Origin of the sequence: Kitasatospora sp. NBC_01539, assembly GCF_045040525.1 — a bacterium.
Lineage (GTDB): Bacteria > Actinomycetota > Actinomycetes > Streptomycetales > Streptomycetaceae > Kitasatospora.
This window is the reverse complement of record NZ_CP109390.1, coordinates 1-230,686: the sequence shown is the minus strand read 5'-3', so window position 1 is coordinate 230,686 and position 230,686 is coordinate 1. Positions and strand designations below refer to the sequence as shown.

Annotated in this window: 196 protein-coding genes and 8 pseudogenes (1 of these 204 cut by a window edge); 98 read left to right on the top strand and 106 right to left on the bottom strand. The window is 74.8% G+C overall.

All coding sequences use genetic code 11. The features are described 5' to 3' along the window. The 5 genes from OG335_RS01020 to OG335_RS01000 form a co-directional block, all read right to left on the bottom strand. Positions 1–196 carry the start of an ATP-binding cassette domain-containing protein gene (locus OG335_RS01020; protein WP_405009020.1) on the bottom strand. It extends 1,862 nt beyond the left edge of the window, so only the first 196 of its 2,058 coding nucleotides appear in the window; its start codon is at positions 194–196; its stop codon lies beyond the left edge, outside the window. 58 nt (positions 197–254) lie between these two features. Beyond that, entirely contained in the window at positions 255–2,054 is a 1,800-nt protein-coding gene (locus tag OG335_RS01015) for an ATP-binding cassette domain-containing protein (RefSeq protein WP_405009019.1), read from the bottom strand. Between the two features lie 187 nt (positions 2,055–2,241). Further along, complete coding sequence (locus OG335_RS01010; RefSeq protein WP_100886905.1) at positions 2,242–2,367, bottom strand: SapB/AmfS family lanthipeptide; 126 nt, start codon at positions 2,365–2,367, stop codon at positions 2,242–2,244. 114 nt (positions 2,368–2,481) lie between these two features. Next, the gene (gene lanKC, locus OG335_RS01005) at positions 2,482–5,097 is read right to left on the bottom strand and encodes a class III lanthionine synthetase LanKC (RefSeq protein WP_405009018.1); all 2,616 of its coding nucleotides are present in this window, start codon (positions 5,095–5,097) and stop codon (positions 2,482–2,484) included. 1,039 nt (positions 5,098–6,136) lie between these two features. Beyond that, positions 6,137–7,270: a sensor histidine kinase gene (locus OG335_RS01000; RefSeq protein ID WP_405009017.1), complete on the bottom strand. Its 1,134-nt coding sequence runs from the start codon at positions 7,268–7,270 to the stop codon at positions 6,137–6,139. Positions 7,271–7,474: 204 nt separating this feature from the next. Between OG335_RS01000 and OG335_RS00995 the strand changes: the two genes are divergently transcribed. The 3 genes and pseudogenes from OG335_RS00995 to OG335_RS00985 form a co-directional block, all read left to right on the top strand. Continuing rightward, positions 7,475–8,176, top strand: coding sequence for a response regulator (locus OG335_RS00995; RefSeq protein ID WP_405009016.1), 702 nt, complete (start codon positions 7,475–7,477; stop codon positions 8,174–8,176). 264 nt (positions 8,177–8,440) lie between these two features. Continuing rightward, positions 8,441–8,866, top strand: coding sequence for an ATP-binding protein (locus OG335_RS00990; protein WP_405009015.1), 426 nt, complete (start codon positions 8,441–8,443; stop codon positions 8,864–8,866). Between the two features lie 24 nt (positions 8,867–8,890). Continuing rightward, a pseudogene (locus OG335_RS00985) lies at positions 8,891–9,233 on the top strand (arginine deiminase family protein); the annotation flags it as partial. A gap of 86 nt (positions 9,234–9,319) precedes the next feature. Here OG335_RS00985 and OG335_RS00980 read toward each other — a convergent pair. Both OG335_RS00980 and OG335_RS00975 read right to left on the bottom strand, forming a co-directional pair. Continuing rightward, positions 9,320–9,691, bottom strand: a complete 372-nt coding sequence (locus OG335_RS00980) for a fic family toxin-antitoxin system, toxin component (protein ID WP_405009014.1) — start codon at positions 9,689–9,691, stop codon at positions 9,320–9,322. Beyond that, positions 9,688–9,936, bottom strand: coding sequence for a hypothetical protein (locus tag OG335_RS00975; RefSeq protein WP_405009013.1), 249 nt, complete (start codon positions 9,934–9,936; stop codon positions 9,688–9,690). Before OG335_RS00975 ends, OG335_RS00980 begins: the two co-directional genes overlap by 4 nt. A gap of 240 nt (positions 9,937–10,176) precedes the next feature. On the opposite strand from OG335_RS00975, the gene pnuC reads away from it, so the two are divergent. The 4 genes from pnuC to OG335_RS00955 all read left to right on the top strand — a co-directional run bounded on the left by pnuC (position 10,177) and on the right by OG335_RS00955 (position 14,361). Then, complete coding sequence (pnuC, locus tag OG335_RS00970) at positions 10,177–10,839, top strand: nicotinamide riboside transporter PnuC (RefSeq protein ID WP_405009012.1); 663 nt, start codon at positions 10,177–10,179, stop codon at positions 10,837–10,839. Then, a complete protein-coding gene (locus OG335_RS00965) occupies positions 10,836–11,948 on the top strand; it encodes an AAA family ATPase (protein WP_405009011.1) in 1,113 nt (370 codons plus the stop codon). Before pnuC ends, OG335_RS00965 begins: the two co-directional genes overlap by 4 nt. A 213-nt stretch (positions 11,949–12,161) precedes the next feature. Continuing rightward, positions 12,162–13,544 (top strand): pectate lyase, encoded by a 1,383-nt coding sequence (locus OG335_RS00960; RefSeq protein ID WP_405009010.1) that lies wholly within the window; start codon positions 12,162–12,164, stop codon positions 13,542–13,544. A gap of 172 nt (positions 13,545–13,716) precedes the next feature. Further along, a complete protein-coding gene (locus OG335_RS00955; protein WP_405009009.1) occupies positions 13,717–14,361 on the top strand; it encodes a hypothetical protein in 645 nt (214 codons plus the stop codon). Between the two features lie 39 nt (positions 14,362–14,400). Here OG335_RS00955 and OG335_RS00950 read toward each other — a convergent pair whose 3' ends face one another. Beyond that, positions 14,401–15,348: a sugar ABC transporter substrate-binding protein gene (locus OG335_RS00950; protein WP_405009008.1), complete on the bottom strand. Its 948-nt coding sequence runs from the start codon at positions 15,346–15,348 to the stop codon at positions 14,401–14,403. Between the two features lie 216 nt (positions 15,349–15,564). Between OG335_RS00950 and OG335_RS00945 the strand changes: the two genes are divergently transcribed. Next, a complete protein-coding gene (locus OG335_RS00945) occupies positions 15,565–15,726 on the top strand; it encodes a hypothetical protein (protein ID WP_405009007.1) in 162 nt (53 codons plus the stop codon). A 721-nt stretch (positions 15,727–16,447) separates the two neighbouring features. Further along, positions 16,448–17,263, top strand: coding sequence for a class I SAM-dependent methyltransferase (locus OG335_RS00940; RefSeq protein ID WP_405009006.1), 816 nt, complete (start codon positions 16,448–16,450; stop codon positions 17,261–17,263). A gap of 28 nt (positions 17,264–17,291) precedes the next feature. Here the strand turns inward: OG335_RS00940 and OG335_RS00935 are convergent, their stop codons facing one another. From OG335_RS00935 to OG335_RS00925, 3 genes are all read right to left on the bottom strand, one after another. After that, the gene (locus tag OG335_RS00935) at positions 17,292–18,617 is read right to left on the bottom strand and encodes an MFS transporter (RefSeq protein WP_405009005.1); all 1,326 of its coding nucleotides are present in this window, start codon (positions 18,615–18,617) and stop codon (positions 17,292–17,294) included. A gap of 285 nt (positions 18,618–18,902) precedes the next feature. Further along, entirely contained in the window at positions 18,903–20,357 is a 1,455-nt protein-coding gene (locus tag OG335_RS00930; RefSeq protein WP_405009004.1) for an RICIN domain-containing protein, read from the bottom strand. A 58-nt stretch (positions 20,358–20,415) separates the two neighbouring features. Beyond that, positions 20,416–21,900, bottom strand: coding sequence for a pectinesterase family protein (locus OG335_RS00925; protein WP_405009003.1), 1,485 nt, complete (start codon positions 21,898–21,900; stop codon positions 20,416–20,418). 386 nt (positions 21,901–22,286) lie between these two features. Between OG335_RS00925 and OG335_RS00920 the strand changes: the two genes are divergently transcribed. The 3 genes from OG335_RS00920 (at position 22,287) to OG335_RS00910 (ending at position 25,813) form a co-directional block, all read left to right on the top strand. Next, the gene (locus OG335_RS00920) at positions 22,287–24,485 is read left to right on the top strand and encodes a sigma-70 family RNA polymerase sigma factor (protein WP_405009002.1); all 2,199 of its coding nucleotides are present in this window, start codon (positions 22,287–22,289) and stop codon (positions 24,483–24,485) included. A 130-nt stretch (positions 24,486–24,615) separates the two neighbouring features. Beyond that, complete coding sequence (locus OG335_RS00915) at positions 24,616–25,356, top strand: hypothetical protein (RefSeq protein WP_405009001.1); 741 nt, start codon at positions 24,616–24,618, stop codon at positions 25,354–25,356. Positions 25,357–25,459: 103 nt separating this feature from the next. Continuing rightward, the gene (locus OG335_RS00910; protein WP_405009000.1) at positions 25,460–25,813 is read left to right on the top strand and encodes a VOC family protein; all 354 of its coding nucleotides are present in this window, start codon (positions 25,460–25,462) and stop codon (positions 25,811–25,813) included. Positions 25,814–25,947: 134 nt separating this feature from the next. Here the strand turns inward: OG335_RS00910 and OG335_RS00905 are convergent, their stop codons facing one another. Then, a complete protein-coding gene (locus OG335_RS00905) occupies positions 25,948–27,480 on the bottom strand; it encodes an amino acid permease (protein ID WP_405008999.1) in 1,533 nt (510 codons plus the stop codon). A gap of 203 nt (positions 27,481–27,683) precedes the next feature. Then, positions 27,684–28,853, bottom strand: a complete 1,170-nt coding sequence (locus tag OG335_RS00900; RefSeq protein ID WP_405008998.1) for an ROK family protein — start codon at positions 28,851–28,853, stop codon at positions 27,684–27,686. Between the two features lie 57 nt (positions 28,854–28,910). On the opposite strand from OG335_RS00900, the gene OG335_RS00895 reads away from it, so the two are divergent. After that, positions 28,911–29,984, top strand: a complete 1,074-nt coding sequence (locus OG335_RS00895) for a Gfo/Idh/MocA family oxidoreductase (protein WP_405008997.1) — start codon at positions 28,911–28,913, stop codon at positions 29,982–29,984. Further along, positions 29,981–30,451 carry a heme-degrading domain-containing protein gene (locus OG335_RS00890; RefSeq protein WP_405008996.1) on the top strand — a complete coding sequence of 157 codons (471 nt, stop codon included), beginning with the start codon at positions 29,981–29,983 and terminating at the stop codon, positions 30,449–30,451. Before OG335_RS00895 ends, OG335_RS00890 begins: the two co-directional genes overlap by 4 nt. Before the next feature lie 180 nt (positions 30,452–30,631). Here the strand turns inward: OG335_RS00890 and OG335_RS00885 are convergent, their stop codons facing one another. The 3 genes from OG335_RS00885 to OG335_RS00875 all read right to left on the bottom strand — a co-directional run bounded on the left by OG335_RS00885 (position 30,632) and on the right by OG335_RS00875 (position 32,753). Further along, positions 30,632–31,399, bottom strand: coding sequence for a class I SAM-dependent methyltransferase (locus OG335_RS00885; RefSeq protein ID WP_405008995.1), 768 nt, complete (start codon positions 31,397–31,399; stop codon positions 30,632–30,634). A gap of 148 nt (positions 31,400–31,547) precedes the next feature. Further along, entirely contained in the window at positions 31,548–32,438 is an 891-nt protein-coding gene (locus tag OG335_RS00880; protein WP_405008994.1) for an NAD-dependent protein deacetylase, read from the bottom strand. 144 nt (positions 32,439–32,582) lie between these two features. After that, on the bottom strand, positions 32,583–32,753 hold the full coding sequence (locus OG335_RS00875) for a hydrophobic protein (RefSeq protein ID WP_405008993.1): 171 nt from the start codon (positions 32,751–32,753) through the stop codon (positions 32,583–32,585). 274 nt (positions 32,754–33,027) lie between these two features. Between OG335_RS00875 and OG335_RS00870 the strand changes: the two genes are divergently transcribed. Next, a complete protein-coding gene (locus tag OG335_RS00870) occupies positions 33,028–35,481 on the top strand; it encodes an ATP-binding protein (RefSeq protein ID WP_405008992.1) in 2,454 nt (817 codons plus the stop codon). A 43-nt stretch (positions 35,482–35,524) separates the two neighbouring features. Here the strand turns inward: OG335_RS00870 and OG335_RS00865 are convergent, their stop codons facing one another. From OG335_RS00865 to OG335_RS00850, 4 genes are all read right to left on the bottom strand, one after another. Beyond that, positions 35,525–35,941: a response regulator gene (locus OG335_RS00865; RefSeq protein ID WP_405008991.1), complete on the bottom strand. Its 417-nt coding sequence runs from the start codon at positions 35,939–35,941 to the stop codon at positions 35,525–35,527. After that, entirely contained in the window at positions 35,938–37,779 is a 1,842-nt protein-coding gene (locus OG335_RS00860; RefSeq protein WP_405008990.1) for a PP2C family protein-serine/threonine phosphatase, read from the bottom strand. Before OG335_RS00860 ends, OG335_RS00865 begins: the two co-directional genes overlap by 4 nt. A 147-nt stretch (positions 37,780–37,926) precedes the next feature. Then, complete coding sequence (locus OG335_RS00855) at positions 37,927–38,394, bottom strand: ATP-binding protein (protein ID WP_405008989.1); 468 nt, start codon at positions 38,392–38,394, stop codon at positions 37,927–37,929. A 275-nt stretch (positions 38,395–38,669) separates the two neighbouring features. Next, positions 38,670–39,029, bottom strand: coding sequence for a hypothetical protein (locus tag OG335_RS00850; protein ID WP_405008988.1), 360 nt, complete (start codon positions 39,027–39,029; stop codon positions 38,670–38,672). A 313-nt stretch (positions 39,030–39,342) separates the two neighbouring features. On the opposite strand from OG335_RS00850, the gene OG335_RS00845 reads away from it, so the two are divergent. Continuing rightward, the gene (locus OG335_RS00845; protein ID WP_405008987.1) at positions 39,343–39,828 is read left to right on the top strand and encodes a hypothetical protein; all 486 of its coding nucleotides are present in this window, start codon (positions 39,343–39,345) and stop codon (positions 39,826–39,828) included. Between the two features lie 21 nt (positions 39,829–39,849). Here OG335_RS00845 and OG335_RS00840 read toward each other — a convergent pair whose 3' ends face one another. From OG335_RS00840 to OG335_RS00830, 3 genes are all read right to left on the bottom strand, one after another. After that, the gene (locus tag OG335_RS00840) at positions 39,850–41,442 is read right to left on the bottom strand and encodes an MFS transporter (RefSeq protein WP_405008986.1); all 1,593 of its coding nucleotides are present in this window, start codon (positions 41,440–41,442) and stop codon (positions 39,850–39,852) included. Positions 41,443–41,654: 212 nt separating this feature from the next. Then, positions 41,655–43,268, bottom strand: a complete 1,614-nt coding sequence (locus OG335_RS00835; protein WP_405008985.1) for an FAD-dependent oxidoreductase — start codon at positions 43,266–43,268, stop codon at positions 41,655–41,657. A gap of 93 nt (positions 43,269–43,361) precedes the next feature. Then, positions 43,362–45,344: an FtsX-like permease family protein gene (locus OG335_RS00830; protein ID WP_405008984.1), complete on the bottom strand. Its 1,983-nt coding sequence runs from the start codon at positions 45,342–45,344 to the stop codon at positions 43,362–43,364. Positions 45,345–45,501: 157 nt separating this feature from the next. Between OG335_RS00830 and OG335_RS00825 the strand changes: the two genes are divergently transcribed. Continuing rightward, entirely contained in the window at positions 45,502–46,794 is a 1,293-nt protein-coding gene (locus OG335_RS00825; protein WP_405008983.1) for a sensor domain-containing protein, read from the top strand. After that, the gene (locus OG335_RS00820; protein WP_405008982.1) at positions 46,767–47,510 is read left to right on the top strand and encodes a response regulator transcription factor; all 744 of its coding nucleotides are present in this window, start codon (positions 46,767–46,769) and stop codon (positions 47,508–47,510) included. Before OG335_RS00825 ends, OG335_RS00820 begins: the two co-directional genes overlap by 28 nt. A gap of 34 nt (positions 47,511–47,544) precedes the next feature. On the opposite strand, the gene OG335_RS00815 is transcribed toward OG335_RS00820, so the two are convergent. After that, a complete protein-coding gene (locus tag OG335_RS00815; protein ID WP_405008981.1) occupies positions 47,545–48,936 on the bottom strand; it encodes a GH1 family beta-glucosidase in 1,392 nt (463 codons plus the stop codon). Positions 48,937–49,209: 273 nt separating this feature from the next. Between OG335_RS00815 and OG335_RS00810 the strand changes: the two genes are divergently transcribed. Beyond that, positions 49,210–50,235, top strand: coding sequence for a LacI family DNA-binding transcriptional regulator (locus OG335_RS00810; RefSeq protein ID WP_405008980.1), 1,026 nt, complete (start codon positions 49,210–49,212; stop codon positions 50,233–50,235). Between the two features lie 93 nt (positions 50,236–50,328). Then, entirely contained in the window at positions 50,329–51,249 is a 921-nt protein-coding gene (locus OG335_RS00805) for a Rieske 2Fe-2S domain-containing protein (RefSeq protein WP_405008979.1), read from the top strand. 107 nt (positions 51,250–51,356) lie between these two features. Here OG335_RS00805 and OG335_RS00800 read toward each other — a convergent pair whose 3' ends face one another. Then, complete coding sequence (locus OG335_RS00800; RefSeq protein WP_405008978.1) at positions 51,357–52,094, bottom strand: SAM-dependent methyltransferase; 738 nt, start codon at positions 52,092–52,094, stop codon at positions 51,357–51,359. A 119-nt stretch (positions 52,095–52,213) separates the two neighbouring features. On the opposite strand from OG335_RS00800, the gene OG335_RS00795 reads away from it, so the two are divergent. Continuing rightward, on the top strand, positions 52,214–53,830 hold the full coding sequence (locus OG335_RS00795) for a CHAD domain-containing protein (protein ID WP_405008977.1): 1,617 nt from the start codon (positions 52,214–52,216) through the stop codon (positions 53,828–53,830). Positions 53,831–53,913: 83 nt separating this feature from the next. After that, the gene (locus OG335_RS00790; RefSeq protein ID WP_405008976.1) at positions 53,914–54,267 is read left to right on the top strand and encodes a hypothetical protein; all 354 of its coding nucleotides are present in this window, start codon (positions 53,914–53,916) and stop codon (positions 54,265–54,267) included. Between the two features lie 50 nt (positions 54,268–54,317). On the opposite strand, the gene OG335_RS00785 is transcribed toward OG335_RS00790, so the two are convergent. Then, a complete protein-coding gene (locus tag OG335_RS00785) occupies positions 54,318–54,776 on the bottom strand; it encodes a carboxymuconolactone decarboxylase family protein (protein WP_405015277.1) in 459 nt (152 codons plus the stop codon). A gap of 347 nt (positions 54,777–55,123) precedes the next feature. Between OG335_RS00785 and OG335_RS00780 the strand changes: the two genes are divergently transcribed. Next, positions 55,124–55,987, top strand: a complete 864-nt coding sequence (locus OG335_RS00780; protein WP_405008975.1) for a universal stress protein — start codon at positions 55,124–55,126, stop codon at positions 55,985–55,987. 27 nt (positions 55,988–56,014) lie between these two features. On the opposite strand, the gene OG335_RS00775 is transcribed toward OG335_RS00780, so the two are convergent. The 4 genes from OG335_RS00775 to OG335_RS00760 all read right to left on the bottom strand — a co-directional run bounded on the left by OG335_RS00775 (position 56,015) and on the right by OG335_RS00760 (position 60,131). After that, complete coding sequence (locus tag OG335_RS00775) at positions 56,015–56,695, bottom strand: class F sortase (RefSeq protein WP_405008974.1); 681 nt, start codon at positions 56,693–56,695, stop codon at positions 56,015–56,017. Positions 56,696–56,768: 73 nt separating this feature from the next. Then, positions 56,769–57,434 carry a hypothetical protein gene (locus OG335_RS00770; protein ID WP_405008973.1) on the bottom strand — a complete coding sequence of 222 codons (666 nt, stop codon included), beginning with the start codon at positions 57,432–57,434 and terminating at the stop codon, positions 56,769–56,771. Between the two features lie 378 nt (positions 57,435–57,812). After that, the gene (locus tag OG335_RS00765) at positions 57,813–58,745 is read right to left on the bottom strand and encodes a polysaccharide deacetylase family protein (RefSeq protein ID WP_405008972.1); all 933 of its coding nucleotides are present in this window, start codon (positions 58,743–58,745) and stop codon (positions 57,813–57,815) included. Positions 58,746–59,315: 570 nt separating this feature from the next. Further along, positions 59,316–60,131 carry a maleylpyruvate isomerase family mycothiol-dependent enzyme gene (locus OG335_RS00760; RefSeq protein ID WP_405008971.1) on the bottom strand — a complete coding sequence of 272 codons (816 nt, stop codon included), beginning with the start codon at positions 60,129–60,131 and terminating at the stop codon, positions 59,316–59,318. A 240-nt stretch (positions 60,132–60,371) separates the two neighbouring features. Here OG335_RS00760 and OG335_RS00755 point away from each other — a divergent pair, with 240 nt between their 5' ends. Then, positions 60,372–61,265 (top strand): glycosyltransferase family 2 protein, encoded by an 894-nt coding sequence (locus OG335_RS00755; protein WP_405008970.1) that lies wholly within the window; start codon positions 60,372–60,374, stop codon positions 61,263–61,265. Positions 61,266–61,417: 152 nt separating this feature from the next. Here the strand turns inward: OG335_RS00755 and OG335_RS00750 are convergent, their stop codons facing one another. Further along, entirely contained in the window at positions 61,418–62,344 is a 927-nt protein-coding gene (locus OG335_RS00750; RefSeq protein ID WP_405008969.1) for an aminoglycoside phosphotransferase family protein, read from the bottom strand. Between the two features lie 116 nt (positions 62,345–62,460). Then, positions 62,461–63,288: a glycosyltransferase family 8 protein gene (locus tag OG335_RS00745; protein ID WP_405008968.1), complete on the bottom strand. Its 828-nt coding sequence runs from the start codon at positions 63,286–63,288 to the stop codon at positions 62,461–62,463. Positions 63,289–63,544: 256 nt separating this feature from the next. Between OG335_RS00745 and OG335_RS00740 the strand changes: the two genes are divergently transcribed. After that, positions 63,545–64,441, top strand: a complete 897-nt coding sequence (locus tag OG335_RS00740) for a TauD/TfdA dioxygenase family protein (RefSeq protein ID WP_405008967.1) — start codon at positions 63,545–63,547, stop codon at positions 64,439–64,441. A gap of 194 nt (positions 64,442–64,635) precedes the next feature. Here OG335_RS00740 and OG335_RS00735 read toward each other — a convergent pair whose 3' ends face one another. The 4 genes from OG335_RS00735 to OG335_RS00720 all read right to left on the bottom strand — a co-directional run bounded on the left by OG335_RS00735 (position 64,636) and on the right by OG335_RS00720 (position 68,916). Beyond that, positions 64,636–66,018: an aspartate aminotransferase family protein gene (locus tag OG335_RS00735; protein WP_405008966.1), complete on the bottom strand. Its 1,383-nt coding sequence runs from the start codon at positions 66,016–66,018 to the stop codon at positions 64,636–64,638. 86 nt (positions 66,019–66,104) lie between these two features. Beyond that, positions 66,105–67,391 (bottom strand): cytochrome P450, encoded by a 1,287-nt coding sequence (locus tag OG335_RS00730; protein ID WP_405008965.1) that lies wholly within the window; start codon positions 67,389–67,391, stop codon positions 66,105–66,107. Between the two features lie 47 nt (positions 67,392–67,438). Further along, positions 67,439–68,176: an SDR family oxidoreductase gene (locus OG335_RS00725; protein WP_405008964.1), complete on the bottom strand. Its 738-nt coding sequence runs from the start codon at positions 68,174–68,176 to the stop codon at positions 67,439–67,441. After that, the gene (locus OG335_RS00720; RefSeq protein ID WP_405008963.1) at positions 68,173–68,916 is read right to left on the bottom strand and encodes a class I SAM-dependent methyltransferase; all 744 of its coding nucleotides are present in this window, start codon (positions 68,914–68,916) and stop codon (positions 68,173–68,175) included. Before OG335_RS00720 ends, OG335_RS00725 begins: the two co-directional genes overlap by 4 nt. Before the next feature lie 282 nt (positions 68,917–69,198). Between OG335_RS00720 and OG335_RS00715 the strand changes: the two genes are divergently transcribed. From OG335_RS00715 to OG335_RS00690, 6 genes are all read left to right on the top strand, one after another. After that, positions 69,199–70,191: an aldo/keto reductase gene (locus tag OG335_RS00715; protein ID WP_405008962.1), complete on the top strand. Its 993-nt coding sequence runs from the start codon at positions 69,199–69,201 to the stop codon at positions 70,189–70,191. 295 nt (positions 70,192–70,486) lie between these two features. Beyond that, positions 70,487–71,716, top strand: a complete 1,230-nt coding sequence (locus OG335_RS00710) for an MFS transporter (RefSeq protein ID WP_405008961.1) — start codon at positions 70,487–70,489, stop codon at positions 71,714–71,716. Positions 71,717–71,981: 265 nt separating this feature from the next. Then, positions 71,982–73,970 carry a non-ribosomal peptide synthetase gene (locus tag OG335_RS00705; protein WP_405008960.1) on the top strand — a complete coding sequence of 663 codons (1,989 nt, stop codon included), beginning with the start codon at positions 71,982–71,984 and terminating at the stop codon, positions 73,968–73,970. Beyond that, complete coding sequence (locus tag OG335_RS00700; protein ID WP_405008959.1) at positions 73,967–74,728, top strand: thioesterase II family protein; 762 nt, start codon at positions 73,967–73,969, stop codon at positions 74,726–74,728. The genes OG335_RS00705 and OG335_RS00700 overlap by 4 nt, the downstream gene beginning before the upstream one ends. A 208-nt stretch (positions 74,729–74,936) precedes the next feature. Then, positions 74,937–75,737, top strand: a complete 801-nt coding sequence (locus tag OG335_RS00695) for an SDR family NAD(P)-dependent oxidoreductase (protein ID WP_405008958.1) — start codon at positions 74,937–74,939, stop codon at positions 75,735–75,737. Between the two features lie 244 nt (positions 75,738–75,981). Then, positions 75,982–78,372 (top strand): ATP-binding cassette domain-containing protein, encoded by a 2,391-nt coding sequence (locus OG335_RS00690; protein WP_405008957.1) that lies wholly within the window; start codon positions 75,982–75,984, stop codon positions 78,370–78,372. A gap of 68 nt (positions 78,373–78,440) precedes the next feature. Here the strand turns inward: OG335_RS00690 and OG335_RS00685 are convergent, their stop codons facing one another. The 6 genes and pseudogenes from OG335_RS00685 to OG335_RS00660 all read right to left on the bottom strand — a co-directional run bounded on the left by OG335_RS00685 (position 78,441) and on the right by OG335_RS00660 (position 83,954). After that, positions 78,441–78,779 (bottom strand): D-arabinono-1,4-lactone oxidase, encoded by a 339-nt coding sequence (locus tag OG335_RS00685; RefSeq protein ID WP_405015276.1) that lies wholly within the window; start codon positions 78,777–78,779, stop codon positions 78,441–78,443. Between the two features lie 562 nt (positions 78,780–79,341). After that, positions 79,342–79,722, bottom strand: a pseudogene (locus OG335_RS00680) (FAD-binding protein); the annotation flags it as partial. 218 nt (positions 79,723–79,940) lie between these two features. After that, on the bottom strand, positions 79,941–80,972 hold the full coding sequence (locus tag OG335_RS00675) for a polysaccharide deacetylase family protein (protein WP_405008893.1): 1,032 nt from the start codon (positions 80,970–80,972) through the stop codon (positions 79,941–79,943). Between the two features lie 25 nt (positions 80,973–80,997). Then, positions 80,998–81,789: a phytanoyl-CoA dioxygenase family protein gene (locus OG335_RS00670; protein ID WP_405008894.1), complete on the bottom strand. Its 792-nt coding sequence runs from the start codon at positions 81,787–81,789 to the stop codon at positions 80,998–81,000. A 155-nt stretch (positions 81,790–81,944) separates the two neighbouring features. Continuing rightward, the gene (locus OG335_RS00665; RefSeq protein WP_405008895.1) at positions 81,945–83,003 is read right to left on the bottom strand and encodes a glycosyltransferase; all 1,059 of its coding nucleotides are present in this window, start codon (positions 83,001–83,003) and stop codon (positions 81,945–81,947) included. 792 nt (positions 83,004–83,795) lie between these two features. Next, the gene (locus OG335_RS00660) at positions 83,796–83,954 is read right to left on the bottom strand and encodes a hypothetical protein (protein ID WP_405008896.1); all 159 of its coding nucleotides are present in this window, start codon (positions 83,952–83,954) and stop codon (positions 83,796–83,798) included. 302 nt (positions 83,955–84,256) lie between these two features. Here OG335_RS00660 and OG335_RS00655 point away from each other — a divergent pair, with 302 nt between their 5' ends. After that, positions 84,257–85,492 (top strand): helix-turn-helix domain-containing protein, encoded by a 1,236-nt coding sequence (locus tag OG335_RS00655; protein ID WP_405008897.1) that lies wholly within the window; start codon positions 84,257–84,259, stop codon positions 85,490–85,492. A 106-nt stretch (positions 85,493–85,598) separates the two neighbouring features. Here the strand turns inward: OG335_RS00655 and OG335_RS00650 are convergent, their stop codons facing one another. The 3 genes from OG335_RS00650 to OG335_RS00640 form a co-directional block, all read right to left on the bottom strand. After that, positions 85,599–86,702, bottom strand: coding sequence for an alpha/beta hydrolase (locus OG335_RS00650; RefSeq protein WP_405008898.1), 1,104 nt, complete (start codon positions 86,700–86,702; stop codon positions 85,599–85,601). A gap of 88 nt (positions 86,703–86,790) precedes the next feature. Next, complete coding sequence (locus OG335_RS00645) at positions 86,791–87,198, bottom strand: RidA family protein (protein ID WP_405008899.1); 408 nt, start codon at positions 87,196–87,198, stop codon at positions 86,791–86,793. Further along, a complete protein-coding gene (locus OG335_RS00640; protein ID WP_405008900.1) occupies positions 87,195–90,440 on the bottom strand; it encodes an amino acid adenylation domain-containing protein in 3,246 nt (1,081 codons plus the stop codon). Before OG335_RS00640 ends, OG335_RS00645 begins: the two co-directional genes overlap by 4 nt. 208 nt (positions 90,441–90,648) lie before the next feature. Between OG335_RS00640 and OG335_RS00635 the strand changes: the two genes are divergently transcribed. Continuing rightward, the gene (locus OG335_RS00635) at positions 90,649–93,867 is read left to right on the top strand and encodes a type I polyketide synthase (protein ID WP_405008901.1); all 3,219 of its coding nucleotides are present in this window, start codon (positions 90,649–90,651) and stop codon (positions 93,865–93,867) included. 97 nt (positions 93,868–93,964) lie between these two features. On the opposite strand, the gene OG335_RS00630 is transcribed toward OG335_RS00635, so the two are convergent. Continuing rightward, positions 93,965–95,149, bottom strand: a complete 1,185-nt coding sequence (locus OG335_RS00630; RefSeq protein WP_405008902.1) for a glycosyltransferase family 2 protein — start codon at positions 95,147–95,149, stop codon at positions 93,965–93,967. A 282-nt stretch (positions 95,150–95,431) separates the two neighbouring features. Between OG335_RS00630 and OG335_RS00625 the strand changes: the two genes are divergently transcribed. After that, positions 95,432–97,558, top strand: coding sequence for an alpha/beta hydrolase family protein (locus OG335_RS00625; protein WP_405008903.1), 2,127 nt, complete (start codon positions 95,432–95,434; stop codon positions 97,556–97,558). A gap of 68 nt (positions 97,559–97,626) precedes the next feature. Here OG335_RS00625 and OG335_RS00620 read toward each other — a convergent pair whose 3' ends face one another. Together OG335_RS00620 and OG335_RS00615 are read right to left on the bottom strand one after the other, a co-directional pair. After that, positions 97,627–98,082: a winged helix-turn-helix domain-containing protein gene (locus OG335_RS00620; RefSeq protein ID WP_405008956.1), complete on the bottom strand. Its 456-nt coding sequence runs from the start codon at positions 98,080–98,082 to the stop codon at positions 97,627–97,629. Then, positions 98,055–98,606 carry a hypothetical protein gene (locus OG335_RS00615; RefSeq protein ID WP_405008955.1) on the bottom strand — a complete coding sequence of 184 codons (552 nt, stop codon included), beginning with the start codon at positions 98,604–98,606 and terminating at the stop codon, positions 98,055–98,057. The genes OG335_RS00620 and OG335_RS00615 overlap by 28 nt, the downstream gene beginning before the upstream one ends. 71 nt (positions 98,607–98,677) lie before the next feature. Between OG335_RS00615 and OG335_RS00610 the strand changes: the two genes are divergently transcribed. Continuing rightward, a complete protein-coding gene (locus OG335_RS00610; RefSeq protein ID WP_405008905.1) occupies positions 98,678–99,598 on the top strand; it encodes an oxidoreductase in 921 nt (306 codons plus the stop codon). A gap of 256 nt (positions 99,599–99,854) precedes the next feature. Beyond that, on the top strand, positions 99,855–100,058 hold the full coding sequence (locus OG335_RS00605; RefSeq protein ID WP_030918248.1) for a cold-shock protein: 204 nt from the start codon (positions 99,855–99,857) through the stop codon (positions 100,056–100,058). A gap of 165 nt (positions 100,059–100,223) precedes the next feature. Here the strand turns inward: OG335_RS00605 and map (OG335_RS00600) are convergent, their stop codons facing one another. Then, entirely contained in the window at positions 100,224–100,991 is a 768-nt protein-coding gene (gene map, locus OG335_RS00600; RefSeq protein ID WP_405008906.1) for a type I methionyl aminopeptidase, read from the bottom strand. A gap of 62 nt (positions 100,992–101,053) precedes the next feature. Here map (OG335_RS00600) and OG335_RS00595 point away from each other — a divergent pair, with 62 nt between their 5' ends. Then, positions 101,054–101,338, top strand: coding sequence for a helix-turn-helix domain-containing protein (locus OG335_RS00595; protein WP_405015273.1), 285 nt, complete (start codon positions 101,054–101,056; stop codon positions 101,336–101,338). Positions 101,339–101,452: 114 nt separating this feature from the next. Beyond that, positions 101,453–103,504, top strand: a complete 2,052-nt coding sequence (locus tag OG335_RS00590) for a WD40 repeat domain-containing protein (RefSeq protein ID WP_405008907.1) — start codon at positions 101,453–101,455, stop codon at positions 103,502–103,504. A gap of 213 nt (positions 103,505–103,717) precedes the next feature. Here the strand turns inward: OG335_RS00590 and OG335_RS00585 are convergent, their stop codons facing one another. After that, positions 103,718–104,290: a DUF4240 domain-containing protein gene (locus tag OG335_RS00585; RefSeq protein WP_405008908.1), complete on the bottom strand. Its 573-nt coding sequence runs from the start codon at positions 104,288–104,290 to the stop codon at positions 103,718–103,720. A 342-nt stretch (positions 104,291–104,632) separates the two neighbouring features. Continuing rightward, the gene (locus tag OG335_RS00580) at positions 104,633–104,992 is read right to left on the bottom strand and encodes a hypothetical protein (RefSeq protein ID WP_405008909.1); all 360 of its coding nucleotides are present in this window, start codon (positions 104,990–104,992) and stop codon (positions 104,633–104,635) included. 250 nt (positions 104,993–105,242) lie between these two features. Between OG335_RS00580 and OG335_RS00575 the strand changes: the two genes are divergently transcribed. Then, positions 105,243–105,554, top strand: a complete 312-nt coding sequence (locus OG335_RS00575) for an NIPSNAP family protein (RefSeq protein WP_405008910.1) — start codon at positions 105,243–105,245, stop codon at positions 105,552–105,554. A 124-nt stretch (positions 105,555–105,678) separates the two neighbouring features. Here OG335_RS00575 and OG335_RS00570 read toward each other — a convergent pair whose 3' ends face one another. Next, positions 105,679–106,611, bottom strand: a complete 933-nt coding sequence (locus tag OG335_RS00570; RefSeq protein WP_405008911.1) for an NADP-dependent oxidoreductase — start codon at positions 106,609–106,611, stop codon at positions 105,679–105,681. Positions 106,612–106,760: 149 nt separating this feature from the next. On the opposite strand from OG335_RS00570, the gene OG335_RS00565 reads away from it, so the two are divergent. The 8 genes and pseudogenes from OG335_RS00565 (at position 106,761) to OG335_RS00530 (ending at position 115,027) form a co-directional block, all read left to right on the top strand. Continuing rightward, positions 106,761–107,066 carry a cupin domain-containing protein gene (locus tag OG335_RS00565; RefSeq protein ID WP_405008912.1) on the top strand — a complete coding sequence of 102 codons (306 nt, stop codon included), beginning with the start codon at positions 106,761–106,763 and terminating at the stop codon, positions 107,064–107,066. Positions 107,067–107,075: 9 nt separating this feature from the next. Then, a pseudogene (locus tag OG335_RS00560) lies at positions 107,076–108,301 on the top strand (IS4 family transposase). Between the two features lie 53 nt (positions 108,302–108,354). Then, positions 108,355–109,167, top strand: coding sequence for an AraC family transcriptional regulator (locus OG335_RS00555; protein WP_405015274.1), 813 nt, complete (start codon positions 108,355–108,357; stop codon positions 109,165–109,167). A gap of 245 nt (positions 109,168–109,412) precedes the next feature. Next, positions 109,413–109,844, top strand: a complete 432-nt coding sequence (locus OG335_RS00550) for a hypothetical protein (protein ID WP_405008913.1) — start codon at positions 109,413–109,415, stop codon at positions 109,842–109,844. Positions 109,845–110,078: 234 nt separating this feature from the next. Then, complete coding sequence (locus tag OG335_RS00545) at positions 110,079–111,131, top strand: Acg family FMN-binding oxidoreductase (protein ID WP_405008914.1); 1,053 nt, start codon at positions 110,079–110,081, stop codon at positions 111,129–111,131. A 168-nt stretch (positions 111,132–111,299) separates the two neighbouring features. Further along, on the top strand, positions 111,300–114,029 hold the full coding sequence (locus OG335_RS00540; RefSeq protein ID WP_405008915.1) for a GNAT family N-acetyltransferase: 2,730 nt from the start codon (positions 111,300–111,302) through the stop codon (positions 114,027–114,029). Between the two features lie 240 nt (positions 114,030–114,269). Continuing rightward, on the top strand, positions 114,270–114,722 hold the full coding sequence (locus OG335_RS00535) for a hypothetical protein (protein WP_405008916.1): 453 nt from the start codon (positions 114,270–114,272) through the stop codon (positions 114,720–114,722). Positions 114,723–114,832: 110 nt separating this feature from the next. Next, entirely contained in the window at positions 114,833–115,027 is a 195-nt protein-coding gene (locus OG335_RS00530; protein WP_405008917.1) for a hypothetical protein, read from the top strand. 193 nt (positions 115,028–115,220) lie between these two features. On the opposite strand, the gene OG335_RS00525 is transcribed toward OG335_RS00530, so the two are convergent. Beyond that, positions 115,221–115,502, bottom strand: a complete 282-nt coding sequence (locus OG335_RS00525; RefSeq protein WP_405008918.1) for a hypothetical protein — start codon at positions 115,500–115,502, stop codon at positions 115,221–115,223. A 230-nt stretch (positions 115,503–115,732) separates the two neighbouring features. Between OG335_RS00525 and OG335_RS00520 the strand changes: the two genes are divergently transcribed. Then, positions 115,733–116,236, top strand: a complete 504-nt coding sequence (locus OG335_RS00520) for a GNAT family N-acetyltransferase (RefSeq protein WP_405008919.1) — start codon at positions 115,733–115,735, stop codon at positions 116,234–116,236. Between the two features lie 109 nt (positions 116,237–116,345). Here the strand turns inward: OG335_RS00520 and OG335_RS00515 are convergent, their stop codons facing one another. Further along, complete coding sequence (locus OG335_RS00515; RefSeq protein ID WP_405008920.1) at positions 116,346–116,993, bottom strand: TetR family transcriptional regulator; 648 nt, start codon at positions 116,991–116,993, stop codon at positions 116,346–116,348. 279 nt (positions 116,994–117,272) lie between these two features. On the opposite strand from OG335_RS00515, the gene OG335_RS00510 reads away from it, so the two are divergent. Then, entirely contained in the window at positions 117,273–118,691 is a 1,419-nt protein-coding gene (locus OG335_RS00510; protein ID WP_405008921.1) for a lipase family protein, read from the top strand. 177 nt (positions 118,692–118,868) lie between these two features. On the opposite strand, the gene OG335_RS00505 is transcribed toward OG335_RS00510, so the two are convergent. From OG335_RS00505 to OG335_RS00490, 4 genes are all read right to left on the bottom strand, one after another. Next, on the bottom strand, positions 118,869–120,056 hold the full coding sequence (locus tag OG335_RS00505) for a UDP-N-acetylglucosamine--N-acetylmuramyl-(pentapeptide) pyrophosphoryl-undecaprenol N-acetylglucosamine transferase (RefSeq protein WP_405008922.1): 1,188 nt from the start codon (positions 120,054–120,056) through the stop codon (positions 118,869–118,871). Between the two features lie 150 nt (positions 120,057–120,206). After that, positions 120,207–122,030, bottom strand: coding sequence for an ATP-binding cassette domain-containing protein (locus OG335_RS00500; protein ID WP_405008923.1), 1,824 nt, complete (start codon positions 122,028–122,030; stop codon positions 120,207–120,209). After that, positions 122,027–122,422: an ATP-binding cassette domain-containing protein gene (locus OG335_RS00495; protein ID WP_405008954.1), complete on the bottom strand. Its 396-nt coding sequence runs from the start codon at positions 122,420–122,422 to the stop codon at positions 122,027–122,029. The genes OG335_RS00500 and OG335_RS00495 overlap by 4 nt, the downstream gene beginning before the upstream one ends. Next, the gene (locus OG335_RS00490) at positions 122,314–123,909 is read right to left on the bottom strand and encodes an ATP-binding cassette domain-containing protein (RefSeq protein WP_405008953.1); all 1,596 of its coding nucleotides are present in this window, start codon (positions 123,907–123,909) and stop codon (positions 122,314–122,316) included. The genes OG335_RS00495 and OG335_RS00490 overlap by 109 nt, the downstream gene beginning before the upstream one ends. Before the next feature lie 664 nt (positions 123,910–124,573). On the opposite strand from OG335_RS00490, the gene OG335_RS00485 reads away from it, so the two are divergent. The 11 genes and pseudogenes from OG335_RS00485 (at position 124,574) to OG335_RS00435 (ending at position 134,806) form a co-directional block, all read left to right on the top strand. Further along, the gene (locus OG335_RS00485) at positions 124,574–126,025 is read left to right on the top strand and encodes a condensation domain-containing protein (protein ID WP_405008925.1); all 1,452 of its coding nucleotides are present in this window, start codon (positions 124,574–124,576) and stop codon (positions 126,023–126,025) included. A gap of 120 nt (positions 126,026–126,145) precedes the next feature. Beyond that, positions 126,146–127,039, top strand: a complete 894-nt coding sequence (locus OG335_RS00480) for a diiron oxygenase (protein ID WP_405008926.1) — start codon at positions 126,146–126,148, stop codon at positions 127,037–127,039. Positions 127,040–127,122: 83 nt separating this feature from the next. Next, a complete protein-coding gene (locus OG335_RS00475) occupies positions 127,123–127,983 on the top strand; it encodes an aminoacyl--tRNA ligase-related protein (protein WP_405008927.1) in 861 nt (286 codons plus the stop codon). After that, positions 127,970–129,037, top strand: a complete 1,068-nt coding sequence (locus OG335_RS00470) for an NAD(P)H-dependent flavin oxidoreductase (protein ID WP_405008928.1) — start codon at positions 127,970–127,972, stop codon at positions 129,035–129,037. The genes OG335_RS00475 and OG335_RS00470 overlap by 14 nt, the downstream gene beginning before the upstream one ends. Beyond that, entirely contained in the window at positions 129,016–129,645 is a 630-nt protein-coding gene (locus OG335_RS00465; protein ID WP_405008929.1) for a holo-ACP synthase, read from the top strand. Before OG335_RS00470 ends, OG335_RS00465 begins: the two co-directional genes overlap by 22 nt. Next, complete coding sequence (locus OG335_RS00460; protein ID WP_405008930.1) at positions 129,618–129,926, top strand: acyl carrier protein; 309 nt, start codon at positions 129,618–129,620, stop codon at positions 129,924–129,926. The genes OG335_RS00465 and OG335_RS00460 overlap by 28 nt, the downstream gene beginning before the upstream one ends. Then, a complete protein-coding gene (locus tag OG335_RS00455; protein WP_405008931.1) occupies positions 129,923–131,152 on the top strand; it encodes a hypothetical protein in 1,230 nt (409 codons plus the stop codon). The genes OG335_RS00460 and OG335_RS00455 overlap by 4 nt, the downstream gene beginning before the upstream one ends. A 43-nt stretch (positions 131,153–131,195) precedes the next feature. Continuing rightward, positions 131,196–131,936 carry a class I SAM-dependent methyltransferase gene (locus tag OG335_RS00450; RefSeq protein ID WP_405008932.1) on the top strand — a complete coding sequence of 247 codons (741 nt, stop codon included), beginning with the start codon at positions 131,196–131,198 and terminating at the stop codon, positions 131,934–131,936. Positions 131,937–132,021: 85 nt separating this feature from the next. Then, complete coding sequence (locus OG335_RS00445; RefSeq protein ID WP_405008933.1) at positions 132,022–132,336, top strand: hypothetical protein; 315 nt, start codon at positions 132,022–132,024, stop codon at positions 132,334–132,336. A gap of 94 nt (positions 132,337–132,430) precedes the next feature. Further along, a pseudogene (locus OG335_RS00440) lies at positions 132,431–133,768 on the top strand (polysaccharide lyase family 1 protein); the annotation flags it as partial. Further along, entirely contained in the window at positions 133,760–134,806 is a 1,047-nt protein-coding gene (locus OG335_RS00435; RefSeq protein WP_405015275.1) for a pectinesterase family protein, read from the top strand. The pseudogene OG335_RS00440 and the gene OG335_RS00435, both read left to right, overlap by 9 nt. A gap of 316 nt (positions 134,807–135,122) precedes the next feature. Here OG335_RS00435 and OG335_RS00430 read toward each other — a convergent pair whose 3' ends face one another. Further along, positions 135,123–135,731: a hypothetical protein gene (locus tag OG335_RS00430; protein ID WP_405008934.1), complete on the bottom strand. Its 609-nt coding sequence runs from the start codon at positions 135,729–135,731 to the stop codon at positions 135,123–135,125. Between the two features lie 196 nt (positions 135,732–135,927). Between OG335_RS00430 and OG335_RS00425 the strand changes: the two genes are divergently transcribed. The 5 genes from OG335_RS00425 to OG335_RS00405 all read left to right on the top strand — a co-directional run bounded on the left by OG335_RS00425 (position 135,928) and on the right by OG335_RS00405 (position 142,175). Beyond that, positions 135,928–136,806 (top strand): GyrI-like domain-containing protein, encoded by an 879-nt coding sequence (locus OG335_RS00425; protein WP_405008935.1) that lies wholly within the window; start codon positions 135,928–135,930, stop codon positions 136,804–136,806. 363 nt (positions 136,807–137,169) lie between these two features. After that, on the top strand, positions 137,170–138,462 hold the full coding sequence (locus OG335_RS00420) for a chitinase (protein ID WP_405008936.1): 1,293 nt from the start codon (positions 137,170–137,172) through the stop codon (positions 138,460–138,462). Positions 138,463–138,898: 436 nt separating this feature from the next. Beyond that, entirely contained in the window at positions 138,899–139,165 is a 267-nt protein-coding gene (locus OG335_RS00415; RefSeq protein WP_405008937.1) for a hypothetical protein, read from the top strand. 450 nt (positions 139,166–139,615) lie between these two features. Continuing rightward, positions 139,616–140,686, top strand: coding sequence for a glycoside hydrolase family 43 protein (locus tag OG335_RS00410; protein WP_405008938.1), 1,071 nt, complete (start codon positions 139,616–139,618; stop codon positions 140,684–140,686). Positions 140,687–141,035: 349 nt separating this feature from the next. After that, positions 141,036–142,175 carry a Rieske 2Fe-2S domain-containing protein gene (locus OG335_RS00405; RefSeq protein WP_405008939.1) on the top strand — a complete coding sequence of 380 codons (1,140 nt, stop codon included), beginning with the start codon at positions 141,036–141,038 and terminating at the stop codon, positions 142,173–142,175. A gap of 99 nt (positions 142,176–142,274) precedes the next feature. On the opposite strand, the gene OG335_RS00400 is transcribed toward OG335_RS00405, so the two are convergent. Together OG335_RS00400 and OG335_RS00395 are read right to left on the bottom strand one after the other, a co-directional pair. After that, positions 142,275–143,174 carry a lytic polysaccharide monooxygenase gene (locus tag OG335_RS00400; RefSeq protein WP_405008940.1) on the bottom strand — a complete coding sequence of 300 codons (900 nt, stop codon included), beginning with the start codon at positions 143,172–143,174 and terminating at the stop codon, positions 142,275–142,277. A gap of 280 nt (positions 143,175–143,454) precedes the next feature. After that, positions 143,455–143,697: a hypothetical protein gene (locus tag OG335_RS00395; RefSeq protein ID WP_405008941.1), complete on the bottom strand. Its 243-nt coding sequence runs from the start codon at positions 143,695–143,697 to the stop codon at positions 143,455–143,457. A gap of 185 nt (positions 143,698–143,882) precedes the next feature. Here OG335_RS00395 and OG335_RS00390 point away from each other — a divergent pair, with 185 nt between their 5' ends. Together OG335_RS00390 and OG335_RS00385 are read left to right on the top strand one after the other, a co-directional pair. Next, a complete protein-coding gene (locus OG335_RS00390) occupies positions 143,883–145,151 on the top strand; it encodes a trans-sulfuration enzyme family protein (RefSeq protein ID WP_405008942.1) in 1,269 nt (422 codons plus the stop codon). Positions 145,152–145,249: 98 nt separating this feature from the next. Then, complete coding sequence (locus OG335_RS00385) at positions 145,250–145,621, top strand: ClpX C4-type zinc finger protein (RefSeq protein WP_405008943.1); 372 nt, start codon at positions 145,250–145,252, stop codon at positions 145,619–145,621. A 97-nt stretch (positions 145,622–145,718) separates the two neighbouring features. Here the strand turns inward: OG335_RS00385 and OG335_RS00380 are convergent, their stop codons facing one another. Further along, positions 145,719–146,453 carry an SDR family oxidoreductase gene (locus tag OG335_RS00380; protein ID WP_405008952.1) on the bottom strand — a complete coding sequence of 245 codons (735 nt, stop codon included), beginning with the start codon at positions 146,451–146,453 and terminating at the stop codon, positions 145,719–145,721. Positions 146,454–146,560: 107 nt separating this feature from the next. Between OG335_RS00380 and OG335_RS00375 the strand changes: the two genes are divergently transcribed. The 8 genes from OG335_RS00375 to OG335_RS00340 all read left to right on the top strand — a co-directional run bounded on the left by OG335_RS00375 (position 146,561) and on the right by OG335_RS00340 (position 153,935). Continuing rightward, on the top strand, positions 146,561–147,175 hold the full coding sequence (locus OG335_RS00375) for a TetR/AcrR family transcriptional regulator (protein ID WP_405008944.1): 615 nt from the start codon (positions 146,561–146,563) through the stop codon (positions 147,173–147,175). A 267-nt stretch (positions 147,176–147,442) separates the two neighbouring features. Then, positions 147,443–148,618: a tyrosinase family protein gene (locus OG335_RS00370; RefSeq protein WP_405008945.1), complete on the top strand. Its 1,176-nt coding sequence runs from the start codon at positions 147,443–147,445 to the stop codon at positions 148,616–148,618. A gap of 188 nt (positions 148,619–148,806) precedes the next feature. Beyond that, positions 148,807–149,025, top strand: a complete 219-nt coding sequence (locus OG335_RS00365; RefSeq protein ID WP_405008946.1) for a hypothetical protein — start codon at positions 148,807–148,809, stop codon at positions 149,023–149,025. A gap of 402 nt (positions 149,026–149,427) precedes the next feature. Then, entirely contained in the window at positions 149,428–149,766 is a 339-nt protein-coding gene (locus tag OG335_RS00360) for an RNA polymerase-binding protein RbpA (protein ID WP_405008947.1), read from the top strand. Between the two features lie 856 nt (positions 149,767–150,622). Further along, positions 150,623–151,042 (top strand): hypothetical protein, encoded by a 420-nt coding sequence (locus OG335_RS00355; RefSeq protein ID WP_405008948.1) that lies wholly within the window; start codon positions 150,623–150,625, stop codon positions 151,040–151,042. A 421-nt stretch (positions 151,043–151,463) separates the two neighbouring features. Continuing rightward, positions 151,464–151,754: a hypothetical protein gene (locus OG335_RS00350; RefSeq protein WP_405008951.1), complete on the top strand. Its 291-nt coding sequence runs from the start codon at positions 151,464–151,466 to the stop codon at positions 151,752–151,754. A 384-nt stretch (positions 151,755–152,138) separates the two neighbouring features. After that, positions 152,139–153,014 (top strand): NAD(P)H-binding protein, encoded by an 876-nt coding sequence (locus OG335_RS00345; protein WP_405008949.1) that lies wholly within the window; start codon positions 152,139–152,141, stop codon positions 153,012–153,014. A 207-nt stretch (positions 153,015–153,221) separates the two neighbouring features. Next, positions 153,222–153,935 (top strand): TetR/AcrR family transcriptional regulator, encoded by a 714-nt coding sequence (locus OG335_RS00340; protein WP_405008950.1) that lies wholly within the window; start codon positions 153,222–153,224, stop codon positions 153,933–153,935. Between the two features lie 434 nt (positions 153,936–154,369). On the opposite strand, the gene OG335_RS00335 is transcribed toward OG335_RS00340, so the two are convergent. The 7 genes from OG335_RS00335 to OG335_RS00305 form a co-directional block, all read right to left on the bottom strand. Beyond that, on the bottom strand, positions 154,370–155,083 hold the full coding sequence (locus OG335_RS00335; protein WP_405008950.1) for a TetR/AcrR family transcriptional regulator: 714 nt from the start codon (positions 155,081–155,083) through the stop codon (positions 154,370–154,372). A gap of 207 nt (positions 155,084–155,290) precedes the next feature. After that, positions 155,291–156,166: an NAD(P)H-binding protein gene (locus tag OG335_RS00330; protein ID WP_405008949.1), complete on the bottom strand. Its 876-nt coding sequence runs from the start codon at positions 156,164–156,166 to the stop codon at positions 155,291–155,293. Positions 156,167–157,261: 1,095 nt separating this feature from the next. Beyond that, a complete protein-coding gene (locus tag OG335_RS00325) occupies positions 157,262–157,681 on the bottom strand; it encodes a hypothetical protein (RefSeq protein ID WP_405008948.1) in 420 nt (139 codons plus the stop codon). Positions 157,682–158,537: 856 nt separating this feature from the next. Next, a complete protein-coding gene (locus OG335_RS00320; RefSeq protein WP_405008947.1) occupies positions 158,538–158,876 on the bottom strand; it encodes an RNA polymerase-binding protein RbpA in 339 nt (112 codons plus the stop codon). Positions 158,877–159,280: 404 nt separating this feature from the next. Next, entirely contained in the window at positions 159,281–159,499 is a 219-nt protein-coding gene (locus OG335_RS00315) for a hypothetical protein (protein WP_405008946.1), read from the bottom strand. Positions 159,500–159,685: 186 nt separating this feature from the next. Further along, positions 159,686–160,861 carry a tyrosinase family protein gene (locus OG335_RS00310; protein WP_405008945.1) on the bottom strand — a complete coding sequence of 392 codons (1,176 nt, stop codon included), beginning with the start codon at positions 160,859–160,861 and terminating at the stop codon, positions 159,686–159,688. A gap of 267 nt (positions 160,862–161,128) precedes the next feature. Beyond that, positions 161,129–161,743, bottom strand: a complete 615-nt coding sequence (locus OG335_RS00305) for a TetR/AcrR family transcriptional regulator (RefSeq protein WP_405008944.1) — start codon at positions 161,741–161,743, stop codon at positions 161,129–161,131. 105 nt (positions 161,744–161,848) lie between these two features. On the opposite strand from OG335_RS00305, the pseudogene OG335_RS00300 reads away from it, so the two are divergent. Then, positions 161,849–162,579, top strand: a pseudogene (locus OG335_RS00300) (SDR family oxidoreductase). A 97-nt stretch (positions 162,580–162,676) separates the two neighbouring features. Here OG335_RS00300 and OG335_RS00295 read toward each other — a convergent pair. Then, positions 162,677–163,048 carry a ClpX C4-type zinc finger protein gene (locus OG335_RS00295; protein WP_405008943.1) on the bottom strand — a complete coding sequence of 124 codons (372 nt, stop codon included), beginning with the start codon at positions 163,046–163,048 and terminating at the stop codon, positions 162,677–162,679. A gap of 98 nt (positions 163,049–163,146) precedes the next feature. Further along, positions 163,147–164,415, bottom strand: coding sequence for a trans-sulfuration enzyme family protein (locus OG335_RS00290; RefSeq protein ID WP_405008942.1), 1,269 nt, complete (start codon positions 164,413–164,415; stop codon positions 163,147–163,149). Between the two features lie 185 nt (positions 164,416–164,600). Between OG335_RS00290 and OG335_RS00285 the strand changes: the two genes are divergently transcribed. Together OG335_RS00285 and OG335_RS00280 are read left to right on the top strand one after the other, a co-directional pair. Beyond that, positions 164,601–164,843, top strand: coding sequence for a hypothetical protein (locus OG335_RS00285; protein ID WP_405008941.1), 243 nt, complete (start codon positions 164,601–164,603; stop codon positions 164,841–164,843). Between the two features lie 280 nt (positions 164,844–165,123). Beyond that, complete coding sequence (locus tag OG335_RS00280; protein WP_405008940.1) at positions 165,124–166,023, top strand: lytic polysaccharide monooxygenase; 900 nt, start codon at positions 165,124–165,126, stop codon at positions 166,021–166,023. A gap of 99 nt (positions 166,024–166,122) precedes the next feature. Here OG335_RS00280 and OG335_RS00275 read toward each other — a convergent pair whose 3' ends face one another. From OG335_RS00275 to OG335_RS00255, 5 genes are all read right to left on the bottom strand, one after another. Next, on the bottom strand, positions 166,123–167,262 hold the full coding sequence (locus OG335_RS00275) for a Rieske 2Fe-2S domain-containing protein (protein WP_405008939.1): 1,140 nt from the start codon (positions 167,260–167,262) through the stop codon (positions 166,123–166,125). A gap of 349 nt (positions 167,263–167,611) precedes the next feature. Beyond that, positions 167,612–168,682 (bottom strand): glycoside hydrolase family 43 protein, encoded by a 1,071-nt coding sequence (locus OG335_RS00270; RefSeq protein WP_405008938.1) that lies wholly within the window; start codon positions 168,680–168,682, stop codon positions 167,612–167,614. Between the two features lie 450 nt (positions 168,683–169,132). Continuing rightward, on the bottom strand, positions 169,133–169,399 hold the full coding sequence (locus tag OG335_RS00265; RefSeq protein WP_405008937.1) for a hypothetical protein: 267 nt from the start codon (positions 169,397–169,399) through the stop codon (positions 169,133–169,135). A gap of 436 nt (positions 169,400–169,835) precedes the next feature. Beyond that, a complete protein-coding gene (locus OG335_RS00260; protein ID WP_405008936.1) occupies positions 169,836–171,128 on the bottom strand; it encodes a chitinase in 1,293 nt (430 codons plus the stop codon). 363 nt (positions 171,129–171,491) lie between these two features. Continuing rightward, complete coding sequence (locus OG335_RS00255) at positions 171,492–172,370, bottom strand: GyrI-like domain-containing protein (RefSeq protein ID WP_405008935.1); 879 nt, start codon at positions 172,368–172,370, stop codon at positions 171,492–171,494. A 196-nt stretch (positions 172,371–172,566) separates the two neighbouring features. On the opposite strand from OG335_RS00255, the gene OG335_RS00250 reads away from it, so the two are divergent. Further along, on the top strand, positions 172,567–173,175 hold the full coding sequence (locus OG335_RS00250) for a hypothetical protein (protein WP_405008934.1): 609 nt from the start codon (positions 172,567–172,569) through the stop codon (positions 173,173–173,175). Between the two features lie 316 nt (positions 173,176–173,491). Here the strand turns inward: OG335_RS00250 and OG335_RS00245 are convergent. The 11 genes and pseudogenes from OG335_RS00245 to OG335_RS00195 form a co-directional block, all read right to left on the bottom strand. Beyond that, positions 173,492–174,421: pseudogene (locus tag OG335_RS00245) on the bottom strand (pectinesterase family protein); the annotation flags it as partial. 108 nt (positions 174,422–174,529) lie between these two features. Continuing rightward, positions 174,530–175,867 (bottom strand): annotated as a pseudogene (locus OG335_RS00240) (polysaccharide lyase family 1 protein); the annotation flags it as partial. 94 nt (positions 175,868–175,961) lie between these two features. Continuing rightward, positions 175,962–176,276, bottom strand: coding sequence for a hypothetical protein (locus OG335_RS00235; protein WP_405008933.1), 315 nt, complete (start codon positions 176,274–176,276; stop codon positions 175,962–175,964). A gap of 85 nt (positions 176,277–176,361) precedes the next feature. Further along, a complete protein-coding gene (locus tag OG335_RS00230) occupies positions 176,362–177,102 on the bottom strand; it encodes a class I SAM-dependent methyltransferase (RefSeq protein WP_405008932.1) in 741 nt (246 codons plus the stop codon). A 43-nt stretch (positions 177,103–177,145) separates the two neighbouring features. Beyond that, complete coding sequence (locus tag OG335_RS00225) at positions 177,146–178,375, bottom strand: hypothetical protein (RefSeq protein ID WP_405008931.1); 1,230 nt, start codon at positions 178,373–178,375, stop codon at positions 177,146–177,148. Further along, the gene (locus tag OG335_RS00220; protein WP_405008930.1) at positions 178,372–178,680 is read right to left on the bottom strand and encodes an acyl carrier protein; all 309 of its coding nucleotides are present in this window, start codon (positions 178,678–178,680) and stop codon (positions 178,372–178,374) included. Before OG335_RS00220 ends, OG335_RS00225 begins: the two co-directional genes overlap by 4 nt. Next, positions 178,653–179,282, bottom strand: a complete 630-nt coding sequence (locus OG335_RS00215; RefSeq protein WP_405008929.1) for a holo-ACP synthase — start codon at positions 179,280–179,282, stop codon at positions 178,653–178,655. The genes OG335_RS00220 and OG335_RS00215 overlap by 28 nt, the downstream gene beginning before the upstream one ends. After that, entirely contained in the window at positions 179,261–180,328 is a 1,068-nt protein-coding gene (locus OG335_RS00210; RefSeq protein ID WP_405008928.1) for an NAD(P)H-dependent flavin oxidoreductase, read from the bottom strand. Before OG335_RS00210 ends, OG335_RS00215 begins: the two co-directional genes overlap by 22 nt. Then, positions 180,315–181,175, bottom strand: coding sequence for an aminoacyl--tRNA ligase-related protein (locus OG335_RS00205; protein WP_405008927.1), 861 nt, complete (start codon positions 181,173–181,175; stop codon positions 180,315–180,317). The genes OG335_RS00210 and OG335_RS00205 overlap by 14 nt, the downstream gene beginning before the upstream one ends. 83 nt (positions 181,176–181,258) lie before the next feature. Then, complete coding sequence (locus OG335_RS00200; protein WP_405008926.1) at positions 181,259–182,152, bottom strand: diiron oxygenase; 894 nt, start codon at positions 182,150–182,152, stop codon at positions 181,259–181,261. Between the two features lie 120 nt (positions 182,153–182,272). Beyond that, complete coding sequence (locus OG335_RS00195; RefSeq protein WP_405008925.1) at positions 182,273–183,724, bottom strand: condensation domain-containing protein; 1,452 nt, start codon at positions 183,722–183,724, stop codon at positions 182,273–182,275. 664 nt (positions 183,725–184,388) lie between these two features. Between OG335_RS00195 and OG335_RS00190 the strand changes: the two genes are divergently transcribed. The 3 genes from OG335_RS00190 (at position 184,389) to OG335_RS00180 (ending at position 189,430) form a co-directional block, all read left to right on the top strand. Beyond that, positions 184,389–186,272 (top strand): ABC transporter ATP-binding protein, encoded by a 1,884-nt coding sequence (locus OG335_RS00190; RefSeq protein ID WP_405008924.1) that lies wholly within the window; start codon positions 184,389–184,391, stop codon positions 186,270–186,272. Continuing rightward, the gene (locus tag OG335_RS00185; protein WP_405008923.1) at positions 186,269–188,092 is read left to right on the top strand and encodes an ATP-binding cassette domain-containing protein; all 1,824 of its coding nucleotides are present in this window, start codon (positions 186,269–186,271) and stop codon (positions 188,090–188,092) included. Before OG335_RS00190 ends, OG335_RS00185 begins: the two co-directional genes overlap by 4 nt. Positions 188,093–188,242: 150 nt before the next feature. After that, positions 188,243–189,430: a UDP-N-acetylglucosamine--N-acetylmuramyl-(pentapeptide) pyrophosphoryl-undecaprenol N-acetylglucosamine transferase gene (locus tag OG335_RS00180; protein ID WP_405008922.1), complete on the top strand. Its 1,188-nt coding sequence runs from the start codon at positions 188,243–188,245 to the stop codon at positions 189,428–189,430. Positions 189,431–189,609: 179 nt separating this feature from the next. Here the strand turns inward: OG335_RS00180 and OG335_RS00175 are convergent, their stop codons facing one another. Continuing rightward, a complete protein-coding gene (locus OG335_RS00175; RefSeq protein WP_405008921.1) occupies positions 189,610–191,028 on the bottom strand; it encodes a lipase family protein in 1,419 nt (472 codons plus the stop codon). A 279-nt stretch (positions 191,029–191,307) separates the two neighbouring features. On the opposite strand from OG335_RS00175, the gene OG335_RS00170 reads away from it, so the two are divergent. Further along, on the top strand, positions 191,308–191,955 hold the full coding sequence (locus OG335_RS00170) for a TetR family transcriptional regulator (protein WP_405008920.1): 648 nt from the start codon (positions 191,308–191,310) through the stop codon (positions 191,953–191,955). A gap of 109 nt (positions 191,956–192,064) precedes the next feature. Here OG335_RS00170 and OG335_RS00165 read toward each other — a convergent pair whose 3' ends face one another. Then, positions 192,065–192,568, bottom strand: a complete 504-nt coding sequence (locus tag OG335_RS00165) for a GNAT family N-acetyltransferase (protein WP_405008919.1) — start codon at positions 192,566–192,568, stop codon at positions 192,065–192,067. A 230-nt stretch (positions 192,569–192,798) separates the two neighbouring features. Between OG335_RS00165 and OG335_RS00160 the strand changes: the two genes are divergently transcribed. Then, entirely contained in the window at positions 192,799–193,080 is a 282-nt protein-coding gene (locus tag OG335_RS00160; protein ID WP_405008918.1) for a hypothetical protein, read from the top strand. A gap of 193 nt (positions 193,081–193,273) precedes the next feature. Here the strand turns inward: OG335_RS00160 and OG335_RS00155 are convergent, their stop codons facing one another. The 8 genes and pseudogenes from OG335_RS00155 to OG335_RS00120 all read right to left on the bottom strand — a co-directional run bounded on the left by OG335_RS00155 (position 193,274) and on the right by OG335_RS00120 (position 201,539). After that, complete coding sequence (locus OG335_RS00155; RefSeq protein ID WP_405008917.1) at positions 193,274–193,468, bottom strand: hypothetical protein; 195 nt, start codon at positions 193,466–193,468, stop codon at positions 193,274–193,276. Positions 193,469–193,578: 110 nt separating this feature from the next. Beyond that, entirely contained in the window at positions 193,579–194,031 is a 453-nt protein-coding gene (locus OG335_RS00150) for a hypothetical protein (protein ID WP_405008916.1), read from the bottom strand. Between the two features lie 240 nt (positions 194,032–194,271). Beyond that, on the bottom strand, positions 194,272–197,001 hold the full coding sequence (locus OG335_RS00145) for a GNAT family N-acetyltransferase (RefSeq protein WP_405008915.1): 2,730 nt from the start codon (positions 196,999–197,001) through the stop codon (positions 194,272–194,274). 168 nt (positions 197,002–197,169) lie between these two features. Then, a complete protein-coding gene (locus OG335_RS00140) occupies positions 197,170–198,222 on the bottom strand; it encodes an Acg family FMN-binding oxidoreductase (protein WP_405008914.1) in 1,053 nt (350 codons plus the stop codon). A gap of 234 nt (positions 198,223–198,456) precedes the next feature. Next, on the bottom strand, positions 198,457–198,888 hold the full coding sequence (locus tag OG335_RS00135; RefSeq protein ID WP_405008913.1) for a hypothetical protein: 432 nt from the start codon (positions 198,886–198,888) through the stop codon (positions 198,457–198,459). Positions 198,889–199,133: 245 nt separating this feature from the next. After that, entirely contained in the window at positions 199,134–199,946 is an 813-nt protein-coding gene (locus OG335_RS00130) for an AraC family transcriptional regulator (protein WP_405015274.1), read from the bottom strand. 55 nt (positions 199,947–200,001) lie between these two features. Continuing rightward, positions 200,002–201,224, bottom strand: a pseudogene (locus OG335_RS00125) (IS4 family transposase); the annotation flags it as partial. 9 nt (positions 201,225–201,233) lie between these two features. Then, the gene (locus OG335_RS00120) at positions 201,234–201,539 is read right to left on the bottom strand and encodes a cupin domain-containing protein (protein WP_405008912.1); all 306 of its coding nucleotides are present in this window, start codon (positions 201,537–201,539) and stop codon (positions 201,234–201,236) included. Between the two features lie 149 nt (positions 201,540–201,688). Between OG335_RS00120 and OG335_RS00115 the strand changes: the two genes are divergently transcribed. Beyond that, entirely contained in the window at positions 201,689–202,621 is a 933-nt protein-coding gene (locus tag OG335_RS00115; protein WP_405008911.1) for an NADP-dependent oxidoreductase, read from the top strand. Positions 202,622–202,745: 124 nt separating this feature from the next. Here OG335_RS00115 and OG335_RS00110 read toward each other — a convergent pair whose 3' ends face one another. Continuing rightward, a complete protein-coding gene (locus OG335_RS00110; protein WP_405008910.1) occupies positions 202,746–203,057 on the bottom strand; it encodes an NIPSNAP family protein in 312 nt (103 codons plus the stop codon). A gap of 250 nt (positions 203,058–203,307) precedes the next feature. Here OG335_RS00110 and OG335_RS00105 point away from each other — a divergent pair, with 250 nt between their 5' ends. Further along, the gene (locus OG335_RS00105; protein WP_405008909.1) at positions 203,308–203,667 is read left to right on the top strand and encodes a hypothetical protein; all 360 of its coding nucleotides are present in this window, start codon (positions 203,308–203,310) and stop codon (positions 203,665–203,667) included. 342 nt (positions 203,668–204,009) lie between these two features. Continuing rightward, the gene (locus OG335_RS00100; RefSeq protein WP_405008908.1) at positions 204,010–204,582 is read left to right on the top strand and encodes a DUF4240 domain-containing protein; all 573 of its coding nucleotides are present in this window, start codon (positions 204,010–204,012) and stop codon (positions 204,580–204,582) included. 213 nt (positions 204,583–204,795) lie between these two features. On the opposite strand, the gene OG335_RS00095 is transcribed toward OG335_RS00100, so the two are convergent. Then, positions 204,796–206,847: a WD40 repeat domain-containing protein gene (locus OG335_RS00095; protein ID WP_405008907.1), complete on the bottom strand. Its 2,052-nt coding sequence runs from the start codon at positions 206,845–206,847 to the stop codon at positions 204,796–204,798. A 114-nt stretch (positions 206,848–206,961) separates the two neighbouring features. After that, positions 206,962–207,246, bottom strand: coding sequence for a helix-turn-helix domain-containing protein (locus OG335_RS00090; RefSeq protein ID WP_405015273.1), 285 nt, complete (start codon positions 207,244–207,246; stop codon positions 206,962–206,964). 62 nt (positions 207,247–207,308) lie between these two features. On the opposite strand from OG335_RS00090, the gene map (OG335_RS00085) reads away from it, so the two are divergent. Then, positions 207,309–208,076 (top strand): type I methionyl aminopeptidase, encoded by a 768-nt coding sequence (gene map / locus OG335_RS00085; protein WP_405008906.1) that lies wholly within the window; start codon positions 207,309–207,311, stop codon positions 208,074–208,076. Between the two features lie 166 nt (positions 208,077–208,242). On the opposite strand, the gene OG335_RS00080 is transcribed toward map (OG335_RS00085), so the two are convergent. Both OG335_RS00080 and OG335_RS00075 read right to left on the bottom strand, forming a co-directional pair. Beyond that, entirely contained in the window at positions 208,243–208,446 is a 204-nt protein-coding gene (locus tag OG335_RS00080) for a cold-shock protein (protein ID WP_030918248.1), read from the bottom strand. Positions 208,447–208,701: 255 nt separating this feature from the next. Beyond that, a complete protein-coding gene (locus tag OG335_RS00075; RefSeq protein WP_405008905.1) occupies positions 208,702–209,622 on the bottom strand; it encodes an oxidoreductase in 921 nt (306 codons plus the stop codon). Positions 209,623–209,678: 56 nt separating this feature from the next. Here OG335_RS00075 and OG335_RS00070 point away from each other — a divergent pair, with 56 nt between their 5' ends. After that, positions 209,679–210,674, top strand: coding sequence for an ArsR family transcriptional regulator (locus OG335_RS00070; protein ID WP_405008904.1), 996 nt, complete (start codon positions 209,679–209,681; stop codon positions 210,672–210,674). Positions 210,675–210,742: 68 nt separating this feature from the next. Here OG335_RS00070 and OG335_RS00065 read toward each other — a convergent pair whose 3' ends face one another. Next, on the bottom strand, positions 210,743–212,869 hold the full coding sequence (locus OG335_RS00065) for an alpha/beta hydrolase family protein (protein ID WP_405008903.1): 2,127 nt from the start codon (positions 212,867–212,869) through the stop codon (positions 210,743–210,745). Positions 212,870–213,151: 282 nt separating this feature from the next. Here OG335_RS00065 and OG335_RS00060 point away from each other — a divergent pair, with 282 nt between their 5' ends. Then, on the top strand, positions 213,152–214,336 hold the full coding sequence (locus tag OG335_RS00060; RefSeq protein ID WP_405008902.1) for a glycosyltransferase family 2 protein: 1,185 nt from the start codon (positions 213,152–213,154) through the stop codon (positions 214,334–214,336). Positions 214,337–214,433: 97 nt separating this feature from the next. Here the strand turns inward: OG335_RS00060 and OG335_RS00055 are convergent, their stop codons facing one another. After that, a complete protein-coding gene (locus OG335_RS00055; protein WP_405008901.1) occupies positions 214,434–217,652 on the bottom strand; it encodes a type I polyketide synthase in 3,219 nt (1,072 codons plus the stop codon). Positions 217,653–217,860: 208 nt separating this feature from the next. Here OG335_RS00055 and OG335_RS00050 point away from each other — a divergent pair, with 208 nt between their 5' ends. From OG335_RS00050 to OG335_RS00040, 3 genes are all read left to right on the top strand, one after another. Further along, on the top strand, positions 217,861–221,106 hold the full coding sequence (locus OG335_RS00050; protein ID WP_405008900.1) for an amino acid adenylation domain-containing protein: 3,246 nt from the start codon (positions 217,861–217,863) through the stop codon (positions 221,104–221,106). Then, positions 221,103–221,510: a RidA family protein gene (locus tag OG335_RS00045; protein ID WP_405008899.1), complete on the top strand. Its 408-nt coding sequence runs from the start codon at positions 221,103–221,105 to the stop codon at positions 221,508–221,510. The genes OG335_RS00050 and OG335_RS00045 overlap by 4 nt, the downstream gene beginning before the upstream one ends. A gap of 88 nt (positions 221,511–221,598) precedes the next feature. After that, positions 221,599–222,702 carry an alpha/beta hydrolase gene (locus OG335_RS00040; RefSeq protein WP_405008898.1) on the top strand — a complete coding sequence of 368 codons (1,104 nt, stop codon included), beginning with the start codon at positions 221,599–221,601 and terminating at the stop codon, positions 222,700–222,702. A gap of 148 nt (positions 222,703–222,850) precedes the next feature. On the opposite strand, the gene OG335_RS00035 is transcribed toward OG335_RS00040, so the two are convergent. Further along, positions 222,851–224,086: a helix-turn-helix domain-containing protein gene (locus OG335_RS00035; RefSeq protein ID WP_405008897.1), complete on the bottom strand. Its 1,236-nt coding sequence runs from the start codon at positions 224,084–224,086 to the stop codon at positions 222,851–222,853. A gap of 302 nt (positions 224,087–224,388) precedes the next feature. On the opposite strand from OG335_RS00035, the gene OG335_RS00030 reads away from it, so the two are divergent. The 5 genes from OG335_RS00030 to OG335_RS00010 all read left to right on the top strand — a co-directional run bounded on the left by OG335_RS00030 (position 224,389) and on the right by OG335_RS00010 (position 229,904). Next, positions 224,389–224,547, top strand: coding sequence for a hypothetical protein (locus tag OG335_RS00030; RefSeq protein WP_405008896.1), 159 nt, complete (start codon positions 224,389–224,391; stop codon positions 224,545–224,547). A gap of 792 nt (positions 224,548–225,339) precedes the next feature. After that, a complete protein-coding gene (locus OG335_RS00025; RefSeq protein ID WP_405008895.1) occupies positions 225,340–226,398 on the top strand; it encodes a glycosyltransferase in 1,059 nt (352 codons plus the stop codon). A gap of 155 nt (positions 226,399–226,553) precedes the next feature. After that, complete coding sequence (locus tag OG335_RS00020) at positions 226,554–227,345, top strand: phytanoyl-CoA dioxygenase family protein (RefSeq protein WP_405008894.1); 792 nt, start codon at positions 226,554–226,556, stop codon at positions 227,343–227,345. A gap of 25 nt (positions 227,346–227,370) precedes the next feature. Next, positions 227,371–228,402 carry a polysaccharide deacetylase family protein gene (locus tag OG335_RS00015; protein ID WP_405008893.1) on the top strand — a complete coding sequence of 344 codons (1,032 nt, stop codon included), beginning with the start codon at positions 227,371–227,373 and terminating at the stop codon, positions 228,400–228,402. Positions 228,403–228,620: 218 nt separating this feature from the next. After that, positions 228,621–229,904, top strand: coding sequence for a D-arabinono-1,4-lactone oxidase (locus tag OG335_RS00010; RefSeq protein ID WP_405008892.1), 1,284 nt, complete (start codon positions 228,621–228,623; stop codon positions 229,902–229,904). Positions 229,905–229,972: 68 nt separating this feature from the next. On the opposite strand, the gene OG335_RS00005 is transcribed toward OG335_RS00010, so the two are convergent. Beyond that, the coding region (locus OG335_RS00005; RefSeq protein ID WP_405008891.1) for an ATP-binding cassette domain-containing protein at positions 229,973–230,686 on the bottom strand (714 nt) is incomplete at its 5' end.

Sequence of the window (230,686 nt, the reverse complement as noted above, 5' to 3'; positions counted from 1 at the left end):
CGGGTGCGGCACCGGGCTTCCCGGCCGCCGGCCGGTCGGCCGCACCGGGGCCTGCCGTTCCCGCCGGGCCTGCTGTTCCCGCTGGTCCTGCCGTTCCCGCCCTGCCGGTGGCGGCCGTCGCGTCCGCCGGGTCGGTGGTGTCGGTGGTGCCGGCAGTGTCGCTGGTGTCGGTGGTGCCGGTGGTGGCTGGGGGCATCCGGGGTGTCCTCCCACTGGTCGGGGTGTCGTTCGCTCCGCAGGGCGGTGCCCGGACGTCAGGGGGCGGCGTCCGTGTCGGCCGGGCCGCCGAAGAGGCGCCGGTAGGCCGGGTCCGGCCACAGCTCCCTGTGCGGGGCCAGAGCGCGGATGCGTCCCTCGTGCAGCCAGGCGACGGCGTCCGCGCGGGCCGCCGTCGAGGCGCGGCGGGTCACCGTGAGCCGGGTGTGCCCGGCGCGCCCGTCCGCGACGGCGCGCAGGACGGCGGTCTCGGTGGCCGTGTCGAGGCTGGAGGTGGCATCGTCGAGCACGAGGAGCCGCGCCTGCCGGGCGAACGCGCGGGCCAGGCCGAGGCGCTGGCGCTCCCCGCCGGACAGCGGGACGAGCGGTACGGCCGTCCCGTAGCCGGCCGGGAGGCGGCGGACGAAGGCGTCGGCCTGCGCGGCCTCCGCCGCCCGCCGCACCACCCCGCCGGACACGGGGACCGGGCCGAGCCCGATCGCGTCCTCGACGGTGCGGCCCGGCAGCACGGGGTCCGGGAAGCCGTGGGCGACGGCGGTCCGCAGGGCCTCGGGGCGGATCTCCCGGAGCGGGACGCCGTCGAGCAGCACCTCGCCCTCATCGGGGGTGAGCAGGCCGCCGGCCAGGGCGGCCAGCAGGGAGGTGCCCGAGCCGGAGACCCCCACCACCGCCACCCACGCGCCGCCGGGCACGGTGAGGGCGAGCCCGTCGAGGACGGCGGCACCGGACCGTCGCACCACGATGCCGCGCAGGTCGAGGCGGCCGTCGCCGTCCGGCAGCGGACGGGTGCCCGCCGCGGGCACCGGGGCCTCCAGCACGTCCCGCACCCGGGCGGCCCCGGCGCGCGCCCGGGAGAGGTCGAGGAGGCTCTGCGCCGTCCCGAAGCCGCTGAGGCCGATGCCGGTGTAGCCGAGGGCGGCGAGCAGCCCGCCCACGGTGAGGCGGCCCGCGGTGAGCTCCGCTCCGGCGGTCGCGAGGACGGCCAGCTGGGTGGCGGGGGCGAGCAGGGCCGTGGCCCAGGCGACGCGCCGCTGGCTCTCCCACAGCGCGCGGCCGTGCCGCGACAGCTCCGGGACGGGCCGCAGCACCCGCTCGATCTCCCGGTCGGCCGTGCCGGACGCGGCGATGCTGCGGGCCCCGCTCAGCGCGTCCACCAGGCCCGCCGCGACCGCCGCCTGCGCCCGCTGGTACCCCTCGCCGAGGCGTGCGGTGCGCCGCAGGTGACCACGGACGAGGAAGTGCGCGGCCGGAGCGCTCACCAGGAAGGCCAGCGCGAGCGGCACCGCGAGCAGCGCCAGGGCGGCGACGGCGCCGACCGCCATCAGCAGCTGGGCCGCCGACCAGACCACGGCCGGTGCGGCGAGAGCCGCCTCCGGCGCACTGCCGGTCAGGCGCGCCACCAGGTCGCCCGCGGGCAGCCGGTGAGCGGGGTGGGCGCCGGCCGCGACGACCCGGCGCACCATGGCCGCACGCAGGTGCGCGGTGGCGTCGGCCGTGGCGCGCGGCCCGGCGTACTGGCCCGCGCACTCGGCGCCTGCCAGGAGGGCGAGGACGGCGAGCAGCGGGGCGGCGGCCGCCGCGCCGTGGCCGGAGAGGGCCCGGTCGACGGCGCCGGCGAGGGCCGCGGGGAGGAGGAGGGTGGCCGTGGTGCTCCCGGCCACCGCGAGGGCGAGCACTGCGGACCAGCGGCGGCCGTGCAGCAGCAGGCGGCGCCGGTCCGCGGCCGGCCGCGCGGTCGTGCCAATGCCGGTGCCGGTGCCGGTATGGGTGTGGGTGTGGGTGTCGGTTCCAGGGTCAGGCCGGGGCCCGGCACCGGGAGCGTGGCGTCCTGCGGCCATGCGGTCCTCCGGATACGTCGGCGGGCCGCGCACGGGCGCCGTGGGCGGCAGGACGGGCGGACAGGCGGACAGGCGGGCGGGCGTGCGGGTGGCGGACGTGCAGGCCGGCCCGGGCGGTCGCTGCCGCCCGGGCCGGTTCCTACGAGGGGTCAGCCGTCGGCGCGCCGACCGGCGGACCCGCTGCCGCTCAGAGGCAGAGCAGCGTGCTGACCGTGCTGTTGGTGCAGTTGACGGCGCTCAGCGAGCTGAGGACCGACTGGTACTCGGTGGTCTCCTCGGGCGTCTCGAGCGCCTGCAGGCTCAGGATCGACATGGTGAACTCCCATCGGGTCGTGGAACCGTGCTCCCGGCGGTCTGCCGGAACTCGTGGGCGGCGGGTCCTCCCGCCGCGGTGGGGCCGCCGGCGCGGGGCCGGCGGGTGGAGGGGTCAGGGACGGCGGTCGGGCGGCGCGGTCGCCGGGCCGGGCCAGAACGGCAGCGGGTCGGTGCCGGCGAAGGCGTACCCGAGCGCGGCCATCAGCCCGGCGGAGCCGGTCGCGAGGTCCATCGAGAGCCGCAGCAGCTGCTCCCCTGGGAAGGCGAGGCGGCCCTCGTACGGGACGGCGTGCCAGGCCAGCCGGCGGACGTGGCGGCGGATCGGGTCGGCGTGTGCCGCGGTGTCACCCTGCAGCAGTCGGAGCAGCGCGATCAGACCGGCCCGTCCGTTGAACAGGCCGGACTGGACGATGAACTCGGGCTCGGCGGCGCCCCGGATGCCCGCGAGCCGCTCCGCGGCCTGCGCGTCGGGCCGGTGCCGCAGGTAGGCGTGGAGCACCGCGCCGATGCCGGCGCTGCCGGACTCCAGGTACGGCAGCACCCGGGTGCCGTCGTCCACCTGCAGGGTGCCGTCCTCGGCGGTCACGCAGCGGGTGAGGTCCCGGGCGAGGGCCTGACCGGCGAGGTCGAGCAGTCCGTCGTCGCTCGTGGTCCCGTGCAGGTGGAGGAGGAGCAGGGCGGTCCCCGAGGCGCCGTGGAGCAGGCCCGCGCGGGCGCCCGGGGCGGCCGCCGGGGTGCCGCCCGCCGTCAGCCCGAGTTTCGCCGCGGCCCGCTCGGCCGCGTCGAGGGCGGCGAGGTGCAGGGCGTGGTCGCCGGTGGCCCGGGCGAAGTGGTGCAGGGTCAGCCCGATCCCGGCGAGGCCGCCCGCGAGGTCGGGGCCGTGGCCCTCCGGGTCGTCCTTGAGGAGGCGGTCGAGCAGGTTCATCGCCTCGGGTCGCCGTCCGAGGAGGTCCAGGACGTACGCGACGCCGTGCCCGCCGATGAACAGGCCGGGTCGGCAGGGTTCGCGGGCGACCGCGTCCAGCAGCCACTGCACGTGCTCCTCGTCGACCGCCGCACCCGTGGCGTGGAGGGCCCACAGCACCCCGGCCGCGCCGTACGCCAGGCCGAGCCCGTCGTGGGTGAACTGCCCCGGGTCGCCGGGGAAGAGGCGGTCGGTGCGTTCCGGTGAGGCGCTCGCGGCGACGGCCGCGGCGAGCTCCGCGCGCAGGTCCGGCCAGCCGGTCGGGTCACCGTCGAGCAGCTCCGCGAACGGCTCCGCGAACGGTGCTGCGGTCGGCGCTGACGCCCGTGTCGCTGACGGCGGCTCGGACGGCGGCGCGGACGGGCCCGCCGCCGGGGTTCCGCCCGGCCGCAGCGCCCCGGAGGGCAGGCCGAACCGCTCCTCGGCTGCCGCGGCCAGCGCCTCCGCCTTGCCGGGGGCGAGCGCGGAGAGCGGCAGCAGGGGGAGGAAGATCCAGAGCCGCAGTGCGGCCAGCGCGTAGGTGTCGACGGCGGTGCCGGTGAGCTCGGGCGGCGCCGCGAACCCGGCCGCGCCGAGCGCGGGGCGGACGAACCGGTCGACGGGGGAGGCGAGTTCGAAGTCGACGAAGGCGACCCTGCCGTCCGGCCGGACGATCAGGTTGCGCGGGTGGAGGTCGCCGAAGACGATGCCCCGCGCGTGGATCGCCCGCAGTCCCTGCTCCACGCCGTCGATGATGCGCAGCGCGTCCTCGCGGTAGGCCGCCACCGTCCCGGGCGCGGGATCGGGGTGGATCAGGGGGTAGTTCCGCCCGAACCAGCGGTGCAGCGGCTCGCCCTCGACGTACTCCTGCACGAGGAAGTGGTGCTCCCAGGCGGTGAGATGGCCGAGGGCCGCCGGTACGGCGTCCACCCCCTCCAGGTGCCGGAGCACGTCGTGCTCGCGGCCCAGGCGCAGCACGGCGTCCTCGCCGCGCTGGTCGAGGCCGGCGTGCGGCCTGGCCTCCTTCAGCACCACCTGCGGGCCGCCGCCCGACGGTCGGCCGAGGTAGATGCCGCCACCGTTGGAGAAGTGCAGGGCGCGTTCGACGGTGTACGGGAAGGCGTCGGTGCTGGTGGTGGCGGATCCGGCGAGCGCCTCGCGCAGGACGTCCGGCACGGGGGCCCAGTCCGGCACCTCGAACACGGCGCGGCGCACGTCGGGGCGGAGCCGGCCCGAAGGCTCCCGGAAGGCCAGCACGAGCTCCCCGGTCTCCGAACGGCAGAACTGTTCCGTGAAACCGCCGTAGCGCAGGTACAACGGCCCGTTCCGCCAGCGCAGATCGCTCAGGATGTACGGGCCGGGTGCGCCGTCGAGTGCCGCGTCGAGGTCGTGCAGGCACTGCTCCAGCGCCGCGTCGTCGCGCGGGTAGAGCGTCATGAACTTGCCGCTCGAACCCCGTGACGCGTACTTGGCGTTCTGGGTCTGCACCAGCGCGGGGCTGCGCAGGAACTTGAACGCGACCCGCTGTCCGAGGCAGTGGTCCCGTACGACGGCGAGGATGTGCTCGGCGTTGTCCAGGCACGCGGAGACGTGGATCTTCCAGCCCTGGTCGGGCAGGGTCTCGGCGGCCGGATGGAAGCCCACCCACACCTCGCGGACGTTGCGCACCCATCCGGGCGGCACCGGTTCTCCCGCCGCGGAGAACTCCTCCAGGGCGGCCCATCGCACCGGCGAGTCGTAGAACAGCTTGTCGGCGTAGGAGTACGCCTCGTATCGCATGTCCATCAGGACCCTCCAGAGGTCGCGTGGGGTGGCGGATCGGGTGCCGTGCCCGGCGCATCGCGGCGCCGGCACCGGAGACGTCCGGCGCCGTGCAGGCAGGTGTGTCCGAGGTGGGCGGGTGCTGGGGTGCCGGGCCGGCGGCGCGTTCCCCGGGGGCGGTGGAGCCCCGCAACGTGGCCGTAGGGGTGGGTCCGTGGGCGGGCCGCCGGCCGTTCGTGCTCCGGGCCGGTCCGGTTTCCGCCGAGGTGAACGCTAGGTTCGGCCGTCGTCCACCGGGCAGGGCGCGGCCCGGGCGCACGTGTGCGGTGCCGTCACGCCCTGTTCGTGCGCGGTGCTCCGGGGGACTCCGCGCACCCCGGGCGCGACCGGTGACCAGCCGCGCGATGCCTTCCGGGCCTGGTCCCGGGCCCCGGGGGGCCGGGTTCGGTCGGGGCCTCACCGCCGTCCGCGCCGCGCGGGCGCGTGGTCGGCCAGGTCGCTCCGGCGCAATGGGGCCGCCCGGGGTACGCCCCGCGCAGCCGAGGTGACGAAACGTCAGATTTGATCGGTCTGTGACAAGTTGTCTACGGCGATGTTCGTTTCAGCCCGGTCGGGCGGGGCGGACGGGGACGGCGCAGGGACGCCCCCCGCGTGCGCGGCCCGGGCGCGGGCCACCCGCTGCGTGTGGCCCGCACCGGCGCGGGCAGACGGCGACCCGAACGGGACGCCTGCCACTCGGTCGGCGCCGGCGACAGGAGGTCGGATCCATGGTGCTCGTGGCGGTTGTCTCCCTGGCGGTCGTGGTCTTCGCCGCCGGCCTCGGCATGGCCGTGGCGGCCGTGGCCCTCGTCGGACTCTTCTCGCCGGCGTCCCGCCGGATCTGAACCGCGCGGCCCGGCACCACTCGCCGTCCGGCCCGGGACCCGGAGCAGCGCGGGGCCCGGCACCACTCGCCGTCCGGCCCGGGACCCGGAGCAGCGCGGGGCCCGGCACCACTCGCCGTCCGGCCCGGCACCACCCGCCGTCCGGCCCGGGACCCGGAGCAGCGCGGGGCCCGGCCCGGTCAGGCGGCCGGTGGCAGACGCGCGGTGACCTGCCAGCCGCCCTCCGGAAGGGGACCGGCCGTGAGGGTGCCACCGAGGACGGTCGCGCGTTCGGCGAGACCGACCAGGCCGAAGCCGCCGCCGGCACCGGCCTCCGTCGGAGGCGCCGCCGCGTCCGCGCCGTCGTCGGTCACGGTGACCTCCAGCGCACCCGCGCGGGCCTCCACGGCCACGGACACCGAGGTCGCTCCGGCCGCGTGCTTGCGCACGTTGGTCAGGGACTCCCGGACGATGCGGTGCACCGCCGCCGCGAGCTCGGGGGAGAGCGGATCCGGCAGGTCGGGCGAGATCCGCAGCCGGACGGGCGGGCCGGTGCGTGCGAACGCGTCCGCCAGCGCCCGCACCTCGGCCAGCCCCGCGACGGGCGCGGTCGGCGCGCCCTGCTCGCGCAGCAGCCCCACCAGCCGCCGCATCGAGGCCAGGGCCCGGTCGGCCGCGGCCTCGATCCCGGCCAGCGCGGCCTGCGCCTGCCCGGCGTCGGCGCTCACGAACCGTGCGGCCCGCGCCTGCACCGCGATGCCGGTGACGTGGTGCGCGACGAGGTCGTGCAGTTCCCTCGCCAGCTCCCTGCGCTCCGCCTCGCGCACGGCGGCCAGGTCACGCAGCCGCTTGCCGTCCTGCGCGCGCAGCAGCAGGCACGCGGCGGTGACCGCCGCCGTCAGGACGGCGAAGACCAGCGTGAACGGTCCGGGGTCCTCGTCGCGCAGCGGTACGCCCACCGCACCGGCCCCCAGGGCCGCACCCAGCAGCGCCGCGGTGCGGGGCGGGGCCGCGCGCAGCACCTCGGCCAGCAGCACCAGCAGCGCGGCGGCCTCGCCCGCGCCCCACACCGACAGCGGCGGGTCCCACAGCAGCAGGGTCAGCGTCACCGACCACGACAGCGCCGCGGCCGCGCCGGCCCGTACGGTCAGCGGCACCCGGGCGAGGGGGATCGCGCAGCAGCACACCAGGACGCCGCAGACCCACACGAGCACGTGCGGCCCGGTCGGCTGGCCGGCCAGCAGCGCCCCCTCCAGACTGACCAGGGTCACCAGCAGCGCGGCGGCGGCGGTCCGGGCGGCGGCCCCGGCCCGCGGGCGTCTCCACGGCGTCATCGTGGCCCTCCTCCGTCCCGGTCCGCGCCCGGTCGCGCACGGACCGGCCCTCCCATGGGACGGGGCGCCCACCGGCCCCGCAACCGCCGGTCCGCACCCCCTGCCCCCGCGGCCCGGGGTTGCGGGCCGGCAGGCCGTCCGTTGCGATGAAGAGGCCTGTGCCGGACCTGCGGGAGCGCCGGCGGCGGGGAAGGAGCGGCGGCCATGGCGATCTCGGTGGTGATCGCGGACGACCAGGAGATGGTGCGGGCCGGCTTCCGGATGATCCTCGACAGCCAGGACGACATCGAGGTCCTCGCCGACGTGGCCGACGGCGTCGCCGCGCTGGAGGCGGCCGAACGCCTCCGGCCCGACGTGCTGCTCCTCGACATCCGCATGCCCGGGGTCGACGGGCTGGAGGTGACCCGCCGGCTGAACGCGCCGGGACGCGGGCACACCCCGCGGATCGTCATCGTCACCACCTTCGACCTGGACGCGTACGTCGCCGCCGCGCTGCGTGACGGCGCCGGCGGTTTCCTGCTCAAGGACGCCAGCGCGGCGATGCTCGTCGAGGCGGTCCGCGCGGCCGCCGCGGGGGACGCCCTGATCTCCCCGGCCATCACCGTACGGCTGCTGCGCGAGCTGCGGCCCGCGGCGCGGCGGGCCGGGCCGCGGGAGCCGTCCGAGCCGCTCACCGGGCGCGAGCGCGACGTGGTGCGGCGCCTGGCGCACGGACGGACGAACGCCGAGATCGCGGCGGACCTCTTCGTGTCGCTCTCCACCGTGAAGTCGCACCTCGCGAACGTCCAGGCCAAGCTCCGGGCGCGGAACCGCGTGGAGATCGCGGCCTGGGCCTGGGCGAGCGGCCTGCCGGACGAGCCCGACGAGCCCGACGAGCCCGAGCCTGAGCAGCACGAGCCCGGGTAGCGGGCGCCGGGGAGCGGGGAGCGGGGAGCGGGGAGCGGGGAGGGGGACGGCGGGACTCGTCCTTTCGGCCGGTGCGCGATGGCTGCGCGGCCGATACGTCCGGTGCGAGGCGCTCCGTAGCGTGGGGGCAGCGGCACGGGCAGCACCACCCGCCCGTGCCTGCCCGCCCCGCGTGCTCCCGGCTCCCGGCCGCACCGGCCCGGGCCCGGCACCCGCCATCCGCCACGCCGTCGATGCGGCGCCGCCACCGTGGAAGGAATCCCCATGCTGATGACCGAACCCCGCTCCGACTTCGCCGCGGACCTCACGCTGCCGCGCCACCCCAAGGCCGCCGGGCAGGCCCGGCGCGTGGTGAGCGCCATGGACCTGGAGGACCAGGACCTCGCGGACCGCGGCCACCTGCTGGTCACCGAGGCCGTCGCCAACGCCATCGAGCACGCCTCCGGTACGCACCTCCAGGTGGTGCTCGCCCGCGACGAGCGGACCGGCGGGCTCTTCGCCGCGGTGTTCGACGCCGAGCCGGCGCGTCCGGTGCAGCGGCACGTGCCGGCCGAGGGGCTGGCCGAGTCCGGCCGCGGCATGGCACTGATCCGGACGCTGAGCGAGGACTGGGGGTGCCTCGCGGTGGGGGAGGGCAAGTGGGTCTGGTTCCATCTCGTCCCCACGGCCTCGGCGCCGCTGCCGCCCTGACCCGGCCCTCCGCGCGGAGCCCGCGCCCGGGGCGCCGCCGAGCACGTGATCGTGGCGGGCATGCCCGAGCTCGGCTCCGGGATGCACCTCGACACGGTGTTCACCTTCGCCGACCGCGACATCGTCACCCGCTACCCGACGATCATGGACGCGGTCCGCACCTTCTCGCTCCGTCCGGGTGACCGTGCGACTGCGCGCCCGTGCGCCCGGCGTCGAGATCACCGACGAGGGCTCACGCGCCTTCACCGACGTCGTCGCCCGGGCCCTCGGACTGCCCGCGCTGCGCGTGATCGCCACCGGCGGCGAGGTGTACGCCTCCGAACGCCGGCAGCGGGACAGCGGCAACCGTGGACTACTGACCGCCCCACCCGCGGGACGGGCGCGGCGATCCGGTCCCGCCCGCCCGGGGCCCGGGAAGAGCGGTGCCGCCGCGGGGCGCCGTGCGCCCCGGGCTCAGCGGTGCCAGCCGCGGATCGCGACGGCCGTGCTGCGCACGTCGAGCGCCTCGTCGCGGATGCGGCGGGCCAGCTCGACCGCGGCCTTGGGTTCCGCGGTGACGATCTCGCCGCTGGCGGCGAGGTAGGAGGCGGCGACCACGGCCGCGAAGTGCTCGTTGCCGTGGTCGAGTGCCGGCACCCGGACGAGCTGGTGCATGAGGGCGGCGGCCCGCTGGTGCGGGGCGCCGTAGACGGGCACCTCCATGACCGCGTCGGCGTGCCGGGCGACCGCCGCGGCCAGCGAGCCGTAGTCGGTGACGTCGGGGTCGTGCGGCAGGAACTCGTGGGCGATGTCGAGGAGCCAGGCCCGGTCGATGTGGAGGATCACGCGGCGGTGTCCCGCTGGGCGCGGGTGGTGGTGCGCGCCGCGTACGGGCCGAACTCCTCCTCGAAGGCGGGGCCCCACGCCTGCGAGAAGTGCGCGGCGGCGGTCAGGAAGCGGTGCCGGCGTTCGTCGGCCTCCTCGGCGAGTACCGAGCGGGCGTAGTCGGGCAGGGTCATCCCCGCCGCTTCGGCGCGCTGCGCGAGCGCCTCGTGGGCGTCGTCGTCGAGCCTGACGTTCAGCTGCTTCATGCGCAGCAGCGTAGCGGCCGGTATTCGGGCCTACAACCGCGTCTGCCGCAGTGGTGCGGCGGCCGCGGGCCGGTGGCCCCGGCGCGCGGCGGGCGGCGCCGCCGGTCGGGCCCGGGCGGGTGCGGCCCGCCGGCCGTGCCCCGAGCTGCCGTGCGGCGGGAAATCCACAGCTCAACGCCATTGCGCCGCTCCCTTCCGCCGATTATCGTCACTCTGACACAAATCGCGAAGGGGGACCACGTGTCCATCGCCGACACACTCAGCGGGCTCGTCGAGCCGCTCAACCACCAGCTGTTCCTGCTCGGCAACGACGCCGTCACCTGGGCCGAACTCCTCGGCTTCGCCACCGGCGCCGTCTGCGTCTGGCTCTGCGTCCGTGCCACCGCCTGGAACTTCCCCGTCGGGATCGCCAACAACGTCTTCTTCCTCGTCCTCTTCTGGAGCGCCCGCCTCTACGCCGACGCCGCCCTCCAGGTCGTCTTCCTCCTGCTCGCCGCGCACGGCTGGCTGCGCTGGGCACGCGGCCGCGACCGGCTGACGGCCCGGCCCGTCCGCCGCGCCCCGACCCGCACCCTGCTCGTCCTGCTCGCCCTCATGGTGCCGGTGACCGCCGGACTCACCCTGCTGCTCACCCGGGCGCACGACAGCGCGCCGTTCTGGGACGCCCTCACCACCGCCCTCTCGCTCGCCGCGCAGTGGCTGCTCAACGCGAAGCAGGTGGAGACCTGGTACTTCTGGATCGCCGCCGACCTCGTCTACATCCCGCTGTACGCCGCCAAGGGGCTGCAACTGACCGCCGTCGTCTACACGCTGTTCCTGGGCATGTGCCTGGTCGGACTGCGTGCCTGGTGGCGCGAGACGGCCGCCGACCGCCCGGCGGCACCCGTGGGGGTGCCCGCATGAGCGGCGCCTTCGCGCACGGCCTGGTGATCGGCAAGTTCTACCCGCCGCACTCCGGCCACCACTTCCTGATCCGCGCCGCCGCGGACGCCTGCCGGCGGGTGACGGTCGTCGTGATGGCCTCCTCGCAGGAGTCCGTCCCGCTCGCGGACCGCGTCGCCTGGATACGCGAGCGCTGGTCGGCCGAGCCGCACGTCGCCGTCGTCGGGATCGCGGACGACCTCCCCGTCGACTACGACAGCGAGGACGCCTGGGCCGGGCACGTCGCGCTGATGCGCGAGGCCGTCGCCGCGGGCCCGCCCGCCCCGCCGGTCGACGCCGCCTTCAGCTCCGAGCCGTACGGCGCCGAACTGGCCCGCCGCTTCGGCGCCACCCCGGTGCTGCTCGACACCGGCCGCGACACGTTCGCCGTCTCCGGCACCAAGGTGCGGGCCGACCCGGTCGCGTACTGGGACGAGCTCGAACCGCCCGTGCGCGGCGGTCTGGCCCGTCGCGTCGTCGTGCTCGGCGCGGAGTCGACCGGCACCACCACGCTCGCCCGGGACCTCGCCGCCGCCCTGCGCGGACGCGGCGGCCCGCACGCCCGTACCCGCTGGGTGCCCGAGTACGGCCGCGAACTGACGGTCGCCAAGCTCGCGGTGGCCCGCGGCCTGGCCGCACCGGACGGGCCCCCGCCCACCGTCCACGACCTCGACTGGACGGACGCCGACTTCACCGCCGTCGGCCGGTGCCAGAACGAGGCCGAGGACCGCGCCGCCCGCGACGGCGGGCCGGTGCTGGTGTGCGACACCGACACCCTCGCCACCACGGTCTGGCAGGAGCGCTACACCGGCCGGGCCACCGGGCCGGTGCACCGGCTGGCCGCCGCCGTGCCGCCCCGCGCCCTCTACCTGCTGACCTCGCACGAGGACGTCGCGTTCGCCGACGACGGCCTGCGCGACGGCGAGCACCTGAGGCCGTGGATGACCGGCCGGTTCCGCGAGGTGCTCGCCGCCTCGGGCACACCCTGGCGCGAACTGCGCGGCGACCGGGCCGCCCGGCTGGCCGCCGCACTCGCCGAGGTCGACACCTTGCTGGCCCGGGGCTGGGGTCTGGCCGATCCGCTGGGCTGACCTTCCGTCGGTCCGGGCGCGCCCCCGCACGGCGGTCCCGGGCCCGGGAAAAGAAATTTCCGCGACCGCGGCAACCTTCCTCCGCCGGGCGGCGACCAGGGGACGAGCACGGGGCCGACGGGTCGTCATCCCGCAGGCCGCGCGCTCGGGCGGGCCCCGGCATTTCCGGGCGGCCCCGCTCCCTGTCCCTGCAGCGGTAAGGAACTGTGAGACGTGAGCAAGCGAGCCATACGCCCCAAGCGCGGCCGGATCGTGGCCCTGGGCAGTGCGGCGGCCCTGGCGGCGGCCGGCGTGGCGGGCGGCATCTGGGCGAGCGCGGACGCGGCCGCGCCCACCCCGGTCGCGGGCACCTACACCCTCGTCAACGCCGTCGGCGGCCTGTGTCTGGACGTGCCGGGGAGCAGCAGCGCGGACGGTGTCCAACTCGCCCAGCACGCGTGCGGCGGCGCGGGGCAGACCTGGCGGCTCACCGCCGCGGGCAGCGGCTTCACGCTGGTGGCCGCGCACAGCGGCAAGTGCGCGGCCGTGCGCGACGGAAAGACCGGCGCGGGTGCCGCGGTGCAGCAGGAGGCGTGCACCACCGGCGCACCCGCGCAGACGTGGACCTTCACCGCCGTCGACGGCGGCTACCGCCTCGTCAACGGCGGCAGCGGCAAGTGCCTGGCCGTCAAGGACGGTTCGGCCGCGCCCGGCACGCCGGTGCAGCAGAACTCCTGCGACTCCGCCCCGGCCAAGCGCTGGGCGCTCAAGGCCGCCGCCGCGACCGCCGCACCGACCGCGAGCGGCACCGCCACGGCCACCGCGTCCGCGACGCCGAGCACGTCCGCCAAGCCGACCGCCACGGCGACGGCGACGGCGAAGCCCACCGCCACCGCATCGGCCACCGCGACCGCGACCGGATCGATTTCGGCCTGGCCGACGCCGACGGTGGACGTTCCGCTGACCGCCACCCAGAAGGTGACGGGCGTCTTCGACGGCGGCGGCAAGCGCTACGTCGGCAAGGGCGCGCTCGGCAGCGGCGACCAGTCCGAGAGCCAGCCCGCCCTGTTCGAACTCGCCGACGGCGCCGTGCTGCAGAACGTCGTGCTCGGCGACCCGGCAGCCGACGGTGTGCACTGCGGCGGCACCTGCACCCTCAAGAACGTCTGGTGGGAGAACGTCGGCGAGGACGCCGCCACCTTCAAGGGCACCTCGGCCTCCCAGGTGATGACCATCGACGGCGGTGGCGCACGCGGCGCCGACGACAAGGTCTTCCAGCACAACGGCCCCGGCACGATGGTCATCAAGAACTTCCGGGTCGATGACTTCGGCAAGCTCTACCGCTCCTGCGGCAACTGCAAGACGCAGTACGCCCGCCACGTCGTCATCGACAACGTCATGGCCACCGTGCCCGGCAAGAAGATCGTCGGCATCAACTCCAACCTCGGCGACACCGCGAAGATCACCCGCCTCACCATCGTGGGCGACACCAGCAAGAAGATCACCGTCTGCCAGCGCTTCACCGGTGTCACCAGCGGTGAGCCCAAGGAGTCCGGCAGCGGCCCCGACGGCACGTCCTGCCTCTACACCGCGGCCGACGTCACCTACCGGCCGTAACCGCACGCCGTACACCGCGCGACCGGGGCGCGGCTCTCCGCGGGCCCGGCCGGGGCGGCTCTCCACCGTCCCGCCGCCGGGCCCGGGCGGGGCCGCCACGCCCGAATAGAATGGAGGGGCACCCCGCCGGCGACGGTGGGCGGGCGCGGGTGCCCGGCCGAGGAGGCGCGCCATGTCGGCTCCGTCCGCACCGCGAGGGCGGCCGCTGCCGCACGTCTCGGCCCTGGACTTCGTCCGGCGGGCCGTCGGTCTGGAACACAACCCGCTCTGCCGCCGGTTCGATCTGGCGCGCAGTCGGCTCCGGCTGGCCGTGCTCGTCGCCGTGGCCGGTTCGCTGGCGGCCGCCGTGGTGGTCGCCGTGGTGCTCCTGAACGGCATCCGCACCGAGGCCGCCGAGACGGCGCTGCACCGGCACCGGGTGACCGCGACCACGGTCGCCGACGCGGTCGACACGCCCGGCCGGAGTATCCGGCCCGCCCAGGCGCAGGCCGTCTGGCAGTACCCCGCCGGACAGCGGGAGAGCGGCCCGATCGGCGTGCCCGGCGGCGCCCCGGCCGGCACGGCCGTCCCGATCTGGGTCGACGACACCGGCGTCCGGGCCTCCGCGCCGCGCGGACACACCGCGATGCAGTTCGCCGCCGGCGTGTACGGGCTCACCGCGCTCACCGGCATGGCGGGCGCGGTGGCGGGTGCGTACATGCTCCGCCGCAGGTCGATCGAGCGGGCCGCCGACCGCGCGTGGGAGGCCGAATGGGCCGCCGTCGAACCGGGCTGGACACGACGCGGCCGGCCGGGCGGCGGCGCGGCGGGCACCTGACGGCCTCCCCTCGGCGGTGGCGGGGAGCGGTACCGCCCGTCAGGGGCAGTAGGGCGGGGCCTGCGCGACGTTCTTCTCGGTGACCAGCAGTACCGGGCTCTGCACGATCGGTTCGGTCTTCTCCCCGGCCAGCAGGTCGAGCACCTGGTGCACGGCCAACTGCCCGGTGGACAGCGCCGAGTTGGAGACGGTGGCCGACAGCCGGCCGTCCTTCACGGCGGCGAGGCCCGCGTCGGTGCCGTTGACGGTGACGATCCTGACGTTCTTCGCCCCGGCGGCGTCGAACGCCGTGCGGGCGGCGAGGGCCATCCCCTCGTTCGCGACGAACGCGTACCCGAGGCCGGGGTACGCCTTGATCATGTCCGCGGCCACCTCCCGGGCGGTCGCGGGGTTGAACATCGCCCGCTTGTTGGCGACGACCCTGGCGTTGGACGGGAGCGCCGCCATGAAACCGTTGACCAGCAGGGTGGAGGCGGCCCCCGGGGAACCCGAGATCACGGCGACCTGCACCTGCCGGCCGTGGGCGTCGGTGCCGATCCACCCGGCGTCCAGGGCACCGACCTTCTGCAGGTCGACCACGGCGGCGCCGAGGATTCCCGTGGTGTCGTCGGGCACCACCGAGGTCAGGAAGATGGGCACGTGCGCGTCCTCGGCGGCGGCGATGTCACCGACCAGGCCGTCGAAGCTCACGGTCTGCACGATCAGCGCGTCCACCTCGCGCCCGATCATGTCCTCGACGTTGGTCTGCTCGGTCGCCGGGTTCTGTGCGGAGTTGGCCGTGACGACCTGCACGCCCTCCGCCTTCGCCGTCTGCTCGACGGCCTTCTGCAGACACCTGTGGAACTCCGTGTCGGCGCCGTTGACGAAGCCCAGGACCAGCGGGCCGGAGCCGGTGCTCTCCGGACGGGAGGCGCAGCCGGCGAGCACCAGGGCGGCGGCGGCGACGGCGGCGGCGAGTGCTCTCCGCGGGGGGACGGAAGCAGGCATGGGGCCGGGCCTTTCTGGCAGGAGGGCGGGAGCGACGGCGACGGCGGCCGCGATCCCGGGTGGTGGTGGGCCGTGGTGCTGACGGGCAGCGCGACGCGGGGCCGCGGGCGGCCGCCGTGTGTCCGCAGGCCCGTGCCCCGGCAGCCGTGCGGTGCTCGAAGGCTGCCGAAGCTACCTCCAGCCGAACGGAATTCACCCGTCCGCGGGCGCAAGATAATGCTGCACGTCCGGGTGTTCCGCAGCGGCGAGGCGAAGGCCGCCTACGAGAACGGCCCGCTCGCCGGCGAACTGCGCGACGAAATCCTCGACCACGTCGCCGAGACGGTCATGCGAGTCGAAGCCCGCCCGTCCGCAGCTCCGCCCGCCGACCCGGCCTGAGGGCGGCGCAGCGGTTGTCGCCCGCGGGCAGGAGCGGCTCCAGACGTCGCCACTCCGCCCCTGTCGGATCCCCCCGCCCGGTCACGCAGGAAGCAGCGAACCAGTGGGCGACACGGGTACGGTCAGCATCTGCGACGCCACCACGCCGACTCCGGGTCTTCCGTCGGCTCGTGATGCGTTCGCCCGAGGAGCACCGCGTCCAGGCGCTCGACCTGCACCCGGAGTTCGCCGGCGGCCCTCGGCGGAAGCATGAACAGAGCATCCTGCAGCCTGTCCCGGGCCCAACTGTCGCCGCAGCAGGCGCAGGTGAACTCCGCCTCCCACTGCCTCCACCGGCGCCTCGTGCCGTGGACGCGCACGGACCACACGCTCAGCGCCACCGCCACGATGCCCGGAGACAACCGCTCCCGTTCGAGCACGCGCACAGCGGCGTTCGCCGCTCCCCACAGACCTGGGACATCGCGATACCGCACCCAGGGTCTGCCCCGGCCGTGTTCCCGCGGCCGAAGTGAAGCCGGTGTTCTACGAGGCACGGCCCCTTCGGATGCACGTCATGGACGGCATCCTCCCACAGCCCGAGATCGGCCGGACAGAGCCGAGGGCGCCGGTCCGGGGGATCGTCGATACGCTCGGAACGTCCGTCCCGAACCACGCGCACCACCCAGCGGCCGCGGAGGACGGACGGACGACGCACGGACAGGCGGACGGACAGGAGGACGCCATGCCCGCAGACCGCACGGCGGCCGGACCGGACGGGACCGGCGGCTACGGGGAGTCCCTCTTCGAGCCGTGGAAACCCGGCGAGGGCGACCGCATCGACCTCGGCTCGCTCGCGTACGACCACGTCACCCGGGCCCGGCTACGGGCCGTCGGCGTCGGACCGGACACGCGCTGCCTCGACATCGGCGCCGGCACCGGCACGGTGGCCCGCTGGCTGGCCGGACAGGCCGGGGCCGGCGACGTCCTAGCGGTCGACCGCGACGTCCGCTTCCTGGAGCCGCACGCGGGCGGTGCGCTGCGCACCCTCGCCGCCGACGTCACGGACCCCGGTTTCGACCCGGGCCGCTTCGACCTGATCCACGCGCGGTTCGTGCTCATGCACCTCCCCGACCCCCAGCGCACCATCGCGCGCCTGCGCGACCTGCTGGTGCCCGGCGGCCACCTCGTCCTCGGCGACGCGATCGACCTGACCACCGCCGCACCCCCGGACTCCCCCTACCGGCTGGCCATGCGCGCCATGTGGCGGGCGCTGCGCACCTCCATCGGCACCGACGTCGACTGGACGCCCGGCTACCCGCGGCTGCTGCGCGGGGCCGGCCTGACCGGGGTCGCCGCGGAGGTCCACGTGCCCCCGCTGGCCGCGGGCAGCCCGATCGCCGCGTTCTGGCTGGACACCTGGGCCCGCTCCCGTGAGGCCATGCTCGCCACCGGGCTCGTCGACGCCGCGCAGTTCGCCGCCGCGCAGGAGGCCCTCGCCTCCGGCACCGCGGACGACCTGTCGCCGGGGCTGATCACGGCCTGGGGACGCCGCCCCTGAGCCGCCCCCGGGGGGTCGTCGCCGACCGTCACCGCACGACACCGGGAGCCGCAGGTACGGGTGCGGGTGCGGGTGCGGGTGCGGGCGGCGGAACGTCGCGCAGGCGGCGGAGCGGGGAGAAGAACACGAACCAGCCGGCCGCCCACGCACCGGCGAAGGACAGGGCGAGCGCCGGCCGCACCCCGACCAGCGTGCCGAGCACCCCGCCGAGCACGCCGCCGACCGGCAGCGTGCCCCACACGACCCAGCGCACGGCCGCGTTCATCCGGCCCATCAGCTCCGGCGGCGTCACCGACTGCCGGTAGCTGAGCTGCGCGACGTTGTACACCATCCCCGAGAAGCCCGCGACGCCCCAGCCCAGCGGGAACAGCAGCACCCCCCAGCCCTGCCAGGCGGCCGCCGCGACGACCTGCGGCGCGCCGAACACCAGCATCGACACCCAGATGATCCGCGCCGAACCGATCCTCCTCACGAGCCGGCCCGCGAACACGCCCCCGACGATCCCGCCGACGGCCGCACCCGCCAGCACCAGCCCGGTCAGCGCGGGACGCACGTGCAGCACCCGGACGAGGAAGACCATCGCCAGCGCCGACGTCATGCCGTTGAACAGGTTCGCGGTGGCCGTGCACGCCACCACCCTGCGCAGGATGCCGTGCCCGAAGACGAACGTCAGCCCCTCGGCGATCCGGCGCCGCAGCGTCTCCTCCGCGAGCCGCGCCGACGGCGGCTCCTCCCGCGTCCTGATCCCGAGGATCGACAGCACCGAGACCGCGTAGGAGACCGCGTCGGCCGTCATCGCGCCCGCCGCGCCGACCAGCCAGGCCAGCCCGCCGCCCACGCTCGGCCCCCCGAGCTCCGCGAACGCCTGCGTGGTGCCGAGCTTGCCGTTGGCGCTCATCAGGTCGTCGCTGCGCACCAGCGACGGCACGTAACTCTGGTACGAGACGTCGAAGAACACCGAGCACACACCCGCCGCCACCGCGACCACGTACAGCTGCGCCATCGTCAGGACGCCGAACGCCGCCGCCACCGGGACCGAGCCGATGATCACCAGGCGCAGGAGGTTGCAGACGATCATGACGGAGCGCTTCTCACGGCCGTCCACCATCGCCCCGGCCGGCAGGGCGATCACCGCGAAGGCCAGCGTGGTGGCCGCGGTCAGCAGCCCCACCTGGAACGTGCTCTCCCGCAGCGAGACGACCGCGAGCAGCGGCAGGGCCACCTGGGTGACCGCCGAGCCCATCTCGCTGACGGTCTGGCCGCTCCAGAGCAGCAGGAAGTCCCGCTGACGCCACAGGCCCGGACGGCCCGTCTCCGCCCCGGCCTCCTGCACGGCCTTCGCCACTTCCGTCACAGCCCCGGCTCCGTTCCCCGACCCACGGCCCGGACGGTGCCGCTGAGCATCAACACGCCGCCGCGGTGCGGCCGGTTCTCGACGGCCCGACGGTACGCCGACACGCGGGCCTCCCGACACGACCGCACGACCGCACTGCGGCACGACCGCACGGCGGCCACGCCGCCACGCCGACACGACGGCGCGGGCGCCGCCCGCGGGGCTGCCGACCGGGCCCGCTGATCACCGGGCCCGGTCGGCTCCTCCGGCCCGTCCCCCGACGGGACCGGGGACCGTGCCGCCGGGTCAGCCCCCGATGCCGCCCTGCGGTCCGGCGTACTGGGCGAGCAGCGCCGGCACGTCCTTCGCCGCGTCCAGCGTGTAGCTGTAGTACGAGCCGGGCGTGAACGTCGTGCCGTTCGTCACCTGCTTGCCGGTGCTGTTGACCACGATGCTGCCGGACTGTGTCAGCGAGGCGGCCGTGGTGTCGATGTTGTACGGGTTGGCGACGTTGTCGAAGTAGCTGTTCTCGATGACGGTCTTCGACGCCCCGCGCGACAGGTTGCCGTACGAGGTGATGTTCTGCAGGTAGTTGTTGTAGAGGTGGGCCAGCGCGACGTTGTCGACGCTGGGGTTGCGCTGGTTGGTGTCGTGGATCCAGTTGTGGTGGATCGTCATGCGGGCGGTGACGTTGTCCGTCCAGCCGATGCCGAAGGCCTTGTTGACCTCGCCGAGGACGTTCCAGGAGACGGTGAGGTAGCTGGTGTCCTTGCGGCTGTCGATCAGGCCGTCGTTCATCCGCTCGATCCGGTTGTGGTCGATCCAGACGTGGTCGGCGGTGTCCATCTGGATGCCGTCGTAGTCGTAGACCTTGTCGTCCGGGTCGTCGTCGGTCATCCGGGTGTCCCGGATGGTCAGGTTGCGGATGATCACGTTGTGGACGCCGGTGCCGAGGAAGAACCCGCCGTTGACGATCTGGCCCGAGGTGCCGACGCCGACGATGGTCTTGTTCGACTTCACGGGGATCTCGTGGCCGTACGGCGTGACGGTGAGCGCGGCGGCGACCTTGATCACGTAAGCGCTGTCCGAGGTGGCGTACCTGACCAGGTCGGCGAAGGTCGTGACGGTCACGGTGCTGCCCGCGGCGCCGCCGGTGGTGCCGCCGCCGGTGGAGGCGAAGCCGTCCGCCGTGTCGGACCAGGTGCGGCCCGCAACGGGGTTGAAGGCCCACTGCTTGTTGGTGTTGGCGGTGCAGGTTTCCTGGATGATCGCGGTGCCGTTGGTGGTGGAGGCGTTCTGGTCGCTGATGCAGAGGCCGTTGCCGGCGTTGATGATCTGGAAGGTGTTGGTGCCGCTGGGGGTGAGGGTCCAGAGCTGGTTGGTCTGGCTGCTGACGCAGCCCCACTGCTGGAGCTGGGTGCCGCTGGTGGTGGAGGCGTTGGGGACGTCGATGCACTTCTTGCTGTGGACGTTGACGAGTTGGTAGCGGCCGGAGCTGACGGGGGTGAGGGTGAACTGCTGCCAGTCGGAGTTGGCGGTGCAGTTCCACTGCTGGAGGAGGGCGCCGTTGGCGGTGGAGGCGGCGGGGACGTCGATGCACTTGCCGCTCTTGGTGACGGCGAGTTGGTAGGTGCCGGCGGCGGGCAGCGTGGCGGCCCCGGCGGGTGTGGTGTTGAGGCCGAACACGGCGCCGCAGACGGCGAGCAGCAGTGCTGCCAGCAGACTCAGCGGCCGGTGTGCGCGGTGCTTCCTTCTGGTCATGATGATCCTTCCGGTGGGTGGGGGACGGTCGGGCACGTGTGGCTGCGGTGGTGCGGCGTCAGCCGACCGGGTTCCACCCGTCGCTGCCGGCCAGGTACTTCTGCGGCGTGTACGTCGCCGCCTGAGCGTCCGTGAGCTGCGGGCGGTTGCTGTTCGTCCCGGCACCGGCGCCGGTGTTCTTGTACTCGAAGTACCGGGCGTTCTGCCACGTGCTGGTCGACATGTTGGTCCACGGCTGCGCGGTGGCGATGGTGTTGGAGAGCGACGACTCCCGGTACACGACCTGGGCGTCCTGCCGCCACGGCCGGCCGAGCTGGGTGGTGTTGGCGGTCGCCCCGGTGACGGCCGACTTGTAGAACAGGAAGCCGTACGCGCGGGCCGCCGGGGTGCTCGCCGCCGTGATCGGGCCGCCGGTGGTCCGCTTCTCGTAGATCCGGCAGTTGTCGAAGACGGCGACGCCGCCGCCGTAGATGAAGTCCACCGTGCCCTCGATGTAGGAGTTCACGGCGTACACCCGCGCGCTCTCGTTGACCAGGAAGGTGTCCTGGTCGCCGAGCAGCCGCACGTTGTTCAGGAGCGCGCGGTCCGAGTCGAGGTACAGCGCCAGCGCCTGGTCGCCGGTGTCGGAGCTGTTCTCGTCGAAGTCGTTGCTCAGCGTCAGGTTGGTCGCGGTGAAGTCGTGCCCCTGGGCGACGACGGTGGCACTGCCCGAGGTGCCGTACGTGCCGGCGTTGCGGTTGTTGACGATCACCACGTCGCCGGGCGCCCCGCCGAGGCCCTGCAGCGTGACGTACGGCTTGTTCGACGGGACGGTCACCTTCTCCCGGTACGTGCCCGGCTTGATGGTGATGACGACCCGGCTCGCGTTGCCGGTGCCGACCGCGTCGACCGCCGCCTGCACGGTCGTGTACGTGCCGGTGCCGTCCTGGGCGACCGTGGCCGGGCCGGTCGTGCCGACCGGCTTGAAGGCCCACTGCTTGTTGGTGTTGGCGGTGCAGGTTTCCTGGATGATCGCGGTGCCGTTGGTGGTGGAGGCGTTCTGGTCGCTGATGCAGAGGCCGTTGCCGGCGTTGATGATCTGGAAGGTGTTGGTGCCGCTGGGGGTGAGGGTCCAGAGCTGGTTGGTCTGGCTGCTGACGCAGCCCCACTGCTGGAGCTGGGTGCCGCTGGTGGTGGAGGCGTTGGGGACGTCGATGCACTTCTTGCTGTGGACGTTGACGAGTTGGTAGCGGCCGGAGCTGACGGGGGTGAGGGTGAACTGCTGCCAGTCGGAGTTGGCGGTGCAGTTCCACTGCTGGAGGAGGGCGCCGTTGGCGGTGGAGGCGGCGGGGACGTCGATGCACTTGCCGCTCTTGGTGACGGCGAGCTGGTAGGTGCCGGCGGCGGGCAGCGTGGCGGCCCCGGCGTGCTGGGCGCCGACGCCGAGCACGACGCCGCCGACCGCCGGCAGCAGGGCTGCGAGCAGGGTCAGCGGCCGGCGGCGGACGAGGCCGTGGCGCGGACGCGCCTGGGTGGGGACCCGGTCGGTGGTGGTTCCGGACACAGGTGCTCCTCTCGGGTGGGGGAACGGGCGCACCCGGCCGCCGTGGGGGCGGAGGCCGGACGCACACCGTGGTCGTCCGCCGCCCGGACGGGCAGCGGCACCCCTTGTAGACGGAGGGGCGCCGGGCAGATGACAGAAAATTCCGAAGAATTTCTGCCCGGCCGGCACACCGGGCTGCCGCGGCTGCCGCGGGCTGCTCTCCGGGCCGCACCCCCGGCCCGTCCGGACGCGGAATCGGGGAGCGCCGCTTTACTGTCGTGTGGCGTCGTGTCAGGATGCGGCTCCGCAGTCATGGCCATGCCCGGGTGCCAGCGTGTCGCATCCCCCGGGTTCCCCCGCGTCGTCGCCTCGCGCCCCCGGCCGAGGCGCAGGGCAGGAGATCTCCGGTGCTCACGGGCAACCCGCACGACACCGCGCAGGACGTCGCCGTGCTGGTCCGTGCCGCGCAGAGCGGCGACGACCGGGCGCTGAACCACCTGGTGGCACTCCACCTGCCCCTGGTCTACAACATCGTCGGCCGCGCCCTGCGGGCCACCGCCGACGTCGACGACCTCGTGCAGGAGACCATGCTGCGGGCCGTCCGCGGCCTGCCGTCGCTGCGCGAACCGGACCGGTTCCGCTCCTGGGTCGTCGCCATCGCCTACCGGCAGCTCCAGCAGCACGCGCGCCGCCGGGTCGCGGAGACACCCCACCGCTACGACGTCGCGGACGTGCCCGACCCCACCACCGACTTCGCCGAACGCACCGTCGCCGAACTCGTCCTCACCGGGCAGCGGCGCGAACTCGCCCGGGCCGCGGACTGGCTGGACCCGGCGGACCGACGGCTGCTCTCCCTCTGGTGGCAGGAGGTGTCCGGCAGCCTCACCCGCGCCGAGACCGCCGCCGCCCTGGCACTCGACCCCGGGCACGCCGCCGTCCGCCTGCGCCGGATGAAAGCCCAGCTGGAGGCCGCCCGCACCGTGGTGCGCGCCCTGGGCGCCGTACCCCGCTGCCCCGGGCTCGCCGCCGTCACCCAGGCGTGGGACGGCAGCACCACCCCGGTGTGGCGCAAGCGGCTGACCCGCCACACCCGGGACTGCGCGTCGTGCGGTGCGCACCGCGGCGGACTCGTCGCACCGGAGAAGCTGCTGCCCGGCATCGGCGTGCTGGTGGTGCCGAACTCCCTGCTGGACGGCGTGCCGTGGAGCGCCCAGGCCGCCGCGACGGCCGGCCACCACTCCGTGCTGTTCGAACGGCTCGGCACGGCCGCCCGCCACGTCACCACCCGGCCGGTCGCCGCCGGAGCCGCCGCAGCCGTCGCCGCGGCCGTCGCGCTGACCTGCGTGCTCGCCCCGTGGACGGGCCCCGCGCCGTACGGCGGGCCACCGGCCGCAGCGGCGAGCACCGCCCCGGGCGCCGTCCCGTCCCCACCGGCGGCCGGACCGTCCGCCGACCCGTCCCCGCCGTCGGCCGCCGGACCCTCGCCGTCGGCGTCGGCACCCCAGCGCGGCAGCGGTGTGACGGTGGCCGACCTCTACGTGGCACCGGACGGATCCGACTCCGGCGACGGCAGCCTCGCGCACCCGTACGCGACGCTCGGCAAGGCCGTGTCGGCCGTCCGGCCGGGCGGCACGATCGCCCTTCGCGGCGGCACCTACCGGCTGACCGGGCCGGTCTCCATCACCACCGACGGCACCGCCGAGCGGCCCATCATGCTCAGCAACTACCGTGACGAACAGCCCGTCCTCGACGCCTCCGGGATACCGGCCGCCTCCTGGGCGATCACCCAGCAGACGGGCTGGTGGACGGTGCAGGGCCTCGAACTCCTCGGCTCCGCCAGCCACGCCTACGTCTGCCGCTCCTGCCACCACACGGTCTTCCGGCGGCTGTCGTTCCACGACAACGCCAGGTCGGGGCTCGTCCTGCGCGACGCGGGCACCGAGGCCAACGCCGTCCTCGACAGCGACTTCTTCCACAACCACGACGACGCCGCGCACGGCGGGGCGGGCATCGGACTGGGCATCACCTTCGGCGCCGGCCAGGGCAACGTCGTCCGGGGCTGCCGTTTTCACGGCAACGCCACCGACGGCCTGGACCTGGGCGGGTTCACCAGCCCCGTGACGGTCGAGAGCAACTGGTCGTACGGCAACGGCGTGAACCGCTGGCAGGTCGCCGACTGGCGCGGCGCAGGCAACGGCTTCACGCTGGGCGGCGGCAACGGCCGCGCCGCCGTGGCCCACCGCGTCGTCAACAACGCGGCCTGGGACAACACCGGGCTCGGGTTCAACGACGAGGGCAACCCGGGCGGGATCCGGCTCACCCGCAACACCGCCTACCGCAACGGCGTGCGGGGCTTCTTCCTGCCCGACGCCGCCGCGACCGCCACCGGAAACGCCGCCGTCGGCAACGGCCGCGACACCACCCTCGGCACGGGCGTGCACTCCGACGGGAACACCTGGGACACCGGCACGGCGGGCACCGGCATCTTCGCCACCACCGACCCGGCCACGGCCGAGGCCTCCCGGCCCTCCGGCGGCGGCCTGCCGAGGACGACCTTCCTCGTCACCCGCACCGGCCAGGGCGCCACCATGACCACGCGGCTCTGACCCCGGCCACCTCGGGCGCTGGCGCGGGCGACGGCGCGGGCCCGGGTGCCGGCGCGGCAACAGGTTGTTGAGGGGACGTTTATCGGTCGCCGCGACAGTGGGAGCACACCACCTCCCGAGGAGCACACCCATGAGACCCCGCACGCTCGCCGGCCGCCTGGCCGCCGCCGCCACCCTCACCGCCGCCGCGGTCCTGCCGCTCGCCGCGCCCGCGTCGGCGCAGTCGGTCTGCGACAGCCCCGCCCCGCCGGCGTGGTGCACCGACCCCGGCGAGCCCGCGAACGACCCGTACGGGGAGCTCGCCTCCGCGACCCGCGTGCCCGGCGGCATCAAGGTCGCCGGGTGGGCCCACGACGAGGACGGCGGCCCGGTGAGGGTCCGCATCACCGTCGGCGGCGCGACCGTCGCCACCCTGACCGCCGACGGCTCCGGCGGCGAGGCGTTCTCCGGCGTGATCGTCGTGCCCACCGCCACCGGCGCGGTGTGCGCCACCGCGCTCAACGTCGGCTTCGGCGCCAACACCTCCATCGGCTGCTCCCCGCTCACCGTCGGGCACGACCCGATCGGCTCGATGGACTCCTGGTCGGTCCAGGGACGGTCGATCGTCGTCAACGGCTGGGCCGCCGACCCGGACTCCGCCGGTCCCACCCAGGTCTACATCGAGTACGCGGGCGGCACGTACGGCCCCTTCCAGGCCGACCGGTCCCGCCCGGACGTCGGCGCGGCCTACCCGGGCTACGGCGACCTCCACGGCTACCAGGCCGTCTTCACCCCGCCGGTGATGTACGGCTGCAACAACTACCTCTTCGTCAAGGCCGTGAACACCGCGGCGGGCGCCGACGCCACGGTCGGCGGCTGGTTCTGCTCCTGACACCGCCGCCCGGCGCCCGCGACTCCGTCCCACGGCCGACCGGTTCCGCCGTGATCCGGACGACGCGCGGGACGGGCGCCCGCGGTCCTGGCAGGATGGCGCCATGGAACGTGTGCTCGGAATCGGCGGATACTTCATGCGGGCCGCGGACCCGGAGGCCCTGGGCGCCTGGTACCGCGAGTGCCTGGGCCTCGACGCCGACGACAACGGCCTCTGGCGGCAGGAGGCCGGGGCCACGGTGTTCGCGGCGTTCGACTCCGGGACCGACTACTTCGGCTCCCGCGCGCAGCAGACGATGGTCAACTTCCGGGTCCGCGACCTGGACGCGATGCTCGCGCAACTGCGCGCCAGGGGCGCGGACGTGGCCGGGGAGACCCAGGACATGGAGGGCGTCGGCCGCTTCGGCTGGGTCACCGATCCCGAGGGCAACCGGGTCGAGCTGTGGCAGCCCAGCTGACCACGCCGTCACGCGGTCGGTGACGTGCCGGTGGCCGGGCGGGCTCCCGGGGTGTGCACCTCGGCCGGGCCCGCGCGGGGCCGTGCGGCTCCCGACGCTGCGTCAGCCCCGGCCGGGCGCCTTCCGACGCCGTGTCAGCCCCGGCCGGGCGTCCCGGTCCGGGCCCGGTCCGGATCGCCGATCCGGCTGTGGGTGCGCCCGTAGAAGGCGTAGACGGCCACGCCGACCGCCATCCAGATCAGGAACCGCCACCAGGTCGCGACCGGCAGGTTGACCATCAGCCAGAGGCACGCCAGCACCGAGAGCACCGGAAGCACGGGCACCCACGGGCAGCGGAACGAGCGGGGCAGGTCCGGCCGGGTCCTGCGGAGCACCACCACCCCGATCGAGACCACCACGAAGGCGAACAGCGTGCCGATGTTGACCAGCTCGGACAGCTCCTCCAGCGGGATCAGCCCGGCCAGCACCGCCACCACCGCACCCAGCAGCACGATCGCCCTCGACGGCGTGCCGAACCTCGGGTTGACGGTGGAGAAGGTGCGCGGCAGCAGCCCGTCGCGGCTCATCGCGAAGAACACCCGGCTCTGACCGAGCAGCAGGATCATCGTGACCGAGGTGAGGCCCGCTACCGCCCCGACGTTGATGATGTCGGCGAACGCTTCCTGGCGGACCGCCTTGAACGCGTCCGACAGCGGCGCGTCGTCCGACAGCTCGGTGTACTTCTGCATGCCCGTCACGACCACCGAGACGGCCATGTAGAGCACGGTGCAGATCAGCAGCGACCCGATGATGCCGCGCGGTACGTCGCGCTGCGGGTTGCGGGTCTCCTCGGCGGCCGTCGCCACGACGTCGAAGCCGATGAAGGCGAAGAAGACCACCGCGGCGGCCGTGAAGATGCCCATCACCCCGAAGTCCGTCGGGGTGTAGCCGAAGACCGCCTCGACGAGCGGCGCCGCACCGCCCGACGTCCTCTCCGCGGCACGGGCCGGCGGGACGAACGGCGTGTAGTTGGCGGCCTTGACGAAGAACAGCCCGGCCACGATGACGATCAGCACCACGAGCACCTTGATGCCGACGATGACCCGGGTGACCTCGGCCGACAGGTGCATGCCGGCCAGGATCACCGCGGTCAGCACCACGACCAGCAGGGTCGCCGGCAGGTTGAAGCTCCACCCGCCGGTCGACGCGCCGGAGATCGCGTGCGGCAGGGTCACCCCGGCGCTCTCCAGCAGCGACTGCACGTAGCCCGACCATCCGACCGCCACCACCGCCGCGCCGAGCGCCAGCTCCAGCACCAGGTCCCAGCCGATGATCCAGGCCGGCAGCTCGCCGATCGTGGCGAACGCGAACGTGTAGGCCGACCCCGCCACCGGCACGGTGGAGGCCAGCTCGGCGTAGCAGAGCGCCGCGAGCGCGCACACCACGCCGGCGACGGCGAACGACACCGCGACGGCCGGCCCCGCGTGGTTCTTCGCGGCGGTGCCGGTCAGCACGAAGATGCCGGTGCCGATGATGACACCGACGCCGAACACGGTCAGGTCGAGCGCGGAGAGCGAGCGGCGGAGCGCGTGCTCCGGCTCCTCGGTGTCGGCGATCGACTGCTCGACGGGCTTGGTCCGGACGAGGCTGCGTAGCAGCCGGTGTCCGGGTCGGGGCTCGCTGGTCATCTGGGCCTCCTGGCGTTGTCCGCGTGACGCGTACCCCGCCGGACCGCCCGCACGCCGTGCCGTGGCCCGGCTGCGGCCGAAAACCCCACGGACGGCCCTGGTGGAGCGCCCCGGAGGTGTCGCCCGCCGGTCTCCCAGACGGTGGCCCGGCGCTCCGCCGGGGCCCGTGCGGGCCCTCGGCCCCCGCCGGGCCCGGGACGGCGTCAGCCGAAGACCCGCGCCAGGATCAGCCCGGCGGCGCCGAGGGCGACGGCGTCCGGACCGGACGGGGCGACGGAGACGGTGACGGACTGCCAGGCGGGATCCGGCAGGCGGGCGGTGAGGACGCGGCGGATCCCGGCGAGGTAGACCTCCGGGGCGTCCAGGACCTCGCGGCCGCCGAGGACGATCTCGTCCAGGTCGAGGAGCCGGACGAGGTTGGCGAGGGCCTCGCCGAGGACGCCGGCCGCCGCCTCGGGTGTGGCCGCGGCGGCCCAGAGCGCCTCGACGCAGCCGGTGCTGCCGCAGCGGCAGCGGGGGCCCGCGGGGTCGAGGACCTGGTGGCCGAACTCGCCGGCGTTGGTGCGGGCGCCGCGCTGCACCGCACCGCCCAGGACGAGGCCCGCGCCGAGTCCCTGGTCGAGGTGGACGAACGCCCGGTTCGGCGAGCCGAGGCCGCTGAGCACGCCCGCCGTGCTGTCCTTCTCGATGAGCCCGGGCAGGCCGAGGCGCCGGGCGATCTCGTCGCGGAGCGGAAGCCCGTCCCAGGCCCGCATGCCGGTGACCTGGTGCAGGACCCCCGCGTGCTGGTCGAGCGGGCCGGGCAGCGCCACACCGACACCGAGCACGTCGGCCCGCGGCAGGCCGGAGAGCAGCAGGTCGACCTGCTCGGCCAGCAGGTCGAGCACGCGGGCCGGGCCCCAGGCGGCGAGGTCGATCGGCAGCCGGCGCACCGCGGCCGCCCGCCCGGTCAGGTCCGCGCGGAGCACCGTGAGCGTGTCACGGCCGAGCTGGACACCGACGGCCCAGCGGGCCTCGGGCACGAGGGACAGCAGCGTGGGCGGCTTCCCGCCGGTCGACGCGCCGCGGTGCGCCTCCACGAGCAGGCCGTCCCCGGTCAGCCGGTGCACGATCTTGCTGATCGCCTGCGCGGTCAGACCGGACTCGCGGGCGAGCTCGACCCTGCTGGTCCCCGCCGGGCCGGCCGCCCGGACCAGCGCCAGCACCGCGGCCGCGTTGTGGTCCCTGAGCGTGGAGAGGTTCGCGCCGGAAGGCGCGATGGGCGCCGCGCCGGGACCGGCCGGCCGGCCCGGCACGGGGGAGGTGCGCGGTGCGGGGTCCGGCGGGGTGCCCGGCGGGGAGCCTGCTGCGGGGTCGGGGGAGCGGGAGGTCACGGATCGATTATGCGACACGCTTGCGACTTAATCCACACTGTTGTTTAACTGGACCCCATGGCAAACAGCACTCCGAACACCCCCTCTGCCGCGCCGTTCCGCGTCGGCCTGATCGGCTACGGGATCGCGGGCTCCGTCTTCCACGCACCCCTCATCGCCACCACCCCCGGGCTGCACCTGGCCGCCGTCGTCACCACGGACCCGGAACGGCGCGAGCAGGCCGCGGCCCGGTACCCCGGGGTGCAGTTGCTCTCGACCACCGACGAACTCTGGCCGCTCGGCCTCGACCTGGTGGTCGTCGCCTCGCCCAACCGCACCCACATCCCCCTCGCCACCGCCGCGCTCCGGGCCGGCGTCCCCGTCGTCGTCGACAAGCCGCTGGCGGCGACGGCGACCGAGGGCGCGGCACTGGCCGACCTCGCCGAGTCACGCGGCCTGCTGCTGAGCGTCTTCCAGAACCGGCGCTGGGACGGCGACTTCCTGACCGTCGGCGAGCTCGTCCGGTCGGGCAAGCTGGGCCGCGTGCACCGCTTCGAATCGCGGTTCGAGCGCTGGCGGCCCCGGCTCAAGGGCGGCTGGCGCGAACTCGGCGATCCCGCCGAGGTCGGAGGACTCCTCTACGACCTGGGCAGCCACCTGGTCGACCAGGCCCTCACGCTCTTCGGCCCGGCCGCGTCCGTCTACGCCGAACTGGACGTCCGCCGCGACGGTGCGGCCGTCGACGACGACTCCTTCGTCGCGCTCACCCACGCCGACGGCACCCGCTCCCACCTGTGGATGAGTGCGACCGCCGCCGACCTCGGCCCGCGCTTCCGGGTGCTGGGCAGCGAGGCCGCCTACACGAGCCGCGGCCTCGACGGCCAGGAGGACGCCCTCCGGGCCGGACGCACGCCCGCCGACGAGGGATGGGGCGTCACCCCGGAGTCCGAGTACGGGCAGCTGGGCACGGTGGACGGCGCGGTCGCCCACCCCACCCTGCCGGGCGCCTACCAGAACTACTACGCGGGCGTCGTGGAAGCCCTGCACGGCCGCGCCCCGGCGCCGGTCGAGGCGCGCGAGGCCGTCTCCGCCCTCACCGTGCTGGAGGCGGCGAGCCGCTCCGCCGCCGAGGGCCGGACGGTGCGGCTGTGACGACCACCGCCGAACTCGTCGAGCAGGAACGCCGTCTGCAGTTCACCCGCTTCACCAACGAGGACGCCTGGCTGCTCGGCTGCCTGCTGGTGGAACTCGCCCGGGAGCGCGAACTGCCCGTCACCGTCGACATCCGCCGCGGCGAGCAGCAGCTCTTCCACTTCGCCCTGCCCGGCACCAGCGCGGACAACGACGCGTGGATCGAACGGAAGACCCGCGTGGTGCGGCGGTACGGGTCCAGCTCCTACCTCGTCGGCCAGCGCTTCCGCGACGCGGGCGGCACCTTCGAGGAGAAGTCCCGCCTGGACCCGGACCGCTACGCGGCCCACGGCGGCGCCTTCCCGATCGTCGTCGCACACGTGGGACCGGTCGGCACCGTCGCGATCTCCGGCCTGCCGCAACTGGACGACCACAAGCTGGTGGTCGAAGGGCTCGAACGCTACCTGGAGGCCGACCTGCCGGGGTGACCGACCGGCCCGCCCGGCGACCGGACCCGCTCGTCCCCCGCCCCACGGGGTCGGGGACGAGCCCGTCGGCCCCGCGGGGCTCGCCGTTCGCTGCTCGCTGCTCGCCGTTCGCTGCTCGTCCTCAGCCACGGCGAGGTGCCGAAGCAAGCCCGGACCCGCCCCCGCGCACACACCGGCTTCCTACGGCTCGTGGCGTCGGCGGGCGAGATGGACCGTCAGGTCGGCGGCGACCCGAACCGTCCCGGGCAGCACCCGCAGGATCTCCCCGAAGGCCCGCTCCCGCTGCGGGGCCGGCAGCACGAGATAGGCCGAGATGGTCGAGAGCTGGCCGACGTAGTCGTGCGCACTCATGGTCGAATGCCTTTCGACCACGGACTGCTGAACGTCGGTGAACCACTCGGACCGTTGGAGCTCCGTACCCGGCCACTGCATGTCGTGCCCCGGAGGCGTGCCGTCCGGGGACGGCACCTCGTCGCTCTCCAGAAAGGGTGCGCGCGCCGCGCGGACGGCCTCCTCGACGGCGGGGTCGGTCAGCTGGATCGGCCCGCCGAACGAGGCGAACACGCCCCCCGGCTCCAGCAGCCCGGCGATGCGCGACCACCGGCCCTCCGGACTCGTCCAGTGCAGCGCCGCCGCGGCGAAGACCAGCCCGTACCTCTCGCCGGGCCGCAGGTCCTCGAACGCGGCCTGCACCGTCCTGACGCCTGCCGGAACGTGCGTGCGCAGCACGGCGAGCATCGCCCCGTCGGGCTCGGTCGCGGTGACCGCGACCCCCTGCCCGGCGAACAGGCGGGTCGCCTTGCCCGTCCCCGCGCCGATTTCGAGGGCGGTCCGTACCGGCCGACCCGCGTACGCCGCCACCCTGTCGAAAAGCTCCACGGGATACCCCGGCCGGAACCGCTCGTACGCATCCGCCATCGTTCCGAAGCTCAGTGCGCGACCAGACATGCCGAGCATCCTGGCACGAGCCGTACCGTCACGGCCCGGACCTCCACCCCGCCAGCGGTCCCGACGCCCCGTACGGCTCACCGGCACGGCCCCGGGCCGTCCCCCTGCGCGACCAGGGCCGGCCGCGCAGGGGGACGGCCCGGGTCGGTCACCGGACGGTCGGGGCCGTGCCCAGGTGCTCCGCGAGGGTGGTCAGGGCCGCGCCGAGGGGCAGCGAGACCGTGGCGGCGGCGAAGGTGTCGCCACGGGTCGCGCCCTGGTTGACGATCGCCACGGGTGTGCCGTTGCGTGCCGCGCGGCGGACGAACCGCAGGCCCGACATGACGGTGAGGGACGACCCGAGCACGAGGAGCGCGCGGGCGGCGTCGACCAGGTCGAAGCAGCGCTCGACGCGGGGCTTCGGGACGCTCTCGCCGAAGAAGACCACGTCCGGCTTGAGGATCCCGCCGCACGCCGCGCACGGGGCGATGCGGAAGTTCTCCACGAGCGCGTCCGGCAGTTCGACGTCGCCGTCCGGGTTGACGCGGGCGCCGGTGTCCCGCGCGGCGCCGTTCAGCGCGCTCAGGCGCACGTCGAGGTCCTCGCGCGGGCTGGTGCGCCCGCATCCCAGGCAGATGACGCGGTCGAGTCCGCCGTGCAGCTCCACGGCGTCGGGGGTGCCGGCCGCCCGGTGCAGGCCGTCGACGTTCTGGGTGATCACGGCCGTCACGTGGCCGGAGCGGCGCAGCTCCTCGACGGCCCGGTGCCCGGCGTTCGGCTCGGCGCGCGCGATCGTCCGCCACCCGGCGTGACTGCGTGCCCAGTAGCGGCGACGGCCCTCCTCGCTGCTGACGAAGTCCTGGTACGTCATGGGCGGCTGGCGGCGCCGGCTTCCGGTGGCACCGCGGTAGTCGGGGATGCCGGACTCGGTGGACAGCCCGGCTCCGCTGAGGACGGCGACGCCGCGCCCGGCCAGCAGCCGGCGGATCTCCTCCAGGCCGGCGGTCCGCGGTGCGGGGTCGTCGTGGGCGGGTCCGTCGGGCAGCGGGGGGATCTGCATACCGACAGGGTAGATCGCCCGGGGCCGGTCCCCGGCCCGGGTCGGCAGATCGCCGATTCTGCAGCAGCAGCAGCAGCACGCCGCCGGGCCGGGGCACCGCCGACAGCGGTGGCGCCCCGGCCCGGCGGCCGTCGTGGTGAGGTGTTACCAGCGGTACCAGCGGCCGCGCGAGCCGCCGGCGTTGGTGCCGCGGGCGACGAAGCCGAGCAGCCAGAGGACCAGGACGATGACGGCTATCCACCACAGCGCCTTGACGGCGAAACCGAGGCCGAACAGCAGGACGGCGAGCAGCAGGACGAGGACGAGAGGAAGCACGGGGAACTCCTTGCCGGTGGTGATCGTGTGACGGGAGTCCTGCTGCCCGTCCCCGGTCGTGACATGCGGGGGAATCTTCGACGGGATCCGGGGCAGACACCCCGCCCACGTGCACCGGCACGGCACGGCACGGCCCGGCACCGGCCCGGCACAGCGCGGCGCGGCGCACGGGCCGTGGCAGCGCGTGCGGCTGCTGTTACGGTGCGAGACCTGCCCTGCTGCCCCTGACGGGGCGATGCGGCCGAGGTACGAGGTACGAGGAGTGAGCTGATCCGTGGGAAACGGTGACTGGCTGTCCGACCGGGCGCGGGACGCCGAGGGCGCCGCCGGCGGCGGCTTCGACCTCACGGAGTGCGTCCGTGAGCCGATCCACCTGCTCGGCGGGGTGCAGTCGTTCGGTGTGCTGCTGGCCGTCGACCGGGTGACCGGCCTGATCGACACCGTGTCCGGCAACACCGCCGACCTGCTCGGTGTCGCGCCGGACGACCTGCTCGGCCGCGCCGCCGCCGACCTGCTCGGCGCGGACGTGCTGGCCGAGGCCGCGGACCTCGCCGCCGAGGCCGGCGACGCTGCCGTACTCCTGCCGGGCCGGGTCCGCCCGGGCCCGCGCCCCGATCCCGCTTCCGGTCCCGGTCCCGCTCCCGCTCCCGGTTCCGGCTCCTCGGGAGGTGCACCGGCCGGGTCCTTCGAGGCCACGGTGCACCTCCGCGACGGCCTGCTCGTCCTGGAGCTGGAGCCCGCCGCGGACGCGGCCCCGCCCGACCCCGCCTTCCACCGCCGCATCCAGCAGTCGCTGGTGCGCATCCGTCGGGCCGCGACCGTCGGCGAGTGCTGCGCGGCCGCCGTACGCGAGGTGCGGGCGCTCACGGGGTACGAGCGCGTCGTCGCCTACCGCTTCGAGGACGCGGACGGGCCGGGCGAGGTCGTCGCCGAGGACATCGCGGACGGGTTCGAACCCTGGCTCGGCCTGTGGTTCCCGGCCAGCGACATCCCCCCGCAGGCCCGGCGGCTGTACCGACGGAACTGGATCCGCGTGATCGGCGACGTCGACGACCGCACGGTCGGCCTGCACCCGCCCACCCGCCCGTCGACGGGCGCACCGCTGGACCTCTCCTCCGCGGCCCTGCGGACGGTGTCGGAGTTCCACCTCGAGTACCTGCGCAACATCCGGGTCCGTTCCTCGATGTCGGTGTCGGTCCTGTGCGACGACGAGCTGTGGGGGCTGATCGCGTGCCACGGCAGCGAGCCGCGCTGGCTGTCGCCCGACGTCCGTACGGCCTGCGAGCTGTTCGGCGCCGCGCTCTCCGTCCAGCTGGCCGCCCTCGCCGACCGCGAGCGCGTGGCGGCGCTCGACCGCAGCCGCACGGCGATCACCGAGCTGCTCGGCGAACCGTCCGACCCGCACCCCGGCACGCTGCGCGGACGCATCGACGGCCTCCTCGCCCTCGTCGAGGCGGACGGCGTGGTCGTCTCCCACGAGGGCGGGACGACCACCGCGGGGCAGGACGTCCCGGCCGGGTTCACCGAACGGCTGCACGCCCTCGCCGGGAGCCTGCGCCCGGGCGAGCTGTGGGCGACCGACCGGCTGGCGGAGGCCGACGGGCCCGATGCCGAACCCGCCCCCGGCACGCCGGCCGGTGTGCTGCTGCTGCCCTTCGCGGGCGAGGGCAGCCTGATCGCCTGGCACCGCGGCGAGTGGCCGGTGACCCGCCGCTGGGCCGCGGACCCGGCCCTGCCGGTGCGCCTGGGGCAGCACGGCGAACGCCTCACCCCGCGCGGCTCCTCCGCGGTCTTCCGCGCGACCGTCCGCGGCCGGAGCAGGCCCTGGACGGACGTCGACACGGCGACCGCCCGGGCGGTGAGCCGGACCGTCTCCGGCCTGATGCTGCGCCACGCCGCCTGGACGGCCGAGCTCAACCGGCGCCTCGCCCGCAGCAACGCCGACCTCGACGCGTTCGCGCACGCCGCCGCCCACGACCTCAAGGAACCGCTGCGCGGCATCTCGAACGCAGCGAGTTTCATCATGGAGGACGCCGCCGGCGCACTGGACGCGGTCAGCCGCCGCCGGCTGCACACCGTGCAGCGGCTCGCCGCCCGGATGAACGGCCTGCTCGACTCGCTGCTCCACTACTCGCAGGTCGGGACGGGCGGGCTCAGCCGCGGGCCGGTGCCGCTGGAGGACTCGCTGCGGGAGGCGCTGGAGATCGCCGGCGAGCGGCTGGCCGAGCAGGGCGTGTCCGTGCTGCGGGGCCGGCTGCCGGTGCTGTCCGCCGACCCGGACCGCCTGCAGGAGGTGCTGGTCAACCTGCTGGTGAACGCCGCGAAGTACGCGGGCGAGCAGGTGCCGCGGACGGTCTTCGTCGGTGTGGAGGAGCGGATCCCGCCGGAGGGCGGCGGACCGTTGGAGACGGTGGTGGTGCGCGACAACGGCATCGGGGTGCCGGAGGACCAGCAGGACGAGGTCTTCGGGCTCTTCCGCCGGCTCCACCGACGCGACGAGCGGGGCGGCGGATCCGGTGCCGGGCTGGCCATCGTGCGGCGCATCGTGGAGCGGCACGGCGGCCGGATCTGGCTGGAGAGCCCGCCCTCCGGTGGCACGTCCGTCTGTTTCACGCTGCAGGAGGGCGACGGGGCGCCGTCCGACCCGGCACCCGCGGACGTTCCGGACGTGCCCGGAAACCCGGACGCGCCTGGTGACCCGGACGCGCCCGTGGGCCCGGGAGCCTGAACGGCCAGTGGGCCGGGTCACGGCCCGGGCCATGGCCCCCCGGTCAGTCCTCCGGGGGGCCGGTGAGCCAGAAGTCGACGGCGCTGCCGAGAACCGTCCGGAAGAGCTCGAAGTTGAGGGGCTTGAAGACGTAGCTGTCCGCCCCGGCCGCGTAGCAGGCGTCCACCTCGGCGGGGGCCGTCGACGAGGTGAAGACGACCACCGGCAGCCCGGCCAGCTCGGCCCGAGCCCGGATGTCGCGGAGCAGCGCGTGGCCACCGCGGCCCGGGAGGTTCAGGTCGAGCAGCACCAGGGCGGGGCGCTCCGCCGCGGTGTCCAGCAGCCTCGGCACGACCGTGTCCGGGTAGGTCGCGAACTCCAGGCGCACCAGCGGGTGCGAGCGGCCGAGCGCGCGTTCGACGGCCTCCGCGTCCTCCTCCGAGTCCTCCACCACGAGGACCAGACCCTCCTGCGGCGTCATCGCGCTCCCTGCCCGTCGTCGGTGGGGTCCGTGGGGTCCGTGCGGTCCGTGCGGTCCGTGGGGCCGGTGGGGGTCACCCGTACGGCCAGGACGGCCATGTCGTCCGCCCCGGTGGTGCGGAAGGCGAGTGCGGCGCGGGCCAGTTCCGTCACCAGTTTCTCCGGCGCCAGCCCGGCGAGACCCGCGAGCACCCCGGGCAGCCGTTCCTCGAAGAAGGTGCCGTCGGCCGAGCGGGACTCCGTCACCCCGTCGGTCAGCAGGACGGCGGTGTCGCCGGGCCGCAGGTGGCACCGGGTCTCGGCGACCTCGTGGTCGTCGAGGACGCCGAGCAGCAGGCCGCCCGCCGTGTTGAACACCTCGACCGTGCCGTCGGCCCGTACGGCGTAGCCGGGCGGGTGTCCCGCGCTCGCCGTCCGCATCCGGAACGAACCGTCGCCGACCGGGGCGAGGCGGGCCACCACGGCGGTGACGAACCGTGAGGCGGCGTTCGCGCGCAGGGCCCGGTTCAGCCGGCCGAGGGCGGGCGCCGGTGCGCAGCCGTCCTCCAGCAGGGTCCGCAGGGTGTGGCGGGCCAGACCGGTGAGGGCGGCGGCCTGCGCGCCGCGGCCGCACACGTCCCCCACGACGAGCGAGAGTTCGCCGTCGGGGCCCGGGACGGCGTCGTAGAAGTCGCCGCCGACGTCGAGCCCGGCGTCGCCGACCTCGTAGGCGCTGGCGAGTTCGAGTCCGGGCATCCGGGGCAGGGCGGCGGGCAGCAGATGGCGCTGCAGCGACATCACATGGAGCCGGCGCTGCTCGTAGAGGGTGGCGTTGTCGATGGCGAGCGCCGCCCGCAGGGCGAGGTCGGCCAGGAACGCGGGGGAGGGGACCAGCCGGGGGTCGCGGTCGTAGGCGAAGGTGATGGCCCCGAGCGTGCGGCCGCGGGCCCGCAGCGCGTTGACCGTCACCACCTGGCAGGGCACCGGGCCGCCTGGCGCGAACGGGCCGTCCGCGAGGTCCGCCCCGGCCAGCAGCAGTCCGCCCGGGCCGGCGGTCGCCTCGCGCAGCACGCGGCCCGTCCACGCCTCGTCGCGGCCGACGGCGGCGAGCCTCTCCTGCGCGGCGGCGGCGAGATGGGCGACGGCGACCAGCTCGGGCCGCCCCTGCGGCCAGAGGTGGACCAGACAGCCCTCGGCGACGGCGGGCACGGCCATCCGTGCCACCCGCTGGAGCGTCTCGTGGATGTCGAGCGACGCGTCCATCTGCAGCGACGCCTCCGCGAGGAGGGCGTCCCGGGCCTGGCGCCGGTCGTTCTCCCGCTCCCGCAGCACCCTGGCGTTGCAGGCGTCCACGGTGTCACAGGCCTGCGCCAGCATCGTGTGCAGCCCGGCGGGCGGCGGCGCACCGGGACCCACGCCGACGACGACGGCCGCCCGGTCGCCGTCCTCCAGCACCACCACGCACTCGACCAGCAGGGCCGCGCCCGCGGACCGCCACACCCCGAGTTCGGGCCGGTCGTCCCGCTCCGCCTCCGCGATCCCGAACTCACGCACCTCGCGCCGCCCCCGTGGCTCCCCGGTGCCGGTGCGGACCCGCCCCGGCGGCCGCCGCGTCTGTACGGGCGTGGTACCGGCCACGGTGCTGCCGCGCACGTAGCGGGCGCGTCCGGAGGCGTCGTAGCGGCACCCGGTCACCACCAGCACACCCGGTACGGCGAGCAGCAGGTCGTAGATCTCCACGGACAGTGCGGTGACGTCGGGCGCGGCGTCCGCGGCGAGCCACAACCGGTGAAGGCCGGCTGCCCAGCCCTCCGCGGGAGCGGCGTCCGCGGGATCGGCGATCCACCCCGGCTCTTTCACTGCACGTGCCTCCCGGACGCTCGGCCGGACCGTCCGGTCGGACACTCCCGGACCGGTCAGGAAGCCTATCGCGGTGCGACGCGGCGCGACGCACCGTACGGGGACGATGGCGTGCGGCGCCCGTCGGACCGGTGTCCCCGTGTTCGGTCATACGGCCGGGCCCCTGGTCGCCGCGGACTGCTGCTGCGGGACCTGCGGGACCTGCGGGATCTGCGGGATCTGCGGGACCTGCGGCACCTGCTGCCGGGCGGTCCACAGCGCGCGGACGGTCTTGCCGCCCTCCGCGTGCGGGAGGACGTCGAGCCGGGTGGTGAGGCGTTCGGCGAGGTGCCAGCCCATGCCTCCGCCTCCCGTGAGGTCAGGGGGGCGTGGCTGCGGGATCCGCGGGCTGTGGTCGACGACGTCGGCGACGAGGCGGTCCGGGAACGCGGCCAGTGCCAGCCGCCAGCCGCCGGTGGCATGGCGCACCGCGTTGGTCAGGAGCTCGGAGAGCACCATCAGCACGGCCTCCTCGTCGGCCCACGGGCAGTGGGCGCGCAGGTGGGCGGCGGCCACTCGTCTGGCCTGCGCCAGGGTGTGGGAGACGGAATCCGCAGTGATCACTTCCTCCTGCATGGCCGCTTCCCTTCTGTCCCTACCGTCCGCGCTGTCCGTGCCGACCCGTGGTGTCCGGTCCTGCTCGTGCGTGTGCCCCGAAGGAAGGAAGGCACGCGGTGGTCCGGGGGACGGTGTGGGCCCGTTCCGGCGGACCGTCCGTCCACGACGGGCAGGTCGGCCGGGCGGGGTCGCGGCAGGACCCGCGCAGCAGCGGCCCGGCGGATGCGGCGGCGGTGGCGGCACGGGCGGTGCGGGCGGTGCGGCGGCCCGGTGTCCCGCCGACCGGACCGGTGCTACCAGGTGGGGCCTCCGACGGTGACCGCGGCGACCAGCAGGCGCAGCACCCCTGCGGCGGCCGCGGCGGGGAACTGCGCCGGGTGCGCGAACGGCCCCGCGACGAGGAGCACGGCCTCGTGCGTGCGCGCCGCGCGCCGCCAGTCGCGGCCGACCAGCACGTCGCCCTTCCACCACACCTGCCCGCCCGGCCGCTGCACGGTGACGAGCGGCGTGTCCAGCAGGACGCTCCATCCCGCAGCCGGAGTGGCCAGGGACTCCGGGCCGTCCTGCTGCCGGGCCCAGCCGTCCCCGGCGTCGAAGCCGTCCTCGGCGGGGGCGGCGCCCAGCGGCATGACCAGGGCCGCCCGCTGGTGCACGAGCTCCGGCCACGGACCCGCGGGTGGTAAGGCGATGGTGTCCACGTCCCGTCCTGATCCCCCTTCACGGGCGTCGGCGTGCGGTCCGGGGGAGGCCCCCGACGGCCCGCCTCGCCCGTACGCGCGCGATGTGCCGGACACGACGGTCCCGGTCGGAACCCCGTGCGGGCAACGCGCACTGATTGTGCATCGGTTGACGCGGGCACGCACCGTTGCGTCCTCGCAACCGCATCCGGCGTCCGGACCGTCCGGCTCTCCGGGCGGGCCATCCGGAAGGCAAGCAGCAGGTCCCGCGGCCGGGCGGAGGAAGGGCATGCCCTACGGTGGACCGCCGGATGCGGTCGCGAGGACGGAGCGGTGGGTGGACGTGCCGGTGCGGTTCCTGGTCGGCCTGATGCGTGACCAGGTCGTGCCGAGGTTGGCGCTGGCCCGGGCCGGTCGGCGGTCCGCGGCGTTCACCCGGGGCAGCGGCGTGCGGGTGCCGTGCCGCCTGGCGACGGATTCCCGGCTGGACCTGCTGGACGCCCGCTCGTCCGGCACCCTCCGGGTGGAACCGGGTGCGGCGTCCGTGCGGTTCACCGGCCGCCGCGCGGGGCGCGAGGTCGGCGTGCCGGCCGGAGGCCGCGTCGTGGTGGTCACCGCGGCCGAGCCGGACCGGTTCGCCGAGAGGGTCCGGCGCACGGTGACCCGCTACGAGAGCGTGCCGGGACGTCCGGTCTGGATCGAGACCACCGCCCACGACGCGCCGCTCGTCCAGCGGGCGCTGACGGGCAGGGCGGGCGTCACGCCCGCCGGGTAGCGCCGTGCGCGGCCCGTCCGGTCAGCGCTCCGTGGAGGGCTCTTCCCGGCGGGCCGCGTGCGCGTCCTTCCGCCGGGCGGGCGGGGCCAGGCGCCAGACGAGCGGCATGACCAGCGCGGCCACCAGCGCGAGGAGGCCGGACAGCGCGATGGCCCGGCCGGTGCCGACGGCCTGCACCTCGTGGAAGGCCGCGGTGATGGCGTCACGGGTGGCCTGGTCCACCGAGGACATGATCTGGGAGGCCAGCGCCGAATCCGTCACCGCGTTGCCCAGCTGGTCGGCGTCGGCGTCCGACAGGCCGGCTGCCTTGGCGCGGTCGACCGCCTGGTGCGACTCCACGGCCTGCTGGACGGCGACCGTCACGGCCACGCCGAAGGCGCCGCCGAGCATGCTGGTCACCTTGAACATGCCGGAGGCCGTCCCGGCGAGCTCCTCCGGCGGGCCGGCCACCGCGGTGTCGGACAGCGGGATCGACATCAGGCCGAGGCCCGCGCCGAGCACGAGCAGACCGGCGGCCAGGATCGCGTACGCGTAGTGCCGGCCGATGATCGCCGCGATCAGCGTGCCCGCGCCCAGCAGCAGCAGACCGGCCACCACGGGCAGCCGGGCGCCGCGCCGGGCGGCGACCCGGCCGCCGTACGGGTTGAACAGCAGGATCGTCACGGTGGAGGGCAGCAGCAGGAGGCCCGCCGTGACCGGGCCGTACCCGCGGACCTCCTGGAGGTACAGCGTGAGCAGGAAGCTGACGCCCGCGAAGACGATGTTCATCACGGAGTTGGCGACGAGGGCGCCGCAGAACGGCCGGGACGAGAAGAGCCGGAGGTCGACGAGGGGATCGGCGAGGTGCTTCTGCAGGAGCACGAAGACCACGGCCAGCACCACCGAGCCCACCAGCAGGCCGATGATCACGGGGTCGTCGAAACCCTCCTCCTGCCCGGCGGTGCACCCGTAGAGCAGGCAGAACGCCGCCAGGGCGCTGGTGACCAGGCCCAGCAGGTCGATGTGCCGCGAGGCGCGCGGGTCGGTCGACTCGACCGCCGCGCGGTGCACCAGCCACAGGCCCACGAGGGCCAGCGGAGCGTTGATCCAGATCGTCGACCGCCAGCCGAGCACGCCGGTGAGGACGCCGCCGACGGCCGGGCCCGCGGCCTGCCCGACCCACGCGACGGCCATCCAGGCCCCGAACGCCTTCGGCTGCTCCTCCGGCGGGAACATCGGCGGGATCAGCGCCAGCGTGGCGGGCAGGATCATGGCGGCGCCGACGCCCATCGCGGCACGGCCGACGATCAGGCCGGTGACCCCCGGAGCGAACGCCGCCACCAGCGAGACGGCACCCATCACCACCAGGCCGATCTCCAGCATCCGCTTGCGGCCGAACACGTCGCCCAGCCGGCCCCCGGCGAGGACGAGGGCGCCGGTGGAGAGGCTGAACGCGTTGTTGGCCCACTGCAGATCGGGCAGCGACACCGCCAGCTCGTCCGCGATGGTCGGCACGGCCACGCCGAAGTCCGCGAACGACAGCCACACCATGCCGGCGGCCACGCACATGCCGGCGAGGGCCGTCCCGCGTTTCTCCGAGTAACCGTCGAGCGACGCGGTGGTCGAGTGGGCCATGGGGGCGGGGCTCCCGTTCTTCGGCCGGCCGGTGGCCGGGGGCGGACCACCCAACTATCCGGGCGGGCGGCTCCGCCCGGGCCGCGACACCCGCGCCGCCCACCCCGGCTCCGCCGAACGGCCCCGCCGTACGGCTCTGCCGAACGGCCGCGCGGTCGGCCGACGGGCCGCCCCGGCAGCGGGACGCACGTCAGCGGTCGGCGCCCCACGCTTCAGCGACCGGTGCCCGGCGGCGGGTGTCCGCAGGCGCGGTCGAGGTCGTCCCGGTCGCAGAGCTTGACGCGGCTGCCCCGTCCCAGCTCGGCGGCGAGCTGCTGCTCTCGCTCGTCGATGCCCAGCCACTCCGTGTAGCTCACGGGCCGCACGCCGCGCTCCGCCAGCAGGTCGGTCAGCCGCGGCGCCGCGCCGGCGGAGGGCGACGGCAGCCCGACGGGACCCGCCGCCCGGTCCGCGAGGAGCGAGCGGACGGTCTGCGCCGCGTCGGACCGGTTGCTGCCGATCACCCCGGTCGGCCCCCGCTTCAGCCACCCGGCGACGTACTCGCCCGGCCGCGGCGAGCCGTCGGGTCCCAGGACCCGCCCCTCGGCGTTGGGCACGACCGAGTGGCGCTCGTCGAACGGCACCCCGGGCAGCGGGGTGCTGCGGTAGCCCACCGACCGCAGCACGAGCTGCACCGGGAGCACCGTCCGCAGGCCGGTGCCGACCAGAAGGCCCGCCTCCGTCGTCCTGGTGCGCTCGACGAGGAGGGCCTCCACCCGGCCGGTGCCGAGGATCTCCACCGGCCGCGTCCAGAACCGGAACACCACCCGCCGAGGCAGGCCCGGGTGCCGTTCGTCCGGGGTTGTGTGGTCCGGGAGTGCGCCGTCCGGTGGTGTGCGAGCCGCCCACCCGGCGAGCACCGCCGTGATGTCGCGGATCCGGCGGTCGGACGCGGCCAGCCGGCTGCTCGCGCCGGTCGGGTCGAAGGCGTCGAGGTCGGTCGCGGACGCGTCCACGACGACGTCGGCGCCAGGCAGTTCGCCGATCGCGCGCAGCTCCCTGGTGGTGAACCGGGCCTGCGCCGGGCCGCGGCGGCCGATGACGTGGACCTCCCGGACCCGGCTGGCCACCAGTGCGGCGAGCACCCGCTCGGGCACGTCGGTGTCGCGGAGGGCGGCCGCGGGCTCGGCGAGGATCCGGGCCACGTCGAGTGCGACGTTGCCCGTCCCGATCACCGCGACGGACCGCGCGTCGAGGGTGAAGCCGTCCCCGTCGGCGTCGGGGTGCCCGCAGTACCAGCGGACGAAGTCGGCCGCGGCCGCACTCCCCGGCAGGTCCTCGCCGGGCACTCCGAGGCGCCGGTCCAGGCTCGCGCCGGTGGCGTACACCACCGCGTCGTAGCAGTCGAGGAGCATGGCGCGATCCAGGTCCGTGCCGAAGCACAGGCCGCCGAGGAACCGGACGTGCGGGTCTTCGAGGACCTGTCGCAGGTGGTCGGCGATCGACCTGATCGACGGATGGTCGGGCGCCACGCCGTAGCGCACCAGGCCGTACGGCGTGGGCAGGCGTTCGAGGACGTCCACCTCGACGCCGTCGGCGCCGCCGTCCTGCGCCGGAGCCTGCTTCAGCAGCGCCTCGGCGGTGTACAGGCCGGCCGGGCCGGAGCCGACCACGGCCACCCGCAGGCCCGCGCGGGCCGTACCGCCCGGGCCGCTCGTACCGCCCGGGCCGCTCGTACCGCCCGGGCCGCTCGTACCGCCCGCACCGTCCGTCCGGCCCGCGCGGCCGGTCCGGCCCGCAGGGCCGGAGGGGGCGGCGGTCGCCACCTGCGCGGGCGGCGTACGCACCGTTAACCGCTCCCGGCGGGCGACCTCGTCGGACACCTGGCCATGCCTTCATGGTGCCACCGCCGGACCCGGGCCGGGTGCGCCCGCCCCGGGTCAGCGCGCCGCCGCGACGACCGGCCGCCCGCGCAGCGCCCACACGGTGGACAGCGCCGCGCACGGGACGGCCAGCAGCGCGAACGCCGCCGTCACCAGGCTGATCGGCTGCCACGGCAGCGCCACCGGTGCGGGCACCCCGAGCAGGGCCAGTGCCGCGTGCATGCTGCCGATCTGGACGGCCGCCACGCCGCAGCCGATCACGGCGCCGACGGCGACGACCAGCACCGACTCGGCGGTGACCAGCCGCACCACCTGGCTGCGGGTGGCACCGGCGAGGCGGAGCAGCGCGAGCTCGCGGCGGCGGTCGGCGGTCGCCATGACCAGGGTGTTGACGAGGGCGATGGCGGTGTAGACCAGGGCCAGGCCGAGCACGAGGACGGCACGCAGCCGGACGATCCGGGCGTTCTCCGTGCCGCTCGCGGCGAGGAGGTCGCCGCGGTCGGCGACGGCGGCACCGTGCGCGGCGGCGGCGCCGACGAGGAGCCGGGTGGCGGTGGCACGGTCGGCGCCGGGCGCGAGCCGCACGTCGATCCGGTCGACGCGGGCGCCGGGCGCGTTGCGGGCGGTCACGTACAGGCCGTTGTCGCCGAGTCCGTCGCGCAGGACGGCGGCGACGCGCAGGGTCCTCCGGGTGCCGTCCGCGAGGACGACCTCGACCGGCGCGCCGACGGTGCGGTGCTCCCACTCCAGGGGCAGCACGATGCCGTCGTCGTCGAGACGGGCCACCGAGCCGGTGACCACGGGCAGCCGGGCGACCACGGCCAGGGCGGCGGGATCGGCCGTCCGCGCCTCGCTCCGGACGACGGTGCCGTCGGCCTCGACGATCGCGAGCCGGGTGGGCCCGGTGGGAGAGACGACCGTGCCGGGCACCGCGCGCAGCGCGTCGGTGAGCGCGTCGGTGGGCGTGTCGGTGGTCGCCGCGGTCGCCGCGGTCACGGCGGTCGCGGCGGGTGAGCCGGGCGCGCCGGGGAGACCGCCGGTGGTACGGGCCTGCGGGGTGACGACGAAGTCGGCCGCGGTGCGCGCCAGGGCCTCGGCCGCACGGGCCTCGCCGACGGTGCCCAGCGCGCCGGCCAGCGAACCGGTCAGCGCCACCGACACCAGCACGGGTGCGGCGATCGCGCCGGTGCGGCGCAGCGCCGCCGAGGCGTTCTCCCGGATCAGCCGTCCGCCGCAGCGGGTCCAGCGGGCGGGGAGGTGGGCGAGCAGCCGCAGCACCGGCCGGGCGATCACCGGCGCGAGCAGGCCGCAGGCGGAGATCAGCACCATCGGCTGCACGGTGTACGTCTTGCGGTGGAGCAGGTCGGCCGGATCCGTGACCAGGCCGGAGGCGATCATGACCGCGGCCGTCAGCAGCAGTCCGAGGCCCCACAGCAGGCGGCCGCCGGTCATCACGCCGGTGTCCAGGTCGGCCGAGTGCAGCGCGTCCAGCGGCCCGAACCGTCCGGCGCGCCGGGCGGCCACGGCCACCCCGCCCAGGGCCACCAGCAGGCCCGTCCAGAACGCCGCGTGCAGCGGCCACTGCTGGTGGCCGGTCGTGAAGCCGGGCGGCGCCATGCCGACGTCCGCCAGCCACCCGACCATCGCCGGGGCCGCGAGCCGGCCGAGCACGCAGCCCGCCGCGGAGGCGGCCGCACCGAGCACGACGGCCTCCACGAGGACGGTCCGCCGCACCTGGGCCCGGGTGGCGCCCGCCAGCCGCAGCAGGCCGAGTTCACGCCGCCGCTGCGCGACGACGTACGAGAAGGTCGACGCGACGACGAACGCCGACACGAACGCGCTCACCCCGCCCGCCGTGCCCAGGGCCGCCACCAGCGACACCACGGCCTCGCCGCCGGGCAGCGACACCGCCGCGGCCAGGCCGAGCAGCATCACCGCCGTCATCGCGACCCCCAGGGCCAGCGCGACGAAGGCGCCGACCAGTGACACCCAGCGGACCCTCAACGACTTCAGCGCGATGCGCAGCATTCCCATTCGCATGCCGGAAGCCAACCGCCCGCGGACGTCCCGGTCAGCAGGCCTGGCCCTACGGCGGGAGGTAGGGCCAGGCCTACCGCGGCCGGGGCGGCTCCCGCCTAGGGTGGAGGCCGCGACGGCCGCCGGGGCCGGGACGGCGGAGCAGAGCGGGACGGGTCGGATGCGCGACGGAACAGCAGGCGTGTGGCGGGAGTTGGCACACCCGGCGTTCCTCCGGACCACGCTGCCGTGGCGGGCGGCGGGCTACCTGCTGGCGAGCGGTACCGCGGGCCTGCTGCTCTGCGCGGGCCTGCTGGTGGCGGCGACGGCGGCCGGCGTGCTGGCCGTGCTGCTGGTCGGCCTGCCGCTGCTGGCGGCGCTGGCCCTGGTCGGCCTGCCGTTCGCCGCCTGGGAGCGGTGGCTGCTGCGCACGGCGCGGCTGGCCGACCCGGTGCCGGGCGGGCAGCACCTCGTCCCCGGCCGTCCGGGCCTGACGGCCTGGCTCCGGCTGCGTTACCGCGAGCAGGCGACCTGGCGGGAGCTGGGCTTCGCGGTGCTGGCCGCCTTCGTCCTCTGGCCGGTCGACCTGGTCGTCGTCGGCTGCACGCTCGCCGTGCCGGGCTACCTGATCGCCGCGCTGCCGCTGCTCCTCGCGGACGGCGACCAGGTGAACGTGCTGAAGCTCTGGCAGGTCCACTCCCCTTGGGCGGCAGGGGCGTTGACGGTCGCCGGGTTCGCGGCGCTGGCGCTGGCCGGGTATCCGCTGACCCTGGCGGCGGTCGGCCGGGCGGCTCTCGCCCGCAACGTGCTGGCCCCGGCCGGGCAGGAGCTGCGGATCGGTGAACTCGTCAGCTCCCGCGCACGGTTGGTGGACGCCTTCGAGGCCGAGCGGCGGCGCATCGAGCGCGACCTCCACGACGGCGCCCAGCAGCGGCTGGTGGCGCTCGCGATGGCGCTCGGTCTGGCCCGGCTGGACGCCGAACCGGGCAGCGCCCTCGCGGAGCGGCTCGCCGACGCCCACCGGGAGGCCGGCCATGTCCTGGCGGAACTCAGGGAGTTGATCAACGGGATCCACCCGCAGGTGCTCACCGACCACGGCCTGCCGGACGCCTGCACGGACGCCGCCGACCGCTCGCCCGTCCCCGTGGAGGTCGGCTTCGAGCTGCCCGGACGGCTGCCCCCGGCCGTCGAGTCGGCCGGCTACTTCGCGGTGTCGGAGGCGCTCGCCAACATCGCCAAGCACAGCGGTGCCGGGTCCGCCCGGGTCGACGGCCGCCACACCGGAGGGCTGCTCGTCATCGAGGTGTCCGACGACGGCCGCGGCGGCGCCGACCCCGCGCTCGGATCCGGCCTCACCGGCCTGGCCGACCGGGTCTCGGTGCTGGACGGCACCCTGCTGCTGAGCAGCCCGCCCGGAGGCCCGACCCTGCTGCGGATGGAGATCCCGTGCACGCCGATCGGCGCGGCGGCATGAGCGGCCCGGACTCCCTGCGCGGCGGCACGAGCGGCCCGGACTCCCTGCGCGGCGGCACGAGCGGCCCGGACTCCCTGCGCGTCGTCCTCGCCGAGGACGGCGTCCTGCTGCGCGAGGGCCTCGTCGGCCTGCTCGCCCGGTTCGGCCACCGGGTGGTCGCCGCCGTCGGCGACGCCGGGGCCCTGCACGCGGCCGTCGCCGAGCACGCGCCGGACATCGTCATCACCGACGTCCGGATGCCGCCGGGACAGACCGACGAGGGGCTGCGCGCCGCCGTCGCCCTGCGTGGAGAGCGCCCCGGCCTGCCGGTGCTCGTCCTCAGCCAGTACGTCCAGCGGTCCTACGCCGCGCAGCTGCTGGACTCCGGCACCGGCGCCGGGGTCGGCTACCTCCTGAAGGACCGGATCGGCCAGGTCGAGGAGTTCGTGGAGGCGGTCGCCGCGGTGGCGGCCGGGGGCACGGTCGTCGACCCGGAGGTGGTGCGCCGCCTGCTGAGCCGGCGCCGCGACCCGCTGGAGCGGCTGACCCCGCGCGAGCGCGAGGTGCTCGCGCTGATCGCGGAGGGCCGCTCCAACGCGGCGATCTGCCGCGCGCTGGCGGTGTCGGAGGCAGCGGTGGGCAAGCACATCGGCAACATCCTGATGAAGCTCGACCTGCCGCCCGCCGAGGACACCCACCGCCGGGTGCTGGCCGTGCTGGAGTTCCTCCGGGCGTAGCGGCGGGGACGGCCCGGCCCGGCCGCCGCGCAGGCTACGGCAGGCCGTTGGCGGCGATCACCGAGGCGTACCAGGCGGCGCTCGCCTTGGGGATGCGGCGCTGGGTCCCGTAGTCGACCCGGACGATCCCGAAGCGCTTGCCGTTGCCCTCGGCCCACTCGAAGTTGTCGAGCAGGGACCACAGGAAGTACCCCCGGACGTCGGCGCCCTCGGTGACGGCCCGGTGGAGCGCGGCGAGGTGGTCGCGGAGGAAGGCGATGCGCTCGTGGTCGTCGACGTGTCCGTCGGGCCCGGGCAGGTCCTCGTAGGCGGCGCCGTTCTCGGTGACGAACACGGGGAGACCGGGGTGGTCGGTGGTGATGCGCCGCAGCACGGCGTGCAGCCCGTCGGGGTGGACGTCCCAGCCCATGGCGGTGACGCGTTCGCCGTCGGGGTGGAAGGCGACGTCCTGGGCCCCCGGCCAGGCGCCCGGCCCCTGGGCGGGGTGGCCGCCGCTGACGGTGTGGGTGCTGTAGTAGTTGACGCCGACGAAGTCGATCGGGGCGGCGATCGCCTTCTCGTCCCCCGGCCGGACGTGGGCCGTGCCGGCGGTCCTGTCGATGTGGTCGAGGATGTCCTGCGCGTACGCTCCGTGGGTGATCGGTTCGAGGAACAGCCGGTTCATGAGCAGGTCGATCCGGTGGGCGGCGTCCAGGTCGCGCGGGTCGTCCGTCAGCGGGCGTACGGGGTAGAAGTTCGGGGCCGGACCGACGAGCGGCGGGTTGGCGCCGGCCCGGAGCCGCTCCGTCGCCAGGCCGTGTCCCAGCAGCAGGTGGTGGGCGGCGCGCAGGGAGGCGGCCGGGTCCTGCACCCCGGGGGCGTGGATGCCGCTGCTGTAGCCGAGGAAGGCCGAGCACCAGGGCTCGTTCAGGGTGATGACGGTCGGCAGCCGGTCGCCCAGGTGGTCGCGGACGAGCTCCGCGTAGTCGGCGAAGCGCAGGGCGGTGTCCCGGTTGCGCCAGCCGCCCGCGTCCTCCAGCGCCTGCGGGAGGTCCCAGTGGTAGAGCGTGGCCATCGGTTCGACGCCCTGCTCGTCGAGCGCGTCGAGCAGCCTGCGGTAGAAGTCGACGGCCCGGGGGTTCACCGGTCCGGTGCCGTTCGGCTGCAGGCGGGCCCACGAGAGGGAGAACCGGTAGTCCGTCAGCCCCAGCCCGCCCATGAGCGCCGCGTCCTCGCGGTAGCGGTGGTAGTGGTCGACGGCCAGGTCGCCGGTGGCGCCGTCGGCGATCCTGCCGGGCGTGTGGGCGAAGGTGTCCCAGATGGACGGCGCCCGGCCGTCCTCGTCGACGGCGCCCTCGATCTGGTACGCCGACGTGGCCGCCCCCCAGCGGAAGCCGTCGGGGAAGCGGAGACCCGCGGTCGGACCGGGGCGGGCAGGAGTGCTCATGGTGGGGTCTGCTTTCCGGTCGGCGGCCGGCCGTCGTGGTGCGGCGGCTGCGGGTGCTGTGCGGGGTGAGCGGACGCCGGCCGGCCGCGGGCCCGGCGTGGGTCGGTCGATTCTCACGTGCACGGATAACGTTGTCCAGAGGCCTGCGGTCACCTCGCGGGGGTGTCGCCCCCGTACGCGGTCGGGCCCGCGCACCACCGGCCCGCCGCGGGCCCGGAGTCGGCCCAGCGGCGGCCCCGGGGGCCGGGCGGAGGGCGCGGGGCCGTACGCTCGGTGGTCATGAGCAGCCGCCCGCCCGCCCGGCCCACGATGAAGGACGTCGCGGCCGCGGCCGGCGTCGGGCTCAAGACCGTGTCCCGTGTCGTCAACGACGAGTCGGGCGTCAGCTCGGAGATGGTCATCCGGGTCCGCACGGCGATCGACGCGTTGGGCTTCCGCCGCAACGACAGCGCCAGGCTCCTGCGCACCGGGAGCACCGCCAGCATCGGCCTGCTGCTGGAGGACATCGGCGACCCGTTCTCCTCCGCGCTGTCGAGGGGGGTGGAGCAGGTCGCACGGGCGCACGGCAAGCTGCTGTTCACCGGTTCGAGCGAGGAGAGCGCGCCGCGCGAGCGTGAGCTCGCCCTGGCGCTGTGCGCCGGCCGGGTGGACGGACTGCTGGTGGTGCCGGCCGGCGACGACCACCGCTACCTGCTGCCCGAGATGGCGGCCGGGGTGCCCGTGGTCTTCCTGGACCGTCCCGCGACCGGCATTCAGGCGGACGTCGTGCTCAGCGACAACGTCGGCGGCGCCCGCCGGGCGGTGGAGCACCTGATCGGGCACGGACACCGCCGCATCGGCTTCGTCGGCGACCTGCCGCACCTCTACACGTGCGCCGAACGCCTGAGCGGCTACCGCGCCGCGCTGGAGGACGCCGGACTGCCCGTCACCGACAGCCGGATCGCCACCGGCCCCACCGACCCGCGGAGCGTGGCCCGCGCCGTCGCCCGGCTGACCTCGGGGCCGGAGCCGGTCACCGCGCTGCTGACGGCGAACAACCGGGTCACCGTGGGCGCGCTGGGGTACCTGGCGGGCCGGTCCGGGCGGCCCGCGCTGGTGGGGTTCGACGACCTGGAGCTCGCCGCACTCCTCTCGCCCGGGCTGACCGTGGTCGCCCAGGACCCGGACACACTGGGGCGGACGGCGGCCGGGCTGCTGTTCGAGCGACTGGAGGGCGACACCTCGCTGCCGCGACAGGTGGTCCTGCCGACCCGCCTGATCGTCCGCGGATCCGGCGAGACCCCGCCGGACGCCGTCTGAGCGCCGCCGCTGCCGCCGCCGCTGCGGCTACGCCCGGGCGGTCGCCACGGCCCGCCGGATGCCGCGAGGGCGGCGAGGGTGCAGCGTTGTCCCATGGGCACCTTCGTTGCGCGCATCAGGGCCGCCGTCCGGTCGGACGGCTCGCACGGCCCGGCCGACCGGCTGGTCAGGGCCTTGGACGCGGTCGGGGAGGCGGACGAACTCGACGTCTTCACCGGGCCGGTCCGGCGAGCCGTGAAGGCGCTGCCGCTCGGCCCGGTGCGGGACGTGCTGCACGGCCGCCCGTTCGGACACCCCCTGCACCCCGCCCTCGTCCACGTGTCCCTCGGCGCCTGGGTGTCCGCCTCGGTCCTCGACCTCGCCGGCGGGTCCGAACGCCAGGCCCGGCTGCTCGTCGGTTTCGGCACGGTCGCCGCCGCGCCCACCGCCTGGTCCGGCTGGGTCGACTGGGCCGAGCAGCACGACCCGCAACTGCGGACCGGCCTGGTCCACGCCGCCTCGATGGCGACCGCGGCCGGCCTCTACGGCACCTCCTGGGCGGCGCGCTCCCTGGGCCGGCACTCCCTCGGCAGGGCGCTGGGCTTCGCGGGCCTGGCCGTGGCGGGCGCGGGCGCCGCGGTCGGCGGCCACGTCGCCCACCGGCAGGCCGCCGTGGCGAACAAGGCCGAGCCGGTGCCGTTCACCGTCGGGCCGGGCTGGCACCCGCTCGGACCACTGACCGGCATCCCCGTCGGCGAGCCCTGCCGACGCACGGTCGGCGAGGTGCCCGTGGTGGTCGTCCGGGAGGCCGACGGCGCGGTGCACGTGCTGGCCGACCGGTGCAGCCACCGCTCCGGCCCCCTCTCGGACGGCACCGTGGCCGACGGCTGCCTGCGCTGTCCGTGGCACGGCAGCACCTTCCGGCTGTCCGACGGCTGGAACGTCCGCGGGCCCGCCACCGCGCCGCAGCCGAGGTTCGACACCCGGACGGACCCGGACGGCACCCTGTACGCCCGGCTGCCGCAGGCGGACTGACCCTCCTCCCCGCGCGGCGGACCGCCCGCCGCGGCAGCCAACCACTCCGCCCGTGTCACCCCGCCCGTGTCACCCCGCCCGTGTCACCCGGCCCGTGTCACTCCGACTCACTCCGACGTGCGACGCAGGACGAGGGTGACGAAGCCCCAGGTGTCCCGGTAGCCGTGCAGCCACTCGCCGAGCCGTGCGGTCGACCGCGCGAGCGCGTCGGCGGCACCGGGCGTGCCGGGCCGGTCCAGGCCCCACGCGGCGAGGGTGCCCCAGCAGGCCCACTCGTAGGCGTCCAGCTCCTGCCGGGAGCTGACATGGCCGTCGACGGGAGTCCAGCCGTCGGCCACGACACGGTCCACCGTCGTGGCGAGGTCGTCGAAGTCGCCGAGTATCGCGACGCCCTCCGGCGTCGGCGGACGCTGCCAGAAGCCGTCGCCGACCAGGACGCTGCCGCCCGGCGCGAGGTGGGCCCGCGCGGCCGCCAGCGTGGGGAGCAGACCGCCGAACGCATGCGAGGAGCCCACGCTCAGCACGGTGTCGAACCGGTGCGGCGGGGCGAAGTCGGCGGCCGGCGTGCGGTGCAGGGCGAGGCGGTCGCCCACCCCCAGGTCTGCCGCCCGCTCCCGGGCGGTGGCCAGCGCGGTTTCGGAGACGTCCACGCCCTCGGCGAGCACGTCCGGGTGGGCGGTCAGTGCGCGCAGCAGCCACTCCGCCGTCCCGCAGCCGAGGTCGAGGACGCGCGCGTCCGGGCGGGCGACGGCGCGCCCGAGCAGCCGCCGCACCGACAGGTCGTCCAGCGGGGCCTTGATCGGATGGGACGTGTGCGCGAGGGCCGAGAACTGTTCGTGATCCATCGGCGCAGCCTCGCAGGCCGAGGCCGTCGGCACACCTGGTTTTCGGGTGCTGCCTCCCCGCGGCCCGGACGGTGGCGGCCGAGGGGCGTAACCGGGCGCCGGACGGGCAGGCGCGGAGCATGCGTGCAGACCAGATCGAGCAGGAGCGGAAGTACCAGGGCGGACCGCTGCCGCAGCACCTCGACCGGGTGCCGGGCGTGGCACGCGTGCTGCCGGCCGACCCGCAGGAGCTGGACGCCGTCTACTACGACACGGCCGACCACGCCCTGCTGCGCCGGGGCATCACGCTGCGCCGCCGCACCGGCGACCAGGACGCGGGCTGGCACCTCAAGGTCCCGCGGGGCCCGGACACCCGAGAGGAGATCCACGCCGCGGACCCGGACGCCGCGGACCGGGACGGCGCGGACCCGGGCACGGAGCGGCCGGAGGTGCCGACGGACCTGGCACTCCGGGTGGCCGTGTTCGCCCGAGGGCACGCGCTGCGGCCCGTCGTCCGCATGCACACGCACCGGCGCCGCCACCACCTCCTCGACGGCGGCGGACACGTCCTCGCGGAGATCACGGAGGACGCGGTCGAGGCCCGCGTCCCCGGCCCGGCGGACCTCGGCCCGACGGACCACCCGAACGTCGCCCCGAACGGCTCCGGCCACGGCACACCCGCTACCGCCGTCTGGAACGAGATCGAGGTCGAGCTCGCCGACGGCGACACGGCCCTGCTCGACCACGTCGACGAGGTGTTCACCGGCGGAGGCCTGGCACGGTCCCCGCACCCGTCCAAGCTCGCCCGGGCCCTGGGCGAACTCGGGCGGACGGACGCGCCCGGCGGACCGCCCGGACCGCCCCCGGCACGGCTGCCCGAGGGCACCCCCGCCGCCGTCGTGGCCGCGCGCATCCGCGACCTGGTCGACTCGCTCGTCGACCTCGACCCGCGGGTGCGCCTCGACGAACCCGACGCCGTCCACCGGATGCGCGTCACCGCACGCCGGCTGCGCAGCGTCCTCACGGCCCACCGGCGGCTCCTCGACCGCCGCCGCTCCGACCCGCTCGCCGAGGAACTGCGCCTGCTCGGACGGACGCTCGGCAGGGCGCGCGACCAGGAGGTGCTCGGCGAACGGCTCGTCACCGCCCTCGACCGCCTCCCCGGCCCGCTGCGCGGCGCCACCCTGCGCGGCCGGCTCACCGCGCACTACGCCCGGCAGTACCGCCGCGCCTGGCGACAGGTGCTCGACGACCTCGACGACCCCCGCCACCACCGGCTGCTCGACGAGGCCGAACGCTTCGCCGCCGACCCGCCCTTCACCGCCGCAGCACGGCGGACGAAGGCCCCGGCGTACTTCTCCCGCACCCTGCGCCGCGAACAGCGCAGGGTCGTGCGGCGGCTCGACTCGGCCCTCCGGCTCGGCCCCGGGCCGGACCGCGACGCCGCCCTGCACCGGGCACGCAAGGCGGCCAAGCGAGCCCGCTACGCCGCGGAGAGCGCCCGCCCGGTCGCCCCGAAGCGGGCGAAGAAGCTCGCCGGGCGGATGAAGGACCTGCAGCAGGCGCTCGGCGCCCGCCAGGACACCGCCGTCGCGCGCGCGGCCCTGGTGGACCTCGGCAGCGGCGGCGACGACGGGTTCGCCCTCGGCGTGCTGTACGGCCTGCAGCAGTGGGACGCCGCCGAGGCCGAGCGCCGGGTGCCCGCCCTGCTCCGGCGCGCCCGCCGTCCGCGCCTCACCCGGCTCACCCGGACGTGAGCCGGGCGCGGCCCGGGCGAGCGGTGGGGCCGGATGGCCCGACGGCAGGTGCGGTGCGGGCGTGCCCGGGCCACCGTGGAGCGATGGACCTCATACACGTGCTCGAACTGGACACCCCGTCGAACGTCCGCCTCTGCGACACCGACGCCGCAGGGGCGGCGGCGCCCGTGCTGCGCGTCCACGCCGCCGCCCCCGACGTCGTCCAGACGCTGTGCGGGCGGGCCACCCGCAGCATGACCCGCGAACCGGCCCACGGGGGCGCGTCCGAGGAGTCCTGGTGGCCCGCCCGGTGGCGGCACCGGGTGTGCCCGGTCTGCGCGGTGCTGCTCCCCTCCACCGGACCCGCGGCGAAGCCTCGTCCCGGGCGGCGCAGGCCGGGCGGATCCGGCCGGCGCCGCGGGCCCACGGCACCGTCCGGGCGCCCGCCCTCCCCGTGAGCGGCCCGCAGCCGGTGGCGGGGACTCCGCGCCGGGTCGGTGGCCGGCCGTCAGGTCCACTGCTCGGCGGGGGACCTGCCCGGCAGCGGCTTGCCGATCAGGGCGAGCGGAATGAAGAAGCAGACCTGGCCGATGGCGATGGTGAGGGTCGTGAGCGCGGTCGGGTCGTAGTGCCGGGCGGCCTCGGCGTAGAGGTCGTCCGGCACCCGCTCGCCGTCCGGGGAGGGCAGGAGGACGGCGTCGACGAGGGCGAGCGCGGCCCGTTCGGCGTCGGTGAAGCAGGTGGCGTCGCGCCAGGCCGCGACGGCGCCGATGCGCTCCTCGCTCTCGCCGGCCTTGCGCAGGCCGGTGGAGTGCAGCACGGTCAGGTAGGCGCTGTCGACGATCCGTCCGGCCCGCAGGTGGACCAGTCCGATCGTCGAGCGGGGCACGCTGTGGTTGCCGGTGGCGCGGAACAGCCACCCGCCGAGCTCCTTCAGCTCCGGCACCAGCGCGGTCGGGTCGGACATCCGCGAGGCGGACTGCTGCGGGGCGTCGGTGTCGGCGTCGCCGGTGGTGCCGGCGTCGGTGGTGGTGTCGGTGGTCATGGTCGTCGTCCTCTGCGGTGGTGGGCGGTTGCCGTCACTGCTCTGACGGATCGCGCGCAGGAGATGTGACAGGACACCCGGACGATCTTCCGCGGCCCGCGGGAGCATCCGGGCGCACGGCGCACCGGGCACGGCGCACCGCCGGAGGGCCCGACCGGCCCGCCGCCACCCGGCCGCCGGAGCGGGACCCGCGCGTCCCGCCGCCGACTTCCGCCGACGCGGCCCAGGATGGGGGAGTGCGAGTGCCCGGTGACGAGAGGACGGCGGACATGGCGGTCCGGTGTGTGGTGGCGGCGGTCGACGGCTCGCCGGAGAGCCTGCGGGCGGTCGACCGGGCGGCCGACGAGGCGGCGCTGCGGCGCGTGCCGCTCCGGCTCGTCCACGCCTGCCTGTGGGAACGGTACGAGCGGGACACCCCCGACGAGGACGAGCCGCTGTCCGTCCGCGCGGAGGTGCGGCAGTTGCTCGCCACCGCGCAGGCCCGGGCGGCCGCGAGGCGTCCGGAGGTCGTGACCGCGACGGAGGTCGTCCCGGAGGACCCGGTGCCCGCGCTGCTCGGGCTGGGCGGCCTCGCGCCGCTGCTGGTGCTCGGCCACCGCGGCCGCGGCGGATTCGAGGGACTGCTCCTCGGGTCGATCGGCCTCAAGGTCGCCGCGCGGGCCGACTACCCGGTGATGGTGGTCCGCGGGGAGGCACCGGCACCCGGGAGCCGGGTCGGCGAGGTCGGCAGGGTCGTCCTCGCGGTCGGCGACGAGACCCCGGGCGGGGCCGTCACGGAGTTCGCCGTCGAGGAGGCACGGCTGCGGGGCGCCGACCTGGACCTGGTGCACGCCTGGCAGCGCGACTCCCTGCTGTCGGGCACGTCCGTCCTGATGACCTCCGCCGGTCCGGCCGACATCGCCGCCCAGGTGCTGGCGGAGGTCGGGCTCCCGGACACCACCGGGCTGACCGTCCGGCGGCGGGCGGTGCGGGGACGGGCTGCCGCGGTGCTGCTGGACGCGGCCGCGGAGGCCGACCTGGTCGTGCTCGGCGCGCACCCCCGGCACCGCCACGGCGGCCTGCAGCTCGGCTCCGTCGCCCACGCGGTGCTCCACCACGCGCCGTGCCCGGTCGCCGTCGTGCCCGGCCCCTGACCGCGGGCAGGCCGCCGCGCGGTCAGATCAGCCCGTCACGTCGGTCAGCGACGCGTAGACCACGGTGTTGGCCGAGTACCCGGCCGCCGGGCTGTAGCTGCCGCCGCAGGTGATCAGCCGCAGCTCGGGCGTGCCGGAGCCGCCGTACACCCTGTCGTCGGGGAAGTCCTTCTTCTCGTAGACCTCGACGGCGTCGACGGTGAAGACCGCCGTGCGCCCGTCCGTCCGGGTGATCTCGACCGTGCTGCCCTTGCCGAGCGCACCGAGGCCGAAGAAGACGCCGGGCCCGCGGCTGGTGTCGACGTGGCCGACCACCACCGCGGTCCCCGCGGAGCCGGGCGGTGTGCCGTCGCCGTTCCAGCCGGCGACCGCGGGACCGTCGGCGGGCGGGGGCGTGAGCGTGCCGTCCGGGGAGAGACCCAGCCGTGTCACGGGGCTGTCCACCCCGATCGCCGGGATGCGGAGCCGGACGGGGTCCGCCGGGGGCAGCGCGGCCGCCCCCGGCGGAGGCGGGTCCGGGGCAGGGTCGGACGGCGTCCCCGCGAGGGTGGGGGCGGGGGAGAACGCCTGGGCCGCGGACGGCTGCGGCGGTGCCGTCGTACGGGCTCCGTCGACCACCAGCCAGGGACCGGCCACCAGGGCCGCGCCCAGGAGCAGGGCGGAAGGGGCGGGTGCACGCCGACGCGCACCTGTGGTCTTGCCTGGCATGGTGATCGGTCCCTGGTGTCGCGGTGGGGTGGGCCCGCCGGGCCGGGATCACGGCCCGGCGGTGGACGGTGCGTCAGCGCCCGGAGGGAGCCTGCTGCGGGCGACGGTTGCGGAGACGGACCGCACCGCCCACGCCGGCGGCCGCGAGGAGCCCGGCGCCCAGGGCGACCTGGCCGGTGCCGCCGCCCGCGGTGCCGCCGGCGCCCGCATCGACCGCCCCGTGGGGCCGGCCGCCCTCCTCACGGCCCTCGCTGCGGCCCTCGCCACGGCTTTCGTCCCGGGCCTCGCCGCTGCCCTTGCCGCCGTCCTCCGCACGGGCCTCGCCGCTGCCCTTGCCGCCGTCCTCCGCACGGGCCTCGCCGCCGCCCTTGCCGCCGTCCTCCGCACGGGCCTCGACGCGGACCTCGACCGTGCCGCTGGTCTGGATCCGCGGCGGGCACTTGGCGATGACCTGGTACGTGCCGGGAGCGGTGTCCTCCGGAACGGTGAACTCGCCGCTCAGCCTGCCCTGGCCGTCGCTCTCCGTGAGGTGGAAGTCGCCGCCCGCCTCCGAGTTCCCCTTGCCGTAGGTGATGTCGGGGGCGCAGGCGGTCGTGGTGACCCGGACGGTCGATCCGGGCTGGGCGATCGCCGGACTGATCTCGATGCCGGAATCTGCCTCCGCGGCAGCCGCGGGGACGGCGATGCCGACCGTGCCGACCGCCAGGAACGCGCCGGCGACCATACGTGCGATGTGCATGGGTGTCCTTTGTTCGAGCACGCCCTGGGCCGACTGCCCGGGGCATGAGGGGTTCCACCCCAGAGGCAACCGACACCCCGTCACCTCGGCAACCTGGCAGATCGTCATCTCCCGTCCTGAGCGCCGGTCGGGCCGCCCCCGAACCCTTCGTGCACGGGGCGGCGGCGGCCCGCAGGACGTACTCGCGAAAGTCGGACGGCAGGCGGCAGAACGGGTGACAGGGCGTCAGGCGGAGGGGCCGGCCGGCCCGCGTCCCGGGCTGTTTCCCGGCCCGGGTGCTGCGGTGTCGGTCGCCGGGGTGCCGGGGTGCCGGGTGCTGCGGTCCCGGGGGTGTCCGCGGGGGCCGCGCGACGGGTCACGCCGTGCGGGGCGGCGCGCTCACCGGGGAGGGACGGCCGGGGAGGGGTCGGCCGGGGAGGGGTCGGCCAGGGAGGGGTCGGCCGGTGAGGGGCGGCCGGGCCAGAGCTCCCGGAGGGCCGTGTAGTCGATGACGGTGACGCCCTCCGCACGGATGAGGTCGTGGCTCAGCGGCGAGGTCAGGAACGCGTGGTCCGTCTGCCGGACACGCCAGTCGGGGTCGGCCGCGCGGGCCTCCGCGCTCCCCGAGCCCGGGTGCACGGCCCACTCGCTCAGGCCGGGCGGGAGCTCGTGCAGCAGCCGGGTGTACTGCTCCGCCTTGCCGTCGAGGCCGAGGGAGAAGCTGTCGAGGAAGTCGTGGTCGACGACCGGCAGGCCCTGCCTGCGCAGCTCCCGCCGCGCCGGGTCGAGCCAGACCCGTACGGCCAGGCCGTACTCCGCGGCCAGGTGGCGGGTGAGGTCGAGGATGTCGTCGCGTCCGCCGTCGGCGAGGCAGTGGAAGTCGAGGTGGGTCGGTGACAGCCCTGCGGCGTCGACGGTGTCGATCTGCGCGCGGAACTCGGTCTCGACCTCCTCGATCCTGGCCCGGGCCAGGAGGGCCGAGCGGCCCGCGGGAGTGGGGGCGAAGAGCGCTCCGCGGTCGTCCAGGAGGGACGGGACGGTGCCCCGCGCGGCGACCGGACCCCACGGGTTCCGGGGCGTCTCGCAGACGAGCGTGAGGTGGATGCCGAACGGCAGGGCCGGGTGCCCGTGCAGCAGGCGCATCGCGTCCGGCCCGCCGGGACAGCCCGGCATCAGGCTGCACGAGCCGGCGATGCCGTCCTCGACCGACTCGACCACGGCCCGGTTGACCGCCGGGTACAGGCCGAAGTCGTCACAGTTGACGATCAGCAGGCGGGCGTCGGGCGGAAACCCCAGGAGGCCGTTCGCCCGTGCGTCCCCGGACCTCTCCATGCCGGCAGTCTGGGGCAGGAACCCCGCTCCGCGCACGGGGTTTTCGGCCGGCGGCCCGCCCGCCCGTCCTCGCGGAGGACGGCCGGGCGGACACGGGCAGGCGGTGGTGGGACGCCCGAGATCTGGATCGGCTGCGGCACTGTCGGGGTTCGAACCCGGCGCCCCCGTGGGGGACGTTCACCAAGGAAGTATCCGCTGCCTGCGCACCGGGCGTCCCGGTGCCGCACCCTCCCGGACCGGGAGGTGCACCTGTGAAGTTGTGTGTCCGGAGATCGAGGTCGGCCGAGGTGACGATTGGCGCTCTGGGCCGCTGAGCTACCGCCGGGCGGACCGGCGGCCGGGATTCGAACCCGGGTCACCCCTTGGGAAGAGGAAGTAACCCCGGCCTGCGCACCCGGACACGACCGACCGTACAGGCCGCGAGCCCGCAGGTCGCGGGGTTTTCCGCCCGGGTGCGGGTGCGGGTGCCGCACGCGGTGGGGTCGGTCGGCGCTCTGCCGCACGGGAGGAGAACGTTCCGCCACCCCGGTGGTGACGTGCCGGTAGGGGCCAGGGGCCAGGAGCCAGGGGTCAGGGGGCCGCGAAGCGCAGCGGGAAACGGAGGGCGAGCCAGGGGCGTCGGCCCCAGGCGAGCACCCGGCCGCGGGCCAGGGCCGCGACCGGTGTGTACCGGCCCAGCGCGAGCAGGACGAACGCGACCGGTCCGGTCAGGATCGTGCAGTCGGGGCGTGGGGCCGTTCCCGGGGCCACCTCGACGGCGCCGTCGGAGAAGGTGACGGTGAGGCGGGGGCCGCGGCCCATCCGCAGGTCGTAGCGGGCGGTGTGGCCCGCCGACGCGCGGTCGTCGACGACCCGCGGCATCGCGGTCATCAGGAACGGCAGGCACAGCTCGGCCCGGTGGCGGTCGATCATGTGCGGCCGGCGGAGCGCGACGGCGATGTCGTAGCCGTGGCCGAGCATGTGGGTGAGCAGGTACGAGGCCAGCGTGGCCAGGTCCATCGCGCCCAGCGGGGTGAGCACCGGGTCGGACGGCGACCGGCGGGCGAACGCCTCGCCGAAGGACTGCGCATGCCGGGTGATCTCCGCGGCCAGGGCCGGGCCGTCGCGCTCCGGGAACACCGCCAGGGCCTCGGCGTTGGCCGCGGCGAGGCTCTGCGGGGTGCCGTCGCCGTACGTCCGTCGTTCGCCGGCGGCGAGGCCGGCCATCAGCTCGTTCGCGATGGCCAGGTGCGCCGCTGCCTCGCCGACCGTCCACTCGGCGCCGGGAATCGGCGCGGAGGTGTCGCCGCACGACCGCAGCAGCGCCGCGATGTCCTCGGCCGTGGCGACGACGGCTGCCAGGAGCTCGGCGTGCCCGGCGGCCCGGGTGGAGGAGGGAGGGATCATGGTGGTGAATGCTGACCCAGCCGGGTGCCGCTGTCCAGGGTCCGGTGCGGATCGATGCCCGGTCGTGCCCCGGTGCACGGCGGGAGGAGCCGTCCGTCGTGTCGGGGCGGGTTCGGGCGTACGGCCGGGACGGGTTCGGGCGTACGGCCGGGGCGGGGAACCGGGGGCCGGAGAATACCCGTTCGCCGACGGGGTATTCGTTCCCCGTCGATTTCAACGGGTTAGGGGAGGGCGCTGGGCATGACCATCAGAATGGTGTCGGTCGTCGGTGGGGACACGTCGTTGCTGGGAAGGTTCCTCGACCACTACCGGCGACTCGGGGTGGAGGAATTCCACGTGGTGCGCCATGTGGAGAGCATGTCCGATCCGGGCCTTCCGGAATCGATCGAGGTGATGCACCGGGCCGGGCTGGAATTCTCCCGGATATCCGAGGGGCCGTGGCACGAGCACCTGAATCCCCGGCTGATCCGCGAGACGATGGCCGAGCACCCGGACGACTGGTGGGTCGTCGCCGACCTCGACGAGTTCCAGGTCTACCCGGACACCCTCGCCGAGGCCGTCCGGCACTGCGAGCGGCACGACTACGACTACGTCGAAGGCGCCTTCCTCGACCGGGTCGCGGCCGACGGCTCGTTCCCCGAACCCGACGTGACCGGCGACACCCCGCTCTGGCAGCAGTACGGCCTGGCGGGGTTGCTGACCCTGCGGCTGATGCGGGCCCGCCCGACCAAGGTGACGCTGGCTCGCGGCCGGGTCGAACTCGGCTACGGACAGCACAACAGCTGGACCGGCCGCGGCGTGCCGACCGACAGCCTCTACACCCAGGTGCACCACTTCAAGTGGACGGCCTCCGCCCACGAGCGCCTCGTACGGCGGGTGGACGCGTACTCCACCGGCACCTGGCAGATCAACAACCCGGTGATCATCGACGAGTCGAAGGCGTTCCTGGCCCACGTCGCCGAGCACGGCGGCCGACTCGACGTCGGAGACCCCGACCTCGGCCTCCGGCCCTGCACCCTCGCGTACGGGGACTACCGGGACTGGCCGGCGCTGGCGGTGGAGCTCGGCAGCGCCTACCGGGAGTTCGACGCAGGCCGGGCGCGGCTGCGCGCGGCCGGTACGCCCGGCCTCTGACCCGCCCGACCACCCGGTACCGCCGCCCCCTGCCCGACGAGGGGGCGGTGGTGCCGGGTGCCGGGGAGGGCAGCACGGCGGGCGGGGCCGGACACCCGTGGTGCCCGGCCCCGCCCGCCGTTCCGCCCTTCGTTCCGCCCTCCGCGCCCCGGCTACGGGGCCCGCCGGTGGTCCTCGACGATCCCGTCGAGGCGGCGCCGGGCGGCAGGGGCGCGCTCCGGGTCGGCCAGGTCCTCGGCCGACGGCAGCACACTGCTCAGGCCCCAGGCACGGCCGCGCGCCCAGGTCGCGTCGTCGACGCCGAGGCCGGCGCGGAACGCGTCCCGGGTCTCCGACGGCAGGAACGTCCATGCGGCGATCATGTCGGTCGCCGGGTCGCCGACGGCGAGCGTCCCGAAGTCGATCACCGCCGTGAGCCGGCCGTCCCGGGCCAGCATGTTCGCCGGACCCGGGTCGCCGTGCACCCAGACCGGCGGCCCCTCCCACGCCGGAGCCGCCAGCGCGGTCTCCCACACGGCCGTCACGGCGTCCGTGTCGACCAGGCCCTCCAGCGCCGAGATCCGGGCGCGCATCCGCTCCGCCACCACGGGGGAGTCCCGCGGGTCGTCGAGGGCCGCCCCGCGGAAGCCGTTGCTGGCCTCGGGCGGCGGGCCGTAGGAGGCGTCGATCTTCCACAGTGCGGAGAAGAAGCCGACCAACTGCTGCGTGGCGTCGTGCAGGTCGTCGATGCGGGCGGGATCGGCGTTCTCCCCCTCCAGCCACCGGTAGACCGACCACGGGAACGGATAGTCCTCGCCGGGCGCTCCCTGGGCCAGCGGCTCGGGGACGGTCAGCGGGAGCAGCGGGGCGAGCCTCGGCAGCCAGCGCTGTTCCCGTTCCACCTGCCCGATCCACCGGGGCAGGCGGGGCAGCCGGACGGACATGGTGTCGCCCAGCCGGTAGGTCGCGTTGTCCACGCCGGAGGCGGAGACCGGCCGGACGGGGAGGTCGGCCCACTGCGGGAACTGCGCGGCCACCAGGCGGTGGACCTCCGCGGCGTCCGGGTAGACCTCGCCGGGACGCAGATGGTCGACGGTCACGGACGGTCTCCTTGCTGTCGGGGCTGTCGGGGCTGTCGGGATGGTCGGGGCGGTCGGTGTGGCCGGTCGGTCGGGCTGATCGGGCCGATCGGTCCGGCTGCCGGTCGGTCAGGCGGTCAGACGGGAACGGCGGAGAAGGAGCGGTAGACCTGCCGGAGCGCGTTGTCCGGGAAATCGTCACTCCACGGCTTGTCCCCACCGATGTAGTGGATGATTCCTTCACGGCGCGTCAGGTATTCCATCCGGCCCTGGCCGAACCGGCCGTGCACCGGGTGTTCGATGAGCTTGTTCCATTTCGACGGAACGGGCAGCCAGCGTTCCGCGAAGAGGTGGTTCAGAATGTCCTGGTCGAGCGTGGGAATGTCCTTGCCGTACGTCCGGTAGATGTGCAGGGACCGTGCGGTGATGTCCTCCGCCCGCCATTGCAGCATGTCGATGACGAGGACCCCGGCGTTGAAGTATCCCGGCGGCTTCGCCCCGGTCTGGCTGAGGCTGGCGGTCGTTCCGTCGAGCGTCAGCAGCCGCGCCGGGGCGACCTCGTTGATGACGGCCCCGATGGGCCGGCCCGCCAGGTCGATGTCGTAGAGCTCCGCCAGGTCGTCCAGCACGATGGTGTCGACGTCGAGGTAGATCACGCGGTCGACGTCGGCGGGGATCACCTCGGCGATGTGCAGCCGGTGGAGGGTGGCCGCCGTCCAGTGCTTGCGGGGCACCGCCATCTCCAGCCGGTCCGGCACGGTGTGCACCAGGGCGGTGCCGAGCGCGCACAGGGACTCCTGCAGCCGGTCGGTGCTCTCCGGGGTGAGTCCGGAGTCGATCACGTGGAAGACGATCCCGCGGTCCGCGTCCCGCAGGCCTGCGCGGATCGAGCGGGCGACGACCGTCGCCGCCGTGGCGTAGTTGTCGTCCACCGCGAACACCACATGGATGTCGTGCCGTTCCATCCCTGCTCCTCGCTTCTCGTGCCGGGCCGGATGCCGTCGCCACCCCGGTCGGGGCGGTGGCGCGGCGGGACCACCCTACGAGCCGTGGCAACGTTTGGCAATATCTGAGTGATCATCTGGCAAGGTTCGAGGCTTTGGAGTGGCGAGGTGTGGCAGTCATGGCCTGTTAGCAAGGGTGGATGGAGTGTTGCCAGACCTGGCAACAGTGCGGCATGGTGGAGGCCAGAGCCAGCCGCCCGACAGAAAGGCACGCACCGTGACCATCACCCGAACGGCGCCGGCCGAGGTCGCCGTCACCCCGCTGTCCGGCAACCTGGGGGCCGAGATCGGCGGCGTGGACGCCGCCGAGCCCCTCGACGACCGGACCGTCGAACGACTCCGCCGCGCCCTCCTCGAACACAAGGTGATCTTCCTCCGGGGCCAGCTGCTCGACTACGACAGCCAGGCCGCCTTCGCCCGGAGGTTCGGCGACCTGACCCTCGGCCACCCCATCTACAGCGCCCCCGAGGACCGTCCCGAGGTGCGGGAGATCGACTCCCGACAGGGCACCCGGGCCAACCACTGGCACACCGACCTCACCTTCGTGGACCGGCCCCCGGCCATCGCCTTCCTGCACAACAAGGTGACCCCGCCGGTCGGCGGCGACACGATGTGGGCCAACACCGTCACCGCGTACCAGGCGCTCCCGGAGCCGCTGCGGGCCCTCGCCGACCGGCTGCGCATCGTGCACAGCAACGACTCCGACTACACGGACGAGACCGTGGCGGCCCGCCGCGAGTACATCGCGACCCTGTTCGAGACCGAGCACCCGGCCGTCCACGTCCACCCCGAGACCGGCGAACGCGCGCTGCTGGTCGGCGGGTTCGCCCGCAGGGCGGTCGGCTTCACCCCGCAGGCCTCGCGCGACCTGCTGCGCATCCTGCAGGAGTACGTGACACGGCCCGAGCAGACCGTCCGCTGGCGCTGGCAGGTGGGCGACCTCGCGGTCTGGGACAACCGGGCCACCCAGCACTACGCCGTCCACGACTACGGCGCCGAGGACCGGCGTGCCGAGCGGTGCACGGTGGCCGGCACCGTACCCGTCGGTGTCGACGGCCGGCCCGGCGTCGTGGTCAGCGGCGACACCTCGGGCTACAACGCGGGCATCGCCTGACGCCGTGGGGGCGCGCCGCACCGGGCGCGCCCCCACCGCCGTACCGGGCGCGTCCCCACGAGCGTGCGTTCCGCGGCGCACGGAGAAGACCCGGAGCCTGCACGGGAGGTTCCTTCACGACGGCGGCCCCCGGGGGTTCCGCGGCCCACACCGGGCCGCGGAACCCCCGGGGGCCGCGGTGCCGTCGCCCTGCGTCAGGCGGTGGCGTACGCCACCGCGGCGGCGAGCCCGTCGGCGACGGTGGCCGCACCCTCGTCGTCGATCACCAGCGGGGGCACCGCCACGACGGACGGCCCGATCTGGCGCAGCAGGAGGCCCTGCGCCCGGGCACGGGCCACGGCACGGGCGGCGGTCTCCTCCGAGACGGTCTCCACCGCCACGATGAGCCCCAGCCCGCGAAGGTCGACGACCCCCTCGGTCCGCGTCAGGGGCGCGAGCCGGCCGAGGAGTTCGGTGCCGAGGCGCTCGGCCCGCGCGCACAGGTCGTCCTTCTCCAGGATGTCGAGGGTGGCGAGGGCGGCGGCGCACGCCACGGCGTGACCGGAGGTGGTGTGGCCGTAGCGGAGGCCTCCGACGACCGGATCGCGGTCGAAGGTGTCGTGGACGTGCTGCTGCACGGTGACCGCCGCGAGCGGCACGTACCCGCCGGTGAGGCCCTTGCTGGAGACGACGATGTCGGGGGCGACGTTCTCCCGCAGGCAGGCGAACATCCGCCCGGACCGCCCGTAGGCGGTGAACACCTCGTCGACGACCAGCAGGGTGCCGGTGGCGTCGCAGAGCTCCCGCAGCCCCCGCAGGAAGCCCGTCGGCAGCACCACGGCGCCGCCGACGTTGAGGAACGGTTCCACCACCACGGCCGCGGGCAGGTCGTCCGGGTCGTCGCCGATGGCCCGGCGGAAGGCCTCCAGCAGCGCGGGGAGCGACTCCTCGCGGCGCAGCAGGCGTGGCTCGGCGGGCAGGTCGACGAGGGTGACCGGCAGCGGCGGGCTGAGCAGGTGACGGCTGCGGGGGAGGGCGGACATGCTGCGGCTGAGCAGCGTCGCGCCCTGGTAGCCGCGGGCGAAGGTGACGACCCGCGAGCGCGGCCGGCCCACGTGCGTCCAGTACGACGTGGCGATCATGACGGCGGCGTCGAAGCCCTCGGAGCCGCTGTTGACGAAGAGGGTCTTCGACAGGCCGGGGGGCAGGAGGGCGGAGAGGCGTTCGGCGAGCAGCCCGGCGGGCTCGTGGCCGGCCACCGAGAGGTCGGCGTGGTGCAGCCGTGCGGCCTGGCCGGCGATCGCCCGCAGCACCTCGGGATGCCCGTACCCGCAGGTGGAGTTGAGGGCGGACGCGTCGACGTACCCGCGGCCGTCGATGTCCCAGACGCGGTGGCCCGAGCCGTGCGTGAGGGTGAGGGCCGAGCGGTCGGCGCTCAGCGGCGACCAGGTGTGCCAGACGTGCCGCCGGTCGCGGGCCCGCGCGGCCTCGGCCCGGTCCGCGCCGGTCGTGGATGCGCCGGCCCGGGGGGTCGGGGTGGGAGCGGGCGTGGGGGTGGTGGCTGTGGCTTCGGCCGTGGCTGTACGGGATCCGTCCATGGCGTGGTTGTCTCCTGCGCGTGTCGGAGGTACTGGGGATGCGCGGTGCGCGGCTGTCCGGGGCTTCGCGGAGGCGGCGCCCGGTGTCACCGCGGGGTGATGCGCACCGGGAGCGTCTCGGGGCCGCGGACGGCGATCGAGTGCACGGGGTGTGCGGGCCCGGTGCGGTCGATCCGGGCGGCGAGGTCGAGGAGTTCGGTGTAGAGGATGCGCATCTGCGCGCGGGCCAGCGTGCTGCCGATGCAGAAGTGCTCGCCGCCGCCGAACGCGAGGTGCCGGTTGGGGGTGCGGGTGATGTCGAAGCGGTCGGGGTCGTCGAAGACGGCCTCGTCGCGGTTGGCGGACGGCACCCACAGCACCACCCGGTCGCCCGCCTCGACGTGCCGGCCGTGGATGTCGACCGGACGGGTGGCGGTGCGCATGCTGTGGGCGGCGCTGGACGTCCACCGCAGCACCTCCTCGATCGCGGAGGGCAGCAGGGAACGGTCCTCGCGCAGTTGCCGGAGCTGGTCGGGGCGGTCGAGGAGGGCCTGCACCCCGCCCGCCAGGGCGAGCCGGCCGTTCTCGGTGGCGCCCACCAGGTTCTCGCAGTTGAGCACGATCTCGTACTCGGTGAGCGGTTCGTCGTCGATGAGCCCGCACACCAGCATGCTGGTCAGGTCGTCGGTCGGATCGGCCGTCCGGCGGTTCATCAGGTCGATGAAGTAGCCCATGAGGCGGGGGGAGGAGGCGAGGGAGAGGCCGGCCGCGAAGGCTTCGTCCGTCCACGCGAAGAGGGACTCGTGGTCCTCCTCGGGCACCCCCATGATGTGGCCGATGACGTAGATCGACAGCCGTCCGGCGACGTCGTGGACGAGGTCGCACTCGCCCTGCTCGACCGCCCGGGCGAGGATCGCCCGGGTCGCGGCCCGCATGGGCTCCTCCAGCGAGCGGACGGAGCGCGCGGTGAACCAGTCGGCGACGATGCCGCGCAGCTGCTTGTGGCGCGGGGGGTCGGTCAGGGCCAGGGTGGTCCCGCCGCCCGGGTCGTCGCCGAGTGCGGCGGACCGCAGCAGGACGCCCCGGGCGGAGCTGAACACGGCCGGGTCGCGGTAGACGGCCCGGATGTCCTCGTGCCGGGTGAGCGACCAGAAGGCCGGAAGCTCGCCCGCTTCGTGCCGGTGGACCGGCGCGTGGGCGCGCATCCACCGCCACACGGCGAACGGGTCGCCGTCGGCGTGCAGGGCGGGGTCGACGAGGGCGTCGGGTGAGGCCGGGGCGTCGGGCGCGGGCGGTGTGCCGGGCGCGGGCGGTGTCCCGGGGGGTGCGGCGGCGGGTGCGGTCGGTGGGGCGGCGGGTGCGAGGGGTTCCGGGATGGTCGTGGGTGCCGTCACGGCGGGCCTCCTGACGGGATGGATGCGGGGGATGCGGCCGGGCCGACCTACCAGGCCACCCGGCCGCGGTCGTCGAAGAAGCCGCCGGTCGGGCCGTCGGCCGGCAGGGTGGCGAGCTCGACGACGGCGCGGGCGCCCTCCTCGACGCTTCGGGTGCCGCGGAAGGCGTTCATGTCGGTGGCGGTGTAGCCGGGCGACGCCGCGTTGATCTTCAGGTGCGCCAGCTCCGGGTCCTCGGCGAAGGCGCGGGCGTACTGCACCGTCAGCATGTTGAGCGCGGCCTTCGAGCTCGCGTACGCGAGGCGGAGCGAGGCGTCGCCGGGCAGGTCCGCGCCGTCGGCGGTCAGCCCGATCGAGGCGGTGGTGCTGGAGACGTTGACGATGCGCGGTGCGGGGGCGCTGCGCAGCAGCGGCAGCAGGGCGTGGATCACGGTGACCACGCCGACGACGTTCACGGCGAGCGTGTCCCGCATGACGGCCCCGGTGGTGTCGGTGGCGCGCGCCCCGAGGAACGTGCCGGCGTTGTTGACCAGGACGTCGAGCCGTCCGTACTCCTGCGTGATCCGCGCGGCGACCGCCGTGACGCTCCCCGGCTCGGTCACGTCGAGCCGTACCGGGCGGACGCGGACGCCCTCCGCGGCCAGCGTGCGGGCCGCCTCGGCGCCGCGGTCCGGGTCGCGGCTGGCCAGCAGGACGGTGGCCCCGCGCAACGCCAGCCGCCGGGCCGTCTCCCGGCCGATGCCCTTGTTGGCCCCGGTGACCAGGGCGACGGTGGCGGCGCTCACCGGGCCGGCCGGTACACGGAGACGTGGCCGGTGCTGTCGGCTCCGAAGGGCCGGCCGGACCAGTCGGCGAAGCGCCGGTCGAGGCGCAGCCCGGCCCGGGCGGCCATGAGGTCGAGCTCGGACGGCCAGCAGTAGCGCTCGGCGTGGGGGCGCAGGTGCACGCCGTCGGCGTCGAAGGTGATCTTCTGGCTGTGGAAGCGCTGTGCGGCGAGGTCGAACCGGTAGACCTCGATGGTGGCGGAGTCCTCGGTGACGGCGAGCGTCTCGACGCGCTGGCCGCGGTCGAAGAACGACGGGTCGGGCACGTAGGTCTCGACGACGAAGGCGCCGTCCTCGTCGAGCACCCGGGCGACGTTGCGGAAGCAGTCGGCCTGGCGGTCCGCGTCGATGAGGTTGAAGAGGGTGTTGAAGACCAGGTAGACGAGGGCGAAGGGGCCCTCCGCCGGCACGTCGGCCATGTCGCCGACGACCACCGGGATCGCCGTGCCCCCGGGCTTCTCGCGCAAGCGCCGCACCATCCGGTCGGAGCCCTCGACGCCTTCGACGCGGACCCCGCGTGCGGCCAGCGGCAGGGCCACCCGGCCGGTGCCGACGGCGAGTTCGAGCGCCCGGCCGCGGCCGGCGAGGTCGGCGAGGAACTCGACGGCGGGGGCCGGGTCGAGGGTGGTCTTCTCGTCGTAGTCGTCGGCCCATTCCTCGCCGAAGAGTGCCGGATCCCCGAACTTCTTCCTGGCGGTCATGCGAGCCCTTTCGGTCGGTGGCGGGCGGTCCCGTACGGGCCCCGTCCGGTGGCCCGGTGGCCCGGTGCCACGCGCCCGGTGTCGACCGGCCGTCGGGTGGCCGGGTCGGGTGGCCGGGTCGGGTGGCCGGGTCGGGTGGCGGTGCCGGTGCCGGGTCGTGGGGACTGCCGGGCCGCCGGTGGGCGTACCACATTGCCAGATGAGGCAAGAGTATGGCAAGTTGTTGACAAGAGGAGGCCCGGTCGTGGCCGGGCCCTTCGACACCGACAGGAGGGCGGCACCGTGGAGCGCAGGACCTTCGAACGGATCGGCAGGGAGGTGTCGGCCGTCGGCCTCGGCACCTGGCAGCTCGGCGCCGACTGGGGCGCCGTGGACGACCGCGAAGCGCTCGCAGTGCTGCACGCGGCGGCCGACGCCGGCGTGACGTTCCTCGACACCGCGGACGTGTACGGCGACGGGCGCAGCGAGCGGCTGATCGGCGCGTTCCTGCGCGAACGGGGCGGCGACGGCCCGCCGGTGACGGTCGCCACCAAGGCCGGACGGCGGGCCGCCCGGCAGGACCCGGCCGCGTACACCCTCGACAACCTCCGTGCCTGGACGGACCGTTCGAGGCGACTCCTCGGGGTCGACCGGCTCGACCTCGTGCAACTGCACTGCCCGCCCGGCGTGGTCGTCTCCTCCGGCGCGGTGTACGACGCGCTCGACACCCTGGTCGACGAGAAGCGCGTCGCGGCCTACGGCGTGAGCGTGGAGACCTGCGAGGAGGCGCTCGCCGCCATCGCCCGGCCGGGTGTCGCGAGTGTGCAGATCATCCTGAACGCCTTCCGCCGCAAGCCGTTGGAACGGGTGCTCCCCGCCGCCCGGGAGGCGGGCGTCGGCATCGTCGCCCGGGTGCCGCTCGCGTCCGGACTGCTCTCGGGGGCCTACCGGCACGACTCGGCGTTCGCCCCCGACGACCACCGCGCCTACAACCGCGGGGGTGCGTCGTTCGACGTCGGCGAGACGTTCTCCGGGGTGGACTACGCCGACGGCGTGGACGCCGCCGCGGAGTTCGCCGCGCTCGCACCCGCCGGTGCGACACCCGCGCAGACAGCCCTGCGCTGGATCCTCCAGCAGCCGGGCGTGACCACCGTCATCCCCGGTGCCCGCAGCGCCGCGCAGGTGCGGGCCAACGCGGCCGCCGCCGCGCTCCCGCCGCTGGACGCCGCCACGCTGGCGGCCGTCGAGGCGCTGTACGACCGGCGGATCCGCGCGGCCGTCCACCACCGCTGGTGACAGCCGTGGCGGGTGGCGGCGATGCCGGTGGCGCCGATGTCGGTGGTGCCGCGGCCGGTGGTGCCGAGGCTGCGTCGCGGGCGCCGGTGACGGTCGCCCGCGCGCAGGTCTCGGGGTCGGCCGCCGATCGTCCGGGGTCGACCATTGCCACGATTGGCAACTATGTGGCAAGGTATTGCCAATGCATGGTGCGGGGTCCGGCGCGGGCCCGCCGAGGGCCGCAGGCCGCCGGTCGCACGGCACGTTCGATGACCGGAGCCGCCGCGCACCGGCTGACGGAGGGGTGGACCGGCCAATGGCGACACCGGAGAAGGACCTGATCCGCACGGACCGGCCGGAGGCGCCGCTGCCGCCGCTGCCGCCGGGGGCGCGCTGGGCGGCGCCCGCGCCGTTCCTGGTGGCGGGCCTGCTCTTCGCCAACTATTACCTGCGGATGCCCTCGCTGAAGGCGGAGTTCGGGCTGTCCAACGGCCTGCTGGGCCTCTACCTGCTCCTCCCGGTCGTGACCGGACTGGTGACGCTCCAGTGGGCCGGCTCCCTGGTCGCCCGCTTCGGCAGCGGCGCCCTCGCCCGGGTGATGATCGTGGCGCTGCCCGCCTCGCTGGCCTGCATCGCCCTCGCCGACAACCGCTTCCTCTTCATGGCGGCCCTGCTGGTGTTCGGCGCCGTCAACGGCCTTGTCGACGTGTCGATGAATGCCCACGCCATCGCGGTGGAACGCGCTCTCGGCCGGCCCATCATGAACAGCTGCCACGCGGCCTGGAGCATCGGCACGCTGACCGGCGCCACCGTCGGAGGCGTCGTCGTCAAGGCCGGCGTCGCCTACCCGGCGCACTACCTCGCGGTGAGCGGCGTCCTCGTGGTGCTCGCCCTGGCGGCCGGCCGGTCCATGCTGCCCGCCTCCGCCGACCGCGCCGCGCCGGAGGGCGACACCGCGAAGCCGCGCGCCGGATGGCGCGACGGATGGACCGGCCGGGTGCTCGTGCTGGGCCTGACCGGCACCGTCGTCCTCGTCTCGGAGGCCGTTGTGGGCGACTGGGGCGGCATCTTCCTCCACGAGGAGCTCGGCGCCACCCTGGCCATGGCCTCCGTCGGCTACATCTGCTTCAGCTTCTGCCAGGCGGGCGGACGGCTGGTCGGCGACCGGCTCAACACGCGGTTCGGCGCGTCCACCCTCGTCCGCTGGGCGGGTGCGCTCGCCGTGCTCGGCCTCGCCGTGGTCGTGGTCAGCCCGTCCCCGGTCGTGGCGGTGATCGGCTTCGGTCTGCACGGGGCCGGCCTCTCCGTGATCGTGCCGCTCATCTTCAGCGCCGTCGGCCACGGCGCCGCCGAGGACGGCGCCGCACCGGACTCCGCCGCCGCGACCGCCGCCCTGGCCAAGGTCAACACCCTCACCTACGGCGGATTCCTCGCCGGACCGGTGCTGATCGGCTGGTTCGCCGACGGCTTCGGACTCACCGCCACCCTCGCCGGCCTGCTCGTGCTGCAGGCCCTGACGGTCGCCACCGGACTCCGCCGGGTGTGATCCGTCAGGTGTGATCCGCCGGGCGCCGTCCGTGCGGCGCGGCACGGACGCGCGGCCCGCGTCGTCTCTCCACGCCCGCACCATCCCGCCCGCAACGTCCCTGCCGTCCCCGCCCGCAACGTCCCGCCCGCACCGGGCCCTCGTCCGACCTGCGCCGCACGGGCGCGCACCCCGGGCCCGTGCTGCGCCCCCGTGCCTCGCCCCGTGCCGCGCCTCCGCAGGCGGGCCCGGCCCCGCAGCCCATCGACGACACAGAGGAGTGCTGATGACCATATCGACACCGACGGCCCCGGCGGGCCGCCGTCCCCTCGACCCGGCAGGCCGCGACGGCAGCCCCGCGGACCCCGGCTGCGGCACCCCGCTGCCCGGCGGCCGGCCCGGCCTCGTCCACGACCTCGTCGCCGGGTTCGCCCGCACCGACCCGCACCGGACGGCCGTCGTGGCAGCGGGCCGGAGCGTCGACTACCGCACCCTCGACGGCTGGGCCGGACGGATCGCCGCACGGCTCACCGCCGCGGGGATCGGGCGCGGCAGCCTCGTCGGGGTGCTGGCGGCACCCTCCACCGGAATGGTCGCCGCGGTGCTCGGCGTGCTGCGCGCGGGCGCCGCCTTCGTCCCCGTCGACCCGGCGAACCCGCCGCTGCGCACCACGGAACTCCTGGCCGGCGCCGGGGTCGTGGCCGTCGTGACCGCGGGGGACGTCGACCCCGGCACGCTCCCCGGCGTCCCGGTGGTCCCGGCCGACGCGGAGGAGCGCACCGACACCCCGGCCGGCCCGCCGGTGGTCGCGGCCCCCGACGACCCGGCGTACGTCATCCACACCTCCGGCAGCACCGGCCGGCCCAAGGGCGTGCTCGTCGAACACGGCCAGCTGGCCGCCTCCACCCTGGCCCGCCGCCTCGTCTACCCCGGGGCGCCGGTCTTCCTGCTCGTCTCGCCGCTCGCCTTCGACTCGTCGATGGCCGGCCTGTGGGGCACCCTGACGGCCGGTGGCACCCTCGTCGTCGCCACGCCCGAGGAGGTGCGCGACCCGGAGGCGCTCGTCCGCACCGTGGAGCGGCACGCGGTCACCATGCTGCTGTGCGTGCCGTCGCTCTACCGGGTCGTCCTCGACGCGGCCGACCGGCTCGGCCCGACGCGCCTGCGCTCCCTCGACACCGTGGTCGTGGCCGGTGAACCGCTGCCGCCGGAACTGATGACCCGTCACTTCGCCGTGCACGGTGGCCCGGTCGCGCTCGTCAACGAGTACGGCCCCACCGAGGCGACCGTCTGGGCGAGTTGCCGCCGCTACGACGAGCCGGGCGCCGTCTCCGTCGGCCGGCCGGTGCCCGGCGCCCGGCTCTACGTCCTCGACGATCAGCAGCGCCCGGTGCCGTCCGGCTGCGAGGGCGAGCTGTACATCGGCGGCGCCGGTGTCGCCCGGGGCTACCTCGGCCGGCCCGAGGCCACCGCGCGGGCCTTCCACGACGACCCGTTCGCGCCCGCGCCGGGCGGCCGGATGTACCGCACCGGCGACCTCGTCCGCTGGAACGCCGACGGCATGCTCGACTTCCTCGGGCGCCGCGACCACCAGGTGAAGATCCGCGGCCATCGCATCGAACTCGGCCACGTCGAAGCCCGGTTGTGCGAACTCCCCGGTGTCCGCGAGGCCGTCGTGGTACCCGACGCGGAACACACCGCACTGGCCGGGTACGTCCTCGCGCCGTCCCGCCCGGACGCGGCGCCGCTGCGCGCCCGGCTCGCCGAGCTGCTGCCCGCCGTCATGGTGCCCACCCGGATCACCGTGCTCGACGCCTTCCCGAGGACGGTCAACGGCAAGGCCGACCGGGCCGCCCTCGCCGCGCTCGCGGCCGTGCCGACGACGGCGACCGCGGACGGGCCGCCCGCCACGGCCGAGGCCACGGCACAGCCCGCGCCGCCGAAGGCCGACGGCGACCTGACGGCCCGCGTCGGCGACGCCTGGCGCGACGTGCTCGCCGTCGACACCGTGCCCCGCGACGTCAACTTCTTCGACCTCGGCGGCCATTCGCTCGCGATGTTCCGGCTGCAGGACGCCCTGGAGGCCCGCACCGGCACCCGGCCGTCCGTGGTCGCGCTGTTCCGCCACACCACCGTCACGGCCCAGGCGGAGCTGATCCGCACCGGCGGCGCCGACGCGGACGCCACGCGGGGCGGCGACCGGCACGCCGCCGCCCGCCGGGCCCGTGCCCTCCGCGCCGAACGGCAGCGCGCCGGCCGGGAGGCCGCGAAGTGACCCGGCCCGCCACGACCTGGCTGCAGTGCGCCACCCCCGTCGACGACCCGCAGCAGCGCCTGATCTGCTTCCCGCACGCCGGAGGTTCGGCATCCTTCTACCGCGACTGGGGCGCGCACCTGCCCGGCACGGAGGTGCACGCCGTGCGCTACCCCGGCCGGGCCGAACGCCTCGCCGAGCCTCCCGCCACCGACCTGCGCGCCCTCGCCGCCGTGATCGCGGAGGCGCTGGAACCGCTCGCCGACCGCCCGCTCGCCCTCTTCGGGCACAGCATGGGCGCGCCGATCGCCCTGGAGACCGCCCGGGCGCTGGAGGCCCGCGGCATCCGACCGGCGCACCTCTTCGCCTCCGGCTCGTGCGACGCCGCCCACCCCGACCCGGACGCCGAGGAGAGCACCGCGAACGGCGGGGAGAGCGCCGAGGACGACGCGGCCGTCGTCGAGCGGCTGCTCACCCTCGGCGGCACCGACCCCGAACTCGCCCGCGACCCGGCCTTCCAGGAGCTCGTCCTGCCGTACGTCCGCGCCGACAGCCGGATGTTCCACACCTACCGGCCCCGCCCGGAGACGCCGCTGCGCTGCCCCGTCACGACGATCACCGGCGACGCCGACAACGACGCCGACCGGCGGCCCTGGAGCGAGCTCACCGCGGGCCCGGTGCGCGCGCACACCACCCCCGGGGACCACTTCTACCTCGTCGACCGCCCCCCGTACGCACTGATCCTGGCCACGCTCGCGCCCGTCGCCGCCCGCGGCTGACCGGCCGGCCCCCGTACGCGCCCCCGCCGCAGGCCGTCCCCGCGGCGGGGGCGCCGCGCGTACCGGCCCAGGGCGTACGCGTCGGCCCGCCCGCGTACCGGCCCGCCCGTGCGTCCCCGGATCGCCGCCGCGTCCCCCGGACCGCCGCCGCACTGCCCGCCCGCCATCCCCTCATCGGCCCGCCCAGGGCCGCGCCCAGGAGGCCGCCATGCGCATCACCGGAGCCACCGTCCTGCTCACCGGCGCCACGGGCGGCATCGGCCGCGCCCTCGCCACCGGCCTGGCCCTGGCCGGCGCCCGGCTGGTGCTGACCGGCCGCCGGTCGGAGGCGCTCGACCGGCTCGCCGCCGACCTCGGCGCCCGCGCCGTACCCGCCGACCTCGCCGACCCGGCCCAGGTCGCCGCCCTCGCCGACGCCTGCCCGGACACCGACCTGCTCGTCGCCAACGCGGCGCTCCCGGCCAGCGGCGAACTCCTCGACTACACGCCCGAGCAGATCCACCGGGCCCTGACGGTCAACCTCCACGCACCGGTGCTCCTCGCCCGGCTCCTCGCCCCCCGCATGGTCGCCGTCGGCCGCGGCCACCTCGTCTTCGTCGGTTCGATGTCCGGCAAGGCCGCCACCCCCGCCTCGTCGCTCTACACCGCCACGAAGTTCGGCCTGCGCGGCTTCGCGCACAGCCTCCGGCAGGACCTGCACGGCACCGGCGTCGGCGTCTCGCTCGTGCAGCCGGGGTTCGTCCGCGACGCGGGCATGTTCGCCGCGACCGGCGCGGCCGTGCCCAGCGGCGTGCGGACCGTCGCCCCCGGCCACGTGGCGGCCGCCGTCGTCCGCGCGGTGGAGCAGAACCGCGGCGAGACCAACGTGGCGCCGCTGAAGCTGCGGTGGCGGTGCACCGTCGCCGGGCAGTTCCCCGGCTGGTCCGGGCGGCCGCGCCGCGGTGCGGGCAGCGGGGCCGCGGCCGAGGCGGCCCGCCGGATCGTCGACGCCCAGCGGGCCTCGCGCTGACCTCCGCCCGGACGCCGCCGCAGGTCCGGGCCGGGACGCGCGCCCACCGCCGCCGGACCGGTCAGGCACGCCCTAGCGTGGAGGCACCCGGGCCGGTGCGCGGCCGGTCTGCGACAGGTCTGCGACAGGTCGGCGATCGGACCGGCCGGGAAGCACCGGACGCCCGGCCCGGAACTGGTTAGATCGAGCCAGCGACGCCGAGGGGGGACCGCGCACGCGGCCCCACGTAACAGATGGAGACACGATGGGCATGACCACGAGGACGGACACGCCGTCGCCCGCTCCGCACGGTGCCGACAGCCACGATCTGATCCGCGTGCACGGCGCGCGCGTGAACAACCTCAAGGACGTCAGCATCGCGATCCCCAAGCGGCGGCTGACGGTGTTCACCGGCGTCTCCGGCTCGGGCAAGAGCTCGCTGGTGTTCGGCACCATCGCCGCGGAGTCGCAGCGGCTGATCAACGAGACCTACAGCGCCTTCGTGCAGGGCTTCATGCCGACGCTGGCCCGCCCCGAGGTCGACGTGCTCGAAGGGCTGACCACCGCCATCCTCGTCGACCAGCAGCGGATGGGGGCCGACCCGCGCTCCACCGTCGGCACCGCCACCGACGCCAACGCGATGCTGCGCATCCTCTTCAGCCGGCTCGGGAAGCCGCACATCGGCCCGCCCAAGGCGTTCTCCTTCAACGTCGCCTCGATCAGCGGTGCGGGCGCGGTCACCGTGGAACGCGGCGGACAGACCGTCAAGGAGCGGCGCAGCTTCAGCATCACCGGCGGGATGTGTCCGCGCTGCGAGGGCCGCGGGACGGTCTCCGACATCGACCTCACCCAGCTCTACGACGGCTCCAGGTCGCTCTCCGAGGGCGCGATCACCGTCCCCGGCTACACGGGGGGCGGCTGGAACTCCCGGCTCTACAGCGAGTCCGGCTTCTTCGACGCGGACAAGCCGATCCACGGGTTCACCGAGAAGGAACTGCACGACTTCCTGTACCGCGAGCCGACCAGGATGAAGATCGCGGGCATCAACATGACGTACGAGGGGCTGGTGCCGCGGATCCAGAAGTCGATGCTCGCCAAGGACAGGGAGGGCATGCAGCCGCACATCCGGGAGTTCGTGGACAGGGCGGTCACCTTCACGACGTGTCCCGGGTGCGAGGGCACCCGGCTCACCGAGGGCGCCCGGTCGTCGAAGATCGGGAAGACCAACATCGCCGACGCGTGCGCGATGCAGATCAGCGACCTGGCCGAGTGGGTGCGCGGCCTCGACGAGCCGTCGGTGGCGCCGCTGCTCACCGTGCTGCAGCAGACCCTCGACTCGTTCGTGGAGATCGGCCTCGGCTACCTCGCGCTCGACCGGCCGGCCGGCACGCTGTCGGGCGGCGAGGCGCAGCGCGTCAAGATGATCCGCCACCTCGGCTCCTCCCTCACCGACGTCACGTACGTCTTCGACGAGCCCACCATCGGGCTGCACCCGCACGACATCGAGCGGATGAACGGCCTGCTGCTGCGGCTGCGCGACAAGGGCAACACGGTGCTCGTCGTGGAGCACAAGCCGGAGACGATCTCGATCGCCGACCACGTCGTCGACCTCGGCCCCGGCGCCGGTACGGCCGGCGGCACGATCTGCTTCGAGGGCACCTTCGAGGATCTGCGGGCCGGCGGCACCGTCACCGGCCGCCACCTCGACGACCGGGCCAAGATCAAGGAGTCGGTGCGCAAGCCCACCGGCACCCTGGAGATCCGCGGCGCCACGGCGAACAACCTGCACGAGGTCGACGTCGACATCCCGCTCGGGGTGCTCACCGTCGTCACCGGGGTCGCCGGCTCCGGCAAGAGCTCGCTCGTGCACGGGTCGATCCCGCCGGGCGAGGGTGTCGTGTCGGTCGACCAGAGCCCGATCCGCGGCTCGCGGCGGAGCAACCCGGCGACGTACTCCGGGCTGCTCGAACCGATCCGCAAGGCGTTCGCGAAGGCCAACGGCGTGAAGCCGGCGCTGTTCAGCGCCAACTCCGAGGGCGCCTGCCCCACCTGCAACGGCGCGGGCGTCGTCTACACCGACCTGGCGATGATGGCCGGTGTGGCCTCCCCCTGCGACGACTGCGAGGGCAAGCGGTTCCAGGCCTCGGTGCTGGAGTACCGCCTCGGCGGCCGCGACATCAGCGAGGTGCTCGCCATGTCGGTGGCGGAGGCCGAGGAGTTCTTCGGCACCGGCGAGGCCCGCACCCCGGCCGCGCATGCCGTCCTCGACCGGCTCGCGGACGTCGGGCTCGGCTACCTCACCCTCGGCCAGCCGCTCCCCACGCTGTCCGGCGGCGAGCGGCAGCGGCTCAAGCTGGCCACCCACATGGCCGACAAGGGCGGCGTGTACGTCCTGGACGAGCCGACCACCGGCCTCCACCTCGCCGACGTCGAGCAGATGCTCGGCCTCCTCGACCGGCTCGTCGACTCCGGCAAGTCGGTGATCGTCATCGAGCACCACCAGGCCGTCATGGCGCACGCCGACTGGATCATCGACCTCGGCCCCGGCGCCGGCCACGACGGCGGCCGGATCGTCTTCGAGGGCACACCCGCCGACCTCGTCGCCGCCCGCTCCACCCTCACCGGCGAGCACCTCGCGGCGTACGTCGGCGGCTGACCGCGCCGTCGCTCCCACCGGGCGGTGCGACACCCGCTGCCGCACCGCCCGGTGGCCACCCGCACGGGTCAGCCGTCGCCGAGCAGGGCGTCGAGGAACGCGTTGCGGAACTTCCCGGCCGGGTCGAGTTTCCGCGCCAGCCGTCCGAACTCGCCGGCCTGCTCGTAGCGCGCGGCCAGCTCGTCCGGGGCCAGGCCGGTGAGCTTGCCCCAGTGCGGCCGGCCGCCCAGCGGTATCAGCCGCTCCTCGACCGCCGCGATCACCGGTGCGACGGCGGCGGCGTCGCGGACCCACGTGAAGTGGAAGGTCGCCGTGGGCCGCCGGTACGCGGGGCTGAGCCACAGATCGTCGGCGGCGACCGTCCGGACCTCCGCGACGTGCAGCGCCGGCGCGACCAGGTCGCCGATGTCGCGCAGCGCCTCGAACGCGGCGGGCGCCGCCTCCCGCGGCAGGTAGTACTCCGACTGCAGCTCCTCCCGCGCCGGGCGTCAGCTCCGGGCGGAAGTGCGGAAGCCGCTCGAACCACGGCCCGGGCACGTCGAGTTGCTCGGTGCTGTGCTCCGGCGGCATGCCCGGCACGGGGTTGAGCGGGCGGTCCGCCGCCCGGCCGCCCTCCCAGCCGCTGCCGCTGTCACTGCTGCTATCACTGTGACTGCCGCTGCCGTCGGTACGCCGCTTGAGCCAGACCTGGGCCTCCGGGCCGCGCCAGTCCGTGAACACGCTGACGCTGTCGGCGGCGCCGAGGACTGCGTCGAAGCGGTCGGCGACCTCGGTGAGGGGTACCGCCACCCGGACGCGCTGCGCCATCGTGTACGCGGGTTCGACCTCCAGGGTGAGACGGGTGACGACGCCGAGCGCGCCGAGTGCGACGACCGACCCGGGGAAGGTGTCCGGTGCGGTGGCGCGGTCCAGCTCGACGAGGTCGCCCTCCGGGCCGACGAGTTGGAGGCCCGTCACGGCGGCGGCCAGACAGCGGCGGGCGTCGCCGGAACCGTGCGTGCCGGTCGCCACCGACCCGGCGACGGAGATGTGCGGCAGCGACGCGAGGTTGCCGAGGGCGAGGCCGGACCGGTGCAGGGCGACGGCGAGTTCGGCGTAGCGCAGGCCCGCCGGCACGCGGACCGTCGAGCGGTCGGTGTCCACGTCGACGGCGGCCGGCAGCCCGTCGAGCACGACGAGGTCGCCGGGCGCGGCGGCGACCCGGCTGAACGAGTGGCCGCTGCCGAGCGCTCTGATCCGGGCCGAGCCGGCGACGAGCCGGCGCAGCTCGTCGAGGTCGCGCGGCCGGTGGGTGCGCTCGGCGCCGAAGGCGACGTTGCCGGCCCAGTTCGTGGTCGGGAGGGACTCCATGGCGTGATCACTCCGATCGGTACGGGTACGGGCACGGGGGCAGATACGGGGGCAGATACGCGGGGCAGGTACGCGGGGCAGGCACGGGGGGCAGGTACGGGGCGGCGGACGGCCCGCGGCTGCACGTGCGGGGTTCCGGCAGCACGGGGCCGGGTGGGGGAGTGCCGCTCGTTCGGGCTCCCCCACCCGGCCCCGCCGCGTGCCGTGCGGGGCGCGGGTCAGCCGACCGGCGCCGTCACCATGTCGTCGACGAGGACGAAGCGGTAGTCGCGCTCCAGCAGGCCCTCGATGACGGCGGGCAGCGCCTCGACCGTCTGCGACCGGTCGCCGCCGCCGTCGTGCAGGAGCACCACCGACCCCGGGCGGGCCTCGGCGAGGACGGTGTCGGCGATGAAGTCCGCGCCGGGCATCGCCCAGTCGTCCGGGGCGACGTCCCAGAGCACGACGCGGGCGTCCTCCTCGGTGAGCCACCGCACCACCTCGGGGGTGCGTGCGCCGTACGGCGGCCGGAACAGCGTGGGCGCCGGGCCGTCCGACACCTCGGCGATCCGGTCGCGGGTGCGCGCGAGCTGCTCGACCAGCTCCGGGCGGGTGAGCTCCGGCAGGAACGGGTGCGACCAGGTGTGGTTCGCCAGCCCGTGGCCCTGTGCGCGGATCCGCCGGACCTCCTCCGGGTACGCGCCGGCGTTCATGCCCACGCAGAAGAAGGTCGCCGGCACGCCGTACCGCTCCAGCACGTCGAGGATCCGCCCGGTGTAGGGCGGCAGCGGGCCGTCGTCGAAGGTCAGCGCGATCTCCCGGCGCTCGCGGGGCCCGTGGTCGAGGCAGCGGCCCGCGGCGGACATCCGGGCCGTCGCGTCGGCGGCGGAGGCGATCCACCGCTCCAGCAGCGGCTCGCGCCCGGTCTGGGTGCCGCGGTTGCGGACCAGCCGGGTGAGCGCGGCCGGGGCGCGGGCCGCGGCGTGCGCGACGTCGACGGCCGGGACGGACCCGAACGACGGCCGTCGGGGCAGGGCGTCCTCGTCCGCCCGGAACACCTCCAGGCCGGCCGCCATCATGCGGCCGTCGAGGATCCCGTTGGTGCTCTCCACCACGGTGGCGTGCGGGCCCCGGATGCCGCGCAGGTACGCGATCATCTCATCGGCCCGGCCCGCGGCGAACTGCATCCGGGGCAGCACGCGTCCGCCGTCGGGGCCGACGGTGTCGACCTCGAAGCCGGTGGCGCCCCAGGAGACTCCTGAGTACAACATCCTGTACCTCCGTCGGGGCAGCGGCTCAGGCCGGCCGGGTGTACTCGGTGAAGTGGCGCTCGGCGAAGAGCTCGGGCCACCGGCCGTGGTCGAGGCCGAGGTCCTGCGCTCTGCGCAGCACGGAGCGCCAGTACGGCTTGACGGGCGGCCAGAGCCGGCCGGTCTCGCAGTAGGAGGCGTCGACGAAGTAGCGGTCCTTGCCCGCCGATCCGGGCCGGCGGCGCCGGGCGTGGAAGAGCGCCGAGTGCAGCACGACCGTCGACCCGGGCGGCAGCCGGTCGATGACCACCTCGCCCGGCAGCTCCCGGGTGCCGAGCCCGGCACGGGCGTCCTTGTCGGCCACCTCCCGGTGCGAGCCGGGCAGCACGGCCAGCGAGGACGTGCCGCGGTCGAGGCCGTCGAGGTAGTGCAGGGTGTGGATCATCGCGTACCGCCGGTCGGTCTGCGGCCGCTGCTCGTAGTCGTGGTGCCAGGCCTTGCCCGGGGTGTCCGGGGCCTGCCGGTCGCTGTGCAGGTGGTGGAAGGCGAACGACGGGCCCATCAGCCCGGCGAGCAGCTCCAGCAGGGGCGGGTGCCCGACGAGTTCGCCGTGGGCGGGCAGCTCCACCTCGACGACCGGCGGGGCGCCGTGCGCGTCGGGGTCGAGCACCGCGGCGATCGACCGGGCCCGCAGGCCGTCGTCGACCCAGTGGTCGGCCTCCCGCCGGAGCCGACCGGCCAGCTCGTCGGGGAGGAACCCGGGCAGGACGAGGTAGCCGTCCTCCGTGAACCGGTCGAGGTCGGTGGACCTGAGGGGCAGTAACGTCTGAGGGGTCATGGGCGTACTCCGCTCTGTTGCGTTCGGTGTCCCTCGGCGGGCGGCGCGGCCGCGGCGGGCCCGGTGCGCGGACGGGCCCTCGGCGGGCCCGGAGCGTCGCAGGCCGACCGCCGAGACGTCAGGGGCGGTGCCGTACGGGGGCGGGGCGGCCGGTGTCAGTGCCAGCCCCACCAGGTGAGGTCGCAGCCCTCCCAGTGGTGCACGGGGTCGGTCTCGTTCGACTCGAGGAGCCCCGTGGGCAGCACGACGGACCGCAGCCGCCGCTGCCCGTCGGGGGAGAGGACCACCAGGCGGCGGTCACCGGTGTCCGCCGCGTGGCCGACGAGGACGTACCCGAGGTCGCGGTCGTACCGCACCTCGACGGGGTCGCCCTCGGACAGCCCGGCCGCGGCGACGGCGACGGGGGAGTCCGCGGGGGCGCGCTCCTCCAGGCTCTCCACGTAGGGGAGTCCGGCGCGCTGGAGGTACGCCAGCTTGGCGATCAGACGGTGGTGCGCGTCGCCGTCCTCCAGGAAACGGCCGAGGATCTCCAGGTCGGTCGCGCCGATGTCGATGTTGCTGGACAGGTTGCCGCTGTGCATCTGGTAGACGTACGTCGGCTCGATCGGCAGCGACACGGGGATGCGGGCGGCCGCGAACCGCAGCCACAGGTCCCAGTCCTCCGCGTACCGGCACGGCCGGTAGCCGCCGACCGCCTCGTAGTCCTTGCGGCTGTAGAGGCAGCCGACGCCGAGGTAGTTGCGCACCAGCATGTAGGCGTACTGGTCGTCGGAGTCCGGCAGGCGCTCGGTGACCGGCCGCGGGATGTCCTCCGTCTCGTTCTCGACGAGCAGCAGCCGGCGGGGCGCGATCAGCCCGGGACGCTCGGCGTACGCCTTGGTCATGGCGGCGACGGCACCCGGCAGGAGCATGTCGTCCGCGTCGAGCTGGAGGACGAGTTCGGAGCCGGTCGCCGCGATGGCGGTCTGCCGGGCGTGCCAGGTGCCCCGGTGCTCGCCGCGGATGACGCGCAGCGGCAGCAGGTCGGTCCAGCGGCCGGCGCGCTCGTACGTGTCGTCGTCCGAACCGTCGTCGACGACGACGACCTCGGTCGGCGGGACGGTCTGGGTGACGAGGGAGGCCAGCGCGTGGTCGATGTGCGCGGCCCCGTTCAGGACGGGGATGATCACGGCGACGGTGGGCGTGCCCACCGGGTCGTGCGCGGTCAGGGGCATGGGTTCTCCTTCGAGGAGGGGTTGACGGCCGGCCGGGCGTGTTCTCGGCGGCTGCCGGCTCTGCGGGGTGTGCCGGTTCGGCGGCCTGACGGTCCGACCACCGGACCCCGACGGCTCGGCCACCGGTCCGACGGCTCGACCGACGCGCGGCGGTCGGCCTGACGCACGGTCGGACCAGGCGGTCCGCCGGGTCGGTACGGCCCCGCGGGGACGCCCGCGCAACGGTGTCGGAACGGGGCCGGGTCGGGGCCGGGTCGGGACTGGAACGGGGCTGGAACACGGGGCCGGGTCGGGACTGGAACGGGGCTGGAACACGGGGCCGGGTCGTGGCCGGACCGGGACGGAAGGCGGATGGGAAAGCGCTCTCTCGTTCGGGCATGGCCGGCCGCAGCGCCGCAGGTCCGAAATGGGTGCTTCCGTGGGCCTGATGGGGCCTGTGGGACGGTCGCCCGCGACGAGCCGGGCGGTCGGTTCGAGACCGCCGACGCGGTTTTTCGGTGCAGGGCAGAACACAGGCGTTGGCGGAAAGCTGGGAGAGCGTTCTCCCGATTGGCCGCGCTCACCCGGAGCCCGGAATGCCGCTATGGCAAATCGTTGACAAGTTTAGTCAAGATCCCTGCGGGAGTGCGGCGAGGAAAGGTGCCGATTCACCCGGGAGAAGTCCGCCGGCCGACCGTCACAGGTTCCGGGCGTCCGGGGTCCGAGGACCCGGGCCGACCGGGCGGCGCGGCGGACGGGAGGTGCGTGCGGGACGCGGCCCGCACGGCGCGGGGGTCGTGCGTGTCCGTCGTGTCACGGCCAGTCGATGTCGTCCAGGCCGTCGCCGGCGAGGACGACGGTCGAGGCGCCTCCCGGCGCCTGGATCGCCGCGCTCGACGGGGCGGCGACCAGGAGGGCCAGCAGGAGGGTGGCGAGGGCGGCGGCGGAGGCGGTTCCGATGTACTTGCGCATGACGGCTCCAGTCGAGGAGGGGCAGGGATCGGTGCATCCGTTGGTACGAGAAGAAAAACTAGTCGCGGGAAAAGATCGTTGGCAAGTCCTTGCCTGAAAGATGTCAAATTAGTGACAAGGTGTCACTCTGTGGTGAAGATCACTTGCCTAGCGTGTGCGGGCACAATTGCCAGAAACGGTGTCAGCCCATTACAGTTGCCTCTGGCACAGTGGTGAGGCTCCCGGCATGTCCCTGCAGGCCCCCCGCAGGGGGCTGACCGTCTGACCGAAACTGAATCCGTGTGGATTGTGGGATCAGCATGATGGAGCAGCCCTTTTTCGGCCGTCGCCTCAGGGAGTTGAGGCAGGAGCGCGGCCTCTCGCAGGCCGCCCTCGCGGGCGACGAAATCTCGACCGGATACCTGTCGCGACTGGAATCGGGAGCGCGGCAACCGACCGATCGCGTGGTGGCCTACCTCGCCGACCGGTTCGGCGTCGACCGGTCCGCCTTCGACGTGCCCGCCAGCGGCGGCTCACTGGCCCAGGCCCTCTCCATCGCGACGTCCACGGACAGCGACGAGGCGATCGAAGCCCTCATCACCGCACTGAACCGCGCCCCGGGAGCCGACCTCCTCTCGCGCTGGCAGGCCCTGTGGGTGGTCTTCCGCTACTGGCGGCGCCAGGGCCGGCACTCCGAGGAGCGCGCCTGCCTGGAGGAGCTCGCCCGGATCGCCGACGAACTCGGCCTGCCCGAGCTGCAGTGCCGCGCCTGGGCACAGCTCGCCCGGCTGCTCCGGTCGACCGGCGAGGTGGCCCGCGCCATCGGCGTGGCCTCCCGCGCCTACCAGCTCGCCTCCGAGGCGAAGCTCTCCGTCTCCGACACCGGAGCGGCGCTCCAGACCCTCGTCGCCGCCGAGGCCGAGGCCGGTCAGCTGCCCGACGCCCGGGCGCACGTCGACGAGCTCGTCCGGCTCACGGAACGCGGCGGGTCGGACGTGGCACGCACCGAGGCGCTGTGGTCCGCGGCCACCGTCCGCTCCCGGCAGGGCGACCACGACGGCGCCCGCGACTACCTGGAGCGCGCGATGCTCGGCCTGGAGAGCAGGGTCGACCTCACCCTGTGGGTGCGGCTGCGGCTCGCCGCCGCCTCCCTCTACCTCCAGACCAAGCCGCCCATGGTCGACCGCGGCCGGGACTGCCTGCAGGAGGCCGGGACGGCGCTCTCCCTCGTCGGCACGCCCGTCCTGCGGCAGGAACTGCTCACCCTGCAGGCCTACCTCGCCTTCCACGAGGGGCGGTTCGACGACGCCCGCCGGGCGCACGACGAACTCAGCCGGGACGAACTCCTCCTGGTCTACCGCGACCAGGTGCGCCTGGGCATCCTCGACAGCCGCCTGCTGCTCCTGGAGGGCAGGGAGGCCGAAGGGCTCGGCCGGCTGAAGGAGCTGGGCGAGGAGGCCCGTCAGAGCTCCAACATCGACCTCGCCGCGGACATCTGGCGCATCCTCGCGGAGGCCCTGGAGGAGCTCCACCAGGGCCGGCCCGTCCCCGCCCCCTGAGTCGGCGCCGCGCACCCGCGGCACCCACCCGCGGCATCACGGCATCACGGCATCACGGCATCACGGCATCACGGCACGTCGGCCGTACGTCGTGCCGCCCGCGCGCTCAGAGCTCCAGGACCCGCCGCAGCCACGCCACCCGGGCGGCGTGCGCGCTCCGCGAGACCACCGCCGACGGCACCCATTCGTCGAAGCTGTGGAACGCCCCGGCCCAGACGTGGAGTTCAGCCTCGCAACCCGCCCGCCAGAGGCGCGAGGCGTAGGCGACGCCCTCGTCGCGCAGCGCCTCCACCGAGCCGACCTCCAGGAACGCCGGGGGCAGCCCCGCGAGATCGTGGGCCCGCGCGGGCGCGGCGTACGGCGTGACGGCGTCCGTACCCCGGCGGTCACCGAGCAGTGCCGTCCAGCCCGCGCGGTTGGAGAGGCCGTCCCAGAGACCGACCCGGGCCATCTGCCGGGCGGAGAAGCTGTCGGAACGGTCGTCGAGCATCGGGAACTGCAGCAGCTGCCCGGCCGGCCGGGGCCCGCCGCGGTCACGGCAGAGCAGGGCGAGGCCGGCGGCCAGCGCACCTCCCGCGCTGTTGCCGCTGAGCACGATCCGGTCGGCCGGCAGGCCCAGCCGTACGGCGTGGTCCGCCAGCCAGAGCAGCGCGGCGTAGCAGTCCTCCACCGGCACCGGGTCGGGGTGTTCGGGCGCGAGCCGGTAGTCGACGGACAGCACGGCCAGGCCGAGCTCCCCGGCCCGGTCGAGCTCCCCGGCGAGCTCGGTGCTGCGGTGGCTGCCGGCCACCATCCCGCCGCCGTGCGTGTGGTGGACGACGCCCCGCGGCACGTCGACGGCGGTCGGCCGGCACAGCAGCAGGGGGATCGCGGGCCTGCCGTGCGCGGCGGGTACCTCCAGGTGCTCCAGGGTGAAGGCGCCGCCGCGGAGGATCTGTGCGTCGGTGAGCCGGCCGGCCGCGCTGCGGCGGCGACGGTCCGGGATCAGCGCCGGAGTCAGCGGCATCGCGAGGTCGGCGAGGATCGCCGCGAGCGGCTGCGCCAGCTCGCGGTCGAACGGCGGCGGGGCGCCGCCGGCGGTGCGGGCCGCCGCCGTACGGGTGTCGGTGACGGTGTCGGTGGGGTCGCCGAGGGCGGGGTTGCCGCGGTCGGTCGCGGTGCCGGGGTCGGTGGAGGTGCTGTGCCCGGTGGGGGCGGCGAGGTCGGTCATGGCACTCCTGCCGTGGACGGTCGGGGACGCGGTGCGGTGGGCGGAAGCGGAAGCGGCATCGGCAGCGGCTGGGGGGTTGTGCCGCGGTTCAGGGCGCGTCGTCCGCGAGGATCGCCAACGCGTCGACCTCCAGAAGGAGTTCGGGCAGGAACAGCGCCGCCACCTGCATGACGGTGCTGGCCGGCGGGCGCTCGGTGTCGATGAACTCGTCGCGGACGGCGAGCACCTCGGTCAGGTGCGCCATGTCCGTGAGGTGGACGGTCAGTTTGACGACGTCGTCGAAGGTGCCCCCGGCCGCGGCCAGACAGGCCCGCATGTTGGTGAAGACCTGCCGGGCCTGGGCGGCGGGGTCGCCCTCGCCGACGAGGGAGCCCTTCTCGTCGAAGGGCAGCTGTCCGGCGACGGCGGCCAGCCGGCCAGGGCCGGTCACCACGTGCGTGTAGCCGTCGCTGGGCGCGACGCCCGCGGGTGCGGAGATGTGGGTGAGTCTGGTCATGCCGGTACTCCTGGGGAGAGAGGGGCCGCGTGCGGTGCGGGGGCCGTGAGACGGCCGGTGAAGCGGTCGGCGAGCTCCCGGGCGGTGGACTCCGCGACGGCGTCCGGACGGAAGGCCACCTCCAGGCGCATGCCGCCGTCGTCGTCGGGCCAGAGCTCGGTGTGGAGTTCGAGCGGCAGCTCCAGGTACGGCTGCCGGAGGAACGCCGTGTGCAGGCCGGGGAGTCCGAGCCGGGGTGCGGCGTTGTCCTGGAGGGCGAACAGCACCTGGTAGAGGGGTGGCCGACCGGTGCGTCGCGGCTCGGTGAGTCGCAGCACGTCGGCGAACGGCACGTCCTGGGCGGCGAGTGCGCGGGCCACCGTGCGGCCGGTCTCCCGTGCGCCGGTCGTGCCGCCGTCGAGCGCGGTGCCGCGCAGCCGCAGGCAGAGCATCTCGATGTGGCAGCCGACGGCACCGGCGAGGATCGGCGAGTCGCGCTGCGCCACGGGTACGCCGACCCCGAAGTCCCGCGCACCGGTGGTCTCGGCCAGGGCCGCGGCCCAGTGCGCGAGCAGGGCGCCGAACCGGGTCGTGCCCGCGTCCGTCGCCAGGGCGTCGACGCCGGCGAGCTGGGCCGCGGTGAGGCGGGCCTCCACCCGGCCCGGACCCGTGGCGTCGCGGGTCCCGTCGGCGGAGGGCCAGGGCAGGGCCGGGAGACCCTTCAACTCGTCGCGCAGGTACGACTCGTGGCGGTCGCGCGGCCCGGCGTGCCGGGCGTGGCGGAGGCGTTCGGCGTGGACCTCCGCCAGGCCGGGCGCAGGCCGGGGCGGCTCCGCATCGGCCTGCGGGCCATGGACGGTGGCGGCCGTGCGTTCGGCGTAGGCGTCGGCGAGGTGCCGGGCGAGGACGGACTCCGACCATCCGTCGAAGGCGATGTGGTGCACGACGCAGCCGAACACCGCGGTGCGCGGTCCGTCGGGCGCGCCTGCGGGCCTCACCGGCACCAGCGCCGTGCGCCACACCTCACCTTCGTCCAGGGCGAGTTCGTCGGCGAGTTCGGTGCGGAGCGCCCGGACGGCGGCGGCGGTGTCCGGTCGGTCGGGCAGGACGTCGAGCAGCGGTGGCGGGATGTCCGTCGGCCGTGCGTGCGGGGCCGGGTCGAGGAAGTACCCGCTGTGCAGCGGTTCGTGGCGGCGATGCACGTCGGCGACGGCGTCCTCCAGCGCGCCGTGGTCGAGGTCGCCGGTGATCGTCCAGGTGAGCAGGCAGTGTGCGGTCAGGTCGGCCGGTTCGAGCATCTGCCGGGTGAGGTAGACGGTCTGCAGCGGTGTCAGCGGTGTCAGCGGTGTCAGCGGTGTGTCGGTGGGGTCGGGGGAGGGACCGGAGCCGGTGGCCGCGTCCTGCGGGGGAGTGCCGGTGGCGCGCAGCCAGTCGGCGAGAGAGGTGACGGTCGGCAGCTCGTAGAGGCGGGAGACCGGCACGGGCCGGCCGAGGCGTGCGGCGAGGCGGGCGCAGACCCGTCCGGCGCCGAGGGAGCTGCCGCCGAGCTCGACGAAGGGGGTGTCGAGCGGTACGGCGTCCCGCCGGAGGACCTCGGCGAAGGCCTCGGCGACCACGCGGTCGGCGGGGTCGGTGAGGGTGGCGGGTGCGACGTCCGGGTCGGCACCGTCCCGTGGGCGGGCCGCGGGGGGTGCCGCGGCCAGGGCGAGGAGCGCGGCTTCGTCGAGCTTGCCCTGCGGGGTGCGGGGGAAGGCGCCGACGGCGACCACGGCGGCGGGCCGCTGGTAGGGGACGAGTGCGGTGTCCAGGATGCGTACGGCGTCCGGCAGTCGGTCGCCCGGTTCCTGCGGGGTGCAGAACGCCACGAGCTCCCGGCCGCCGTCCGCGGTCTGCCGTCCGAGCACCCGGCAGGCGGTGACGCCGGGCAGCAGGCGCTCGATCTGCCGTTCCACCTCGGCGGGTTCGACGCGGTGGCCGCGGATCTTGAGCTGGCGGTCCGCGCGGCCGCGGAAGTGCAGGAGGCCGTCGGTGTCCCACGTGCCGAGGTCGCCGGTGCGGTAGAGGCGCCGGGGGCGCCCGTCGATCACGACCGTGACGAAGGCCCGTGCGGTGAGGGCGGGTTCGCGGAGGTAGTGGAGGGCGAGGCCGTCGCCGCCGAGGCAGATCTCGCCGGTGCGGCCGGCGCCGCAGGGGCGGTCGCCGTCCAGCACGTGCACCTGGGTGCCGGGGACGGGACGCCCGAGCGGGATGCCGCCGGGGAGGTCGCAGTCGACCTCCGTGATGCGGTGGGTCGTGGCGAAGACGGTGTTCTCGACCGGGCCGTAGCCGTTGAGCAGCGCGGTGCCGGGGTGGCGGCGCAGGAACCGGCGGACGTGCGGGGCGGAGAGGCGTTCGCCGCCGGTCATCACCTGGGTGACGCCGCGGAAGGCGTCGAGGTCCTCGTCGACGACCAGGTTGAAGAGGCTGCTGGTGAGCCAGACGGTGTCCGCCCGGTGGGTGGTGACCGCGTCGCGCAGCGCGGCGGGGGAGAGGTAGGCGTCCTCCACGACGAGCGAGGTGCCGCCGTTGAGGAGGACGGACCAGAGCTCCAGGGAGAAGGCGTCCCACGGGGTGGGGGCGGCGAGCGGCACGACGGAGTGCGGGGTGAACCGGGCGAAGCCGTCGGTCGGGAAGAGTCGTGCGGTGGCGCGGTGCGGGGTGACGACGCCCTTGGGCCGGCCGGTCGTGCCGGAGGTGAAGAACACGCAGCAGGCGGCGTCGCCGCCGACGGGCACCGGACGGAAGCCGGCGGGCGGGTCGACCGGTTCGGCCGGCGGGGTCCACACGAGCGGTTCCCGGCCCGTGCCGGTCGGTGGCGTCGTGGCCTGGCCGGTGCCGGGCAGGCCAGGATGGCCGGGTGGGGCGATCAGCAGCGGCGGGTCCAGCAACTCCCGTACGCGGCCGAGGCGGTCGGCGGGCCAGGCCGGGTCGAGCAGGGCGTACGCCGCGCCGGTCTTGAGCACGGCGAGCAGGGCGGTGACGAGGTCGAGGCCCCGCGGCAGCAGGACGGGGACGAGGTCGCCCGGCACGACGCCGGCGGCGGTCAGGCGGCCCGCCCAGGCGTCGGCCGTGCGGTCGAGCTGCCGGTAGGTGAGGCGGCCGCCGGTTCCGACGAGGGCGGTCCGGTGCGGGTGGCGCCGCGCGGTGCGGGCGAACGTCTCGTGCAGTCCCTCGTCGGGCGCGGTGGAAGTGCGCCCCTCGGTCCATGCCGGGTCAGGTAGCACGCCGACCTCTCCCCTCGGGTCCGGTCGGCCTCGCAGTCCACCGCGGAGGCCACCAATGTTGCCAACTGGAAGGCAAGATATTGCCACAGGCTTGTCCGGTCTGGCAATGTTGGCCGGGCCGCGGCCGGGCACCCGCCGGCCGCGGAGGCCGTCCGACCCGCGCAGCGCCGCGGACGGCCCGGGCACCGCGCTAGCCGAAGGTGGTTCGATGGTCCGCGACCGTTCCCTGGATATCGCCGTCACCGGCATCTCCGGACGATTCCCGAACGCCCCCGACGTGGCGTCGCTCTGGGAGGCAGTGAAGGCCGGGCGGGTGCTCACCACCCGCCACGACCGGCAGGACCTCGCCGACGCAGGAGTTCCCCGCGTCCTGCTCGACGACCCCGGCTACGTGCCCGTGCGCGGCCACCTCGACGACGCCGACCGCTTCGACGCCGCGCTCTTCCGGATCAGCCCGCGCGAGGCCGAGCTGATGGACCCCCAGCACCGGCTCATCCTGGAGACCGCCTGGTCGGCCCTGGAGGACGCCGGCACCGACCCGCTCGGCGTCGCTCCCGTGACCGCCGTCTACGCCTCGGCCTCCGGCAGCGGCTACCTCCGCGCCATGGCCGCCGGCGGCCTGCTCGACCCCGTCACGCTGGAGGACGCCGTCCACGGCACGGAGCCCGACTTCCTGGCGAGCCTGGTCTCCTACCGCCTCGGGCTGACCGGCCCCGCCATGGCCGTGCAGACCGCCTGCTCCTCCTCCCTCGTCGCCGTGCACCTCGCCACCCAGGCCCTGCTCAACGGCGACTGCGACCAGGCCCTCGTCGTCGCCGCCGGCATCCCGTACCCGCAGGGCGGGCACCTCCACCTGCCCGGAGGGATCCACTCGCCGACCGGCCGCTGCCGACCGTTCGACGGCGAGGCCGACGGCGTCGTCGCCGGGTCGGGGGTCGCCTGCGTCGTGCTGCGCCGACTGCAGGACGCCCTCGACGAGGACCTCGACCCGTACGGCGTGGTGCTCGGCACCGCCATCAACAACGACGGCTCGGCGAAGGCCGGTTACTACGCGCCGTCGGTCGGCGGGCAGCAGGCGGTGATCCGCGCCGCCCTCCGCGCGGCGGACGTCGACGGCACGACCGTCGGCTACCTGGAGACCCACGGCACCGGCACCCGGGTCGGCGACCCCATCGAGTGGGCGGCGGCCTCCGCGGCGCTCGCCGCCGCGGGCGCCCGGCCCGGACAGGTGGCGGTCGGTGCGCTCAAGGCCAACACCGGCCACCTCGACAACGCCGCGGGCGTGGCCGCGCTGATCAAGGCACTGCTGGTCGTCCGGCACGGCGTCGTGCCCCCGGTGGCCGGCTTCACCACACCGAACCCGCTGCTGGAGTCCGAGGGATCGCCGCTGCACGTACCGCGCGAGGCCGCCGCCTGGACCGGCCCGGAGCCGCGGCGCGCCGGCGTCAGCGCGTTCGGCATCGGCGGCACCAACGCCCACGTCGTCGTGGAGCAGCCACCCCTGCGGCCCGTCACCCCGCCCGTCACCCCTGCCGCCACACCGACCCCCGCTGCCGTACCCGCCGCCGGGTCGTCCGCGGCCACCGCGGTCACCGCCACCGCGCCCACCGCGCCCACCGCGCCCGCCGAGGTGCCGCGGGAGCGGCTCGTGGTGCTGTCGGCCGCCGACCCGGAGGCACTGGCCCGGGCCGCCGACCGGACGGGCCGACACCTCGTCACCACCGGGGCCGACCTCGCGGACGTGGCGTCCACCCTGGCCACCGGACGGGCCGCACTGCCCTGGCGGCTCGCGGTCACCGGACGCGGCGGCGCGGAGGTCGCGGCCCGGCTGCGCAGCGGCGAAGGCGTCGTCACCGGTCGGCGCCCGGTCTCCGGCACGGTGCCCGCGGTGTTCCTCTTCCCCGGCCAGGGCACGCAGCACCCCGGCATGGCACGGCCGTTCGCGGAGGCGCTGCCCGGATTCCGGCAGGCCCTCGACGACTGCCTGGCGGCCCTCGACGACGGCCTCGGCGCCACCGGAGGCTCCGGCGCCACCGACGGCTCCGGGACGGTGCCGACGCCCGGCCTGCTGCGGACGCTGCTGCTCGACCGGGGCGCCCCCGCCGACGCGCTGGCGGACACCGTGCTCGCACAGCCGGCGCTGTTCGCGGTCGGGTACGCGGCCGCCACGGCGCTCGCGGACCTCGGGGTACGCCCCGCCGCGGTGGCCGGGCACAGCCTGGGCGAGATCACCGCGGCCTGCGTCGCCGGCGCGCTCGGCCTCGCGGACGCCGCGCGCCTCGTCATCGCCCGCGGACGGGCCATGCAGGCCTGCCCCGAAGGCGCCATGCTCGCCCTCGGCTGCACCGAGGACGAGGCCCTGGCCTGGATCGCCGCCGCAGGCGCCCTGGTAGGGGTCGCGGCGGTCAACACCCCCGACTCCTGCGTGGTCGCGGGCGCCCCCGGCGAGATCGACGCCTTCGAGGCCTGGCTGGCCGGGCGGACCTTCACCCGCCGGCTCGCCACCGCACGCGCCTTCCACTCGCCGCTCATCGAGCCGGCCCTCGCGGCGGTCGCCGAGGCAGCCGCCGGGTCGTCCCCGCAGGTCCTGCGGGTGCCGCTCGCCGCCAACGCCACCGGCCGCCTCCTGCCGGCCGGGGCCGTCCTCGCCCCCGGCCACTTCGCCGGACAGGCCCGCGGGGCGGTGCGGTTCGCCGACGGACTCGCGGCGGTCGCCGCCCAACTGCCGGGCGCCGTCGCCGTCGAGATCGGGCCCGGCCGGGTGCTGTCGGCGATGGCGGACGCCGCGGGCCTGCCGGCCGTACCGCTCTCGCCGGACCGTACGGCCGGGCCGGGCGCCGAGGTGCTCGCCGCACTGGGCGCCCTCTGGGTGGAGGGGCTGCCCCTCGCACCCGGCGGGCTGTGCGGCGGCGGGCGCACCGTCCACCTGCCGGGCTACGCCTTCGCCGGGCCGCGCTGGATCGCCCCGGAGGCACGCCCGCGCCCCGCCGCCGTTGCGCCGACCGCCGCCGTGACGACCGCCGCCGCACCGGGCGCGGTGACGGCGGCTGCGGTGACGGCGACGGCGGAGGCGGAGGCCGCAGTGGCGGTGGCGGCTGCCGTGACGGTGGCGGTGGGGCCTGCGGTGCCCGACCCATCGGCGGCCGCGGGCACCGCGACCGTCCCGGACGTCGACGTCGCCGTGCTGATGACCCGGTGCTGGCGGGAACTGCTCGGTCACGACGGGCTCACCGACGCGTCCGACTTCTTCGAGCTCGGCGGGGACTCGCTGCTGATCACCCGTCTGGCGCACCGGATCCGGCAGGAGCTCGGCATCCGGGTGCCGGTGCGCGACATGCTGCTCGGCCGCACCCTCGGCCGCCAGACGGAGCTGGCCCGCAGGCTGCTCCACGGGTCGACGGAGACGGTGCCCGCGGGAGTCTCCTGAGCCGCGCCCACCCCCGGGCCCGGCCCGGACGCGAGGCGCCGCCCGCACCCCGGTGGGCCCGGGGGGTGGGCGGCGCCTCGCGCGTCTCCGGCCGGAGTCAGCCCCGCGCGGCCCCGGCAGGTGCGGTGACCTTGCGGGCGACGCGCTCCGCCTCGCGGAGGATCGCGTCGCGGTAGCGCGCACCGAGGGCGGCGACCGGCGGCAGGACGCGGCACTCCTCGACGCTGCCGTCGGGGTGGGGCAGGCCGAACCCGGCGAGCGGGAGCACCGCGGGGAGGGCGCGCGTGTCGTCCAGGGCGTCGAGGTCGGGGGAGGGCAGGGGGATGCCGTCCGCGGTCACCACCCCGACGAGGAGGACGTCCGTGCCGTTGACGGTGCCGCGGACGGCTCCGAGCGCTCGGCCCTCGCCCCCGGCGGCCGCCGCGAGCTCGCGCTCGACCTCCTGGTAGATCCGGTCGGCTTCCAGCCAGCCGAAGGCGAGGGCGAGTTCGAGGTCGAGTCGTGGCCACTTGGCCAGGTAGTACTTGTTGTTGACCCCGGCGGTGGTGCCGTTGGCGGAGAGGTCGCGGGCGTGCGGCAGGTGCACGCCGTACACGTCCTGCGGCAGCAGCACGGGCGTGCCCGTGGCGGCGACGCGCAGCCCCCACTCCTGGTCCTCGGGGCCCCAGCCGTCGAAGCCCTCGTCGAAGTGCAGCCCGTGGCGGCGCAGGGTCGCGGCGGGAAGGGCGAGGAACCCGCCGCGCGCGTACACCCACGGGAAGCGGGCGATCGGCGAGCGGTACGCGGGCGACCAGCGCTCGTCCATGCCGCTGACGTCGGTCTGCTCCAACTGCGCCAGCACGGTGCGGTAGTGGCTGTACGGCAGGGCGGTGACGGTGTCGACGTCGCGTTCGGCCACGTCGTCGTAGCCGATCATCCCGCCGGCGATGCAGACGTTCTGCCGGTGGGCGTAGTGCCGGGTGTAGAGGTTCTCCAGGCAGCCGGGCGGCAGCATCATGTCGGCGTCGAGGAAGACCAGCACCTCGCCGGTGGCCTGGGCCACGGCCAGGTTGCGCGCGTGGCTGAGGTTCCACGGCACGTCGGCCGTCACGGTGACGATGCGGAGCCGGTCCGTGTACTCCCGGCAGAGGGCGGTGTACTCCGGCGCGTACTCCAGGGCGCCGACCACGACCTCGAAGTCCGAGCGGTCGAGGGTCTGGTCGGCGAGTGCGGCGAAGACCAGCCCGATGTTGTCCAGCCGCTGCTTGTAGGGGATCACGACGCTGAATTTCGGCGTGCCCATGTGTGTGCTCCTCACGAGGCCCGGCGGAGGGTGCGGGTCGGGGCCGACCCGGTCCAGCCCTCCGCAGGCCAGACGGTAACGGGCGGAGGCACATCGTGGCAAGGTGTTGCCAAATCTGTTGCCCGAAGGTCTGGAGCAATGCGAACGGGGGAAGAGCAACCCCTGGACGGCCGATCCGGCACCCGCCCGGCACCCGCCCGGCACCCGCCTGGCACCCGCCCGGCACTCGGTGGCCGAACACCGTCCGGGCCGTCCGTCCGCCGTCCCCACCAGGAGGAAACGATGCGCACCGCGCCGTACGGGACGTGGACGTCCCCGATCACCGCCGCCGAGGTCGCCGAGGGCGAATCCGCCCCCGACTGGCTCGACTTCGTGGGCGACGAACTCTGGTGGACGGAGGCCCGCCCCGCCGAGGCGGGCCGCAGTGCGCTCGTCGGCCGCACCCCGGACGGCGAGGTCCGCGAACTGCTCGGCCCGGCGTGGAACGTCCGCTCGCGCGTCATCGAGTACGGCGGCAGGCCGTGGCTGGCGCTCGGCGCCGACGCCACGGCCGGATTCGTCTTCGTGCACTGGGACGACCAGCGCGTCCACCGGGCGTCACCCGGCACACCTCCGGTCGCCATCAGCCCGCAGCCCGCTCGTCCGGCCGGCGCCCGCTACTGCGACTTCACCCGGGTCGGTGACGAGATCTGGTGCCTGCGCGAGGAGTTCACCGGGAACACCGGCACCGAGGTCCGGCGCGAGCTGGTCGCCCTCCCGCTCGACGGCAGTGCCGCGCACGCGCGCGGCGCCGTCCGGGTGCTCGCCGCCACCCACCACTTCATGACCGGGCCCAGGATCTCGCCGGACGGCCGGCACGCCGCCTGGATCGGCTGGGACCACCCGGCGATGCCCTGGGACGCCACCGAGCTGATGTGCGCGCCGGTCACCGCCGACGGCGGCCTCGGCACGCCCCGCAGGATCGCCGGGGGCGACGGCGTCTCGGTCGGCCAGGTCGAGTGGGACCCGGACCGTCCCGGCGTGCTCCACGTCGTGGCCGACCCCGACGGCTGGTGGAACCTCCACGAGGTGCGGCTGGACGGCACCTCGCGCGCCCTCTGCCCCCGCCCCGAGGAGTTCGGCGAGCCGCTGTGGCGGATCGGCACCCGCTGGTTCCTCCCTCTCGGCGGCGGGCGGCTGGCCGTCACCCACGGCACCGCGGACCGCAGGCTCGCCGTGCTCGGGGCGGACGGCTCGCTCAACGACGTCCCGTCCCCGTACACCGAGTGGGTCGGCATCGCCGTGCACGGCCGACGGGTGGCCGCCACCGCCGCCGGCCCGCGCGACCCGTGGGCCGTCGTCCTCGTGACGGTGGACGACCCGGATCCGTCCGATGCCGTGCCGTCCGCCGTGCCGTCCGCCGTGGCGCCGTCCGGTCGGGTGCAGGGCGTATCGGCGGCGGGTGCTTCGGCGCGGGATGCTCGGCGCCGGGACCGGCCGCGGACGGAGCGGACGGAGTGGACGGAGGTGGTCCGGGCCGAGCCGCTGCGCCACGCCGACCACCACCCGCACGGCCGCCACGAGGTCCTGCCCGGCCCGGACGGCGAGGAGGTCCACGCCTTCGTCCACCCGCCGCACCATCCCGGTGCCGCGGCGCCGGAGGGCGAGCTCCCGCCGTTCCTCGTGCAGGTGCACGGTGGTCCCACCACCCGCAGCCGGCTCGTCGCCCGTCCCGAGATCGCCTTCTTCACCAGCCGCGGCATCGGCGTCGTCGACGTGCAGTACGGCGGCTCGACCGGCTTCGGCCGGTCGTACCGCGAACGGCTGCGCGGGCACTGGGGCGTCACCGACGTCCGGGACTGCGCGGCGGTGGCCCGGGCCCTGATCGCCAGGGGCATCGCCGACCCGGCGCGCATCGGCATCCGCGGCGGCAGTGCCGGCGGCTGGACGGCCGCGGCCTCGCTGGCGGCGGAGCCCGGCCTCTACCGCGCGGCGGGCATCTACTACCCGCTGCTCGACCCCGAGCAGTGGCGGGTCAGCGGCACCCACGACTTCGAATCCCGGTACCTGGAGAGCCTGATCGGCCCGTGGCCGCAGGCGCGTTCCCGCTACGAGGAGGTCTCCCCGCTCCGGCGCGCGCACCACGTGCGCACCCCGTTCGTCATCCTGCAGGGCACCGACGACGCGGTCTGCCCGCCCGAACAGTCCGAACGCTTCCTGGACCGCCTGCGGGGCAGCGGCGTGCCGCAGGCCTACCTGACCTTCGAGGGCGAGCAGCACGGCTTCCGCACCGCCCGAACCGTCGAGCAGTGCCTCACGGCCGAACTCTCCCTCTACGCGCATGCGTTCGGCTTCACCACGGCGGACGCGCCGCCGTGGGCCCCCGGCACCCCGGCGCCGCTGCGGCGCGGGCTCCACGGTGCCGGGTGACCGTCCGGGCCGGGCACGGTTCGTCGACGCCCTGTCGGCGCCTTCGGGCCCGCGGGGTCGCTGACGGCTCACCCGGCGATGAGGGTGTCCGCGACGGAGGTGCGGGCGTAGAGCACGACCCGGCCGGCCCGGTGGGCGCTGACCAGGCGGGCGTCGCGCAGCGCGGTGAGGGCCTGGGAGACGCCGGCCGGCGAGAGCCCCGTGCGCTGGGCCAGCTCCGTGGTGGAGGCCGGCGAGTCGAGTTCGGTCAGCAGCCGCGTCCGGGTGCGGCCGAGCACGGCGGCGAGCGGAGTCGTCCCGGCGGCCGGACGGGCCGCCCACAGGTCGCCGATGCCCCGCGCCGGGTAGGCCAGCTGAGGAGGTTCGGGCGGCGTCACCCGGGTGAGCGGGCAAGGCCCGGTGAAGACGGACGGCAGGAGGACCATCCCCGCCCCGGCGGTCGGCCGGGACAGCGCCCGGGTGCGCCGGGCCAGCCGCAGGGCGTGGTCGTCCCAGCTCACCGTCGGGTGCAGCTCGTTGAACAACCGGCCGGCCCCTGTTCGGCGACCTGCCGCGCCCGGTGGAACACGTCGGCGTCGAGGACGGCCCGGATCCTCGCCCAGTACGGGGCCAGTGCGAGATCCCAGTACGCGGCGATCTCCTCGGTGACCCGCTCCAGACGGGCCCGCGGCCGCGCGTACAGCGCGCTGGCCCGCGGTCCGAGGTGCCCCTGCTCCTCCGCCAGACGGTCGAGGTCCCGGCGCACCCGGTCGGCCGGCGTGGCGGCGATCTGCGCCAGTTCCCGGCCCAGCGTCGGCGCCGGCCCGTCGGGCGCGGGATTCAGGAAGTCCGGGACGTACCCCGCCCCCGGCACCAGATCGCCCAGCCAGCCGCGGTCCAGCCCGGCCGCCGCCCACCGCGGCCGCACCTGCGCCACCCACGTGTGGTGCACCGGATGCGCGATGCCCGACACCAGCAGCCGGAAGCTCGGCCCCACCTCCCACATCGGCGAGACGGCGAAGCGCAGTCGCGCGAGATCACGCGCGGAGAACGCCAGCTCAGCCGCCACCCGCACCCCCGACATTCGCGCATGCCCGAATCATTGGCGCGCCAGCCTACCCGGCCGCGACGATCCCCGGCATGACACCACGGACCATCACCGCAGCGGCGTCGGGCACCTGGCGGCTCGGCGACCTGACGATCAACCGGATCGGCTTCGGCGCCATGCGCCTGCCCCAGACGGGCGAGGCCCTCGTACCCGGCGCCCGCCCCCGCGACCGCGAGCAGGCCGTCGCCGTGCTGCGCCGCGCCCTCGACCTGGGCGTCGACCACATCGACACCGCGGCCTTCTACTTCTCGCCGCTGCGCTCCGCCAACGAACTCATCAACCGGGCCCTGGCCCCGTACCCCGACCACCTCGTCATCACCACCAAGGTCGGCCCCGGCCGCGACCCGTCCGGTCACTGGACGCCTCACGCCACCCCCGACCGCCTGCGTGGCCAGGTCGAGGAGAACCTGCGCCAGCTCGGCCGCGACCACCTCGACGTCGTGAACCTCCGCGTCCTCGGCACCGACTCCGTCGCCGAACGCTTCGGCGTCCTCGCCGAGCTGCGCGAGGCCGGGCTCGTCCGCCACCTGGGCCTCTCCAACGTGACCCCCGCCCAGCTCGCCGAGGCCCGCGCCATCGCTCCCGTGGTCTGCGTGCAGAACCGGTACGGCATCGGGGTGCGCCCGCAGGACGACGGCTTCGTGCGGCTCTGCGGCGAGCAGGGCATCGCGTTCGTCCCCTTCTACGCGATCGCGGGCACCGCGGGTCAGGCCGGCGCAGTCGACGCCGAGGCGGACGCCGTCCGTGCCGTCGCCCGGGCGCACGGCGCGAGCACCGCCCAGATACGCCTCGCGTGGACGCTCCACCGCGGCCCGCACGTCCTGGCGATCCCGGGCACCGGGGACCTCGACCACCTCGCGGCCAACGTCGCCGCCGGGGCGATCCGCCTCTCGGACACCGACCTCGCGGCCCTCGACGACCTCCACCACGGCGGCGGGGGAAGGGCGCTCTGACCTCGGCCGCCGCAGCAGGAGACCGCTGCGCGGGCCCGGCGCGAACCCGCAGGTCGATGTCCCGCCGTTCCGCTGTCGGGCCTGCTACAGTTCAGGGGAGTTGCAGTAGTGGTTCCCATGGACTTGGTGTGCGCCTGCTGATATATCGCAGGCGCATTTTGTTTTTTCCGGATCTTTTCTCCGGGTGGGTCATCATCGCGGCACTCGGGGCCCGCACCGTGCGGGTCTCGGACAGCCCCTTTGAAGGAGAATTTTTATGGCTAATGGCACTGTGAAGTGGTTCAACGCGGAAAAGGGCTTCGGCTTCATCGAGCAGGAGGGTGGCGGCCCGGACGTCTTCGCCCACTACTCGAACATCAACGCCAACGGCTTCCGCGAGCTGCTCGAGGGCCAGAAGGTCGAGTTCGACGTCACGCAGGGCCAGAAGGGCCCGCAGGCGGAGAACATTCGCCCGCTGTAATTTCGCCACGGCACCCGCCTGGTAGCAGGGGCCCGCACCGGATGTCACATCCGGTGCGGGCCTTGCGTTTGTCGCCGCACGGCCGACCGGTCGGCGGCCCCCGCCGGGTGTGAGCGGATCCGGGGTCGGGGCGGGTTTCGGGGTCGGGGCAGGGTTTCGGGGTTGTCAGGGCAGGGTGAGGATGCGGGGGCCGTCCTCGGTGACGGCGATGGTGTGTTCGATGTGGGCGGCGCGGCTGCCGTCGGTCGTGCGCAGGGTCCATCCGTCGGGGTCGGTGTAGTAGGCGTTGCGTCCGCCGGCCATGAGCATGGGTTCGAGGGCGAGGGTGAGACCGTGGCGCAGGGGGAAGCCGCGACCGGGCCGTCCGTGGTTGGGGACGTGGGGGTCCTCGTGCATCCGGCGGCCGATGCCGTGGCCGCCGAAGTCGGTCGGCATGCCGCAGGCGGCCTTGCGGGCGACCGTGCTGATGGCGTGGGAGATGTCGCCGATGCGACGGCCGGTGGTGGCGGCGGCGATGCCGGCGTCCAGGGCCCGCCGGGTGGCGGCGATGAGTTCGAGGTCGGCGGGGCGAGGGGTGCCGACGGTGAAGCTGATCGCGGCGTCGCCGGTCCAGCCGTCGAGTTCGGCTCCGCAGTCGATGCTGACCAGGTCGCCGTCGCGCAGGCGGTGGTCGTCGGGGATGCCGTGTGCGACGGCGTCGTTGACGGAGGCGCAGATCACGGCGGGGAAGGGGACGGGGGCGAAGGAGGGCTGGTAGCCCAGGAACGGTGAGCGCGCTCCGGCCGCGGTGAGAACGGCGCGGGCGGCTTCGTCCAGCTCGCGCAGACGGACTCCCACGGCTGCCGCCTCACGGGCGGCCGCAAGTGCGTGGGCCACGACGCGTCCGGCTTCACGCATCGCTTCCAGTGCCGTGTCGGTCTTGATCTCCACCATGTGTCGTGGCTCCCTGCGGTGCGATGCTGCCCAATACTTATACCGGTATTAGTATCACGGGCATGGTGAGAGTTCCCTTGACCCCGGAAGAGCGGCACCGTGGAGAGCGCTTCGGGGCCCTGCTCCGCCGGGCCCGCGGTGACCGCAGCATGGTGGACGTGGCAGCGGCGGCCGGGGTGTCCGCGGAGACGCTCCGCAAGATCGAGACCGGTCGGGCCCCGACCCCGGCCTTCTTCACCGTGGCAGCCCTGGCCCACGCCCTGCACCTGTCACTCGACGACCTGGCCGCCGCCTGCGCGGACGAGTCGGACGACTCCGAAGGCGGCGAGCACGCCATGTCGGCGTGACCCGACACGCGCCGGCCGCCGGCGAGGGCAGGCGTTCCCGTCGTAGCGCGGCAGGGTCGCACCCGCACGGCATCTCGTCCCGATCGCCACGAAGCACGAAGAAGGGCAACGCCGATGGATCAGGTCGTAGCCGACGTCGGACACGCGGAGCCGGACGATGTCGACCGACGGCAGTCCGCCCTCCTCGACGCCGTCCGCCGGGGCCGGGCCGTCGGCGACCCGGACGGCGACCTGTGGCGGGTCGACTGGGCGACCGATATCGACCTGGACCTCCGGCTGATCTGGCAGGTGCGGGTCGGGCGGGTCGTGGCCAGCGCCTGGGGCGAGGTCGACGGCCGGCCCCAACTGGCCACCGCCGTCAGGGCCGACGAACGGCCACCGGCCGACCCGAAGCTCCGAAGGCACCGGCTGGAAGTCCGGGACGTCCGGTCGGGCCGGGTCCGCACCGTGGAGTGCGAGGTACCCGTTCGCGTCCTGGCCTTCGCGCCCGACGCCACCGAACCGCTGCTCATCTCCAGCCACGATGACCACACGGTGCGGATCTGGGCCCTCGCCGACCTCGCGCTCCGCCGGACGATCGACGTCGGCGAAAGCCCGCACGCCCTGGCGGTCCTCGGCAGCGGACCTGACACCCGGCTGCTGGTCAGCACCGCCTGGAGCGGCCTCGGGCTCTGGGACCTCGCGACCGGCGCGCGGCTCCGCCTTCCGCACCTGCCGCCCGTCATCGGGCTCAGTCCCGGCGCCCTCGCGGACGGGAGCGCGGTCGTGCTGCTCTCGGACGAAGGGGTCCTGCTGTGGAACCCGGACGACGACCAGGTGCGACAGCTCCCCGTCCCCGCCGGGCTACGCCCGATCAAGGGCGCCACCCTGTGGCGGTCGGACGGTCGGGAGCTGCTGACCGTCCGCGACGAGCAGGATGCCCACGCCACCATTGACCTGACGACGGGTCAGCACGAACTGCTCACGGCACACCTGTACCCCGTTCCGGACCGGCTGATGCAGTCCAGGCCGGGGCTGGGACCGCAGAGCAATCCGACCGTGACGGGGCCCGCCCTCGCCGTGTCCACCAGGTGGAACGTCCATCTCTGGGACGCCCGTACCATGCGGCCGCTCGGACCACCCCTCGCCGGATCCGTCGCACGGGCCGCCGTCGAGGCCGTCCGCTGGGAGGGGCGCGACCTCCTGCTGACCTCCTCCGAGCAGGACGGTGTGGTCGCACTCTGGGACCCGGCCGCCTCCGTGGACCGCAAGCCCGGCCACGGCCAGCGACTGGCGGACGTCACGGTCACCGAGCCGGACGGAGTGGTGGTCAGTGTCGACGAAGGCGGAACCCTGGTGGTCCGCCGCGCCGCCGACGGCACCCTGCTGGCCGCGCCCCTCGCCACCGAGGTCGTGGTGACCAGGGCCCTGGCCGCCTGGAGCGACGGCGGCCGTCCGTACGCCGCCACCGGCTCCGGATCCCCGCACGACCCCGATCCGCTCCTGTACCGCTGGGACCTGGCCGCGGGCGGCCCCTCCGGCGCACCGGCCCGCACCGACAGCAGCATCGTCCGCTGGGCCGTCCACCGGCGCCTGCGCACCGGCGACGCACTGGTCGTCTACGGGGACGGGGACATCACGCTCCGGAACCCCGCCGACGGGGCCGTTCTCGCCACGATCCCCGTGGACGCCGAAACGGGCACCACCGGATTCGCCGTCGGCGCGGTCGACGGGCGCGCGACCGTCGCTCTGACGTCCTACGAGGAACCGGCCCGGCTGTTCGACCTGGACGACCCGTCGTCCGCGCCGGAGATCGTGCCGGGAACCGAGGACCACCCCGTGCTGGCACTCCTCGACGGCCGACTCGTCACCGTCCGCTCCGAGGATGCGGCCGAGGGCGCCACCGCACTCCGCGCCTGGGACCGCACCGGTCGGCCGGCGGGCCCGGAGATCGACGGCCCGGCCGCCGTCACCGCCGTCGCGGGCCTCGGCTGGCCCGAGCTGTACGTGGCCCGCGCCGACCGCACCCTCACTCTGATCGACCTGCGCACCGGTGAACCGTCCACCCGGCCGCTGCTGCTGCCCGGTGCCGCCGTCTGCCTCGCGGCCACCGCGGACGGGGGAGTGGCGGTGGGGTTCGGCCAGGACATCGCACTCGTTCGTCCGCCGATCCGGGAAGGCGATTGAGAAAAAGGGCCGGGGTGCCCCCGAAAGGGCACCCCGGATTTTACTAGGTCTCCGGTCCGGTCCAATCGACCCAGACCGTGGGCTTGAAGAGTATGCCGTGCTCGGCGGACGCCTCCTCGGCAATCGATTTCATGCTGCAGAAACCTGGCAGAACGTCCCTGGTGTCCGGCATTCGGGGTCAGGCGCCGCCGGCGACGAGCGGCTTCATCGGGTTCAGTCGAGAAAGAGCGCCGCGAGCCGGGGGAGGTGGCGCCGCATCTCGTCGTCGTCCTCACTGTCCCAGTCGGCCCCGGTCGGCTCTTCGGGCCGCACCGTGGCGCGCAGAGCGGCGTCCACGGCCGTGTCGAACGAACCGGTCTCGCCCTGGGATTCCCGGTACGCCTGCTTGATCAGGTAGCTCAGCGACTCGAAGCCGATCCAGCCGTCCTCGTCGCGGCTCATCCGGACGACCACGGGCAGCTCGGCCAGGGAGTCGGGACGGGCGACGGCGCGGGTGAACGTCTCCCGTCCGAGCAGGATCAGCCCGTCGCGGAAGTCCATGAAGCCGTCGTCTCCGCAGCCACCCTCCACGAGGTAGGCGGCCTTCCACAGCGGACGCCGGTACGCGGAGTCGGTCACCTCGATCGCCTTCAGGTAGAAGTCGATGATTTCCGCCGGCTCCAGTGACGCGAGTATGCCCGTGAGGGCGCCGGGCAACGGGTCGTCGGGCAGGTTCCTGTCATCGGCACGGTCACCGACCACGCTGCGCGCTTGCTCGACGAGGCCCCACCAGTCGTTGATCTGCATGGCCGGGGAGCCTAGAGCAGGGCTGCGACAGCAGCCGTTGCACGAGGCCGGCCGCGACAGGGCGCGACAGGGCGGGCGGGGCGGGGCGGCCCCGGGCCGTGCCAGGGTCGGCCGGGGTGAAGGCCGTCCGCGCGGGATGCCGGTGAAGGGGGTTTGCCGGGCCGGTGGGCGGTGAGGCGGGGAGTCGGGCGGGGCACAGGCCCGGGCGGCCGTCACGCCTCTTCGGTCGCCCGGGCCGGCCCCGTCGCCGCTCAGACCCGGCCGCCGAGACGTCCCTCTCCGGCGGCCGGGGAGCGGGGGCTGCGGCGCTGCCGGAGCCCCCCGGTGCGGCCCGCCGTGCGGTCACCGTCCGGCGGTCGCCTCCGGCCGGACGAGCGGGAGGTCGGGGGTGTATCCGAGGATCCAGCCGAGGGCCTGGGCGACGCCGCGGGCGTAGCGGCGCTGCTGAGGGCTCTGCCGGGGGTCGTGCCGTACGGCGAGGGCGGTGCGTTCCTGCGCCATGAGCCGTAGGAGGGCGTCGGCGGGGGACGGCTCCATGGGGATGGGGGGCGACTTCCAGGGGTCGAGTGCCCACCCGAGGGCGGCCCGGGCGCCCTGCGGGCGCGGCTTGTCCCGGCGGGTGGGCAGGTGCTGCAGGGCGTCGTGGATCTCGTCGCCTGACCGGATCCCGACAGTGCGCTGCGGGAGTGTGCCGATGCTCATGCCTCCACCGTAGAGAGCCTGACGCGCCGCGTCATGCGTTCCGCGTCACAGGCCCCTCGCGGGTGCGGTGCGCGCGGCGGTGGTGCGGGGTTGGCGGGATCTCGCGGTCCCCGGGCGTTCCCGCCGCTGGTCGAAGGGGCTCCGGGACGGAAGGATCGAGTCGTCGACGAACGGCCCTGCCGTGGTCGCCGTCCCCGCGGACGGCCGCCCCGGACAGGCACGAGCGCCTTACGGCGGAAGAGGGACGGACATGATCACGATTCATCTGAAGTACGAGATCGACCCCGACAAGCTGGCGGACTTCGAGGAGTACGGCCGGCGCTGGGTGCGGCTCGTCCCGCGCTTCGGCGGCACGCACCTCGGTTACTTCCTGCCGAGCGAGGGCGACAGCGACATCGCGTACGCCCTCTTCACGTTCGGCAGCCTGGCCGAGTACGAGCGCTACCGCATCGCGGCCGCGGCCGACCCCGACTGTCAGGAGGCGTTCGAGCTGGCCCGCAGGACCAGGTGCATCAAGCGGTACGAGCGCCGGTTCCTGACACCGCTGGAGACCGACGCGTAGGCGTGCCCCCGGCCGTTCCCGGCCGCCCCCGCGCCTGCCCCCGCGCCTGCCCCCGCTCCCGTAACGGCGACCCGGTGGCGGACGCGTCGGCGCTCGGGCGGGTGGCAGGTGTGCGCCGCGGGGATCAGAGCGTCAGGACGATCTTGCCCCGGGTGCGGCGGGTCTCGACCAGGGCGTGCGCCGTGGCCGCGTCCTCCAGCGGGAGGACGTGCTCGACGTGCGGCCGCAGGAGGCCCGCCTCGACCAGCTCGGTCAGCGCCTCCAGCCCGACGTGGTCCGGCTCGACCACGACTCCGGCGTACCGCCTGCCGGCCGCCGCGGTACGGGCGGCGAGCTCCGGGTCGAAGTGCTCCGTGATCGTGGCCAGCACGCCGCCGTCGCGCAGGACGGGGAGCGAGCGGAGGCCGTTGCCGTTGCCGACCGTGTCGAACACGACGTCCAGCCCGCGCAGCCCGGTGGTGAAGTCGGCCGCGGTGTAGTCGATCGGGTGGTCGGCGCCGAGCTCGCGGAGGAAGTCGAGCTTGGCGGCGCTCGCCGTCGCGAAGACCTCGGCTCCGCGGGCCCTGGCGATCTGCACGGCGAGGTGTCCGACCCCGCCCGCCCCGCCGTGCACCAGCACCCGCTGTCCGGCCTGCAGCCCGGCCGCGTCGACCAGCGCCTGCCAGGCGGTCAGCCCGGCCATCGGCAGTGCGGCGGCCTGCGCGTGGTCCAGCCCCTTCGGCTTGCGGGCGAGCTGCCGGGCCGGCGCCGTGACGTACTCGGCGTAGCCCCCGGCCGGCCGCGGGAAGTGCGGCATGCCGTAGACCTCGTCGCCGACGGCGAAGCGGTTGACGCCCGGCGCGACCTGCTCGACCACGCCGGAGACGTCCCAGCCGAGCACGAACGGAGGCTCGCCCAGGAGCGGGAACGCCCCCGAACGGGTGTAGGCGTCGACGGGGTTGACCCCCGCGGCGCGGACCCGCACCAGGACCTCGGTGACCCGCGGTTCCGGCCGTTCCGCCTCGGTGATCCGGAGGACGCCGGGCTCTCCGTAGGACTGCTGGTCGATGGTGCGCACGGCGGGGTTCCTTCCGTCGGTGGCGCGGATCGTGGCGTCCGGGCCTGGCACCAAACCTAGGCGGCTGATGCGAGACGCTGAATAGCCGAAACTCTCTCTTTCCTGTCCGATCGTCTCGTCCGGCGGTCGTATCGGCGTAGGCTGTCCGCATGGACATCCTCACCGAGGCCGTCGCCTCCATGCGGTCCGAGAGCCCCCGGACGGCCCGCACCGAGTGCCGGGCGCCCTGGGGACTGCGCTTCCACGAGGCCACCGGCGCGGCCTTCCACGTCGTGCTGACCGGCTCCTGCTGGCTCGTCCGACCCGACGGCTCCGCCCTCGCCCTGGCCGCCGGTGACGTGATCTTCCTGCGCAGCGGCGCCGAGCACGCCCTGACCGACGACCCGCACTCCCCGGCCACCGACTTCCGCCCCGACCGGACCCAATGCCGCTTAGATAAGGACCAGTATCGCTAGGCTTGCTGTGTGGATGAGTTGCGGGGTGCGGATGGGCGCTTGACGGATCGTCTGGCGGTCGGGGTGCTGACGGACCTGCTGCATCAGGATCTTGTCGATGATGTGGTTGAGCAGGCTGGGCGTCGGGAGCGTCGGGTGCGCCTGCTGCCTGCCCGGGTGGTGTGTACTTCGTGCTGGCCATGTGCTTGTTCTTCGGCGACGGCTATGAGGAGGTGATGCGCAAGCTGGTGGGCGGTCTGCGGTTCCTCGGGGACTGGAGCGGGAACTGGAGGGTGCCGACCACCGGGGCGATCACACAGGCCAGGGCCCGGCTGGGCGAGGAGCCTTTGCGGTTGCTGTTCGAGCGTGTCGGGGCGCCACTGGCCGGTCCCGGTACCGAAGGTGCCTGGCTGCGGTCATGGCGGATGATGGCGGTCGACGGGGTGCAGCTCGAGCTCCCGGACACCCCGGGCAACACCGAGGCGTTCGGCAAGAACAGTCACCGTGAGCACCGTCCCGGCCCCTTCCCGCAGGCCCGGGTGGTCGGCCTCGGGGAGTGCGGGACCCGTGCGGTCATCGCGGCGCGCATCGGCCCGTTGGCTGTGGGCGAGAGGGAGCTGACCGAGCAGCTGCTGCAACGGTTCGAGCCGGGCATGCTGGTCATGGCCGATCGCGGGTTCTACAGCCTGGCGTTGTGGGTCAAAGCAGCCGAGACGGGCGCTGACCTGCTGTGGAGGGTGTCGGAGACCGTCGATCTGCCCGTGCTGGAAGTGTTCCCCGACGGTTCCTACCGTTCCGTGCTCGCCGACGTCATCGCGCGTCAGCGGTACCGACGACATGTGCGCTCCGGACGCGCGGACGCGCGGCTGGAAGGACTGGCCGTTCGTGTTGTGGATTACCGGGTGGACGGGCGTGCGGGCAACGGGGACCTGTACCGGCTGATCACCACCGTCCTGGATCCCGGCGAGGCTCCCGCACTGGAGCTGGCGGCGGCGTACCACCAGCGGTGGGAGTTCGAGGTCGCGCTTGCCGAGATCGAGACGTACCAGCGCGGACCTGCTCGCCCCCTGCGGTCCAAGTCGCCCGAGATGGTCCGCCAGGAGATCTGGGCCCTGCTGACCACGCACTACGCGATCCGGAACCTCATGCATCAAGCCGCGGGCGGTGCCGGCCTCGACCCGGACCGGATGTCCTTCATCCGCAGTCTCCGCGTCGTCCGCCGCCTGGTCACCGACCAGGCGGCGTTTTCCCCCTGACGGCTTGGCCGCCGCCCTTACCGGGGCTCTCGCCGAGATAGCCGAACGGCCCAATCCCGCCCGGCGACAACGTACTTGCCCCCGCGCCGTCAAACGCCACCGCCTCAGCCCGCACCGCATCAAACGCCCCGACGACACCAACACCCGGCACTCCGGACCGCCCACCTTACAACTCAGAAACCCAGCTATCTAAGCGGCATTGCGACCGGACCGACCGCACCTCACCGATCGGCAGGTTCGCCGTCGACGGCCCCGGCGCCCGCACGGTGCTGCTCTGCGGCTCCTACCACCTCGACCGGGAACGCCCCCACCCCCTGGTCGCCGGCCTTCCCGAGCTGATCCACCTGCCCGCCCGGCGCGACCGCCACCACGCCCTGCGCGCCGCGATCGACATGCTCGGCGCCGAACTCGACGACCCCAGGCCCGGATCCGACGGCATCGTGGGCGAGCTGATCGACCTGCTGCTCCTCTACATCCTCCGCGCCTGGTTCGACGACCAGCCGGCCGATGCCACCGCCGGATGGGCCGCCGCACTGACCGACCCGGCCATCGCCCCGGCCCTGCGCGCCATCCACCGCGACCCCGGCCGCGCCTGGACGGTCGAGGCGCTCGCCGACAGCGCAGGCCTCTCGCGCGCCGCCTTCGCCCGCCGGTTCACCGGCCTGGTCGGCGAACCCCCGCTCACGTATCTCACCCGCTGGCGGATGACCACGGCCGCCCGGCTGCTGCGCCACTCCGACACCCCGATCGCCGTCGTCGGAGAACGGGTCGGCTACGGCTCCGAGTTCGCGTTCGCCAAGGCCTTCAAGCGCGCCCACAGCGTGCCGCCCGGCCAGTACCGGCGACGGGCCGGTGCGGCCTCCTGACCGGAGGCCGGTACCGGCGGAGCCCCTCGGGGAGGCAGAAGATCTTGCGGTGGGAGTGGCCCGAAGTGGCACCAGCCCACTGGCTGGTGACGCAAGATTTCCTGTGGCCAGGCGGTACAGGGTCTGCGTCGACGTACGGGGAATCCGCGTGACACGCACCGGGACGGCATGGCATCGTGCTGCCGTGACCACACGTCGAAAGGCCGATGCCGCGTAGACCGCCCCGCGCGCTGCGCGGAGACCACGTGACGCCCCGCCTCTGGGGACCCGCCCCGCCGCCCCGGATCCACGGCCTCTCCGCCGGAACAAGCCTGGCGGTGCACCGGGCCGAGAGGGTGAGCGCCGGCTGGTACCTCTACCCCGGAGCCACCGATCGGGCGCTGCGCCGGTACCGGGAGTTCCTCGCCCCACCGGGCAGACGCCCCCTGTACCCGCAGGCAGCGTTCTGCTCCTGCCCGGGCTGCTCCTTCGACGACGTCCGGCACGCACGTGACGTGCTGGACGGGATCCTGGGAGCGCTGCCGGTACGGGCCCGAGCCGAACTCCGGCGGGTCCTCCGCCCCTTGGACGCCGCTCTCCTGCACCGCACACTGCCCGACCCGTTCACCCGTCGACGGCAGTGGCGCACGGAGTTCTGGTGGTACCGCCGCCTCGCCTGCCCGTCGGAGGGAGGGTGAGGAGGCGTCGTACAGCCGTCGGCCCCCCGCTCTCCCGCTCTCCCGCTCTCCCGGTCTCCTGCTCTCCGGTCTCCTCTCCCGTGCCGCCCGCGGTGGCGGTGCCGCGGCAGGCCGCCGCAGAACGGGTCCAACGGCCCTTCGCAGGCACCGGCAGGCGGCGCACGCTGGAGGCAGCGGGGTGCTGCTCCCGTCCGGGGCGCACCGCCGAGGGCATGAGGGCAAGGAGTACTGATCATGATCGCGACACTGCCGACCCTCGCCGACCTGCGGCTGCTCGTGACAGCTGCGGGCGCGGCGCCGTCCCTGCACAACAGCCAGCCCTGGCGCTTCCGTCCGACGGTCGACCCGGACGGGGCCGGGCCGAACGGGGCCGAGCCGAACGGGGTGGACCCGGACGGGGTGGTGGAGGTGCACGGGGTCGAGGTGTACGCGGACCGCACCCGCGCCGTCCCCCTGACCGACCCGGTCGGCCGCGCCCTGCACATCTCCGTCGGCGCGGCGCTCCTCAACCTCCGCGTGGCCGCCGCCCATCTCGGCCGCACGCCGGTGGTCCGGCTGATGCCCGACCCGGCCCGGCCGGACCTGCTCGCGGTCGTCTCCCTGACCGGACCCCCGGCAACCGTCTACGCCGACCCCGAGTTGTACGCCGCCATCCCGCACCGCCACTCCGCCCGCCGGCCGTTCGCCGGCCGCGACGTGCCGGAGAGCGTGCTCGGGGAGCTGATCGGCGCCGCCCGGACCGAGGGCGTGCACCTCACGCCGCTGGAGGAGGCCGGCGTCCGACGGGTGCTGACCCTCACCGCGGAGGCCGAGGCCCGCACCGAGGCCGACGTGGCCCGCCAGGCGGAGACCCGGGGCTGGCTGCGCCCCGAGACACCGGCGACCGACGGGATCCCCGCGTCGGCGCTGGGCCCGCAGGACCACGAGGCCCGCGTGCCGATGCGGAGCTTCACCGGAGGCCCGCCGGCCCTCCCCACGGAACGCTTCGAGGCGCTCCCGCAGGTCTGCACCCTCACCACCCACGGCGACGGCCCCGCCGACTGGCTCCGGGCCGGCCAGGCGCTGGAGCGGGTCTGGCTGCTGGCCACGGCCCGAGGCGTCCGGCTGACCGTGCTGCACCAGGCCGTCGAGTGGCCGGACACCCGGGCCCTGCTGCGCGACCCGGAACAAGGGCCGGGCTTCGTCCAGCTCGTGGTCCGGATCGGCTACGGGCCACCCGGACCGGCCACACCGCGCCGCCCCGTCGCGGAGACCCTCGACCCGCCCGCGGCCGGAGCGGGCCGATGACACCCGCCCGCGGCTGGCGCGGGCCGGTGACACCCGCCCGCGGCCGGAGCGGGCCGGTGACACCCGCCCGGCCGTGCGGTGAGGCCCGGCAGGAGTGAGCCTGGAAGGACGGGGCACGCCGGACACCCGCCCGGAACGCCGCGCCCGGGCCCGACCGAGGAGCCGCAGATGCCCAGCCGCGACGACCCCCCGGCGACGGCCGAAGACCTCCTGACCGACGGCACCACCGCCGTCATCCGCCCGCTGCGCCCCGCCGACCACGACGCCGTCTACGAGCTGTACGCCGCCGGGCGGTCCGGGGACGGCCGCGGCCCACGGTTCCTCGGACCCGGCCGCCGAGCGCCGGCCCTCGCCGCCGACCGGCTCTGCGGACCACCCCGGCCCGGCCTGCTCACGCTCGGCGCCTGGGTCGCGGCGGACCTCGTCGGCGAGGTGGACTGCGAGACGACCGGCGGCCGGTCGGACACCGCCCGACTCGCCCTGGCGGTCGCGGACTCCTGGCGGCACCACGGTGTCGGCACGCTCCTCGTGAAACACCTCGTGGAGGCCGCCCGCGAGCGCGGGGTGCGGGAGTTCGAGGCCGACACCGTGGCCGGGAACCGCGCGGTGCACCGGCTCTTCTCCGACCTGGGCCTGCCCGTCCACCACCGGGGCGGGCAGGGCGGGGCCCGGCTGCGGGTGCCGCTCGACGAGCAGGACGAGCGCGACCGCGAGGCGGCGGACCGGCGCGGCCGGGCCGCCGACGTCGCCGGCCTCGCCGCGCTGCTCTGCCCCCGCTCCATCGCCGTCGTCGGTGCTTCGCGGCGGCCCGGCTCGGTGGGCCGGGCCGTCCTGCTGAAGATCCAGGAGGGGGCGTTCACCGGCGACCTCCGGGCCGTCAACCCGCACGCGGACGAGATCGCGGGCCTGCCCGCCCACCGGTCGGTCGCCGACCTCCCCGGCGCCCCCGACCTCGCCGTGCTCACCGTGCCGCCCGGCGCGGTGCCGGACGCCGCCGAGGCGTGCGGCCGCGCCGGGGCCCGCGCGCTCGTGGTCGTCACCGCGGGCCTCTCCCCGGACGAGGCCCGCGGACTCGTGCGTGCCTGCCGCCGTCACGGCATGCGGCTCGTCGGGCCGAACAGCCTCGGCGTCGCCCACACCGACCCCGCGGTGCGGCTCGACGCCGAGTTCGGCGGCGTGGTGCCCCTCCCCGGCACGGCCGGGATCGCCGTGCAGTCCGGCGGCATCGGGATCGCCCTCCTGGAACGGCTGGCCCGGCTCGGCATCGGCGTCTCCAGCTTCGTCTCGCTCGGCGACAAGTTCGACGTCAGCGGCGACGACCTGCTGCGATGGTGGGAGGAGGACGGCCGGACCGACCTCGCCGTGCTGCACCTCGACTCGTTCGGCAACCCCCGGGCGTTCGCCCGTACGGTCCGCCGGGTGACCCGGCGGCTGCCCGTCCTCACCGTCGACGCGGGCCGCTCCGCCGCAGGCCGCCGCGGCGCCGCCGCGCACACCGCGGCGTCGGCGACCCCGGCCGTGACCCGGGAGGAGCTCTTCCGGCAGGCCGGCATCACCGCCACCCACAGCATCGCCGAACTCGTCGAAGCCGCAGCGCTGTTGCACGCACAGCCGCTGCCCGGCCCGCGCGGCGCCGTCGCGGTGATCTCGAACGCCGGCGGGATCGGCATCCTCGCCGCCGACGCGTGCGCCGAGGCCGGCCTCCTCCTGCCCGAACTCCCCGCCGCGACGGCCGCCGCGCTGGCCGTCCTCCTGCCGGGCGGCGCGAGCACCGTCAACCCGGTGGACAGCACGGCCGCCGCCCACCCGGAGCAGATCCGCGCCTGCCTCGACCTGCTGGCCCGCGAGGAGACCGTCGACGCGCTGCTGGTCTGCCTCGTGCCGACCGCACTGACCACGGGCGACGGACCCGGAACCGTCCGTGCCCTGCTGGAGGGCCCGGCCCGGCGGCGCATCCCCGTCGCCGCCGTCCAGGTCGGCCAGGAACCACCCGTCCGGTACCTGGCCTGCCGAGGCGGCCTCCTGCCGTCCTACGCCGACCCGGCCGCCGCCGCCCGGGCCCTGGCCCACGCCAGGGACCGCGCCCGGCGACTGGCCGAACCGGTCGCCGAGGCGACGCCGCCGGTCGCCGACACCCCGGCGGCCCGCGCGCTCGCCGAAGCCTTCCTCCGCACCCGCCCCGAGGGCGGCCTGCTCGACCCGAACGACACCGCCGGCCTGCTCGCCTGCTACGGCATCCCCCACATCCCCTTCCGGTGGGCGCACGGCGAGCAGCAGGCCGTCCTCGCCTCCCGCGTCCTGCGCCAGTACGGCCACGGCGGCAGGACCGTCCTGAAGGCCTACTGGCCCGACCAGATCCACAAGGGCCGGGTCGGCGCCGTCCGGACCGGACTGGCCGACGACGCCGAAGTCGTCGCCGCACACCGGCAGTTCACAGCCCAGTTCGGGGACCGCATGGACGGCGTGGTCGTCCAGCCGATGGCCGCGCCCGGCCTCGAACTGCTCACCGGCATCGTCCGGGACCAGGTCTTCGGCTCCCTCGTCGTCCTCGGCCTCCGCGGCACCGCCACCGGCATCCCCGACGACCGCTCCGTCCGGCTCACCCCGCTGACCGAGCACGACCTCACCACCATGGTCGCCGACCTGCGCAACTCCTCCCTGCTCCTCGATCCCTCCGGCACACAGCAGGCCGACCTCGGCGCCGTCCAGCACGTCCTCGCCGGACTCTCCCGGATGGCGACCGACCTGCCCCAGGTCGTCGAGGTCGACCTCGACCCGCTGACCGCCCGCCCGGACTCCCTGACCGGCGTCGACGCGCGCATCCGCCTGGAGCCGCGGCACCCCTACGACCCCTACCGGCCCCGGCCCGGCCGTCCGGTGGCGCCCGGGAAGCACTGACCACAGCCGACGGGCCGCCCGCGCCGCCCCCGCCCTCGGCGGCGCACGTGTCGGAGGGTGCCGCCATGCGCTCGCTGCGGCCGGTCTGCCCGACGAGGAGCGGCCCGTGGGGGCGTGCGTGGCGGCGACGACCGGCACCGCTACGGGAAGGCACTCCTCCCCGGGCGCTCTTGACGGAACGTCAGGGATCTTCCACTCTCGAACTCCGAAACGACGTCCACGGGGGGACCGTTCACCGCGATGACCCGACACGTGCCGGTGCTGCTCGCCGTCCTGGCCTCGGCGGTCCTCCTCGCCGGATGCTCCGGCACGGGCGGGAGCCGGGCCGCACCGACGCCGACGCCGACGGCCGAACCGCCCGCGCCGAGCCCGACGGCGCACCGGCAACCGGACGTTCCGGAACTGCCTCCCACGGCGGGCGGAACGAGAACACTCGTCGCCGTACCGCTCCGTGAGGCGGGCTCCACCGTCGGGACCTTCTCCGCCCGGGCCGGCGAGATGGACGTCGCGATGTACTGCACCGGCGGCTCCCTGACCGTGCACATCGACCCCGTGTCGACCAGCACGGTGGTGTGCGGGACGGCAGACGTCACCCCGGTGCTCAACGTCCTCCACCTCCGAGCGGCGCAGGACGTGCAGGTGAGCGTCGACGCCCCGCCCGGCGTGCGATGGAACCTGCGGATCGAGCAGTAGCCGCACCCACCCGTGCGTGACGTCGGCGCGCCCGCCTTCCGGCTGTGCCCGAGGGCGTCGGACCTGGCAGGATCACCGGCACGGTACGGACGATTGCAGGGGTGCGAGACATGACGGTTCTGCTGCTGGGCGCGCTGGTGCTGGTTGTCGGCGGATGCGTGTGCGTCGTGTGGGCGGACCGGGGCGGCCCCCGTTGGGTCCGCGTCGTGGCGACCGTGACGCTCGTCGTGGGCGAGATGCTGCGCTGCGTCGACAAGGGTCGGCGCCGCGGCCTGAACCGGAGCACGAACGGCGGCGGCGACTGACCCGCACCCGCGACCACGGGGACCACGCCGAACGCCCGCTCCGTCACGACCCGTTGAGCGCCTCACCCGGTGCGGGACCGTGCGAGGCCCAGCAGACGATCGCAGTCGGGGGTTCGCGGCGGCTGTTTAGAACCGGAGACGGACGCGGGGTGCACCTCCGTCTCCCCCGGGAGGTCCGTCGAGGACGGTGCCGTCAGACGGGCTTGCGCGGGGTCCGGCGGCGGGCCCACTCCTGGAGGACGAGCCCGGCACCGACGAGGAGGGGCCCGACGGGCCAGACCGAGAGGCTCGAAGAGCCCGTGACGACGCCGAACGTGATGCCTGCCATGATGACGAGCTGGCCGGCGCCCCAGATGCGGGGCGCGCCGACCGGGCGCAACCAGCGCGGTACCCAGCCCCGGATCACGGCGGGGGCGCCGCCCGCGATCCCTAGCGCCCAGGCCACAGCCAGGCACGTCCATCGAAAAGTGGTCACGAGGGGGCTCCTTCGCCAGGGCGGTCCGTCCGACGGGCCGTGGGAGGTGTGATCATTCCACCGCCCTTCGCACGGTCGGTGACCGGGGGCGGCTGTACGGACGCGTGCAGGCTGCGCGAGCGCGGGTCGACGCCCACCCGGCGGTGACGATGCACGGAAGGGCCCGTCAGGGGTCACCGATCGGCCTCTCCGCGCCGGCCGGTGCCGGTGGCGCCCGATATCGTGCCGGGATGGAAAGGACTGTCACGTACCTGGAGATGACGGACCGCCGTGAGCTGAAGCCCGGTCGGGTCGTGCCTTCGCTGGAACTACGGCGCGAGGAGGGCCTGTCGGCCCTGGTGCGTTCGGTGCAGGCCCGGGTCGGAGCGGCGTACGGCTGGCGGAGTTCAACGCGATCCGACGAGGAGTGGCAGGAGTTGGCGCGAACGCAGCCGCACCGCCGGTACTGGCTGATCACGCTGGCCGGTGCGACCGCCGGGGTCGTGGCGCTGGCGCCGCAGCCCCCCGGGGAGGTGGAGATCGTCACCTTCGGACTCCTTCCCGAGTACGTCGGCCGGGGGCTGGGCGGGCACGCCCTCACGCTGGCGTTGCAAAAGGCATGGGCGACAGAGCCGTTGGAGGCGGACTCCGTTCGCAGGGTGTGGCTGCACACCAACTCGGACGACCACCCGAGCGCACTCGCCAACTACCGGCGCCGCGGTCTGCGCGTCTACCGCACCGAGGTCGAGGGGTAGCGCGAACATCCGGGCTGCGCCCGCTCGTCCAGGGCCGTGGCCCGTGGCCCGCGGGCCCTGCCCCGAAGCGGCGGCCGTCCGGCGGCCGTTCGGCGGCCGGACCCGGACGTCAGTAGGGGAGCCCCTCCGCCGCGGCGCGCAGCGCGGTGTGGAGGCTGGCGGCGAGTTCGTCGTCCGAGGCGGTGCCGTCCTCGGCGGAGCGCTGGGCGAAGTCCTCCGCCGCGGCGCGCAGGGCTCCGTTGACGGTGGCCGCGTGCACCTTCACGCGCAGGTCGCCCGGGTGCCGGCCCGACCTGCGGGCGAGGAGTTCGGCGAAGAGGGGCAGCGCGTCGTCGTGGGTCTGCAGCCAGACGGCGCGCAGAGCGGGTTCGGTGTGGGTCATCCGGATCAGGTCGAGGACGTCGGGATCGGCGCGCGGCAGAGTGCCCCGGCGGCACGACTCGGTGAGGAAGTCCAGCAGTCCGGTGCCCGGGGGCCAGTGGCGCAGTGCCTCGGCGGCGGCGTCCAGACTCGCCGTGAGCACGGGGCGGATGCAGCTCTCCTTGGTGGGGAAGTGACGCCACAGGGTGCGGGTCGAGACGCCCACGGCCTGGGCGATCTGATCCCCCGTGGTGCCCGTGACGCCCTGGGAGACGAACAGGCGGACCGCTGCCTGCGCGATCTCCAGGCGGAGGGCTGCGCGGCGTCGTTCGCCGAGCGGCGGCCTGGCGGCCGGCCCGTCGGTGTCCGCGCTGCGCTCGGGTGTCGTGTCAACCACCGTGTCCCACCACCCCTGTCTCGGCGATCCCGGGCAGCATAGCGAGCCGCACGGAAATGACACATGCAGACGCCTTGTCACTGAGTGACAGGCTCCCTTACGCTCCCGATGTAACCCACCAGTAACTAGTGGGTGAGGGACGGGAGTTCGACGTCATGCGGGGCGAACCCCCCTCGCGGCCGGCACTGCCACGCGCCCACACGGCGGTGCGGCCGCGCGCCCGCACCGACGCACACCCGCACCCTTTCCGACTTTCCGACGAAGCAGGGAGTGAGCCGCATGCACCGTCCCACCGACCGGCCGGACCCGGTGTCCGCCGAACGTCCCCGCACCGGCCAGGCCGGGCCGTCCCCGGCCCGCAGATCCACCGCTGCGGGGCGAAGCCGTCTGATCGCCACCACGGTCGTGGCGCTGGCCTGCCTCGGGGTCCAGGCCGTCCCCGCGTCCGCGGCCGGGGCGGGCGGCGTGGTCTCCCGGGGCGTGACCGTCCCCGCCTTCTACCAGCCGCCGGCGGCCCTCCCCGCGGCCGACGGCGCGCTGGTCCGCACCGAGCCGTTGCCGCTGGCGCTGAGCCTGCCCGGCCTCGACGGGCGTCCGCTGCCGGGCACCGCCACCCGGCTGATGTACAAGTCGACGGATTCGCAGGGCGGTCCCGTGGCGGTGACCGGCGCCTACATCGAGCCGTCGGCGGCCTGGAAGGGCGGCGGTGCGCGGCCGCTGGTGGCCCTGGCCCCGGGCACGATGGGGCAGGGCGACCAGTGCGCGGCCTCCCTGGGCCTGCAGCACCCGATCGTCATCGGGGACGACACCGTGTCCGTCGGCTACGAGGACCTGGCGATCTACCGGCTGCTGTCCGCCGGGGCCGCGGTGGTCGTCACCGACTACGTCGGCCTGGGCGCGACCGACCGCCTGCACACCTACGTCAGCCGCCTCGACGGCGGGCACGCCCTGCTGGACGCCGTCCGGGCGGCGCGGGCGCTGCCGGGGTCATCGATCACCGCCGACTCGCGGATCGGACTGTTCGGCTACAGCCAGGGCGGCGGCGCCAGCGCGTCGGCCGCCGAACTCCAGCCCTCCTACGCGCCGGACGTCAAGCTGGCCGGCACCTACTCCGGCGCGCCCCCGGCCGACCTGACCGAGGTCGTCAAGGGCATCGACGGCAGCGCGCTCGCCGGTGCGCTGGGCTGGTCGCTCAACGGATTCCTCCAGGCGGATCCGGACCTGAGGGCCATCGCCGACGCCCGCCTGAACGCCGCCGGGAAGGCGGCGCTGAACGACCTGTCCACGATGTGCGTCGGCGACGCGATCTTCGGCTACGCGTTCACGAGGAGCAGCTCGTGGACGGTCGGCGGGGAGTCCGTCAGCGACATCGTCGCCGCGGAGCCGAGACTCCGGGCGGTGCTCGACTCCCAGCGCATCGGCACCCTGAAGCCGACCAGCCCGGTGCGCCTGGCCACCGGCGTCCAGGACGACATCGTGCCGCACGGCCAGGCCCGCCGGCTCGCCGTCGACTGGTGCCGCAAGGGCGCCAACGTCACCTACGACGCCGTGATCCTGCCGAACCTGGGCGACGGGCTGCTCACCAACCACCTGGTGCCGCTGCTCACCGACCAGGGCGACGCCGTCGCCTGGCTGACGGACCGTCTCTCCGGCAAGGCCGCCGCCTCCAACTGCTGGACGATGCCGCTGCAGCCCTGACGGCCTGCCCTGATCGCCTGCCCCGGGGCCCTGCCCGCGGCACCGCCCCTCGCGGGAGACGGCCCGGCACTCGATCACGCCGAGTGCCGGGCCGCCGTCCGGCCCCGGCCCCGGTCGCGTGGCCCGGGATCCGGGGTCCGGGGTCCGGCGCCGCCTGCTCGTCAGGCCGCCGGTCGGTCAGGCCCCGGCTGCGGACAGCAGTACGTCGACCAGCCGCTCCGCCGCGTCCGGCCGGCCCTGCTGCCGGGCCCGGTGCGCGGTGTCGGCGCGGCGCGCCGGGTCGGCGAGAAGCGGCGCGAGCGCCTCCCGCAGGGTGTCCGCCGTGACGTCGCCGAGCAGGGCGACGGCCGCCCCGGCCTGCTGGAGGTGCGAGGCGTTGTGCGCCTGCTCGTCGCCCGCCGAGGACGCGAGCGGGATCAGGACGGACGCCTTGCCCAGTGCGGTGAGTTCGGCGATCGTGCCGGCGCCGCTGCGCGAGACCACCACGTCGGCCAGCGCCAGCACGTCGGGCAGTTCGGGTCCCACGAACGGGGTGACGAGGTAGCGGGCGGCCAGGTGGGCCGGAAGCGCGGCGGCCCGGGCCCGCAGGCCGTCCGCGTGGGCCGCGCCGCACTGGTGCACCACGTTGGCCCCGGCGAGCAGCCACGGGAGGGCGGCCTCGACGACCGTGTTGATCTGCAGCGACCCCTGCGCGCCCCCGGTGACGTACACGGTGGGCAGCGTCCGGTCGAAGCCGTGCAGCGCCAGTGCCTCGACCGCCTTCTCCGCCTGCCCGGCGAACACCTCCGGGCGTACCGGATTGCCCGTCACCACCGCGCGGGACCGCGCCGACTCCGGCAGCAGCGGCACCGTCGACTCCGAGGAGACCGCGACCCGTGCCGCGGTCGGCGCCAGGAACCGGTTGGCCAGGCCGAGCCGGACGGTCTGCTCGTGGACGACCAGCGGGGCCCCGCAGCTGCGCGCGGCCCGGCCGACCGGGACCGCCACGTAGCCGCCGGTCGCCAGGACGACGTCCGGGGCGTACCGGGCGACGATCCGCCGGGCCTTCACGATGCCCTGCACCACCCGCACCATGTCCCGGATGTTGGCCGGGGAGGCCAGCTTCAACGGGTTGCCGGAGCGTCGGATCTTCCCGGTCGGGACGGCGGCGAACGCGATGCCCTCACCGGCGGCGACCCTGGACTCCAGGCTGTCCGCGGAGCCCACCCACAGCACGTCGAGCCCGCGGCCGCCGGCCGCGAGGCGCGCGCGGAGCGTCCGTACGGCCGTCAGCGCCGGGTAGGTGTGTCCGCCGGTGCCGCCGCCGGTGACGACCAGGCGCAGCGGCCTGCCGGGGGCGGACGGGGGGAGGGTTTCGCGGGTCACGGAAGCTCCTGATCTGAGCGGCACTCGGCCGCGGACCCGGCCGTGGACTCGGCCGCGCCGGAGGACAGTTGGACAATCCGGACGATAGCAGGGCAGGTGGCGCGCCGGCCGCGGACCGTCCGCCGGTCAGCGGGGTCGCCGGCAGGTGTCTCAGTGGTACACGCGCGCCTGCAGGTCGTACAGCTCCGCGTACAGCCCGTCGGCGGCGACCAGGTCGGCGTGGTTGCCGCTCTCGCGGATCCGGCCGTGTTCGAGGACGACGATCCGGTCGGCCATCCGGACGGTCGAGAACCGGTGCGAGACCAGCAGGGTGACGGCGCCGGACCCGGCGCGGGCCTCGGCGGCGAGGTCGGCGAAGCGTTCGAAGAGGGCGTGCTCGGCGGTGGCGTCCAGGGCGGAGGCCGGTTCGTCCAGGGCGACCAGCAGCGGGCGGCGGCGCAGCAGGGCGCGGGCCAGCCCGAGCTTCTGCCACTGGCCGCCGGAGAGTTCGGCGCCGTCGCCGTAGCTGCGGCCGAGGAGCCCGTCCAGGCCGCCGGGTACGAGTCCGGTGATGGGCCCGGCCTCCGCGGAGGCCAGTGCGGCGTGGATCGCCTCGTCGTCGCCGAGCCGGTCGAGGTCGCCGATGCCCACGTTGTCGCGCAGTCGCAGCTCCAGCCGGGCGAAGTCCTGGAACAGCGTGGCGGCCCGGCGCTGCCATGCGGGCCCGTACGCGGCGAGGTCGACGCCGTCGACGAGGATCCGGCCGGAGGTGGGCCGGTAGAGGCCGCAGAGGAGTTTGACCAGGGTGCTCTTGCCGGCGCCGTTCTCGCCGACCAGGGCGAGCGCGCTGCCCGCGGGGATGTCCAGGGTGATGTCGTCGAGGATCGGCCGGTCGCTGCCCGGGTAGCGGAAGGAGACGTTCTCCAGCCGGATGCCGTGGGTGAGCCCGGCCGGCGGCCCGGCCGCCCCGGTGTCGGCTTCGGCCCCGGTGTCTGCTTCGGCCCCAGTGGGCGCGGGCGGTGCGGCGTGCGCGGACGGCCCGGTGAGGTCGGCCAGCCGCTGGAGGGTGCGGCCCGCGCCCTGAAGGACGGTCAGCAGGCCGAGGGCGGTCGACACCTGGAGGCTGATCTGCGCCGCCAGGGCGATGACCAGGATGACGTCGCCCAGCCCCGCGCCGCCGTCGACGGCCTGCCGGGCCACCACGAAGATCGCCGCGCCGTAGCCTGCCGCGAAGACGAGCTGTCCGGCGGCCCGCAGCAGGGCCGCCGTGAGGTGGGCGCGGCGCAGGGCCGTGTCGGCCCGCCGCCAGGTCCGCCGGTGGCGCCCGATCAGGACGGCCTCGGCGCCGGCCAGCCGGATCTCCCGGGCGGACGCCTGGGTGGTGGCGGCCTCCAGCAGGTGGCGGCCGAGCCGGATGCCGGGAGCCGTCGCCTCCTTGGCGCGCTCGACGAGCCGCTGGGCCCGGTTGCCGGCGGCGACCGGTACGACGGCTGCTGCGGGCAGCAGCACCAGCCACGGGCTGAGCATCCCCAGCAGCACGGCGGTGACGCCGAGTTGGAGGGCCACGCCGCCGAGCTGCAGGACGGCCTCCAGCGAGCCGCGGGTGCGCGGCAGTTCCTCGCGGACGAGGGCCAGGGTGTCGGCCCACCCGGGCCGGTCGAGGTCCTCCAGCCCGGCGGTGCCGTGCGCGAGCCCGATGACCTCGTTCTGCAGGGCGAGCTCCTCCAGCTCGCCGAGCTCGAAGTAGGAGAGGTGCGCGAAGTGCGTCATCATCAGTTCGAGGACGAGCAGCAGCGCGGTGGTGAGCGCGAGCCAGGTGGCGGTGCTCGCGGAGCGGGCGACGGCCGCGGTGGTCAGCGACTTGAGGCAGACGGCGATGAGCGGGGTGGCGAGGTAGCCGATCGTCATCAGCGCGACGGCGCGGGTCAGCCGCCGGGCGTCGCAGAGCACGGCGAGGCGCAGCAGGCGGCGGACCGCCAGGAGCAGGGTGGTCATCGGGGGCCGCCCGCGGTCATGGTGAGGTCCTCCTGCTCGGTGAAGCGTTCCGCCTGGATCCGGAACAGCTCGGCGTAGCGGCCGTCGAGGGCCATCAGCTCGTCGTGGGTGCCCGACTCGGCGACCCGGCCGTCGGCGAGGACGACGATGCGGTCGGCCCGGCGGACGCTGGAGAAGCGGTGCGCGATGATCACGCTGGTCACGCCGCGCGTCGTGTCGAGGAAGCGGTCGAAGAACGCGGCCTCCGCCCGGACGTCGAGCTGGGCGGTGGGCTCGTCGAGGATCAGCAGGGAGGCGCCGGCGCCGACCGAGAGGAGGGCCCGGGCGAGGGCGATCCGCTGCCACTGGCCGCCGGAGAGGTCGGTGCCGTCCTCGTACTGGGCGCTGAGCACGGTCTCCAGTCCGCGGGGAGGCCCTCGACGAGTTCCCGGGCGCCCGCGCGCCCGGCGGCCGCGAGCAGTGCCTCCGGGTCGGCGAGGAGTTCGGGCCGGCCGATGCCGATGTTCTCCGCCGCGGTGAGCTGGTAGCGGGTGAAGTCCTGGAAGATCACCGCGATGCGGCGGTGCCAGGCGGCGGCCGGCAGGGCGGCGAGGTCGGTGCCGCCGGCGGTCAGCCGTCCCGAGGTGGGTTCGTGCAGTCGGGCGAGCAGTTTCACGAGGGTGGTCTTGCCGGCGCCGTTGAGTCCGACGATCGCGGTGGAGCGGCCGGGGGCCAGCTCCAGGTCGAGGCCGTCGATGATCGTCCGGCCGCCTCCCGGGTAGCGGAAGGAGACGTTCTCGAAGCGGATCGCGCCGTCCGGCACGGTGGTGGCGGTGGCGGCGGCCTCGTCGGCGGCCCGGTGTTCGGCGGCGCGCTCCTCCAGCCGGCCGATCGCCTCGAACGCGGCCAGCCCGTCGCGGGTCTGCACGTCGCTCTCGGGGAAGTACACGCCGAACCGCAGCGGGATCAGCACCGCCTGGAGCGCGACCGAGACCTGGAGGAGCGAGAGCGTGCCGTCGGTGCCGCCGCGGCCGATCAGCAGCAGGGTGGTGCCGCCGCCGAGCAGCCCGACCGCGGCGAGCCCGACGAACGGGCCGAACAGCAGGCGCCGTCGGCCCGCCCACAGCGGGTCGAGGTAGCCGCGGGCTTCGGCGCTGTGGCGCTCCCGCAGCCAGGGCAGCAGCCCGAGCATCCGGATCTCCTTGGCCATGCCGAGGCCGCCGGCCGTCCGGCGCAGGTAGGCGAGGCGGCGGCGCCGTCCGGCGAGCGACCCGCGCAGGGCGCCGAACCGGTCGAGCGAGCCCCGCTGGCCGAAGCGGATCACCAGCGCGGTGCCGGCCACCAGGGCGCCGGCCGCCGGGCCGAGCACGAGGCCGACCATCACGGACGCCCCGAGCAACTGCGCGTAACGGGCGGTCAGGGCGACCGCGCCCGCCGCGGCGTCGCCTGGGGTGGGGGTGGCACGCTCGAATCCGCCGCGGGCGTCGGAGAGCACGTCGAGGACGTCCTGGTGCTCCAGGTCGGCGATCGGCAGACCGGTCAGGGCACAGTCCATCAGCCGGGCGATGCAGGCGCCGTCGACCTGGCGGATGATCAGCTCGCCGAGCGCGGACTGGAACGGGGTGAGCAACTGCTGGACGACGAACGCGGCGACGGCCAGCAGCGGGGCGAGCCCGAGGACGGCCCAGCCGCCGCCGTCCAGGGCGGCCGGCACGCGGGCGATGAGCCGGCTCGTCCAGGCGATGAAGACGATCGGCAGCAGGCCGACCGCCGTGTGCAGCAGCAGGGCGGCGGCGAGCAGGCCGGGGTGGACGTGGCGCAGCAGCCGGGCGAAGTCCGCCCAGCGCCGGAGGCGGCGGCCGAGCGGCCCGGCGGCCGGGACGGGAGGTGCGGGTGGCACGCTGAAGCCCCCTGGGCTGGAGTGACGGGTGGGTGCGCAGCCCCGTGCGGTCCGGTGCCCGGGCGTGTGCGGGCCGCGGTGCGAGGACGGTCGTGGAGGGGTGGGCGCGGGGCCGGCGGCGGACGGCGCTGTCCCGGCCGGCGGCGGGCCGCCCCGAGTCTGGCCCAGACCAATTCGTGCGTCAAGGAATTCATCCCCCCGTCATCTCCTGTTTCCTGGACACTGCCTGAGAGTTCTGATCCACCCAGTGGATTGGTCTGGACAATTCAAGGGTCGAGTCGCTAGCGTCCTGCATCGGCCGAGGCGGTCGGTACGGGAATCACCCGTTCCCGCCACGGCCCGCGCCCCGCGGACCAGCGCGGACCAGGAGAGTGCCGGCATCGAGGCCGGCGCCCGTACCTGCCCGTCCGCGAACCCGGGGCGCCGTCCGATCCGTCGAGCGGCACCCCCGCCCGCGGTCCGGCACAGCCCCGGCTGCGGCGCCTGCGGGGAGGCCCGCCGCCCGCAGGCCCGCGTGTCCGCGGCCGCGCAGACTCCCTCCTTCTCCTTCCCCCGCGCCGACAGCGGCGACCCCGGCAGCGGCGACCCCGACTGCGGCCGCGCCGGCTCCCCGCCCACCCGACCGCCCGCCCGCACCGGCGCGGCGTCGCAGCGAGAGGAACGCATGGAAACCCGACCCGCCGGCTCGGCGGACTTCCACGGAGGCCGCGCCGGAAGTGCGCCCATGACGTGGGGCCAGCGAGCGATCTGGAAGTCCATCAAGTGGCTCGACGAGGGCGCCCACTACTTCAACATCAGCCGCACCCTCGACCTGCCCGACGGACTGACGTACGACCAGGTCACGGCGGCCGTGGGCCTGCTGGTGCTCCGCCACGAGGTGCTGCGCACCCGCTTCCACGACGACGACCGGGGACCCACCCAGGAGGTCGACGCCGAAGGCGCCCTGCCCGTGCCCGTGCTGGACACCTCGGCGGCGGACCCGGCGACCGTCGCCGCCGACCTCGCGCGGGAGCTCGCCGGCCGCGCCTTCCGGCACGACACCGAATGGCCGGTGCGCTGCAGCCTGGTCCTCGACCGGGGCCGCCCCGCCCACCTGGCACTCGTCTTCTCGCACCTCGGCGCCGACTTCTCGGGTGTCCGGGAGGCGCTCGCCGACCTCCGCGAACTGCTGGCCGGCCGCGTCGGCCCCGTGCCCGCGTGGCAGCCGCTCGACCAGGCGCGTCACGAGACCGAGGGCATCGGCGCGGCCCGCGGCGCGGCGTCGCTGGAGTACTGGCGCCGCACCCTGCGCAGTGTCCCGGCCGCGATGTTCCCGGCGGTCGTCGAAACCGAGGGCGAAACCGAAACCGGAACCGAGGCCGATCCCGGGTCAGCGGCCGGGGCCGGGGCCGGGACCACCGGCACCGCGGGTGCCGACGCCGAGCGGTTCGTCCGGCTGCGGCTCGACTCCCCGGCACTCGCCGTGGCGGCCACCCGCATCGCCGACCGCTGCCAGGTCAGCACCGGCACCGTCCTCCTCGCCGCGACCGCCGCCGTGCTCGGTGCCTGCACCGGCCACGGCATCGTCGCCCTGCAGCTGATCGCCGTCAACCGGCACGACGACCGCAGCCGCCACCTGGTCGCCGCCATGGCCGAGAACGCCCTCTTCGCCCTCGACGTCGGCAGCGGCACCTTCGACGACGCCGTGCGCCGCACCTTCCTCGCCGGCATGAACGCCTACCGCTTCGCCCAGTACGACCCGCTGGCCATGGACGACGTGCTCGCCGAGGCCCGCGAGGCCGCCGGCGGACGCCTCGAACTCGGCTCCTTCTTCAACGACAAGCGGATGCACGACCGCTGGTCCGACCTGCCCGACACCGGTGACTCCCCGGAGGCGCTGCGCGCCCTCGCCGGGAAGAGCGAGGTCACGTTCGTCGGCGCGTGGGAGCGCCAGGACGCGGTCTTCTTCGTGCACACCGCCTACGACCCCGGCAGCTGCCTGCTGCACCTGATGGCCGACACCCGGCTCGTCCCGCGGCCCGCGATCGAGCGCGTGCTGCTCGCCTTCGAACGCCTGCTCGTGGACGCCGCCCTCGGCCCGGTCGACCTCGACGGCTACGCGATCCCGACGGGCTGACCCGCCCGACGGACGCCCCGGCCCCGCCATCGCACGCGTCCCGCCGCCGCGTGCCCCGCCGCCATGCCCGACCCACCCTGCCGCCCTGCCCCGCACCGCCGCACGAGCCACGGAGGACCCATGACGACCGCCACCAACCCCCAGCCCGTGTGGGACGACGAGGTCGCCACCGCGGTGCAGCGCCTCACCGCCGCCGCCGAGAACGACTACTACAACCCGTACCAGACCTTCGACTGGCCCGACGCGATCCCCGAGGGCGCGCTCTGGATGAGCGAGGACCTGATGACGGTGCACGGCACCGCCGCCGCGGCCGACCTCACGCGCGAGCAGTACCTGGCGCTGGCCAAGTGGGAGAGCGTCAACTTCTACAGCCTCAACGTGCACGGCATCCGCGAGCTCCTCCAGGAGGTCGTGCAGCGCATCCACGCCCCCGGCTACGAGATCCCCACCCCGTTCTTCCACCACTTCCTCGGCGAGGAGAACGAACACATGTGGTTCTTCGCCGAGTTCTGCCTGCGCTACGGCGGCAAGCTCTACCCGAACCGGGCCATGGCCTTCTCCACCGAGAAGCACTCCGCGCTGCTCGACAACTTCATCGTCTTCAGCCGCATCCTGATCTTCGAGCAGATCGTCGACCACTTCAACAGCAGGATGGCCGCCGACACCGCGCTGCCCGAGACCATCCGCGCCATCAACCGCGTGCACCACCAGGACGAGTCCCGCCACATCGCGTTCGGCGCGCAGCTCGTCCGCGCGCTCTGGGCGCGCCTTCAGGAGGCCGGCGACGAGCGGGAGAACGGCCTCGCCCGGCAGTACGTCGAGAAGTACATCGCCACCTCGATCCAGCAGCTGTACAGCGTCGACGTGTACCGCGACGCCGGCATCGCCGACCCGTTCGCGTTCCGCACCCGGCTGCTCGCCGACCCCGCACGGACGGCCGTGCACGAGGCCATCGCCCAGCGCACCACCGCCTTCTACCGCCGCATCGGCCTCCTCGCCCCGACCGCCGGCTGACCCGCCGCACCGCACCGCACCGCACCGCACCCCGCGTTCCCGCCGACGCGCCCCTGCTCGCCCCACCGGACGAAGGTCACCCCATGGCACCGCGCACCGCCGCCCCCGCACTCCTCGACGGCTCCGTCACCCTCCGGAACCCCGGACCCGGCCTGGTCGTGCTCGAACCCGCCCGCGCCGCGCTGCTGCACGAGCTCGACGGCCTCTTCACCGGCCTCGCCGACCTGCTCGGCGCCCCCGGCGTCGTCGGCCCGCCGCTGCTCCCCGCCGACGGCCTCGCCTCGCTCGACTACTTCCGCAACTTCCCGCACCTGGGCGTCGCCGCCGCCCGCTTCCCCGAGGACGCCGTCGACGCGCTCGCGGCCGGCCGCGCCGTCGCCGACCAGCCCGTGCAGCCGACCGGCTACCTGCTGCCCTCCGCCACCTGCTACGGCCTGCTGCTCTCCCTCGCCGGGCAGGAGGTCGGCGACGACCTGCGGCTCACCGCGATCGGCCGGTGCTTCCGCAACGAGGACCACTACGACGGCCTGCGCCGCCTGTGGGGCTTCCACATGCGCGAGGTGCTGTACCTCGGCACCGCCGACGGCGCCCGCGACCACCTCGCCGCCTCCCGGACGTTCATCGACGACCTCGCCGAGCGGCTCGGCGTCCCGCTGACCTACCAGCCCGCCAACGACCCCTTCTACGACCGGACGGGCTCGCGCGCCAAGCTGATGGCGCTCGACCCGGTCAAGTACGAGTTCGTCGCCACCGACGGCACCGCCATCGCCTCCGTCAACCGGCACCGCAACTTCTTCGGCGAGCGGCTCGGCATCACCTCCGACGGGTCGGTCGCGCACAGCAGTTGCACCGCCTTCGGCGTGGAGCGCTGGGTGCACGCCATGGTGCTCGCGCACGGCACGCCGGAGCGCGCCCTGGAGCGGGTCCTCGATGTCCGCGGCTGACCCGGCTGACCCGACCCAGACCCAGATCCAGACCCCGGCTCCGGTTCTTGCCGCCGTTCCCGCTCCGGCCGAGGCCGCCGCCCGGGGCTGCCGGGCCCTCGGCACCGACCTGCCGCTCGTCCAGGCCGGCATGGGCGGGATCGCCTCCCCGGCCCTCGCCGCGGCCGTCAGCGACGCCGGCGCCCTCGGCACCGTCGCGCTGTACCGCAGCGACGGCCCGCAGAGCGCCGCCCTGATCGCCGACACCGCCCGCCGCACCGGCCGTGGCTTCGGGGTCAACGTCATCCCCGAGGTCGCCGGCCGGGTGCTCGCCGAGCAGGTGCGGGCCCTGATGGAGACCGCCGACCGGCCGCTGCTGCTCAACAGCTACGGCCTGCCGCCCGAGCAGCACGTCCGCGAGGTCCTGGCGGCCGGCCACCGGCTGCTCGTGCAGGTCGGCACCGCCGCCGACGCCGCGGCCGCCGCCGACCTCGGCGCCCACGCGATCGTGCTGCAGGGCGTCGAGGCGGGCGGCCACCACCTGGGCGGCGGCTCCACCGCCGACCTGCTCGCCGCCTACGACCTGGCACCCCCGGTGTTCGTCGCCGGCGCCGTCGCCACCGGCGCCGACCTGGTCGAGGCGCTGCGCGCCGGGGCGAACGGCGCGCTGTGCGGCACGGCGTTCGTCGCCACCGCCGAGTCCGCGGCGCACGACGCCTACAAGCGGGCACTGGTCGGGGCCGGCCCCGGCGACACCGTGGTCACCGAACGCTTCTCCATCGGCTGGCCCGGACGGTCGCACCGGGTGCTGCGCAGCCCCGTCACGGAGGCGGCCGAGCCGCCGCCCGCCACGTTCGTCGCCTGGACGACCGTGATGGGCGCCCGCCGTCCGGTGCCCCGGGGGTCGGCCGCCGCGCCGACCGTCGAGGCCGACGGCCGGGTCGACGAGATGGCCCGGTACGCGGGCCTGGGCTGCGGGCGGGTGACCGCGATCGAGCCCGCCGCCGTGGTGGTCGCCCGCTTCCGCGCCGAGTACCGGCAGGCGCTGGCCGCGTGCGCGTCCCCCGCCCGGTGACGGCGTCCTGGGACACCGTGCCCGCCGACCGGACGCTGCACGCGATGCTGGACCGCCTGGTCGGCCCGGGCGCGGTCACCCCGGGCGCGGTCGGCCGGGGTGCGAGGGCCGTCGCGCCCAGGGTCGGCGTCGACCTGGTGCACATCCCGCGGGTCCGCGCGCTCGCCGAGCGCCACGGCGCGCGCTGGCTGGCCGACCACTTCACCGAGCGCGAGCAGGCCGAGCTCGCCGTGGTCCGCGGAGGCCGGGCCGCCACCCTGGCCGGACGGATCGCCGCGAAGGAGGCGTTCATCAAGCTGCTGGCGCCGCGCAGTCGCCTCGTGCTCACCAGGGACATCGAGGTGCTGCGTGCCCCGGGCGGCGCACCGCTGGCCCGCCCCGCGGCCGGAGCGCTGGCCGAGCTCCGCAGCAGCGGCATCGACCACTGGTCGCTGAGCATCACCCACGAGGGGGAGTGGGCGCTGGCCGTCGCCGTCGGCAGCCGCCCGGTCCCGGCCCCCGATCCCCTCGCACCCCTGCCCGACCCCGACACCGACCCCCTGCCCGACCCCGACCCACGACCCGCACCGGAGGAGCCGTCATGCAGCAGATCGCCGAGTGGATCCTGAGCAAGAACCCCGAACTCGACCGCGAGATCACCCGCGACGAGGACCTCATCGAGGGCCGGCTGATCGACTCGCTGGACTTCCTGGAGTTCATCTACCTCCTGGAGAGCCTGTCCGGCGAGGTCATCGACCTGCAGGAGGTCAGCATCGACGACTTCCGCACCCTCACCCGCATCCAGGAGCGGTTCCTGGCCGGCACCGCAGCGGCAGCCGCATCCGCATCCGGCGTCACAGCCGGTGCCGGTGCCGGTGCCGCCGACGTGCCGCAGCCGGCGGGCCGGTGAGCGCCGCCGCCGTCCGGTTCGGCAGCTGCGACGCCGAGCGCCTCTGGCGGCCGACCGGGCAGGCGGCGCTGCCCGCCCTGCGCGACCCCCACGCCGAGCTGCTGCTCGGCGGCATGGACGAACTCCTCGCCGTGCTGTGCGGACCCGACGACGTGCTGGTGACCCGCCACCGCGCGCCCGCCGCCTTCGCCGAGGTCATGCGGGAGGCCGGGTTCGGCGCGCGCCACGTCACCGCCCCCGGCCCGGCGGACCTGCCCGTCGAACAGCGGCTCGCCGAGCACGGCCTGCCTGGCCTGGAGGGCGCTGCCGCGCAGCCGTACGCCGTGGTGCCCGGCACGCACGAGGCCGCCCGGCGGCTCGGCCTCGCCGGCACCCTGCCGGACCCGGACGCCGTGCGGCGGGTCAACTCCAAGACCTGGTCGACCCTGCTCGGCCTGCCCGGCTCCGGACGCGTCGTCACCACCCTGGCCGAACTCGACGAGGCGGCCACCGTGCCCTGCGTCCTCAAGGACCCGTACGGCGTCGCCGGGCAGGGCAACAGGGTGGTCGACTCGCCGGCCCGGCTCGCCCTCGTGCGGCGCGGCCTCGAACGCCTCCCGCAGGACGGCCTGGAACTCGTCGTGCAGCCGCTGTACGAGCGCGGCGACGACTTCGCCGCGCACCTGGTCGTCGCCCCGGACGGCGGCACACGGTGGCTGGGGGTGCGCCGGCTCGTCAACGAGGGGCACTCCTTCCGCGGCTCCGGGCCGGTCACCGCCGAGCTGATGCACCGCCTGGACCGCGCGGGCTACCGCGAGACCGTGGAGAAGGTCGCCGCGGCGGCCGCCGCCGAGGGCTACCACGGCCCGCTGACCGTCGACTCGATGACCACGGCCGACGGCACCCTGGTGCCCGTGCTGGAGGTCAACGCGCGGCTCTCCCCGGGCCTGATCGCCCTGCACCTCGGCGCGCCGCTGCGCATGGCCTTCGTCAAGGTCGGCGACGAGCGGTTCTTCGAACGGTTCGTCCAGGCGCTGGCGGAACGCGGCCGACTCGCCGTCGGCGGCCGCCCGGGCATCCTGCCGCTCGCCGCGTCGACGCTCGTCCCGCCGCGCGGCTGGCTGTTCTACGCCGTGCTCGGCGAGGACACCGCCGACGGCCGGGAGACTGCCGACGGCCGGGACACCGCCGGTGGCGCGACCGGCGCCGACCGGTGCGTCGCCGAGGTCCTGGCGGCGCTCACGTGACGGACCGGACCCGAACGGCCCTCGACACCACGGAGGATGACACATGGCAGCAGTTCCGCACGACACCCGCGCCGCCGAGGAGTACCGCCTCGCACGCGAGATCCCGCGCGACGGCCTGACGGCCTGGCGCACCGCGATCGGCGAGGCCGCCCGGCTCAAGCCCGGCATGACGGTGCTCGACGTCGGGGCCGGCACCGGCGCCTTCGCCACCGCGTTCCGCGACTGGTACGGCGTGCGGGTGCTGGCCGTCGAACCCGCCGAGGCGATGCGCGCCCTCATCCCGGTCGGCGGGGGCGTCGAGGTGTTCGACGGGCGCGGCGAGGCCCTGCCGGTGCCGGACGGCTGCGCCGACGCGGCCTGGCTCGGTTCGGTGGTGCACCACCTGTCGGACCTGGGGGCGACCGCCCGCGAACTCCGGCGCGCCCTGCGGCCCGGCGCGCCGGTGCTCGTCCGCAACGCCTTCCCGGGCCGGTACGGCCGCGACCTGCGGGTGCGCTTCTTCCCGGAGACCGCCGACGGGATCGACGACTACCCGACCGTCGACCGGCTCTGCGCGGCGTTCGCCGAGGCCGGCTTCGCCCGCGTGTCGCTGGACGCACTGCCGCAGCAGAACGCCCCCACGCTCGCCGAGTTCGCCCGGCGGATCCGCCGCGGCGCCGACTCCAAGCTCAAGGCGCTCGACGATGCGCAGTTCGAGGCGGGCATGGAGCGGTTGCGCGCCGCCGCCGCGGCGGACCCCGCCGAGCCGGCGACCAGCTGGATGGACCTGCTGGTCCTGGCCTGAGGCGGCCGCGGGCGGAGGCCGCCGGTGCGCCGTCCCGGCGTTGCAGCGGAGGGTGGTCGAGGATCTCGACGTACATGATCCGCCCGTGCACGACGTCGAGGTTCAGCATGCCGTGTTCGGGCAGCAGCGCGACGCACCGGTGGCCCTCCCCGTAGGGGTGGCCCGGCCGGTGCTCGGCGGTGCGGATGCTCTGGCAGAAGTCGTCGCCGCAGCCGCACGCATCGACCAGGCGGAGGTCCCACGCACAGACGGCCAGTTCGCGTTCGCCCTCCCGCTCCAGGAGGGTGGTCAGCTCCGCGACAAGGCCGGGGTACGTCTCACGGAGGAGGGGGTGGTCCGGCGGCATGAGGAGAGGTTAGCCGGACCAGGGCTCCGGAGCTACGGAGTTGTCGGCCCGTGAGGTCCGCGACCCTTCTCCGGACCGGCGGCAACCTTCCCGTCCCCGGCGGCGACCGAGGGGTGAACAGTACACCTCACCCCAAGGAGCACCCGGCATGCCCGCTTCCCCGCACCGCCGCCCCACCGGTCGCCGACGTCTCGCCCTGATCGGCGCCGCCGCCGTGGCCGCGGCCGGCCTCGGCGCCGTGCCGCTGGTCATGAACGCAGACGCCGCCGCCACCGACCTCGCCCACGCCGTGCTGCCGGCGAAGGACGGCTGGGCCGCGAGCGGCTCCGGCACCACCGGCGGCCGCGACGCCGACGCCGCGCACGTCTTCACCGTCTCCACCCGCGCGGAACTCGTGAAGGCGTTGAAGGCCGGCCCGGCCGACGCGCCGCGGATCATCCGGGTGAAGGGCGTCGTCGACGCCAACACCGACGACGCGGGCAAGCCGCTGACCTGCGCCGACTACGCGGCGGGCACCGGCTACTCGCTGACCGCTTACCTCAAGGCGTACGACCCCGCCGTGTGGGGCCGGTCCACGGTGCCCTCGGGCGGCCAGGAGAGCGCGCGCAGTGCCGCCCAGGCGAAGCAGGCGGCCCGGGTGGTGCTGAACGTGCCGTCGCGGACCACGATCGTCGGCGTGCCGGGCACGGGCGCGGGGATCACCGGCGGCAACCTGACCGTGAAGAACGCGGACAACGTGATCATCCGCAACCTGGCGTTCACCGACGTCCGCGACTGCTTCCCGCAGTGGGACCCGACCGACGGCTCCACCGGCAACTGGAACTCCGCCTACGACGCCGTCAGCCTCCGCGGCTCCACCCACGTCTGGGCCGACCACAACACGTTCTCCGACGCCCCGCACCACGATGCCGCCAACCCGTCGTACTTCGGCCGCGAGTACCAGGTGCACGACGGCGCGCTCGACATCACCAACGCCTCCGACCTCGTCACCGTCGAGTACAACACGTTCACCGACCACGACAAGACGATGCTGATCGGCAGTAGCGACAAGGACACCAAGCTGCGGGTCACCCTGCACCACAACGTGTTCCGGGGCATCGTCCAGCGCGCGCCGCTGGCCCGGGTCGGCCAGATCCACCTGTACGACAACTACTACGACACCACGCCGCTCGACGGCTACCAGCACTCCTACAGCATCAACTCCCGGGCCGGCGCCCAGATCGTGGCCGAGCACAACTACTGGAAGCTCGCCTCCGGCCGGAAGGCCTCGCAGCTGCTGAGCGGCGACGGCACGGGCGCGGTCGCAGGCAGCGGCAACCTCGTGAACGGCACCGCCACCGACCTGGTCGCCGCCTACAACGCCGTCAACTCCAAGAAGATCAAGACCTCCGTCGGCTGGACGCCGACGCTGACCGCCGGCCTGGAGCGCTCCGCCGCCGGACTGCCCGCCGCCCTCAGGGCCAAGGCCGGTGCCGGGGTGCTCACCGACACCGGCGCGATCGGCACCGCCACCCCGTCGGCGAGCGCCAGGGCCACCGTCGCCGCGTCCCCCTCGGTTGCCGTGGCCGCGGGCCGTACGCTCGCCGTCGCCGCGGACGGCTCGGCCGCGTACCGCACGGTGCAGTCGGCGGTGGACGCGGCCGTGTCCGGTGACACCGTGCTCATCGCCAAGGGCACCTACCGCGAGGTGGTGAACGTGCCGACGGCGAAGAAGGGTTTGACCCTGAAGGGCGCCACCGGCAACGCCGAGGACGTCGTCGTCACGTACGACAACGCGGCCGGCACGAAGAAGGCCGACGGGTCGACGTTCGGCACCGAGGGCAGCGCCACCGTCACCGTCACCGCGAACGACACCCTGCTGACCGGGGTCACCGTCCAGAACACCTTCGAGCGTTCCGCCCACCCCGAGATCACCGCCACCCAGGCGGTGGCCCTCGCCGCCCGCGGCGACCGCCAGCAGTACGTCAACTCCCGCTTCATCGGCCACCAGGACACCGTCCTGAACTGGGCGCCGTCCGCCACCGGCCAGTACCGGCAGTACTTCCGCAACTCCTTCGTCGCCGGCGACGTGGACTTCGTCTTCGGCAACGCCACCGCCGTCTACGACCGCGTGAACATCACCCTCCGCGACCGCGGTGCCGCCGCAGGCGGCAACAACGGATACCTGTCCGCGCCCAACACCGACGCCTCGAAGCCGTACGGGATCCTCGTCACGGACAGCACGATCAACAGCCCGGCCAAGGCGAACACCTTCTACCTCGGCCGCCCGTGGCACCCGTCCGCGAACGCCGTCGGCCAGCTCGTCATCCGCAACACCGCGCTGCCCGCCGCCGTGAAGACGGCGGGCCCCTGGACGGACATGAGCGGCTTCTCCTGGAAGTCCGCCCGCTTCGCCGAGTACGCCAACACCGGCGCCGGCGCTACCGTGAACGCCGACCGGCCGCAGCTCACCGCCGACCAGGCCGCCGTGTACACCGCCCGCCGCTACCTCGCCGGCACCGACGGCTGGAACCCGGTGGGCTGACGACCCCGACCCCGACCCCGACCCCGACCCCGACCCCGACCACGGGGCGCAGGGTCCGGCGCCGGTCCCCGCGCGCCCCTCCGCCGTCCGGCCTGGTCTGCCGCTGACGCTGAAGCGCTCCCGCCGCGTGGCGTCCGTCGGAAGAACCGGTACCAGGGACGTTTGACGGGCGGCAGCCGGGTCGCGAAGAACGGCTTCCAGCCGGGCGCCCCGACCTGTGTCAACCGCCTCTCCCCGGCCGCTCCGGCCGCACGGACCGTCCCTCGACGTCGCTCGCCTTCTGCGTCCATGGAGGCGGGCGACGTCGAGGGGCGGCTCAGGAACGGAAGCCGATGATGCCGAGGCCGGGGTGCTCCTGTGCGGCCCGCATCCAGTCGAGGCACTGCATGACCGCGTCGGCGACGGCGGGCTCCAGCGGCGGGGCGTGGTCCGCCCGCTTGGTGGCCTCGAACTGCTCCAGGGCCTTTTCGATCATGGTGGGGGTCCACTCGCCGCAGCCCGGTGTGAACGTGTAGGGCAGGGGGGACGGCGCGCAGCCGAGGCTGAAGTCCTCGACGGAGACGGCGGTGATGTGCAGGGCCTTCAGCCCCTGGTCGACCACCGACAGCCAGTCGCCCCGGTGCGGGGTGAACGAGGAGTTGTCCAGGAACGCGCCGGTGAGCGCGCACAGCCGCTTGTAGGCGTAGCCGTACTGGAAGGCGTGGTCCTCGCGGTCGGAGAAGGGGCCGCCGTGGACGACGGCGCGGAGTGCCTCGTAGGCGGTGGGGGCGCCCTCACCGATCTCGTGGCCGAAGTAGCTGTCGTCGCGGGCCAGGTCGCGGCCGAAGCCCGTGCGGACCGCTTCGAGCAGCTGCTCGTCGCCGGATCCGACCAGGGCGCGGGTGGCGGCCGTGTCCAGCAGATAGACACTCAGGGAGGAACTCATGCAACGACCCTAGAGGCGGCCACCGACAGCGCGAGGCGCGGCCCGAGGTACGGCTCGACACGGCCCGGTGTCCGACCCGACGTCCGGCCCGGCAGGGCGCGCCGCGGCGGGTACCCGACCGAAGCGGGCACGGTTGGTCGGGTCGGGCAGGGTGGACCCTCCCTACGGTGGACGAACAGAAGGAAGGAGACCGGGCTTGCTGGACCGACTCAACCAGGCGATGGCGTCGATCGAGGAGCACCTCGACGGGACGATCGACGTCGCCGACCTGGCCCGCACCGCGCTGACCTCGGAGTACCACCTGCGGCGGATGTTCTCCGCCCTGGCCGGGCTGCCGCTGTCGGAGTACGTCCGACGGCGCCGCATGACCGTCGCCGGGGCCGAGGTACTCGCCGGGGAACGGACGCTGCTGGAGATCGCGCTGCGCTACGGCTACACGTCGGCGGAGGCGTTCGGCCGTGCGTTCCGCGGAGTGCACGGCATCGGCCCGGGCGAGGCGCGCCGCACCGGCGCCGCCCTGCGGTCCCAGCCCCGGATGTCCTTCCGCCTCGTCGTCGAAGGGAGCACCACCATGCAGTACCGGATCGTGGAGAAGGCGGAGTTCAGGGTCGTCGGCCGGACGGCCCGGGTGCCGCTCGTGCACGAGGGGGCGAACCCGCACATCGCCGTCCTCATCAGAAGCATCGAGCCGGAGACCCTCGGGCGGATCGCCGCGCTCTCCGACCAGGACCCGGACGGGATCGTCTCGGCGGTCGTCCATCTCACCGGCAGCCGCGAGGAGGGAGCCGAACTCGACTACTACCACGCGGCGGTGACGTCCGGCGCCGCGACGGACGACGACCTGGAGGGCCTCGACGTGCTCAGCGTCCCGGCCGGCACCTGGGCCGTCTTCGAGAACCACGGCCCCTTCCCGGCCGCGCTGCAGTACCTGTGGCGCGACGTCTTCACCGAGTGGTTCCCGTCCAACCCGTACGTCACCCGGCCCGGGCCCGAGATCCTGCGGACCCGGCCCACCGAGGACTGGTCGGAGGCGGACGCGCAGCTGTGGATCCCCGTGGACCGGGCACCGGTCTGACGGACGCCCGCGGCGGAGGAGCGGAGGAGCGGAGGAGCGGAGGAGCGGAGGAGCGGGGTGCGGGCGGCGCGGGGGTGCGGGGGCGCTGGCGGCACGGGCGGAGTGGCGGAGGGCGGGGTGCGAGCCGCCGTGCGGAACGTGCAGGTGAGTTGCTGATCGTGCCGGGATTCCGTTCCGGACCTTAAGAGAACCCCAAGCCTTCGCCGGGCCCTTGACCCCCGTAGGTGGTCCAGTCCATTTTATGGAGCAGGCCGGTCCGCGTCCGGGCCGAAGTCCCGCACCGCGCTCCTGCGTTCGTCGTCATCCGTCCCCGGCTCCCGCTTTCGGGCGGCCCCGTACACCCATGCCCGGAGAGGTTCCCCCATGGAACGCACCCCGCTCCGCACCTCCGCACCCGGTCGGCACCGCCGGCGCCGCGGTGCCGTGGCCGTCGGCGTCACCGCCGCCCTCGGCCTGCTGGCCGGCGGCGTCGCCGCCCTGACCGCCGGCAACGACGCGCTCGCCGCAGTCGCCGCCACCGACGCCCTGGGCAGCAACTGGTACGCCTCGGCCCCGTACCTGATGCCCGAGGACAACAGTCCGCCGGACGCGGCCGCGGTGATGGACGCGACCGGCCAGAAGGCCTTCCAGCTGGCGTTCATCCTGGACTCGGGCGGCTGTAAGCCGGCCTGGGGCGGCACCTCCTCGATCGACACCGACACGGTCATGCCCGCCGTGATCCAGAAGATCCGCAGCAAGGGCGGCGACGTCTCGGTCTCCATCGGCGGCTACGGCGGCAACAAGCTCGGCCAGAGCTGCGGCAGCCCGGAGGCGACCGCGGCCGGCTACCAGAAGGTGATCACCAAGTACGCGCTCAAGGCGATCGACTTCGACCTGGAGGAGCCCGAGTACGAGAACACGGCGGCCATCCACAACGAGATCGGCGCCGCGAAGATCCTTCAGCGCGACAACCCCGGTCTGTACATCTCGATCACCACGGCCGGCACCAACGCGGGCACCGGCTGGTTCGGCACCCAGATGCTGAACGAGGCCAAGTCCCAGGGTTTCACCCCGAACAACTACTCGATCATGCCGTTCGACGGCGGGTTCAACGGCGCCGCCGCGCAGACCGACGCGCTGGTGAAGTTCAACCAGATCCTGCAGACCACCTTCGGCTGGAACGAGGCCACCGCGTACGCCCACGAGGGCGTCTCCCTGATGAACGGACGGACGGACGCCGCCGAGTACTTCCGGCAGGCCGACTTCCAGACCGTCCTCGACTTCGCCACCGCGCACAAGCTGGCGCGCTACACCTACTGGTCCGTCAACCGCGACCGCCAGTGCGCCGGCACGGTCGACCCCGGGCTCTCCGGCTCGTGCTCCAGCGTGGCCCAGAACGACTGGGACTTCACGAAGTTCACCGTCCGCTTCGCCGGGGCGACGCCGCCCACCACGCCGCCCACGACGCCGCCGACCAGCCCCCCGCCGGGCAGCCCGAGCCCCAGCCCGACCTCCGGCACCTGCACCCAGCCCGCGTGGAGCGCCACCACGACCTACACCAACGGCAACAAGGTCTCGTACCAGGGCCACAACTACCACGCCAAGTGGTGGACCCTGAACGAGGTTCCGACGGCCAGCGGCCAGTGGGGCGTCTGGGCCGACGACGGCCCCTGCTGACCCCGACACCCTGAGCGTGGACCGGCCCCCGGCAACCCCGGGGGCCGGTCCACGTCGTCATGACGGCGCCTCCCCGCGCCGGGGCGAGGGGGCGCACGACGGCGTCGAGGACGACCGCGGTGCGGGAGCGGTCCCCGAACGGCCGGGATCGCCGGCGGCCCGCGGCCGAGGTCATGGGCGGACACCGGTGTGCCCCTGCCCGTCCCACCGGGGGATGCGCACCGCCCACCGGACCTCGACGGGACCTGCCGCGGGCGGGCAGGTCACCGCGGGCGGGCTGGGGCCCGGACGACCCGGAGCGCGGGCGGCGGTGCACCGGAGGGCCGGCCGGGGCCGCCGTCACGGGCCCGGCGTTCCGGGGCGGAGGGCCGGCAGCCGGACGTGTCCGGAATCGGCCCGGGATGTGCAGGTATCGTGCATCCGGAAGGAGGTACTCATGATTGCTGGCCCGGGCTTCTGGGATCTTGAGATCGAGCGAGCCGGCTGGTCGCGTGTGCTGTCCCCCGGGACGGCCGGCTTCCCGGAGCTCGCGGGGCGCGGCAGTGTGTGGGGCCGCAACTGCTACGTACGCGGCAACGACCGCCTGGTCATCGAGTGGTCGGACCAGGTGTCGATATTCGCCGCCCTCCGCAACGGCAGGCTCTGCCCGGTGGGGTCCGCCGAAGACCTGTCGTCCGCCATAGGAGCAGGCGGCAGGGGTTAGGGCGGCGCGCCGCCGCTGCCCCGGATCGACCGCGGGAGCACCGTGAGGGCGGTGACGTGGCAGGGGTCGTCGATTGTCCTGACGGATGCGGTCACCGATGGGCGGCCCGGGCCCCGGCCCCCGACTCGGTGGTCCACGGCGGTCCCGCATCGTCTCGGGTGGGTGCCGCTGGGGGCGCCGGCGTGTGTGCCGCGGCACGGATGCCGGGGGCGCGGCCGCCGAAAGTATTGACATGCCCAGCGCTGATCGGGATGCTGCGAGAGCGCTCTTCCATCGATGTAAAAGCCGGCCGGAAGCGGCAGGCCGACGTCGGGCCGGGGCGCCTCCCCGCCCTCTGCGATGCGGTCCTGAGCAGACGTCGTCCCCGTGCCCGGGTTCCCCGGCGGCGCGGTCGGCCGGCGGCACGGCGGCGCGGAGCCGATGCCGAGGACCGACGAAGGATCGGGGACCATGAAGCTCTCCCGCCGTCTCTCCGGTGTCGCCGCCGCCGTGCTCTCGGGCGTGCTCGCCGCCGTGCTGTCCGTGTCGTTCGCCGAGCCCGCCGGGGCGGGCCAGACCGGCCTGCGGGCCGCGGACCCGAGCGTGCTCCGGGTCGGCGGCACGTACGTGTCGGTGCAGTCGGCCAACGGCGGGATCGCCGTGCGGCAGGCCTCGTCGACCGCCGGACTGGCCTCGGCGCCCGCCCGGCAGGTGTGGTCGGACACCGCCGGCCGCGGTGAGGTCTGGGCCCCGGAGATCGTGACGGACGGCGGTCGCTACTACATCTACTTCACGGCCGGACGCGGCGCGGCCCACCGGATGTACGTCATCAGCTCCGCCGCCCCCGACAGTGGCTACACCGCCGAGACGAAGCTGGCGCTGCCGGACGACCGGTGGGCCATCGACGGGAGCATGTTCACCTTCAACGGGCAGCGCTGGTTCGTGTGGTCGGGCTGGGCCGGCACCACCGACGTCGAGCAGAACCTCTACATCGCGCGGATGAACGGCCCGACCGCGCCGACCGGCGCGCGGTACGTCATCTCGCAGCCACGGGAGGGCTGGGAGCGCGTGGTCGGCAACCCGTTCATCAACGAAGGGCCCGAGCCCATCAGGGACCCGAACGGGCAACTGCACATCACCTACTCCGCGAACGGAAGTTGGAGCGACCAGTACTGCCTGGCCGACCTGAGGCTCCGGGCGGGCGGCGACCCGACGTACGTGTGGGACTGGTACAAGTCCAACGGCTGCCTCTTCGGCTCCAACCGCTCGACGATGATGGCCGGTTGGGATCCGACGCTGCACGTCGACGGTCCCGGCCACCACAGCTTCGTGCTGCTGAACGGCGACATCGGCACGAGCCCGCCCGCCGGCCCGGCGTTCCCGCTGATGTTCCACGCCGTCCCGAAGGGCACGCCCTACGCGTGGGCGAACCGGTACTGGTACACCGGCACCTTCGCCTGGTGGGGCAACACCACCTACAGCCGCGCCAACGTCCCCGGTCCGACCACGGACACCGGCTGGAGCCTGAAGTTCTTCGAGTAGGCGGCAGTGGTCCGTCCGGGCCCGACCGCGGCTGTGCGCGGCCGTCCCCGGGTGGGTGCGGTGCCGGGGCCGGCCCGGCCGGACACCCCGGCGCGGGCCGCGGACTGCCGCGGTTGCCGTTCCTGCGGCCCGCGGTCACCGTGGGGAGGTGGAAGTCCCACGCGGCCGGCGGATCGCCCCCGGCCCCCGGGATGCCGGATCGACGCGATGCCGCGGGGAGCGCCCGCCGATCGACGGCCGCCCGCGCGGCCCGGCGGCGGGCCTCCCGGCCGCGCCGCGCACGCGCATCCCGGACACCCGGCGACCGGTGCGGCTGCGTCCTCCCGGCCCGAGCGCAAGGGAGCAGGAGATGACCGACGCCCGACCCGGAACGGACCGGCACCCCGTCGGCGGAACGCCGGGGCTCCCGCCGCGGCGGGTGAACGACCGCGGCGACGCCGTCACCGACCTGCGACGCATCGGGATCGACCCGGACTTCTGGTATCCCGTGGCCGTCGCCCGGAAGGTCGCCAAGGGGCGCACCTTCGCCGCCGTCTTCGCCGGTGAGCGGATCGCGCTCTACCGCGGCCGGAGCGGCCGGGTCTACGCCCTGGAGGACCGCTGCGCCCACCGCCAGGTGCCGCTGAGCATGGGCGTCGTGGAGGGCGACGTGCTGCGCTGCTGCTACCACGCCTGGGCCTACCGCGGGAACGGCCACATCTCGCAGATCCCGTACCTGCCCAAGGGGTGCGAGCGGCCGCCGCGCGGCGTGCGGTCGTACCCGGTCCGTGAGGCATACGGCCTGGTGTTCGTCTTCCCCGGCGACCCGGCGAAGGCCGAGACGGCGCCGTTCCCCGTGCTGCCGCAGTACGACGCGGCCTCGCACCGGACGATGACCTTCTCCCGCACCGTGCGGTGCCACTACTCGTTCATGCACGAGAACCTGCTCGACATGAACCACCAGTTCCTGCACCGGGGCGTGCTGGGCAGGATCCAGCCCGAACTCCTCGGCTACGAGAGCGGTCCGCGGTCCGTCGAGGCCCGTTACCTCTTCGTCCCCGCCGGCGGCAGGAAGGACCGCGGAGCCGGCCTCCTGTCCGCCGAGGGGATCGGCGGACGGGAGAGGCCCGACGTCGTCACCATCCGCACCGAGTACCCGTACCAGACCCTCCAGGACGTTCCCGAGGGTGCCGACCTCCCGGCGTTCTCCCTCTGGGCGGCTTACGTGCCGGAGGACGCGGAGCAGCGCACCTGCCACGCCTACGGCCTGCTGATGATCGCGAAGCCGCCGGTGCCCGGCGTGATCCACCTGGCGTGGCCGCTGATCCGGCGCTTCACCGAGCGGGTCTTCGCCCAGGACCGGACGGCGGTCGAGGCCGAGCAGCGGGCCTGGGACGAGCAGGGCGAGGACCGCAACCACGAGGTGTTCCCGCTGATCCTCGACGTTCGCGACGTCCTGCGCTCCAACGGGGTGCCTCTCGGCCCCGAAGCCGTCCGCGCCGAGGCGTAGCCCCGCGGGCCGGGGCCGCCCGCGCGATCCGGCGCCTCCGCGCCCGGGGCCCGTCGGACGCACCGTGCGTCCGACGGGCCCCGGCCGAGACGGTGCGGGCTACGCGGGCACGGCGGCGGTCCGCATGCGGCGGTACAGGAGGACGCCGGATGCGCCCGCCGACACCAGCGCGATGCCCACCACGCCCAGCATGGCGGTGGAGGAGGCCGAGGCGGTGGTGAAGGAGGCCGACGCGGGGGCGGCGGCCTGCGCTCCGGCGGCGGTCACGCCGTGGTCGTGGCGGGCCGTGGACCGGCCGGCGTCGGCGGCGAGCTGCTGCTCGGTCGGGTTGCCCGGGGCGGCCGCCGCGAGGGCGGCGGCACCGGCGGTGCCGCCGAAGTCGACGTCGGCGCAGCCGTAGAACGCCTCCGGGCTGTCGGTCCGCTGCCACACCTGGTACACCAGTTGGCGCCCGGTGCGGCTGGGCAGGGTGCCGCTGAAGGTGTAGTAGCCGTTGGTGGCGGTCCGGCCGGTGGCGTACTCCGCCACGGGGTGGGCGAGGTCGAGGTCGGACCACTTGAGCGGCTGGGTGGGGTTGTAACCGCTGTTGGTGACGTAGAGCGTCATGACGCCCTGGTGGGGGGCGGTGACGCGGAAGTTGAAGGTGGTGACGCCCGCCTTGACGGTGGTGGCCGGCCAGTCCGTGCGGGCCATGTCGAGCGCCTTGTACTTGTCGCGGTTGGCCGAGCACAGCTTGCCGTCCGGGATGATCTGCCGGCTGCGGCCGTTGGCGTCCGCGATGTTGACCTCGTTCCAGTCGTAGAGCGGCTGGGTGCCGCTCATCGCGACGAGGTCCTTGCACACCTGGGACTGGGGGTGCTCCGGTCCCTCGGCGTAGCAGGCGGCGATCCGGCTGGTGGGGCCGTAGAGCGAACCGTGGGCGCCGGCGCTGCCGGCGGCCGTGACCACGACGCCGGCCGTCAGCGCGCCGACGGCCAGGAGTCTGCGGGTCCAGGACATGGTTCTCCTCGGGAGAGATCGGGTCGGTTGTGGGGGACGGCGCAAGCCCGGGGAGCGGCGGGCGGCACGGCGTGGACCCGACACGCCGTGACCGGAAGGGAGCTTAGATTGGCCTATACCAATTGACAAGGGGTCTGGTGTCCAACGGTTCTGACGGCTTGTCCGGCCGGAGGCCACCGGCCCGCGGTCGAGGGCGCGGTTCCTGTGCGGTTCCTGCGCGGGCGTGCACAGGTCGGCAGCCGGCAGCCGTGGGCAGCGGCCGGCGGCCGGTGGCCGGAGCTCAGGGGGTGTGGATTTCGCACGCCGGACCCGGATCGTGGTCGCAGCGGCTGACCGGCACGAGGGAGGCCAGGCCCCACAGGCCCAGGGCCAGGCCGCACAGGACGGGCACGACGACCGCGGCCCGCAGGGCGACGACCGCCTTGGTCCTGCCGTCCAGGCAGCGCACGGTCAGGTGCATCGCGGCCGGGATCCAGATCAGCATCACGGACATCGCCAGGAAGAACCACCCGTTGGTGCTCACCGCAGGATGATGCCCGCGGCGGGGCACCCCCATGCGCGAGCCGTGGCGCACCGTGTCGGCCGTGGGCCGGTGGCAGGAATTGGACGACAGCCTGCGCTTTCGGTGCTGTCGCGGCACGGGTGGGACGGCGGAGGATCGTCGGGGACACCTGTGCGGTGCCCGAGACCGCTCCGGAGGATCCACCGATGTCCCTGGCCGAACCAGCCCCGCCCGTCGACCGTGCGACCCCCGCCGCGGACCGGCACCGGACCGTGGCCGTCCGCCCTCCCGCCCCGCCCGCGGTCCCGGCTCCGGCCGTGGGGCGGGGCGCGGGCCGTCCGGCCGTGCCGCCCGTGCACCGGGCGGCGACCTTCACGTTCGAGTCGTCCGCGGAGTTCGCCGCCGTCATGGCGGACCACACCCTCGGCTACGTCTACAGCCGGATCGACAACCCGACCAGCGACACCTTCGCCGCGGCCGTCGCCGCGCTGGAGGGCGCGGAGGCCGGGCAGCCGTTCTCCTCGGGGATGGCCGCGATCACGACCACGCTGCTCGCCTTCCTCTCCGCGGGCGACCATGTCGTCGCGCAGCGCAGCCTGTACGGCGGCACGCACCACGTGCTCACCCGGCTGCTGCCGCGCTGGGGCATCGGGGTGTCCCTGGTCGACTCGCCGGGAGAGGCGGCCGCCGCGATGTCCGCCACCACCCGCCTGGTGTGGTGCGAGACGATCTCGAACCCGACCCTGCGTGTGGCGGACATCCCCGGCTTCGCCGAGGCCGCGCACCGGGGCGGCGCGCTGCTCGTCGTCGACTCGACCTTCGCCACGCCGTCCGTCTGCCGACCGCTCGCCCTGGGTGCCGACCTCGTGCTCCACTCCGCCACCAAGTACATCGGCGGGCACAGCGACGCCACGGGGGGAGTGGTCGTCGGCGACCGCCGCCACCTGGAGCCCGTCCGGGCCCTGCGGACCGAACTCGGCGGCACCCTGGCCCCGGACGAGGCGTTCCTGCTCCTGCGAGGACTGCAGACGCTGCCGCTGCGCGTCGAGCGGCAGAACCGCACCGCCGCGCTGCTGGCCGCCGCCCTGCACGGGCATCCGGCCGTCGCGGCGGTCGACTTCCCCGGACTCCCGGGCCACCCCGACCACGACCGCGCCGTCGCCCTGTTCGAACCCGGCCGGTTCGGCGGCATCGTCACCGTCACCCCGTACGGCGGCGCGGAGACCGCGCAACGGCTCTGCGACAGCCTGCGGCTGTGCGACATCGTCACCTCCCTCGGCGGCACGACCACCGGCGTGTCCCACGTGGCGTCGACCAGCCACCGCCAGCTGGGGGAGGAGGAACTCGCTGCGGCGGGCATCGCACCCGGCGCGATCCGGATCGCGGTGGGCCTGGAGAACCCGGACGACCTCATCGCCGACTTCGCCGGCGCGCTCGGCGCGCTCGCCGCGCCGCCGCAGGCCGGCCGCGCCTGACGGACCCGGCGCGGGCGGACGCGCCGCCGCACGGTTGTCAGGGTGGCCCTGACGGCGCTAGCCTCCTGTCAGGGAACGCCTGACAGGAGGGGTGCGGCATGTCTGCTGCCACGGCCGAGCACGACGGCCTGCGATGCTCGTTCTGCGGCGCGTCCGAGGCCGAGGTCGACAAGCTGGTCACCGGGCCCGGGGTGTACATCTGCAACAAGTGCGTCGATCTGGCCGGCTCGATCGTGGCGGAGTACCTCGGGAAGCCGGTCGACCTCCGGCTCCCGCTGCGCAGCGAGATGACCGACGAGCAGGTGCTCGACCGGCTCCCGCGCGTCGCTGCGGTCGCGGACCAGGTGGAGGCGGACCTGCGGGGGTGGGTCCAGGAGCTCCGTCGGCGCGGTGTGACCTGGGCGAGGATCGGCGAGGCGCTCGGCATCACCCGCCAGTCGGCCTGGGGGCGGTTCTCCGGCGAGGAGTGACCCCCGGCGCGGGCGTGCGGCAGGGCGGGTTCGTGGCGGTCGCCCCGGGGCGGCGGCGTGGGGGGCGCCCGGTGTCGCGCGGAGGCTGCGTCGCCGCTCAGGCGATGCCGCCGTTGGCGAAGATGACCTGTCCGTTGACCCATCGGCCCGGGCCGGCGAGGAACGCGACGGTCTCGGCGATGTCCTCCGGCGTGGCGATGCGCTCCAGCGGGGGCTGCGCGGCCAGGCGGTCGAGGGTCTCCCGGTCCTTGCCGTCGAGGAAGAGCGGAGTGGCGGTGGGGCCGGGCGCGACCGCGTTGACGGTGATGTCGCGGCCGCGCATCTCGCGGGCCAGCACCAGGGTCATGGCCTCGACGGCGCCCTTGCTGGCGGCGTAGGCGGCGTAGCCGGGGGGTGCCAGCCGGGTGACCGAGGTGGAGAACGTGACGATGGCGCCGCCGCCCCGGACACGGCGGGCCGCCTGCTGGGTGACCACGAACGTGCCGCGGATGTTGGTGCGGTGCAGTCGGTCGAGCGCGTCCAGGTCGAAGTCGGCGACCGGTCCGAGGACCATGGCGCCGGCGGTGTGGACCACGACGTCGATCCCGCCGAAGGCGGCGCCGACCGCGTCGAAGGCCTCGGCCATCGCGGCCTCGTCGGCGACGTCGCCGGTCACGGCGATCGCCCGGCCGTCCGTCGCCCCGATGGCGGCGACGGTCTCCTCGGCGGCGGTCCTGTTGCCGGCGTAGTGGACGCCGACCGCCATGCCGTCGGCGGCGAGGCGTCGGGCGACGGCGCGGCCGATGCCGCCGGAGGCGCCGGTGACCAGGGCAACGCGTGCGGTGTCGGACATGGTGATGCCTTCTCTCTCTTATGAACGCCACGTCCATATAATCACGTTGTGAACGCTGCGTCCATATGTCATCGTGGACCCGGCGGGTCGACACGGGAGGTCAACGCATGCCGGAGCGCCCGGAGCAGGACGAGGCACCGAAGGTCCGGCGCGGCCGCGGCCGGCGCCCCGCGGCGGAGGTACGGGCCGACGCCCTCGACGCGGCCGGAGCCCTGCTGCTCGACAGGGGCATGGCCCAGTTCACCATCGAGGCCGTGGCCGACACGGCAGGCGTCAGCAGGACCACGATCTACAAGTGGTGGCCGTCGAAGGGCGCGCTCGCGCTCGACGGCTACTTCCACGCCGTCGAGTCCGCGCTGACCTTCCCCGACAGCGGCGACATCGAGGCGGACCTGCGGGCACAGCTCCGGGCGTTCGTCCACGTCGTCACCGAGACCCCTGCCGGGCGGGTGATCGCCGAACTCATCGGCCAGGCGCAGACCGACCCCGACCTGTCCGCCGCCCTGCTGGAACGCTACTCCGGCCCGCGCCGCGCGCTCGCGGTGGAGGCGATCGGGCAGGCCCGGTCACGCGGCGAACTGCGCGCCGGCATCGACCCCGAGGTCCTCGTCGACCAGCTCTGGGGCGCCTGCTACCACCGCCTGCTGATGCCCAACCTGCCGCTCACCCGGGCGTTCGCCGACAGCCTGGTCGACAACCTCGTACGCGGCATCAGGGCCTGACCCGCTTGCGGCGGCGGGCGGTTCCCTCCGCGGCCCCGGATTCCGGTACCGGAGGAGGGCCCGCCCGCGCGGCCCCGGTTGCGGTCGCGGCCCCGGCCCCGGCCCCGGTCGCTGTCGCTGTCGCTGTCGCGCGGAGGGTACCGGCGCCGCGGGTCGGACGCCAACGGTGGTTCCCGTGTTGCCCGGTGAGCCGTCCGGGTCGACCCTGAAGCGGGGGTTCGGAGCCCGCACGCGCGGCGCGCGTACGGCAGGACAGCAGGAGCGGCCATGACTCTCGTCCGCAGGAACCAGGCCATGCTGAGTCGCAAGGAGAAAGCCCAATACGTCCAGGCCGTGCTGAAGCTCAAGGAAACGGGCGTCTACGACAACTACATCACCGAGCACGCGGCGATCACCTACTACGGCCACGGCGGTCCGAGCTTCCTCCCCTGGCACAGGGAGTTCCTGCGGAGGTTCGAACTGGACCTGCAGAGCGTCAACCCCGGTGTCACCCTGCCCTACTGGGACTGGACGGTCGACAGGACCGAGAAGGCGTCGATCTGGGACGACGTCTTCATGGGCGGCAACGGGCGTCCGAGCGACGGAATGGTGACGACCGGGCGGTTCTCCGGGACGGAGGGCAACTGGAAGTGTCTCAGGATCGGCGTCGAACCCGATTACCTCACAAGGGAGTTCGGCGTTCAGAGCGATCACCTGCCGACCGGGGACGACGTCGACGAGTGCCTCCAGGTCCTCCCGTACGACGAACCGCCGTGGGACGCGAGGAGCAGGGCGAGCTTCCGCAACTTCCTCGAGGGCGGGATCGGGCCGAACATCCACAACCGGGTGCACCTGTGGGTCGGCGGACAGATGATCCCGCTGAGCTCGCCGAACGACCCGGTGTTCTTCCTGCACCACGCCAACACCGACCGCCTGTGGGCCCAGTGGCAGACCGATCAGCGGGCGCCGTACGAGCCGCAGGAAGGTGCCGAGCAGGGGCAGAACGCGGGCGACCCCATGATTCCCTGGGGCGGCGACACCACCATCGACAGCGTCCTGAACCACCGCGACCTCGACTACATGTACGACAGTGAAGATCCTCTCGCCGAAGGCGACCGCATGCTCCCGGGCGATGTCCTCTATCCCGGCGGCTCGCTGGAGTACCGGGACGGCAAACTCCTCCTGTACACCTTCGAGTACACGCCCGAGGGGGCCCTGGTACTGACCGACATCCGCAACAACCGGGAGATGTGGACCACCGGCCCGCTCCCCGGCATCCCCGGCCTGCTCAGGATGCAGCCGGAGGGCGACCTCGTCGTGTTCGACGGTGACGGCGTCACCAGGAGGTGGAGTTCGCAGACCGCGGGCAACCCCGGCAGCCGCTTCTACGTCACCTACCGCGGTACGGCGGCCATCTACGCCCCGGACCCCGATCGGGAGACCTGGTGGGAGCCGAAGGGCTGACCCGGCACAGGGCGGACGAAGGGGGGAGGCCCGGCCCCTGCCGCGTTCGGGGATCGTGGGGCGCGCGCTCTGTGGTGCGAATTCTGCCGTCGTTGTCCCCGATCGGGCCGGGCCGTGCGGCGGCAGGTGTGTGATCGCGCTCTGTAACCTGGTCGAGAGTGCGGGCCCCGGGGTGCAAGACTGGGATCATGACCCTCGACCGTCGCAGCCTCGGGCTGCCTGTTTTCTCCGAGCCCGCTGCCGAGCCGCCCCTCCCCGCGCAGAGCGGCGGCCGTCGGCCGTTGCCGGTGGAACAGGGCGCCGCCTTCCGTGAGCCGCCCGGTGAGGACGTGGTCGCGCCTGCCGCGGTCCGCCGCCCTCTCGCCGTCGACGACCTGACCTTCTCGGACCCGGACCGGCCGATCTGACCGGCGGTGGGTGGCCGGCCGTCCGGCAGGTCACCCATGTGTCATCCGGTGCGTACCCCGGCAGGGTCCGGGCCGGCGGGGCACCGTCCCGGGACGGACGCTGCGCCGGTGGCCGGTGGCCGGTGGCCGGTACCGATGACCGGTACCTGGCCGGTACTGATGAGCAGCAGGACCCGGCCGGGCCCGGCGGCCGGAGGGACGGCACCCCGCCGGGCCGCGGCGGCCTCGGCAGCAGCCCCGATCCGGGCCTCCGCGGCGCCGCGAACAGCCGGAGTCTGAGCCGCCGCCGACGGGCCGAGTACCTGCGCGGGGACCGCGGACTGTGTGCACCCGCGAGTGGCCTTACGCTTGGCGTCCCCATGCACATCCGAGGCGTGGACATCGTGGCCTAGGAGAGCGAACGTGGCACAGGGACGTAGCGGTATCAGGGGTGCCCGAATCGGGTCGGGGCCGATGGGCGAGCCCGAGCGTGGTGACCTCGCTCCTCGCACACTGGCGTCGTTCTGGTGCGGCAACGGCCACCACACGCAGCTGAGCTTCGCGGTCGAGGCCGTGGTCCCGGAGACGTGGGACTGCCCCCGGTGCGGGTTGCCTGCCGGCCCCGACCCGGACAACGTGCCCGTCGCCTCGGGCAACGCCCCCTACATGACGCACCTGGGCTACGTCCGGCAGCGCCGGACCCAGGAGGACGGCGAGATCCTGCTCAACGAGGCACTGGCCAAGCTGCGCGGGACGATCTGACCGTCCGGGACGGTGCCGGCCGGCTGTCCGGTCGCGCGGGAGCAGGCCCGGACCCGTCCGGAGCGTGCACGCTCCGACCGGGCCGGCCCCGGCCCGGTCGCTCCGCTGCCGGGGTTCACCGCAGGGTGAGCGGCGGCTCTGATGCGAGCCGGGTCGGCTTCTCGGGGTCGCGGACGCAGGAGAGGCCGGCGATGCGGGCATCTCGTACGCGACGGTGAAGAGCAGGTTGCGGCGGGCGACGAAGGTGCCGGTCGCCGGGTCGGTGCCGAGGTCGGTCATGCCCTCCCGGCTCTTCTCCTTCGCGGTCGGCGCGGGCAGCCGTCGGTGAACGCGCCTGCGGGAAAAGGTCTCTGACGGTGCGGCAGGCTGCGGCCCGCCGGTGCGGTCGGGGACGTCCGACAGCCGTCCGGACCGGAACGGACGTCTCGTCAGGCCGTCGGCCGGACGTTCGCCGGTGCCCCGTCGGCACCGCGCGTCACCGACGTCACCTTCGTGTCGGGCCGTCGAGCACGGCCACGCCGAGCGCGGCCGGCCGCCGGGCGACCGGGCGCCGGCCCCGCGGGTGCGGGGACGGGCCGGGCGCCCCGCCGCACGCCAGGACCGGCCGGTCGTGCCGGGTGGGGGAGGGTGCGGCGCGGAAGAGGCCTCTTGTCGACACGCGGCTGTCATGGTTTGATCACGACGGTTCTTGTGGGAGGCCGCCGGCGGTGGGCGCCGCACCGACGTGTGCGGGCACCGTGCGGACGGCGGGGTCGTGTCGGGGGTGATGGGCCTGTTCGCGGATGCTGATCCGGTCGGGGGAGTCGACGAGCCGACTCCGGCGGAGCTTCGGGACCTTCAGGCGCGTACGGACGCGTTGGCGCAGGACGTCGCCGTGATGCGGGAGCGGTTGAGGCAGCAGTCGGGCCTGCCCCGCGCCGTGCGGGGATCCCTGCCGGGCGTGGACGACGCCCTCGTGCAGGCGTCCCGGCGGATCGGGGCCGCGGCCGAGAGGCTGGCGCGGGTCCGCGCGGCCCAGTGGCCGGGTTCGTGCACGGCGTGGTGGGGGCTCTGTCCGAGCTGCGGATCGACGCTGAGCGCGGAGGACGGCTGCTCCTGGTGCGAGGAGTGCGGCGCCGGATGGGGCTACGACCGGTCGCAGGGGCCGTGCGGGGAACCGGGCGTCTTCCTGGCGATGGACGCGCAGGGCGGGACGGTCGTCGTGTGCGGCGGTCACGGCCGGTACATGCAGGAGCGCCTCGACGGCGGGCTGCTGCTGGAGATCCCCACGGTGTAGAGCTGCTGTCCCGACGGCACCCGATCGAGGACTCGTGCCGTCCCGGCTTCGGTCGGAGCGGGCTGGATCCGGCGCGGCCTCCACCCTGCTGGTGCCGAGGGTGGAGCAGGCGGTGCCGCGCCCGCACGTGCTGATGATCCGACCGGGACCGCGGCGGGAGCCGACGCTTTCGGCGCTGTGACCCCGCAGGGTGATGGTTGATGTGCGATCTGTGCCCGGGTGCGTACGGGGCGCTACCGTCTCCTTGCAGGAGGTGGCGTTCGATGGCGGAACCGCAGGTCTGTCCAGGGTGCAGTGGGCGGCGTGGCACGGAGAGGACCCGGCGCACGGTGGAGACCGACGGCCAGGGCGACCGGGTGGCGCGTGAGCACCGGTTCCGGTCGCCGTGCGGCCGGTGCGGCGGGGCGGGGGTGGTGTACGGATGAGGGCCGTGTTCCTGTGCCAGGAGTGCGCCACGCACTACCTGCCGCCGGAGGGTCTGGAGTACGGCGACGGTCCGGCGAGCCCGGTGTGGTGCTCGGTCTGCCAGGCGCGTGCGGCCGCGCTCGGCATTCCGGAACCGGCGCTCGCGCGGATGCTGGCGCTCCGCGCCGCCGAACAGCAGGCACGCCCCGCGGCCGACGAGCCGCGGCGCCCGGACGTGCGGCCGTCGCGTCCGGCCCGCACCCGTCGAGCGGGGACCGGTCCGGGCACCCGGAGCCGACTCGGCTGATCCGCCGGGCATGAGGACGCCCCGCACTCCTCCGGGAGGGCGGGGCGGTCTCGCATCCCGACCTCGGGCCCCGCTCGCGGTGGCCGCCGCACCTGTGCCCGTCGTGCGTGGAGTGCCTCGCGGCTGCCCCGGCGGTCGGGCCGCCGGTTGCTGTCCGCAGGCTGCTGTCGGCGGGGCGGGTGAAGGCGGTGATGAGGCCGCTCACGGCCGCGTCCGTCGATGCGGACTGCACGGATCCTCCGTTGTTTCCGGTGATAGCGGCGAACGGCTAGCGATTTGCGGAATCGACGGAAACGTTCAATGATTATCACTGGAAACGGGGTTGCGGTGAGGCCTGTCCGGCGCGGCGCGCCCCCGTCCGGCACTGCACCACAGGAGGCTTCCGTGATTGTCGTTACCGCTCCCACCGGCCGGATCGGCCACCAGGTCATCGATGCGCTGCTCGCCGACGGTCAGCCGCTCCGGGTGATCGCCCGTGACGCCGCCCGACTGGCTCCGCAGACGCGTGAGCGGGTGGAGGTGGTGCAGGGCTCGCACAGCGACCCCGAGGTGCTCGCCGAGGCGTTCAAGGGCGCCGACAGCGTCCTGTGGCTGGTGCCGCCCAACCCCCGCGCCGACGAGATCCATGACCACTACCTCGGCTTCACCCGCGCCGCCTGCGACGCCTTCAAGGCCCAGGGCGTCGAGCGCGTCGTCGGCATCACGAGCCTGGGCCGCGCCTACGGCAAGCACGCCGGTCTGCTGTCGCCCGCGTTCGCGATGGACGACATGATCGAGAGCGCCGGGGTGAACTACCGGGCTCTGGCCATGCCGTTCTTCATGGAGAACCTCTTCGGTCAGGTCGGGGCGATCGAGGCGCAGGGGATGTTCTTCCTGGCGAACTCCGCGGACCGTCCGCTGGCGATCGTCGCCACCCGGGACATCGCCGCAGTCGCCGCCGACCTGCTCTCCGACGGCTCCTGGACCGGGCAGGCCACCGTCCCGGTCGTCGGGGACGTGTTGTCCCCCGAGGCCATGGCGCAGGTCCTGTCCGAGGTGCTGGAGCGGCCGGTCCGCTTCCGGCAGGTCGGCGCGCAGGCGTACAAGGCCACGATGGCGCAGTACGGCCTGAGCGACGCCTGGGCGCAGGGCCTGGTCGACATGGCCGCCGCGCAGAACGACGGCATCTACGACGCGGAGCAGAGTGCGCTGGAATCGCCCGCCCCCACCGACTTCCGCCGGTGGTGTCAGGACGTGCTCAAGCCCGCCTTCCCGGCCTGAGCCGTCCCCCGCACCGGTCTGCGAGCATCGATGGGGGCAAGGGTTCGGGCGTGCGTGCCCGGCGGTGAGCCGCTCCGCCGGGCGGGCTGCGATCCGCGGTGGACGGGGTCGGCGTCCCGGCCCGGGCGGTGGCTCCCGGTGCTGCTCCGGTGGGCCGGTCCGAGGCGGGTGTTCAGTCGGAATCGAGAATCTGTTACCATCGGAAACGTGGAGACCGAGAAGCCTGCCGGCATCGACAAGCACCGAGAGCGGGTCATCGCCGCCGCGGCGAAGCTCCTCGCCGAGGGCGGCCGAGAGGCCGTCTCCACACGCGCCGTCAGCGCGGCGGCCGGCACTCAGGCCCCCACCATCTACCGCCTCTTCGGGGACAAGCAGGGACTGCTCGACGCCGTGGCCGCTCACGGGTGGGCCCGGCACCTGGAGGAGGAGGCCGCCATCCGGCCGACGGGTGACCCCGTCGAGGATCTGCGGACCGGCTGGGAACTGAACATCGCCTTCGCGCTCGCCAACCCCGCCCTGTACTGCCTCATGTACGGCGAACCCCGTCCGGGCGGGGCCGCCTCGCCCGCCGCAGCTGCCGCCTTCGCCCACCTCTCCTCGTACATCCGCAGCGTCGCCCAGGCGGGCCGCCTGAGCGTCGGCGAAGAGCGCGCAGCCCGACTCGTCCAGGCCGCCGGCAGCGGAACCGCGCTCGCACTGATCGCCACGGCCGGTGACCGGCGTGACCTCACCCTCTCCGACCTCGCCCGCGAGGCGGTCATCGCGGCCATCACCACCGGCCCGTCCACTGGGAGTTCGCCCGGCCCGGCCGGCGCCGCGGTCACCCTTCGGTCCGTCCTCCCGCAGACCTCCGCCCTGACCACCAACGAGCGCGGGCTCCTGGAGGACTGGCTCGACCGCATCGCCGGCGAGCGGCCGTAGCGGCTCTCACCCGGCTGCCGCCCGACCTCGTGACCCCGCGACCCCGGCATCCCCGGCCCCCGGAATCCCCGGGGACCGCGCGGGTGCCGGAGGCAGGATGCGGACGACGCGCTGACCGGCCGTGGGAACCGGCGCCGACTGCCCTGACCCGCGCGGCAGTCACGTGGAGCGATCAGGGGCGGCGAGGCTCGCGGGGACGAGGCCGGCGGCCGTCCTCGGGACGGCCGCCGGCCTCGTCCCCGCGAGCCTCGCCGCCCCTGGATCGCTCCACGTGACTGCCGCGCGGGTCAGGGCAGTCGGCGCCGGTTCCCACGGCCGGTCAGCGCGTCGTCCGCATCCTGCCTCCGGCACCCGCGCGGTCCCCGGGGATTCCGGGGGCCGGGGATGCCGGGGTCGCGGGGTCACGAGGTCGGGCGGCAGCCGGGTGAGAGCCGCTACGGCCGCTCGCCGGCGATGCGGTCGAGCCAGTCCTCCAGGAGCCCGCGCTCGTTGGTGGTCAGGGCGGAGGTCTGCGGGAGGACGGACCGAAGGGTGACCGCGGCGCCGGCCGGGCCGGGCGAACTCCCAGTGGACGGGCCGGTGGTGATGGCCGCGATGACCGCCTCGCGGGCGAGGTCGGAGAGGGTGAGGTCACGCCGGTCACCGGCCGTGGCGATCAGTGCGAGCGCGGTTCCGCTGCCGGCGGCCTGGACGAGTCGGGCTGCGCGCTCTTCGCCGACGCTCAGGCGGCCCGCCTGGGCGACGCTGCGGATGTACGAGGAGAGGTGGGCGAAGGCGGCAGCTGCGGCGGGCGAGGCGGCCCCGCCCGGACGGGGTTCGCCGTACATGAGGCAGTACAGGGCGGGGTTGGCGAGCGCGAAGGCGATGTTCAGTTCCCAGCCGGTCCGCAGATCCTCGACGGGGTCACCCGTCGGCCGGATGGCGGCCTCCTCCTCCAGGTGCCGGGCCCACCCGTGAGCGGCCACGGCGTCGAGCAGTCCCTGCTTGTCCCCGAAGAGGCGGTAGATGGTGGGGGCCTGAGTGCCGGCCGCCGCGCTGACGGCGCGTGTGGAGACGGCCTCTCGGCCGCCCTCGGCGAGGAGCTTCGCCGCGGCGGCGATGACCCGCTCTCGGTGCTTGTCGATGCCGGCAGGCTTCTCGGTCTCCACGTTTCCGATGGTAACAGATTCTCGATTCCGACTGAACACCCGCCTCGGACCGGCCCACCGGAGCAGCACCGGGAGCCACCGCCCGGGCCGGGACGCCGACCCCGTCCACCGCGGATCGCAGCCCGCCCGGCGGAGCGGCTCACCGCCGGGCACGCACGCCCGAACCCTTGCCCCCATCGATGCTCGCAGACCGGTGCGGGGGACGGCTCAGGCCGGGAAGGCGGGCTTGAGCACGTCCTGACACCACCGGCGGAAGTCGGTGGGGGCGGGCGATTCCAGCGCACTCTGCTCCGCGTCGTAGATGCCGTCGTTCTGCGCGGCGGCCATGTCGACCAGGCCCTGCGCCCAGGCGTCGCTCAGGCCGTACTGCGCCATCGTGGCCTTGTACGCCTGCGCGCCGACCTGCCGGAAGCGGACCGGCCGCTCCAGCACCTCGGACAGGACCTGCGCCATGGCCTCGGGGGACAACACGTCCCCGACGACCGGGACGGTGGCCTGCCCGGTCCAGGAGCCGTCGGAGAGCAGGTCGGCGGCGACTGCGGCGATGTCCCGGGTGGCGACGATCGCCAGCGGACGGTCCGCGGAGTTCGCCAGGAAGAACATCCCCTGCGCCTCGATCGCCCCGACCTGACCGAAGAGGTTCTCCATGAAGAACGGCATGGCCAGAGCCCGGTAGTTCACCCCGGCGCTCTCGATCATGTCGTCCATCGCGAACGCGGGCGACAGCAGACCGGCGTGCTTGCCGTAGGCGCGGCCCAGGCTCGTGATGCCGACGACGCGCTCGACGCCCTGGGCCTTGAAGGCGTCGCAGGCGGCGCGGGTGAAGCCGAGGTAGTGGTCATGGATCTCGTCGGCGCGGGGGTTGGGCGGCACCAGCCACAGGACGCTGTCGGCGCCCTTGAACGCCTCGGCGAGCACCTCGGGGTCGCTGTGCGAGCCCTGCACCACCTCCACCCGCTCACGCGTCTGCGGAGCCAGTCGGGCGGCGTCACGGGCGATCACCCGGAGCGGCTGACCGTCGGCGAGCAGCGCATCGATGACCTGGTGGCCGATCCGGCCGGTGGGAGCGGTAACGACAATCACGGAAGCCTCCTGTGGTGCAGTGCCGGACGGGGGCGCGCCGCGCCGGACAGGCCTCACCGCAACCCCGTTTCCAGTGATAATCATTGAACGTTTCCGTCGATTCCGCAAATCGCTAGCCGTTCGCCGCTATCACCGGAAACAACGGAGGATCCGTGCAGTCCGCATCGACGGACGCGGCCGTGAGCGGCCTCATCACCGCCTTCACCCGCCCCGCCGACAGCAGCCTGCGGACAGCAACCGGCGGCCCGACCGCCGGGGCAGCCGCGAGGCACTCCACGCACGACGGGCACAGGTGCGGCGGCCACCGCGAGCGGGGCCCGAGGTCGGGATGCGAGACCGCCCCGCCCTCCCGGAGGAGTGCGGGGCGTCCTCATGCCCGGCGGATCAGCCGAGTCGGCTCCGGGTGCCCGGACCGGTCCCCGCTCGACGGGTGCGGGCCGGACGCGACGGCCGCACGTCCGGGCGCCGCGGCTCGTCGGCCGCGGGGCGTGCCTGCTGTTCGGCGGCGCGGAGCGCCAGCATCCGCGCGAGCGCCGGTTCCGAATGCCGAGCGCGGCCGCACGCGCCTGGCAGACCGAGCACCACACCGGGCTCGCCGGACCGTCGCCGTACTCCAGACCCTCCGGCGGCAGGTAGTGCGTGGCGCACTCCTGGCACAGGAACACGGCCCTCATCCGTACACCACCCCCGCCCCGCCGCACCGGCCGCACGGCGACCGGAACCGGTGCTCACGCGCCACCCGGTCGCCCTGGCCGTCGGTCTCCACCGTGCGCCGGGTCCTCTCCGTGCCACGCCGCCCACTGCACCCTGGACAGACCTGCGGTTCCGCCATCGAACGCCACCTCCTGCAAGGAGACGGTAGCGCCCCGTACGCACCCGGGCACAGATCGCACATCAACCATCACCCTGCGGGGTCACAGCGCCGAAAGCGTCGGCTCCCGCCGCGGTCCCGGTCGGATCATCAGCACGTGCGGGCGCGGCACCGCCTGCTCCACCCTCGGCACCAGCAGGGTGGAGGCCGCGCCGGATCCAGCCCGCTCCGACCGAAGCCGGGACGGCACGAGTCCTCGATCGGGTGCCGTCGGGACAGCAGCTCTACACCGTGGGGATCTCCAGCAGCAGCCCGCCGTCGAGGCGCTCCTGCATGTACCGGCCGTGACCGCCGCACACGACGACCGTCCCGCCCTGCGCGTCCATCGCCAGGAAGACGCCCGGTTCCCCGCACGGCCCCTGCGACCGGTCGTAGCCCCATCCGGCGCCGCACTCCTCGCACCAGGAGCAGCCGTCCTCCGCGCTCAGCGTCGATCCGCAGCTCGGACAGAGCCCCCACCACGCCGTGCACGAACCCGGCCACTGGGCCGCGCGGACCCGCGCCAGCCTCTCGGCCGCGGCCCCGATCCGCCGGGACGCCTGCACGAGGGCGTCGTCCACGCCCGGCAGGGATCCCCGCACGGCGCGGGGCAGGCCCGACTGCTGCCTCAACCGCTCCCGCATCACGGCGACGTCCTGCGCCAACGCGTCCGTACGCGCCTGAAGGTCCCGAAGCTCCGCCGGAGTCGGCTCGTCGACTCCCCCGACCGGATCAGCATCCGCGAACAGGCCCATCACCCCCGACACGACCCCGCCGTCCGCACGGTGCCCGCACACGTCGGTGCGGCGCCCACCGCCGGCGGCCTCCCACAAGAACCGTCGTGATCAAACCATGACAGCCGCGTGTCGACAAGAGGCCTCTTCCGCGCCGCACCCTCCCCCACCCGGCACGACCGGCCGGTCCTGGCGTGCGGCGGGGCGCCCGGCCCGTCCCCGCACCCGCGGGGCCGGCGCCCGGTCGCCCGGCGGCCGGCCGCGCTCGGCGTGGCCGTGCTCGACGGCCCGACACGAAGGTGACGTCGGTGACGCGCGGTGCCGACGGGGCACCGGCGAACGTCCGGCCGACGGCCTGACGAGACGTCCGTTCCGGTCCGGACGGCTGTCGGACGTCCCCGACCGCACCGGCGGGCCGCAGCCTGCCGCACCGTCAGAGACCTTTTCCCGCAGGCGCGTTCACCGACGGCTGCCCGCGCCGACCGCGAAGGAGAAGAGCCGGGAGGGCATGACCGACCTCGGCACCGACCCGGCGACCGGCACCTTCGTCGCCCGCCGCAACCTGCTCTTCACCGTCGCGTACGAGATGCCCGCATCGCCGGCCTCTCCTGCGTCCGCGACCCCGAGAAGCCGACCCGGCTCGCATCAGAGCCGCCGCTCACCCTGCGGTGAACCCCGGCAGCGGAGCGACCGGGCCGGGGCCGGCCCGGTCGGAGCGTGCACGCTCCGGACGGGTCCGGGCCTGCTCCCGCGCGACCGGACAGCCGGCCGGCACCGTCCCGGACGGTCAGATCGTCCCGCGCAGCTTGGCCAGTGCCTCGTTGAGCAGGATCTCGCCGTCCTCCTGGGTCCGGCGCTGCCGGACGTAGCCCAGGTGCGTCATGTAGGGGGCGTTGCCCGAGGCGACGGGCACGTTGTCCGGGTCGGGGCCGGCAGGCAACCCGCACCGGGGGCAGTCCCACGTCTCCGGGACCACGGCCTCGACCGCGAAGCTCAGCTGCGTGTGGTGGCCGTTGCCGCACCAGAACGACGCCAGTGTGCGAGGAGCGAGGTCACCACGCTCGGGCTCGCCCATCGGCCCCGACCCGATTCGGGCACCCCTGATACCGCTACGTCCCTGTGCCACGTTCGCTCTCCTAGGCCACGATGTCCACGCCTCGGATGTGCATGGGGACGCCAAGCGTAAGGCCACTCGCGGGTGCACACACAGTCCGCGGTCCCCGCGCAGGTACTCGGCCCGTCGGCGGCGGCTCAGACTCCGGCTGTTCGCGGCGCCGCGGAGGCCCGGATCGGGGCTGCTGCCGAGGCCGCCGCGGCCCGGCGGGGTGCCGTCCCTCCGGCCGCCGGGCCCGGCCGGGTCCTGCTGCTCATCAGTACCGGCCAGGTACCGGTCATCGGTACCGGCCACCGGCCACCGGCCACCGGCGCAGCGTCCGTCCCGGGACGGTGCCCCGCCGGCCCGGACCCTGCCGGGGTACGCACCGGATGACACATGGGTGACCTGCCGGACGGCCGGCCACCCACCGCCGGTCAGATCGGCCGGTCCGGGTCCGAGAAGGTCAGGTCGTCGACGGCGAGAGGGCGGCGGACCGCGGCAGGCGCGACCACGTCCTCACCGGGCGGCTCACGGAAGGCGGCGCCCTGTTCCACCGGCAACGGCCGACGGCCGCCGCTCTGCGCGGGGAGGGGCGGCTCGGCAGCGGGCTCGGAGAAAACAGGCAGCCCGAGGCTGCGACGGTCGAGGGTCATGATCCCAGTCTTGCACCCCGGGGCCCGCACTCTCGACCAGGTTACAGAGCGCGATCACACACCTGCCGCCGCACGGCCCGGCCCGATCGGGGACAACGACGGCAGAATTCGCACCACAGAGCGCGCGCCCCACGATCCCCGAACGCGGCAGGGGCCGGGCCTCCCCCTCGTCCGCCCTGTGCCGGGTCAGCCCTTCGGCTCCCACCAGGTCTCCCGATCGGGGTCCGGGGCGTAGATGGCCGCCGTACCGCGGTAGGTGACGTAGAAGCGGCTGCCGGGGTTGCCCGCGGTCTGCGAACTCCACCTCCTGGTGACGCCGTCACCGTCGAACACGACGAGGTCGCCCTCCGGCTGCATCCTGAGCAGGCCGGGGATGCCGGGGAGCGGGCCGGTGGTCCACATCTCCCGGTTGTTGCGGATGTCGGTCAGTACCAGGGCCCCCTCGGGCGTGTACTCGAAGGTGTACAGGAGGAGTTTGCCGTCCCGGTACTCCAGCGAGCCGCCGGGATAGAGGACATCGCCCGGGAGCATGCGGTCGCCTTCGGCGAGAGGATCTTCACTGTCGTACATGTAGTCGAGGTCGCGGTGGTTCAGGACGCTGTCGATGGTGGTGTCGCCGCCCCAGGGAATCATGGGGTCGCCCGCGTTCTGCCCCTGCTCGGCACCTTCCTGCGGCTCGTACGGCGCCCGCTGATCGGTCTGCCACTGGGCCCACAGGCGGTCGGTGTTGGCGTGGTGCAGGAAGAACACCGGGTCGTTCGGCGAGCTCAGCGGGATCATCTGTCCGCCGACCCACAGGTGCACCCGGTTGTGGATGTTCGGCCCGATCCCGCCCTCGAGGAAGTTGCGGAAGCTCGCCCTGCTCCTCGCGTCCCACGGCGGTTCGTCGTACGGGAGGACCTGGAGGCACTCGTCGACGTCGTCCCCGGTCGGCAGGTGATCGCTCTGAACGCCGAACTCCCTTGTGAGGTAATCGGGTTCGACGCCGATCCTGAGACACTTCCAGTTGCCCTCCGTCCCGGAGAACCGCCCGGTCGTCACCATTCCGTCGCTCGGACGCCCGTTGCCGCCCATGAAGACGTCGTCCCAGATCGACGCCTTCTCGGTCCTGTCGACCGTCCAGTCCCAGTAGGGCAGGGTGACACCGGGGTTGACGCTCTGCAGGTCCAGTTCGAACCTCCGCAGGAACTCCCTGTGCCAGGGGAGGAAGCTCGGACCGCCGTGGCCGTAGTAGGTGATCGCCGCGTGCTCGGTGATGTAGTTGTCGTAGACGCCCGTTTCCTTGAGCTTCAGCACGGCCTGGACGTATTGGGCTTTCTCCTTGCGACTCAGCATGGCCTGGTTCCTGCGGACGAGAGTCATGGCCGCTCCTGCTGTCCTGCCGTACGCGCGCCGCGCGTGCGGGCTCCGAACCCCCGCTTCAGGGTCGACCCGGACGGCTCACCGGGCAACACGGGAACCACCGTTGGCGTCCGACCCGCGGCGCCGGTACCCTCCGCGCGACAGCGACAGCGACAGCGACCGGGGCCGGGGCCGGGGCCGCGACCGCAACCGGGGCCGCGCGGGCGGGCCCTCCTCCGGTACCGGAATCCGGGGCCGCGGAGGGAACCGCCCGCCGCCGCAAGCGGGTCAGGCCCTGATGCCGCGTACGAGGTTGTCGACCAGGCTGTCGGCGAACGCCCGGGTGAGCGGCAGGTTGGGCATCAGCAGGCGGTGGTAGCAGGCGCCCCAGAGCTGGTCGACGAGGACCTCGGGGTCGATGCCGGCGCGCAGTTCGCCGCGTGACCGGGCCTGCCCGATCGCCTCCACCGCGAGCGCGCGGCGCGGGCCGGAGTAGCGTTCCAGCAGGGCGGCGGACAGGTCGGGGTCGGTCTGCGCCTGGCCGATGAGTTCGGCGATCACCCGCCCGGCAGGGGTCTCGGTGACGACGTGGACGAACGCCCGGAGCTGTGCCCGCAGGTCCGCCTCGATGTCGCCGCTGTCGGGGAAGGTCAGCGCGGACTCGACGGCGTGGAAGTAGCCGTCGAGCGCGAGCGCGCCCTTCGACGGCCACCACTTGTAGATCGTGGTCCTGCTGACGCCTGCCGTGTCGGCCACGGCCTCGATGGTGAACTGGGCCATGCCCCTGTCGAGCAGCAGGGCTCCGGCCGCGTCGAGGGCGTCGGCCCGTACCTCCGCCGCGGGGCGCCGGCCGCGGCCGCGCCGGACCTTCGGTGCCTCGTCCTGCTCCGGGCGCTCCGGCATGCGTTGACCTCCCGTGTCGACCCGCCGGGTCCACGATGACATATGGACGCAGCGTTCACAACGTGATTATATGGACGTGGCGTTCATAAGAGAGAGGGCATCACCATGTCCGACACCGCACGCGTTGCCCTGGTCACCGGCGCCTCCGGCGGCATCGGCCGCGCCGTCGCCCGACGCCTCGCCGCCGACGGCATGGCGGTCGGCGTCCACTACGCCGGCAACAGGACCGCCGCCGAGGAGACCGTCGCCGCCATCGGGGCGACGGACGGCCGGGCGATCGCCGTGACCGGCGACGTCGCCGACGAGGCCGCGATGGCCGAGGCCTTCGACGCGGTCGGCGCCGCCTTCGGCGGGATCGACGTCGTGGTCCACACCGCCGGCGCCATGGTCCTCGGACCGGTCGCCGACTTCGACCTGGACGCGCTCGACCGACTGCACCGCACCAACATCCGCGGCACGTTCGTGGTCACCCAGCAGGCGGCCCGCCGTGTCCGGGGCGGCGGCGCCATCGTCACGTTCTCCACCTCGGTCACCCGGCTGCACCCCGGCTACGCCGCCTACGCCGCCAGCAGGGCGCCGTCGAGGCCATGACCCTGGTGCTGGCCCGCGAGATGCGCGGCCGCGACATCACCGTCAACGCGGTCGCGCCCGGCCCCACCGCCACTCCGCTCTTCCTCGACGGCAAGGACCGGGAGACCCTCGACCGCCTGGCCGCGCAGCCCCCGCTGGAGCGCATCGCCACGCCGGAGGACATCGCCGAGACCGTCGCGTTCCTCGCCGGCCCGGGCCGATGGGTCAACGGACAGGTCATCTTCGCCAACGGCGGCATCGCCTGAGCGGCGACGCAGCCTCCGCGCGACACCGGGCGCCCCCCACGCCGCCGCCCCGGGGCGACCGCCACGAACCCGCCCTGCCGCACGCCCGCGCCGGGGGTCACTCCTCGCCGGAGAACCGCCCCCAGGCCGACTGGCGGGTGATGCCGAGCGCCTCGCCGATCCTCGCCCAGGTCACACCGCGCCGACGGAGCTCCTGGACCCACCCCCGCAGGTCCGCCTCCACCTGGTCCGCGACCGCAGCGACGCGCGGGAGCCGGTCGAGCACCTGCTCGTCGGTCATCTCGCTGCGCAGCGGGAGCCGGAGGTCGACCGGCTTCCCGAGGTACTCCGCCACGATCGAGCCGGCCAGATCGACGCACTTGTTGCAGATGTACACCCCGGGCCCGGTGACCAGCTTGTCGACCTCGGCCTCGGACGCGCCGCAGAACGAGCATCGCAGGCCGTCGTGCTCGGCCGTGGCAGCAGACATGCCGCACCCCTCCTGTCAGGCGTTCCCTGACAGGAGGCTAGCGCCGTCAGGGCCACCCTGACAACCGTGCGGCGGCGCGTCCGCCCGCGCCGGGTCCGTCAGGCGCGGCCGGCCTGCGGCGGCGCGGCGAGCGCGCCGAGCGCGCCGGCGAAGTCGGCGATGAGGTCGTCCGGGTTCTCCAGGCCCACCGCGATCCGGATCGCGCCGGGTGCGATGCCCGCCGCAGCGAGTTCCTCCTCCCCCAGCTGGCGGTGGCTGGTCGACGCCACGTGGGACACGCCGGTGGTCGTGCCGCCGAGGGAGGTGACGATGTCGCACAGCCGCAGGCTGTCGCAGAGCCGTTGCGCGGTCTCCGCGCCGCCGTACGGGGTGACGGTGACGATGCCGCCGAACCGGCCGGGTTCGAACAGGGCGACGGCGCGGTCGTGGTCGGGGTGGCCCGGGAGTCCGGGGAAGTCGACCGCCGCGACGGCCGGATGCCCGTGCAGGGCGGCGGCCAGCAGCGCGGCGGTGCGGTTCTGCCGCTCGACGCGCAGCGGCAGCGTCTGCAGTCCTCGCAGGAGCAGGAACGCCTCGTCCGGGGCCAGGGTGCCGCCGAGTTCGGTCCGCAGGGCCCGGACGGGCTCCAGGTGGCGGCGGTCGCCGACGACCACTCCCCCCGTGGCGTCGCTGTGCCCGCCGATGTACTTGGTGGCGGAGTGGAGCACGAGGTCGGCACCCAGGGCGAGCGGTCGGCAGACGGACGGCGTGGCGAAGGTCGAGTCGACGACGAGCAGCGCGCCGCCCCGGTGCGCGGCCTCGGCGAAGCCGGGGATGTCCGCCACACGCAGGGTCGGGTTCGAGATCGTCTCGCACCACACCAGGCGGGTGGTGGCGGACATCGCGGCGGCCGCCTCTCCCGGCGAGTCGACCAGGGACACCCCGATGCCCCAGCGCGGCAGCAGCCGGGTGAGCACGTGGTGCGTGCCGCCGTACAGGCTGCGCTGCGCGACGACATGGTCGCCCGCGGAGAGGAAGGCGAGCAGCGTGGTCGTGATCGCGGCCATCCCCGAGGAGAACGGCTGCCCGGCCTCCGCGCCCTCCAGCGCGGCGACGGCCGCGGCGAAGGTGTCGCTGGTCGGGTTGTCGATCCGGCTGTAGACGTAGCCGAGGGTGTGGTCCGCCATGACGGCGGCGAACTCCGCGGACGACTCGAACGTGAAGGTCGCCGCCCGGTGCACGGGCGGCACGGCCGGACGGCCCGCGCCCCGCCCCACGGCCGGAGCCGGGACCGCGGGCGGGGCGGGAGGGCGGACGGCCACGGTCCGGTGCCGGTCCGCGGCGGGGGTCGCACGGTCGACGGGCGGGGCTGGTTCGGCCAGGGACATCGGTGGATCCTCCGGAGCGGTCTCGGGCACCGCACAGGTGTCCCCGACGATCCTCCGCCGTCCCACCCGTGCCGCGACAGCACCGAAAGCGCAGGCTGTCGTCCAATTCCTGCCACCGGCCCACGGCCGACACGGTGCGCCACGGCTCGCGCATGGGGGTGCCCCGCCGCGGGCATCATCCTGCGGTGAGCACCAACGGGTGGTTCTTCCTGGCGATGTCCGTGATGCTGATCTGGATCCCGGCCGCGATGCACCTGACCGTGCGCTGCCTGGACGGCAGGACCAAGGCGGTCGTCGCCCTGCGGGCCGCGGTCGTCGTGCCCGTCCTGTGCGGCCTGGCCCTGGGCCTGTGGGGCCTGGCCTCCCTCGTGCCGGTCAGCCGCTGCGACCACGATCCGGGTCCGGCGTGCGAAATCCACACCCCCTGAGCTCCGGCCACCGGCCGCCGGCCGCTGCCCACGGCTGCCGGCTGCCGACCTGTGCACGCCCGCGCAGGAACCGCACAGGAACCGCGCCCTCGACCGCGGGCCGGTGGCCTCCGGCCGGACAAGCCGTCAGAACCGTTGGACACCAGACCCCTTGTCAATTGGTATAGGCCAATCTAAGCTCCCTTCCGGTCACGGCGTGTCGGGTCCACGCCGTGCCGCCCGCCGCTCCCCGGGCTTGCGCCGTCCCCCACAACCGACCCGATCTCTCCCGAGGAGAACCATGTCCTGGACCCGCAGACTCCTGGCCGTCGGCGCGCTGACGGCCGGCGTCGTGGTCACGGCCGCCGGCAGCGCCGGCGCCCACGGTTCGCTCTACGGCCCCACCAGCCGGATCGCCGCCTGCTACGCCGAGGGACCGGAGCACCCCCAGTCCCAGGTGTGCAAGGACCTCGTCGCGATGAGCGGCACCCAGCCGCTCTACGACTGGAACGAGGTCAACATCGCGGACGCCAACGGCCGCAGCCGGCAGATCATCCCGGACGGCAAGCTGTGCTCGGCCAACCGCGACAAGTACAAGGCGCTCGACATGGCCCGCACGGACTGGCCGGCCACCACCGTCAAGGCGGGCGTCACCACCTTCAACTTCCGCGTCACCGCCCCCCACCAGGGCGTCATGACGCTCTACGTCACCAACAGCGGTTACAACCCCACCCAGCCGCTCAAGTGGTCCGACCTCGACCTCGCCCACCCCGTGGCGGAGTACGCCACCGGCCGGACCGCCACCAACGGCTACTACACCTTCAGCGGCACCCTGCCCAGCCGCACCGGGCGCCAACTGGTGTACCAGGTGTGGCAGCGGACCGACAGCCCGGAGGCGTTCTACGGCTGCGCCGACGTCGACTTCGGCGGCACCGCCGGTGCCGCCGCCCTCGCGGCGGCCGCCCCGGGCAACCCGACCGAGCAGCAGCTCGCCGCCGACGCCGGCCGGTCCACGGCCCGCCACGACCACGGCGTGACCGCCGCCGGAGCGCAGGCCGCCGCCCCCGCGTCGGCCTCCTTCACCACCGCCTCGGCCTCCTCCACCGCCATGCTGGGCGTGGTGGGCATCGCGCTGGTGTCGGCGGGCGCATCCGGCGTCCTCCTGTACCGCCGCATGCGGACCGCCGCCGTGCCCGCGTAGCCCGCACCGTCTCGGCCGGGGCCCGTCGGACGCACGGTGCGTCCGACGGGCCCCGGGCGCGGAGGCGCCGGATCGCGCGGGCGGCCCCGGCCCGCGGGGCTACGCCTCGGCGCGGACGGCTTCGGGGCCGAGAGGCACCCCGTTGGAGCGCAGGACGTCGCGAACGTCGAGGATCAGCGGGAACACCTCGTGGTTGCGGTCCTCGCCCTGCTCGTCCCAGGCCCGCTGCTCGGCCTCGACCGCCGTCCGGTCCTGGGCGAAGACCCGCTCGGTGAAGCGCCGGATCAGCGGCCACGCCAGGTGGATCACGCCGGGCACCGGCGGCTTCGCGATCATCAGCAGGCCGTAGGCGTGGCAGGTGCGCTGCTCCGCGTCCTCCGGCACGTAAGCCGCCCAGAGGGAGAACGCCGGGAGGTCGGCACCCTCGGGAACGTCCTGGAGGGTCTGGTACGGGTACTCGGTGCGGATGGTGACGACGTCGGGCCTCTCCCGTCCGCCGATCCCCTCGGCGGACAGGAGGCCGGCTCCGCGGTCCTTCCTGCCGCCGGCGGGGACGAAGAGGTAACGGGCCTCGACGGACCGCGGACCGCTCTCGTAGCCGAGGAGTTCGGGCTGGATCCTGCCCAGCACGCCCCGGTGCAGGAACTGGTGGTTCATGTCGAGCAGGTTCTCGTGCATGAACGAGTAGTGGCACCGCACGGTGCGGGAGAAGGTCATCGTCCGGTGCGAGGCCGCGTCGTACTGCGGCAGCACGGGGAACGGCGCCGTCTCGGCCTTCGCCGGGTCGCCGGGGAAGACGAACACCAGGCCGTATGCCTCACGGACCGGGTACGACCGCACGCCGCGCGGCGGCCGCTCGCACCCCTTGGGCAGGTACGGGATCTGCGAGATGTGGCCGTTCCCGCGGTAGGCCCAGGCGTGGTAGCAGCAGCGCAGCACGTCGCCCTCCACGACGCCCATGCTCAGCGGCACCTGGCGGTGGGCGCAGCGGTCCTCCAGGGCGTAGACCCGGCCGCTCCGGCCGCGGTAGAGCGCGATCCGCTCACCGGCGAAGACGGCGGCGAAGGTGCGCCCCTTGGCGACCTTCCGGGCGACGGCCACGGGATACCAGAAGTCCGGGTCGATCCCGATGCGTCGCAGGTCGGTGACGGCGTCGCCGCGGTCGTTCACCCGCCGCGGCGGGAGCCCCGGCGTTCCGCCGACGGGGTGCCGGTCCGTTCCGGGTCGGGCGTCGGTCATCTCCTGCTCCCTTGCGCTCGGGCCGGGAGGACGCAGCCGCACCGGTCGCCGGGTGTCCGGGATGCGCGTGCGCGGCGCGGCCGGGAGGCCCGCCGCCGGGCCGCGCGGGCGGCCGTCGATCGGCGGGCGCTCCCCGCGGCATCGCGTCGATCCGGCATCCCGGGGGCCGGGGGCGATCCGCCGGCCGCGTGGGACTTCCACCTCCCCACGGTGACCGCGGGCCGCAGGAACGGCAACCGCGGCAGTCCGCGGCCCGCGCCGGGGTGTCCGGCCGGGCCGGCCCCGGCACCGCACCCACCCGGGGACGGCCGCGCACAGCCGCGGTCGGGCCCGGACGGACCACTGCCGCCTACTCGAAGAACTTCAGGCTCCAGCCGGTGTCCGTGGTCGGACCGGGGACGTTGGCGCGGCTGTAGGTGGTGTTGCCCCACCAGGCGAAGGTGCCGGTGTACCAGTACCGGTTCGCCCACGCGTAGGGCGTGCCCTTCGGGACGGCGTGGAACATCAGCGGGAACGCCGGGCCGGCGGGCGGGCTCGTGCCGATGTCGCCGTTCAGCAGCACGAAGCTGTGGTGGCCGGGACCGTCGACGTGCAGCGTCGGATCCCAACCGGCCATCATCGTCGAGCGGTTGGAGCCGAAGAGGCAGCCGTTGGACTTGTACCAGTCCCACACGTACGTCGGGTCGCCGCCCGCCCGGAGCCTCAGGTCGGCCAGGCAGTACTGGTCGCTCCAACTTCCGTTCGCGGAGTAGGTGATGTGCAGTTGCCCGTTCGGGTCCCTGATGGGCTCGGGCCCTTCGTTGATGAACGGGTTGCCGACCACGCGCTCCCAGCCCTCCCGTGGCTGCGAGATGACGTACCGCGCGCCGGTCGGCGCGGTCGGGCCGTTCATCCGCGCGATGTAGAGGTTCTGCTCGACGTCGGTGGTGCCGGCCCAGCCCGACCACACGAACCAGCGCTGCCCGTTGAAGGTGAACATGCTCCCGTCGATGGCCCACCGGTCGTCCGGCAGCGCCAGCTTCGTCTCGGCGGTGTAGCCACTGTCGGGGGCGGCGGAGCTGATGACGTACATCCGGTGGGCCGCGCCGCGTCCGGCCGTGAAGTAGATGTAGTAGCGACCGCCGTCCGTCACGATCTCCGGGGCCCAGACCTCACCGCGGCCGGCGGTGTCCGACCACACCTGCCGGGCGGGCGCCGAGGCCAGTCCGGCGGTCGACGAGGCCTGCCGCACGGCGATCCCGCCGTTGGCCGACTGCACCGACACGTACGTGCCGCCGACCCGGAGCACGCTCGGGTCCGCGGCCCGCAGGCCGGTCTGGCCCGCCCCGGCGGGCTCGGCGAACGACACGGACAGCACGGCGGCGAGCACGCCCGAGAGCACGGCGGCGGCGACACCGGAGAGACGGCGGGAGAGCTTCATGGTCCCCGATCCTTCGTCGGTCCTCGGCATCGGCTCCGCGCCGCCGTGCCGCCGGCCGACCGCGCCGCCGGGGAACCCGGGCACGGGGACGACGTCTGCTCAGGACCGCATCGCAGAGGGCGGGGAGGCGCCCCGGCCCGACGTCGGCCTGCCGCTTCCGGCCGGCTTTTACATCGATGGAAGAGCGCTCTCGCAGCATCCCGATCAGCGCTGGGCATGTCAATACTTTCGGCGGCCGCGCCCCCGGCATCCGTGCCGCGGCACACACGCCGGCGCCCCCAGCGGCACCCACCCGAGACGATGCGGGACCGCCGTGGACCACCGAGTCGGGGGCCGGGGCCCGGGCCGCCCATCGGTGACCGCATCCGTCAGGACAATCGACGACCCCTGCCACGTCACCGCCCTCACGGTGCTCCCGCGGTCGATCCGGGGCAGCGGCGGCGCGCCGCCCTAACCCCTGCCGCCTGCTCCTATGGCGGACGACAGGTCTTCGGCGGACCCCACCGGGCAGAGCCTGCCGTTGCGGAGGGCGGCGAATATCGACACCTGGTCCGACCACTCGATGACCAGGCGGTCGTTGCCGCGTACGTAGCAGTTGCGGCCCCACACACTGCCGCGCCCCGCGAGCTCCGGGAAGCCGGCCGTCCCGGGGGACAGCACACGCGACCAGCCGGCTCGCTCGATCTCAAGATCCCAGAAGCCCGGGCCAGCAATCATGAGTACCTCCTTCCGGATGCACGATACCTGCACATCCCGGGCCGATTCCGGACACGTCCGGCTGCCGGCCCTCCGCCCCGGAACGCCGGGCCCGTGACGGCGGCCCCGGCCGGCCCTCCGGTGCACCGCCGCCCGCGCTCCGGGTCGTCCGGGCCCCAGCCCGCCCGCGGTGACCTGCCCGCCCGCGGCAGGTCCCGTCGAGGTCCGGTGGGCGGTGCGCATCCCCCGGTGGGACGGGCAGGGGCACACCGGTGTCCGCCCATGACCTCGGCCGCGGGCCGCCGGCGATCCCGGCCGTTCGGGGACCGCTCCCGCACCGCGGTCGTCCTCGACGCCGTCGTGCGCCCCCTCGCCCCGGCGCGGGGAGGCGCCGTCATGACGACGTGGACCGGCCCCCGGGGTTGCCGGGGGCCGGTCCACGCTCAGGGTGTCGGGGTCAGCAGGGGCCGTCGTCGGCCCAGACGCCCCACTGGCCGCTGGCCGTCGGAACCTCGTTCAGGGTCCACCACTTGGCGTGGTAGTTGTGGCCCTGGTACGAGACCTTGTTGCCGTTGGTGTAGGTCGTGGTGGCGCTCCACGCGGGCTGGGTGCAGGTGCCGGAGGTCGGGCTGGGGCTCGGGCTGCCCGGCGGGGGGCTGGTCGGCGGCGTCGTGGGCGGCGTGGTGGGCGGCGTCGCCCCGGCGAAGCGGACGGTGAACTTCGTGAAGTCCCAGTCGTTCTGGGCCACGCTGGAGCACGAGCCGGAGAGCCCGGGGTCGACCGTGCCGGCGCACTGGCGGTCGCGGTTGACGGACCAGTAGGTGTAGCGCGCCAGCTTGTGCGCGGTGGCGAAGTCGAGGACGGTCTGGAAGTCGGCCTGCCGGAAGTACTCGGCGGCGTCCGTCCGTCCGTTCATCAGGGAGACGCCCTCGTGGGCGTACGCGGTGGCCTCGTTCCAGCCGAAGGTGGTCTGCAGGATCTGGTTGAACTTCACCAGCGCGTCGGTCTGCGCGGCGGCGCCGTTGAACCCGCCGTCGAACGGCATGATCGAGTAGTTGTTCGGGGTGAAACCCTGGGACTTGGCCTCGTTCAGCATCTGGGTGCCGAACCAGCCGGTGCCCGCGTTGGTGCCGGCCGTGGTGATCGAGATGTACAGACCGGGGTTGTCGCGCTGAAGGATCTTCGCGGCGCCGATCTCGTTGTGGATGGCCGCCGTGTTCTCGTACTCGGGCTCCTCCAGGTCGAAGTCGATCGCCTTGAGCGCGTACTTGGTGATCACCTTCTGGTAGCCGGCCGCGGTCGCCTCCGGGCTGCCGCAGCTCTGGCCGAGCTTGTTGCCGCCGTAGCCGCCGATGGAGACCGAGACGTCGCCGCCCTTGCTGCGGATCTTCTGGATCACGGCGGGCATGACCGTGTCGGTGTCGATCGAGGAGGTGCCGCCCCAGGCCGGCTTACAGCCGCCCGAGTCCAGGATGAACGCCAGCTGGAAGGCCTTCTGGCCGGTCGCGTCCATCACCGCGGCCGCGTCCGGCGGACTGTTGTCCTCGGGCATCAGGTACGGGGCCGAGGCGTACCAGTTGCTGCCCAGGGCGTCGGTGGCGGCGACTGCGGCGAGCGCGTCGTTGCCGGCGGTCAGGGCGGCGACGCCGCCGGCCAGCAGGCCGAGGGCGGCGGTGACGCCGACGGCCACGGCACCGCGGCGCCGGCGGTGCCGACCGGGTGCGGAGGTGCGGAGCGGGGTGCGTTCCATGGGGGAACCTCTCCGGGCATGGGTGTACGGGGCCGCCCGAAAGCGGGAGCCGGGGACGGATGACGACGAACGCAGGAGCGCGGTGCGGGACTTCGGCCCGGACGCGGACCGGCCTGCTCCATAAAATGGACTGGACCACCTACGGGGGTCAAGGGCCCGGCGAAGGCTTGGGGTTCTCTTAAGGTCCGGAACGGAATCCCGGCACGATCAGCAACTCACCTGCACGTTCCGCACGGCGGCTCGCACCCCGCCCTCCGCCACTCCGCCCGTGCCGCCAGCGCCCCCGCACCCCCGCGCCGCCCGCACCCCGCTCCTCCGCTCCTCCGCTCCTCCGCTCCTCCGCTCCTCCGCCGCGGGCGTCCGTCAGACCGGTGCCCGGTCCACGGGGATCCACAGCTGCGCGTCCGCCTCCGACCAGTCCTCGGTGGGCCGGGTCCGCAGGATCTCGGGCCCGGGCCGGGTGACGTACGGGTTGGACGGGAACCACTCGGTGAAGACGTCGCGCCACAGGTACTGCAGCGCGGCCGGGAAGGGGCCGTGGTTCTCGAAGACGGCCCAGGTGCCGGCCGGGACGCTGAGCACGTCGAGGCCCTCCAGGTCGTCGTCCGTCGCGGCGCCGGACGTCACCGCCGCGTGGTAGTAGTCGAGTTCGGCTCCCTCCTCGCGGCTGCCGGTGAGATGGACGACCGCCGAGACGATCCCGTCCGGGTCCTGGTCGGAGAGCGCGGCGATCCGCCCGAGGGTCTCCGGCTCGATGCTTCTGATGAGGACGGCGATGTGCGGGTTCGCCCCCTCGTGCACGAGCGGCACCCGGGCCGTCCGGCCGACGACCCTGAACTCCGCCTTCTCCACGATCCGGTACTGCATGGTGGTGCTCCCTTCGACGACGAGGCGGAAGGACATCCGGGGCTGGGACCGCAGGGCGGCGCCGGTGCGGCGCGCCTCGCCCGGGCCGATGCCGTGCACTCCGCGGAACGCACGGCCGAACGCCTCCGCCGACGTGTAGCCGTAGCGCAGCGCGATCTCCAGCAGCGTCCGTTCCCCGGCGAGTACCTCGGCCCCGGCGACGGTCATGCGGCGCCGTCGGACGTACTCCGACAGCGGCAGCCCGGCCAGGGCGGAGAACATCCGCCGCAGGTGGTACTCCGAGGTCAGCGCGGTGCGGGCCAGGTCGGCGACGTCGATCGTCCCGTCGAGGTGCTCCTCGATCGACGCCATCGCCTGGTTGAGTCGGTCCAGCAAGCCCGGTCTCCTTCCTTCTGTTCGTCCACCGTAGGGAGGGTCCACCCTGCCCGACCCGACCAACCGTGCCCGCTTCGGTCGGGTACCCGCCGCGGCGCGCCCTGCCGGGCCGGACGTCGGGTCGGACACCGGGCCGTGTCGAGCCGTACCTCGGGCCGCGCCTCGCGCTGTCGGTGGCCGCCTCTAGGGTCGTTGCATGAGTTCCTCCCTGAGTGTCTATCTGCTGGACACGGCCGCCACCCGCGCCCTGGTCGGATCCGGCGACGAGCAGCTGCTCGAAGCGGTCCGCACGGGCTTCGGCCGCGACCTGGCCCGCGACGACAGCTACTTCGGCCACGAGATCGGTGAGGGCGCCCCCACCGCCTACGAGGCACTCCGCGCCGTCGTCCACGGCGGCCCCTTCTCCGACCGCGAGGACCACGCCTTCCAGTACGGCTACGCCTACAAGCGGCTGTGCGCGCTCACCGGCGCGTTCCTGGACAACTCCTCGTTCACCCCGCACCGGGGCGACTGGCTGTCGGTGGTCGACCAGGGGCTGAAGGCCCTGCACATCACCGCCGTCTCCGTCGAGGACTTCAGCCTCGGCTGCGCGCCGTCCCCCCTGCCCTACACGTTCACACCGGGCTGCGGCGAGTGGACCCCCACCATGATCGAAAAGGCCCTGGAGCAGTTCGAGGCCACCAAGCGGGCGGACCACGCCCCGCCGCTGGAGCCCGCCGTCGCCGACGCGGTCATGCAGTGCCTCGACTGGATGCGGGCCGCACAGGAGCACCCCGGCCTCGGCATCATCGGCTTCCGTTCCTGAGCCGCCCCTCGACGTCGCCCGCCTCCATGGACGCAGAAGGCGAGCGACGTCGAGGGACGGTCCGTGCGGCCGGAGCGGCCGGGGAGAGGCGGTTGACACAGGTCGGGGCGCCCGGCTGGAAGCCGTTCTTCGCGACCCGGCTGCCGCCCGTCAAACGTCCCTGGTACCGGTTCTTCCGACGGACGCCACGCGGCGGGAGCGCTTCAGCGTCAGCGGCAGACCAGGCCGGACGGCGGAGGGGCGCGCGGGGACCGGCGCCGGACCCTGCGCCCCGTGGTCGGGGTCGGGGTCGGGGTCGGGGTCGGGGTCGGGGTCGTCAGCCCACCGGGTTCCAGCCGTCGGTGCCGGCGAGGTAGCGGCGGGCGGTGTACACGGCGGCCTGGTCGGCGGTGAGCTGCGGCCGGTCGGCGTTCACGGTAGCGCCGGCGCCGGTGTTGGCGTACTCGGCGAAGCGGGCGGACTTCCAGGAGAAGCCGCTCATGTCCGTCCAGGGGCCCGCCGTCTTCACGGCGGCGGGCAGCGCGGTGTTGCGGATGACGAGCTGGCCGACGGCGTTCGCGGACGGGTGCCACGGGCGGCCGAGGTAGAAGGTGTTCGCCTTGGCCGGGCTGTTGATCGTGCTGTCCGTGACGAGGATCCCGTACGGCTTCGAGGCGTCGGTGTTGGGCGCGGACAGGTATCCGTTGTTGCCGCCTGCGGCGGCACCGCGGTCGCGGAGGGTGATGTTCACGCGGTCGTAGACGGCGGTGGCGTTGCCGAAGACGAAGTCCACGTCGCCGGCGACGAAGGAGTTGCGGAAGTACTGCCGGTACTGGCCGGTGGCGGACGGCGCCCAGTTCAGGACGGTGTCCTGGTGGCCGATGAAGCGGGAGTTGACGTACTGCTGGCGGTCGCCGCGGGCGGCGAGGGCCACCGCCTGGGTGGCGGTGATCTCGGGGTGGGCGGAACGCTCGAAGGTGTTCTGGACGGTGACCCCGGTCAGCAGGGTGTCGTTCGCGGTGACGGTGACGGTGGCGCTGCCCTCGGTGCCGAACGTCGACCCGTCGGCCTTCTTCGTGCCGGCCGCGTTGTCGTACGTGACGACGACGTCCTCGGCGTTGCCGGTGGCGCCCTTCAGGGTCAAACCCTTCTTCGCCGTCGGCACGTTCACCACCTCGCGGTAGGTGCCCTTGGCGATGAGCACGGTGTCACCGGACACGGCCGCGTCCACCGCCGACTGCACCGTGCGGTACGCGGCCGAGCCGTCCGCGGCGACGGCGAGCGTACGGCCCGCGGCCACGGCAACCGAGGGGGACGCGGCGACGGTGGCCCTGGCGCTCGCCGACGGGGTGGCGGTGCCGATCGCGCCGGTGTCGGTGAGCACCCCGGCACCGGCCTTGGCCCTGAGGGCGGCGGGCAGTCCGGCGGCGGAGCGCTCCAGGCCGGCGGTCAGCGTCGGCGTCCAGCCGACGGAGGTCTTGATCTTCTTGGAGTTGACGGCGTTGTAGGCGGCGACCAGGTCGGTGGCGGTGCCGTTCACGAGGTTGCCGCTGCCTGCGACCGCGCCCGTGCCGTCGCCGCTCAGCAGCTGCGAGGCCTTCCGGCCGGAGGCGAGCTTCCAGTAGTTGTGCTCGGCCACGATCTGGGCGCCGGCCCGGGAGTTGATGCTGTAGGAGTGCTGGTAGCCGTCGAGCGGCGTGGTGTCGTAGTAGTTGTCGTACAGGTGGATCTGGCCGACCCGGGCCAGCGGCGCGCGCTGGACGATGCCCCGGAACACGTTGTGGTGCAGGGTGACCCGCAGCTTGGTGTCCTTGTCGCTACTGCCGATCAGCATCGTCTTGTCGTGGTCGGTGAACGTGTTGTACTCGACGGTGACGAGGTCGGAGGCGTTGGTGATGTCGAGCGCGCCGTCGTGCACCTGGTACTCGCGGCCGAAGTACGACGGGTTGGCGGCATCGTGGTGCGGGGCGTCGGAGAACGTGTTGTGGTCGGCCCAGACGTGGGTGGAGCCGCGGAGGCTGACGGCGTCGTAGGCGGAGTTCCAGTTGCCGGTGGAGCCGTCGGTCGGGTCCCACTGCGGGAAGCAGTCGCGGACGTCGGTGAACGCCAGGTTGCGGATGATCACGTTGTCCGCGTTCTTCACGGTCAGGTTGCCGCCGGTGATCCCCGCGCCCGTGCCCGGCACGCCGACGATCGTGGTCCGCGACGGCACGTTCAGCACCACCCGGGCCGCCTGCTTCGCCTGGGCGGCACTGCGCGCGCTCTCCTGGCCGCCCGAGGGCACCGTGGACCGGCCCCACACGGCGGGGTCGTACGCCTTGAGGTAAGCGGTCAGCGAGTAGCCGGTGCCCGCCGCGTAGTCGGCGCAGGTCAGCGGCTTGCCCGCGTCGTCGGTGTTGGCGTCGACGACGCCCTTCACCCGGATGATCCGCGGCGCGTCGGCCGGGCCGGCCTTCAACGCCTTCACGAGTTCCGCGCGGGTGGAGACGGTGAAGACGTGCGCGGCGTCGGCGTCGCGGCCGCCGGTGGTGCCGGAGCCGCTCGCGGCCCAGCCGTCCTTCGCCGGCAGCACGGCGTGGGCGAGGTCGGTGGCGGCGGCGTCTGCGTTCATGACCAGCGGCACGGCGCCGAGGCCGGCCGCGGCCACGGCGGCGGCGCCGATCAGGGCGAGACGTCGGCGACCGGTGGGGCGGCGGTGCGGGGAAGCGGGCATGCCGGGTGCTCCTTGGGGTGAGGTGTACTGTTCACCCCTCGGTCGCCGCCGGGGACGGGAAGGTTGCCGCCGGTCCGGAGAAGGGTCGCGGACCTCACGGGCCGACAACTCCGTAGCTCCGGAGCCCTGGTCCGGCTAACCTCTCCTCATGCCGCCGGACCACCCCCTCCTCCGTGAGACGTACCCCGGCCTTGTCGCGGAGCTGACCACCCTCCTGGAGCGGGAGGGCGAACGCGAACTGGCCGTCTGTGCGTGGGACCTCCGCCTGGTCGATGCGTGCGGCTGCGGCGACGACTTCTGCCAGAGCATCCGCACCGCCGAGCACCGGCCGGGCCACCCCTACGGGGAGGGCCACCGGTGCGTCGCGCTGCTGCCCGAACACGGCATGCTGAACCTCGACGTCGTGCACGGGCGGATCATGTACGTCGAGATCCTCGACCACCCTCCGCTGCAACGCCGGGACGGCGCACCGGCGGCCTCCGCCCGCGGCCGCCTCAGGCCAGGACCAGCAGGTCCATCCAGCTGGTCGCCGGCTCGGCGGGGTCCGCCGCGGCGGCGGCGCGCAACCGCTCCATGCCCGCCTCGAACTGCGCATCGTCGAGCGCCTTGAGCTTGGAGTCGGCGCCGCGGCGGATCCGCCGGGCGAACTCGGCGAGCGTGGGGGCGTTCTGCTGCGGCAGTGCGTCCAGCGACACGCGGGCGAAGCCGGCCTCGGCGAACGCCGCGCAGAGCCGGTCGACGGTCGGGTAGTCGTCGATCCCGTCGGCGGTCTCCGGGAAGAAGCGCACCCGCAGGTCGCGGCCGTACCGGCCCGGGAAGGCGTTGCGGACGAGCACCGGCGCGCCGGGCCGCAGGGCGCGCCGGAGTTCGCGGGCGGTCGCCCCCAGGTCCGACAGGTGGTGCACCACCGAACCGAGCCAGGCCGCGTCGGCGCAGCCGTCCGGCACCGGCAGGGCCTCGCCGCGCCCGTCGAACACCTCGACGCCCCCGCCGACCGGGATGAGGGCGCGCATCGCCTCGGCGGGTTCGACGGCCAGCACCCGCACGCCGTACCAGTCGCGGAACGCGGTGGCGAAGGCGCCGGTGCCGGCCCCGACGTCGAGCACCGTCATGCCGGGCTTGAGCCGGGCGGCCTCGCCGATCGCGGTGCGCCAGGCCGTCAGGCCGTCGCGCGGGATCTCGCGTGCGAGGCGGTACTCCTCGGCGGCGCGGGTGTCGTGCGGAACTGCTGCCATGTGTCATCCTCCGTGGTGTCGAGGGCCGTTCGGGTCCGGTCCGTCACGTGAGCGCCGCCAGGACCTCGGCGACGCACCGGTCGGCGCCGGTCGCGCCACCGGCGGTGTCCCGGCCGTCGGCAGTCTCCCGGCCGTCGGCGGTGTCCTCGCCGAGCACGGCGTAGAACAGCCAGCCGCGCGGCGGGACGAGCGTCGACGCGGCGAGCGGCAGGATGCCCGGGCGGCCGCCGACGGCGAGTCGGCCGCGTTCCGCCAGCGCCTGGACGAACCGTTCGAAGAACCGCTCGTCGCCGACCTTGACGAAGGCCATGCGCAGCGGCGCGCCGAGGTGCAGGGCGATCAGGCCCGGGGAGAGCCGCGCGTTGACCTCCAGCACGGGCACCAGGGTGCCGTCGGCCGTGGTCATCGAGTCGACGGTCAGCGGGCCGTGGTAGCCCTCGGCGGCGGCCGCCGCGGCGACCTTCTCCACGGTCTCGCGGTAGCCCGCGCGGTCCAGGCGGTGCATCAGCTCGGCGGTGACCGGCCCGGAGCCGCGGAAGGAGTGCCCCTCGTTGACGAGCCGGCGCACCCCCAGCCACCGTGTGCCGCCGTCCGGGGCGACGACCAGGTGCGCGGCGAAGTCGTCGCCGCGCTCGTACAGCGGCTGCACGACGAGTTCCAGGCCGTCCTGCGGGAGGCGTTCGAGGCCGCGCCGCACGAGGGCGAGCCGGGCCGGCGAGTCGACCACCCTGTTGCCCTGCCCGGCGACGCCGTACGGGTCCTTGAGGACGCAGGGCACGGTGGCCGCCTCGTCGAGTTCGGCCAGGGTGGTGACGACGCGTCCGGAGCCGGGCAGGCCGAGCAGGGTCGACCAGGTCTTGGAGTTGACCCGCCGCACGGCGTCCGGGTCCGGCAGGGTGCCGGCGAGGCCGAGCCGCCGGGCGGCCTCGTGCGTGCCGGGCACCACGGCGTACGGCTGCGCGGCAGCGCCCTCCAGGCCAGGCAGGCCGTGCTCGGCGAGCCGCTGTTCGACGGGCAGGTCCGCCGGGCCGGGGGCGGTGACGTGGCGCGCGCCGAACCCGGCCTCCCGCATGACCTCGGCGAAGGCGGCGGGCGCGCGGTGGCGGGTCACCAGCACGTCGTCGGGTCCGCACAGCACGGCGAGGAGTTCGTCCATGCCGCCGAGCAGCAGCTCGGCGTGGGGGTCGCGCAGGGCGGGCAGCGCCGCCTGCCCGGTCGGCCGCCAGAGGCGCTCGGCGTCGCAGCTGCCGAACCGGACGGCGGCGGCGCTCACCGGCCCGCCGGCTGCGGCACGTCGGCGGCACCGGCACCGGCACCGGCTGTGACGCCGGATGCGGATGCGGCTGCCGCTGCGGTGCCGGCCAGGAACCGCTCCTGGATGCGGGTGAGGGTGCGGAAGTCGTCGATGCTGACCTCCTGCAGGTCGATGACCTCGCCGGACAGGCTCTCCAGGAGGTAGATGAACTCCAGGAAGTCCAGCGAGTCGATCAGCCGGCCCTCGATGAGGTCCTCGTCGCGGGTGATCTCGCGGTCGAGTTCGGGGTTCTTGCTCAGGATCCACTCGGCGATCTGCTGCATGACGGCTCCTCCGGTGCGGGTCGTGGGTCGGGGTCGGGCAGGGGGTCGGTGTCGGGGTCGGGCAGGGGTGCGAGGGGATCGGGGGCCGGGACCGGGCGGCTGCCGACGGCGACGGCCAGCGCCCACTCCCCCTCGTGGGTGATGCTCAGCGACCAGTGGTCGATGCCGCTGCTGCGGAGCTCGGCCAGCGCTCCGGCCGCGGGGCGGGCCAGCGGTGCGCCGCCCGGGGCACGCAGCACCTCGATGTCCCTGGTGAGCACGAGGCGACTGCGCGGCGCCAGCAGCTTGATGAACGCCTCCTTCGCGGCGATCCGTCCGGCCAGGGTGGCGGCCCGGCCTCCGCGGACCACGGCGAGCTCGGCCTGCTCGCGCTCGGTGAAGTGGTCGGCCAGCCAGCGCGCGCCGTGGCGCTCGGCGAGCGCGCGGACCCGCGGGATGTGCACCAGGTCGACGCCGACCCTGGGCGCGACGGCCCTCGCACCCCGGCCGACCGCGCCCGGGGTGACCGCGCCCGGGCCGACCAGGCGGTCCAGCATCGCGTGCAGCGTCCGGTCGGCGGGCACGGTGTCCCAGGACGCCGTCACCGGGCGGGGGACGCGCACGCGGCCAGCGCCTGCCGGTACTCGGCGCGGAAGCGGGCGACCACCACGGCGGCGGGCTCGATCGCGGTCACCCGCCCGCAGCCCAGGCCCGCGTACCGGGCCATCTCGTCGACCCGGCCGTCGGCCTCGACGGTCGGCGCGGCGGCCGACCCCCGGGGCACCGGACGGCGGGCGCCCATCACGGTCGTCCAGGCGACGAACGTGGCGGGCGGCGGCTCGGCCGCCTCCGTGACGGGGCTGCGCAGCACCCGGTGCGACCGTCCGGGCCAGCCGATGGAGAAGCGTTCGGTGACCACGGTGTCGCCGGGGCCGGCCCCGACCAGTGCCCGCTTGTAGGCGTCGTGCGCCGCGGACTCGGCGGTGGCGACGAACGCCGTGCCGCACAGCGCGCCGTTCGCCCCGGCGCGCAGCGCCTCGACCAGGTCGGCGCCGGTGGCGACGGCGCCGGCGACGAACACCGGGGGTGCCAGGTCGTAGGCGGCGAGCAGGTCGGCGGTGGAGCCGCCGCCCAGGTGGTGGCCGCCCGCCTCGACGCCCTGCAGCACGATCGCGTGGGCGCCGAGGTCGGCGGCGGCCGCGGCGTCGGCGGCGGTGCCGACCTGCACGAGCAGCCGGTGGCCGGCCGCCAGGACCTCGCGGACGTGCTGCTCGGGCGGCAGGCCGTAGCTGTTGAGCAGCAGCGGCCGGTCGGCGGTCTCCATCAGGGCCCGCACCTGCTCGGCGAGCACCCGGCCGGCGACCTCGGGGATGACGTTGACCCCGAAGCCACGGCCGGTGCGGCGGGCGGTGTCGGCGATCAGGGCGGCGCTCTGCGGGCCGTCGCTGCGGTACAGCGCGACGGTGCCGAGGGCGCCGGCGTCGCTGACGGCCGCGGCGAGGGCCGGGGAGGCGATCCCGCCCATGCCGGCCTGGACGAGCGGCAGGTCGGTGCCGAGGGCCCGGCAGCCCCGGGCGGCGGCCTCGGCCGGAGCGGGAACGGCGGCAAGAACCGGAGCCGGGGTCTGGATCTGGGTCTGGGTCGGGTCAGCCGGGTCAGCCGCGGACATCGAGGACCCGCTCCAGGGCGCGCTCCGGCGTGCCGTGCGCGAGCACCATGGCGTGCACCCAGCGCTCCACGCCGAAGGCGGTGCAACTGCTGTGCGCGACCGACCCGTCGGAGGTGATGCCGAGCCGCTCGCCGAAGAAGTTGCGGTGCCGGTTGACGGAGGCGATGGCGGTGCCGTCGGTGGCGACGAACTCGTACTTGACCGGGTCGAGCGCCATCAGCTTGGCGCGCGAGCCCGTCCGGTCGTAGAAGGGGTCGTTGGCGGGCTGGTAGGTCAGCGGGACGCCGAGCCGCTCGGCGAGGTCGTCGATGAACGTCCGGGAGGCGGCGAGGTGGTCGCGGGCGCCGTCGGCGGTGCCGAGGTACAGCACCTCGCGCATGTGGAAGCCCCACAGGCGGCGCAGGCCGTCGTAGTGGTCCTCGTTGCGGAAGCACCGGCCGATCGCGGTGAGCCGCAGGTCGTCGCCGACCTCCTGCCCGGCGAGGGAGAGCAGCAGGCCGTAGCAGGTGGCGGAGGGCAGCAGGTAGCCGGTCGGCTGCACGGGCTGGTCGGCGACGGCGCGGCCGGCCGCGAGCGCGTCGACGGCGTCCTCGGGGAAGCGGGCGGCGGCGACGCCCAGGTGCGGGAAGTTGCGGAAGTAGTCGAGCGAGGCGAGGCCGTCGGCGGGGAGCAGCGGCGGGCCGACGACGCCGGGGGCGCCGAGCAGGTCGGCGAGGCCGGTGAAGAGGCCGTCGAGCTCGTGCAGCAGCGCGGCGCGGGCGGGTTCGAGCACGACCAGGCCGGGTCCGGGGTTCCGGAGGGTGACGGAGCCGTCGAGGAGTGCGGGGGCGGCGGTGCGCGGTGCCATGGGGTGACCTTCGTCCGGTGGGGCGAGCAGGGGCGCGTCGGCGGGAACGCGGGGTGCGGTGCGGTGCGGTGCGGTGCGGCGGGTCAGCCGGCGGTCGGGGCGAGGAGGCCGATGCGGCGGTAGAAGGCGGTGGTGCGCTGGGCGATGGCCTCGTGCACGGCCGTCCGTGCGGGGTCGGCGAGCAGCCGGGTGCGGAACGCGAACGGGTCGGCGATGCCGGCGTCGCGGTACACGTCGACGCTGTACAGCTGCTGGATCGAGGTGGCGATGTACTTCTCGACGTACTGCCGGGCGAGGCCGTTCTCCCGCTCGTCGCCGGCCTCCTGAAGGCGCGCCCAGAGCGCGCGGACGAGCTGCGCGCCGAACGCGATGTGGCGGGACTCGTCCTGGTGGTGCACGCGGTTGATGGCGCGGATGGTCTCGGGCAGCGCGGTGTCGGCGGCCATCCTGCTGTTGAAGTGGTCGACGATCTGCTCGAAGATCAGGATGCGGCTGAAGACGATGAAGTTGTCGAGCAGCGCGGAGTGCTTCTCGGTGGAGAAGGCCATGGCCCGGTTCGGGTAGAGCTTGCCGCCGTAGCGCAGGCAGAACTCGGCGAAGAACCACATGTGTTCGTTCTCCTCGCCGAGGAAGTGGTGGAAGAACGGGGTGGGGATCTCGTAGCCGGGGGCGTGGATGCGCTGCACGACCTCCTGGAGGAGCTCGCGGATGCCGTGCACGTTGAGGCTGTAGAAGTTGACGCTCTCCCACTTGGCCAGCGCCAGGTACTGCTCGCGCGTGAGGTCGGCCGCGGCGGCGGTGCCGTGCACCGTCATCAGGTCCTCGCTCATCCAGAGCGCGCCCTCGGGGATCGCGTCGGGCCAGTCGAAGGTCTGGTACGGGTTGTAGTAGTCGTTCTCGGCGGCGGCGGTGAGGCGCTGCACCGCGGTGGCGACCTCGTCGTCCCACACGGGCTGGGGGTTGGTGGCGGTCGTCATGGGTCCTCCGTGGCTCGTGCGGCGGTGCGGGGCAGGGCGGCAGGGTGGGTCGGGCATGGCGGCGGGGCACGCGGCGGCGGGACGCGTGCGATGGCGGGGCCGGGGCGTCCGTCGGGCGGGTCAGCCCGTCGGGATCGCGTAGCCGTCGAGGTCGACCGGGCCGAGGGCGGCGTCCACGAGCAGGCGTTCGAAGGCGAGCAGCACGCGCTCGATCGCGGGCCGCGGGACGAGCCGGGTGTCGGCCATCAGGTGCAGCAGGCAGCTGCCGGGGTCGTAGGCGGTGTGCACGAAGAAGACCGCGTCCTGGCGCTCCCACGCGCCGACGAACGTGACCTCGCTCTTCCCGGCGAGGGCGCGCAGCGCCTCCGGGGAGTCACCGGTGTCGGGCAGGTCGGACCAGCGGTCGTGCATCCGCTTGTCGTTGAAGAAGGAGCCGAGTTCGAGGCGTCCGCCGGCGGCCTCGCGGGCCTCGGCGAGCACGTCGTCCATGGCCAGCGGGTCGTACTGGGCGAAGCGGTAGGCGTTCATGCCGGCGAGGAAGGTGCGGCGCACGGCGTCGTCGAAGGTGCCGCTGCCGACGTCGAGGGCGAAGAGGGCGTTCTCGGCCATGGCGGCGACCAGGTGGCGGCTGCGGTCGTCGTGCCGGTTGACGGCGATCAGCTGCAGGGCGACGATGCCGTGGCCGGTGCAGGCACCGAGCACGGCGGCGGTCGCGGCGAGGAGGACGGTGCCGGTGCTGACCTGGCAGCGGTCGGCGATGCGGGTGGCCGCCACGGCGAGTGCCGGGGAGTCGAGCCGCAGCCGGACGAACCGCTCGGCGTCGGCACCCGCGGTGCCGGTGGTCCCGGCCCCGGCCCCGGCCGCTGACCCGGGATCGGCCTCGGTTCCGGTTTCGGTTTCGCCCTCGGTTTCGACGACCGCCGGGAACATCGCGGCCGGGACACTGCGCAGGGTGCGGCGCCAGTACTCCAGCGACGCCGCGCCGCGGGCCGCGCCGATGCCCTCGGTCTCGTGACGCGCCTGGTCGAGCGGCTGCCACGCGGGCACGGGGCCGACGCGGCCGGCCAGCAGTTCGCGGAGGTCGGCGAGCGCCTCCCGGACACCCGAGAAGTCGGCGCCGAGGTGCGAGAAGACGAGTGCCAGGTGGGCGGGGCGGCCCCGGTCGAGGACCAGGCTGCAGCGCACCGGCCATTCGGTGTCGTGCCGGAAGGCGCGGCCGGCGAGCTCCCGCGCGAGGTCGGCGGCGACGGTCGCCGGGTCCGCCGCCGAGGTGTCCAGCACGGGCACGGGCAGGGCGCCTTCGGCGTCGACCTCCTGGGTGGGTCCCCGGTCGTCGTCGTGGAAGCGGGTGCGCAGCACCTCGTGGCGGAGCACCAGCAGGCCCACGGCCGCCGTGACCTGGTCGTACGTCAGTCCGTCGGGCAGGTCGAGGGTGCGGCTGATGTTGAAGTAGTGGGCGCCCTCGTCGAGCCACTTGATGGACTTCCAGATCGCTCGCTGGCCCCACGTCATGGGCGCACTTCCGGCGCGGCCTCCGTGGAAGTCCGCCGAGCCGGCGGGTCGGGTTTCCATGCGTTCCTCTCGCTGCGACGCCGCGCCGGTGCGGGCGGGCGGTCGGGTGGGCGGGGAGCCGGCGCGGCCGCAGTCGGGGTCGCCGCTGCCGGGGTCGCCGCTGTCGGCGCGGGGGAAGGAGAAGGAGGGAGTCTGCGCGGCCGCGGACACGCGGGCCTGCGGGCGGCGGGCCTCCCCGCAGGCGCCGCAGCCGGGGCTGTGCCGGACCGCGGGCGGGGGTGCCGCTCGACGGATCGGACGGCGCCCCGGGTTCGCGGACGGGCAGGTACGGGCGCCGGCCTCGATGCCGGCACTCTCCTGGTCCGCGCTGGTCCGCGGGGCGCGGGCCGTGGCGGGAACGGGTGATTCCCGTACCGACCGCCTCGGCCGATGCAGGACGCTAGCGACTCGACCCTTGAATTGTCCAGACCAATCCACTGGGTGGATCAGAACTCTCAGGCAGTGTCCAGGAAACAGGAGATGACGGGGGGATGAATTCCTTGACGCACGAATTGGTCTGGGCCAGACTCGGGGCGGCCCGCCGCCGGCCGGGACAGCGCCGTCCGCCGCCGGCCCCGCGCCCACCCCTCCACGACCGTCCTCGCACCGCGGCCCGCACACGCCCGGGCACCGGACCGCACGGGGCTGCGCACCCACCCGTCACTCCAGCCCAGGGGGCTTCAGCGTGCCACCCGCACCTCCCGTCCCGGCCGCCGGGCCGCTCGGCCGCCGCCTCCGGCGCTGGGCGGACTTCGCCCGGCTGCTGCGCCACGTCCACCCCGGCCTGCTCGCCGCCGCCCTGCTGCTGCACACGGCGGTCGGCCTGCTGCCGATCGTCTTCATCGCCTGGACGAGCCGGCTCATCGCCCGCGTGCCGGCCGCCCTGGACGGCGGCGGCTGGGCCGTCCTCGGGCTCGCCCCGCTGCTGGCCGTCGCCGCGTTCGTCGTCCAGCAGTTGCTCACCCCGTTCCAGTCCGCGCTCGGCGAGCTGATCATCCGCCAGGTCGACGGCGCCTGCATCGCCCGGCTGATGGACTGTGCCCTGACCGGTCTGCCGATCGCCGACCTGGAGCACCAGGACGTCCTCGACGTGCTCTCCGACGCCCGCGGCGGATTCGAGCGTGCCACCCCCACCCCAGGCGACGCCGCGGCGGGCGCGGTCGCCCTGACCGCCCGTTACGCGCAGTTGCTCGGGGCGTCCGTGATGGTCGGCCTCGTGCTCGGCCCGGCGGCCGGCGCCCTGGTGGCCGGCACCGCGCTGGTGATCCGCTTCGGCCAGCGGGGCTCGCTCGACCGGTTCGGCGCCCTGCGCGGGTCGCTCGCCGGACGGCGCCGCCGCCTCGCCTACCTGCGCCGGACGGCCGGCGGCCTCGGCATGGCCAAGGAGATCCGGATGCTCGGGCTGCTGCCCTGGCTGCGGGAGCGCCACAGCGCCGAAGCCCGCGGCTACCTCGACCCGCTGTGGGCGGGCCGACGGCGCCTGCTGTTCGGCCCGTTCGTCGGGCTCGCCGCGGTCGGGCTGCTCGGCGGCGGCACCACCCTGCTGCTGATCGGCCGCGGCGGCACCGACGGCACGCTCTCGCTCCTCCAGGTCTCGGTCGCGCTCCAGGCGGTGCTGATCCCGCTGCGGTTCGGCGTGTACTTCCCCGAGAGCGACGTGCAGACCCGCGACGGGCTGGCCGCGTTCGAGGCGATCGGCCGGCTGGAGGAGCGCGCCGCCGAACACCGGGCCGCCGACGAGGCCGCCGCCACCGCCACCACCGTGCCGGACGGCGCGATCCGCTTCGAGAACGTCTCCTTCCGCTACCCGGGAGGCGGCCGGACGATCATCGACGGCCTCGACCTGGAGCTGGCCCCCGGCCGCTCCACCGCGATCGTCGGACTCAACGGCGCCGGCAAGACCACCCTCGTGAAACTGCTCGCCCGACTGCACGAACCCACCTCGGGACGGCTGACCGCCGGCGGCACCGACCTCGCCGCCCTGCCGGCCGCCGCCTGGCACCGCCGCATCGCGGTGATCTTCCAGGACTTCACCCGCTACCAGCTCACCGCGGCGGAGAACATCGGCATCGGCCGGCCCGAACTCCTCGCCGACCCGGAGGCACTGCTCGCGGCCGCCGGGCGCGCGGGCGCCCGGGAACTCGTCGAGGGCCTCCCCCGCGGACTGGAGACCGTGCTCAGCGCCCAGTACGAGGACGGCACCGACCTCTCCGGCGGCCAGTGGCAGCGGATCGCCCTCGCCCGGGCCCTCCTCTCGGTCGGCGCCGGCGCCTCCCTGCTGATCCTCGACGAGCCCACCGCCCAGCTCGACGTCCGGGCGGAGGCCGCGTTCTTCGACCGCTTCCTCGACACGACGCGCGGCGTGACCAGCGTGATCATCGCGCACCGCTTCTCCAGCGTCCGCCGGGCCGACCGCATCGTCGTCCTCGCCGACGGCCGGGTCGCCGAGTCGGGCACCCACGACGAGCTGATGGCCCTCGACGGCCGCTACGCCGAGCTGTTCCGGATCCAGGCGGAACGCTTCACCGAGCAGGAGGACCTCACCATGACCGCGGGCGGCCCCCGATGACCACCCTGCTCCTGGCGGTCCGCCGCCTGCTGCGCCTCGCCGTGCTCTGCGACGCCCGGCGGCTGACCCGCGCCGTCGCGCTGATGACGATCGGCTACCTCGCCACCCCGCTCATCGCCGTCTGCCTCAAGTCGCTGACCACCGCGGCCGTCGCCCGCTCCGCGAGCACCGCCACCTGGCTCGCGCTCACCACCGCGCTGCTGCTCGTCCTCGAACTGATGATGACGCACTTCGCGCACCTCTCCTACTTCGAGCTCGGCGAGCTGGAGGAGCTCGCCCTGCAGAACGAGGTCATCGGGCTCGCGCACGGCACCGCCGGGCTGGAGGACCTCGACCGGCCCGGGTGGGCCGACACCCTGGCCCTCGTCCGCGAGGAACTGCCGCGCACCCGCGGCTCGCTGGAGGCCGTCCTGCAGCTCGGCGGCGTGGCCCTCCAACTCGGCGTCACCGCCGTGCTGCTGGGGATGCTCAGCCCGTGGCTGGTGCTGCTGCCCGCAGCAGCCGTCGTACCGGTCGCCGCCGGCAACCGGGCCCAGCGGCTCGTCGAGCGCGCCAAGGAGGCGACGGCTCCCGGCATCCGGCTCGGCCGCCACCTGCTGGAGGCCGCCACCACCCAGGCGTCCGCCCGGGAGATCCGGCTGGCCGGCGCCGAGGCCGTCCTGATCGGGCGCCACCGGCGGACCTGGCGGCGGGCCGACACGGCCCTGCGCCGCGCCCACCTCACGGCGGCCCTGCTGCGGGCCGCCGGACAGCTCGTCTTCGCGGCAGGCTACGGCGCGGCGATCTTCGTGGTGGCCCGGCAGGCCGTCGACGGCGGCGCGGGGCTGGGCGACGTCATCCTGGTCATCGCCCTGGCGGCGCAGATCAGCCTCCAGGTGTCGACCGCCCTCGGCCTGCTGACCGTCCTTCAGGGCGCGGGCCGCACCCTCCAGCGGCTGGCCGACCTCACCGGGCCGTCCGCGCACGCCGCACCGCCCGCGCCCACTGGGGCCGAAGCAGACACCGGGGCCGAAGCCGACACCGGGGCGGCCGGGCCGCCGGCCGGGCTCACCCACGGCATCCGGCTGGAGAACGTCTCCTTCCGCTACCCGGGCAGCGACCGGCCGATCCTCGACGACATCACCCTGGACATCCCCGCGGGCAGCGCGCTCGCCCTGGTCGGCGAGAACGGCGCCGGCAAGAGCACCCTGGTCAAACTCCTCTGCGGCCTCTACCGGCCCACCTCCGGCCGGATCCTCGTCGACGGCGTCGACCTCGCCGCGTACGGGCCCGCATGGCAGCGCCGGGCCGCCACGCTGTTCCAGGACTTCGCCCGGCTGGAGCTGCGACTGCGCGACAACGTGGGCATCGGCGACCTCGACCGGCTCGGCGACGACGAGGCGATCCACGCCGCACTGGCCTCCGCGGAGGCCGGGCCCATCACCGGACTCGTACCCGGCGGCCTGGACGGGCTCCTCGGCCGCAGCTACGGCGACGGCGCCGAACTCTCCGGCGGCCAGTGGCAGAAGCTCGGGCTGGCCCGCGCCCTGCTGCGCCGCCGCCCGCTGCTGGTCGCCCTGGACGAACCGGCCTCCGCCCTGGACGCCACCGCCGAGCACGCCCTCTTCGAACGCTTCGCCGACCTCGCCGCCGAGGCCCGCGCCGGGTCCGGCGCCGTCACCCTGCTGGTCTCGCACCGGTTCTCGACCGTCCGGATGGCCGACCGGATCGTCGTCCTCGAACACGGCCGGATCCGCGAGAGCGGCAACCACGCCGACCTGGTCGCCGCCGACGGGCTGTACGCGGAGCTGTACGACCTGCAGGCGCGCGTGTACCACTGAGACACCTGCCGGCGACCCCGCTGACCGGCGGACGGTCCGCGGCCGGCGCGCCACCTGCCCTGCTATCGTCCGGATTGTCCAACTGTCCTCCGGCGCGGCCGAGTCCACGGCCGGGTCCGCGGCCGAGTGCCGCTCAGATCAGGAGCTTCCGTGACCCGCGAAACCCTCCCCCCGTCCGCCCCCGGCAGGCCGCTGCGCCTGGTCGTCACCGGCGGCGGCACCGGCGGACACACCTACCCGGCGCTGACGGCCGTACGGACGCTCCGCGCGCGCCTCGCGGCCGGCGGCCGCGGGCTCGACGTGCTGTGGGTGGGCTCCGCGGACAGCCTGGAGTCCAGGGTCGCCGCCGGTGAGGGCATCGCGTTCGCCGCCGTCCCGACCGGGAAGATCCGACGCTCCGGCAACCCGTTGAAGCTGGCCTCCCCGGCCAACATCCGGGACATGGTGCGGGTGGTGCAGGGCATCGTGAAGGCCCGGCGGATCGTCGCCCGGTACGCCCCGGACGTCGTCCTGGCGACCGGCGGCTACGTGGCGGTCCCGGTCGGCCGGGCCGCGCGCAGCTGCGGGGCCCCGCTGGTCGTCCACGAGCAGACCGTCCGGCTCGGCCTGGCCAACCGGTTCCTGGCGCCGACCGCGGCACGGGTCGCGGTCTCCTCGGAGTCGACGGTGCCGCTGCTGCCGGAGTCGGCGCGGTCCCGCGCGGTGGTGACGGGCAATCCGGTACGCCCGGAGGTGTTCGCCGGGCAGGCGGAGAAGGCGGTCGAGGCACTGGCGCTGCACGGCTTCGACCGGACGCTGCCCACCGTGTACGTCACCGGGGGCGCGCAGGGGTCGCTGCAGATCAACACGGTCGTCGAGGCCGCCCTCCCGTGGCTGCTCGCCGGGGCCAACGTGGTGCACCAGTGCGGCGCGGCCCACGCGGACGGCCTGCGGGCCCGGGCCGCCGCGCTTCCGGCCCACCTGGCCGCCCGCTACCTCGTCACCCCGTTCGTGGGACCCGAACTGCCCGACGTGCTGGCGCTGGCCGACGTGGTGGTCTCGCGCAGCGGCGCCGGCACGATCGCCGAACTCACCGCACTGGGCAAGGCGTCCGTCCTGATCCCGCTCGCGTCCTCGGCGGGCGACGAGCAGGCGCACAACGCCTCGCACCTCCAGCAGGCCGGGGCGGCCGTCGCCCTGCTCGGCGACGTCACGGCGGACACCCTGCGGGAGGCGCTCGCGCCGCTTCTCGCCGACCCGGCGCGCCGCGCCGACACCGCGCACCGGGCCCGGCAGCAGGGCCGGCCGGACGCGGCGGAGCGGCTGGTCGACGTACTGCTGTCCGCAGCCGGGGCCTGACCGACCGGCGGCCTGACGAGCAGGCGGCGCCGGACCCCGGACCCCGGATCCCGGGCCACGCGACCGGGGCCGGGGCCGGACGGCGGCCCGGCACTCGGCGTGATCGAGTGCCGGGCCGTCTCCCCCGCGAGGGGCGGTGCCGCGGGCAGGGCCCCGGGGCAGGCGATCAGGGCAGGCCGTCAGGGCTGCAGCGGCATCGTCCAGCAGTTGGAGGCGGCGGCCTTGCCGGAGAGACGGTCCGTCAGCCAGGCGACGGCGTCGCCCTGGTCGGTGAGCAGCGGCACCAGGTGGTTGGTGAGCAGCCCGTCGCCCAGGTTCGGCAGGATCACGGCGTCGTAGGTGACGTTGGCGCCCTTGCGGCACCAGTCGACGGCGAGCCGGCGGGCCTGGCCGTGCGGCACGATGTCGTCCTGGACGCCGGTGGCCAGGCGCACCGGGCTGGTCGGCTTCAGGGTGCCGATGCGCTGGGAGTCGAGCACCGCCCGGAGTCTCGGCTCCGCGGCGACGATGTCGCTGACGGACTCCCCGCCGACCGTCCACGAGCTGCTCCTCGTGAACGCGTAGCCGAAGATCGCGTCGCCGACGCACATCGTGGACAGGTCGTTCAGCGCCGCCTTCCCGGCGGCGTTCAGGCGGGCGTCGGCGATGGCCCTCAGGTCCGGATCCGCCTGGAGGAATCCGTTGAGCGACCAGCCCAGCGCACCGGCGAGCGCGCTGCCGTCGATGCCCTTGACGACCTCGGTCAGGTCGGCCGGGGGCGCGCCGGAGTAGGTGCCGGCCAGCTTGACGTCCGGCGCGTAGGAGGGCTGGAGTTCGGCGGCCGACGCGCTGGCGCCGCCGCCCTGGCTGTAGCCGAACAGTCCGATCCGCGAGTCGGCGGTGATCGATGACCCCGGCAGCGCCCGCGCCGCCCGGACGGCGTCCAGCAGGGCGTGCCCGCCGTCGAGGCGGCTGACGTAGGTGTGCAGGCGGTCGGTCGCGCCCAGGCCGACGTAGTCGGTGACGACCACCGCGGCCCCGGCGGACAGCAGCCGGTAGATCGCCAGGTCCTCGTAGCCGACGGACACGGTGTCGTCCCCGATGACGATCGGGTGCTGCAGGCCCAGGGAGGCCGCGCACTGGTCGCCCTGCCCCATCGTGCCCGGGGCCAGGGCCACCAGCGGCCGCGCACCGCCGCCCTTCCAGGCCGCCGACGGCTCGATGTAGGCGCCGGTCACCGCCACGGGACCGCCCTGCGAATCCGTCGACTTGTACATCAGCCGGGTGGCGGTGCCCGGCAGCGGACGCCCGTCGAGGCCGGGCAGGCTCAGCGCCAGCGGCAACGGCTCGGTGCGGACCAGCGCGCCGTCGGCCGCGGGGAGGGCCGCCGGCGGCTGGTAGAAGGCGGGGACGGTCACGCCCCGGGAGACCACGCCGCCCGCCCCGGCCGCGGACGCGGGGACGGCCTGGACCCCGAGGCAGGCCAGCGCCACGACCGTGGTGGCGATCAGACGGCTTCGCCCCGCAGCGGTGGATCTGCGGGCCGGGGACGGCCCGGCCTGGCCGGTGCGGGGACGTTCGGCGGACACCGGGTCCGGCCGGTCGGTGGGACGGTGCATGCGGCTCACTCCCTGCTTCGTCGGAAAGTCGGAAAGGGTGCGGGTGTGCGTCGGTGCGGGCGCGCGGCCGCACCGCCGTGTGGGCGCGTGGCAGTGCCGGCCGCGAGGGGGGTTCGCCCCGCATGACGTCGAACTCCCGTCCCTCACCCACTAGTTACTGGTGGGTTACATCGGGAGCGTAAGGGAGCCTGTCACTCAGTGACAAGGCGTCTGCATGTGTCATTTCCGTGCGGCTCGCTATGCTGCCCGGGATCGCCGAGACAGGGGTGGTGGGACACGGTGGTTGACACGACACCCGAGCGCAGCGCGGACACCGACGGGCCGGCCGCCAGGCCGCCGCTCGGCGAACGACGCCGCGCAGCCCTCCGCCTGGAGATCGCGCAGGCAGCGGTCCGCCTGTTCGTCTCCCAGGGCGTCACGGGCACCACGGGGGATCAGATCGCCCAGGCCGTGGGCGTCTCGACCCGCACCCTGTGGCGTCACTTCCCCACCAAGGAGAGCTGCATCCGCCCCGTGCTCACGGCGAGTCTGGACGCCGCCGCCGAGGCACTGCGCCACTGGCCCCCGGGCACCGGACTGCTGGACTTCCTCACCGAGTCGTGCCGCCGGGGCACTCTGCCGCGCGCCGATCCCGACGTCCTCGACCTGATCCGGATGACCCACACCGAACCCGCTCTGCGCGCCGTCTGGCTGCAGACCCACGACGACGCGCTGCCCCTCTTCGCCGAACTCCTCGCCCGCAGGTCGGGCCGGCACCCGGGCGACCTGCGCGTGAAGGTGCACGCGGCCACCGTCAACGGAGCCCTGCGCGCCGCGGCGGAGGACTTCGCCCAGCGCTCCGCCGAGGACGGCACCGCCTCGGACGACGAACTCGCCGCCAGCCTCCACACCGCGCTGCGCGCCGCGGCGGAGGGGCTCCCCTACTGACGTCCGGGTCCGGCCGCCGAACGGCCGCCGGACGGCCGCCGCTTCGGGGCAGGGCCCGCGGGCCACGGGCCACGGCCCTGGACGAGCGGGCGCAGCCCGGATGTTCGCGCTACCCCTCGACCTCGGTGCGGTAGACGCGCAGACCGCGGCGCCGGTAGTTGGCGAGTGCGCTCGGGTGGTCGTCCGAGTTGGTGTGCAGCCACACCCTGCGAACGGAGTCCGCCTCCAACGGCTCTGTCGCCCATGCCTTTTGCAACGCCAGCGTGAGGGCGTGCCCGCCCAGCCCCCGGCCGACGTACTCGGGAAGGAGTCCGAAGGTGACGATCTCCACCTCCCCGGGGGGCTGCGGCGCCAGCGCCACGACCCCGGCGGTCGCACCGGCCAGCGTGATCAGCCAGTACCGGCGGTGCGGCTGCGTTCGCGCCAACTCCTGCCACTCCTCGTCGGATCGCGTTGAACTCCGCCAGCCGTACGCCGCTCCGACCCGGGCCTGCACCGAACGCACCAGGGCCGACAGGCCCTCCTCGCGCCGTAGTTCCAGCGAAGGCACGACCCGACCGGGCTTCAGCTCACGGCGGTCCGTCATCTCCAGGTACGTGACAGTCCTTTCCATCCCGGCACGATATCGGGCGCCACCGGCACCGGCCGGCGCGGAGAGGCCGATCGGTGACCCCTGACGGGCCCTTCCGTGCATCGTCACCGCCGGGTGGGCGTCGACCCGCGCTCGCGCAGCCTGCACGCGTCCGTACAGCCGCCCCCGGTCACCGACCGTGCGAAGGGCGGTGGAATGATCACACCTCCCACGGCCCGTCGGACGGACCGCCCTGGCGAAGGAGCCCCCTCGTGACCACTTTTCGATGGACGTGCCTGGCTGTGGCCTGGGCGCTAGGGATCGCGGGCGGCGCCCCCGCCGTGATCCGGGGCTGGGTACCGCGCTGGTTGCGCCCGGTCGGCGCGCCCCGCATCTGGGGCGCCGGCCAGCTCGTCATCATGGCAGGCATCACGTTCGGCGTCGTCACGGGCTCTTCGAGCCTCTCGGTCTGGCCCGTCGGGCCCCTCCTCGTCGGTGCCGGGCTCGTCCTCCAGGAGTGGGCCCGCCGCCGGACCCCGCGCAAGCCCGTCTGACGGCACCGTCCTCGACGGACCTCCCGGGGGAGACGGAGGTGCACCCCGCGTCCGTCTCCGGTTCTAAACAGCCGCCGCGAACCCCCGACTGCGATCGTCTGCTGGGCCTCGCACGGTCCCGCACCGGGTGAGGCGCTCAACGGGTCGTGACGGAGCGGGCGTTCGGCGTGGTCCCCGTGGTCGCGGGTGCGGGTCAGTCGCCGCCGCCGTTCGTGCTCCGGTTCAGGCCGCGGCGCCGACCCTTGTCGACGCAGCGCAGCATCTCGCCCACGACGAGCGTCACGGTCGCCACGACGCGGACCCAACGGGGGCCGCCCCGGTCCGCCCACACGACGCACACGCATCCGCCGACAACCAGCACCAGCGCGCCCAGCAGCAGAACCGTCATGTCTCGCACCCCTGCAATCGTCCGTACCGTGCCGGTGATCCTGCCAGGTCCGACGCCCTCGGGCACAGCCGGAAGGCGGGCGCGCCGACGTCACGCACGGGTGGGTGCGGCTACTGCTCGATCCGCAGGTTCCATCGCACGCCGGGCGGGGCGTCGACGCTCACCTGCACGTCCTGCGCCGCTCGGAGGTGGAGGACGTTGAGCACCGGGGTGACGTCTGCCGTCCCGCACACCACCGTGCTGGTCGACACGGGGTCGATGTGCACGGTCAGGGAGCCGCCGGTGCAGTACATCGCGACGTCCATCTCGCCGGCCCGGGCGGAGAAGGTCCCGACGGTGGAGCCCGCCTCACGGAGCGGTACGGCGACGAGTGTTCTCGTTCCGCCCGCCGTGGGAGGCAGTTCCGGAACGTCCGGTTGCCGGTGCGCCGTCGGGCTCGGCGCGGGCGGTTCGGCCGTCGGCGTCGGCGTCGGTGCGGCCCGGCTCCCGCCCGTGCCGGAGCATCCGGCGAGGAGGACCGCCGAGGCCAGGACGGCGAGCAGCACCGGCACGTGTCGGGTCATCGCGGTGAACGGTCCCCCCGTGGACGTCGTTTCGGAGTTCGAGAGTGGAAGATCCCTGACGTTCCGTCAAGAGCGCCCGGGGAGGAGTGCCTTCCCGTAGCGGTGCCGGTCGTCGCCGCCACGCACGCCCCCACGGGCCGCTCCTCGTCGGGCAGACCGGCCGCAGCGAGCGCATGGCGGCACCCTCCGACACGTGCGCCGCCGAGGGCGGGGGCGGCGCGGGCGGCCCGTCGGCTGTGGTCAGTGCTTCCCGGGCGCCACCGGACGGCCGGGCCGGGGCCGGTAGGGGTCGTAGGGGTGCCGCGGCTCCAGGCGGATGCGCGCGTCGACGCCGGTCAGGGAGTCCGGGCGGGCGGTCAGCGGGTCGAGGTCGACCTCGACGACCTGGGGCAGGTCGGTCGCCATCCGGGAGAGTCCGGCGAGGACGTGCTGGACGGCGCCGAGGTCGGCCTGCTGTGTGCCGGAGGGATCGAGGAGCAGGGAGGAGTTGCGCAGGTCGGCGACCATGGTGGTGAGGTCGTGCTCGGTCAGCGGGGTGAGCCGGACGGAGCGGTCGTCGGGGATGCCGGTGGCGGTGCCGCGGAGGCCGAGGACGACGAGGGAGCCGAAGACCTGGTCCCGGACGATGCCGGTGAGCAGTTCGAGGCCGGGCGCGGCCATCGGCTGGACGACCACGCCGTCCATGCGGTCCCCGAACTGGGCTGTGAACTGCCGGTGTGCGGCGACGACTTCGGCGTCGTCGGCCAGTCCGGTCCGGACGGCGCCGACCCGGCCCTTGTGGATCTGGTCGGGCCAGTAGGCCTTCAGGACGGTCCTGCCGCCGTGGCCGTACTGGCGCAGGACGCGGGAGGCGAGGACGGCCTGCTGCTCGCCGTGCGCCCACCGGAAGGGGATGTGGGGGATGCCGTAGCAGGCGAGCAGGCCGGCGGTGTCGTTCGGGTCGAGCAGGCCGCCCTCGGGGCGGGTGCGGAGGAAGGCTTCGGCGAGCGCGCGGGCCGCCGGGGTGTCGGCGACCGGCGGCGTCGCCTCGGCGACCGGTTCGGCCAGTCGCCGGGCGCGGTCCCTGGCGTGGGCCAGGGCCCGGGCGGCGGCGGCCGGGTCGGCGTAGGACGGCAGGAGGCCGCCTCGGCAGGCCAGGTACCGGACGGGTGGTTCCTGGCCGACCTGGACGGCGGCGACGGGGATGCGCCGCCGGGCCGGGCCCTCCAGCAGGGCACGGACGGTTCCGGGTCCGTCGCCCGTGGTCAGTGCGGTCGGCACGAGGCAGACCAGCAGCGCGTCGACGGTCTCCTCGCGGGCCAGCAGGTCGAGGCAGGCGCGGATCTGCTCCGGGTGGGCGGCGGCCGTGCTGTCCACCGGGTTGACGGTGCTCGCGCCGCCCGGCAGGAGGACGGCCAGCGCGGCGGCCGTCGCGGCGGGGAGTTCGGGCAGGAGGAGGCCGGCCTCGGCGCACGCGTCGGCGGCGAGGATGCCGATCCCGCCGGCGTTCGAGATCACCGCGACGGCGCCGCGCGGGCCGGGCAGCGGCTGTGCGTGCAACAGCGCTGCGGCTTCGACGAGTTCGGCGATGCTGTGGGTGGCGGTGATGCCGGCCTGCCGGAAGAGCTCCTCCCGGGTCACGGCCGGGGTCGCCGACGCCGCGGTGTGCGCGGCGGCGCCGCGGCGGCCTGCGGCGGAGCGGCCCGCGTCGACGGTGAGGACGGGCAGCCGCCGGGTCACCCGGCGGACCGTACGGGCGAACGCCCGGGGGTTGCCGAACGAGTCGAGGTGCAGCACGGCGAGGTCGGTCCGGCCGTCCTCCTCCCACCATCGCAGCAGGTCGTCGCCGCTGACGTCGAACTTGTCGCCGAGCGAGACGAAGCTGGAGACGCCGATGCCGAGCCGGGCCAGCCGTTCCAGGAGGGCGATCCCGATGCCGCCGGACTGCACGGCGATCCCGGCCGTGCCGGGGAGGGGCACCACGCCGCCGAACTCGGCGTCGAGCCGCACCGCGGGGTCGGTGTGGGCGACGCCGAGGCTGTTCGGCCCGACGAGCCGCATGCCGTGACGGCGGCAGGCACGCACGAGTCCGCGGGCCTCGTCCGGGGAGAGGCCCGCGGTGACGACCACGAGCGCGCGGGCCCCGGCGCGGCCGCACGCCTCGGCGGCGTCCGGCACCGCGCCGGGCGGCACGGTGAGCACGGCGAGGTCGGGGGCGCCGGGGAGGTCGGCGACCGACCGGTGGGCGGGCAGGCCCGCGATCTCGTCCGCGTGCGGGTTGACGGCCCGGAGGTCGCCGGTGAACGCCCCCTCCTGGATCTTCAGCAGGACGGCCCGGCCCACCGAGCCGGGCCGCCGCGAAGCACCGACGACGGCGATGGAGCGGGGGCAGAGCAGCGCGGCGAGGCCGGCGACGTCGGCGGCCCGGCCGCGCCGGTCCGCCGCCTCGCGGTCGCGCTCGTCCTGCTCGTCGAGCGGCACCCGCAGCCGGGCCCCGCCCTGCCCGCCCCGGTGGTGGACGGGCAGGCCCAGGTCGGAGAAGAGCCGGTGCACCGCGCGGTTCCCGGCCACGGTGTCGGCCTCGAACTCCCGCACCCCGCGCTCGCGGGCGGCCTCCACGAGGTGTTTCACGAGGAGCGTGCCGACACCGTGGTGCCGCCAGGAGTCCGCGACCGCCAGGGCGAGTCGGGCGGTGTCCGACCGGCCGCCGGTCGTCTCGCAGTCCACCTCGCCGACGAGGTCCGCCGCGACCCAGGCGCCGAGCGTGAGCAGGCCGGGCCGGGGTGGTCCGCAGAGCCGGTCGGCGGCGAGGGCCGGCGCTCGGCGGCCGGGTCCGAGGAACCGTGGGCCGCGGCCGTCCCCGGACCGCCCGGCGGCGTACAGCTCGTAGACGGCGTCGTGGTCGGCGGGGCGCAGCGGGCGGATGACGGCGGTGGTGCCGTCGGTCAGGAGGTCTTCGGCCGTCGCCGGGGGGTCGTCGCGGCTGGGCATCTGCGGCTCCTCGGTCGGGCCCGGGCGCGGCGTTCCGGGCGGGTGTCCGGCGTGCCCCGTCCTTCCAGGCTCACTCCTGCCGGGCCTCACCGCACGGCCGGGCGGGTGTCACCGGCCCGCTCCGGCCGCGGGCGGGTGTCACCGGCCCGCGCCAGCCGCGGGCGGGTGTCATCGGCCCGCTCCGGCCGCGGGCGGGTCGAGGGTCTCCGCGACGGGGCGGCGCGGTGTGGCCGGTCCGGGTGGCCCGTAGCCGATCCGGACCACGAGCTGGACGAAGCCCGGCCCTTGTTCCGGGTCGCGCAGCAGGGCCCGGGTGTCCGGCCACTCGACGGCCTGGTGCAGCACGGTCAGCCGGACGCCTCGGGCCGTGGCCAGCAGCCAGACCCGCTCCAGCGCCTGGCCGGCCCGGAGCCAGTCGGCGGGGCCGTCGCCGTGGGTGGTGAGGGTGCAGACCTGCGGGAGCGCCTCGAAGCGTTCCGTGGGGAGGGCCGGCGGGCCTCCGGTGAAGCTCCGCATCGGCACGCGGGCCTCGTGGTCCTGCGGGCCCAGCGCCGACGCGGGGATCCCGTCGGTCGCCGGTGTCTCGGGGCGCAGCCAGCCCCGGGTCTCCGCCTGGCGGGCCACGTCGGCCTCGGTGCGGGCCTCGGCCTCCGCGGTGAGGGTCAGCACCCGTCGGACGCCGGCCTCCTCCAGCGGCGTGAGGTGCACGCCCTCGGTCCGGGCGGCGCCGATCAGCTCCCCGAGCACGCTCTCCGGCACGTCGCGGCCGGCGAACGGCCGGCGGGCGGAGTGGCGGTGCGGGATGGCGGCGTACAACTCGGGGTCGGCGTAGACGGTTGCCGGGGGTCCGGTCAGGGAGACGACCGCGAGCAGGTCCGGCCGGGCCGGGTCGGGCATCAGCCGGACCACCGGCGTGCGGCCGAGATGGGCGGCGGCCACGCGGAGGTTGAGGAGCGCCGCGCCGACGGAGATGTGCAGGGCGCGGCCGACCGGGTCGGTCAGGGGGACGGCGCGGGTGCGGTCCGCGTACACCTCGACCCCGTGCACCTCCACCACCCCGTCCGGGTCCACCCCGTTCGGCTCGGCCCCGTTCGGCCCGGCCCCGTCCGGGTCGACCGTCGGACGGAAGCGCCAGGGCTGGCTGTTGTGCAGGGACGGCGCCGCGCCCGCAGCTGTCACGAGCAGCCGCAGGTCGGCGAGGGTCGGCAGTGTCGCGATCATGATCAGTACTCCTTGCCCTCATGCCCTCGGCGGTGCGCCCCGGACGGGAGCAGCACCCCGCTGCCTCCAGCGTGCGCCGCCTGCCGGTGCCTGCGAAGGGCCGTTGGACCCGTTCTGCGGCGGCCTGCCGCGGCACCGCCACCGCGGGCGGCACGGGAGAGGAGACCGGAGAGCAGGAGACCGGGAGAGCGGGAGAGCGGGAGAGCGGGGGGCCGACGGCTGTACGACGCCTCCTCACCCTCCCTCCGACGGGCAGGCGAGGCGGCGGTACCACCAGAACTCCGTGCGCCACTGCCGTCGACGGGTGAACGGGTCGGGCAGTGTGCGGTGCAGGAGAGCGGCGTCCAAGGGGCGGAGGACCCGCCGGAGTTCGGCTCGGGCCCGTACCGGCAGCGCTCCCAGGATCCCGTCCAGCACGTCACGTGCGTGCCGGACGTCGTCGAAGGAGCAGCCCGGGCAGGAGCAGAACGCTGCCTGCGGGTACAGGGGGCGTCTGCCCGGTGGGGCGAGGAACTCCCGGTACCGGCGCAGCGCCCGATCGGTGGCTCCGGGGTAGAGGTACCAGCCGGCGCTCACCCTCTCGGCCCGGTGCACCGCCAGGCTTGTTCCGGCGGAGAGGCCGTGGATCCGGGGCGGCGGGGCGGGTCCCCAGAGGCGGGGCGTCACGTGGTCTCCGCGCAGCGCGCGGGGCGGTCTACGCGGCATCGGCCTTTCGACGTGTGGTCACGGCAGCACGATGCCATGCCGTCCCGGTGCGTGTCACGCGGATTCCCCGTACGTCGACGCAGACCCTGTACCGCCTGGCCACAGGAAATCTTGCGTCACCAGCCAGTGGGCTGGTGCCACTTCGGGCCACTCCCACCGCAAGATCTTCTGCCTCCCCGAGGGGCTCCGCCGGTACCGGCCTCCGGTCAGGAGGCCGCACCGGCCCGTCGCCGGTACTGGCCGGGCGGCACGCTGTGGGCGCGCTTGAAGGCCTTGGCGAACGCGAACTCGGAGCCGTAGCCGACCCGTTCTCCGACGACGGCGATCGGGGTGTCGGAGTGGCGCAGCAGCCGGGCGGCCGTGGTCATCCGCCAGCGGGTGAGATACGTGAGCGGGGGTTCGCCGACCAGGCCGGTGAACCGGCGGGCGAAGGCGGCGCGCGAGAGGCCTGCGCTGTCGGCGAGCGCCTCGACCGTCCAGGCGCGGCCGGGGTCGCGGTGGATGGCGCGCAGGGCCGGGGCGATGGCCGGGTCGGTCAGTGCGGCGGCCCATCCGGCGGTGGCATCGGCCGGCTGGTCGTCGAACCAGGCGCGGAGGATGTAGAGGAGCAGCAGGTCGATCAGCTCGCCCACGATGCCGTCGGATCCGGGCCTGGGGTCGTCGAGTTCGGCGCCGAGCATGTCGATCGCGGCGCGCAGGGCGTGGTGGCGGTCGCGCCGGGCGGGCAGGTGGATCAGCTCGGGAAGGCCGGCGACCAGGGGGTGGGGGCGTTCCCGGTCGAGGTGGTAGGAGCCGCAGAGCAGCACCGTGCGGGCGCCGGGGCCGTCGACGGCGAACCTGCCGATCGGTGAGGTGCGGTCGGTCCGGTCGCAATGCCGCTTAGATAGCTGGGTTTCTGAGTTGTAAGGTGGGCGGTCCGGAGTGCCGGGTGTTGGTGTCGTCGGGGCGTTTGATGCGGTGCGGGCTGAGGCGGTGGCGTTTGACGGCGCGGGGGCAAGTACGTTGTCGCCGGGCGGGATTGGGCCGTTCGGCTATCTCGGCGAGAGCCCCGGTAAGGGCGGCGGCCAAGCCGTCAGGGGAAAACGCCGCCTGGTCGGTGACCAGGCGGCGGACGACGCGGAGACTGCGGATGAAGGACATCCGGTCCGGGTCGAGGCCGGCACCGCCCGCGGCTTGATGCATGAGGTTCCGGATCGCGTAGTGCGTGGTCAGCAGGGCCCAGATCTCCTGGCGGACCATCTCGGGCGACTTGGACCGCAGGGGGCGAGCAGGTCCGCGCTGGTACGTCTCGATCTCGGCAAGCGCGACCTCGAACTCCCACCGCTGGTGGTACGCCGCCGCCAGCTCCAGTGCGGGAGCCTCGCCGGGATCCAGGACGGTGGTGATCAGCCGGTACAGGTCCCCGTTGCCCGCACGCCCGTCCACCCGGTAATCCACAACACGAACGGCCAGTCCTTCCAGCCGCGCGTCCGCGCGTCCGGAGCGCACATGTCGTCGGTACCGCTGACGCGCGATGACGTCGGCGAGCACGGAACGGTAGGAACCGTCGGGGAACACTTCCAGCACGGGCAGATCGACGGTCTCCGACACCCTCCACAGCAGGTCAGCGCCCGTCTCGGCTGCTTTGACCCACAACGCCAGGCTGTAGAACCCGCGATCGGCCATGACCAGCATGCCCGGCTCGAACCGTTGCAGCAGCTGCTCGGTCAGCTCCCTCTCGCCCACAGCCAACGGGCCGATGCGCGCCGCGATGACCGCACGGGTCCCGCACTCCCCGAGGCCGACCACCCGGGCCTGCGGGAAGGGGCCGGGACGGTGCTCACGGTGACTGTTCTTGCCGAACGCCTCGGTGTTGCCCGGGGTGTCCGGGAGCTCGAGCTGCACCCCGTCGACCGCCATCATCCGCCATGACCGCAGCCAGGCACCTTCGGTACCGGGACCGGCCAGTGGCGCCCCGACACGCTCGAACAGCAACCGCAAAGGCTCCTCGCCCAGCCGGGCCCTGGCCTGTGTGATCGCCCCGGTGGTCGGCACCCTCCAGTTCCCGCTCCAGTCCCCGAGGAACCGCAGACCGCCCACCAGCTTGCGCATCACCTCCTCATAGCCGTCGCCGAAGAACAAGCACATGGCCAGCACGAAGTACACACCACCCGGGCAGGCAGCAGGCGCACCCGACGCTCCCGACGCCCAGCCTGCTCAACCACATCATCGACAAGATCCTGATGCAGCAGGTCCGTCAGCACCCCGACCGCCAGACGATCCGTCAAGCGCCCATCCGCACCCCGCAACTCATCCACACAGCAAGCCTAGCGATACTGGTCCTTATCTAAGCGGCATTGGGTCCGGTCGGGGCGGAAGTCGGTGGCCGGGGAGTGCGGGTCGTCGGTCAGGGCGTGCTCGGCGCCGCTGCGCAGGAAGATCACGTCACCGGCGGCCAGGGCGAGGGCGGAGCCGTCGGGTCGGACGAGCCAGCAGGAGCCGGTCAGCACGACGTGGAAGGCCGCGCCGGTGGCCTCGTGGAAGCGCAGTCCCCAGGGCGCCCGGCACTCGGTGCGGGCCGTCCGGGGGCTCTCGGACCGCATGGAGGCGACGGCCTCGGTGAGGATGTCCATGCGGACAGCCTACGCCGATACGACCGCCGGACGAGACGATCGGACAGGAAAGAGAGAGTTTCGGCTATTCAGCGTCTCGCATCAGCCGCCTAGGTTTGGTGCCAGGCCCGGACGCCACGATCCGCGCCACCGACGGAAGGAACCCCGCCGTGCGCACCATCGACCAGCAGTCCTACGGAGAGCCCGGCGTCCTCCGGATCACCGAGGCGGAACGGCCGGAACCGCGGGTCACCGAGGTCCTGGTGCGGGTCCGCGCCGCGGGGGTCAACCCCGTCGACGCCTACACCCGTTCGGGGGCGTTCCCGCTCCTGGGCGAGCCTCCGTTCGTGCTCGGCTGGGACGTCTCCGGCGTGGTCGAGCAGGTCGCGCCGGGCGTCAACCGCTTCGCCGTCGGCGACGAGGTCTACGGCATGCCGCACTTCCCGCGGCCGGCCGGGGGCTACGCCGAGTACGTCACGGCGCCGGCCCGGCAGCTCGCCCGCAAGCCGAAGGGGCTGGACCACGCGCAGGCCGCCGCACTGCCGATGGCCGGGCTGACCGCCTGGCAGGCGCTGGTCGACGCGGCCGGGCTGCAGGCCGGACAGCGGGTGCTGGTGCACGGCGGGGCGGGCGGGGTCGGACACCTCGCCGTGCAGATCGCCAGGGCCCGCGGAGCCGAGGTCTTCGCGACGGCGAGCGCCGCCAAGCTCGACTTCCTCCGCGAGCTCGGCGCCGACCACCCGATCGACTACACCGCGGCCGACTTCACCACCGGGCTGCGCGGGCTGGACGTCGTGTTCGACACGGTCGGCAACGGCAACGGCCTCCGCTCGCTCCCCGTCCTGCGCGACGGCGGCGTGCTGGCCACGATCACGGAGCACTTCGACCCGGAGCTCGCCGCCCGTACCGCGGCGGCCGGCAGGCGGTACGCCGGAGTCGTGGTCGAGCCGGACCACGTCGGGCTGGAGGCGCTGACCGAGCTGGTCGAGGCGGGCCTCCTGCGGCCGCACGTCGAGCACGTCCTCCCGCTGGAGGACGCGGCCACGGCGCACGCCCTGGTCGAGACCCGCCGCACCCGGGGCAAGATCGTCCTGACGCTCTGATCCCCGCGGCGCACACCTGCCACCCGCCCGAGCGCCGACGCGTCCGCCACCGGGTCGCCGTTACGGGAGCGGGGGCAGGCGCGGGGGCAGGCGCGGGGGCGGCCGGGAACGGCCGGGGGCACGCCTACGCGTCGGTCTCCAGCGGTGTCAGGAACCGGCGCTCGTACCGCTTGATGCACCTGGTCCTGCGGGCCAGCTCGAACGCCTCCTGACAGTCGGGGTCGGCCGCGGCCGCGATGCGGTAGCGCTCGTACTCGGCCAGGCTGCCGAACGTGAAGAGGGCGTACGCGATGTCGCTGTCGCCCTCGCTCGGCAGGAAGTAACCGAGGTGCGTGCCGCCGAAGCGCGGGACGAGCCGCACCCAGCGCCGGCCGTACTCCTCGAAGTCCGCCAGCTTGTCGGGGTCGATCTCGTACTTCAGATGAATCGTGATCATGTCCGTCCCTCTTCCGCCGTAAGGCGCTCGTGCCTGTCCGGGGCGGCCGTCCGCGGGGACGGCGACCACGGCAGGGCCGTTCGTCGACGACTCGATCCTTCCGTCCCGGAGCCCCTTCGACCAGCGGCGGGAACGCCCGGGGACCGCGAGATCCCGCCAACCCCGCACCACCGCCGCGCGCACCGCACCCGCGAGGGGCCTGTGACGCGGAACGCATGACGCGGCGCGTCAGGCTCTCTACGGTGGAGGCATGAGCATCGGCACACTCCCGCAGCGCACTGTCGGGATCCGGTCAGGCGACGAGATCCACGACGCCCTGCAGCACCTGCCCACCCGCCGGGACAAGCCGCGCCCGCAGGGCGCCCGGGCCGCCCTCGGGTGGGCACTCGACCCCTGGAAGTCGCCCCCCATCCCCATGGAGCCGTCCCCCGCCGACGCCCTCCTACGGCTCATGGCGCAGGAACGCACCGCCCTCGCCGTACGGCACGACCCCCGGCAGAGCCCTCAGCAGCGCCGCTACGCCCGCGGCGTCGCCCAGGCCCTCGGCTGGATCCTCGGATACACCCCCGACCTCCCGCTCGTCCGGCCGGAGGCGACCGCCGGACGGTGACCGCACGGCGGGCCGCACCGGGGGGCTCCGGCAGCGCCGCAGCCCCCGCTCCCCGGCCGCCGGAGAGGGACGTCTCGGCGGCCGGGTCTGAGCGGCGACGGGGCCGGCCCGGGCGACCGAAGAGGCGTGACGGCCGCCCGGGCCTGTGCCCCGCCCGACTCCCCGCCTCACCGCCCACCGGCCCGGCAAACCCCCTTCACCGGCATCCCGCGCGGACGGCCTTCACCCCGGCCGACCCTGGCACGGCCCGGGGCCGCCCCGCCCCGCCCGCCCTGTCGCGCCCTGTCGCGGCCGGCCTCGTGCAACGGCTGCTGTCGCAGCCCTGCTCTAGGCTCCCCGGCCATGCAGATCAACGACTGGTGGGGCCTCGTCGAGCAAGCGCGCAGCGTGGTCGGTGACCGTGCCGATGACAGGAACCTGCCCGACGACCCGTTGCCCGGCGCCCTCACGGGCATACTCGCGTCACTGGAGCCGGCGGAAATCATCGACTTCTACCTGAAGGCGATCGAGGTGACCGACTCCGCGTACCGGCGTCCGCTGTGGAAGGCCGCCTACCTCGTGGAGGGTGGCTGCGGAGACGACGGCTTCATGGACTTCCGCGACGGGCTGATCCTGCTCGGACGGGAGACGTTCACCCGCGCCGTCGCCCGTCCCGACTCCCTGGCCGAGCTGCCCGTGGTCGTCCGGATGAGCCGCGACGAGGACGGCTGGATCGGCTTCGAGTCGCTGAGCTACCTGATCAAGCAGGCGTACCGGGAATCCCAGGGCGAGACCGGTTCGTTCGACACGGCCGTGGACGCCGCTCTGCGCGCCACGGTGCGGCCCGAAGAGCCGACCGGGGCCGACTGGGACAGTGAGGACGACGACGAGATGCGGCGCCACCTCCCCCGGCTCGCGGCGCTCTTTCTCGACTGAACCCGATGAAGCCGCTCGTCGCCGGCGGCGCCTGACCCCGAATGCCGGACACCAGGGACGTTCTGCCAGGTTTCTGCAGCATGAAATCGATTGCCGAGGAGGCGTCCGCCGAGCACGGCATACTCTTCAAGCCCACGGTCTGGGTCGATTGGACCGGACCGGAGACCTAGTAAAATCCGGGGTGCCCTTTCGGGGGCACCCCGGCCCTTTTTCTCAATCGCCTTCCCGGATCGGCGGACGAACGAGTGCGATGTCCTGGCCGAACCCCACCGCCACTCCCCCGTCCGCGGTGGCCGCGAGGCAGACGGCGGCACCGGGCAGCAGCAGCGGCCGGGTGGACGGTTCACCGGTGCGCAGGTCGATCAGAGTGAGGGTGCGGTCGGCGCGGGCCACGTACAGCTCGGGCCAGCCGAGGCCCGCGACGGCGGTGACGGCGGCCGGGCCGTCGATCTCCGGGCCCGCCGGCCGACCGGTGCGGTCCCAGGCGCGGAGTGCGGTGGCGCCCTCGGCCGCATCCTCGGAGCGGACGGTGACGAGTCGGCCGTCGAGGAGTGCCAGCACGGGGTGGTCCTCGGTTCCCGGCACGATCTCCGGCGCGGACGACGGGTCGTCCAGGTCGAACAGCCGGGCCGGTTCCTCGTAGGACGTCAGAGCGACGGTCGCGCGCCCGTCGACCGCGCCGACGGCGAATCCGGTGGTGCCCGTTTCGGCGTCCACGGGGATCGTGGCGAGAACGGCCCCGTCGGCGGGGTTCCGGAGCGTGATGTCCCCGTCCCCGTAGACGACCAGTGCGTCGCCGGTGCGCAGGCGCCGGTGGACGGCCCAGCGGACGATGCTGCTGTCGGTGCGGGCCGGTGCGCCGGAGGGGCCGCCCGCGGCCAGGTCCCAGCGGTACAGGAGCGGATCGGGGTCGTGCGGGGATCCGGAGCCGGTGGCGGCGTACGGACGGCCGCCGTCGCTCCAGGCGGCCAGGGCCCTGGTCACCACGACCTCGGTGGCGAGGGGCGCGGCCAGCAGGGTGCCGTCGGCGGCGCGGCGGACCACCAGGGTTCCGCCTTCGTCGACACTGACCACCACTCCGTCCGGCTCGGTGACCGTGACGTCCGCCAGTCGCTGGCCGTGGCCGGGCTTGCGGTCCACGGAGGCGGCCGGGTCCCAGAGTGCGACCACACCGTCCTGCTCGGAGGAGGTCAGCAGGAGGTCGCGCCCCTCCCAGCGGACGGCCTCGACGGCGGCCCGTGCGACGGATCCGGCGAGGGGTGGTCCGAGCGGCCGCATGGTACGGGCGTCCCAGAGATGGACGTTCCACCTGGTGGACACGGCGAGGGCGGGCCCCGTCACGGTCGGATTGCTCTGCGGTCCCAGCCCCGGCCTGGACTGCATCAGCCGGTCCGGAACGGGGTACAGGTGTGCCGTGAGCAGTTCGTGCTGACCCGTCGTCAGGTCAATGGTGGCGTGGGCATCCTGCTCGTCGCGGACGGTCAGCAGCTCCCGACCGTCCGACCGCCACAGGGTGGCGCCCTTGATCGGGCGTAGCCCGGCGGGGACGGGGAGCTGTCGCACCTGGTCGTCGTCCGGGTTCCACAGCAGGACCCCTTCGTCCGAGAGCAGCACGACCGCGCTCCCGTCCGCGAGGGCGCCGGGACTGAGCCCGATGACGGGCGGCAGGTGCGGAAGGCGGAGCCGCGCGCCGGTCGCGAGGTCCCAGAGCCCGAGGCCGCTCCAGGCGGTGCTGACCAGCAGCCGGGTGTCAGGTCCGCTGCCGAGGACCGCCAGGGCGTGCGGGCTTTCGCCGACGTCGATCGTCCGGCGGAGCGCGAGGTCGGCGAGGGCCCAGATCCGCACCGTGTGGTCATCGTGGCTGGAGATGAGCAGCGGTTCGGTGGCGTCGGGCGCGAAGGCCAGGACGCGAACGGGTACCTCGCACTCCACGGTGCGGACCCGGCCCGACCGGACGTCCCGGACTTCCAGCCGGTGCCTTCGGAGCTTCGGGTCGGCCGGTGGCCGTTCGTCGGCCCTGACGGCGGTGGCCAGTTGGGGCCGGCCGTCGACCTCGCCCCAGGCGCTGGCCACGACCCGCCCGACCCGCACCTGCCAGATCAGCCGGAGGTCCAGGTCGATATCGGTCGCCCAGTCGACCCGCCACAGGTCGCCGTCCGGGTCGCCGACGGCCCGGCCCCGGCGGACGGCGTCGAGGAGGGCGGACTGCCGTCGGTCGACATCGTCCGGCTCCGCGTGTCCGACGTCGGCTACGACCTGATCCATCGGCGTTGCCCTTCTTCGTGCTTCGTGGCGATCGGGACGAGATGCCGTGCGGGTGCGACCCTGCCGCGCTACGACGGGAACGCCTGCCCTCGCCGGCGGCCGGCGCGTGTCGGGTCACGCCGACATGGCGTGCTCGCCGCCTTCGGAGTCGTCCGACTCGTCCGCGCAGGCGGCGGCCAGGTCGTCGAGTGACAGGTGCAGGGCGTGGGCCAGGGCTGCCACGGTGAAGAAGGCCGGGGTCGGGGCCCGACCGGTCTCGATCTTGCGGAGCGTCTCCGCGGACACCCCGGCCGCCGCTGCCACGTCCACCATGCTGCGGTCACCGCGGGCCCGGCGGAGCAGGGCCCCGAAGCGCTCTCCACGGTGCCGCTCTTCCGGGGTCAAGGGAACTCTCACCATGCCCGTGATACTAATACCGGTATAAGTATTGGGCAGCATCGCACCGCAGGGAGCCACGACACATGGTGGAGATCAAGACCGACACGGCACTGGAAGCGATGCGTGAAGCCGGACGCGTCGTGGCCCACGCACTTGCGGCCGCCCGTGAGGCGGCAGCCGTGGGAGTCCGTCTGCGCGAGCTGGACGAAGCCGCCCGCGCCGTTCTCACCGCGGCCGGAGCGCGCTCACCGTTCCTGGGCTACCAGCCCTCCTTCGCCCCCGTCCCCTTCCCCGCCGTGATCTGCGCCTCCGTCAACGACGCCGTCGCACACGGCATCCCCGACGACCACCGCCTGCGCGACGGCGACCTGGTCAGCATCGACTGCGGAGCCGAACTCGACGGCTGGACCGGCGACGCCGCGATCAGCTTCACCGTCGGCACCCCTCGCCCCGCCGACCTCGAACTCATCGCCGCCACCCGGCGGGCCCTGGACGCCGGCATCGCCGCCGCCACCACCGGCCGTCGCATCGGCGACATCTCCCACGCCATCAGCACGGTCGCCCGCAAGGCCGCCTGCGGCATGCCGACCGACTTCGGCGGCCACGGCATCGGCCGCCGGATGCACGAGGACCCCCACGTCCCCAACCACGGACGGCCCGGTCGCGGCTTCCCCCTGCGCCACGGTCTCACCCTCGCCCTCGAACCCATGCTCATGGCCGGCGGACGCAACGCCTACTACACCGACCCCGACGGATGGACCCTGCGCACGACCGACGGCAGCCGCGCCGCCCACATCGAACACACCATCGCCGTCACCGAGGACGGCCCCCGCATCCTCACCCTGCCCTGACAACCCCGAAACCCTGCCCCGACCCCGAAACCCGCCCCGACCCCGGATCCGCTCACACCCGGCGGGGGCCGCCGACCGGTCGGCCGTGCGGCGACAAACGCAAAGGCCCGCACCGGATGTGACATCCGGTGCGGGCCCCTGCTACCAGGCGGGTGCCGTGGCGAAATTACAGCGGGCGAATGTTCTCCGCCTGCGGGCCCTTCTGGCCCTGCGTGACGTCGAACTCGACCTTCTGGCCCTCGAGCAGCTCGCGGAAGCCGTTGGCGTTGATGTTCGAGTAGTGGGCGAAGACGTCCGGGCCGCCACCCTCCTGCTCGATGAAGCCGAAGCCCTTTTCCGCGTTGAACCACTTCACAGTGCCATTAGCCATAAAAATTCTCCTTCAAAGGGGCTGTCCGAGACCCGCACGGTGCGGGCCCCGAGTGCCGCGATGATGACCCACCCGGAGAAAAGATCCGGAAAAACAAAATGCGCCTGCGATATATCAGCAGGCGCACACCAAGTCCATGGGAACCACTACTGCAACTCCCCTGAACTGTAGCAGGCCCGACAGCGGAACGGCGGGACATCGACCTGCGGGTTCGCGCCGGGCCCGCGCAGCGGTCTCCTGCTGCGGCGGCCGAGGTCAGAGCGCCCTTCCCCCGCCGCCGTGGTGGAGGTCGTCGAGGGCCGCGAGGTCGGTGTCCGAGAGGCGGATCGCCCCGGCGGCGACGTTGGCCGCGAGGTGGTCGAGGTCCCCGGTGCCCGGGATCGCCAGGACGTGCGGGCCGCGGTGGAGCGTCCACGCGAGGCGTATCTGGGCGGTGCTCGCGCCGTGCGCCCGGGCGACGGCACGGACGGCGTCCGCCTCGGCGTCGACTGCGCCGGCCTGACCCGCGGTGCCCGCGATCGCGTAGAAGGGGACGAACGCGATGCCCTGCTCGCCGCAGAGCCGCACGAAGCCGTCGTCCTGCGGGCGCACCCCGATGCCGTACCGGTTCTGCACGCAGACCACGGGAGCGATGGCGCGGGCCTCGGCGAGCTGGGCGGGGGTCACGTTGGAGAGGCCCAGGTGGCGGACGAGCCCGGCCTCGCGCAGCTCGGCGAGGACGCCGAAGCGTTCGGCGACGGAGTCGGTGCCGAGGACGCGGAGGTTCACGACGTCGAGGTGGTCGCGGCCGAGCTGGCGCAGGTTCTCCTCGACCTGGCCACGCAGGCGGTCGGGGGTGGCGTGAGGCGTCCAGTGACCGGACGGGTCGCGGCCGGGGCCGACCTTGGTGGTGATGACGAGGTGGTCGGGGTACGGGGCCAGGGCCCGGTTGATGAGTTCGTTGGCGGAGCGCAGCGGCGAGAAGTAGAAGGCCGCGGTGTCGATGTGGTCGACGCCCAGGTCGAGGGCGCGGCGCAGCACGGCGACGGCCTGCTCGCGGTCGCGGGGGCGGGCGCCGGGTACGAGGGCCTCGCCCGTCTGGGGCAGGCGCATGGCGCCGAAGCCGATCCGGTTGATCGTCAGGTCGCCGAGCCGCCAGGTGCCCGACGCCGCTGCGGTGATGGTCCGTGGTGTCATGCCGGGGATCGTCGCGGCCGGGTAGGCTGGCGCGCCAATGATTCGGGCATGCGCGAATGTCGGGGGTGCGGGTGGCGGCTGAGCTGGCGTTCTCCGCGCGTGATCTCGCGCGACTGCGCTTCGCCGTCTCGCCGATGTGGGAGGTGGGGCCGAGCTTCCGGCTGCTGGTGTCGGGCATCGCGCATCCGGTGCACCACACGTGGGTGGCGCAGGTGCGGCCGCGGTGGGCGGCGGCCGGGCTGGACCGCGGCTGGCTGGGCGATCTGGTGCCGGGGGCGGGGTACGTCCCGGACTTCCTGAATCCCGCGCCCGACGGGCCGGCGCCGACGCTGGGCCGGGAACTGGCGCAGATCGCCGCCACGCCGGCCGACCGGGTGCGCCGGGACCTCGACCGTCTGGCGGAGGAGCAGGGGCACCTCGGACCGCGGGCCAGCGCGCTGTACGCGCGGCCGCGGGCCCGTCTGGAGCGGGTCACCGAGGAGATCGCCGCGTACTGGGATCTCGCACTGGCCCCGTACTGGGCGAGGATCCGGGCCGTCCTCGACGCCGACGTGTTCCACCGGGCGCGGCAGGTCGCCGAACAGGGGGCCGGCCGGTTGTTCAACGAGCTGCACCCGACGGTGAGCTGGGACGACCACGCCCTGCGGCTGGCCCGGCGCACCCGGGCGCTGTCCCGGCCGACCGCCGGGGCGGGGATGGTCCTCCTGCCGTCCGTCTTCACCGGGCCTTGCCCGCTCACCCGGGTGACGCCGCCCGAACCTCCTCAGCTGGCCTACCCGGCGCGGGGCATCGGCGACCTGTGGGCGGCCCGTCCGGCCGCCGGGACGACTCCGCTCGCCGCCGTGCTCGGCCGCACCCGGACGCGGCTGCTGACCGAACTCGACTCGCCGGCCTCCACCACGGAGCTGGCCCAGCGCACGGGGCTCTCGCCGGCCGGCGTCTCCCAGGCCCTCACCGCGCTGCGCGACGCCCGCCTGGTCAGCGCCCACCGGGCCGGCCGGGTCGTGCTCTACGCCCGCACCTCCGTCGCGGACACCCTCATCGCCGGGTGAGCCGTCAGCGACCCCGCGGGCCCGAAGGCGCCGACAGGGCGTCGACGAACCGTGCCCGGCCCGGACGGTCACCCGGCACCGTGGAGCCCGCGCCGCAGCGGCGCCGGGGTGCCGGGGGCCCACGGCGGCGCGTCCGCCGTGGTGAAGCCGAACGCATGCGCGTAGAGGGAGAGTTCGGCCGTGAGGCACTGCTCGACGGTTCGGGCGGTGCGGAAGCCGTGCTGCTCGCCCTCGAAGGTCAGGTAGGCCTGCGGCACGCCGCTGCCCCGCAGGCGGTCCAGGAAGCGTTCGGACTGTTCGGGCGGGCAGACCGCGTCGTCGGTGCCCTGCAGGATGACGAACGGGGTGCGCACGTGGTGCGCGCGCCGGAGCGGGGAGACCTCCTCGTAGCGGGAACGCGCCTGCGGCCACGGGCCGATCAGGCTCTCCAGGTACCGGGATTCGAAGTCGTGGGTGCCGCTGACCCGCCACTGCTCGGGGTCGAGCAGCGGGTAGTAGATGCCCGCCGCGCGGTAGAGGCCGGGCTCCGCCGCCAGCGAGGCCGCGGCCGTCCAGCCGCCGGCACTGCCGCCGCGGATGCCGATGCGCGCCGGGTCGGCGATGCCCCTGGCGATCAGGGCCCGGGCCACCGCCGCGCAGTCCCGGACGTCGGTGACGCCCCAGTGCCCGCGCAGCCGTTCGCGGTACGACCGGCCGAAGCCGGTCGAGCCGCCGTACTGCACGTCGACGACGCCGATGCCGCGGCTGGTGAAGAAGGCGATCTCGGGACGGGCGACGAGCCGGCTGCGGGTGGTGGGACCACCGTGCACCTGCACGAGGAACGGCGGGAGCTCGCCCTCCGGCGCCGCGGCACCGGGATGGTGCGGCGGGTGGACGAAGGCGTGGACCTCCTCGCCGTCCGGGCCGGGCAGGACCTCGTGGCGGCCGTGCGGGTGGTGGTCGGCGTGGCGCAGCGGCTCGGCCCGGACCACCTCCGTCCACTCCGTCCGCTCCGTCCGCGGCCGGTCCCGGCGCCGAGCATCCCGCGCCGAAGCACCCGCCGCCGATACGCCCTGCACCCGACCGGACGGCGCCACGGCGGACGGCACGGCGGACGGCACGGCATCGGACGGATCCGGGTCGTCCACCGTCACGAGGACGACGGCCCACGGGTCGCGCGGGCCGGCGGCGGTGGCGGCCACCCGTCGGCCGTGCACGGCGATGCCGACCCACTCGGTGTACGGGGACGGGACGTCGTTGAGCGAGCCGTCCGCCCCGAGCACGGCGAGCCTGCGGTCCGCGGTGCCGTGGGTGACGGCCAGCCGCCCGCCGCCGAGAGGGAGGAACCAGCGGGTGCCGATCCGCCACAGCGGCTCGCCGAACTCCTCGGGGCGGGGGCAGAGGGCGCGCGAGGTGCCGTCCAGCCGCACCTCGTGGAGGTTCCACCAGCCGTCGGGGTCGGCCACGACGTGGAGCACGCCGGGACGGTCCGGGTCCCACTCGACCTGGCCGACCGAGACGCCGTCGCCCCCGGCGATCCTGCGGGGCGTGCCGAGGCCGCCGTCGGCGGTGACCGGCGCGCACATCAGCTCGGTGGCGTCCCAGGGCATCGCCGGGTGGTCCCAGCCGATCCAGGCGGCGTGCCGGCCGTCCGGCGAGATCCTGGGCCCGGTCATGAAGTGGTGGGTGGCGGCGAGCACCCGGACGGCGCCGCGCGCGTGCGCGGCACTGCCGTCGAGCGGGAGGGCGACCAGCTCGCGCCGGACCTCGGTGCCGGTGTTCCCGGTGAACTCCTCGCGCAGGCACCAGATCTCGTCACCGACCCGGGTGAAGTCGCAGTAGCGGGCGCCGGCCGGACGAGCGGGCTGCGGGCTGATGGCGACCGGAGGTGTGCCGGGTGACGCCCGGTGGACGCGCTGGTCGTCCCAGTGCACGAAGACGAATCCGGCCGTGGCGTCGGCGCCGAGCGCCAGCCACGGCCTGCCGCCGTACTCGATGACGCGCGAGCGGACGTTCCACGCCGGGCCGAGCAGTTCGCGGACCTCGCCGTCCGGGGTGCGGCCGACGAGCGCACTGCGGCCCGCCTCGGCGGGGCGGGCCTCCGTCCACCAGAGTTCGTCGCCCACGAAGTCGAGCCAGTCGGGGGCGGATTCGCCCTCGGCGACCTCGGCGGCGGTGATCGGGGACGTCCACGTCCCGTACGGCGCGGTGCGCATCGTTTCCTCCTGGTGGGGACGGCGGACGGACGGCCCGGACGGTGTTCGGCCACCGAGTGCCGGGCGGGTGCCAGGCGGGTGCCGGGCGGGTGCCGGGCGGGTGCCGGATCGGCCGTCCAGGGGTTGCTCTTCCCCCGTTCGCATTGCTCCAGACCTTCGGGCAACAGATTTGGCAACACCTTGCCACGATGTGCCTCCGCCCGTTACCGTCTGGCCTGCGGAGGGCTGGACCGGGTCGGCCCCGACCCGCACCCTCCGCCGGGCCTCGTGAGGAGCACACACATGGGCACGCCGAAATTCAGCGTCGTGATCCCCTACAAGCAGCGGCTGGACAACATCGGGCTGGTCTTCGCCGCACTCGCCGACCAGACCCTCGACCGCTCGGACTTCGAGGTCGTGGTCGGCGCCCTGGAGTACGCGCCGGAGTACACCGCCCTCTGCCGGGAGTACACGGACCGGCTCCGCATCGTCACCGTGACGGCCGACGTGCCGTGGAACCTCAGCCACGCGCGCAACCTGGCCGTGGCCCAGGCCACCGGCGAGGTGCTGGTCTTCCTCGACGCCGACATGATGCTGCCGCCCGGCTGCCTGGAGAACCTCTACACCCGGCACTACGCCCACCGGCAGAACGTCTGCATCGCCGGCGGGATGATCGGCTACGACGACGTGGCCGAACGCGACGTCGACACCGTCACCGCCCTGCCGTACAGCCACTACCGCACCGTGCTGGCGCAGTTGGAGCAGACCGACGTCAGCGGCATGGACGAGCGCTGGTCGCCCGCGTACCGCTCGCCGATCGCCCGCTTCCCGTGGGTGTACGCGCGCGGCGGGTTCCTCGCCCTTCCCGCCGCGACCCTGCGCCGCCACGGGCTGCACTTCGACGAGGGCTTCGACGGCTGGGGCCCCGAGGACCAGGAGTGGGGGCTGCGCGTCGCCGCCACGGGCACGCCCGTGCTGCTGCCGCAGGACGTGTACGGCGTGCACCTGCCGCACGCCCGCGACCTCTCCGCCAACGGCACCACCGCCGGGGTCAACAACAAGTACTACCTGGCCAAGTGGCCACGACTCGACCTCGAACTCGCCCTCGCCTTCGGCTGGCTGGAAGCCGACCGGATCTACCAGGAGGTCGAGCGCGAGCTCGCGGCGGCCGCCGGGGGCGAGGGCCGAGCGCTCGGAGCCGTCCGCGGCACCGTCAACGGCACGGACGTCCTCCTCGTCGGGGTGGTGACCGCGGACGGCATCCCCCTGCCCTCCCCCGACCTCGACGCCCTGGACGACACGCGCGCCCTCCCCGCGGTGCTCCCGCTCGCCGGGTTCGGCCTGCCCCACCCCGACGGCAGCGTCGAGGAGTGCCGCGTCCTGCCGCCGGTCGCCGCCCTCGGTGCGCGCTACCGCGACGCGATCCTCCGCGAGGCGGAGCGCGTCGCCCGCAAGGTCACCGCACCTGCCGGGGCCGCGCGGGGCTGACTCCGGCCGGAGACGCGCGAGGCGCCGCCCACCCCCCGGGCCCACCGGGGTGCGGGCGGCGCCTCGCGTCCGGGCCGGGCCCGGGGGTGGGCGCGGCTCAGGAGACTCCCGCGGGCACCGTCTCCGTCGACCCGTGGAGCAGCCTGCGGGCCAGCTCCGTCTGGCGGCCGAGGGTGCGGCCGAGCAGCATGTCGCGCACCGGCACCCGGATGCCGAGCTCCTGCCGGATCCGGTGCGCCAGACGGGTGATCAGCAGCGAGTCCCCGCCGAGCTCGAAGAAGTCGGACGCGTCGGTGAGCCCGTCGTGACCGAGCAGTTCCCGCCAGCACCGGGTCATCAGCACGGCGACGTCGACGTCCGGGACGGTCGCGGTGCCCGCGGCCGCCGATGGGTCGGGCACCGCAGGCCCCACCGCCACCGTCACGGCAGCCGCCACCGCCACTGCGGCCTCCGCCTCCGCCGTCGCCGTCACCGCAGCCGCCGTCACCGCGCCCGGTGCGGCGGCGGTCGTCACGGCGGCGGTCGGCGCAACGGCGGCGGGGCGCGGGCGTGCCTCCGGGGCGATCCAGCGCGGCCCGGCGAAGGCGTAGCCCGGCAGGTGGACGGTGCGCCCGCCGCCGCACAGCCCGCCGGGTGCGAGGGGCAGCCCCTCCACCCAGAGGGCGCCCAGTGCGGCGAGCACCTCGGCGCCCGGCCCGGCCGTACGGTCCGGCGAGAGCGGTACGGCCGGCAGGCCCGCGGCGTCCGCCATCGCCGACAGCACCCGGCCGGGCCCGATCTCGACGGCGACGGCGCCCGGCAGTTGGGCGGCGACCGCCGCGAGTCCGTCGGCGAACCGCACCGCCCCGCGGGCCTGTCCGGCGAAGTGGCCGGGGGCGAGGACGGCCCCGGCCGGCAGGAGGCGGCCGGTGGCGTTGGCGGCGAGCGGCACCCGCAGGACCTGCGGGGACGACCCGGCGGCTGCCTCGGCGACCGCCGCGAGGGCCGGCTCGATGAGCGGCGAGTGGAAGGCGCGTGCGGTGGCGAGCCGGCGGGTGAAGGTCCGCCCGGCCAGCCAGGCCTCGAAGGCGTCGATCTCGCCGGGGGCGCCCGCGACCACGCAGGAGTCGGGGGTGTTGACCGCCGCGACCCCTACCAGGGCGCCTGCGGCGGCGATCCAGGCCAGGGCCTCGTCCTCGGTGCAGCCGAGGGCGAGCATGGCGCCTTCGGGGCAGGCCTGCATGGCCCGTCCGCGGGCGATGACGAGGCGCGCGGCGTCCGCGAGGCCGAGCGCGCCGGCGACGCAGGCCGCGGTGATCTCGCCCAGGCTGTGCCCGGCCACCGCGGCGGGGCGTACCCCGAGGTCCGCGAGCGCCGTGGCGGCCGCGTACCCGACCGCGAACAGCGCCGGCTGTGCGAGCACGGTGTCCGCCAGCGCGTCGGCGGGGGCGCCCCGGTCGAGCAGCAGCGTCCGCAGCAGGCCGGGCGTCGGCACCGTCCCGGAGCCGTCGGTGGCGCCGGAGCCTCCGGTGGCGCCGAGGCCGTCGTCGAGGGCCGCCAGGCAGTCGTCGAGGGCCTGCCGGAATCCGGGCAGCGCCTCCGCGAACGGCCGTGCCATGCCGGGGTGCTGCGTGCCCTGGCCGGGGAAGAGGAACACCGCGGGCACCGTGCCGGAGACCGGGCGCCGACCGGTGACGACGCCTTCGCCGCTGCGCAGCCGGGCCGCGACCTCCGCGCCGCCGCGTCCGGTGACCGCGAGCCGCCAGGGCAGTGCGGCCCGTCCGGTGGCCAGGGTGGACGCCACGTCCGCGAGGTCGGCCCCGGTGGTGACGAGGTGTCGGCCCGTCCGGTCGGCGGCCCGGGCCAGTGCCTCCGGGTCGGCGGCCGACAGCACCACGAGCCGCTCCCGCGGCACCTCGGCGGGCGCGGTGGGCGCGGTGGGCGCGGTGGCGGTGACCGCGGTGGCCGCGGACGACCCGGCGGCGGGTACGGCAGCGGGGGTCGGTGTGGCGGCAGGGGTGACGGGCGGGGTGACGGGCCGCAGGGGTGGCTGCTCCACGACGACGTGGGCGTTGGTGCCGCCGATGCCGAACGCGCTGACGCCGGCGCGCCGCGGCTCCGGGCCGGTCCAGGCGGCGGCCTCGCGCGGTACGTGCAGCGGCGATCCCTCGGACTCCAGCAGCGGGTTCGGTGTGGTGAAGCCGGCCACCGGGGGCACGACGCCGTGCCGGACGACCAGCAGTGCCTTGATCAGCGCGGCCACGCCCGCGGCGTTGTCGAGGTGGCCGGTGTTGGCCTTGAGCGCACCGACCGCCACCTGTCCGGGCCGGGCGCCCGCGGCGGCGAGCGCCGCGGAGGCCGCCGCCCACTCGATGGGGTCGCCGACCCGGGTGCCGGTGCCGTGGGTCTCCAGGTAGCCGACGGTCGTGCCGTCGACGTCCGCCGCGCGGAGGGCGGCGCGGATCACCGCCTGCTGCCCGCCGACCGACGGCGCGTAGTAACCGGCCTTCGCCGAGCCGTCGTTGTTGATGGCGGTGCCGAGCACCACGCCGTACGGGTCGAGGTCCTCGTCGAGGGCGTCCTGCAGTCGGCGCAGCACGACGCAGGCGACCCCCGACCCGGCGACGACGCCGTCGGCCTCGCCGTCGAACGGTCGGCAGCGGCCGGTCGGCGAGTGGATCCCTCCGGGCAGGTGGAGGTGCCCGCCCTGCGGGTACGGGATGCCGGCGGCGACGACGAGGGCCTGGTCGCAGTCGCCGTTGAGCAGGGCCTGGGTGGCGAGGTGCACGGCGACGAGGGAGGAGGAGCAGGCGGTCTGCACGGCCATGGCGGGGCCGGTCAGCCCGAGGCGGTAGGAGACCAGGCTCGCCAGGAAGTCGGGCTCCGTGCCGTGGACGGCGTCCTCCAGCGTGACGGGGTCGAGCAGGCCGCCGGCGGCCATGGCGCGGAGGTAGCCGCTGCCGGAGGCCGAGGCGTAGACGGCGGTCACGGGAGCGACGCCGAGCGGGTCGGTGCCGGCGTCCTCCAGGGCCGACCAGGCGGTCTCCAGGATGAGCCGGTGCTGGGGGTCCATCAGCTCGGCCTCGCGCGGGCTGATCCGGAAGAGCGCGGCGTCGAAGCGGTCGGCGTCGTCGAGGTGGCCGCGCACGGGCACGTAGCCGGGGTCGTCGAGCAGGACGCGGGGAACTCCTGCGTCGGCGAGGTCCTGCCGGTCGTGGCGGGTGGTGAGCACCCGCCCGGCCTTCACTGCCTCCCAGAGCGACGCCACGTCGGGGGCGTTCGGGAATCGTCCGGAGATGCCGGTGACGGCGATATCCAGGGAACGGTCGCGGACCATCGAACCACCTTCGGCTAGCGCGGTGCCCGGGCCGTCCGCGGCGCTGCGCGGGTCGGACGGCCTCCGCGGCCGGCGGGTGCCCGGCCGCGGCCCGGCCAACATTGCCAGACCGGACAAGCCTGTGGCAATATCTTGCCTTCCAGTTGGCAACATTGGTGGCCTCCGCGGTGGACTGCGAGGCCGACCGGACCCGAGGGGAGAGGTCGGCGTGCTACCTGACCCGGCATGGACCGAGGGGCGCACTTCCACCGCGCCCGACGAGGGACTGCACGAGACGTTCGCCCGCACCGCGCGGCGCCACCCGCACCGGACCGCCCTCGTCGGAACCGGCGGCCGCCTCACCTACCGGCAGCTCGACCGCACGGCCGACGCCTGGGCGGGCCGCCTGACCGCCGCCGGCGTCGTGCCGGGCGACCTCGTCCCCGTCCTGCTGCCGCGGGGCCTCGACCTCGTCACCGCCCTGCTCGCCGTGCTCAAGACCGGCGCGGCGTACGCCCTGCTCGACCCGGCCTGGCCCGCCGACCGCCTCGGCCGCGTACGGGAGTTGCTGGACCCGCCGCTGCTGATCGCCCCACCCGGCCATCCTGGCCTGCCCGGCACCGGCCAGGCCACGACGCCACCGACCGGCACGGGCCGGGAACCGCTCGTGTGGACCCCGCCGGCCGAACCGGTCGACCCGCCCGCCGGCTTCCGTCCGGTGCCCGTCGGCGGCGACGCCGCCTGCTGCGTGTTCTTCACCTCCGGCACGACCGGCCGGCCCAAGGGCGTCGTCACCCCGCACCGCGCCACCGCACGACTCTTCCCGACCGACGGCTTCGCCCGGTTCACCCCGCACTCCGTCGTGCCGCTCGCCGCCCCCACCCCGTGGGACGCCTTCTCCCTGGAGCTCTGGTCCGTCCTCCTCAACGGCGGCACCTCGCTCGTCGTGGAGGACGCCTACCTCTCCCCCGCCGCGCTGCGCGACGCGGTCACCACCCACCGGGCGGACACCGTCTGGCTCACCAGCAGCCTCTTCAACCTGGTCGTCGACGAGGACCTCGACGCCTTCCGCGGCGTCACCCAGGTGATGACCGGCGGCGAACGCCTCTCCGCCCCGCACGTCCGCCGGTTCCTGCGCCGCCACCCCGGCACCGCGCTGCTCAACGGCTACGGCCCGGTCGAGAACACCGTCTTCGCCACGACCCACCGCATCACGGAGGTCGACTGCGACCTCCCCGGCGGCATCCCGCTCGGGCGTCCCGTCCCCGGCACCCAGGTGCACGTGCTGGACGGCGACCGCCCCTGCGGCGCCGGCCGCACCGGCGAGATCTGCCTCGGCGGCGACGGCCTCGCCCTCCACTACCTCCGCGAACCCGCCCTCACCGCACGGGCCTTCGTCACGGTCGTGATCGACGGGCGCCCCCGGCGCCTCTACCGCACCGGCGACCTCGGCACGTGGGACACCGACGGCCTCCTGCACTTCCGCGGCCGCGCGGACCGCCAGCTCAAGATCCGCGGCCACCGCGTCGAACCCGCCGAGGTGGAACGGCAGATCGAGCGCCTGCTGCCCGGCGTCACCGCCTGCCGGGTGCTCGGACGGCAGACCGCGGACGGCGGCCGGGAGCTCGTGGCGTTCTGCACCCCGCAGGAACCGGGCGACCGACTGCCGGACGCCGTACGCATCCTGGACACCGCACTCGTCCCCTACCAGCGGCCCGCCGCCGTGGTCGCCGTCGGCGCCTTCCCCCGCACCCCGCAGGGCAAGCTCGACGAAGCCGCGCTCCTCGCCCTGGCCGCGGCACCCCCCGCGGCCCGCCCACGGGACGGTGCCGACCCGGACGTCGCACCCGCCACCCTCACCGACCCCGCCGACCGCGTGGTCGCCGAGGCCTTCGCCGAGGTCCTCCGGCGGGACGCCGTACCGCTCGACACCCCCTTCGTCGAGCTCGGCGGCAGCTCCCTCGGCGCCGGACGGGTCTGCGCCCGCCTCGCCGCACGCCTCGGCCGGCCCGTGCCGGTCTCCCGCCTCTACGAGCTGCCGACCGTCACCTCTCTCGCCGACTGGCTGCGCGCCACCGGCACTCCCCCGCAGGACGCGGCCACCGGCTCCGGTCCCTCCCCCGACCCCACCGACACACCGCTGACACCGCTGACACCGCTGACACCGCTGCAGACCGTCTACCTCACCCGGCAGATGCTCGAACCGGCCGACCTGACCGCACACTGCCTGCTCACCTGGACGATCACCGGCGACCTCGACCACGGCGCGCTGGAGGACGCCGTCGCCGACGTGCATCGCCGCCACGAACCGCTGCACAGCGGGTACTTCCTCGACCCGGCCCCGCACGCACGGCCGACGGACATCCCGCCACCGCTGCTCGACGTCCTGCCCGACCGACCGGACACCGCCGCCGCCGTCCGGGCGCTCCGCACCGAACTCGCCGACGAACTCGCCCTGGACGAAGGTGAGGTGTGGCGCACGGCGCTGGTGCCGGTGAGGCCCGCAGGCGCGCCCGACGGACCGCGCACCGCGGTGTTCGGCTGCGTCGTGCACCACATCGCCTTCGACGGATGGTCGGAGTCCGTCCTCGCCCGGCACCTCGCCGACGCCTACGCCGAACGCACGGCCGCCACCGTCCATGGCCCGCAGGCCGATGCGGAGCCGCCCCGGCCTGCGCCCGGCCTGGCGGAGGTCCACGCCGAACGCCTCCGCCACGCCCGGCACGCCGGGCCGCGCGACCGCCACGAGTCGTACCTGCGCGACGAGTTGAAGGGTCTCCCGGCCCTGCCCTGGCCCTCCGCCGACGGGACCCGCGACGCCACGGGTCCGGGCCGGGTGGAGGCCCGCCTCACCGCGGCCCAGCTCGCCGGCGTCGACGCCCTGGCGACGGACGCGGGCACGACCCGGTTCGGCGCCCTGCTCGCGCACTGGGCCGCGGCCCTGGCCGAGACCACCGGTGCGCGGGACTTCGGGGTCGGCGTACCCGTGGCGCAGCGCGACTCGCCGATCCTCGCCGGTGCCGTCGGCTGCCACATCGAGATGCTCTGCCTGCGGCTGCGCGGCACCGCGCTCGACGGCGGCACGACCGGCGCACGGGAGACCGGCCGCACGGTGGCCCGCGCACTCGCCGCCCAGGACGTGCCGTTCGCCGACGTGCTGCGACTCACCGAGCCGCGACGCACCGGTCGGCCACCCCTCTACCAGGTGCTGTTCGCCCTCCAGGACAACGCCGCACCCCGGCTCGGACTCCCCGGCCTGCACACGGCGTTCCTCCGGCAGCCGTACCTGGAGCTGCCGCTCGAACTCCACACCGAGCTCTGGCCCGACGACGACGGCGGCATGCGCCTGGAGGTGGCCTTCCGTCCGGACGCCGTCGCGGAGTCCACCGCCCGGGAGCTCGCCGACCGCTTCACCGGCCGTCTCACGGCCCCCGCACCGCACGCGGCCCCTCTCTCCCCAGGAGTACCGGCATGACCAGACTCACCCACATCTCCGCACCCGCGGGCGTCGCGCCCAGCGACGGCTACACGCACGTGGTGACCGGCCCTGGCCGGCTGGCCGCCGTCGCCGGACAGCTGCCCTTCGACGAGAAGGGCTCCCTCGTCGGCGAGGGCGACCCCGCCGCCCAGGCCCGGCAGGTCTTCACCAACATGCGGGCCTGTCTGGCCGCGGCCGGGGGCACCTTCGACGACGTCGTCAAACTGACCGTCCACCTCACGGACATGGCGCACCTGACCGAGGTGCTCGCCGTCCGCGACGAGTTCATCGACACCGAGCGCCCGCCGGCCAGCACCGTCATGCAGGTGGCGGCGCTGTTCCTGCCCGAACTCCTTCTGGAGGTCGACGCGTTGGCGATCCTCGCGGACGACGCGCCCTGAACCGCGGCACAACCCCCCAGCCGCTGCCGATGCCGCTTCCGCTTCCGCCCACCGCACCGCGTCCCCGACCGTCCACGGCAGGAGTGCCATGACCGACCTCGCCGCCCCCACCGGGCACAGCACCTCCACCGACCCCGGCACCGCGACCGACCGCGGCAACCCCGCCCTCGGCGACCCCACCGACACCGTCACCGACACCCGTACGGCGGCGGCCCGCACCGCCGGCGGCGCCCCGCCGCCGTTCGACCGCGAGCTGGCGCAGCCGCTCGCGGCGATCCTCGCCGACCTCGCGATGCCGCTGACTCCGGCGCTGATCCCGGACCGTCGCCGCCGCAGCGCGGCCGGCCGGCTCACCGACGCACAGATCCTCCGCGGCGGCGCCTTCACCCTGGAGCACCTGGAGGTACCCGCCGCGCACGGCAGGCCCGCGATCCCCCTGCTGCTGTGCCGGCCGACCGCCGTCGACGTGCCGCGGGGCGTCGTCCACCACACGCACGGCGGCGGGATGGTGGCCGGCAGCCACCGCAGCACCGAGCTCGCCGGGGAGCTCGACCGGGCCGGGGAGCTCGGCCTGGCCGTGCTGTCCGTCGACTACCGGCTCGCGCCCGAACACCCCGACCCGGTGCCGGTGGAGGACTGCTACGCCGCGCTGCTCTGGCTGGCGGACCACGCCGTACGGCTGGGCCTGCCGGCCGACCGGATCGTGCTCAGCGGCAACAGCGCGGGAGGTGCGCTGGCCGCCGGCCTCGCCCTGCTCTGCCGTGACCGCGGCGGGCCCCGGCCGGCCGGGCAGCTGCTGCAGTTCCCGATGCTCGACGACCGTTCCGACAGCTTCTCCGCCCGGCAGATGGCCCGGGTCGGTCTCTGGGACGGCCTCTCCAACCGCGCGGGCTGGACGGCACTGCTCGGTGACCGCCGGGGTACGGACGCCGTCACGCCGTACGCCGCGCCCGCGCGGGCCCACGATCTCGCGGGGCTGCCCCCGGCGTTCCTGGAGGTCGGCTCGGTGGAGGCGCTGCGCGACGAGGGCGTCGCCTACGCCTCGCGCCTCTGGCGGGCGGGTTGCGAGGCTGAACTCCACGTCTGGGCCGGGGCGTTCCACAGCTTCGACGAATGGGTGCCGTCGGCGGTGGTCTCGCGGAGCGCGCACGCCGCCCGGGTGGCGTGGCTGCGGCGGGTCCTGGAGCTCTGAGCGCGGGCGGCACGACGTACGGCCGACGGCGGTCCCCCGTCCGGGTGGGGGACCGCCGTCGGCCTGCCGTCGTGCCGTGATGCCGTGATGCCGTGATGCCGTGATGCCGTGATGCCGCGGGTGGGTGCCGCGGGTGCGCGGCGCCGACTCAGGGGGCGGGGACGGGCCGGCCCTGGTGGAGCTCCTCCAGGGCCTCCGCGAGGATGCGCCAGATGTCCGCGGCGAGGTCGATGTTGGAGCTCTGACGGGCCTCCTCGCCCAGCTCCTTCAGCCGGCCGAGCCCTTCGGCCTCCCTGCCCTCCAGGAGCAGCAGGCGGCTGTCGAGGATGCCCAGGCGCACCTGGTCGCGGTAGACCAGGAGGAGTTCGTCCCGGCTGAGTTCGTCGTGCGCCCGGCGGGCGTCGTCGAACCGCCCCTCGTGGAAGGCGAGGTAGGCCTGCAGGGTGAGCAGTTCCTGCCGCAGGACGGGCGTGCCGACGAGGGAGAGCGCCGTCCCGGCCTCCTGCAGGCAGTCCCGGCCGCGGTCGACCATGGGCGGCTTGGTCTGGAGGTAGAGGGAGGCGGCGGCGAGCCGCAGCCGCACCCACAGGGTGAGGTCGACCCTGCTCTCCAGGCCGAGCATCGCGCGCTCCAGGTAGTCGCGGGCGCCGTCGTGGTCGCCCTGCCGGGAGCGGACGGTGGCCGCGGACCACAGCGCCTCGGTGCGTGCCACGTCCGACCCGCCGCGTTCCGTGAGCCGGACGAGCTCGTCGACGTGCGCCCGGGCGTCGGGCAGCTGACCGGCCTCGGCCTCGGCGGCGACGAGGGTCTGGAGCGCCGCTCCGGTGTCGGAGACGGAGAGCTTCGCCTCGGAGGCGAGCTGGTAGGCGCGGGAGGCCACGCCGATGGCGCGGGCCACCTCGCCGGTCGACCGGAGCAGCCGGGCGAGCTGTGCCCAGGCGCGGCACTGCAGCTCGGGCAGGCCGAGTTCGTCGGCGATCCGGGCGAGCTCCTCCAGGCAGGCGCGCTCCTCGGAGTGCCGGCCCTGGCGCCGCCAGTAGCGGAAGACCACCCACAGGGCCTGCCAGCGCGAGAGGAGGTCGGCTCCCGGGGCGCGGTTCAGTGCGGTGATGAGGGCTTCGATCGCCTCGTCGCTGTCCGTGGACGTCGCGATGGAGAGGGCCTGGGCCAGTGAGCCGCCGCTGGCGGGCACGTCGAAGGCGGACCGGTCGACGCCGAACCGGTCGGCGAGGTAGGCCACCACGCGATCGGTCGGTTGCCGCGCTCCCGATTCCAGTCGCGACAGGTATCCGGTCGAGATTTCGTCGCCCGCGAGGGCGGCCTGCGAGAGGCCGCGCTCCTGCCTCAACTCCCTGAGGCGACGGCCGAAAAAGGGCTGCTCCATCATGCTGATCCCACAATCCACACGGATTCAGTTTCGGTCAGACGGTCAGCCCCCTGCGGGGGGCCTGCAGGGACATGCCGGGAGCCTCACCACTGTGCCAGAGGCAACTGTAATGGGCTGACACCGTTTCTGGCAATTGTGCCCGCACACGCTAGGCAAGTGATCTTCACCACAGAGTGACACCTTGTCACTAATTTGACATCTTTCAGGCAAGGACTTGCCAACGATCTTTTCCCGCGACTAGTTTTTCTTCTCGTACCAACGGATGCACCGATCCCTGCCCCTCCTCGACTGGAGCCGTCATGCGCAAGTACATCGGAACCGCCTCCGCCGCCGCCCTCGCCACCCTCCTGCTGGCCCTCCTGGTCGCCGCCCCGTCGAGCGCGGCGATCCAGGCGCCGGGAGGCGCCTCGACCGTCGTCCTCGCCGGCGACGGCCTGGACGACATCGACTGGCCGTGACACGACGGACACGCACGACCCCCGCGCCGTGCGGGCCGCGTCCCGCACGCACCTCCCGTCCGCCGCGCCGCCCGGTCGGCCCGGGTCCTCGGACCCCGGACGCCCGGAACCTGTGACGGTCGGCCGGCGGACTTCTCCCGGGTGAATCGGCACCTTTCCTCGCCGCACTCCCGCAGGGATCTTGACTAAACTTGTCAACGATTTGCCATAGCGGCATTCCGGGCTCCGGGTGAGCGCGGCCAATCGGGAGAACGCTCTCCCAGCTTTCCGCCAACGCCTGTGTTCTGCCCTGCACCGAAAAACCGCGTCGGCGGTCTCGAACCGACCGCCCGGCTCGTCGCGGGCGACCGTCCCACAGGCCCCATCAGGCCCACGGAAGCACCCATTTCGGACCTGCGGCGCTGCGGCCGGCCATGCCCGAACGAGAGAGCGCTTTCCCATCCGCCTTCCGTCCCGGTCCGGCCACGACCCGGCCCCGTGTTCCAGCCCCGTTCCAGTCCCGACCCGGCCCCGTGTTCCAGCCCCGTTCCAGTCCCGACCCGGCCCCGACCCGGCCCCGTTCCGACACCGTTGCGCGGGCGTCCCCGCGGGGCCGTACCGACCCGGCGGACCGCCTGGTCCGACCGTGCGTCAGGCCGACCGCCGCGCGTCGGTCGAGCCGTCGGACCGGTGGCCGAGCCGTCGGGGTCCGGTGGTCGGACCGTCAGGCCGCCGAACCGGCACACCCCGCAGAGCCGGCAGCCGCCGAGAACACGCCCGGCCGGCCGTCAACCCCTCCTCGAAGGAGAACCCATGCCCCTGACCGCGCACGACCCGGTGGGCACGCCCACCGTCGCCGTGATCATCCCCGTCCTGAACGGGGCCGCGCACATCGACCACGCGCTGGCCTCCCTCGTCACCCAGACCGTCCCGCCGACCGAGGTCGTCGTCGTCGACGACGGTTCGGACGACGACACGTACGAGCGCGCCGGCCGCTGGACCGACCTGCTGCCGCTGCGCGTCATCCGCGGCGAGCACCGGGGCACCTGGCACGCCCGGCAGACCGCCATCGCGGCGACCGGCTCCGAACTCGTCCTCCAGCTCGACGCGGACGACATGCTCCTGCCGGGTGCCGTCGCCGCCATGACCAAGGCGTACGCCGAGCGTCCCGGGCTGATCGCGCCCCGCCGGCTGCTGCTCGTCGAGAACGAGACGGAGGACATCCCGCGGCCGGTCACCGAGCGCCTGCCGGACTCCGACGACCAGTACGCCTACATGCTGGTGCGCAACTACCTCGGCGTCGGCTGCCTCTACAGCCGCAAGGACTACGAGGCGGTCGGCGGCTACCGGCCGTGCCGGTACGCGGAGGACTGGGACCTGTGGCTGCGGTTCGCGGCCGCCCGCATCCCCGTGTCGCTGCCGATCGAGCCGACGTACGTCTACCAGATGCACAGCGGCAACCTGTCCAGCAACATCGACATCGGCGCGACCGACCTGGAGATCCTCGGCCGTTTCCTGGAGGACGGCGACGCGCACCACCGTCTGATCGCCAAGCTGGCGTACCTCCAGCGCGCCGGACTCCCCTACGTGGAGAGCCTGGAGGAGCGCGCCCCCGCGGACTCCCCCGTCGCCGTCGCCGCGGCCGGGCTGTCCGAGGGCGACCCCGTCGAGGTGCGGTACGACCGCGACCTCGGGTACGTCCTCGTCGGCCACGCGGCGGACACCGGTGACCGCCGCCTGGTGGTCCTCTCCCCCGACGGGCAGCGGCGGCTGCGGTCCGTCGTGCTGCCCACGGGGCTCCTCGAGTCGAACGAGACCGACCCCGTGCACCACTGGGAGGGCTGCGACCTCACCTGGTGGGGCTGGCACTGACACCGGCCGCCCCGCCCCCGTACGGCACCGCCCCTGACGTCTCGGCGGTCGGCCTGCGACGCTCCGGGCCCGCCGAGGGCCCGTCCGCGCACCGGGCCCGCCGCGGCCGCGCCGCCCGCCGAGGGACACCGAACGCAACAGAGCGGAGTACGCCCATGACCCCTCAGACGTTACTGCCCCTCAGGTCCACCGACCTCGACCGGTTCACGGAGGACGGCTACCTCGTCCTGCCCGGGTTCCTCCCCGACGAGCTGGCCGGTCGGCTCCGGCGGGAGGCCGACCACTGGGTCGACGACGGCCTGCGGGCCCGGTCGATCGCCGCGGTGCTCGACCCCGACGCGCACGGCGCCCCGCCGGTCGTCGAGGTGGAGCTGCCCGCCCACGGCGAACTCGTCGGGCACCCGCCCCTGCTGGAGCTGCTCGCCGGGCTGATGGGCCCGTCGTTCGCCTTCCACCACCTGCACAGCGACCGGCAGGCCCCGGACACCCCGGGCAAGGCCTGGCACCACGACTACGAGCAGCGGCCGCAGACCGACCGGCGGTACGCGATGATCCACACCCTGCACTACCTCGACGGCCTCGACCGCGGCACGTCCTCGCTGGCCGTGCTGCCCGGCTCGCACCGGGAGGTGGCCGACAAGGACGCCCGTGCCGGGCTCGGCACCCGGGAGCTGCCGGGCGAGGTGGTCATCGACCGGCTGCCGCCCGGGTCGACGGTCGTGCTGCACTCGGCGCTCTTCCACGCCCGGCGCCGCCGGCCCGGATCGGCGGGCAAGGACCGCTACTTCGTCGACGCCTCCTACTGCGAGACCGGCCGGCTCTGGCCGCCCGTCAAGCCGTACTGGCGCTCCGTGCTGCGCAGAGCGCAGGACCTCGGCCTCGACCACGGCCGGTGGCCCGAGCTCTTCGCCGAGCGCCACTTCACCGAGTACACCCGGCCGGCCTGAGCCGCTGCCCCGACGGAGGTACAGGATGTTGTACTCAGGAGTCTCCTGGGGCGCCACCGGCTTCGAGGTCGACACCGTCGGCCCCGACGGCGGACGCGTGCTGCCCCGGATGCAGTTCGCCGCGGGCCGGGCCGATGAGATGATCGCGTACCTGCGCGGCATCCGGGGCCCGCACGCCACCGTGGTGGAGAGCACCAACGGGATCCTCGACGGCCGCATGATGGCGGCCGGCCTGGAGGTGTTCCGGGCGGACGAGGACGCCCTGCCCCGACGGCCGTCGTTCGGGTCCGTCCCGGCCGTCGACGTCGCGCACGCCGCGGCCCGCGCCCCGGCCGCGCTCACCCGGCTGGTCCGCAACCGCGGCACCCAGACCGGGCGCGAGCCGCTGCTGGAGCGGTGGATCGCCTCCGCCGCCGACGCGACGGCCCGGATGTCCGCCGCGGGCCGCTGCCTCGACCACGGGCCCCGCGAGCGCCGGGAGATCGCGCTGACCTTCGACGACGGCCCGCTGCCGCCCTACACCGGGCGGATCCTCGACGTGCTGGAGCGGTACGGCGTGCCGGCGACCTTCTTCTGCGTGGGCATGAACGCCGGCGCGTACCCGGAGGAGGTCCGGCGGATCCGCGCACAGGGCCACGGGCTGGCGAACCACACCTGGTCGCACCCGTTCCTGCCGGAGCTCACCCGCCCGGAGCTGGTCGAGCAGCTCGCGCGCACCCGCGACCGGATCGCCGAGGTGTCGGACGGCCCGGCGCCCACGCTGTTCCGGCCGCCGTACGGCGCACGCACCCCCGAGGTGGTGCGGTGGCTCACCGAGGAGGACGCCCGCGTCGTGCTCTGGGACGTCGCCCCGGACGACTGGGCGATGCCCGGCGCGGACTTCATCGCCGACACCGTCCTCGCCGAGGCCCGCCCGGGGTCGGTGGTGCTCCTGCACGACGGCGGCGGCGACCGGTCGCAGACGGTCGAGGCGCTGCCCGCCGTCATCGAGGGCCTGCTGGAGCGCGACTACCGCTTCGTCCTCGTCGACGACATGGTGACGGCGCCGGTCGGCTGACCCGCGCCCCGCACGGCACGCGGCGGGGCCGGGTGGGGGAGCCCGAACGAGCGGCACTCCCCCACCCGGCCCCGTGCTGCCGGAACCCCGCACGTGCAGCCGCGGGCCGTCCGCCGCCCCGTACCTGCCCCCCGTGCCTGCCCCGCGTACCTGCCCCGCGTATCTGCCCCCGTATCTGCCCCCGTGCCCGTACCCGTACCGATCGGAGTGATCACGCCATGGAGTCCCTCCCGACCACGAACTGGGCCGGCAACGTCGCCTTCGGCGCCGAGCGCACCCACCGGCCGCGCGACCTCGACGAGCTGCGCCGGCTCGTCGCCGGCTCGGCCCGGATCAGAGCGCTCGGCAGCGGCCACTCGTTCAGCCGGGTCGCCGCCGCGCCCGGCGACCTCGTCGTGCTCGACGGGCTGCCGGCCGCCGTCGACGTGGACACCGACCGCTCGACGGTCCGCGTGCCGGCGGGCCTGCGCTACGCCGAACTCGCCGTCGCCCTGCACCGGTCCGGCCTCGCCCTCGGCAACCTCGCGTCGCTGCCGCACATCTCCGTCGCCGGGTCGGTGGCGACCGGCACGCACGGTTCCGGCGACGCCCGCCGCTGTCTGGCCGCCGCCGTGACGGGCCTCCAACTCGTCGGCCCGGAGGGCGACCTCGTCGAGCTGGACCGCGCCACCGCACCGGACACCTTCCCCGGGTCGGTCGTCGCACTCGGCGCGCTCGGCGTCGTCACCCGTCTCACCCTGGAGGTCGAACCCGCGTACACGATGGCGCAGCGCGTCCGGGTGGCGGTACCCCTCACCGAGGTCGCCGACCGCTTCGACGCAGTCCTCGGCGCCGCCGACAGCGTCAGCGTGTTCACGGACTGGCGCGGCCCGGAGGCCCAGGTCTGGCTCAAGCGGCGTACCGACGGCAGCGGCAGTCACAGTGATAGCAGCAGTGACAGCGGCAGCGGCTGGGAGGGCGGCCGGGCGGCGGACCGCCCGCTCAACCCCGTGCCGGGCATGCCGCCGGAGCACAGCACCGAGCAACTCGACGTGCCCGGGCCGTGGTTCGAGCGGCTTCCGCACTTCCGCCCGGAGCTGACGCCCGGCGCGGGGGAGGAGCTGCAGTCGGAGTACTACCTGCCGCGGGAGGCGGCGCCCGCCGCGTTCGAGGCGCTGCGCGACATCGGCGACCTGGTCGCGCCGGCGCTGCACGTCGCGGAGGTCCGGACGGTCGCCGCCGACGATCTGTGGCTCAGCCCCGCGTACCGGCGGCCCACGGCGACCTTCCACTTCACGTGGGTCCGCGACGCCGCCGCCGTCGCACCGGTGATCGCGGCGGTCGAGGAGCGGCTGATACCGCTGGGCGGCCGGCCGCACTGGGGCAAGCTCACCGGCCTGGCCCCGGACGAGCTGGCCGCGCGCTACGAGCAGGCCGGCGAGTTCGGACGGCTGGCGCGGAAACTCGACCCGGCCGGGAAGTTCCGCAACGCGTTCCTCGACGCCCTGCTCGGCGACGGCTGACCCGTGCGGGTGGCCACCGGGCGGTGCGGCAGCGGGTGTCGCACCGCCCGGTGGGAGCGACGGCGCGGTCAGCCGCCGACGTACGCCGCGAGGTGCTCGCCGGTGAGGGTGGAGCGGGCGGCGACGAGGTCGGCGGGTGTGCCCTCGAAGACGATCCGGCCGCCGTCGTGGCCGGCGCCGGGGCCGAGGTCGATGATCCAGTCGGCGTGCGCCATGACGGCCTGGTGGTGCTCGATGACGATCACCGACTTGCCGGAGTCGACGAGCCGGTCGAGGAGGCCGAGCATCTGCTCGACGTCGGCGAGGTGGAGGCCGGTGGTCGGCTCGTCCAGGACGTACACGCCGCCCTTGTCGGCCATGTGGGTGGCCAGCTTGAGCCGCTGCCGCTCGCCGCCGGACAGCGTGGGGAGCGGCTGGCCGAGGGTGAGGTAGCCGAGCCCGACGTCCGCGAGCCGGTCGAGGACGGCATGCGCGGCCGGGGTGCGGGCCTCGCCGGTGCCGAAGAACTCCTCGGCCTCCGCCACCGACATGGCGAGCACCTCGCTGATGTCGCGGCCGCCGAGGCGGTACTCCAGCACCGAGGCCTGGAACCGCTTGCCCTCGCAGTCGTCGCAGGGGGAGGCCACACCGGCCATCATCGCCAGGTCGGTGTAGACGACGCCCGCGCCGTTGCAGGTGGGGCAGGCGCCCTCGGAGTTGGCGCTGAACAGCGCCGGCTTCACGCCGTTGGCCTTCGCGAACGCCTTGCGGATCGGTTCGAGCAGCCCGGAGTACGTCGCCGG

Coding starts and splice junctions, on each gene's coding strand:
- OG335_RS00660 (WP_405008896.1), bottom strand. CDS start 83,954: ATGCGCAAGTACATCGGAACCGCCTCCGCCGCCGCCCTCGCCACCCTC.
- OG335_RS00315 (WP_405008946.1), bottom strand. CDS start 159,499: ATGACCCTCGACCGTCGCAGCCTCGGGCTGCCTGTTTTCTCCGAGCCC.
- OG335_RS00840 (WP_405008986.1), bottom strand. CDS start 41,442: ATGGCCCACTCGACCACCGCGTCGCTCGACGGTTACTCGGAGAAACGC.
- OG335_RS00310 (WP_405008945.1), bottom strand. CDS start 160,861: ATGACTCTCGTCCGCAGGAACCAGGCCATGCTGAGTCGCAAGGAGAAA.
- OG335_RS00070 (WP_405008904.1), top strand. CDS start 209,679: ATGTCGGGGGTGCGGGTGGCGGCTGAGCTGGCGTTCTCCGCGCGTGAT.
- OG335_RS00090 (WP_405015273.1), bottom strand. CDS start 207,246: ATGGTGAGAGTTCCCTTGACCCCGGAAGAGCGGCACCGTGGAGAGCGC.
- OG335_RS00140 (WP_405008914.1), bottom strand. CDS start 198,222: ATGATCGCGACACTGCCGACCCTCGCCGACCTGCGGCTGCTCGTGACA.
- OG335_RS00230 (WP_405008932.1), bottom strand. CDS start 177,102: ATGGCAGCAGTTCCGCACGACACCCGCGCCGCCGAGGAGTACCGCCTC.
- OG335_RS00770 (WP_405008973.1), bottom strand. CDS start 57,434: ATGCACATCGCACGTATGGTCGCCGGCGCGTTCCTGGCGGTCGGCACG.
- OG335_RS00305 (WP_405008944.1), bottom strand. CDS start 161,743: ATGCCGGAGCGCCCGGAGCAGGACGAGGCACCGAAGGTCCGGCGCGGC.
- OG335_RS00035 (WP_405008897.1), bottom strand. CDS start 224,086: ATGGAGCAGCCCTTTTTCGGCCGTCGCCTCAGGGAGTTGAGGCAGGAG.
- OG335_RS00930 (WP_405009004.1), bottom strand. CDS start 20,357: ATGACCAGAAGGAAGCACCGCGCACACCGGCCGCTGAGTCTGCTGGCA.
- OG335_RS00830 (WP_405008984.1), bottom strand. CDS start 45,344: ATGCGAATGGGAATGCTGCGCATCGCGCTGAAGTCGTTGAGGGTCCGC.
- OG335_RS00625 (WP_405008903.1), top strand. CDS start 95,432: ATGCGCACCGCGCCGTACGGGACGTGGACGTCCCCGATCACCGCCGCC.
- OG335_RS00080 (WP_030918248.1), bottom strand. CDS start 208,446: ATGGCTAATGGCACTGTGAAGTGGTTCAACGCGGAAAAGGGCTTCGGC.
- OG335_RS00800 (WP_405008978.1), bottom strand. CDS start 52,094: ATGGATCACGAACAGTTCTCGGCCCTCGCGCACACGTCCCATCCGATC.
- OG335_RS00995 (WP_405009016.1), top strand. CDS start 7,475: ATGGCGATCTCGGTGGTGATCGCGGACGACCAGGAGATGGTGCGGGCC.
- OG335_RS00165 (WP_405008919.1), bottom strand. CDS start 192,568: ATGGAAAGGACTGTCACGTACCTGGAGATGACGGACCGCCGTGAGCTG.
- OG335_RS00545 (WP_405008914.1), top strand. CDS start 110,079: ATGATCGCGACACTGCCGACCCTCGCCGACCTGCGGCTGCTCGTGACA.
- OG335_RS00675 (WP_405008893.1), bottom strand. CDS start 80,972: ATGTTGTACTCAGGAGTCTCCTGGGGCGCCACCGGCTTCGAGGTCGAC.
- OG335_RS00480 (WP_405008926.1), top strand. CDS start 126,146: ATGACGACCGCCACCAACCCCCAGCCCGTGTGGGACGACGAGGTCGCC.
- OG335_RS00565 (WP_405008912.1), top strand. CDS start 106,761: ATGGACATCCTCACCGAGGCCGTCGCCTCCATGCGGTCCGAGAGCCCC.
- OG335_RS00275 (WP_405008939.1), bottom strand. CDS start 167,262: ATGACCGACGCCCGACCCGGAACGGACCGGCACCCCGTCGGCGGAACG.
- map (WP_405008906.1), top strand. CDS start 207,309: ATGGTGGAGATCAAGACCGACACGGCACTGGAAGCGATGCGTGAAGCC.
- OG335_RS00825 (WP_405008983.1), top strand. CDS start 45,502: ATGCGCGACGGAACAGCAGGCGTGTGGCGGGAGTTGGCACACCCGGCG.
- OG335_RS00105 (WP_405008909.1), top strand. CDS start 203,308: ATGAGCATCGGCACACTCCCGCAGCGCACTGTCGGGATCCGGTCAGGC.
- OG335_RS00775 (WP_405008974.1), bottom strand. CDS start 56,695: ATGCCAGGCAAGACCACAGGTGCGCGTCGGCGTGCACCCGCCCCTTCC.
- OG335_RS00100 (WP_405008908.1), top strand. CDS start 204,010: ATGCAGATCAACGACTGGTGGGGCCTCGTCGAGCAAGCGCGCAGCGTG.
- OG335_RS00605 (WP_030918248.1), top strand. CDS start 99,855: ATGGCTAATGGCACTGTGAAGTGGTTCAACGCGGAAAAGGGCTTCGGC.
- OG335_RS00010 (WP_405008892.1), top strand. CDS start 228,621: ATGGAGTCCCTCCCGACCACGAACTGGGCCGGCAACGTCGCCTTCGGC.
- OG335_RS00610 (WP_405008905.1), top strand. CDS start 98,678: ATGACACCACGGACCATCACCGCAGCGGCGTCGGGCACCTGGCGGCTC.
- OG335_RS00470 (WP_405008928.1), top strand. CDS start 127,970: ATGTCCGCGGCTGACCCGGCTGACCCGACCCAGACCCAGATCCAGACC.
- OG335_RS00910 (WP_405009000.1), top strand. CDS start 25,460: ATGGAACGTGTGCTCGGAATCGGCGGATACTTCATGCGGGCCGCGGAC.
- OG335_RS00270 (WP_405008938.1), bottom strand. CDS start 168,682: ATGAAGCTCTCCCGCCGTCTCTCCGGTGTCGCCGCCGCCGTGCTCTCG.
- OG335_RS00855 (WP_405008989.1), bottom strand. CDS start 38,394: ATGCAGGAGGAAGTGATCACTGCGGATTCCGTCTCCCACACCCTGGCG.
- OG335_RS00055 (WP_405008901.1), bottom strand. CDS start 217,652: ATGGTCCGCGACCGTTCCCTGGATATCGCCGTCACCGGCATCTCCGGA.
- map (WP_405008906.1), bottom strand. CDS start 100,991: ATGGTGGAGATCAAGACCGACACGGCACTGGAAGCGATGCGTGAAGCC.
- lanKC (WP_405009018.1), bottom strand. CDS start 5,097: ATGGACATGCGATACGAGGCGTACTCCTACGCCGACAAGCTGTTCTAC.
- OG335_RS00155 (WP_405008917.1), bottom strand. CDS start 193,468: ATGACGGTTCTGCTGCTGGGCGCGCTGGTGCTGGTTGTCGGCGGATGC.
- OG335_RS00510 (WP_405008921.1), top strand. CDS start 117,273: ATGCACCGTCCCACCGACCGGCCGGACCCGGTGTCCGCCGAACGTCCC.
- OG335_RS00755 (WP_405008970.1), top strand. CDS start 60,372: ATGACCATCAGAATGGTGTCGGTCGTCGGTGGGGACACGTCGTTGCTG.
- OG335_RS00410 (WP_405008938.1), top strand. CDS start 139,616: ATGAAGCTCTCCCGCCGTCTCTCCGGTGTCGCCGCCGCCGTGCTCTCG.
- OG335_RS00650 (WP_405008898.1), bottom strand. CDS start 86,702: ATGACCGACCTCGCCGCCCCCACCGGGCACAGCACCTCCACCGACCCC.
- OG335_RS00580 (WP_405008909.1), bottom strand. CDS start 104,992: ATGAGCATCGGCACACTCCCGCAGCGCACTGTCGGGATCCGGTCAGGC.
- OG335_RS01015 (WP_405009019.1), bottom strand. CDS start 2,054: ATGGCCGCAGGACGCCACGCTCCCGGTGCCGGGCCCCGGCCTGACCCT.
- OG335_RS00965 (WP_405009011.1), top strand. CDS start 10,836: ATGAGCGGCGCCTTCGCGCACGGCCTGGTGATCGGCAAGTTCTACCCG.
- OG335_RS00520 (WP_405008919.1), top strand. CDS start 115,733: ATGGAAAGGACTGTCACGTACCTGGAGATGACGGACCGCCGTGAGCTG.
- OG335_RS00220 (WP_405008930.1), bottom strand. CDS start 178,680: ATGCAGCAGATCGCCGAGTGGATCCTGAGCAAGAACCCCGAACTCGAC.
- OG335_RS00380 (WP_405008952.1), bottom strand. CDS start 146,453: ATGTCCGACACCGCACGCGTTGCCCTGGTCACCGGCGCCTCCGGCGGC.
- OG335_RS00475 (WP_405008927.1), top strand. CDS start 127,123: ATGGCACCGCGCACCGCCGCCCCCGCACTCCTCGACGGCTCCGTCACC.
- OG335_RS00585 (WP_405008908.1), bottom strand. CDS start 104,290: ATGCAGATCAACGACTGGTGGGGCCTCGTCGAGCAAGCGCGCAGCGTG.
- OG335_RS01010 (WP_100886905.1), bottom strand. CDS start 2,367: ATGTCGATCCTGAGCCTGCAGGCGCTCGAGACGCCCGAGGAGACCACC.
- OG335_RS00795 (WP_405008977.1), top strand. CDS start 52,214: ATGCGTGCAGACCAGATCGAGCAGGAGCGGAAGTACCAGGGCGGACCG.
- OG335_RS00045 (WP_405008899.1), top strand. CDS start 221,103: ATGACCAGACTCACCCACATCTCCGCACCCGCGGGCGTCGCGCCCAGC.
- OG335_RS00095 (WP_405008907.1), bottom strand. CDS start 206,847: ATGGATCAGGTCGTAGCCGACGTCGGACACGCGGAGCCGGACGATGTC.
- OG335_RS00175 (WP_405008921.1), bottom strand. CDS start 191,028: ATGCACCGTCCCACCGACCGGCCGGACCCGGTGTCCGCCGAACGTCCC.
- OG335_RS00185 (WP_405008923.1), top strand. CDS start 186,269: ATGACCACCCTGCTCCTGGCGGTCCGCCGCCTGCTGCGCCTCGCCGTG.
- OG335_RS00630 (WP_405008902.1), bottom strand. CDS start 95,149: ATGGGCACGCCGAAATTCAGCGTCGTGATCCCCTACAAGCAGCGGCTG.
- OG335_RS00120 (WP_405008912.1), bottom strand. CDS start 201,539: ATGGACATCCTCACCGAGGCCGTCGCCTCCATGCGGTCCGAGAGCCCC.
- OG335_RS00885 (WP_405008995.1), bottom strand. CDS start 31,399: ATGTCTGGTCGCGCACTGAGCTTCGGAACGATGGCGGATGCGTACGAG.
- OG335_RS00655 (WP_405008897.1), top strand. CDS start 84,257: ATGGAGCAGCCCTTTTTCGGCCGTCGCCTCAGGGAGTTGAGGCAGGAG.
- OG335_RS00765 (WP_405008972.1), bottom strand. CDS start 58,745: ATGGAGAGGTCCGGGGACGCACGGGCGAACGGCCTCCTGGGGTTTCCG.
- OG335_RS00940 (WP_405009006.1), top strand. CDS start 16,448: ATGCCCGCAGACCGCACGGCGGCCGGACCGGACGGGACCGGCGGCTAC.
- OG335_RS00020 (WP_405008894.1), top strand. CDS start 226,554: ATGACCCCTCAGACGTTACTGCCCCTCAGGTCCACCGACCTCGACCGG.
- OG335_RS00665 (WP_405008895.1), bottom strand. CDS start 83,003: ATGCCCCTGACCGCGCACGACCCGGTGGGCACGCCCACCGTCGCCGTG.
- OG335_RS00590 (WP_405008907.1), top strand. CDS start 101,453: ATGGATCAGGTCGTAGCCGACGTCGGACACGCGGAGCCGGACGATGTC.
- OG335_RS00845 (WP_405008987.1), top strand. CDS start 39,343: ATGCCCTACGGTGGACCGCCGGATGCGGTCGCGAGGACGGAGCGGTGG.
- OG335_RS00430 (WP_405008934.1), bottom strand. CDS start 135,731: ATGAGTTCCTCCCTGAGTGTCTATCTGCTGGACACGGCCGCCACCCGC.
- OG335_RS00670 (WP_405008894.1), bottom strand. CDS start 81,789: ATGACCCCTCAGACGTTACTGCCCCTCAGGTCCACCGACCTCGACCGG.
- OG335_RS00695 (WP_405008958.1), top strand. CDS start 74,937: ATGCGCATCACCGGAGCCACCGTCCTGCTCACCGGCGCCACGGGCGGC.
- OG335_RS00265 (WP_405008937.1), bottom strand. CDS start 169,399: ATGATTGCTGGCCCGGGCTTCTGGGATCTTGAGATCGAGCGAGCCGGC.
- OG335_RS00880 (WP_405008994.1), bottom strand. CDS start 32,438: ATGCAGATCCCCCCGCTGCCCGACGGACCCGCCCACGACGACCCCGCA.
- OG335_RS01000 (WP_405009017.1), bottom strand. CDS start 7,270: ATGACGCCGTGGAGACGCCCGCGGGCCGGGGCCGCCGCCCGGACCGCC.
- OG335_RS00460 (WP_405008930.1), top strand. CDS start 129,618: ATGCAGCAGATCGCCGAGTGGATCCTGAGCAAGAACCCCGAACTCGAC.
- OG335_RS00015 (WP_405008893.1), top strand. CDS start 227,371: ATGTTGTACTCAGGAGTCTCCTGGGGCGCCACCGGCTTCGAGGTCGAC.
- OG335_RS00280 (WP_405008940.1), top strand. CDS start 165,124: ATGTCCTGGACCCGCAGACTCCTGGCCGTCGGCGCGCTGACGGCCGGC.
- OG335_RS00065 (WP_405008903.1), bottom strand. CDS start 212,869: ATGCGCACCGCGCCGTACGGGACGTGGACGTCCCCGATCACCGCCGCC.
- OG335_RS00025 (WP_405008895.1), top strand. CDS start 225,340: ATGCCCCTGACCGCGCACGACCCGGTGGGCACGCCCACCGTCGCCGTG.
- OG335_RS00210 (WP_405008928.1), bottom strand. CDS start 180,328: ATGTCCGCGGCTGACCCGGCTGACCCGACCCAGACCCAGATCCAGACC.
- OG335_RS00595 (WP_405015273.1), top strand. CDS start 101,054: ATGGTGAGAGTTCCCTTGACCCCGGAAGAGCGGCACCGTGGAGAGCGC.
- OG335_RS00735 (WP_405008966.1), bottom strand. CDS start 66,018: ATGGACGGATCCCGTACAGCCACGGCCGAAGCCACAGCCACCACCCCC.
- OG335_RS00110 (WP_405008910.1), bottom strand. CDS start 203,057: ATGATCACGATTCATCTGAAGTACGAGATCGACCCCGACAAGCTGGCG.
- OG335_RS00530 (WP_405008917.1), top strand. CDS start 114,833: ATGACGGTTCTGCTGCTGGGCGCGCTGGTGCTGGTTGTCGGCGGATGC.
- OG335_RS00075 (WP_405008905.1), bottom strand. CDS start 209,622: ATGACACCACGGACCATCACCGCAGCGGCGTCGGGCACCTGGCGGCTC.
- OG335_RS00905 (WP_405008999.1), bottom strand. CDS start 27,480: ATGACCAGCGAGCCCCGACCCGGACACCGGCTGCTACGCAGCCTCGTC.
- OG335_RS00805 (WP_405008979.1), top strand. CDS start 50,329: ATGGGCACCTTCGTTGCGCGCATCAGGGCCGCCGTCCGGTCGGACGGC.
- OG335_RS00635 (WP_405008901.1), top strand. CDS start 90,649: ATGGTCCGCGACCGTTCCCTGGATATCGCCGTCACCGGCATCTCCGGA.
- OG335_RS00365 (WP_405008946.1), top strand. CDS start 148,807: ATGACCCTCGACCGTCGCAGCCTCGGGCTGCCTGTTTTCTCCGAGCCC.
- OG335_RS00645 (WP_405008899.1), bottom strand. CDS start 87,198: ATGACCAGACTCACCCACATCTCCGCACCCGCGGGCGTCGCGCCCAGC.
- OG335_RS00375 (WP_405008944.1), top strand. CDS start 146,561: ATGCCGGAGCGCCCGGAGCAGGACGAGGCACCGAAGGTCCGGCGCGGC.
- OG335_RS00290 (WP_405008942.1), bottom strand. CDS start 164,415: ATGTCCCTGGCCGAACCAGCCCCGCCCGTCGACCGTGCGACCCCCGCC.
- OG335_RS00710 (WP_405008961.1), top strand. CDS start 70,487: ATGGCGACACCGGAGAAGGACCTGATCCGCACGGACCGGCCGGAGGCG.
- OG335_RS00145 (WP_405008915.1), bottom strand. CDS start 197,001: ATGCCCAGCCGCGACGACCCCCCGGCGACGGCCGAAGACCTCCTGACC.
- OG335_RS00895 (WP_405008997.1), top strand. CDS start 28,911: ATGGCAAACAGCACTCCGAACACCCCCTCTGCCGCGCCGTTCCGCGTC.
- OG335_RS00535 (WP_405008916.1), top strand. CDS start 114,270: ATGACCCGACACGTGCCGGTGCTGCTCGCCGTCCTGGCCTCGGCGGTC.
- OG335_RS00195 (WP_405008925.1), bottom strand. CDS start 183,724: ATGGAAACCCGACCCGCCGGCTCGGCGGACTTCCACGGAGGCCGCGCC.
- OG335_RS00205 (WP_405008927.1), bottom strand. CDS start 181,175: ATGGCACCGCGCACCGCCGCCCCCGCACTCCTCGACGGCTCCGTCACC.
- OG335_RS00150 (WP_405008916.1), bottom strand. CDS start 194,031: ATGACCCGACACGTGCCGGTGCTGCTCGCCGTCCTGGCCTCGGCGGTC.
- OG335_RS00760 (WP_405008971.1), bottom strand. CDS start 60,131: ATGATCCCTCCCTCCTCCACCCGGGCCGCCGGGCACGCCGAGCTCCTG.
- OG335_RS00450 (WP_405008932.1), top strand. CDS start 131,196: ATGGCAGCAGTTCCGCACGACACCCGCGCCGCCGAGGAGTACCGCCTC.
- OG335_RS00975 (WP_405009013.1), bottom strand. CDS start 9,936: ATGAAGCAGCTGAACGTCAGGCTCGACGACGACGCCCACGAGGCGCTC.
- OG335_RS00705 (WP_405008960.1), top strand. CDS start 71,982: ATGACCATATCGACACCGACGGCCCCGGCGGGCCGCCGTCCCCTCGAC.
- OG335_RS00745 (WP_405008968.1), bottom strand. CDS start 63,288: ATGGAACGGCACGACATCCATGTGGTGTTCGCGGTGGACGACAACTAC.
- OG335_RS00955 (WP_405009009.1), top strand. CDS start 13,717: ATGTCGGCTCCGTCCGCACCGCGAGGGCGGCCGCTGCCGCACGTCTCG.
- OG335_RS00865 (WP_405008991.1), bottom strand. CDS start 35,941: ATGACGCCGCAGGAGGGTCTGGTCCTCGTGGTGGAGGACTCGGAGGAG.
- OG335_RS00400 (WP_405008940.1), bottom strand. CDS start 143,174: ATGTCCTGGACCCGCAGACTCCTGGCCGTCGGCGCGCTGACGGCCGGC.
- OG335_RS00390 (WP_405008942.1), top strand. CDS start 143,883: ATGTCCCTGGCCGAACCAGCCCCGCCCGTCGACCGTGCGACCCCCGCC.
- OG335_RS00990 (WP_405009015.1), top strand. CDS start 8,441: ATGCTGATGACCGAACCCCGCTCCGACTTCGCCGCGGACCTCACGCTG.
- OG335_RS00060 (WP_405008902.1), top strand. CDS start 213,152: ATGGGCACGCCGAAATTCAGCGTCGTGATCCCCTACAAGCAGCGGCTG.
- OG335_RS00420 (WP_405008936.1), top strand. CDS start 137,170: ATGGAACGCACCCCGCTCCGCACCTCCGCACCCGGTCGGCACCGCCGG.
- OG335_RS00250 (WP_405008934.1), top strand. CDS start 172,567: ATGAGTTCCTCCCTGAGTGTCTATCTGCTGGACACGGCCGCCACCCGC.
- OG335_RS00945 (WP_405009007.1), top strand. CDS start 15,565: ATGCTGCACGTCCGGGTGTTCCGCAGCGGCGAGGCGAAGGCCGCCTAC.
- OG335_RS00815 (WP_405008981.1), bottom strand. CDS start 48,936: ATGAGCACTCCTGCCCGCCCCGGTCCGACCGCGGGTCTCCGCTTCCCC.
- OG335_RS00780 (WP_405008975.1), top strand. CDS start 55,124: ATGGCGGTCCGGTGTGTGGTGGCGGCGGTCGACGGCTCGCCGGAGAGC.
- OG335_RS00950 (WP_405009008.1), bottom strand. CDS start 15,348: ATGCCTGCTTCCGTCCCCCCGCGGAGAGCACTCGCCGCCGCCGTCGCC.
- OG335_RS00785 (WP_405015277.1), bottom strand. CDS start 54,776: ATGTCCGACCCGACCGCGCTGGTGCCGGAGCTGAAGGAGCTCGGCGGG.
- OG335_RS00690 (WP_405008957.1), top strand. CDS start 75,982: ATGGGCATGACCACGAGGACGGACACGCCGTCGCCCGCTCCGCACGGT.
- OG335_RS00790 (WP_405008976.1), top strand. CDS start 53,914: ATGGACCTCATACACGTGCTCGAACTGGACACCCCGTCGAACGTCCGC.
- OG335_RS00720 (WP_405008963.1), bottom strand. CDS start 68,916: ATGACCGCCAGGAAGAAGTTCGGGGATCCGGCACTCTTCGGCGAGGAA.
- OG335_RS00200 (WP_405008926.1), bottom strand. CDS start 182,152: ATGACGACCGCCACCAACCCCCAGCCCGTGTGGGACGACGAGGTCGCC.
- OG335_RS00500 (WP_405008923.1), bottom strand. CDS start 122,030: ATGACCACCCTGCTCCTGGCGGTCCGCCGCCTGCTGCGCCTCGCCGTG.
- OG335_RS00575 (WP_405008910.1), top strand. CDS start 105,243: ATGATCACGATTCATCTGAAGTACGAGATCGACCCCGACAAGCTGGCG.
- OG335_RS00295 (WP_405008943.1), bottom strand. CDS start 163,048: ATGTCTGCTGCCACGGCCGAGCACGACGGCCTGCGATGCTCGTTCTGC.
- OG335_RS00540 (WP_405008915.1), top strand. CDS start 111,300: ATGCCCAGCCGCGACGACCCCCCGGCGACGGCCGAAGACCTCCTGACC.
- OG335_RS00370 (WP_405008945.1), top strand. CDS start 147,443: ATGACTCTCGTCCGCAGGAACCAGGCCATGCTGAGTCGCAAGGAGAAA.
- OG335_RS00030 (WP_405008896.1), top strand. CDS start 224,389: ATGCGCAAGTACATCGGAACCGCCTCCGCCGCCGCCCTCGCCACCCTC.
- OG335_RS00350 (WP_405008951.1), top strand. CDS start 151,464: ATGAGGGCCGTGTTCCTGTGCCAGGAGTGCGCCACGCACTACCTGCCG.
- OG335_RS00415 (WP_405008937.1), top strand. CDS start 138,899: ATGATTGCTGGCCCGGGCTTCTGGGATCTTGAGATCGAGCGAGCCGGC.
- OG335_RS00915 (WP_405009001.1), top strand. CDS start 24,616: ATGAGACCCCGCACGCTCGCCGGCCGCCTGGCCGCCGCCGCCACCCTC.
- OG335_RS00040 (WP_405008898.1), top strand. CDS start 221,599: ATGACCGACCTCGCCGCCCCCACCGGGCACAGCACCTCCACCGACCCC.
- OG335_RS00485 (WP_405008925.1), top strand. CDS start 124,574: ATGGAAACCCGACCCGCCGGCTCGGCGGACTTCCACGGAGGCCGCGCC.
- OG335_RS00385 (WP_405008943.1), top strand. CDS start 145,250: ATGTCTGCTGCCACGGCCGAGCACGACGGCCTGCGATGCTCGTTCTGC.
- OG335_RS00405 (WP_405008939.1), top strand. CDS start 141,036: ATGACCGACGCCCGACCCGGAACGGACCGGCACCCCGTCGGCGGAACG.
- OG335_RS00260 (WP_405008936.1), bottom strand. CDS start 171,128: ATGGAACGCACCCCGCTCCGCACCTCCGCACCCGGTCGGCACCGCCGG.